Origin of the sequence: Lacticaseibacillus parahuelsenbergensis (genome assembly GCF_030770265.1) — a bacterium.
Classification (GTDB): domain Bacteria; phylum Bacillota; class Bacilli; order Lactobacillales; family Lactobacillaceae; genus Lacticaseibacillus; species Lacticaseibacillus casei.
In genome coordinates this window covers 2,824,847-3,055,532 of sequence record NZ_CP132482.1, presented here as the reverse complement: position 1 = coordinate 3,055,532, position 230,686 = coordinate 2,824,847, and the positions used below count along the sequence as shown (strand labels likewise).

216 protein-coding genes, 1 tRNA gene, 1 pseudogene, 1 riboswitch and 1 other annotated feature (1 of these 220 only partly in view) are annotated in these 230,686 nt (G+C 47.9%); of the genes and pseudogenes, 135 read left to right on the top strand and 83 right to left on the bottom strand.

The window, feature by feature from the left end; genetic code table 11:
- The first annotated feature begins 418 nt into the window (after positions 1 to 418).
- The 10 genes from rpmH to LACPH_RS14200 all read left to right on the top strand — a co-directional run bounded on the left by rpmH (position 419) and on the right by LACPH_RS14200 (position 8,965).
- On the top strand, positions 419 to 559 hold the full coding sequence (rpmH, locus tag LACPH_RS14245; protein WP_003568442.1) for a 50S ribosomal protein L34: 141 nt from the start codon (positions 419 to 421) through the stop codon (positions 557 to 559).
- Between the two features lie 463 nt (positions 560 to 1,022).
- On the top strand, positions 1,023 to 1,379 hold the full coding sequence (gene rnpA, locus LACPH_RS14240; RefSeq protein ID WP_010490327.1) for a ribonuclease P protein component: 357 nt from the start codon (positions 1,023 to 1,025) through the stop codon (positions 1,377 to 1,379).
- Between the two features lie 29 nt (positions 1,380 to 1,408).
- Complete coding sequence (gene yidC / locus LACPH_RS14235; protein ID WP_010490329.1) at positions 1,409 to 2,245, top strand: membrane protein insertase YidC; 837 nt, start codon at positions 1,409 to 1,411, stop codon at positions 2,243 to 2,245.
- 17 nt (positions 2,246 to 2,262) lie between these two features.
- Positions 2,263 to 3,030, top strand: a complete 768-nt coding sequence (jag, locus tag LACPH_RS14230) for an RNA-binding cell elongation regulator Jag/EloR (RefSeq protein ID WP_025013692.1) — start codon at positions 2,263 to 2,265, stop codon at positions 3,028 to 3,030.
- Between the two features lie 357 nt (positions 3,031 to 3,387).
- Positions 3,388 to 4,776 (top strand): tRNA uridine-5-carboxymethylaminomethyl(34) synthesis GTPase MnmE, encoded by a 1,389-nt coding sequence (mnmE, locus tag LACPH_RS14225; RefSeq protein ID WP_274784070.1) that lies wholly within the window; start codon positions 3,388 to 3,390, stop codon positions 4,774 to 4,776.
- Positions 4,777 to 4,816: 40 nt separating this feature from the next.
- Positions 4,817 to 6,718 carry a tRNA uridine-5-carboxymethylaminomethyl(34) synthesis enzyme MnmG gene (gene mnmG / locus LACPH_RS14220; RefSeq protein ID WP_274784069.1) on the top strand — a complete coding sequence of 634 codons (1,902 nt, stop codon included), beginning with the start codon at positions 4,817 to 4,819 and terminating at the stop codon, positions 6,716 to 6,718.
- A 227-nt stretch (positions 6,719 to 6,945) separates the two neighbouring features.
- Complete coding sequence (locus tag LACPH_RS14215) at positions 6,946 to 7,167, top strand: hypothetical protein (protein ID WP_274784068.1); 222 nt, start codon at positions 6,946 to 6,948, stop codon at positions 7,165 to 7,167.
- Between the two features lie 126 nt (positions 7,168 to 7,293).
- Positions 7,294 to 7,500 (top strand): hypothetical protein, encoded by a 207-nt coding sequence (locus tag LACPH_RS14210; protein WP_039639783.1) that lies wholly within the window; start codon positions 7,294 to 7,296, stop codon positions 7,498 to 7,500.
- A 210-nt stretch (positions 7,501 to 7,710) separates the two neighbouring features.
- Positions 7,711 to 8,475 carry a threonine/serine exporter family protein gene (locus LACPH_RS14205; protein ID WP_274784067.1) on the top strand — a complete coding sequence of 255 codons (765 nt, stop codon included), beginning with the start codon at positions 7,711 to 7,713 and terminating at the stop codon, positions 8,473 to 8,475.
- A 1-nt stretch (position 8,476) separates the two neighbouring features.
- A complete protein-coding gene (locus tag LACPH_RS14200) occupies positions 8,477 to 8,965 on the top strand; it encodes a threonine/serine exporter family protein (RefSeq protein ID WP_010490344.1) in 489 nt (162 codons plus the stop codon).
- A 71-nt stretch (positions 8,966 to 9,036) separates the two neighbouring features.
- Here LACPH_RS14200 and LACPH_RS14195 read toward each other — a convergent pair whose 3' ends face one another.
- Entirely contained in the window at positions 9,037 to 10,122 is a 1,086-nt protein-coding gene (locus tag LACPH_RS14195; protein WP_087913198.1) for an iron-containing alcohol dehydrogenase family protein, read from the bottom strand.
- Positions 10,123 to 10,684: 562 nt separating this feature from the next.
- Between LACPH_RS14195 and LACPH_RS14190 the strand changes: the two genes are divergently transcribed.
- From LACPH_RS14190 to LACPH_RS14180, 3 genes are read left to right on the top strand one after another with little or no spacing between them, the layout of a single operon-like run.
- On the top strand, positions 10,685 to 11,524 hold the full coding sequence (locus LACPH_RS14190; protein ID WP_049172691.1) for a MetQ/NlpA family ABC transporter substrate-binding protein: 840 nt from the start codon (positions 10,685 to 10,687) through the stop codon (positions 11,522 to 11,524).
- Between the two features lie 36 nt (positions 11,525 to 11,560).
- Entirely contained in the window at positions 11,561 to 12,343 is a 783-nt protein-coding gene (locus LACPH_RS14185) for a carbon-nitrogen family hydrolase (RefSeq protein ID WP_274784066.1), read from the top strand.
- 52 nt (positions 12,344 to 12,395) lie between these two features.
- Positions 12,396 to 13,565: a pyridoxal phosphate-dependent aminotransferase gene (locus LACPH_RS14180; protein ID WP_274784065.1), complete on the top strand. Its 1,170-nt coding sequence runs from the start codon at positions 12,396 to 12,398 to the stop codon at positions 13,563 to 13,565.
- 111 nt (positions 13,566 to 13,676) lie between these two features.
- Here LACPH_RS14180 and LACPH_RS14175 read toward each other — a convergent pair whose 3' ends face one another.
- The 7 genes from LACPH_RS14175 to nagB form a co-directional block, all read right to left on the bottom strand.
- Positions 13,677 to 14,870: an ABC transporter permease gene (locus tag LACPH_RS14175; protein ID WP_306387081.1), complete on the bottom strand. Its 1,194-nt coding sequence runs from the start codon at positions 14,868 to 14,870 to the stop codon at positions 13,677 to 13,679.
- Positions 14,857 to 15,546, bottom strand: a complete 690-nt coding sequence (locus LACPH_RS14170) for an ABC transporter ATP-binding protein (RefSeq protein WP_010490356.1) — start codon at positions 15,544 to 15,546, stop codon at positions 14,857 to 14,859. Before LACPH_RS14170 ends, LACPH_RS14175 begins: the two co-directional genes overlap by 14 nt.
- Entirely contained in the window at positions 15,539 to 16,564 is a 1,026-nt protein-coding gene (locus LACPH_RS14165) for an efflux RND transporter periplasmic adaptor subunit (protein WP_370531201.1), read from the bottom strand. Before LACPH_RS14165 ends, LACPH_RS14170 begins: the two co-directional genes overlap by 8 nt.
- 509 nt (positions 16,565 to 17,073) lie before the next feature.
- Positions 17,074 to 17,250, bottom strand: a complete 177-nt coding sequence (locus LACPH_RS14160) for a hypothetical protein (protein WP_047106760.1) — start codon at positions 17,248 to 17,250, stop codon at positions 17,074 to 17,076.
- A 10-nt stretch (positions 17,251 to 17,260) separates the two neighbouring features.
- Positions 17,261 to 17,521, bottom strand: coding sequence for a hypothetical protein (locus tag LACPH_RS14155; RefSeq protein ID WP_010490365.1), 261 nt, complete (start codon positions 17,519 to 17,521; stop codon positions 17,261 to 17,263).
- A gap of 325 nt (positions 17,522 to 17,846) precedes the next feature.
- Positions 17,847 to 18,632, bottom strand: a complete 786-nt coding sequence (locus tag LACPH_RS14150; RefSeq protein WP_274784063.1) for a Cof-type HAD-IIB family hydrolase — start codon at positions 18,630 to 18,632, stop codon at positions 17,847 to 17,849.
- 192 nt (positions 18,633 to 18,824) lie between these two features.
- Positions 18,825 to 19,535, bottom strand: coding sequence for a glucosamine-6-phosphate deaminase (gene nagB / locus LACPH_RS14145; RefSeq protein WP_010490369.1), 711 nt, complete (start codon positions 19,533 to 19,535; stop codon positions 18,825 to 18,827).
- Positions 19,536 to 19,918: 383 nt separating this feature from the next.
- On the opposite strand from nagB, the gene LACPH_RS14140 reads away from it, so the two are divergent.
- The 5 genes from LACPH_RS14140 to LACPH_RS14120 all read left to right on the top strand — a co-directional run bounded on the left by LACPH_RS14140 (position 19,919) and on the right by LACPH_RS14120 (position 26,512).
- The gene (locus LACPH_RS14140) at positions 19,919 to 21,739 is read left to right on the top strand and encodes a PTS mannitol transporter subunit IIBC (protein ID WP_306387080.1); all 1,821 of its coding nucleotides are present in this window, start codon (positions 19,919 to 19,921) and stop codon (positions 21,737 to 21,739) included.
- A gap of 35 nt (positions 21,740 to 21,774) precedes the next feature.
- On the top strand, positions 21,775 to 23,832 hold the full coding sequence (locus LACPH_RS14135) for a BglG family transcription antiterminator (RefSeq protein WP_274784061.1): 2,058 nt from the start codon (positions 21,775 to 21,777) through the stop codon (positions 23,830 to 23,832).
- A 4-nt stretch (positions 23,833 to 23,836) separates the two neighbouring features.
- Entirely contained in the window at positions 23,837 to 24,280 is a 444-nt protein-coding gene (locus LACPH_RS14130) for a PTS mannitol transporter subunit IIA (protein WP_047106766.1), read from the top strand.
- A 3-nt stretch (positions 24,281 to 24,283) separates the two neighbouring features.
- Positions 24,284 to 25,438 (top strand): mannitol-1-phosphate 5-dehydrogenase, encoded by a 1,155-nt coding sequence (locus LACPH_RS14125; protein ID WP_274784060.1) that lies wholly within the window; start codon positions 24,284 to 24,286, stop codon positions 25,436 to 25,438.
- 120 nt (positions 25,439 to 25,558) lie between these two features.
- A complete protein-coding gene (locus LACPH_RS14120; RefSeq protein ID WP_274784059.1) occupies positions 25,559 to 26,512 on the top strand; it encodes an alpha/beta hydrolase in 954 nt (317 codons plus the stop codon).
- 114 nt (positions 26,513 to 26,626) lie between these two features.
- Here the strand turns inward: LACPH_RS14120 and LACPH_RS14115 are convergent, their stop codons facing one another.
- Positions 26,627 to 27,556 carry an alpha/beta hydrolase gene (locus LACPH_RS14115; protein ID WP_306387079.1) on the bottom strand — a complete coding sequence of 310 codons (930 nt, stop codon included), beginning with the start codon at positions 27,554 to 27,556 and terminating at the stop codon, positions 26,627 to 26,629.
- Positions 27,557 to 27,756: 200 nt separating this feature from the next.
- On the opposite strand from LACPH_RS14115, the gene LACPH_RS14110 reads away from it, so the two are divergent.
- The 8 genes from LACPH_RS14110 to LACPH_RS14075 all read left to right on the top strand — a co-directional run bounded on the left by LACPH_RS14110 (position 27,757) and on the right by LACPH_RS14075 (position 35,739).
- Positions 27,757 to 28,677 carry a ribose-phosphate diphosphokinase gene (locus LACPH_RS14110; RefSeq protein WP_047106768.1) on the top strand — a complete coding sequence of 307 codons (921 nt, stop codon included), beginning with the start codon at positions 27,757 to 27,759 and terminating at the stop codon, positions 28,675 to 28,677.
- 280 nt (positions 28,678 to 28,957) lie between these two features.
- Positions 28,958 to 29,030: transfer RNA gene (locus tag LACPH_RS14105), tRNA-Lys, on the top strand.
- Positions 29,031 to 29,321: 291 nt separating this feature from the next.
- A complete protein-coding gene (locus LACPH_RS14100; protein ID WP_274784057.1) occupies positions 29,322 to 30,185 on the top strand; it encodes a KilA-N domain-containing protein in 864 nt (287 codons plus the stop codon).
- Between the two features lie 447 nt (positions 30,186 to 30,632).
- Positions 30,633 to 31,487 (top strand): PRD domain-containing protein, encoded by an 855-nt coding sequence (locus LACPH_RS14095; protein ID WP_274784056.1) that lies wholly within the window; start codon positions 30,633 to 30,635, stop codon positions 31,485 to 31,487.
- 111 nt (positions 31,488 to 31,598) lie between these two features.
- Positions 31,599 to 33,035, top strand: coding sequence for a PTS transporter subunit EIIC (locus tag LACPH_RS14090; protein WP_306387718.1), 1,437 nt, complete (start codon positions 31,599 to 31,601; stop codon positions 33,033 to 33,035).
- A gap of 60 nt (positions 33,036 to 33,095) precedes the next feature.
- Positions 33,096 to 34,025 carry a DUF7916 family protein gene (locus tag LACPH_RS14085; RefSeq protein ID WP_274784054.1) on the top strand — a complete coding sequence of 310 codons (930 nt, stop codon included), beginning with the start codon at positions 33,096 to 33,098 and terminating at the stop codon, positions 34,023 to 34,025.
- Positions 34,026 to 34,237: 212 nt separating this feature from the next.
- Positions 34,238 to 34,636: a hypothetical protein gene (locus LACPH_RS14080; protein ID WP_274784053.1), complete on the top strand. Its 399-nt coding sequence runs from the start codon at positions 34,238 to 34,240 to the stop codon at positions 34,634 to 34,636.
- A gap of 245 nt (positions 34,637 to 34,881) precedes the next feature.
- Complete coding sequence (locus tag LACPH_RS14075; RefSeq protein ID WP_274784052.1) at positions 34,882 to 35,739, top strand: NAD(P)-dependent oxidoreductase; 858 nt, start codon at positions 34,882 to 34,884, stop codon at positions 35,737 to 35,739.
- A gap of 129 nt (positions 35,740 to 35,868) precedes the next feature.
- Here the strand turns inward: LACPH_RS14075 and LACPH_RS14070 are convergent, their stop codons facing one another.
- Complete coding sequence (locus tag LACPH_RS14070; RefSeq protein ID WP_274784051.1) at positions 35,869 to 36,831, bottom strand: D-2-hydroxyacid dehydrogenase; 963 nt, start codon at positions 36,829 to 36,831, stop codon at positions 35,869 to 35,871.
- A 293-nt stretch (positions 36,832 to 37,124) separates the two neighbouring features.
- Between LACPH_RS14070 and LACPH_RS14065 the strand changes: the two genes are divergently transcribed.
- Positions 37,125 to 37,676 carry a hypothetical protein gene (locus LACPH_RS14065; RefSeq protein WP_274784050.1) on the top strand — a complete coding sequence of 184 codons (552 nt, stop codon included), beginning with the start codon at positions 37,125 to 37,127 and terminating at the stop codon, positions 37,674 to 37,676.
- A gap of 134 nt (positions 37,677 to 37,810) precedes the next feature.
- On the opposite strand, the gene LACPH_RS14060 is transcribed toward LACPH_RS14065, so the two are convergent.
- Positions 37,811 to 38,494 (bottom strand): response regulator, encoded by a 684-nt coding sequence (locus LACPH_RS14060; protein WP_274784049.1) that lies wholly within the window; start codon positions 38,492 to 38,494, stop codon positions 37,811 to 37,813.
- A gap of 5 nt (positions 38,495 to 38,499) precedes the next feature.
- On the bottom strand, positions 38,500 to 40,041 hold the full coding sequence (locus LACPH_RS14055; RefSeq protein ID WP_274784048.1) for a Spo0B domain-containing protein: 1,542 nt from the start codon (positions 40,039 to 40,041) through the stop codon (positions 38,500 to 38,502).
- Positions 40,042 to 40,249: 208 nt separating this feature from the next.
- On the opposite strand from LACPH_RS14055, the gene LACPH_RS14050 reads away from it, so the two are divergent.
- The 4 genes from LACPH_RS14050 to LACPH_RS14035 all read left to right on the top strand — a co-directional run bounded on the left by LACPH_RS14050 (position 40,250) and on the right by LACPH_RS14035 (position 44,581).
- Complete coding sequence (locus LACPH_RS14050) at positions 40,250 to 41,521, top strand: 2-hydroxycarboxylate transporter family protein (RefSeq protein WP_249934024.1); 1,272 nt, start codon at positions 40,250 to 40,252, stop codon at positions 41,519 to 41,521.
- 36 nt (positions 41,522 to 41,557) lie between these two features.
- Positions 41,558 to 42,736, top strand: coding sequence for an NAD(P)-dependent malic enzyme (locus LACPH_RS14045; RefSeq protein WP_306387078.1), 1,179 nt, complete (start codon positions 41,558 to 41,560; stop codon positions 42,734 to 42,736).
- Between the two features lie 231 nt (positions 42,737 to 42,967).
- Entirely contained in the window at positions 42,968 to 44,362 is a 1,395-nt protein-coding gene (locus tag LACPH_RS14040; RefSeq protein WP_274784046.1) for an aspartate ammonia-lyase, read from the top strand.
- 33 nt (positions 44,363 to 44,395) lie between these two features.
- Entirely contained in the window at positions 44,396 to 44,581 is a 186-nt protein-coding gene (locus LACPH_RS14035; RefSeq protein WP_306387077.1) for a hypothetical protein, read from the top strand.
- Here LACPH_RS14035 and LACPH_RS14030 read toward each other — a convergent pair.
- The 4 genes from LACPH_RS14030 to LACPH_RS14015 all read right to left on the bottom strand — a co-directional run bounded on the left by LACPH_RS14030 (position 44,578) and on the right by LACPH_RS14015 (position 50,303).
- A complete protein-coding gene (locus tag LACPH_RS14030; RefSeq protein WP_274784044.1) occupies positions 44,578 to 45,687 on the bottom strand; it encodes a glycosyltransferase family 4 protein in 1,110 nt (369 codons plus the stop codon). The genes LACPH_RS14035 and LACPH_RS14030 overlap by 4 nt on opposite strands.
- Positions 45,688 to 46,216: 529 nt before the next feature.
- Complete coding sequence (locus LACPH_RS14025) at positions 46,217 to 48,376, bottom strand: transglutaminase TgpA family protein (protein ID WP_274784043.1); 2,160 nt, start codon at positions 48,374 to 48,376, stop codon at positions 46,217 to 46,219.
- Positions 48,369 to 49,361, bottom strand: coding sequence for a DUF58 domain-containing protein (locus LACPH_RS14020; protein WP_274784042.1), 993 nt, complete (start codon positions 49,359 to 49,361; stop codon positions 48,369 to 48,371). Before LACPH_RS14020 ends, LACPH_RS14025 begins: the two co-directional genes overlap by 8 nt.
- 6 nt (positions 49,362 to 49,367) lie before the next feature.
- Complete coding sequence (locus tag LACPH_RS14015) at positions 49,368 to 50,303, bottom strand: AAA family ATPase (RefSeq protein WP_274784041.1); 936 nt, start codon at positions 50,301 to 50,303, stop codon at positions 49,368 to 49,370.
- Positions 50,304 to 50,542: 239 nt separating this feature from the next.
- On the opposite strand from LACPH_RS14015, the gene LACPH_RS14010 reads away from it, so the two are divergent.
- Entirely contained in the window at positions 50,543 to 51,166 is a 624-nt protein-coding gene (locus LACPH_RS14010) for a stage II sporulation protein M (protein ID WP_306387076.1), read from the top strand.
- Positions 51,167 to 51,525: 359 nt separating this feature from the next.
- Here LACPH_RS14010 and LACPH_RS14005 read toward each other — a convergent pair whose 3' ends face one another.
- The gene (locus LACPH_RS14005) at positions 51,526 to 52,074 is read right to left on the bottom strand and encodes a GNAT family N-acetyltransferase (RefSeq protein ID WP_274784039.1); all 549 of its coding nucleotides are present in this window, start codon (positions 52,072 to 52,074) and stop codon (positions 51,526 to 51,528) included.
- Between the two features lie 205 nt (positions 52,075 to 52,279).
- On the opposite strand from LACPH_RS14005, the gene LACPH_RS14000 reads away from it, so the two are divergent.
- The 3 genes from LACPH_RS14000 (at position 52,280) to LACPH_RS13990 (ending at position 56,210) form a co-directional block, all read left to right on the top strand.
- Positions 52,280 to 53,740 (top strand): amino acid ABC transporter substrate-binding protein/permease, encoded by a 1,461-nt coding sequence (locus tag LACPH_RS14000; protein WP_025013569.1) that lies wholly within the window; start codon positions 52,280 to 52,282, stop codon positions 53,738 to 53,740.
- 278 nt (positions 53,741 to 54,018) lie between these two features.
- Positions 54,019 to 55,473 carry an amino acid ABC transporter substrate-binding protein/permease gene (locus LACPH_RS13995; protein WP_087913165.1) on the top strand — a complete coding sequence of 485 codons (1,455 nt, stop codon included), beginning with the start codon at positions 54,019 to 54,021 and terminating at the stop codon, positions 55,471 to 55,473.
- Entirely contained in the window at positions 55,470 to 56,210 is a 741-nt protein-coding gene (locus LACPH_RS13990; RefSeq protein ID WP_274784038.1) for an amino acid ABC transporter ATP-binding protein, read from the top strand. Before LACPH_RS13995 ends, LACPH_RS13990 begins: the two co-directional genes overlap by 4 nt.
- 341 nt (positions 56,211 to 56,551) lie before the next feature.
- On the opposite strand, the gene LACPH_RS13985 is transcribed toward LACPH_RS13990, so the two are convergent.
- Positions 56,552 to 57,424 (bottom strand): helix-turn-helix domain-containing protein, encoded by an 873-nt coding sequence (locus LACPH_RS13985; RefSeq protein WP_087913164.1) that lies wholly within the window; start codon positions 57,422 to 57,424, stop codon positions 56,552 to 56,554.
- A gap of 382 nt (positions 57,425 to 57,806) precedes the next feature.
- On the bottom strand, positions 57,807 to 58,052 hold the full coding sequence (locus tag LACPH_RS14330; protein WP_225362728.1) for a transposase: 246 nt from the start codon (positions 58,050 to 58,052) through the stop codon (positions 57,807 to 57,809).
- A 214-nt stretch (positions 58,053 to 58,266) separates the two neighbouring features.
- On the opposite strand from LACPH_RS14330, the gene LACPH_RS13980 reads away from it, so the two are divergent.
- From LACPH_RS13980 to LACPH_RS13945, 8 genes are all read left to right on the top strand, one after another.
- Positions 58,267 to 59,172, top strand: coding sequence for a hypothetical protein (locus LACPH_RS13980; protein ID WP_151466784.1), 906 nt, complete (start codon positions 58,267 to 58,269; stop codon positions 59,170 to 59,172).
- Between the two features lie 12 nt (positions 59,173 to 59,184).
- Positions 59,185 to 59,955, top strand: coding sequence for a hypothetical protein (locus tag LACPH_RS13975; protein ID WP_087913161.1), 771 nt, complete (start codon positions 59,185 to 59,187; stop codon positions 59,953 to 59,955).
- Position 59,956: 1 nt separating this feature from the next.
- Positions 59,957 to 60,805, top strand: coding sequence for a SagB family peptide dehydrogenase (locus LACPH_RS13970; protein WP_225362703.1), 849 nt, complete (start codon positions 59,957 to 59,959; stop codon positions 60,803 to 60,805).
- A gap of 1 nt (position 60,806) precedes the next feature.
- Positions 60,807 to 61,412, top strand: a complete 606-nt coding sequence (locus LACPH_RS13965; RefSeq protein WP_161492257.1) for a CPBP family glutamic-type intramembrane protease — start codon at positions 60,807 to 60,809, stop codon at positions 61,410 to 61,412.
- Positions 61,409 to 62,269 (top strand): ATP-binding cassette domain-containing protein, encoded by an 861-nt coding sequence (locus LACPH_RS13960; RefSeq protein WP_274785323.1) that lies wholly within the window; start codon positions 61,409 to 61,411, stop codon positions 62,267 to 62,269. The genes LACPH_RS13965 and LACPH_RS13960 overlap by 4 nt, the downstream gene beginning before the upstream one ends.
- Positions 62,262 to 63,035 (top strand): ABC transporter permease, encoded by a 774-nt coding sequence (locus tag LACPH_RS13955; protein ID WP_274785322.1) that lies wholly within the window; start codon positions 62,262 to 62,264, stop codon positions 63,033 to 63,035. Before LACPH_RS13960 ends, LACPH_RS13955 begins: the two co-directional genes overlap by 8 nt.
- The gene (locus LACPH_RS13950) at positions 63,020 to 64,426 is read left to right on the top strand and encodes a YcaO-like family protein (RefSeq protein ID WP_274785321.1); all 1,407 of its coding nucleotides are present in this window, start codon (positions 63,020 to 63,022) and stop codon (positions 64,424 to 64,426) included. Before LACPH_RS13955 ends, LACPH_RS13950 begins: the two co-directional genes overlap by 16 nt.
- A 268-nt stretch (positions 64,427 to 64,694) precedes the next feature.
- A complete protein-coding gene (locus LACPH_RS13945) occupies positions 64,695 to 64,832 on the top strand; it encodes a hypothetical protein (RefSeq protein WP_274785320.1) in 138 nt (45 codons plus the stop codon).
- Positions 64,833 to 65,372: 540 nt separating this feature from the next.
- Here LACPH_RS13945 and LACPH_RS13940 read toward each other — a convergent pair.
- The 5 genes from LACPH_RS13940 to LACPH_RS13920 all read right to left on the bottom strand — a co-directional run bounded on the left by LACPH_RS13940 (position 65,373) and on the right by LACPH_RS13920 (position 69,875).
- A complete protein-coding gene (locus tag LACPH_RS13940; protein ID WP_274785319.1) occupies positions 65,373 to 66,260 on the bottom strand; it encodes a fructosamine kinase family protein in 888 nt (295 codons plus the stop codon).
- A gap of 131 nt (positions 66,261 to 66,391) precedes the next feature.
- The gene (locus tag LACPH_RS13935) at positions 66,392 to 67,168 is read right to left on the bottom strand and encodes an AAA family ATPase (RefSeq protein WP_087913155.1); all 777 of its coding nucleotides are present in this window, start codon (positions 67,166 to 67,168) and stop codon (positions 66,392 to 66,394) included.
- A gap of 28 nt (positions 67,169 to 67,196) precedes the next feature.
- Positions 67,197 to 68,726 (bottom strand): PH domain-containing protein, encoded by a 1,530-nt coding sequence (locus tag LACPH_RS13930; RefSeq protein WP_274785318.1) that lies wholly within the window; start codon positions 68,724 to 68,726, stop codon positions 67,197 to 67,199.
- Entirely contained in the window at positions 68,719 to 69,189 is a 471-nt protein-coding gene (locus LACPH_RS13925; RefSeq protein ID WP_087913153.1) for a PH domain-containing protein, read from the bottom strand. Before LACPH_RS13925 ends, LACPH_RS13930 begins: the two co-directional genes overlap by 8 nt.
- 362 nt (positions 69,190 to 69,551) lie before the next feature.
- Entirely contained in the window at positions 69,552 to 69,875 is a 324-nt protein-coding gene (locus LACPH_RS13920; RefSeq protein ID WP_010490443.1) for a hypothetical protein, read from the bottom strand.
- 151 nt (positions 69,876 to 70,026) lie between these two features.
- On the opposite strand from LACPH_RS13920, the gene LACPH_RS13915 reads away from it, so the two are divergent.
- From LACPH_RS13915 to LACPH_RS13900, 4 genes are all read left to right on the top strand, one after another.
- Positions 70,027 to 70,365 carry an iron-sulfur cluster biosynthesis family protein gene (locus tag LACPH_RS13915; RefSeq protein ID WP_025014022.1) on the top strand — a complete coding sequence of 113 codons (339 nt, stop codon included), beginning with the start codon at positions 70,027 to 70,029 and terminating at the stop codon, positions 70,363 to 70,365.
- Between the two features lie 71 nt (positions 70,366 to 70,436).
- Positions 70,437 to 71,159 carry a DUF975 family protein gene (locus tag LACPH_RS13910; RefSeq protein ID WP_049169385.1) on the top strand — a complete coding sequence of 241 codons (723 nt, stop codon included), beginning with the start codon at positions 70,437 to 70,439 and terminating at the stop codon, positions 71,157 to 71,159.
- Positions 71,160 to 71,350: 191 nt separating this feature from the next.
- A complete protein-coding gene (locus LACPH_RS13905; protein WP_306387075.1) occupies positions 71,351 to 72,622 on the top strand; it encodes an ABC transporter substrate-binding protein in 1,272 nt (423 codons plus the stop codon).
- A gap of 26 nt (positions 72,623 to 72,648) precedes the next feature.
- Positions 72,649 to 72,894: a hypothetical protein gene (locus tag LACPH_RS13900; protein ID WP_087913150.1), complete on the top strand. Its 246-nt coding sequence runs from the start codon at positions 72,649 to 72,651 to the stop codon at positions 72,892 to 72,894.
- Between the two features lie 327 nt (positions 72,895 to 73,221).
- Here the strand turns inward: LACPH_RS13900 and LACPH_RS13895 are convergent, their stop codons facing one another.
- Together LACPH_RS13895 and LACPH_RS13890 are read right to left on the bottom strand one after the other, a co-directional pair.
- On the bottom strand, positions 73,222 to 73,968 hold the full coding sequence (locus tag LACPH_RS13895) for an amino acid ABC transporter ATP-binding protein (protein ID WP_049169388.1): 747 nt from the start codon (positions 73,966 to 73,968) through the stop codon (positions 73,222 to 73,224).
- 3 nt (positions 73,969 to 73,971) lie between these two features.
- Positions 73,972 to 75,573: an ABC transporter permease subunit gene (locus LACPH_RS13890; RefSeq protein WP_010490457.1), complete on the bottom strand. Its 1,602-nt coding sequence runs from the start codon at positions 75,571 to 75,573 to the stop codon at positions 73,972 to 73,974.
- 106 nt (positions 75,574 to 75,679) lie between these two features.
- Positions 75,680 to 75,853, bottom strand: a riboswitch (Lysine riboswitch).
- Between the two features lie 160 nt (positions 75,854 to 76,013).
- Here LACPH_RS13890 and LACPH_RS13885 point away from each other — a divergent pair.
- Positions 76,014 to 76,889, top strand: a complete 876-nt coding sequence (locus tag LACPH_RS13885; protein WP_274785316.1) for a helix-turn-helix domain-containing protein — start codon at positions 76,014 to 76,016, stop codon at positions 76,887 to 76,889.
- Positions 76,886 to 77,734 carry a helix-turn-helix domain-containing protein gene (locus LACPH_RS13880; protein ID WP_274785315.1) on the top strand — a complete coding sequence of 283 codons (849 nt, stop codon included), beginning with the start codon at positions 76,886 to 76,888 and terminating at the stop codon, positions 77,732 to 77,734. Before LACPH_RS13885 ends, LACPH_RS13880 begins: the two co-directional genes overlap by 4 nt.
- A gap of 157 nt (positions 77,735 to 77,891) precedes the next feature.
- Here LACPH_RS13880 and LACPH_RS13875 read toward each other — a convergent pair whose 3' ends face one another.
- The gene (locus LACPH_RS13875) at positions 77,892 to 78,911 is read right to left on the bottom strand and encodes a helix-turn-helix domain-containing protein (RefSeq protein WP_274785314.1); all 1,020 of its coding nucleotides are present in this window, start codon (positions 78,909 to 78,911) and stop codon (positions 77,892 to 77,894) included.
- A gap of 100 nt (positions 78,912 to 79,011) precedes the next feature.
- On the opposite strand from LACPH_RS13875, the gene LACPH_RS13870 reads away from it, so the two are divergent.
- The 5 genes from LACPH_RS13870 (at position 79,012) to LACPH_RS13850 (ending at position 84,054) form a co-directional block, all read left to right on the top strand.
- On the top strand, positions 79,012 to 80,283 hold the full coding sequence (locus LACPH_RS13870) for an MFS transporter (RefSeq protein WP_274785313.1): 1,272 nt from the start codon (positions 79,012 to 79,014) through the stop codon (positions 80,281 to 80,283).
- 234 nt (positions 80,284 to 80,517) lie between these two features.
- A complete protein-coding gene (locus LACPH_RS13865) occupies positions 80,518 to 81,495 on the top strand; it encodes a mannose/fructose/sorbose PTS transporter subunit IIA (protein ID WP_010490470.1) in 978 nt (325 codons plus the stop codon).
- A 25-nt stretch (positions 81,496 to 81,520) separates the two neighbouring features.
- Positions 81,521 to 82,339 carry a PTS mannose/fructose/sorbose transporter subunit IIC gene (locus LACPH_RS13860; protein ID WP_025013158.1) on the top strand — a complete coding sequence of 273 codons (819 nt, stop codon included), beginning with the start codon at positions 81,521 to 81,523 and terminating at the stop codon, positions 82,337 to 82,339.
- 17 nt (positions 82,340 to 82,356) lie between these two features.
- Positions 82,357 to 83,268: a PTS system mannose/fructose/sorbose family transporter subunit IID gene (locus LACPH_RS13855; RefSeq protein WP_010490474.1), complete on the top strand. Its 912-nt coding sequence runs from the start codon at positions 82,357 to 82,359 to the stop codon at positions 83,266 to 83,268.
- A 420-nt stretch (positions 83,269 to 83,688) separates the two neighbouring features.
- Positions 83,689 to 84,054 carry a DUF956 family protein gene (locus tag LACPH_RS13850; protein WP_010490477.1) on the top strand — a complete coding sequence of 122 codons (366 nt, stop codon included), beginning with the start codon at positions 83,689 to 83,691 and terminating at the stop codon, positions 84,052 to 84,054.
- Positions 84,055 to 84,183: 129 nt separating this feature from the next.
- Here LACPH_RS13850 and LACPH_RS13845 read toward each other — a convergent pair whose 3' ends face one another.
- The 6 genes from LACPH_RS13845 to LACPH_RS13820 all read right to left on the bottom strand — a co-directional run bounded on the left by LACPH_RS13845 (position 84,184) and on the right by LACPH_RS13820 (position 90,127).
- Positions 84,184 to 85,113 (bottom strand): aldo/keto reductase, encoded by a 930-nt coding sequence (locus tag LACPH_RS13845; protein ID WP_274785312.1) that lies wholly within the window; start codon positions 85,111 to 85,113, stop codon positions 84,184 to 84,186.
- 196 nt (positions 85,114 to 85,309) lie between these two features.
- The gene (locus LACPH_RS13840; protein ID WP_274785311.1) at positions 85,310 to 86,500 is read right to left on the bottom strand and encodes an MFS transporter; all 1,191 of its coding nucleotides are present in this window, start codon (positions 86,498 to 86,500) and stop codon (positions 85,310 to 85,312) included.
- A 113-nt stretch (positions 86,501 to 86,613) separates the two neighbouring features.
- Positions 86,614 to 88,035 (bottom strand): MFS transporter, encoded by a 1,422-nt coding sequence (locus LACPH_RS13835; RefSeq protein ID WP_306387074.1) that lies wholly within the window; start codon positions 88,033 to 88,035, stop codon positions 86,614 to 86,616.
- A 242-nt stretch (positions 88,036 to 88,277) separates the two neighbouring features.
- Positions 88,278 to 88,901, bottom strand: a complete 624-nt coding sequence (locus LACPH_RS13830; RefSeq protein WP_049169572.1) for a hydrolase — start codon at positions 88,899 to 88,901, stop codon at positions 88,278 to 88,280.
- 273 nt (positions 88,902 to 89,174) lie between these two features.
- Entirely contained in the window at positions 89,175 to 89,663 is a 489-nt protein-coding gene (locus LACPH_RS13825; protein ID WP_274785309.1) for a kinase, read from the bottom strand.
- Positions 89,663 to 90,127, bottom strand: coding sequence for an NUDIX hydrolase (locus tag LACPH_RS13820; RefSeq protein ID WP_087913139.1), 465 nt, complete (start codon positions 90,125 to 90,127; stop codon positions 89,663 to 89,665). Before LACPH_RS13820 ends, LACPH_RS13825 begins: the two co-directional genes overlap by 1 nt.
- A gap of 260 nt (positions 90,128 to 90,387) precedes the next feature.
- Here LACPH_RS13820 and LACPH_RS13815 point away from each other — a divergent pair, with 260 nt between their 5' ends.
- Entirely contained in the window at positions 90,388 to 90,939 is a 552-nt protein-coding gene (locus LACPH_RS13815; protein ID WP_087913138.1) for a GNAT family N-acetyltransferase, read from the top strand.
- A gap of 178 nt (positions 90,940 to 91,117) precedes the next feature.
- On the opposite strand, the gene LACPH_RS13810 is transcribed toward LACPH_RS13815, so the two are convergent.
- Positions 91,118 to 91,450: a PTS lactose/cellobiose transporter subunit IIA gene (locus LACPH_RS13810; RefSeq protein WP_274785308.1), complete on the bottom strand. Its 333-nt coding sequence runs from the start codon at positions 91,448 to 91,450 to the stop codon at positions 91,118 to 91,120.
- A complete protein-coding gene (locus LACPH_RS13805; RefSeq protein WP_010490496.1) occupies positions 91,447 to 91,776 on the bottom strand; it encodes a PTS sugar transporter subunit IIB in 330 nt (109 codons plus the stop codon). Before LACPH_RS13805 ends, LACPH_RS13810 begins: the two co-directional genes overlap by 4 nt.
- A 114-nt stretch (positions 91,777 to 91,890) precedes the next feature.
- On the opposite strand from LACPH_RS13805, the gene LACPH_RS13800 reads away from it, so the two are divergent.
- The 4 genes from LACPH_RS13800 to LACPH_RS13785 are packed head-to-tail and all read left to right on the top strand — an operon-like array spanning position 91,891 to position 95,592.
- Entirely contained in the window at positions 91,891 to 92,601 is a 711-nt protein-coding gene (locus LACPH_RS13800; RefSeq protein WP_274785307.1) for a GntR family transcriptional regulator, read from the top strand.
- A 44-nt stretch (positions 92,602 to 92,645) separates the two neighbouring features.
- Positions 92,646 to 94,007, top strand: a complete 1,362-nt coding sequence (locus LACPH_RS13795) for a PTS sugar transporter subunit IIC (protein WP_274785306.1) — start codon at positions 92,646 to 92,648, stop codon at positions 94,005 to 94,007.
- 41 nt (positions 94,008 to 94,048) lie between these two features.
- Positions 94,049 to 94,468: a DUF3284 domain-containing protein gene (locus LACPH_RS13790; protein WP_274785305.1), complete on the top strand. Its 420-nt coding sequence runs from the start codon at positions 94,049 to 94,051 to the stop codon at positions 94,466 to 94,468.
- 17 nt (positions 94,469 to 94,485) lie between these two features.
- The gene (locus LACPH_RS13785; RefSeq protein WP_306387073.1) at positions 94,486 to 95,592 is read left to right on the top strand and encodes a DUF871 domain-containing protein; all 1,107 of its coding nucleotides are present in this window, start codon (positions 94,486 to 94,488) and stop codon (positions 95,590 to 95,592) included.
- Between the two features lie 407 nt (positions 95,593 to 95,999).
- Here the strand turns inward: LACPH_RS13785 and argH are convergent, their stop codons facing one another.
- From argH to LACPH_RS13765, 4 genes are all read right to left on the bottom strand, one after another.
- Positions 96,000 to 97,403, bottom strand: coding sequence for an argininosuccinate lyase (argH, locus tag LACPH_RS13780; RefSeq protein ID WP_306387072.1), 1,404 nt, complete (start codon positions 97,401 to 97,403; stop codon positions 96,000 to 96,002).
- Positions 97,396 to 98,616 carry an argininosuccinate synthase gene (locus LACPH_RS13775; protein ID WP_274785302.1) on the bottom strand — a complete coding sequence of 407 codons (1,221 nt, stop codon included), beginning with the start codon at positions 98,614 to 98,616 and terminating at the stop codon, positions 97,396 to 97,398. The genes argH and LACPH_RS13775 overlap by 8 nt, the downstream gene beginning before the upstream one ends.
- Positions 98,617 to 98,639: 23 nt before the next feature.
- Entirely contained in the window at positions 98,640 to 100,088 is a 1,449-nt protein-coding gene (locus LACPH_RS13770) for an ABC transporter substrate-binding protein/permease (RefSeq protein WP_274785301.1), read from the bottom strand.
- Between the two features lie 94 nt (positions 100,089 to 100,182).
- The gene (locus tag LACPH_RS13765; protein WP_274785300.1) at positions 100,183 to 100,857 is read right to left on the bottom strand and encodes an alpha/beta fold hydrolase; all 675 of its coding nucleotides are present in this window, start codon (positions 100,855 to 100,857) and stop codon (positions 100,183 to 100,185) included.
- Between the two features lie 212 nt (positions 100,858 to 101,069).
- Between LACPH_RS13765 and yycF the strand changes: the two genes are divergently transcribed.
- The 12 genes from yycF (at position 101,070) to LACPH_RS13705 (ending at position 117,767) form a co-directional block, all read left to right on the top strand.
- Positions 101,070 to 101,783 carry a response regulator YycF gene (gene yycF, locus LACPH_RS13760; RefSeq protein ID WP_049169559.1) on the top strand — a complete coding sequence of 238 codons (714 nt, stop codon included), beginning with the start codon at positions 101,070 to 101,072 and terminating at the stop codon, positions 101,781 to 101,783.
- Between the two features lie 15 nt (positions 101,784 to 101,798).
- Positions 101,799 to 103,709 (top strand): cell wall metabolism sensor histidine kinase WalK, encoded by a 1,911-nt coding sequence (walK, locus tag LACPH_RS13755; protein WP_010490516.1) that lies wholly within the window; start codon positions 101,799 to 101,801, stop codon positions 103,707 to 103,709.
- Entirely contained in the window at positions 103,699 to 105,108 is a 1,410-nt protein-coding gene (locus LACPH_RS13750; protein ID WP_274785299.1) for a YycH family regulatory protein, read from the top strand. Before walK ends, LACPH_RS13750 begins: the two co-directional genes overlap by 11 nt.
- A gap of 63 nt (positions 105,109 to 105,171) precedes the next feature.
- Positions 105,172 to 105,969, top strand: coding sequence for a two-component system regulatory protein YycI (locus tag LACPH_RS13745; RefSeq protein ID WP_217774464.1), 798 nt, complete (start codon positions 105,172 to 105,174; stop codon positions 105,967 to 105,969).
- Positions 105,970 to 106,037: 68 nt separating this feature from the next.
- Positions 106,038 to 106,856 (top strand): MBL fold metallo-hydrolase, encoded by an 819-nt coding sequence (locus LACPH_RS13740; protein WP_049169556.1) that lies wholly within the window; start codon positions 106,038 to 106,040, stop codon positions 106,854 to 106,856.
- A gap of 336 nt (positions 106,857 to 107,192) precedes the next feature.
- Complete coding sequence (locus LACPH_RS13735) at positions 107,193 to 108,530, top strand: S1C family serine protease (RefSeq protein ID WP_087913126.1); 1,338 nt, start codon at positions 107,193 to 107,195, stop codon at positions 108,528 to 108,530.
- 592 nt (positions 108,531 to 109,122) lie between these two features.
- Positions 109,123 to 109,527, top strand: coding sequence for an iron-sulfur cluster biosynthesis family protein (locus LACPH_RS13730; RefSeq protein WP_274785298.1), 405 nt, complete (start codon positions 109,123 to 109,125; stop codon positions 109,525 to 109,527).
- Between the two features lie 292 nt (positions 109,528 to 109,819).
- Positions 109,820 to 110,260: an Hsp20/alpha crystallin family protein gene (locus tag LACPH_RS13725; protein WP_039640062.1), complete on the top strand. Its 441-nt coding sequence runs from the start codon at positions 109,820 to 109,822 to the stop codon at positions 110,258 to 110,260.
- A gap of 587 nt (positions 110,261 to 110,847) precedes the next feature.
- Positions 110,848 to 112,674: a heavy metal translocating P-type ATPase gene (locus LACPH_RS13720; protein ID WP_306387071.1), complete on the top strand. Its 1,827-nt coding sequence runs from the start codon at positions 110,848 to 110,850 to the stop codon at positions 112,672 to 112,674.
- A 532-nt stretch (positions 112,675 to 113,206) separates the two neighbouring features.
- Positions 113,207 to 115,252 (top strand): glycosyl hydrolase 115 family protein, encoded by a 2,046-nt coding sequence (locus LACPH_RS13715; RefSeq protein WP_306387070.1) that lies wholly within the window; start codon positions 113,207 to 113,209, stop codon positions 115,250 to 115,252.
- 30 nt (positions 115,253 to 115,282) lie between these two features.
- Positions 115,283 to 116,896 (top strand): MFS transporter, encoded by a 1,614-nt coding sequence (locus LACPH_RS13710; RefSeq protein ID WP_274785296.1) that lies wholly within the window; start codon positions 115,283 to 115,285, stop codon positions 116,894 to 116,896.
- Positions 116,897 to 117,101: 205 nt separating this feature from the next.
- Entirely contained in the window at positions 117,102 to 117,767 is a 666-nt protein-coding gene (locus tag LACPH_RS13705) for an SGNH/GDSL hydrolase family protein (RefSeq protein WP_306387069.1), read from the top strand.
- Between the two features lie 85 nt (positions 117,768 to 117,852).
- Here the strand turns inward: LACPH_RS13705 and LACPH_RS13700 are convergent, their stop codons facing one another.
- The 7 genes from LACPH_RS13700 to LACPH_RS13670 form a co-directional block, all read right to left on the bottom strand.
- Positions 117,853 to 118,341 carry a hypothetical protein gene (locus LACPH_RS13700; RefSeq protein WP_274785294.1) on the bottom strand — a complete coding sequence of 163 codons (489 nt, stop codon included), beginning with the start codon at positions 118,339 to 118,341 and terminating at the stop codon, positions 117,853 to 117,855.
- Positions 118,334 to 118,933 (bottom strand): ATP-binding cassette domain-containing protein, encoded by a 600-nt coding sequence (locus tag LACPH_RS13695; RefSeq protein ID WP_274785293.1) that lies wholly within the window; start codon positions 118,931 to 118,933, stop codon positions 118,334 to 118,336. The genes LACPH_RS13700 and LACPH_RS13695 overlap by 8 nt, the downstream gene beginning before the upstream one ends.
- A 14-nt stretch (positions 118,934 to 118,947) precedes the next feature.
- Positions 118,948 to 119,535 carry a hypothetical protein gene (locus tag LACPH_RS13690; RefSeq protein ID WP_274785292.1) on the bottom strand — a complete coding sequence of 196 codons (588 nt, stop codon included), beginning with the start codon at positions 119,533 to 119,535 and terminating at the stop codon, positions 118,948 to 118,950.
- 1 nt (position 119,536) lies between these two features.
- The gene (locus LACPH_RS13685; protein WP_274785291.1) at positions 119,537 to 120,355 is read right to left on the bottom strand and encodes a hypothetical protein; all 819 of its coding nucleotides are present in this window, start codon (positions 120,353 to 120,355) and stop codon (positions 119,537 to 119,539) included.
- A gap of 61 nt (positions 120,356 to 120,416) precedes the next feature.
- Positions 120,417 to 120,839 carry a choline-binding protein gene (locus tag LACPH_RS13680; RefSeq protein ID WP_274785290.1) on the bottom strand — a complete coding sequence of 141 codons (423 nt, stop codon included), beginning with the start codon at positions 120,837 to 120,839 and terminating at the stop codon, positions 120,417 to 120,419.
- A 539-nt stretch (positions 120,840 to 121,378) separates the two neighbouring features.
- Entirely contained in the window at positions 121,379 to 123,451 is a 2,073-nt protein-coding gene (locus LACPH_RS13675) for a helix-turn-helix domain-containing protein (RefSeq protein ID WP_274785289.1), read from the bottom strand.
- A gap of 199 nt (positions 123,452 to 123,650) precedes the next feature.
- A complete protein-coding gene (locus LACPH_RS13670) occupies positions 123,651 to 124,811 on the bottom strand; it encodes a FliK family flagellar hook-length control protein (RefSeq protein ID WP_306387068.1) in 1,161 nt (386 codons plus the stop codon).
- A gap of 702 nt (positions 124,812 to 125,513) precedes the next feature.
- Here LACPH_RS13670 and LACPH_RS13665 point away from each other — a divergent pair.
- The 3 genes from LACPH_RS13665 to LACPH_RS13655 all read left to right on the top strand — a co-directional run bounded on the left by LACPH_RS13665 (position 125,514) and on the right by LACPH_RS13655 (position 129,330).
- Positions 125,514 to 127,124 carry a peptide ABC transporter substrate-binding protein gene (locus LACPH_RS13665; RefSeq protein WP_274785286.1) on the top strand — a complete coding sequence of 537 codons (1,611 nt, stop codon included), beginning with the start codon at positions 125,514 to 125,516 and terminating at the stop codon, positions 127,122 to 127,124.
- Positions 127,125 to 127,148: 24 nt separating this feature from the next.
- Positions 127,149 to 128,477 carry a M20 family metallopeptidase gene (locus tag LACPH_RS13660; RefSeq protein WP_306387067.1) on the top strand — a complete coding sequence of 443 codons (1,329 nt, stop codon included), beginning with the start codon at positions 127,149 to 127,151 and terminating at the stop codon, positions 128,475 to 128,477.
- A gap of 529 nt (positions 128,478 to 129,006) precedes the next feature.
- Positions 129,007 to 129,330 carry a helix-turn-helix domain-containing protein gene (locus tag LACPH_RS13655; RefSeq protein WP_274785284.1) on the top strand — a complete coding sequence of 108 codons (324 nt, stop codon included), beginning with the start codon at positions 129,007 to 129,009 and terminating at the stop codon, positions 129,328 to 129,330.
- Between the two features lie 90 nt (positions 129,331 to 129,420).
- Here the strand turns inward: LACPH_RS13655 and LACPH_RS13650 are convergent, their stop codons facing one another.
- The 9 genes from LACPH_RS13650 to LACPH_RS13610 form a co-directional block, all read right to left on the bottom strand.
- Positions 129,421 to 130,260, bottom strand: coding sequence for a hypothetical protein (locus LACPH_RS13650; protein ID WP_274785283.1), 840 nt, complete (start codon positions 130,258 to 130,260; stop codon positions 129,421 to 129,423).
- A gap of 441 nt (positions 130,261 to 130,701) precedes the next feature.
- Positions 130,702 to 131,244 (bottom strand): 6-phospho-3-hexuloisomerase, encoded by a 543-nt coding sequence (hxlB, locus tag LACPH_RS13645; RefSeq protein ID WP_274785282.1) that lies wholly within the window; start codon positions 131,242 to 131,244, stop codon positions 130,702 to 130,704.
- A complete protein-coding gene (locus LACPH_RS13640; protein WP_274785281.1) occupies positions 131,241 to 131,867 on the bottom strand; it encodes an orotidine 5'-phosphate decarboxylase / HUMPS family protein in 627 nt (208 codons plus the stop codon). Before LACPH_RS13640 ends, hxlB begins: the two co-directional genes overlap by 4 nt.
- Positions 131,867 to 132,841: a sugar kinase gene (locus LACPH_RS13635; protein WP_274785280.1), complete on the bottom strand. Its 975-nt coding sequence runs from the start codon at positions 132,839 to 132,841 to the stop codon at positions 131,867 to 131,869. Before LACPH_RS13635 ends, LACPH_RS13640 begins: the two co-directional genes overlap by 1 nt.
- A 33-nt stretch (positions 132,842 to 132,874) precedes the next feature.
- Positions 132,875 to 134,152, bottom strand: a complete 1,278-nt coding sequence (locus tag LACPH_RS13630) for a gluconate:proton symporter (RefSeq protein ID WP_274785279.1) — start codon at positions 134,150 to 134,152, stop codon at positions 132,875 to 132,877.
- A gap of 13 nt (positions 134,153 to 134,165) precedes the next feature.
- Entirely contained in the window at positions 134,166 to 134,417 is a 252-nt protein-coding gene (locus LACPH_RS13625) for a hypothetical protein (protein ID WP_010490551.1), read from the bottom strand.
- A complete protein-coding gene (locus LACPH_RS13620; RefSeq protein ID WP_274785278.1) occupies positions 134,414 to 135,175 on the bottom strand; it encodes a sugar phosphate isomerase/epimerase family protein in 762 nt (253 codons plus the stop codon). The genes LACPH_RS13625 and LACPH_RS13620 overlap by 4 nt, the downstream gene beginning before the upstream one ends.
- A gap of 277 nt (positions 135,176 to 135,452) precedes the next feature.
- Positions 135,453 to 136,436, bottom strand: coding sequence for a LacI family DNA-binding transcriptional regulator (locus LACPH_RS13615; RefSeq protein WP_274785277.1), 984 nt, complete (start codon positions 136,434 to 136,436; stop codon positions 135,453 to 135,455).
- Positions 136,437 to 136,472: 36 nt separating this feature from the next.
- Positions 136,473 to 137,573 (bottom strand): SLC13 family permease, encoded by a 1,101-nt coding sequence (locus tag LACPH_RS13610; RefSeq protein WP_274785276.1) that lies wholly within the window; start codon positions 137,571 to 137,573, stop codon positions 136,473 to 136,475.
- 147 nt (positions 137,574 to 137,720) lie between these two features.
- Between LACPH_RS13610 and rlmH the strand changes: the two genes are divergently transcribed.
- Both rlmH and LACPH_RS13600 read left to right on the top strand, forming a co-directional pair.
- The gene (gene rlmH, locus LACPH_RS13605; protein ID WP_274785275.1) at positions 137,721 to 138,200 is read left to right on the top strand and encodes a 23S rRNA (pseudouridine(1915)-N(3))-methyltransferase RlmH; all 480 of its coding nucleotides are present in this window, start codon (positions 137,721 to 137,723) and stop codon (positions 138,198 to 138,200) included.
- 181 nt (positions 138,201 to 138,381) lie between these two features.
- Positions 138,382 to 138,828: an ASCH domain-containing protein gene (locus LACPH_RS13600; RefSeq protein WP_274785274.1), complete on the top strand. Its 447-nt coding sequence runs from the start codon at positions 138,382 to 138,384 to the stop codon at positions 138,826 to 138,828.
- A gap of 82 nt (positions 138,829 to 138,910) precedes the next feature.
- On the opposite strand, the gene LACPH_RS13595 is transcribed toward LACPH_RS13600, so the two are convergent.
- From LACPH_RS13595 to relB, 3 genes are all read right to left on the bottom strand, one after another.
- Positions 138,911 to 139,720 (bottom strand): sialate O-acetylesterase, encoded by an 810-nt coding sequence (locus tag LACPH_RS13595; RefSeq protein ID WP_274785273.1) that lies wholly within the window; start codon positions 139,718 to 139,720, stop codon positions 138,911 to 138,913.
- A gap of 360 nt (positions 139,721 to 140,080) precedes the next feature.
- Positions 140,081 to 140,359 (bottom strand): type II toxin-antitoxin system RelE family toxin, encoded by a 279-nt coding sequence (locus tag LACPH_RS13590; RefSeq protein ID WP_070651164.1) that lies wholly within the window; start codon positions 140,357 to 140,359, stop codon positions 140,081 to 140,083.
- Complete coding sequence (relB, locus tag LACPH_RS13585) at positions 140,359 to 140,586, bottom strand: type II toxin-antitoxin system RelB family antitoxin (RefSeq protein WP_274785272.1); 228 nt, start codon at positions 140,584 to 140,586, stop codon at positions 140,359 to 140,361. The genes LACPH_RS13590 and relB overlap by 1 nt, the downstream gene beginning before the upstream one ends.
- A 293-nt stretch (positions 140,587 to 140,879) precedes the next feature.
- Between relB and LACPH_RS13580 the strand changes: the two genes are divergently transcribed.
- From LACPH_RS13580 to LACPH_RS13550, 7 genes are all read left to right on the top strand, one after another.
- Positions 140,880 to 141,551, top strand: coding sequence for a hypothetical protein (locus LACPH_RS13580; RefSeq protein ID WP_274785271.1), 672 nt, complete (start codon positions 140,880 to 140,882; stop codon positions 141,549 to 141,551).
- A gap of 86 nt (positions 141,552 to 141,637) precedes the next feature.
- A complete protein-coding gene (locus tag LACPH_RS13575) occupies positions 141,638 to 142,393 on the top strand; it encodes a tyrosine-protein phosphatase (protein WP_274785288.1) in 756 nt (251 codons plus the stop codon).
- Between the two features lie 75 nt (positions 142,394 to 142,468).
- Positions 142,469 to 142,999, top strand: coding sequence for an HAD-IIIA family hydrolase (locus tag LACPH_RS13570; protein ID WP_274785270.1), 531 nt, complete (start codon positions 142,469 to 142,471; stop codon positions 142,997 to 142,999).
- A 2-nt stretch (positions 143,000 to 143,001) separates the two neighbouring features.
- Positions 143,002 to 143,496: a GNAT family N-acetyltransferase gene (locus LACPH_RS13565; RefSeq protein WP_274785269.1), complete on the top strand. Its 495-nt coding sequence runs from the start codon at positions 143,002 to 143,004 to the stop codon at positions 143,494 to 143,496.
- Positions 143,497 to 143,765: 269 nt separating this feature from the next.
- Positions 143,766 to 144,614, top strand: a complete 849-nt coding sequence (locus LACPH_RS13560) for a hypothetical protein (protein WP_274785268.1) — start codon at positions 143,766 to 143,768, stop codon at positions 144,612 to 144,614.
- 104 nt (positions 144,615 to 144,718) lie between these two features.
- Positions 144,719 to 145,132 (top strand): hypothetical protein, encoded by a 414-nt coding sequence (locus LACPH_RS13555; protein WP_306387066.1) that lies wholly within the window; start codon positions 144,719 to 144,721, stop codon positions 145,130 to 145,132.
- Positions 145,133 to 145,405: 273 nt separating this feature from the next.
- Positions 145,406 to 145,726, top strand: a complete 321-nt coding sequence (locus LACPH_RS13550) for a DMT family transporter (RefSeq protein ID WP_010490584.1) — start codon at positions 145,406 to 145,408, stop codon at positions 145,724 to 145,726.
- A 110-nt stretch (positions 145,727 to 145,836) separates the two neighbouring features.
- Here the strand turns inward: LACPH_RS13550 and LACPH_RS13545 are convergent, their stop codons facing one another.
- Positions 145,837 to 146,169, bottom strand: a complete 333-nt coding sequence (locus LACPH_RS13545) for a hypothetical protein (RefSeq protein ID WP_274785266.1) — start codon at positions 146,167 to 146,169, stop codon at positions 145,837 to 145,839.
- A 52-nt stretch (positions 146,170 to 146,221) separates the two neighbouring features.
- The gene (locus tag LACPH_RS13540) at positions 146,222 to 146,503 is read right to left on the bottom strand and encodes a hypothetical protein (RefSeq protein WP_274785265.1); all 282 of its coding nucleotides are present in this window, start codon (positions 146,501 to 146,503) and stop codon (positions 146,222 to 146,224) included.
- A 263-nt stretch (positions 146,504 to 146,766) separates the two neighbouring features.
- On the opposite strand from LACPH_RS13540, the gene LACPH_RS13535 reads away from it, so the two are divergent.
- Together LACPH_RS13535 and LACPH_RS13530 are read left to right on the top strand one after the other, a co-directional pair.
- Positions 146,767 to 147,732 carry an ADP-ribosylglycohydrolase family protein gene (locus LACPH_RS13535; RefSeq protein WP_274785264.1) on the top strand — a complete coding sequence of 322 codons (966 nt, stop codon included), beginning with the start codon at positions 146,767 to 146,769 and terminating at the stop codon, positions 147,730 to 147,732.
- On the top strand, positions 147,732 to 148,487 hold the full coding sequence (locus LACPH_RS13530) for a class I SAM-dependent methyltransferase (RefSeq protein WP_274785263.1): 756 nt from the start codon (positions 147,732 to 147,734) through the stop codon (positions 148,485 to 148,487). The genes LACPH_RS13535 and LACPH_RS13530 overlap by 1 nt, the downstream gene beginning before the upstream one ends.
- A gap of 99 nt (positions 148,488 to 148,586) precedes the next feature.
- On the opposite strand, the gene LACPH_RS13525 is transcribed toward LACPH_RS13530, so the two are convergent.
- Complete coding sequence (locus LACPH_RS13525; RefSeq protein WP_274785262.1) at positions 148,587 to 148,739, bottom strand: hypothetical protein; 153 nt, start codon at positions 148,737 to 148,739, stop codon at positions 148,587 to 148,589.
- A complete protein-coding gene (locus tag LACPH_RS13520) occupies positions 148,736 to 149,668 on the bottom strand; it encodes a DHH family phosphoesterase (RefSeq protein ID WP_306387065.1) in 933 nt (310 codons plus the stop codon). Before LACPH_RS13520 ends, LACPH_RS13525 begins: the two co-directional genes overlap by 4 nt.
- Positions 149,669 to 149,815: 147 nt before the next feature.
- Here LACPH_RS13520 and LACPH_RS13515 point away from each other — a divergent pair, with 147 nt between their 5' ends.
- From LACPH_RS13515 to LACPH_RS13380, 28 genes are all read left to right on the top strand, one after another.
- The gene (locus LACPH_RS13515; RefSeq protein ID WP_274785260.1) at positions 149,816 to 150,883 is read left to right on the top strand and encodes an endonuclease/exonuclease/phosphatase family protein; all 1,068 of its coding nucleotides are present in this window, start codon (positions 149,816 to 149,818) and stop codon (positions 150,881 to 150,883) included.
- Positions 150,884 to 151,177: 294 nt separating this feature from the next.
- On the top strand, positions 151,178 to 152,014 hold the full coding sequence (locus LACPH_RS13510; RefSeq protein WP_274785259.1) for a PTS mannose/fructose/sorbose/N-acetylgalactosamine transporter subunit IIC: 837 nt from the start codon (positions 151,178 to 151,180) through the stop codon (positions 152,012 to 152,014).
- Positions 152,007 to 152,843 carry a PTS system mannose/fructose/sorbose family transporter subunit IID gene (locus LACPH_RS13505; RefSeq protein ID WP_047106871.1) on the top strand — a complete coding sequence of 279 codons (837 nt, stop codon included), beginning with the start codon at positions 152,007 to 152,009 and terminating at the stop codon, positions 152,841 to 152,843. Before LACPH_RS13510 ends, LACPH_RS13505 begins: the two co-directional genes overlap by 8 nt.
- A gap of 34 nt (positions 152,844 to 152,877) precedes the next feature.
- Entirely contained in the window at positions 152,878 to 153,363 is a 486-nt protein-coding gene (locus LACPH_RS13500) for a PTS sugar transporter subunit IIB (RefSeq protein WP_010490599.1), read from the top strand.
- On the top strand, positions 153,360 to 154,292 hold the full coding sequence (locus tag LACPH_RS13495; protein ID WP_274785258.1) for a MurR/RpiR family transcriptional regulator: 933 nt from the start codon (positions 153,360 to 153,362) through the stop codon (positions 154,290 to 154,292). The genes LACPH_RS13500 and LACPH_RS13495 overlap by 4 nt, the downstream gene beginning before the upstream one ends.
- On the top strand, positions 154,219 to 155,139 hold the full coding sequence (gene murQ / locus LACPH_RS13490; protein ID WP_274785257.1) for an N-acetylmuramic acid 6-phosphate etherase: 921 nt from the start codon (positions 154,219 to 154,221) through the stop codon (positions 155,137 to 155,139). The genes LACPH_RS13495 and murQ overlap by 74 nt, the downstream gene beginning before the upstream one ends.
- Entirely contained in the window at positions 155,123 to 156,142 is a 1,020-nt protein-coding gene (locus LACPH_RS13485) for a serine hydrolase domain-containing protein (RefSeq protein ID WP_274785256.1), read from the top strand. Before murQ ends, LACPH_RS13485 begins: the two co-directional genes overlap by 17 nt.
- 134 nt (positions 156,143 to 156,276) lie before the next feature.
- A complete protein-coding gene (locus LACPH_RS13480) occupies positions 156,277 to 157,062 on the top strand; it encodes a serine hydrolase (RefSeq protein ID WP_274785255.1) in 786 nt (261 codons plus the stop codon).
- 477 nt (positions 157,063 to 157,539) lie between these two features.
- Complete coding sequence (locus LACPH_RS13475; protein ID WP_274785254.1) at positions 157,540 to 158,829, top strand: MFS transporter; 1,290 nt, start codon at positions 157,540 to 157,542, stop codon at positions 158,827 to 158,829.
- A gap of 387 nt (positions 158,830 to 159,216) precedes the next feature.
- Positions 159,217 to 160,332: an ABC transporter ATP-binding protein gene (locus LACPH_RS13470; RefSeq protein WP_087913089.1), complete on the top strand. Its 1,116-nt coding sequence runs from the start codon at positions 159,217 to 159,219 to the stop codon at positions 160,330 to 160,332.
- Positions 160,322 to 161,254, top strand: a complete 933-nt coding sequence (locus LACPH_RS13465) for a carbohydrate ABC transporter permease (protein WP_049169522.1) — start codon at positions 160,322 to 160,324, stop codon at positions 161,252 to 161,254. The genes LACPH_RS13470 and LACPH_RS13465 overlap by 11 nt, the downstream gene beginning before the upstream one ends.
- On the top strand, positions 161,251 to 162,066 hold the full coding sequence (locus tag LACPH_RS13460; RefSeq protein ID WP_274785253.1) for a carbohydrate ABC transporter permease: 816 nt from the start codon (positions 161,251 to 161,253) through the stop codon (positions 162,064 to 162,066). Before LACPH_RS13465 ends, LACPH_RS13460 begins: the two co-directional genes overlap by 4 nt.
- Entirely contained in the window at positions 162,063 to 163,436 is a 1,374-nt protein-coding gene (locus tag LACPH_RS13455) for an ABC transporter substrate-binding protein (protein ID WP_274785252.1), read from the top strand. Before LACPH_RS13460 ends, LACPH_RS13455 begins: the two co-directional genes overlap by 4 nt.
- A gap of 88 nt (positions 163,437 to 163,524) precedes the next feature.
- Complete coding sequence (gene arsC / locus LACPH_RS13450) at positions 163,525 to 163,956, top strand: arsenate reductase (thioredoxin) (protein WP_274785251.1); 432 nt, start codon at positions 163,525 to 163,527, stop codon at positions 163,954 to 163,956.
- A gap of 33 nt (positions 163,957 to 163,989) precedes the next feature.
- On the top strand, positions 163,990 to 164,688 hold the full coding sequence (locus LACPH_RS13445) for a glycerophosphodiester phosphodiesterase family protein (protein WP_306387064.1): 699 nt from the start codon (positions 163,990 to 163,992) through the stop codon (positions 164,686 to 164,688).
- Positions 164,689 to 164,810: 122 nt separating this feature from the next.
- Entirely contained in the window at positions 164,811 to 165,065 is a 255-nt protein-coding gene (locus LACPH_RS13440) for an AbrB/MazE/SpoVT family DNA-binding domain-containing protein (protein ID WP_274785250.1), read from the top strand.
- Positions 165,066 to 165,195: 130 nt separating this feature from the next.
- The gene (locus LACPH_RS13435) at positions 165,196 to 166,302 is read left to right on the top strand and encodes an ImmA/IrrE family metallo-endopeptidase (protein ID WP_274785249.1); all 1,107 of its coding nucleotides are present in this window, start codon (positions 165,196 to 165,198) and stop codon (positions 166,300 to 166,302) included.
- Positions 166,299 to 166,793, top strand: coding sequence for a DUF4411 family protein (locus LACPH_RS13430; protein WP_049169518.1), 495 nt, complete (start codon positions 166,299 to 166,301; stop codon positions 166,791 to 166,793). The genes LACPH_RS13435 and LACPH_RS13430 overlap by 4 nt, the downstream gene beginning before the upstream one ends.
- 167 nt (positions 166,794 to 166,960) lie before the next feature.
- Positions 166,961 to 167,671, top strand: coding sequence for an NUDIX hydrolase (locus LACPH_RS13425; RefSeq protein WP_070651208.1), 711 nt, complete (start codon positions 166,961 to 166,963; stop codon positions 167,669 to 167,671).
- Between the two features lie 111 nt (positions 167,672 to 167,782).
- Positions 167,783 to 168,343, top strand: coding sequence for a cysteine hydrolase family protein (locus LACPH_RS13420; protein ID WP_087913082.1), 561 nt, complete (start codon positions 167,783 to 167,785; stop codon positions 168,341 to 168,343).
- Between the two features lie 35 nt (positions 168,344 to 168,378).
- Positions 168,379 to 169,824 (top strand): nicotinate phosphoribosyltransferase, encoded by a 1,446-nt coding sequence (locus tag LACPH_RS13415; protein ID WP_274785248.1) that lies wholly within the window; start codon positions 168,379 to 168,381, stop codon positions 169,822 to 169,824.
- Between the two features lie 465 nt (positions 169,825 to 170,289).
- On the top strand, positions 170,290 to 172,557 hold the full coding sequence (locus LACPH_RS13410; RefSeq protein ID WP_306387063.1) for a MucBP domain-containing protein: 2,268 nt from the start codon (positions 170,290 to 170,292) through the stop codon (positions 172,555 to 172,557).
- Positions 172,558 to 172,989: 432 nt separating this feature from the next.
- Complete coding sequence (locus LACPH_RS13405; RefSeq protein WP_306387062.1) at positions 172,990 to 178,353, top strand: TIM-barrel domain-containing protein; 5,364 nt, start codon at positions 172,990 to 172,992, stop codon at positions 178,351 to 178,353.
- Between the two features lie 130 nt (positions 178,354 to 178,483).
- On the top strand, positions 178,484 to 178,696 hold the full coding sequence (locus tag LACPH_RS13400; RefSeq protein ID WP_087913078.1) for a DUF3923 family protein: 213 nt from the start codon (positions 178,484 to 178,486) through the stop codon (positions 178,694 to 178,696).
- A 180-nt stretch (positions 178,697 to 178,876) separates the two neighbouring features.
- Positions 178,877 to 179,083, top strand: coding sequence for a hypothetical protein (locus LACPH_RS13395; protein WP_274785245.1), 207 nt, complete (start codon positions 178,877 to 178,879; stop codon positions 179,081 to 179,083).
- A gap of 288 nt (positions 179,084 to 179,371) precedes the next feature.
- Positions 179,372 to 180,001: an NUDIX hydrolase N-terminal domain-containing protein gene (locus LACPH_RS13390; RefSeq protein WP_274785244.1), complete on the top strand. Its 630-nt coding sequence runs from the start codon at positions 179,372 to 179,374 to the stop codon at positions 179,999 to 180,001.
- A 314-nt stretch (positions 180,002 to 180,315) separates the two neighbouring features.
- Positions 180,316 to 181,458 (top strand): DNA glycosylase AlkZ-like family protein, encoded by a 1,143-nt coding sequence (locus LACPH_RS13385; protein WP_306387061.1) that lies wholly within the window; start codon positions 180,316 to 180,318, stop codon positions 181,456 to 181,458.
- 276 nt (positions 181,459 to 181,734) lie between these two features.
- Positions 181,735 to 183,105: a TMEM175 family protein gene (locus LACPH_RS13380; protein WP_274785242.1), complete on the top strand. Its 1,371-nt coding sequence runs from the start codon at positions 181,735 to 181,737 to the stop codon at positions 183,103 to 183,105.
- Between the two features lie 30 nt (positions 183,106 to 183,135).
- Here the strand turns inward: LACPH_RS13380 and LACPH_RS13375 are convergent, their stop codons facing one another.
- Both LACPH_RS13375 and LACPH_RS13370 read right to left on the bottom strand, forming a co-directional pair.
- On the bottom strand, positions 183,136 to 183,948 hold the full coding sequence (locus LACPH_RS13375; RefSeq protein WP_274785241.1) for an ImmA/IrrE family metallo-endopeptidase: 813 nt from the start codon (positions 183,946 to 183,948) through the stop codon (positions 183,136 to 183,138).
- Positions 183,938 to 184,207: an XRE family transcriptional regulator gene (locus LACPH_RS13370; protein ID WP_274785240.1), complete on the bottom strand. Its 270-nt coding sequence runs from the start codon at positions 184,205 to 184,207 to the stop codon at positions 183,938 to 183,940. The genes LACPH_RS13375 and LACPH_RS13370 overlap by 11 nt, the downstream gene beginning before the upstream one ends.
- Positions 184,208 to 184,581: 374 nt before the next feature.
- On the opposite strand from LACPH_RS13370, the gene LACPH_RS13365 reads away from it, so the two are divergent.
- Complete coding sequence (locus tag LACPH_RS13365; protein WP_274785239.1) at positions 184,582 to 185,082, top strand: GNAT family N-acetyltransferase; 501 nt, start codon at positions 184,582 to 184,584, stop codon at positions 185,080 to 185,082.
- 195 nt (positions 185,083 to 185,277) lie between these two features.
- Here the strand turns inward: LACPH_RS13365 and LACPH_RS13360 are convergent, their stop codons facing one another.
- The 4 genes from LACPH_RS13360 to LACPH_RS13345 all read right to left on the bottom strand — a co-directional run bounded on the left by LACPH_RS13360 (position 185,278) and on the right by LACPH_RS13345 (position 189,632).
- On the bottom strand, positions 185,278 to 185,811 hold the full coding sequence (locus LACPH_RS13360; protein WP_274785238.1) for a hypothetical protein: 534 nt from the start codon (positions 185,809 to 185,811) through the stop codon (positions 185,278 to 185,280).
- On the bottom strand, positions 185,804 to 187,045 hold the full coding sequence (locus LACPH_RS13355; protein WP_306387060.1) for an AAA family ATPase: 1,242 nt from the start codon (positions 187,043 to 187,045) through the stop codon (positions 185,804 to 185,806). The genes LACPH_RS13360 and LACPH_RS13355 overlap by 8 nt, the downstream gene beginning before the upstream one ends.
- A gap of 297 nt (positions 187,046 to 187,342) precedes the next feature.
- On the bottom strand, positions 187,343 to 188,410 hold the full coding sequence (locus tag LACPH_RS13350; protein ID WP_274785236.1) for an alpha-L-fucosidase: 1,068 nt from the start codon (positions 188,408 to 188,410) through the stop codon (positions 187,343 to 187,345).
- Positions 188,411 to 188,426: 16 nt separating this feature from the next.
- Positions 188,427 to 189,632, bottom strand: coding sequence for an MFS transporter (locus tag LACPH_RS13345; protein WP_274785235.1), 1,206 nt, complete (start codon positions 189,630 to 189,632; stop codon positions 188,427 to 188,429).
- A 457-nt stretch (positions 189,633 to 190,089) separates the two neighbouring features.
- Between LACPH_RS13345 and LACPH_RS13340 the strand changes: the two genes are divergently transcribed.
- The 4 genes from LACPH_RS13340 to LACPH_RS13325 are packed head-to-tail and all read left to right on the top strand — an operon-like array spanning position 190,090 to position 194,056.
- A complete protein-coding gene (locus LACPH_RS13340; protein ID WP_087913065.1) occupies positions 190,090 to 190,809 on the top strand; it encodes a GntR family transcriptional regulator, LSA1692 subfamily in 720 nt (239 codons plus the stop codon).
- A 20-nt stretch (positions 190,810 to 190,829) separates the two neighbouring features.
- On the top strand, positions 190,830 to 192,149 hold the full coding sequence (locus LACPH_RS13335) for a Sapep family Mn(2+)-dependent dipeptidase (protein WP_274785234.1): 1,320 nt from the start codon (positions 190,830 to 190,832) through the stop codon (positions 192,147 to 192,149).
- Complete coding sequence (locus LACPH_RS13330) at positions 192,146 to 193,108, top strand: glycosylasparaginase (RefSeq protein ID WP_274785233.1); 963 nt, start codon at positions 192,146 to 192,148, stop codon at positions 193,106 to 193,108. Before LACPH_RS13335 ends, LACPH_RS13330 begins: the two co-directional genes overlap by 4 nt.
- Before the next feature lie 30 nt (positions 193,109 to 193,138).
- Positions 193,139 to 194,056 carry an ROK family protein gene (locus LACPH_RS13325; RefSeq protein WP_306387059.1) on the top strand — a complete coding sequence of 306 codons (918 nt, stop codon included), beginning with the start codon at positions 193,139 to 193,141 and terminating at the stop codon, positions 194,054 to 194,056.
- Positions 194,057 to 194,149: 93 nt separating this feature from the next.
- Here the strand turns inward: LACPH_RS13325 and LACPH_RS13320 are convergent, their stop codons facing one another.
- Positions 194,150 to 194,869 (bottom strand): winged helix-turn-helix domain-containing protein, encoded by a 720-nt coding sequence (locus LACPH_RS13320; protein ID WP_274785231.1) that lies wholly within the window; start codon positions 194,867 to 194,869, stop codon positions 194,150 to 194,152.
- Positions 194,870 to 194,940: 71 nt separating this feature from the next.
- Here LACPH_RS13320 and LACPH_RS13315 point away from each other — a divergent pair, with 71 nt between their 5' ends.
- A complete protein-coding gene (locus LACPH_RS13315) occupies positions 194,941 to 195,522 on the top strand; it encodes a flavin reductase (protein WP_274785287.1) in 582 nt (193 codons plus the stop codon).
- 192 nt (positions 195,523 to 195,714) lie between these two features.
- Here LACPH_RS13315 and LACPH_RS13310 read toward each other — a convergent pair whose 3' ends face one another.
- Complete coding sequence (locus LACPH_RS13310) at positions 195,715 to 196,296, bottom strand: sugar O-acetyltransferase (protein WP_274785230.1); 582 nt, start codon at positions 196,294 to 196,296, stop codon at positions 195,715 to 195,717.
- 165 nt (positions 196,297 to 196,461) lie between these two features.
- Complete coding sequence (locus LACPH_RS13305) at positions 196,462 to 196,785, bottom strand: PTS sugar transporter subunit IIB (protein ID WP_047106919.1); 324 nt, start codon at positions 196,783 to 196,785, stop codon at positions 196,462 to 196,464.
- Positions 196,786 to 196,965: 180 nt separating this feature from the next.
- Here LACPH_RS13305 and LACPH_RS13300 point away from each other — a divergent pair, with 180 nt between their 5' ends.
- A complete protein-coding gene (locus LACPH_RS13300; protein ID WP_049170800.1) occupies positions 196,966 to 197,721 on the top strand; it encodes a DeoR/GlpR family DNA-binding transcription regulator in 756 nt (251 codons plus the stop codon).
- Positions 197,722 to 197,841: 120 nt separating this feature from the next.
- Here the strand turns inward: LACPH_RS13300 and LACPH_RS13295 are convergent, their stop codons facing one another.
- Positions 197,842 to 200,229, bottom strand: a complete 2,388-nt coding sequence (locus LACPH_RS13295; protein WP_306387056.1) for a phosphoketolase family protein — start codon at positions 200,227 to 200,229, stop codon at positions 197,842 to 197,844.
- Between the two features lie 448 nt (positions 200,230 to 200,677).
- Between LACPH_RS13295 and LACPH_RS13290 the strand changes: the two genes are divergently transcribed.
- The 5 genes from LACPH_RS13290 to LACPH_RS13270 all read left to right on the top strand — a co-directional run bounded on the left by LACPH_RS13290 (position 200,678) and on the right by LACPH_RS13270 (position 204,912).
- Complete coding sequence (locus LACPH_RS13290; RefSeq protein WP_306387058.1) at positions 200,678 to 201,175, top strand: PTS sugar transporter subunit IIA; 498 nt, start codon at positions 200,678 to 200,680, stop codon at positions 201,173 to 201,175.
- Between the two features lie 13 nt (positions 201,176 to 201,188).
- Positions 201,189 to 201,500, top strand: coding sequence for a PTS sugar transporter subunit IIB (locus tag LACPH_RS13285; protein ID WP_274785324.1), 312 nt, complete (start codon positions 201,189 to 201,191; stop codon positions 201,498 to 201,500).
- A gap of 52 nt (positions 201,501 to 201,552) precedes the next feature.
- Entirely contained in the window at positions 201,553 to 202,995 is a 1,443-nt protein-coding gene (locus LACPH_RS13280) for a PTS galactitol transporter subunit IIC (protein WP_274785325.1), read from the top strand.
- Between the two features lie 67 nt (positions 202,996 to 203,062).
- Entirely contained in the window at positions 203,063 to 204,133 is a 1,071-nt protein-coding gene (locus tag LACPH_RS13275) for a galactitol-1-phosphate 5-dehydrogenase (RefSeq protein ID WP_306387057.1), read from the top strand.
- 50 nt (positions 204,134 to 204,183) lie between these two features.
- Entirely contained in the window at positions 204,184 to 204,912 is a 729-nt protein-coding gene (locus LACPH_RS13270; RefSeq protein WP_049172851.1) for an L-ribulose-5-phosphate 4-epimerase, read from the top strand.
- A 212-nt stretch (positions 204,913 to 205,124) separates the two neighbouring features.
- Here LACPH_RS13270 and LACPH_RS13265 read toward each other — a convergent pair whose 3' ends face one another.
- The 9 genes from LACPH_RS13265 to LACPH_RS13225 form a co-directional block, all read right to left on the bottom strand.
- Positions 205,125 to 206,189 carry a zinc-dependent alcohol dehydrogenase gene (locus tag LACPH_RS13265; RefSeq protein ID WP_274785327.1) on the bottom strand — a complete coding sequence of 355 codons (1,065 nt, stop codon included), beginning with the start codon at positions 206,187 to 206,189 and terminating at the stop codon, positions 205,125 to 205,127.
- 4 nt (positions 206,190 to 206,193) lie between these two features.
- Positions 206,194 to 207,012, bottom strand: coding sequence for a class I fructose-bisphosphate aldolase (locus LACPH_RS13260; protein ID WP_274785328.1), 819 nt, complete (start codon positions 207,010 to 207,012; stop codon positions 206,194 to 206,196).
- Between the two features lie 148 nt (positions 207,013 to 207,160).
- Positions 207,161 to 207,766: a glycerol-3-phosphate responsive antiterminator gene (locus LACPH_RS13255; protein ID WP_274785329.1), complete on the bottom strand. Its 606-nt coding sequence runs from the start codon at positions 207,764 to 207,766 to the stop codon at positions 207,161 to 207,163.
- Positions 207,767 to 207,815: 49 nt separating this feature from the next.
- Complete coding sequence (rpe, locus tag LACPH_RS13250; protein ID WP_274785330.1) at positions 207,816 to 208,475, bottom strand: ribulose-phosphate 3-epimerase; 660 nt, start codon at positions 208,473 to 208,475, stop codon at positions 207,816 to 207,818.
- A gap of 31 nt (positions 208,476 to 208,506) precedes the next feature.
- The gene (locus tag LACPH_RS13245; protein WP_049172842.1) at positions 208,507 to 209,385 is read right to left on the bottom strand and encodes a PTS system mannose/fructose/sorbose family transporter subunit IID; all 879 of its coding nucleotides are present in this window, start codon (positions 209,383 to 209,385) and stop codon (positions 208,507 to 208,509) included.
- Positions 209,382 to 210,143 (bottom strand): PTS sugar transporter subunit IIC, encoded by a 762-nt coding sequence (locus LACPH_RS13240; RefSeq protein ID WP_049172841.1) that lies wholly within the window; start codon positions 210,141 to 210,143, stop codon positions 209,382 to 209,384. Before LACPH_RS13240 ends, LACPH_RS13245 begins: the two co-directional genes overlap by 4 nt.
- 18 nt (positions 210,144 to 210,161) lie before the next feature.
- Positions 210,162 to 210,638, bottom strand: coding sequence for a PTS sugar transporter subunit IIB (locus LACPH_RS13235; RefSeq protein WP_274785331.1), 477 nt, complete (start codon positions 210,636 to 210,638; stop codon positions 210,162 to 210,164).
- Positions 210,639 to 210,651: 13 nt separating this feature from the next.
- Complete coding sequence (locus LACPH_RS13230) at positions 210,652 to 211,083, bottom strand: PTS sugar transporter subunit IIA (RefSeq protein ID WP_274785332.1); 432 nt, start codon at positions 211,081 to 211,083, stop codon at positions 210,652 to 210,654.
- Positions 211,084 to 211,139: 56 nt separating this feature from the next.
- Positions 211,140 to 212,231, bottom strand: a complete 1,092-nt coding sequence (locus LACPH_RS13225; RefSeq protein WP_274785333.1) for a zinc-binding dehydrogenase — start codon at positions 212,229 to 212,231, stop codon at positions 211,140 to 211,142.
- A gap of 221 nt (positions 212,232 to 212,452) precedes the next feature.
- Here LACPH_RS13225 and LACPH_RS13220 point away from each other — a divergent pair, with 221 nt between their 5' ends.
- The 7 genes and pseudogenes from LACPH_RS13220 to LACPH_RS13190 all read left to right on the top strand — a co-directional run bounded on the left by LACPH_RS13220 (position 212,453) and on the right by LACPH_RS13190 (position 222,844).
- Positions 212,453 to 213,214 carry a DeoR/GlpR family DNA-binding transcription regulator gene (locus LACPH_RS13220; protein WP_087913057.1) on the top strand — a complete coding sequence of 254 codons (762 nt, stop codon included), beginning with the start codon at positions 212,453 to 212,455 and terminating at the stop codon, positions 213,212 to 213,214.
- A 127-nt stretch (positions 213,215 to 213,341) separates the two neighbouring features.
- A complete protein-coding gene (locus LACPH_RS13215; RefSeq protein WP_306387056.1) occupies positions 213,342 to 215,729 on the top strand; it encodes a phosphoketolase family protein in 2,388 nt (795 codons plus the stop codon).
- Between the two features lie 343 nt (positions 215,730 to 216,072).
- Positions 216,073 to 216,912 (top strand): BglG family transcription antiterminator LicT, encoded by an 840-nt coding sequence (gene licT, locus LACPH_RS13210; protein WP_087913045.1) that lies wholly within the window; start codon positions 216,073 to 216,075, stop codon positions 216,910 to 216,912.
- 90 nt (positions 216,913 to 217,002) lie between these two features.
- The gene (locus tag LACPH_RS13205; protein WP_274785221.1) at positions 217,003 to 218,976 is read left to right on the top strand and encodes a beta-glucoside-specific PTS transporter subunit IIABC; all 1,974 of its coding nucleotides are present in this window, start codon (positions 217,003 to 217,005) and stop codon (positions 218,974 to 218,976) included.
- 6 nt (positions 218,977 to 218,982) lie between these two features.
- On the top strand, positions 218,983 to 220,428 hold the full coding sequence (locus LACPH_RS13200; protein WP_274785229.1) for a glycoside hydrolase family 1 protein: 1,446 nt from the start codon (positions 218,983 to 218,985) through the stop codon (positions 220,426 to 220,428).
- 68 nt (positions 220,429 to 220,496) lie between these two features.
- Positions 220,497 to 220,737, top strand: a binding site (T-box leader).
- An 84-nt stretch (positions 220,738 to 220,821) separates the two neighbouring features.
- Positions 220,822 to 221,649, top strand: coding sequence for a transporter substrate-binding domain-containing protein (locus LACPH_RS13195; RefSeq protein WP_274785220.1), 828 nt, complete (start codon positions 220,822 to 220,824; stop codon positions 221,647 to 221,649).
- 48 nt (positions 221,650 to 221,697) lie between these two features.
- Positions 221,698 to 222,844: pseudogene (locus LACPH_RS13190) on the top strand (trans-sulfuration enzyme family protein).
- A 521-nt stretch (positions 222,845 to 223,365) separates the two neighbouring features.
- On the opposite strand, the gene LACPH_RS13185 reads toward LACPH_RS13190, so the two are convergent.
- Together LACPH_RS13185 and LACPH_RS13180 are read right to left on the bottom strand one after the other, a co-directional pair.
- Positions 223,366 to 223,626, bottom strand: coding sequence for a hypothetical protein (locus tag LACPH_RS13185; protein WP_306387717.1), 261 nt, complete (start codon positions 223,624 to 223,626; stop codon positions 223,366 to 223,368).
- Positions 223,627 to 223,675: 49 nt separating this feature from the next.
- Positions 223,676 to 228,274 carry a S8 family serine peptidase gene (locus tag LACPH_RS13180; RefSeq protein ID WP_306387055.1) on the bottom strand — a complete coding sequence of 1,533 codons (4,599 nt, stop codon included), beginning with the start codon at positions 228,272 to 228,274 and terminating at the stop codon, positions 223,676 to 223,678.
- A 758-nt stretch (positions 228,275 to 229,032) separates the two neighbouring features.
- On the opposite strand from LACPH_RS13180, the gene ulaG reads away from it, so the two are divergent.
- The 3 genes in view from ulaG to ulaA are tightly spaced (at most 23 nt apart) and all read left to right on the top strand, a layout consistent with a single transcriptional unit that may run on beyond the window.
- The gene (gene ulaG / locus LACPH_RS13175; RefSeq protein WP_274785217.1) at positions 229,033 to 230,103 is read left to right on the top strand and encodes an L-ascorbate 6-phosphate lactonase; all 1,071 of its coding nucleotides are present in this window, start codon (positions 229,033 to 229,035) and stop codon (positions 230,101 to 230,103) included.
- A gap of 23 nt (positions 230,104 to 230,126) precedes the next feature.
- Positions 230,127 to 230,585, top strand: coding sequence for a PTS sugar transporter subunit IIA (locus LACPH_RS13170; RefSeq protein ID WP_049169331.1), 459 nt, complete (start codon positions 230,127 to 230,129; stop codon positions 230,583 to 230,585).
- A gap of 19 nt (positions 230,586 to 230,604) precedes the next feature.
- Positions 230,605 to 230,686 carry the start of a PTS ascorbate transporter subunit IIC gene (gene ulaA / locus LACPH_RS13165; RefSeq protein WP_274785216.1) on the top strand. It continues 1,436 nt past the right edge of the window, so the window shows 82 of its 1,518 coding nt (coding positions 1-82); it begins with the start codon at positions 230,605 to 230,607; the stop codon falls past the right edge of the window.

Here is a 230,686-nt window from a genome sequence, read left to right as displayed (position 1 = left end):
AACAAGGTGCGAACAAATTATCCCCAACCCTGAGGACACCTACACCACACTAACCAGAAAAATGCAGTTATGCACATGTTGTCTGTGGAACCGAAACCTTGTAGCCGTAAGCGTTTCACAAGATATGAACAGGCTGCCGACAGCTTGTGGATAACTATATCAACACCCATGTGATTCTGCGAATTAGCTGTGCGCCATTTGTGCATAACAATTAAAACCGATTTTTGCGATACACAAGTTATCCACAGGCCGACCAGCAACAGTGCGTAACTGTCAGAGCAGCAAAAAGCCCAAAAAAGATCCACCATGTCAGCGAAAAAACCTTGACGCAGCTTGCGTCCTCGTGTAAACTCGGATGATGTCTGATAATGCAAGTCATCTTAAAAAGATAAATCGGGTTTTATAGGAGGTGTCGTCAATGACAACCAAACGTACTTTCCAACCAAAGAAACGTCACCGCGAACGTGTTCATGGTTTCATGAAGCGAATGAGCACAAAGAACGGCCGCAAAGTTTTAGCACGCCGTCGCGCTAAAGGACGTAAAGTATTATCCGCCTAAGCCACTGACCGCGTCAGTGGTTTTTTTAAGAGCGCGAACCGGCGCGGTTAGAAGCCGGAGCATAAGTGGCCTCAGCCCTAAATGGTTGGTCTTTGGCCATTTAGGGCTGAGGTTCTTATGTGCAGGCTTCTGCGCCGGTGAGCGCGTTTCGGAGAGTTCTCGGCTAGCGAACCGTGATGGCGGTCTTTGCCATTGCGACCAAGGTCCTTACACGCAGGTTTCTGGGCCTGTGAGCGCGTTTCTACGAGAGCATTCGGCCAACCGCTCACCTGCACATCCTCCGAAACCAAACCCCACCAGCCATCCAATGAACGGCAATGACCCGATTGTTGGTCGTTGCCGTTCATTTTGTTCATCGCCTAAATTCCCATTTATCATATAAAATCGGCAGCAGCCTGCTGATACATATAGGAAAACATCAACTCGTCTTGTATACTTAGAACCAGATTGTGAGGGAGCATCATTGCGCAAGTCGTATCGGATCAAAAAAGAAGCTGAATTTCAAAATGTGTTTGACCACGGCGATTCGGTTGCCAACCGCAATTTTGTGATCTATCACATGAAACGTGATCAACCCCATTTTCGGGTGGGGATCTCTGTAGGCAAAAAAGTCGGCCACACCGCCGTGATGCGAAATCAGATTAAACGCTATATTCGCCAAAGCCTGCTCGAGTTAAAACCCGACATTGATCCGCAGACCGATTTTCTGGTCATTGCGCGTAAGTCCGCTAACCAGCTTGATATGGCTGAAACCAAGAAGAACCTGATTCATGTCATGCGCTTGGCGGGCATCCTGAACGAAGATATCGAGGTCATCTGACCATGCTTAGGTTAAGAGAGGGATTATTTGTGAAAAATCGTCAAATCAAACGCCTGCTTGTCATTGTGAGCATGCTGAGTCTGGTTTTCATTCTGACCGCCTGTGGCACGGCGCCAGTGTCAGAACATAGTACCGGGTTCTGGGATCGTTATGTTGTTTACACGGCCGGCCAATTTGTTATCTGGCTGGCAAATCTGTTTGGCGGCAACCCCGGTGTCGGGATTATCGCTTTCACCCTGATCATCCGGATTTTGATTTTCCCGTTGAGCTACCTGTCCATCAAGAGTATGGCCAAGCAACAGGAACTCGCTCCGCAGATGAAAGAGCTGCAGCAAAAATACAGCTCTAAGGACACGGAAACTCAGACCAAGCTGCGTGATGAAACCCAGAAACTTTATGCTTCTGCGGGCGTCAATCCAGTGATGGGCTGTTTGCCAATCGTGATTCAGATGCCATTTCTGATTGCGCTGTATCAAGCGATTCTGCGAACAACATCGCTGCAATCCGGAACGTTCCTATGGATGAACCTGTCCAAACCCGATCCATGGTGGGTCATGCAGATTCTGGCTACCTTATTTACGTTAGGCACCAGCATTTTATCCATGATGGCTCAGCCAACCCGCAACTCAAGCAGTTGGATTATGATGATCATTTCGCCGCTGATGATTTTTGTTTTCTCAGTAACCTTACCAAGTGCGCTGGCCATTTACTGGGTTGTTACCAACGCCTTTTCAATGGTTCAGCAGTTACTGATTCAAAACCCATTCAAGATTCGGCGCGAGCGTGAAGAAAAAGCGCGGGCGGAAAAGGAAAAAGAACGGGCACTCAAAAAGGCGTATAAGAAAGCGACCAAACGGCGTAAATAACAACGGGAGGAAGCAAGATGCCAACCTTTCAAGGCAGTACGATTCAAAAAGCCATCGAAACCGGGCTGAAGCAACTTGGCTTACCACGTGATGCGGTCAGCGTTCAAGTCGTTCAGGAAAACAAGAACGGCTTCCTGGGCTTCATGCGTAAACCGGCCATTGTCAATCTAAAACCATTGGAGCCACCAGCCGATCCAGCGCCTGATCCGAAAACCGACCATGATCCTGCAGGCAAATCGAGGCCGGGCAAGCTTGCAGTGGCATTAACCGACACTGCCGGCAAAAAAATTGCCAGTGCGTTTAACGATATCACCACTAAAAAGCGCGACAATCAAACAGCGCTGGCGATGGTGCAAAGCTATCTGGAAGATATCACCACCGGCATGGGAATCAAAACGCAAGTCACCAGCGAACGTCAGGGCAATACCGTCACCTTCCAACTCAAAACCGATGAGGAAGGGCTGTTAATCGGTAAACATGGCAAGATTATCAATGCCATTCAATACTTAGCCCAGACCGAATTCAACCATTATGCCAAAAGTAAATGGACGATCATGCTGGATGTTGGCGATTATCGCGAACGCCGCCAAGCCACCGTTACACGTTTAGCCGAACGCACCGCGCGTGAGGTTCTGGCAACCGGCAAGGCGATCTACTTAGATCCAATGCCATCATTCGAACGCAAGGCCATTCACACGACCCTAGCCGACAATCAATACGTCGACACCCATTCTGAAGGCGTCGACCCCCGCCGCTACGTCGTGGTCACACCAAAACGACCGTAACTAACTTTTGACAAGCAGCGTTGATTTAAGTATGATGGTCACAGTTTAATAACGATGAAGTAGTCAAAGTGCTTTATCCAGTCTCTCCCAAACAAGGGAAGAGACTGGATTCGGCACTTTTTTTGTGAAGTGAGCGCGAGCAGGAGCGCTTAGAAATCGGAGTGTAAGTGGCCTCAAGCCTAAATGGCTGGGCTTTGGCCATTTAGGCTTGAGGTCCTTACACGCAGATTTCTGCGACTGCGAGCGCGTTATGGAGAGCCGCGGAAAAAACGACTCACCCATAGCTTCAACCAATGCCTCCAAACCATCCCAAACCTGCCCAACTCACAAACCATCAAAAAAGGAGAGTCTTCCGTTATGTCTACATCTATCACTGCTTACGACACCATCGCAGCGATTTCGACACCGCCTGGCGAAGGTGCGATCAGCATTGTCCGGCTCAGCGGCGAAACCGCCGTCACAACTGCCAACAAAGTCTTCAAAGGCAAAGATCTCACGCAGGTCAAAAGTCATACGATTCACTATGGCCACATTGTCGATCCGGAAACCGGCGACTTGATTGATGAAGTGATGGTGAGTGTGATGTTGGCGCCAAAGACGTTCACCCGCGAAGACGTGGTTGAAATCAATTGTCACGGCGGCATTGTTGCGACCAATCGCATTTTGCAATTATTGCTTGGCGAAGGGGCCCGCATGGCCGAGCCAGGCGAATTTACCAAACGGGCCTTTTTAAATGGCCGGATTGATCTCACTGAAGCCGAGTCGGTCATGGATCTGATCCGGGCAAAAACGGATCGCGCCATGCAGGTCGCCGTTAATCAGCTCGATGGGAATCTGCACACATTAATTAAACGGCTGCGGCAGGAGATCCTCGAAGTGTTAGCCCAGGTCGAGGTCAATATCGATTATCCCGAATATGATACAGACGAAATGACGACCAAAATGCTGCTTGAAAAAGCGCAAACCGTCAAAAAAGCCATCGAACAGCTGCTGACAACAGCCAGCCAAGGGAAAGTGCTACGCGAAGGCTTGGCGACAGCGATTGTCGGTCGCCCGAATGTGGGTAAAAGTTCGTTGCTGAACCATATGTTGCATGAGGACAAGGCCATCGTGACCGATGTTGCCGGCACCACGCGGGATGTGCTAGAGGAATACGTTAATGTGCGCGGCGTTCCGTTGAAGTTGGTCGACACGGCCGGCATTCATGACACCACCGATAAAGTCGAAAAAATCGGCGTCGAACGTTCGCGGCAAGCCATCACGCAGGCGGATCTGATTTTGCTGGTATTAGACCAAAGTCAACCGCTGACGGCCGAAGATCGCGAATTGATTGCGGCGACCGCGGACAAAAAACGCATGATTGTCCTGAATAAACAAGACTTACCAAAGCAACTCGACACAGATGTGCTGTACCAATTAGTAAAGCCCAATGAGGTCATCAAAACCGCCATTCCTACCAGTGATGGGATGGACGAACTTGATGAACGGATCGCCAAACTCTTCTTTGGCGGCATTGAAAACAGTCAGGGTACCGTTATGGTCTCGAATGCTCGGCAAATCGGCTTACTGCGCCAGGCTAGCAAAAGTCTGGACGCGGTCATTGCCGGTATCGATGCCGGGATGCCGATCGATTTGGTGCAAATTGATATGACCGCAGCGTGGGACAAACTTGGGGAGATTACCGGTGAAAGTGCCCCGGATGAATTGATTACCCAGTTATTCAGTCAATTTTGCTTAGGTAAGTAACCTTTAATGTGATGAGAAACAGATTCGTGGAGGAAAACAGATGCCAGAAGTAAAGAAGTTTGAAGCCGGCAAGTATGATGTGGTGGTTGTCGGCGCCGGCCATGCCGGTTGTGAAGCTGCCTTAGCCGCGGCGCGCATGGGTCAAAAAACATTGTTGCTGACGATTAGCCTGGAAATGTTGGCGTTCATGCCATGTAATCCGAGTCTCGGCGGTCCGGCTAAGGGAATCGTGGTTCGCGAAATCGATGCACTGGGCGGTGAAATGGGCAAGAATATCGACCGCACCTATATTCAGATGCGGATGCTCAACACCGGTAAGGGTCCGGCTGTGCGGGCATTGCGGGCGCAGGCGGATAAAGCTGCCTATCATCGCAGCATGAAGCACGTCATCGAAGACACGCCTAACCTGGATTTACGCCAAGGTTTGGCAACTGAGGTATTGGTCGAAGCCGGCAAAGCAGTTGGCATCGTGGCCGCAACCGGCGCGATTTATCGGGCTAAAAGTGTTGTGCTCACGGCAGGCACTAGCTCCCGCGGTAAGATTATCATCGGCGAGCTGATGTACAGTTCCGGCCCTAACAACAGTTTGCCAAGCATCAAGTTGTCGGAGAATCTGGAACATCTTGGCTTTAAATTACGCCGCTTTAAAACCGGAACACCACCGCGGGTCAATGGCAACACGATCGATTTCAGCAAAACCGAAGAACAACCGGGCGACACCACGCCGAATCATTTTAGCTTTACCACGCCTGATTCGGTCTATCTCAAAGATCAGTTAAGTTGCTGGATGACGTACACCAACGCAACGACCCATCAAATCATCCGCGAAAATCTGGATCGCGCACCGATGTTTTCCGGCGTCATCAAAGGCGTTGGCCCACGTTATTGCCCATCTATTGAAGATAAAATCGTGCGCTTTGCGGATAAGCCGCGCCACCAGTTGTTCCTGGAACCTGAAGGCCGTGATACTTCCGAGTATTATGTCGGCGACTTTTCCACGTCCATGCCTGAAGAAATTCAGTTGAAAATGCTGCATAGTGTGGCGGGCTTGGAAAAGGCCGAGCTTATGCGGCCGGGGTATGCGATTGAGTATGATGTGATTGAGCCGTGGCAGTTGAAGGCGACGTTGGAGACCAAAATCGTTGAGAACCTGTACACTGCCGGCCAGATGAATGGTACCAGTGGTTATGAAGAAGCGGCCGGCCAGGGAATCGTGGCTGGCATCAACGCGGCCCGCCGTGCTCAAGGTAAAGGACCGTTCACCTTGAAGCGGTCCGATGCTTATATTGGCGTCATGATTGACGATCTGGTCACCAAAGGCACGAACGAACCTTATCGATTGCTGACCAGCCGCGCGGAGTATCGTCTGTTGTTGCGCCACGACAATGCTGACTTGCGACTCACGCCAATGGGTCACGAGCTTGGTTTAATTAGTGATAAGCGGTACGCAGACTTTTTGGCGAAACGGCAGGCCATCACGACGGAATTGAAGCGACTGGAGACAACGCGGTTGAAGCCCAAGGATGTTAACCCGTGGCTTGAAGCCCATCACTTTGCGCCATTGAAAGATGGCGTGCTCGCCAGCGATTTCCTGAAGCGTCCGGAAATTGATTACCAAACCATGGCGCAATTTTTACCTGATAATCCGGAACTGGATCATCGGGTGATTGAACAAGTTGAAATTCAAATCAAGTATGCCGGCTACATTGCCAAGGAAGAAGCCAGCGTTGCCAAGCTGAAGCGGCTTGAGGGGAAAAAGATTCCGACACGCATTGATTACGATGCGATCAATGGTTTAGCAACGGAAGCGCGGCAGAAACTGGTTAAAATCCAACCGGCAACCATCGCCCAAGCCAGCCGAATTAGCGGGGTTAATCCTGCCGATGTGGCCATTTTGTCGGTTTATATCGAACAGGGACGTATTAGTAAAGTAGCGCAATAAGCAGTGAAGCCAGAGGGCCTGAATAAAGGTTCGCTGGCTTTTTTGATATGAGCGTGAACCGAGGTGGCTAGGAATCGGCGAATGCGCGTGATGGTATTGAGTAAAGAAATTGATGGATTGAAACTGTTCAAATAAATTTATATTATGATAAGAACCATTAACCCGTAGCTGCTTCAAAACTGACCTTAGATAAAACCGTCCCTCCCTCAATAAAGGAGTTTTAACTTATGAAGCAAAATCTGATCCAGTCGTTGTGGTTTATTTTTCTGTTGTTTTTGGCATTTGTGGTACCGGTATTTGGTTTTTTGCCGGCCATCTATTTATGGACAACGATGAAAAAAGTACCTGACTTGGCAGCCATGCGGGGATGGACGATGGGAGCGCTTGTGGTGCAGGGTTGCTACTTGCTTGCGCTGGTCTTGATTTTTCTGTTTTTTGTCCCGGCATAAGTGGTATCCGCCAACATGCGATTGAAGCATAGACTTTGTGTTGAAGCAAAAATATTGATATTCTAAAAGCGGTCAGCGATGATCAACCGCGATCAATGGCTGATACATTAGCATGAGGTATACCGAATGGATATTCTTTGGCCGCAGCTGCTACTGATCTTTTTGCTATTGCTTATCTTTGGCATGTTGGCATTGACCCTGATTGCGATTCTATGGAAGAGCAAGTTTTCCGTGTTGCTCAAAAGTTTGCTGGCAACACTGATTGGCGGTGCCATGATTTTATTGGTTTATGGATCGTTATTTATTATTTTCTTTGGGGTTAATACACCTTAATGTGAATTTTGATGTATGCAATAAGCGTACGGCCGAAAAAGTGTCTGCTGCGGCGGGCACTTTTTTCATTGGTTAAGCACGATAACTGATGAAAATTTGTGTTAAACACGATATGCTGTTTTTAAATGACTATTTTATGGCGGGTTGCTTGCCACTGGCGGTAAAAAAGCCGACAATTAGTAAAACGCAACGCGATAAGGAGCAAGACGCATGAGCCAACCGGATACAGAAGAAATTTTAGAAGTTTGCGGCAAGGTCGGTGAGATTTTGCTTAATGCCGGTGCGGAGACCTCGCGCATCGAGACGACGGTTGAATATATCGGGCATGCTGCCGGTGCGCGGGTTGCCTGTTATGCAACTATCACCGCGGTGTTTGTCAGTCTGGAAAATGAGAGTCGGACGCTGTTGATCAAGTCCTCGTTAGGTGGGTTCAACTTGCAAAAGGTTGATGAGTTGAATCAGCTTTCGCGGGAGTTCGTTGCGCACAAAATTACGTTTGACGCTTTGAAACGTGATGTGGCGCGGATTGATCGGCAGGTCATCAATTTTCCCTGGTGGGCGCGCATTCTTGGTGCTGGCTGGGTCTCGGTGGCGCCGATGCTATTGTTTAAAGCAACGAACGGTGATCTGGCCTGGGCATTTTTTGTCGGGATCTTTGGTTATCTCGGGGCGGAATTTGTCGGACGCCGAACCACAACGCCTTATTTCAAAGAGGCAACCGGGGCGTTTGTGGTAGCGATTTTGGCGGAGTTACTCATGAATATTGGCTGGGGAGATAATGCCGGTAATATTATTATCAGTGCGCTGATGCCGTTGGTGCCGGGGGTGGCGATTACCAACGCGATTCGTGAAATCCTATCGCGGCAGATTATTAGCGGTATCGTCCGAACCGTGGATGCCATTTTTGTCGCTGGCGCAATCGGGTCCGGTGTCGTGATTGCGATTGTCTTGACCCAAGTGCTAGGAGGGCGTTAACGTGCGGTTACTCGTTGAATTTATTATCAGCATCTTATCGAGCATCGGTTTTGGCGTTATCACCAATATTCCCAAGCGCGCGTTGCTGCCGGCGGGGATAACCGGTGGCGTTTCGTGGTGTGCTTACTGGCTGATCAGTTTGCAGGATCACAGTCTGGTGCTGCCGAATTTTACCGCAACGGTGATCATCGGGTTGTTAGGGAATTATTTTGCCATTCGCCATCGGGTGCCGGTGAATACGATTTACATACCTAGCCTCGTGTCGCTGGTGCCAGGTGGGATCGCCTATCTGGGTGCCCGCAGTTTTACCATGGGAAAAGCCGCCAGTGCCGCGCAGCAGATCTATAATGTTATTTTGATTGCAATGGCACTGGCGGTGGGGTTCGTGGTGGCCGAGGTTATTTTCAAAGCCATCCGCCCGTTTTTGATTCGGTTGATCGCCAAACTGCCTGAAGCACAGACAAAATCACGCGGCGGAAAATCGGCATGAGTTCAACAAAATACGCCGCTACTCAACTCGATAAAGTTGGGTAGCGGCGTATTTTTTGCCTAACCAGTTCATTAAGCAGCAGCTTCGCTAGTGACTTGTTCCACTTTTTTCATGGCGGATACGATTTGCTGTGGCGTTAGATCTTTGTCGATTAAAACAAAAGTCTCCTCAGGTTGTGCGGCAAATTCAGCGACTTGCTGCATCTTTTGGGCTACGTTCTTGGTGACGTGGAGATCCTCGAGGTTTAACGGCAGACCGATTTTTTCATAAAAAGGCATCAAACTGCGAATTTCATCGTCATCCCCGGTTGTGGCGAGTTGCACCAAAATGCCGTAAGCCACTTTTGAGCCGTGGAGAATCGCGTGGGTTTCCGGCAGGTAGGATAGTCCGTTATGAACGGCGTGGGCACCTGCTGCTCGGCCATCGACGCCGCCGAACCCGCCAACTTCTCCGGCTAAGCCGATGATTGTGTCGGCCACGGCTTCAAAGGCAGGCGTGTCCCGCCCAGCATCCAAATCGGCTAAGGCTTGCTCGGCATTTTTGAAGAGAATTGCCTGAATGGTTTTGGCAGACGCACGGCTTAGCTGACCATAAGCATTCAGCTGGTCAACCTTGTTGCGGGTGATGCCGTCCATTTCGTACCACTTCGCCAGCGTATCACCAATCCCGGCAACGAAGAAATCATGCGGCGTGCTGAGTAGTAAGTTATAGTCAACCAACGTGATATAAGCCGACTTTTTAAAATACTCAACGTAACTAAACGTATGTCCCTGTGCGTGGTAGATCGCGGCTAACGGTGTGAACGGCGCACAGTTGGAGGCCAGCGTCGGAATGCTAATCAGTTCGGCACCCAACGTTTCGGCGGCGACCTTAGCCGTGTCGATCAAGCGGCCGGCTCCGATTCCCAAGACAGCATCCGCCTGACCGATGGCTTCGGCCAAAGCATGGCCATTTTCGTCACTGGCCGATCCGTCATAGTGATAAACCGGTAAGTCCAGTGTGCCCGGATAGGCTTTTTCAAACGCCGCAAAACTCTTTTCGCCGGTAATGACGACCGGTTTGGTGAAATCTTTCAAAATAGTATCCAAATAAGCGAGCGCGCCGGCCTCACTGACAAACCGATTGGCTCCAGGGCGTAAATCAAATTCCAGCTCCATCGACAAAACTCCTCTCATGTAAATCTCATCTTATGTGATAATTGTTAACATACGCGCTGTGATAAGCGAAGTCAACCAAAAAATAAAAAAGATTCAATTTTCAGAAAAAAGTTGGCATAAACGGCGGCGTGTTCCTGTAGACGAATCGTGAAACAAAACAGTTGACATTTAACCCAGATGCAGATAAACTGCTTTCAACTTTAAAAATAACTGATAAAATGATGAAACGTCATGAAGCGGAGAGTAGTCAGAAACGCAGCTTAAGCGAGTCGATGGGTGGTGGAAATCGATGCAGGCGTCTGGTGAAAATGGCCGCGGAATGGATCCGGCGACAAGTCGGGTACGCACTAGGCCTGCGTTAGACGGTCTCGATGTCAACAGGCATCGTTAAGGTTACACAGTAACGAACCAGGGTGGTACCCCGACATTGTCGGCCCTGCTGAATCAATTTTTGATTCGGCAGGGCCTTTTTTTGGACCGGCGAGCGTCTTACAACAGTCAGCTCCCTTCATGCAGATCATCATTTTATCAGCCAAACAACCCATAACAGGAGGATTCTTACATGAAAAAATGGTTGAAGTTAAGCTGGGCAGCAGTTCTCGCGTTGAGTCTTTTGGTCGTTCTAACCGCCTGTGGCAGCAGTAGCGCCAGCAGCAAGACATCGGCGAATCAGCTGTCGGATAAAACGATCACAGTCGGTGTTACTGCCGGACCGCACGAATTAATCATGAAACAAGTCGCAAAGTTAGCTAAAAAAGATGGCTTAACGATCAAATTAAAGCAATTCACCGACTACAACAGTCCAAACGTGGCCTTAAACGACGGCGATTTGGGCGCGAATAGTTACCAGACATTGCCGTTTTTGAAAGAACAGATTAAATCCAAGAATTTCAAGATTACGCAGGTTTTCAAAACCGTGGCGTTTCCAATGGGCGTTTATTCCAAAAAAATTAAGGACTTGAAGGCGCTCAAAAAGGGTGATTCGATCGCCGTGCCGAACGATCCGTCAAACGAATTGCGGGCGCTGCAGCTTTTTGAAGCCGCGGGCGTGATTAAGCTTAAAGCCGGCATTAGCCAAAAGGCGACGAAAGCAGATGTTGTCGAGAATCCGCTGGGCCTAAAAATTGAAGAACTGGAAGCTTCGCAATTGCCAACGCACTTACAAGACGTGACGGCAGCCGCCATCAACACGAATTTTGCTTTTGATTCCGGACTCACGATCAATCAAGACGCGATTTATCATGAGAAAACCAAGAACAATCCTTATCCAAACTACTTTGTTGTACAAACCAAGCATCAAAATGATAAAGTCATCAAGCAAATCAAGAAATACTATCAGAGCAAAACCATTAAGGATTATATTGCCAAGGAATTCAAAGGATCCATCGTGCCCGCCTTCTAAGTCAAAAGTGGACGCGATTAAAAAAGAGGGATTGAGATGACTCAGTTAACACTTGCTTTAGCGCAAATCGACATTGCTTTTGGGCAACCCGAGCAAAATTATCAAACGGTGGCGGATTCGGTGGCCGAGGCAGCCCGAAAAAAGGCGGATGTCGTCGTGTTACCAGAAATGTGGAATACCGGCTACGACCTGGAACATTTAGAGACGCTTGCCGATCCGGATGGCTTGCGGACGCAGACTTTTTTAAGCGATCTTGCCCGCCACTATCACCTGACGATTGTGGGTGGCTCGGTTGCCACGGCAGAAAATGAGCATTTTTTTAATCGCAGTTTGACGCTGGACGCTCAGGGCCACTTGCTGGCGTCGTATGCGAAGGCGCATCTTTTTCGCCTGATGAATGAAGAAAAGTTCATTACTGCCGGATCCGAGGCTGATCACTTTACGCTTGCGGTGCCAGCCAGTGTGGCGATTTGCTATGACTTGCGGTTTCCGGAGTGGTTCCGGCGCATGGCCAGTGATGGTACGCAGCTGTTCTTCCTGCCGGCTGAATGGCCGACGCCGCGCTTGCCACAGTTTGCGGCGTTACTGACCGCCCGCGCAATCGAAAATCAGGCGTTTGTGGTGGCGGTGAATCGGGTTGGTCAAGATCCTGGCAATGATTTTGGCGGGCAAAGCCAAGTGATTGATCCGTTCGGCAAGCGCCTGTTGCAACTGGACGATCAGCCGCAAGTCGGCATCGTCACCATCGACTTGGCTCAGATTGCGGCCGCGCGTCAACAAATTCCAGTCTTCACAGATCGGCGGCCGGAACTGTATTAAGCACGCCAGGCACACTAACCATGCAAACTCATTAAAAAGGGGAATCAGACCAGTGATATTTTCAGAATCAGCGGTGCTTCAAGCGCTGCCTAAGCAGTTTTTTGCCAGCCTCGTCAAACATGTCAATGCACGGATTGCGGCGGGTCATGACGTGATCAATTTAGGCCAGGGGAATCCGGACCAGCCGACACCGGCCAACATCGTGCAGGTAGCCCAACAGGCGGTGGCTAAGCCAGGGAATCATAAGTATTCACTTTTCCGCGGCTTACCAAGCTTCAAGCAGGCTGCGGCCGAATTTTACGAACGCGAATATGGCGTTCAATTGGATCCGGAAAAGGAAATTGCGGTTTTGGGCGGCTCAAAAATCGGCTTGGTGGAACTGCCGCTTGCCTTGATGAACCCCGGTGAGACAATTTTGCTGCCGGATCCGGGATACCCGGACTATCTGTCAGGCGTCACATTGGCGCGCGTGAAACTAGCCCTGATGACGCTGACCGCGGACCATGACTGGCTTCCTGATTATGCAGCCATCGACCCAGCGGTGGCCGATGCTGCCAAGCTGCTTTATTTGAACTATCCGAATAATCCTACGACTGCGGTGGCAACTCCGGCGTTTTATGATCAAACCGTCGCTTTTGCCAAGGCGCATCACATCGGCATTGTCAGTGATTTTGCTTATGGCGCGCTCGGCTTTGATGGTCAGCGGCCGGTAAGTTTCTTGCAAAGTTCCGGTGCGAAAGAGGTGGGCATTGAGCTTTACACGCTTTCGAAGACTTATAACATGGCTGGCTGGCGCTTGGCTTTTGCAGCGGGCAATGCCGATATGATTGAGGCCATTAATCTGATTCAGGATCATCTGTTTGTCTCGGTTTTCCCCGCGATTCAGGAAGCAGGCATCGAAGCATTGCTTGGCGATCAGACATCAGTGCCCAAACTGATTGACTTGTACCAACAACGCCGCGATGAGTGGTTTTCGGCGACAGAGGCCATTGGGTGGCATGGGAAAAAGTCTCCCGGCACGTTTTACGCCTGGATGCCCGTGCCTGCCGGATACACCAGCGAATCCTTCACAGAACTACTTTTGGAGCGGGCAGACGTGGCCGTAGCCGCTGGAAACGGTTTTGGCGACCATGGAGAAGGCTATGTGCGAATCGGCTTACTTACCAGTCCGCAACGGTTGGAGGAGGCAGCCCAGCGTATCGGGAAGCTGGGGTTATTTTAAAAGGCGAAGCCGCAGTATTTGGTCAAAATGACTGGATGCTGCGGCTTTTTTTTGAGGCAGCAAAAAAGCGCTAGTCATTTGACCACTAGCGCTTGTAGGTGGAACGAAACATTATGACTTCAAAATATCAATCAAATTCTTATTAGCCGCACTCTTCGCCGGCAATAAGCCAAACACAATGCCGACAATACTTGAAATGGCAAAGGTGCCGATAACGGAGCCTAACGTGACGACCGGCTTGAATGGTAGGAACATCGCGATGATCCAGGCGGTTAACGCACCCACAATCAATCCGACCACACCGCCTGTTAGTGTCAGCATGACCGATTCTAAAAGAAACTGTTTCATGATTTCGGCGGGAGTGGCGCCGACTGCCATTCGGATGCCGATTTCCTGCGACCGTTCCGAAGCGGAAATGTACATCATGTTCATGACCCCAACACCTGCAATCAGAAGGGAGATGCCGGCAATAGCACTCACAAATAACGTTAAAGCACTGATGACATTGCCAATGCCTTTCAGTAATTCGCCGTAATCAAAGTATGAATACTCGCCGCTGCGCCGTTCGCTGCCGGATTTTTTCAGCTGGCGAACAACATTGTTGGTCAGCTTGCTGACGTCACTACCGGTTTTATACGTGATTGCCAATTTTCGGCCTTCCTGAGAAAGCTGCCCGGCACGATAGGCTTTTTCCGGTACTAAGACATCAACGTCCAGCGCGGAATACGGGGTTTTGGGCGGGCTGAAAACGCCGATAATGTTGTAGTTTTTGGTTCCAAGTTCCAAGGAGGAGTTTAATGCTGCGGTATTGCCGTGGAAAACCTTTTTGGCGAGCTTTTTGGAAATTAACGTATCCTCGCCGTCTGTCTGTAACGATTCTTGGCTAAAACCATGACCAGCGTTTAACTGAATGTTGGGTTTTGCCTTATTGACCAAGGTGACAGACATCATCGTATCGGCATTTGCCAGCTGACCGTTGACTTGCAGCCGTTCTTTATCGTGTTTAATCACGACTTTCTTGATTTTATCCGGCGCCGTTTGCTTTGCCAGCGTGATGTCGCTTTCTTTAAAGCCGGCATCGGTTTCGCTGCTGCTAGTGGGGTTGAAGGTGATCTCGGCGGTTTGCTGGCCCTGGGTATCGGCTTGCAGGTTCTTCACGGTTGCCGCTTTGATGCCGTTACCTAACGAAAGAATCGTGACGACAGACGCAATCCCAATGACAATCCCGATCATCGTCAAGAAACTGCGGCGTTTGTTAGCCGCCAGTGCGCGGAAGGAGATTCTGATGAGTTCACTTAGTCGCATGGGCCACCTCCGTATCACTGATGATCTGGCCGTCCAGGATTTTAATCATCCGATCGCTTTGCTCGGCAACGTGCTCATCATGCGTGACCATGATAATCGTGCCGCCTTTTCGGTGTAATTCCTTGAAAAGTTGCATAATGTCTGCGGATGTGTGACTGTCCAAGGCGCCAGTGGGTTCGTCAGCAATCAGAAATTGCGGCGAATTTGCCAAGGCGCGGGCAATCGCCACCCGTTGTTGCTGCCCACCAGATAGGTTTCGCGGCAATTTGTTTTCCATACCGGTGAGACCGACTGACTCAAGTAACTCGGAGATTTTGCCACGCACCTCTGATCGCCGGTGTCCGCCATAGCTTAACGGAATCAGGACATTTTCAAAAATATTCAGGTTGTGAATGAGGCTGAAGTTTTGAAAGACAAATCCAACGTGCCGATTCCGCATACGTGAAGCTTTAGTCGCGTTGAAGTCGGCCACATTTTCGTCTTGAAAAAAATACTTGCCTTCAAATGCCGTGTCGAGAAAGCCGATAATATTGATCAAGGTTGATTTTCCCGAACCCGAAGGCCCCATGATCGCAACAAATTCACCTTCGTCAATGTGCAGATTGATGTCTTTGAGGACGTGAAAAGCGGTCGCACCTTGACCGTAACTTTTGTTAACATGCTGAAGATCAATCATCAACGGTCACCTTCGCTCCGTCTTTGGTTGACTTGGTGGGATTTTCCAAAATACGGTCGCCGCTGCTGAGGCCATCCGTGACTTCATACATGTCGTCTTTTTTGGTGTAAGTGATCTTGGTCCGCACTGCGCGGCCGTTGACCACCTTGTAGACAGCGCCTTGGCGTACCGCGGTTTTAGGAATCTGCAGGCCGCTTAGAGGGATGATCATGCTGACCGACTGACCGTTTAAAAAACCGTGATCTAACTTAGCGGTGACATCGTACTTCGCCAGATTCGGCTTGCTGGATTTCGCCGGATCGCTGCTGATAAAGTTAATGGAAGTTGTCTGTTTCGTTTTGGTCGACAGTGCCTGCACTGTTACCGACTGATCAACTTTAACATCGGCATAATCAAATTCAGAAACCTGACCAACCGCTTCCATTTCTGATGAGGTTTCGGTGATCGATTGCTGGCCGTTTGCTTGATAGTCAATATACAAACGACCGGCAAATGGTGCCTTAACAACAGTGTTGAGATTTTGCTGCAGTTTAGCGACATCTTGGTTGGCCTCGTCAACAGCCGCGGCCGAATCCTGGCGACTGCTTTGGGCTTCATCCAGTTGGCTCTGTAAATCAGATCTTTGCGGATCGTCAGCTGCCAACTGATTGAGTGACGACTTGAGTTGGTTGATTTTGTCATCCAATTGTTTGAGGCTGCGTTGTTGTTTTTGGAGTGACTGGTTGGCTGTCGTGATTTTTTCCTGAACGTCAGGGTGGTAGACCGTTAGCAGCTGTTGGCCGGCCGTCACCGTATCACCGTTTTTGACCGATTGATTCTGTACCGTGCCTTCAGGAACCTCGATTTTTTGCGTGCGTGTTGCCTGGGCTTGGCCGGACAACCGCAATTCGTGGCGCTTAACCTGAAAAGTCGCCACCGCGTTCGAAGTCGTTGACTGCTGGGGCTGCTTATGTTGGGTCATGAAGAAAACAATGGTTACAACAATGATGGCTAAAATTCCGATGCCAATGATCACCATTCGTTGGGAAATACCTTTGTGCTTCGCCTGTCGCTTTTTCAAACTTCCGCCTCCGTGTAAACGTATTTTTACCGTGCCGTTGGTGCAAGTATACGGATTGATTAGGTTAACGTCCAATCATAGATTTCGCTGAATTTTGTTGGTTTTCCGATTAAGAAACGAACTTTGCAAAATAAATGACAACTTAAGGTTGAGCGGACGATTTGATACAGATATTGGCATGCGTAAGACGAAGCAGGCTGAGGAATTAGGTGAATTGTTAACTTGAGATAACAGGCGGCTTATTTTTCGGGTCTTTGAATTTTGTTAAAAAGTTTCACGTGAAACAGATTGCGCTTAGTGAGCATTTTTCTCCATAAGAAAAAGCCGGCTATTAACCGACTTTCTTGGGTGAACTCTTTTTATTCAAAGAGCGGTTACCTTACAGTCACGAGCGTTATGACTGAATATAGGTAACGAGTCTTTGAAAATGCCGCCTTTTTAAAACGGCAACCACATCAAATGGAGGACTAGCGAACCGTCAACAAGCTAATGCCAATGGCTAATAGCAGAATAGCGACGACGGATTGGACACTGATTTGCCATGTCTTGAATGTTTTGGTACGCCATTCGGCTACGATCACCGCCAACGTGATGATGAAGGCGACAACGACCATGATTAGTAATTGAACGACCAGACTATCCATGTGAACACCTCTAAACTTCTAAATCGAAATATGGATTGATCTTCTTTTGAATATTGTGAATTTGAATGAGATCAATCTGCGGAAAGAGTCGATAGATGAACCCGGCGAAATTATCACGATGATATTTGTAGTTCATCCGCGCCATCCGATGCTGCCGATTTTCGGCGGTAATCTCCCAGACTTCTAAATTATAGTCCGCATTTTTAACGATACTGATATAAGTATGTTTGTTGATCCAAACTACAGGATGCATTGTCGATTGTTCTAACATAACGAGACCCCTCCATCAGCAGATTTTGCGATGCCGCAGCGTTACTGATCAGTGACACGATCACGCCCAAATAACGTGCAGCATGCCTTGAGTATAGCAGAAAATTCGCGCTACTGCGGTCTTGACTTTGCGCGGCGAACACGTTATAGGGGTCGCTGAAAATGCTGATGTAACAACGTTTTAGGCGCAAAAATTAAATAATTTTCGGCCATGAATTTTGGAAGAAAATGATGAGAACACGTGTTTGCAAAGGGGTATCGATGTTGCTATCAAATTTTTAATAATCGCAATGCTTTTTGAGTCCCGAGTTTGGTGTGTGGATCAATTAAATCAGGTTGAAGTGAGCAAGCGCGTTGGGAATGCCATTTTTGCGGTAGTCATCGGTTTGGTAATCGGCAATTGCGGCAACTTTGGGATAGGCATTTCCCATGGCGATGCCGGTATCGGCGGCTTGCAGAAGCGGAATGTCGTTGTAGCCGTCACCAAACGCATAGGTAGGCACACCGCGCAAGGTTGGCTGATTCAACAGAACCGACATGCCACTGCCTTTTGAAATGCCATGATTGACGACATCAAAGGAAAAGTGGGAATTGCGATAGAAGGTCAATTCGGGGAAGTCCTGAATGAACTGCTTACCTAACTGATCGCCGGTCTGATTCCAAGGCAAAAAGATGAGCAATAGCGACAGTGAGGCCTCCTGATAATACTTAGGATTGATCGGCGGCGGGGTTTGGTGCACTTGTGCGTAATTATCGGTGGTGAGTTGATCATAGCCGGTTAAAGCAGAGGCCTCACTGGAGTACATGGCCACCTGAATATCCTGAGCTGCGGTTGCATTGAGAAACCGCACCAGCTGAGGTTCGCCGATGACACTTTGAAAAATATGCTCGCCATTAAGGAAAACATCCCCGCCGTTTGCCGTAATCGCGCTCCGAATGCCAGTAGCGGCCATAATATCGGCTAGTTCATAGTAGCTGCGGCCAGTAGCAATGACCGGCAGCACATCATTGGCCTCCAACGCTTTAAGCGCCTTTACGTTTTCAGGCGGCACTTGCTTTTCATCGTTGAGCAGGGTTTGATCTAAATCGAAAAATACAACGGCTTTATACATAATTTCCTCCGATATCCGAGTTTGTGATGGCTTCATTTTACCATGAATCCAGAGTAAAAATAGAAGCGCTTGCAGAGTGTGAACGGGCTTATGCCATAACGCGTTTGCCTGCTTCTAAGCGCGCTGACTCACGCTCACATTAAAAAAAGCAGGCCAATTAGCCCGCTTTTAGTAGTTCGTTTTAATAACGTTCTATTTCTTGCTCAACTTACTTGCAGCCGCCTTGTCCAAGATGACAACAACATCCGGATGCTTCTGCAAAATAGATGCAGGCACGTCGTTGGTAACCGGGCCTTCGATCATCTTTTGAACGGCGTCGGCTTTGTTTTCACCAAAGGCCAGAAGCAAGATCTTCTTGCTCTTCATGATGGAACCGATACCCATGGAATAAGCGTAACGCGGTACATCGTCCTTATTTTCAAAGAAGCGAGCGTTGGCGTCAATGGTGTTTTGGGTTAACGGAACCTTCCGTGTTTCTGCGTCAAATGGTGAGCCTGGTTCGTTGAAGCCAATGTGACCATTGCGACCAATCCCCAGAACCTGAATGTCGATTGGGTGATCGGCAATGACTTTGTTATAACGCTTGGTTTCTTCTTCAGGATCCTTGGCAAGGCCGTTTGGCACGAAGGTTTCCTTAAACGGCTTCTTGTCAAAAAGGTGGCTCTGCATGAAGTAGCGATAACTCTGATCGTTATCCGGTGACATGCCAACATATTCATCCAAGTTGATCGATGTCATGTTGCTGAAATCAACATCACTGTTCACCATTGCCTGATACATGGTGACAGGGGTGCTGCCGGTAGCCAAACCAAGCACCTTGGCGCCGTTGTCCATCCCTTGCTTAATCAGTTCAAATGCGTATTTACCTGCTTCTGTGTCGTTATCAAAAACTTTAACATCCATAATTGATATCCCCCTTATCTGGTCTAGTCCAATATAACATCAAAAAGTAACCTTGTCAACAATGGTCTATACCTAAATTTGGATTTTCTAAGAAAGCTTCTGTGCATTCGTCAAAATTTGTATTAAGGAAGAAAAGCGGGTTTTGAAGCTGACATCGTCATTAAATGTTGCTGTCTCCGAGCAATCTGCGCCTTTTAAGATAACCCGTGAAACAGTTAGCGAATACTGTTATCGTCTATTTTGCGCTGTTTTGCCAGATAAATGTTGGAAAAGACTTGGGGTGAATGTTTGGCACAGCCAACTGTGCCAAAGTAGCTTTTGTCAGCGATTACATGAAGCGGTTACAATAATCTCCGTAAACAAGGGAAAGGAGTGTGTTTGCTTTGGAAGCTAAATCAGCAAACACGCCGGTAACGGAGAAGAAGAAATTCAATCTGAAGGCCGGTATGCAATCATTCGGGACCAAGCTTTCCGGCATGGTGTTGCCAAACATCGGTGCCTTTATTGCTTGGGGCCTCATTACAACCATCTTTGTTAAAGGTGGTTGGTGGGCTAATCCACAGCTTGCAAAAATGATCACCCCAATGGTCACCTATTTGTTACCACTGTTAATTGCTTATTCTGGTGGTTCCATGGTGCATGGCCATCGTGGGGGCGTCGTTGGCATGATCGCAACAATGGGGGTTATTGTCGGAACCAATGTGCCAATGTTCATTGGTGCGATGGTGATGGGCCCACTGGCAGGTTGGTGCATTAAAAAATGGGACGATAGGGTTCAAGACAAAATCAGACAAGGCTTTGAAATGCTGGTTAACAATTTCAGTGCTGGTATTATCGGCATGTTGCTAGCTATTGTTGGCTTTCTTCTGATTGGCCCCATTATTTCTGGTCTAACTAATGTTATGGCTGCCGGTGTTGACTGGATCATCAGCCATGGATTGATTTGGTTAGCGAATATCTTCATTGAGCCAGCGAAGATCTTGTTCCTAAATAATGCGATTAATCAGGGCATTTTAACGCCGCTTGGCATTCAAGCGGCCGCTGCCCATGGTAAGTCGATCCTGTTCTTACTTGAACCTGATCCTGGCCCAGGGCTTGGGGTTTTGCTAGCCTTTGCGTTATTTGGTAAAGGGACTGCTAAAGGATCTGCTCCATCGGCGATCATTATTCATTTCTTCGGCGGTATTCATGAAATTTACTTCCCATATGTCTTGATGAAACCAGCGTTGTTCTTGTCAGTCATGGCTGGTGGTGTTACCGGAACCACATTGTTCTCCATCTTTAATGTTGGTTTGAAGAGTTCCCCTTCACCTGGTTCAATCATATCCTTATTCGCTATGTCGCCTGTAAACATTTGGAACTACCTCGGCTTGCTCATCGGCGTTGCCGGAGCCACGACCGTTTCCTTCCTTATCTCAGCAGTCATCCTACGTCGTGATAAGAGCACGACCGGCGATGAATTAGCTGAAAGCGAAGCCAAGATGAAGTCCATGAAGGCGGAAGCCAAGGGACAAAATGTCGAGGCCGCCAAAGACGTGATGAATCAGGCTAAGGGCATCAAACAAATCATCTTTGCTTGCGATGCCGGCATGGGTTCAAGCGCAATGGGTGCTTCGATTCTGCGTGACAAGGTCAAGAAGGCTGGGTTGGATCTTTCAGTTACCAACACGGCGATCAGTAATTTGCAAGACAAGCCGGGACTGTTGGTTGTTACCCAAGATGAACTGGCGGATCGTGCCAAGAAACAGACGCCGGGTGCCGCTCACGTTGCGGTTGAAAACTTCCTGAATAGTCCGAAGTACGACGAAATCATTGCCAGTCTGAAAGCTGAAGCGGTTGGCGGTACGGATGAAACGGCTACCGCAGAAGCGCCGAAAGCGCAACAGGAAACACCGGAAGACGAATTGAACGAGATTGATTTTGACAAGATTACGGAAGTTGACTTCCTGCATCATGATCAAAACATCGGCTCTGCGACGATGGCACAGGCAACTTTCCGTTCCGAATTGCGGAAACTCAACAAGGATGTCAAGGTACGCAATGTCGCGATCGGCGAGATTGAGGACAAAGACAACGTGTTGATTATCGCATCAAAGGAAACGGCACGCCGCGTTAAATTGCAATTTGCCAATGTTCAAGTCTACACCGTCGACGGTCTTTTGAACGCAACGAACTATGATAAACTTATTGATAAAATGAAATAGGCGAGGTCGAGTTGCGGCCGTCTGGGGCGAAAAACATGTTACTAACGAATCGTGAACAGGAAATGATCAAACTGATGATGAGTCAGCCCGCCGGTGTGAGCCGGGACGAGCTGCAACGACAGCTGGGTGTCAGCCGCCGGACCATTTACCGTGAACTTTCGCAACTGGAACATGATATTACTGCCTTGAACTTACAGCTCGACAAAGGTGATGGCAGTTCCTACCGGTTAAAAGGCGCAACAACGGATCTGGCAAAATTGTCGGAGACGTTGGCCCAGCAACAACAAAACCTGACGTTCGATCCCAGTCAGCGGCAGAGTGCCTTGATCCTAATGATGCTGAATGCGGGCGCACCCAAAACCATGACGGCCTTAGCAACCGATGTGGATGTCAGCGTGACCACCATTAAACAAGACCTTGATATTTTGGAACCGGCACTCAATGAATATCATCTCAAGTTGAATCGCCAAAAAGCTGCCGGTATCTGGATTGAAGGGCAGGAAGGCGATATTCGGCGAGTACTTGTCGGCGTCTTGAATGCTGAAATTAATCCGTATGTGTTCTTTCGTTTCTTAAATGATCCGCGGCAAACCTTTGATCCGGTGACGGATTACTTCATCAAACGGTTACCGCAAGAAGAACTGCTGGCAGCCAATACGGCACTATCCCGCATCAAAGCACTAGCCGACCTGAGTGACAATCAACGCAAAGCAGTGTTACTCACCGTTGCCGTTAACACGCATCGGTTGCGTGAAGATCATCATGTGAAGGCCCAACCCCATTTTGACCAGGAACGGCTGTTTCAGGATCAACAACTGGCACTCCAGTTTCTAGCCGAAATGGATCCCACCATCCGGGAAAAAGTTCGCGTTGGCGACTATCAGTTTTTAGCAGTTGAACTCAGTAACATTCGTGGCGGCTTAGCCGGTGAACAGGTTGATCCGTTTGATTTGACCATTAACCTGGAAGTCCAAGAATTAATTCGCGAAGTGGCGCGAAAATTTCCCGGGAAATTTTCCGGAAATACGCAACTTTATTCCTCGCTGCTTGCCCATGTTCAGCGGACAACTGGTGGCGATTGGCTGCCAGGGGTCACGATGACGAATCCGGTGCTTGCCCATTTGCGTGATGACTATCCGGAACTTTATCAGGCTGTCCAACAAGCGGCCGATGACGTTTTCGGACGCGGCGCCTTTACCGGCAATGCGTTAGGCTATCTGGTTTTGTACTTCGCCTCGGTTTTAGACCATACGCGAACTGATGCACCGGTTGCGGTGTTGCTGATCACGAGTGATGGTCCCGGGACCGGCAGTTTGATCGCCGGAAAATTGCGGGTCCAGGTGCCTGAGATTCGCAAGATCAAAATCATTCAGGTCAGCGACTTACCCAAGCAGCAACTTGAACATTATGATTTGGTTTTGGCGACCATGCCGTTACCGGGCTTCAAACACCAATATCTGGTGATCACGCCGATCTTGGGGCGCGAAGAAATGGCCGAAATTCGCCGATTGGTTCAAAAGGCCACCCCTAAACAGGTGCGACCGGCGAACCAACCGTCGCTGGATCAGACGGTCACGGCGTTTGAAAGTCTGAAAACGATGGTGATGGCGGCAGATGGTTTATTGCAACACTTTGCCGTAACTGACATGACGGCGCCAGTCACAACGATTGTGGCTACGATTGACGCGATACTCAGCCGGTTACCGACTGTTGTTGCCGAAGCACCGGTGGTTAAAGAAGCTTTGTTAAAGCGGCTGGAGTTGGCCCCTGTCGGTATTCCGGACACTGGGCTGGCGATGATTCACACCAGCAGCCAAGGGGTGACCACCCCGTATATCGGCGTCTTTGATCTCACCAGCTCGTTGCCACTACCGGCGATGGACATGGGGACAATCCAGTTGCAGCGCGTTTTGTTACTGCTAACTCCGAATCCTGTTTCACAGGAAACATTAACCCTTTTGAGTGCGGTTAGCGCCAAGCTAGTCGCCTCACCAGCTGACTTACGGCTTTTTGAAAAAGGCAACTATAGCCAGTTATATCAAGTAATGACTGAAGTCTTTATGCACGAAATCCAAAAAATTGATCGAAGGTGACATGATGAAAGGACTCGACGTAAACACGATCAAGCTTGGTCAGGAAGCAAAGACCAGGGACGAAGCCATTCGTCAGGCCGGCCAACTCCTGGTCGACAATGGCAATGTTGAACCGGCTTATATTGATTCAATGATTGATCGTAATCGTGACGTTTCGGTATACATGGGCAACTTTATTGCGATTCCCCATGGTACGGAAGCAGGCATGAAATATATTAAAAAAACCGGGATCTCGGTTGTTCAATATCCGTGGGGTGTTGATTGGTCAGAAGATCCGGCTGATGAGAATTTGGTTACCGTGGTGTTCGGCATTGCCGGCTTGAACGGTGAACATCTCAAGCTCTTGTCGCAGATTGCGCTGTATTGCAGTGATGTGGAGAATGTCCAGAAATTAGCCGACGCGCAAACGCCGGAAGAAATCGTCAATTTACTGAAGGAAGTTGAATAAATTATGATGGAAGCAGTACATTTTGGTGCAGGTAATATTGGTCGCGGGTTTATCGGTGAAACACTTGCCGCGAATGGCTTCAAGATCAATTTTGTCGATGTTAACGAGACGATTATCAATGCGTTGAATCGGCGTGGTGAATATACGATCACGCTGGCGGCCCCAGGCGAGAAAAAGATTCACGTGGACAATGTTGATGGCTTGAACAATGCCAAGGATCCTGAGGCAGTTGTGAAAGCGATCGCTCAGGCAGATTTGGTTACCACTGCCATTGGCCCGAAGATTCTGCCAATCATTGCGCCGCTCATTGCGCAAGGGCTGCAGGCGCGTGCCGCGGCCAACAACCACCAACCGCTAGATGTGATTGCATGTGAAAACATGATCGGCGGTTCTCAGGCCCTTAAAAAGAGCGTATATGAACATCTCGATGACGCCGGCAAAACCTTTACCGATACGTATATTGGCTTCCCGAATGCGGCTGTTGACCGTATTGTGCCACAGCAAAAGCATGACGATCCGCTGGCGGTCAGTGTCGAAGACTTCAAAGAATGGGTTGTTGACGAAAGCCAGATGAAGAACAAGGATCTGAAGCTGAAGACCGTTGATTATGTTCCGGATCTGGAACCTTACATCGAACGGAAACTCTTCTCGGTCAACACCGGTCACGCCACAACAGCTTACACCGGCAAGTATCTGGGCTACACCACCATTGGCGAAGCGATCAAGGATCCAAAAGTCTTCAATCAGGCAAAAGGCGCACTGGCCGAAACCCGGTCATTGTTGCTCGCTGAGTTCAAGAACTTTAACGAAAAAGATCTCGAGACTTATCAAAATCGGGTGCTGCAACGGTTCCAGAATCCCTACATTTCTGATGATATTTCCCGGGTTGCCCGCACGCCGATCCGCAAGTTGGGTTACAACGAACGCTTCATCCGGCCGATTCGTGAATTAAAAGAACGCGGCTTGGATTACAGTGTTTTGATGGACACTGTTGGCATGATGTTCCATTACGTTGAACCAAATGATGCTGAAGCAGTTAAACTTCAGGCAATGCTAAAAGATCAGCCGCTGGTTGACGTGATTAAAGCGGTCACCGGCTTGAAAGATGCTGCTTTGATTGATGAAGTCGAAGCCAGTGTTAAGTCGAAGGACCGTTAAAAATTACAATGAAAATAAACGATTAGGTTGTCAGGTGCGTCACTGACAGCCTTTTTGCGTTAATATGGGAATAACCTTTTTAATGCGATGGTGACGAAAAGAAATAGGAGGCAATCTTGTATGGCTGATGAAGATGCAATGTTGGCGAAGATTCAAGCAGTCTGGGCACAAACCGGTGCGCGGGACAAGGCGCGGTATGCCGAAGAGCGGGTTCCCGAAAATGTTCACTGGGAGACGGAATATCGCTATGAGAATTCGGCTGATCCCCAGCAGACGCTGAATCTGTATTATCCGGCGAAACGGCGGAATGCGACATTGCCAACTGTGATTGATGTGCATGGTGGCGGCTGGTTTTATGGCGATCGGAACCTCAACCAAAACTATTGTCGTTACTTGGCGAGTCAGGGTTACGCCGTGATGGGAATGGGTTATCGGCTGCTGCCGGATGTTGATGTTCGCGGTCAGATTCAAGACATCTTTTCAAGTCTGCGCTGGCTGTCGCATTATGGCCCTCAGCGCGGGTTTGACCTTGACCATGTCCTCTTGACTGGCGACTCGGCAGGCGGCCATCTAGCGTCCTTAGTTGCCTGCATTCAGCAAAGTGAGGAGCTGCAAGAACTCTTCGGGGTTAGCCGGGTTAATTTTAACTTCACCATGGTGGCTTTGGTCTGCCCCGTAGCTGAACCAAGCAAGCTGCCAGAAGCGGCCGGTGATATGAGTGAGATGGCGTCGTTTTATCTGGACAAGCTGAGCGGCGGTGATCAGGCATTAGCGGCACATTTGAATTTCTCGCAAGTAGTTAAGGGCTTGGACTTGCCGCCATTCATGCTCATCGGCGGCCAAAATGATAGCTTTTACTTACAAAGTCAGGCCTTGTTGCAAGTCTTCGACGCCAATAAAGTCACCTACACGACCAAGCTATGGCCTGCCAGTGCCGGGCCGCACCTCAAGCACGTCTTCAATGTCCAGCACTGGGAATGGCCGGAAAGCATTGAAACAAATCTGGCAATGCTACGGACATTTGACGACCTCAGCAAGCAGCATGACGAAGCCGATGAAGACGAATTTGATTGAGTGCCGGGCCGCGAAACATGTTGAGCTAGACGATATTTGATCAATCACCATGAAAAAACGCTTGGATGCGTTGTGACATCCAAGCGTTTTTTGCTGATCCGATTAGTAACCGGTTTAAAAGAAAATATCCAAGAACCGCTTGACGTGCGCCTGATACGCCGCCGGATTGACCCAGTAGCTTTCCGCATGCGCAGCGCCGGGAACGATCCACAACGCCTTGGGGCCAGCTGAGGCAGCATAATTCTGACGGCCCATTTCGGTTGGCACGTAAACATCATCAGCGCCATGAATGACGAATAATGGCAGCCGATTGTGCGTCAGCGCCTGGCGAACATTCACAACGCGCAGGGGATAGCCCAATCGCCGGTAGTTGATAAAGCTTGCCAACGGAACCAACGGCATCGGTGGTAAGTGGAACTGCTTTTTGAGTAAGTAGGCTAACTCGGTTTCGACATCCGTGTAGCCGCAATCTTCAATCACAGCCTTGACTTGCTTAGGCAGACTAGGTTCGCTGGCGACCAACGATACCGTTGCGCCGCCCATGCTGGTGCCAAACAGCAGTAACTTCGCGTCATTGCCCAGACGGTCGAGAATGCGCTGCAGCCAGCCCAGGTAGTCAAGGCGATCCAACCAGCCAAAACTGATGTATTCGCCATCTGACTCGCCATGGCCGCGATCATCCGGCAACAAGACGTTGAAGCCTAAATCATAAAACATGTGGGCAAAATTACTCATGGTGATACCGGTGCCCTTGTACCCGTGGCCGATAATGACGGCCTTTTTACTGCCGGGATGTGGTAACCAGAGCGCTTCGAGGCGCTGGTTGTCCGGGGCGGTCATGTGCCAGGCTTCGATATGGCGCTGACTTTCAACCCAATGGACGTGACTGTAATATAACGGAGCGTATTTTTGCATGGAGCTGCGTGCGTCCGGAATATAATTAATTCGGCGAAATGCATATTGATAAAAACGCTCAGCAGTTGCTAAGGTGCCCGCTGACAATAACAACGGGGTTGCAAGGCCGATCAAATGGCTTTGTTTCATGATAAAGAGCCCTCCATTTCCAAGTCTTGCAGTTGGATCAAAGCATGGCAAATGCTAAAGCTAACGTTGGCTGAAGCCTTGCTTATGAATCTGCAAATGTTCTGCTATCACTTTAACTCATTAGATAACCAGTCGCAATTTCTTGTTTTTTCTCGTATAATGACGGTGCAGACCGTTAAATATGAACAAGGGAGAAATCGATGCACGAATTAAAGTTGTTCAGTCTCAATGGTAATCGTCCATTAGCTGAAAAGATTGCGGAAGAAGTCGGATTACCGCTGTCGCCCGCGAGCGTTAATCACTTTGCCGATGGTGAGATTCAGATCGAATTGCCGGAAAGTGTTCGTGGTGCTGATGTTTATGTGATCCAGTCAGTCTCTGATCCGGTTAATGAGAACTTCATGGAGCTCATGATCATGGTTGACGCTTTGCGCCGCGCCAGTGCACACCATATTAACGTGGTCATTTCATATTATGGGTACGCGCGTGCTGATCGAAAAGCGCGATCACGGGAACCGATCACTGCCAAATTAGTCGCTAACATGTTGGAAATGGATGGCGTCGATCGCATTGTGGCAGTCGAATTGCATGCTGACCAGATTCAAGGGTTCTTTGATATTCCGGTTGACCATCTCAAGGCTCACCGGTTGATCGGGGACTACTTTAAGAAGCTGAATCTCGGCGACAATGTCGTGGTCATTGCTCCAGATCACAGTGGCACCAAACAAGCGCGGGCATTGGCGGAAGAGTTACATACGCCCATCGCCATCGTGGACAAGCGCGATCAGGATCACATCGGCGTCATCGGTAACGTTGAAGGCATGCACGCCATCATCATTGATGACCTGATCGACACCGGTGACCGGATCGTTGACTCCTACAAGGCTTTAAGCGAAGCCGGCGCCCTCGACATCTACGCCGCCGCAACCCACGGCGTCTTCTCACGTGGCGCAGTCGACCGAATCAAACACCTCGGCTTGAAAAAGGTCGTCATCACCGACACGATTCAACTCGACCCCAAGCACCAATTCGAAGGACTCGCCCAAGTTTCCGTCGGGCCAATGCTGGGCAAGGCGATTAAGTTGATTAATAGTAATCAGTCGATTCATGTTTTGTTTTAAAAAGGCTTAAGCTATCGGTTTCAGGAGATGCGTCTTGTCTTGCTGAGACCGATTTTTTGTGCAAGCGTTAGTTTTTAAAGATTTAGGGCTAATCAGTAACAAGGAATGCGCAAAATTGATGACGCATAAGGTGGCCTGCAGCCACAGAATGGAGACTATTGCGGCCAGAGAAACAGACCCCAAAGCAATTTTCCTTCAAAAAAGTTTGTAAAACACTTGCGCCAGTAAGGGGTACATGATATTATATTTAAGTCGTGAAGCGCGACAGACATAAGTCAATGGGTGGTTAGCTCAGCTGGCAGAGCAACGGACTCTTAATCCGTGGGTCCAGGGTTCGATCCCCTGACCACCCATTTTAGGATTTTAACCGCGATTCACAAGCATAGATAAACGCTTGTGGGTCGCGGTTTTTCTTTACATTCGAGATTGGAAAGGCTTTCGTAGGCCTTGAACAAATGCTTGGATACTTGCTAAATGTTAGATCATTTACCGGCACGAATATTCAAGCAAGCCCAATTTTTTTGGGGGGTGGAAAGAAGTTTATAAAGTAAGAAAATCTGCATGAGTCTCAAGCTGATCAAAAATCAATGTTCGGGTTCTAAACTGGTCGATTTCGACCAGTTTAAAAATGGAGGAGTGAATAGATGCCACGAAAGAGAGCTGTAATTCAGCCTAAAGGTGTTGAAGTTAGTTTGTTTAATGCTGGCAATGAAAATGACGCGCTTATTAGCTTGACAGATATTGCTAAGTACAAAAATCCCGAAGCACCAGCTGATATAATTAAAAATTGGATGAGAAGCAGAAGTACCATTGAATATCTGGGGCTCTGGGAACAGATGTACAACACTAAGTTTAATAATTCGGCTTATACAGAACTATTAACCGTTTCTGGTTCTAATTCGTTCGTTCTTTCCCCCAAGAAGTGGATTGAAGAAACTAATGCTATTGGGATAGTGTCGAAGTCTGGACGGTACGGTGGAACATATGCTAGAACGGACATTGCATTTGAGTTTGCAATGTGGGTATCTGCTGAATTTCGGCTGTATCTGGTTAAGGACTATCAGCAACTTAAGGAAAAAGAAAGCGATGCTCAGAAATTAGAATGGGATGTTCGCCGTGAATTAGCAAAGGTAAACTATAAGATTCATACAGATGCTGTTAAAGAGAATTTGATCCCGGAACAGCTTACAAAGTCACAAGTGGCATTCAAATATGCTACAGAGGCAGATCGGCTAAACATGGCTTTGTTTGGAATGACTGCACGTCAATGGAAGCTGGCAAATCCTCAAACCACTGGGAATATTCGTGATAATGCGACGGTTATACAGCTTACTGTATTGACTAATTTGGAGAGTATGAATGCCGAACTTCTGAAGGCTGGCGTGGGCGAAGAAGAACGCACTCAAAAACTTAACAAGATGGCGCGGGAACAAATGAAGGTGTTGCTCACAAATCGCGAGAAACAAAAGGATATAGAAAAGGGAAAAGGTCGCAAGGAACTGGAATAGTTACGCTGACGATGCGTTATATATAAGTTGTTATCGAAAGCTTGGTTGACCCGCAAAAAAACCTGATCCATCGGTAGTGTTGGACTTGTTAGGTCAATAAAATTCTAAAAGAAGGGCGCGCCACTTATGGTGAAAATTTTAGCATAAGTTGCAAAAAAGCTGGCGAGGATTAAATGCACACTGTACTGAACTAGCGCTTATTTTTATAAATTGTGGCGATGAGCTTAAAATTAATATTTTTCGAACGATGGTAATTGTTTTAACAAAGAATATAAAGCGCACATGATTGCTTCTATCGTTAAAGTGTAACCCATTATTAACGCTGGTTTAAGCTCGTCGCTATCTGTTATCTTACTATCAATATATTGACAAATAAGAATTGCTCATTTAAAGTGGGAAAATAAGTAAGCGCTTACTTACAATTGTGCCAGTTGTTAGGTGTCTAATTTGAAAATCTTGCAGGTTTTAAACAACAACGTTTTGCTTGTAGCGGATGGTCATGACAAGCAGCAGATTGTTTGGGGGAAAGGAATAGGGTTTCGGCTTAAGCGAGGCGAGTCATATTTTCCGACTGAAGACGATCATATTTTTCGTCCTGTCCCACGCCAAGACGGCCAATGGGTAGATACGTTTAAAGAGTTAGCCAACGAGATACCGCAGTCGTACTTTGAACTAACGGATAGCATTATCGCACTTGCACAGAGTCGACTGAATGTTGCGTTTGACGGTCATTTGCTGGTTCCATTAACAGACCATATCTATTTTGCAGTTCAGCGGGCCAAAAGTGGCATGGTGGTGAGTAATCCAATGCTATTCGATGTCCAGCGACTTTTTCAAAAAGAGTTTCAGGTTGGGCAGGAAGCTGTGGATATGATCCATTCGCATAGTCAGGTTGCTTTTTCAGATGACGAAGCAGGTTTTATTGCGATGCATCTGATTGAACATGAGTTGGTAGAAACGAAGGGTCCGGTCCAAACGGTTGCGGAAGCGATGGCGATTCTTTCTGGCGTCAACGAAATTCTCGGGGAAGACTATGGAGCAAAATTTTCCGAGAGCAGTTTAGCGGTATCAAGAATGGCGACGCACCTTTATTATCTCTTATTGCGAACCCAGGAAGGTAAGTATAACGACTCTAGTGAGAGTTCTGACACGATACTTTTGCGTCAATTGAAAAAGCAGTACCCTCATGCCGGTAAAAGTTTGCGCAAAATTGTTGCGTTTATTGCGGACAAAGTTGGTTATCGGTTTAATGATTCGAACCAGCTATTTCTTTTAATTCACATTATTCATATCATCGAATAGTGGCTTGTGACATTAAGTTGGCAACACCCTGAAGATGTATTGGAATTGGTTTTACCCGATTCCTTTACCTTTCCTGGGTGTTTTTTTATACCAGTCTTTAGGAGGATAAGAATGGAAAAACATGAACGGATTGGCAATGAAATTATTGCAAATATTGGCAGACTCACCAATGTTGGGAGTGTTGCGCGTTGTTACACGCGGTTGCGGATCAGAATCAAAGATGATGCCAAAGTCGAGTTAGATAAGCTCAATGAAATCGAGGGGGTGGTGAAGGCTTTCGCCTCTGAGGGCAAGGTGCAGATTGTCATGCCGGGATACTTAGATAAAGTGTTTGAGTATATTAATGCTGAGTTCATTGGTGGAAGTCGTGTCTCTGAAGCTGGATCGGCTGTTCGTTCGGACGAGGTTGCTGATAAGAACCGCAAGCCTTTCACTCTAAGGCGTTTATTGAATGGCGTTCTTGATGCCATTTCGAATTCACTAACTCCCGTGATTGGTGGGCTCGCCATGGCAGGGTTATTTTTGGCGCTGCTTAATTTATTAACGGTCAGTCATATCGTAGCTCAAGGTAGCGAGACGTATCGGCTTCTCTATTTGATGGGGAATTCGCTGTTTTATTTCCTGCCTTTCCTAGTTGCCTACGGTGCTTCCCGCTACTTTAAAACAAATACGATTCTAAGCCTCATGCTGGCCGGGATTATGATGCAGCCCGATTTTGTGAAAATGGTCAGCGCGGGCAGTGCCATTCATTTGTTTGGTATTCCGGTTGCGGCGGTAGACTATTCAACCAGTTTAATTCCAATCCTAGTCACAGTGTGGGTTCAATCATTGTTGGAAAAAGTGGTTGATCGTCCTTGGATGAACAAACTCGGATTGTTGAAGATGTTTCCGGTATTTTTGATCATGGCACCGTTAACGTTGTTGGTGACTGGACCAATTGGACAAGGCGTTGCCAGTGTCATCGCCAATGGCTCACTTTGGATTTATGATCAAGCGCCGGTTGTCGGCATTACCTTGTTGAGCCTGTTAATTGGTTTTTTCATTATTACAGGCAGTCATTGGGTATTTTTCCCGGTTGCCATTGCTAACCTCAAGCAACTGGGCTACGATCCGTTCCTTTGGGTAGCCTTTGCGGTTTGGAATTTTGCTGAACTCGGCATGGCGTTGGCGATTTTGGTAAAAGGCAAAAAACGTAGCGTAAAAACTTTCTCCGCAACGGCGGCATTTTCAATTGCCGCGTCGGGTATCACGGAACCCGCAGTATATGGGTTGATGTTAAAAATGAAAAAACCCATTATCCCTTCCATCATTGCCTCAGGTGTGGGCGGGTTATTCTTCGGCCTGTGCCAAGTTAAAGTCTTCTCACTCGTGACAGTCTCAATTCTCAGCCTACCGCAATTCATTAATCCTGCAGGCGGCAATAATTTTGTGCTGGCTGTCGTGGGGTTGTTACTGACAACTGTTGTTTCGTTTGCCCTGAATTGGTTCTGGGGGATTGACGAATCGATGTTTGATGAAGACGAAATCGAAGCTGCAGCCGAAGTATAATGCTTAGTAAGAAGAACATGCATGTCAATTTGGAATGATTAAACAGGAGGTCATGGAAAAATGGTTAAACGACTTTTGAGTGCCAGTACCAGTGAAGTGATGCAATTTAACGGACAGGAGCTTAAGGAAAGTATTAAAGCGAGTGAAGGGCGTATTATTGTTAGCGAAAATATTGTGACGCAGGAGAATTTGGATAGTATTACCACTGCCGAGATCGCTGCGGCGTTTGGGGCGGATATGATTCTTTGCAATCGGCTCGATGTGTACAATCCGAAAATCTTCGGACTTTATCCCGGTGAACGCGATTTATATAGCGCGCCTAAGCATGATGGTAAGGCGAGCATTGCGCGGCTGCAGAAGCTGGTTGGGCGGCCAATTGGCATCAACGTTGAGCCGATTGGTGACCATCCAAATATGATGGAGAATCAAATTTCCATTTTGCCCGGTTGTACGGCCAGTGAGGCGGTTATCAAGAAGGCCGAGGAGATGGGCTTCCAGTTTATGGTCTTGACGGGCAATCCGGGCACCGGCGTCACGAATGCGGAGATCGCCCACAGTATTGCCCTGGCCAAAACGTACTTCAGCGGCTTAATCATTGCCGGAAAAATGCATGCCTCGGGCGTCGATGAACCGCTGATGAGCGAGGAAACCGCGAAAAGATTTATCGATGCAGGTGCTGATGTTATTTTGGCGCCGGCCGTTGGATCGATTCCGGGATTTGATGAGTCTGCTTTGAAGGCGGTGGTGCAGGTGGTTCATCGCGCGGGCGGTTTGGTCATGAGTGCGATCGGGACGAGTCAGGAAGGCAGCGGTAGCCGTGTGCTTCAGGAGATGGCTATTCGCAATAAAATCTGCGGCGTGGACATGCAACATGTTGGTGATTCCGCGTGGGGGTTTGAGTCGCCAGTTGACAACCTGTATGCCATCAGCAAGGCCATTCGCGGGGAACGGCATACGATCCAACGCATGGCAAGGTCGATTAATCGTTAGGATTGACGAACCTTTTTATCGTGAAAAGACGCAACATCTGCCTCTTGTGCCCGGAAGTTCAAAGTGGATTAAGACAACATTTTTGACAGTATCCGGCTGGCCGAGCTGTTTGATTCTTCTTTTTGTCATTAAATTGTACACTATAGGTAACGCAAAACAGCCACTCTAATGCGAAGGCTGGGGTGACGCGATGACAGAAAGGCCGTGAGAAAATGCACGAAGATCTGGGTAGTTATGCATATGTTCAGCGTGTTTACAATGCCAATATGCGTCTGGCTGATTATCGGTTGCCGGCAACGGCTAAAGACGGCACCGTTAAGTTTTTTGATGATGGCTTGATTAAGCTGACGATGCAGATCACCAATGGACGTGTGACCAAGATTACGATTGTGACCACCAATCCGCGTTCCTCGGCGTACATGCAGGTTTTTGAAGGCTTTGAGTTTGGCTTTGATGCTGTCAGCACGTGGATTCAAAATTACGAGGAGACCACGCGAACTCATGGCCCTTCTAAAGGGATTGTGAAGGGTATTCTGGCTGATTACAACACGACTGCCGATAATGTCTTGACGGTCAGCTTGACGCGCGTTGCAGGCACGGTACCGGAATGACTTTTGAGTGCGTCGATAACAGTTGCGTTTGGGAAAAGATAACCAAGCGTCATGAAGCCGCGAGCTTTGTTATTGAAATCATTTTGTGATCATGCTAGGTTAAGACGTACGCGCGGATTGATGTTGATTTTAATCGCAAGCAGTTGATAAAAATTTTTTGGTGTCTGAATTAGTCAGAAACGACCGTGTTTTTTATATGCCGTTTTCAGTACGGCATGCTTTTGTAACGGGAAGGAAGAAAAAACATGAAGATAACATTTATTGGTGTTGGCGATATGGGGAGTCACATGGTACCGCATCTGGCAAAAGCCGGTTATGACGTGGTGATCTGGGATAAAGTGCCGGCTAAGATGGCAGCTTTGACGGGAGAGCACGTGACGGCGGCAAAATCGTTGGAAGACGCGGTAGCCGCGTCGAAAGTCGTGATCACGTCGGTCATGTCCGATGACGTGCCAGCGTTGCATATCGGCACCCCGGAACAACCCGGAATTGTTCACTATCTGCAACCCGGCAGCACACTTATCGTGACGTCCACGTTGGATCCGCGTAAGATTACGGCCATTCAGGCGGTCATGCCGGCAAACACCAAACTCCTTGACGTGCCAATGATTGGCGGCGTGAAATATGCCCGTGAAGCTGGTCTGGTACTGATCGCGGCTGGAGACAAGCATGCGGTCGACGCGGTACTTCCGGTACTGAAAACATTTGGCACCGTTAAATATGTTGGCGAACAAGGCAATGGTGCCAAGCTTAAACTGATCACGAATGTCGCGATCATGGCGGCAGAAGCAGGGATTCGCGAAACGCTGGATCTTGCCGATGCGTATGGCATTGACTACGCCACGACCCTGGACTTATTACAAATGGGTCCACTTAAGCCAGTCGTCATTCGCGCTTTAGACGAAAGTAACCCGCGGCCGCTTAAAGATTCCGTAGCTGATGAAGTCGAGTTGGACAATGCGACCAAGGACTTTGTTGACTTACCAATCGCCAGCGCAGCAATGCGGCGACTGCAAAAAGCCGTTGATTCCGTCGCCGGTGAAGCACAGTTTATTGATATCACGAACAAGAAGACGGCTTTGCCGGACACTTCGAAAAAATGAGGTTGCACAACTAAAAAATGGATCGATTCACGGCGATGATGGCTGTGATCGATCCATTTTTTAGTTGCCGAAAAGATTGACTCAGGTGATTTATAAGGGAAGTTTGGGTAATTACATGATTCTCATATGCTACTTTGCATTGACAACATTCTGGGGATGGTGCTCAAGAAATGCCTTTAGATTCGCAACGGTGATATCAAGCAGCCGTTCTCTGGTTTCAAACGGCGCCCAGGCAATGTGCGGTGTGATATAGCAATTTTTAGCGGTTAACAATGGGCTGTCCGGACTGATCGGTTCCTGCTGCGCGACATCAAGACCGGCTGCAGCTATTTTTCCGTTATTTAACGCCTCGGCCAAATCCTGCTCATTGATGAGTTTGCCACGAGCCGTATTAATAATAATCGTTCCCGGGCGCATCTTTTCGATCGTCTCGCGGCGAATCATATTCAAGGTTTCTGGCGCTTGGCGAACGTGCAGACTAATGATATCGGCCTGCTTCAGCAACTCATCTAGGCTAACCTGTTGGCTAATGTTCGGGTCATGCGGCTTGGGCCGATGATTATAAAATATAACCTTCATCGAAAAGGCATGCGCAATGGTCGCGACTTTCTGGGCAATTCGGCCGTAACCGATGAGTCCCAGTGTCTTTCCTTTAAATTCCACCAGCTTCTTTGCCCAAAAAGTGAAATCGGGACTGGTCGACCACTTGCTTTCATGAACAAGGCGGTTGTGGAGGCAGACATGACTGGTTATTTCTAGGAGCAAGGCAAAGGTGAATTGAGCAACCGCGTCCGTCGCGTAAATCGGTACATTTGTCACCGGAATATGCCGTTCACTAGCTGCCTGCGTATCAATAACATCATAGCCATCGCCCATCACGCCAACGTATCGAATGCGCGGAGCAGTGCGAATCGTTTCGGCTGTCAAAGGCGTCTTGTGGGTTAAAATGATATCTGCATCGCCAATTCTTGCCAAAATTTTTGCATCGTCATTCGGCGCGCGATCATAAAAATGGCATTCGCCCAGATTGCGTAAGCCACTCCAGTCTAAATCTTGGTTTAAGGCGTAGCCATCAAGTAAAACAATTTTCATCGTGCAGACACCTCGCTGAGTTTGATCATTAGTCCAATGTTGGTGTGACGCTTGGCTTCAGTATACGACTTTTATAGAAGAAGCTGATTTAAACTGAGAGAAAATTGAACGACTTTAGACCGTTTCACGTGAAACAAACGTCGATACTTATGATCAGTCAGAAATTCCACTAAAAACATGAAATTACCTTAACTTTTTGGTCCAGACTAACTGAATGCGCATGCAAGAATTATGCTAAGAATAGTGGGATTTTTCGCAAACAATGCAGTTTATAGAAAAGTTGGGTGGTCATTTTGAAAAGGAAACACCTTGTATCACTGGTTCTGATCGTCAGTGTGTTGGCGCTTGTGCTTGTAACTTTTGTCAGTCTTCGTCACCAAGGCCCTAAAAACAAACGCGATCCCGGCGCTGATGCTGAGGGCTTTTTGATTAAGCTGCCTGGGAATTTGGAAATCGTTAAGTCGGGTGTTGACCCTTTTTTGATTGAGCGAATTCCTAAAAAGTTACAGACAACGACTGATGCCAACACGCTTCTTTACCATGTTCAAGCCGCTGGGTGGCATGGTCAGGCGATGATTGTGAAGGCGAAGGAAGATGACAACTACGACTTTCTGAAGTCTGGTGTAAGCGATGAGGGTTATGCGTTGATTAACTTACATACAGGAAAAAGAGTGTGGGCGCATCAGTTGGCCTCGTTACATCGTCGATATCCGGAAGCCCGTCGAATTCGGGTGAAATCGTTGGATCACTACCACTGGCGGAACCCTTCCAAGCAGCTTCCTAAAAGCGAGGATAATCGGGTGATTACGTCACGGGTTTTTACTAATATGGTGACTAGTCATTAAGTTCGGGAAAGTTTGTGCCTAAATGTAACGTTGTGCTTGTCTTTTGGTGTTGCAATCGCGAATCAAACAAAGAAAATCCGTTAGCATCGGCGAATTAGGCTGGTGCTAGCGGATTTTTGCTAATCTCGATCTTTTTAAATCGGCAAAGTCGTTAGTAACTGGTAAGTTTTAAACGGCCGCCCGGTTTTGCGATAGATGGTGTCGCTTTTTAGAAAACGATGGGTTTCCAGAAAGTTTAAATATTTGCGGACGGAAACGTGGGAAAGCTCGGTTTTGGCGGTTAATTGAGGCACCGTGAATGGTTGCGGGAGTTGGGCGATAGCCTCTTGGATGATTTTTAGGGTAGCCATGCTTAGTCCTTTATCTAGTTCGAGCGGGGCTGATGCATGTGATTGTGGTTCAAGGTAGGCGTCGAGCTGGTTTTGATTGAGTTGATCGCTGTCAAACATGCGGTTTTTGGCGTAAAAACGGTGAATGCTCTTTTCGAAACGTTTCAGCGTGAATGGTTTGATGAGGTAGTCGATGACGCCTAAGTGTAGTGCATCGTTGACGATTTCAACTTCATTGGCTGCGGTGATTAAAATGACGTCAACGGTTTGCTTGGTACGTCGTAGTTCGGTTAGAAGGTCAATGCCGTTACCGTCCTTGAGCCGAATATCCAAAAGAATCAGTTGAATAGGTCGAGTTGCTATCAAATTCCGGGCTTCGGCAATGGTTTCTGAAGAGTAAATATTCGAAAATGTACCGATCTTTTCCAAATAGTTACGGTGAATGAATTGCACCATCGGATCGTCTTCAACAATCAGAATGTTTGTCATGTGTTTTACCTCTTTTGATTAGGAATAGGGTTGCCGCCGTGATAGTCCACAACTAACTTCAATACTAGCGGGCCATCTTGGTTGAATGTTATGGTGCCGTGTAAATCAGAAAGCAATTGCTGGAAGTAAGCTTGATGAACGAATGATAAAAGTGCATCACGATTTGTTATGGTGCCTAAATGATAGGAGATGGTTAGTCGATTGTCTGCATAGTCCAGTTGAATGAGCATGCTGTCAGGCAGATCGTGCTGAAGAAGGGCAAAATGCAAGTAGCGGCTGAGCGTTAGCAGCGTTTTCGTTTCTGTTACATTGCGATTGGCGGGTAGTTCCGGGAAAATTTCGTAGTCCAGGGTGGTCTTTCGTTCCGAGAATTTTTCCCGTTCACCAATCATAAAGCCGGCGACAAGTGGATTTTTCACGAGTAAGGCGAGACGGTTAGCAAATTCCTGTTCCGGTTTCAGTAGATCTTGCAGATAGATCGCCAGTTCGTCGTATTGTTCGATAGCGACCAAGCCGTAAATCACATGCAGTTTGTTCATGAATTCATGGGACTGACTTTGTAAGGCGTTGGCGTAGCTTGTGGTGTTGGCCAGCTGGTCGGCAACGAAAATTGCTTCAGTCGCATTTCGCAAAAAGATCACGTAACCAATTTTTTGCTTTTTAACCATAATCGGGGCGGCCGAGAAAAGGTAGTCCTGACCGTCTTGTTGGTAGAACTGTTCGGTTTTGACCGTCAGCTTAACGCGTTCGGGATGTGTAATCAGTGCGGTTAGTGGTTGGCCGATAAATGCGCTTTGCGGGATAAGGTGGTTTTGCAGCTTGCTGGCAGCTTTGTTGACCAACATAATCTTTTGGTTGAGATCAATCACGATGACCGGATCTTTTGTTTCTTCGAGCATGGCATTTCGTTCCTCAAGCAAACGAGCGATTTCCCGCGGCTCTAAGTCGTGAAGTTGCCTCTTAATATAATAGGCGACCAAGAAAGCAATCAGGATGCCCATTATCAGGCCGACAAGCAATGCCAAACGAAAGCCGATCTGGGAGTGGTGGATAAGAGTTTGCAGCGCGGTCACTTTGATGCCTAACGCGACAACCCCGATCTCTTTACCATCTCGATAAACCGGAACGAAGCCGCGGAGTGATCGGCCTAACGTTCCCCGGCGGACCGAAACATGTTCATGCCCGCGTAAAGCCGTTACTTCGTCGCCGCCTTGAAAATGACGATTGATCTGGCTGGGATCAGGATGGGTGAGACGGATGCCTTGCATATTCATCACGACCACGAAGTCCAGATTGAAGTTTTTCGCCAGCGTATTAGCGTAGGAGCGGGTTGCCTGATCCGCATGATCGGCTTCAAGTGCCGCTATGACCCGTGGTTCCCGGGCTAATTGGCGACCAATCGCAAGTAACAGTTGGCCTTCGCGGGTTTCAAACTGCTGTCGGTTTTCCAGCATGGTTAAGCCATAGACCGTGAAAACCGTCACTAACAGGGTTGAGGTAAAAATGAGCGAAAGCCAGCCCCACAGACGCCATCCTTTTATCTTCACGTTTTTCATACTCCTAAGTGGTGAAATAGTTTGTGAACGAGTTGCTGAAGGCTTAAAGAAATGATTTTATGCTTTAAAAAGTTAAATAATCTTCCCCAAATAAAGCGCTTACATTAAGCTGTCAATAAATAAGCAGTTGAAGGGGGAGAAAACAATGGCAAACAAATCCACGACAGCTAAGACGGGTTCAGGGACACAAGGAAAGTGGATGGGTTTTAAAGTCGGTTCGGTGCCGCTGCCGGTTTATCTTGTGATGGCAGCCGTCATTGTCCTTGCTGGCGTCATGCAACAGTTGCCTGTGAACATGCTCGGTGGTTTTGCAGTCATTTTAACGTTGGGGTGGTTACTGGGAACGATTGGCGCTAATATCCCGGTCGTCAAAAATTTTGGCGGACCAGCGATTTTATCATTACTTGTGCCATCGATTTTAGTCTTTTATAACGCGATGAATCCCAATGTGCTAAAAGCGACCGATATGCTGATGAAACAAGCGAATTTTCTTTATTTCTATATCGCGTGTCTGGTCTGCGGTAGCATTTTGGGGATGAACCGTAAAATCCTGATCCAAGGCTTAATGCGGATGATCGTGCCGATGATGCTAGGTATGATCCTTGCGATGGGTGTCGGCACTTTGGTCGGCGTGTTGTTGGGGTTGGAGTGGAAGCATACACTTTTCTTCATCGTGACGCCGGTTTTGGCCGGTGGAATTGGTGAAGGAATTCTACCGCTGTCTTTAGGATACAGTACGATCACTGGTACGACCAGCGGCGCGCTTGTGGCTCAGCTGATCCCGGCTACGATTATCGGTAACTTTTTTGCGATCATGTGTTCAGGTTTGTTGAATCGGCTAGGAGAAAAGCGGCCAGAGTTGTCTGGACAGGGGCAGTTGGTGCGACTCAATGGCGCAGAAGACGATCTCGCCGATGCCTTAAAAGATGATACCGGCCCACTTGATCTCAAAATGATGGGTGCTGGCGTACTCACGGCTTGTACGTTGTTCATTTTAGGGATGCTGCTGCAGTCGGTCACAGGCTTTCCCGGCCCGGTTTTGATGATTGTGGCCGCGGCGATTCTGAAGTATCTCAATGTCATTCCTGGAGAGACGCAGCGTGGCGCCAAGCAACTCTACAAGTTTATTTCCAGTAATTTTACTTTTCCGTTGATGGCCGGACTAGGACTCTTATACATTCCGCTAAAAGACGTCGTGGGCATGCTGAGCTGGCAATATTTTATTGTGGTAATCAGTGTTGTGTTTACGGTAGTTGCGACCGGATTTTTCGTAGCGCGGTTCTTGAATATGAATCCGGTTGAAACGGCCATCGTAACGGCATGCCAAAGCGGGATGGGCGGCACTGGCGACGTGGCAATTCTGAGTACGGCTAATCGCATGAATTTGATGCCGTTTGCGCAGGTTGCAACGCGATTAGGCGGTGCGATCACGGTGATTACGATGACCGCTATTTTGCGGATGGTGTTTTAGACAGACGATTTTTCAGAATTGAGGAGGAGAACGAACATGGCTAAGAAGGATTTCAATCAACTAGCACTGACTCAGGCCAAACAATATGGTGGCAAACTGAGTGTAACACCCAAGGTACCGATTGAGACGCGGGATGACTTGAGCATTGCCTATACCCCCGGTGTCGGCGCAGTGTCTTCTGCCATTGCCAAGGATTTGTCGCTGGTCTATGATTTGACGACCAAGAAGAACACTGTTGCCGTCGTCAGTGATGGCTCAGCGGTTTTAGGCTTAGGCAATATCGGGGCTGAGGCAGCGATGCCGGTGATGGAAGGCAAGGCGGCGTTATTTAAGCGTTTTGCTAAAGTGGATGCGGTGCCGATTGTGTTGGATACGCAGGATACCGAAGAAATTATTGCGGCCGTCAAAGCTATGGCGCCAACTTTTGGCGGGATCAATCTAGAGGATATCAGTGCGCCCCGATGTTTTGAGATTGAAGCACGCTTGATTGATGAACTCAATATTCCGGTCTTTCATGATGATCAGCATGGGACTGCCATTGTGGTGCTTGCCGCGCTATACAATGCGCTGAAAGTTGCTGGTAAAAGCATTGGCGATATCAGAGTCGTTGTTAACGGTGGCGGCTCTGCCGGATTATCCGTTGCGCGTCGCTTCCTGGCCGCTGGCGTTAAGCACATTATGGTCGTTGATAAGGTCGGTATTTTGGCGGAAAAGAATGCCGATCAATTGCCGCCACATCATGCAGCTATTGCTAAAATCACGAATCGGGAAAATCGTACCGGTACCTTGGAAGATGCCTTGAAAGGTGCTGACGTTTTCGTTGGTGTATCGTCACCGCATGTTTTGAAACCAGAGTGGATCAAAACGATGGCTGACAAACCGATTATCTTTGCAATGGCTAATCCAGAGCCGGAAATTTTCCCAGATCAGGCCTTGGCCGGTGGTGCTTATATTGTAGGGACAGGGCGCAGTGATTTTGCGAATCAAATCAACAACGTGCTGGCATTTCCGGGCATTTTCCGCGGCGCCTTGGATGCTAGGGCGCGCAAAATTACGATTGAGATGCAGATTGCGGCAGCTAAAGGGATTGCGAGTTTAATCTCGGACGCTGAACTGTCGACGACGAATATTATCCCAAATGCGTTTGACGGGGATGTTGCCGAAGTCGTGGCTGAAAGTGTGCGGCATGCGGCTAAGGCAACGGTTGAGGGATAGAGGTTTTGTTGTGAACCTTCTGACAGAGTTGGTGTTGTAGGCTGTCAGGAGTTTTTGAAATGGTGTCTGATAATTATTATCTAATGTTTTAGCATAATGTTTATGCTAGACCCTAAAGTATTGGTATACTTTTTACCGCCTTTGTCAGACTACCTGACACTAAACGTTGACGCGCGTTGTAACACGCATATACTGATAACGTAAATATTGGTATATGAAAGGGAGTTCACAATGCGTATCGAGGAAGATTGTATTGGCAAGTTGGCAGTAGACGAGGATGTCTTGTACGGGATCCACACCACCCGCGCACTGGCGAATTTTCCGATTAGTCATGAACGGACCGATCCGTTACTTTTCAAGAGCTTGATTATCATTAAAAAGGCTGCGGCTCAAGTTAATGCGGCGGCCGGAACGTTGGCGGCGCCGAAAGCTAAGGCAATTATTGCGGCGTGCAATAGTCTGCTGATGGGTGAACATAACGATGCATTGGTTGCCCCGGCTATTCAGGGAAGTGCAGGGACATCGGTGAATATGAATGTGAACGAGGTCATTGCCAATCTGGCGAGTCGCGATACGACCGAACGGGTACATCCTAATGATGACGTCAATCAGTGCCAGTCGACGAATGACACTTATCCGACAGCCGGGAAAATGGCGGCTTTGCAAGCATTGCCGCCGTTGCAACAGGCGTTGACATTTTTAGTGAAATCACTGCTGGCTAAAGCTGATGAATTTGCTGATGTTGTCAAAGTTGGGCGTACCCAGTTGCAAGACGCGGTTCCGACAACATTTGGCCATACCTTCCAGGCATATGCGCATTTGTTTCAGCGCGATCAGGTGCGATTGACGCGAGCGGCTGATGATTTGCGGCGGGTTAACTTAGGTGGAACTGCGATTGGTACCGGGTTAAATGCTTCGCCGTATTACCGGGAACACATTGTTCGGCAGGTCAATCGCTTGATTGATTTAAACCTTGAGCAAGCGGAAGACTTGGTTGATGCAACGCAGAATTGCGATGTTTTGGTCGCCTTTTCCGGTGCGATGAAAGGCTTGGCGACTGATTTGTCGAAGTTTGCCAACGATTTGCGCTTATTGAGCAGTGGTCCCCAGGCTGGGTTGAACGAGCTCCATCTGCCAGCTAAGCAGGCGGGATCCTCGATTATGCCAGGGAAGGTTAATCCGGTGATTCCTGAAGTGGTCAATCAAATCGCTTTTCAGGTCATTGGACAGGACTTAACGATCAGCATGGCTGCCGAGGCAGGACAACTGGAATTGAATGCCTTTGAACCGATTATTTTCCGCGATTTGTTGCAGGGAGAGCGGTACTTGGCGCGCGGCATCGATACGCTAACCACCAACTGTGTGACTGGCTTAACAGTCAACCAACAGCAGTGCGCTGAAAATGTTGAGCATTCCGCGATTAGTGCCACGATTTTAAGTCCATATATAGGCTATGAAGCAACGATGAAACTCGTCAAAACCAGTCTTGAAAAGCATGTGGCGATTCCGGAACTGCTTAGGCGCCACCATCAGTTACCCGATACGTTGATTGCCCATCTCTTTTCACCGGCTGTGATGACCAATGAAGAACCGGTTCAGAAGGAGGCAGCTGGGGAGAAGCGCTAAGGTGGACGGTTCTGGGGGAACTGGTTGTTCCACATGAAACAGTCGAATCATTATGTTGAGTTTCATGTGGAACCTTATGTGCGTGAGTTGGCGTTTCACGTGGAACATGGTACACAAGTGGTCGCGGTTAGTTACCGGACAAATCAAAAAGACGCTTACGGCATTTTTATCGCAAGCGTCTTTTTCATGTCGTCATCGACAATTTCTGGCAAATACTAGCCGGCAACCTTGGTTCTGGTTGGCTGGTGTTCAATAATTGGCATCCATTGCGACACAATGTTTTCCGGACTAAAGTGACTGGCACGTTCCAGGCTTTGATGAGCGTAGTGTTTCCGTAATTCGGGTTGTGCCATCATTTTTTTGAGATTGGCAACAAAGTCAGGGACATCCTGGGCTTTGGTTAATAGACCATATTGGTTGTTGCCAAGGTATTCACGTGAGCCGGTGTTTTCCATGGCAACGACCGGAAGTCCAGAGGCCATGGCTTCACCGATAACAAGCGGCATGCCTTCCCAGCGTGAGGTTGAAACGAAAATGGAGGCGGCGCGATAGTGATCTCGAAGCGCTTGGTCCTTTAACGGTCCCTGATAAATGAGTTTATCGCTCACATGGAAGTAATCGATCAAATCATAAAAGTTTTTCATGTCTTCATCGGTACCGCCACCGGCAATGGCGATTTTCCAATCGTCAGGTAAAGATGCGGCGGCCTCCAACAGGAAGTCGATACCTTTGTGGGCGATGGCGATGCGGCCGGTGAACGCAATCCGGTGGGCATTGAGGTCCGCCTCACCAGTTGGCACTAAGGTGAGGGGATTGTAGATTTTAACGGTTCGCGGATTGAAGCGTTTGTATGAGTTCAAATCGCTTTCGGTCAAGGTCACCAGTGTGTCGACAGCTTGAAGACCACCTTCAAACTCGGCTTGCATCTGGACGTAGTAATCTTCCATGTAAGTAGCATAGTTGTTGTGCATCCAGCCAATCAGATTCACATCCGGCAAAGCCCGTTTAATCAGCGGTGCAAAACTAGTGGTCAAACCTGCAGGCAAGATGACAGTTTGGAAATGCTGGTCGCGAATCGTAGCGATGAGATCCTCGATTTGATCCTGGTAATGAGTATAAGGATCACTGCCAAAAAAGTTCAGCAACTTGGGATCGGTTGGGCGCCGGGCAATAATCAAAGGCGCGTCCAAGTCAAAATAGGCAGGTGCATCCGCCAAGGTGTAGAAACTGACGTCATACTGTTTAACGAGATCATTACCTAAAACCGTTGAAGCGCGTTTAACGCCATCCATCACGATGTTTTCAAGAACGATCATAACTTTCATAAGTGTTCGCCGCTAACGATCAGCGGCTCCCCCCTTTCTTCTGAGTACGTTACGAACTGACTGCAGCGTCCAGTCGAAGTGGCACGACTACTAAAAATAGTAGCGGGGTCAGAACAGCTTTTTAAAGGATATTCAAAACTGTTTATATTATCATACGCGCTTTTTATTAGTAAGTGCAAGTTTTTTCGCTGCAAGGTTGATACATCAGGGGTTAGCGCAAGGTGTGCTCGTCGAAAAAGGGGGACCATGAGAGTTGCATTAATCGTTCGTGTTTTGTTTCACGTGAAAATCGACGTAACGTTAAGGAAGCGCTTAAGCAATGTATAATTTATTTCACAAATTGGGAAACTTTGGTGCTTAAATTCGGGTAGAAACATGTAAAATAAGCTATCTGGAAACAGCTTAGAAACAAAACCAAGGAATCAGTAGCTAGCGGCGAAACAGAAGACGTGATTGTTTTGCGCAAAATTTTACGGGGGTGACATGTTTTGATCAGTTTCACGTGGAACACATAAAATGATTCATGAAGTTAATAACGTTTCACGTGAAACTTTTTCTGCGTGTAAGCGATGAGTTGCCGACGGAGCGCCTCTATAAGTGAGGCTAAATTCTCCGGATTTACTGTCATTTTGCCGAAGATCATTTGTTCGTAAGCTTGGGTTAGGGCGGACATATTGGTCTGTTTGCCTAGGCGTGTATCAATGAGTTTGGCATATGCTGTTAAAGTTTGGCTGACAGGACGATGCTGAATTCGCCGCAAGCTCCAAAGTAATAGCCGATAGCGGCGCGGGAAGTTGGTTGCCGTAAGTCCAATGCCAATGAGCCAGGCGACAAGCGCCGGGAGTTGCCAGAATGCAAGTGCAGTCAGCAACAAAATGACGATAAGGAGCAAGATGCCGAGCCAGGTGACGTTGCTGAGAGACGATCGAGAATGCGTTTTCGTTGCGGATGGCGAACCAGTTGATGGTGTACGCGATATAGAGGCGGACGAGCTCATGCTTGATGATGATGGCATACTATTAGAGACGCTGTTATTAGCGGATGAGGAGGGTATATTTTCTTCTGGCGTTGCGGGATCATTAAAGCCGGGGGTCGGTTCGAATGGCAGCCAACCTAAATTGTTGAAGTAAACTTCGGGCCACGAGTGAGCGTTGCTGTTACGGATCACATACTGTTTGTGTTGGCCTGATCCGCCAATAAAAGTTCCGGTATTAAATCCCTTGGCCCATCGAGCAGGCAAGCCGATGCTGCGACATAGCACGACCATTGCCGAGGAGAAATTATCACAGTAGCCGATTGGGGAATCAAAAAGAAAGTAATCGACATAATCGTGACCGGGTGGTGTCCGCTGCGCATCGGTTTTGGAGTAAGTGAAGCGAGGGTCGGATTTGAGATAGTTTTGAATCGCGAGCACTTTTTCATAAGGTGTCGAGGCCTTGGCCGTGATTTTTTCGGCCAGTTGCTTCACACGTTTCGGCAGAGTTGATGGTAATTGTAGGTAGCGGCTGCCAACTTGCTGGCGACTGCTGGTTGCAGCGGTTAGTTGTGCGGCCGTGATTTGTTTTGCCTGCACCTGAATGTCTAAGCGTTGAAAAGGAGCTTGATTTGTCGTGCTGACGCGGCGGGTGGCAGCATTGAGCAGGAAGTCAGTCGTGGGATCGGGTTGACCGCCTGTGAACGTCAGTTGCCCATAAGGAAGCGGTAAAAATGATTTGCTGCCGTTGAAGGTCAAGGTTGTACTTTGGGCAGGACCATAGTCAACCGAAGCATTTGGATCGCGCATGATGGCGCCATCCAGCGGCACGGTCTGACTTTGATCGACGCCAGGTTGCCAACCGGTGCCGGTGTATGCAGCATCAACCGCCACGCGATAGTAACTGGCTTCGGCGCTGGTAGCCGTAAAAACGGGCGTGGGATCGTCATAAACCGGACCGCCTAACACGCGACTGTTTTCCGTATAGCCGGTTCGGCCGGGGCCGTTGACGTAAGTTTGAATGCCTGCGTAGAATCCCCGCTGATTTAAACGGTCACGAAATGGAACGGACATGTTGGCTAATTGTTCATTCAAGGGGGTTGCTGAAGACAGCCATGCCAAGCCGAGCGTGACCCCGCTGATAAGTGTGCAGCCAATTAAAAGCGGCCACCAATGATTGCCATACAGATGCAGCATCGCCATCAAGCCAGTGAGTACCGCGAGTTGAATGAATTGTGCCGTGAGATCATTGCCGTTAAAAATATGAACGGCTAGTAAATAGCTGAGCACAATCGCAATGGCACCGGGATAAAACCGGACGACAACTGTCAAAAGCAGGAGAAATGCTACTAAAGTAATAATCAGCGTCATGCTGAGTACAGTTGGCACATCGACACCGCCGACACGTAAAAACTTTGAGGTCGCTGCGGAAAAAGTCTGTAGATAGGCGGTGAACCAAGAGAGGCTAAATGGTTGTTTTAGCGGCACAATGGCCCAAAGCCCGCCAATCATGGCAGCGACTGTCATGACACCCCACAAAGGCCACCATCGCGGCCAGAACGTGGCGACATAAAGGATGAGGCTAATGCCGATGACATAAACCACCAGTGCGCGCGGGTGGCCGATCGGATTGATGTCGGCAAATGGCTGCAAAAAAAGGAATAGGAGCCACCATGTCAATAAAACCATGATGAGTCGCTGCAACCACTTAGACATGCTCGCCACCTCCTGACAAGGAAAGCAAAGTAACGGCAGCTGGAGAGAGCGCCTGCAAAAAAGGCTTTGCTGTAGCTGAATCTGTTGCTAGCACTAGATAAGCTCGATGATGTTGTGGTGATGCCAAGTCGGGTAAAGCCGCGGGATTAGCGACGCCTTCAGGATGAAAACCCGCTAGTAGCGCATCTTGTTGGCCGCGGGGAATACGGGTTAGCTGCTGATCCAGCAGATAGCCATCACCACTGAAAATGCCGGTATCCAGCAAACTCGCAAAAAGGCTCAAGGCCGATTCAAGTGGCAGCGAAGGCGTTACAACCAGCAGCAGCGTCCAAGCGGTTTGGCCTTCATACTCATCATCATGAACAATCAATGAATCTGCGTGAGCGCTAATTTTCCATGCGATTTGTTGGATATTATCACCCGGGAAATATTCGCGGAAATTTTTAATGCGGTCACTGGGTAAACCAGCGTCAGATGCCGCCATTTTTTGTGAAAAATCTGTGGCAATTTTGGCAGCAGTCTCGGGCTGGCGAACCGGACCAACTGTTATCGGGGTTGTGAGTTGCATGGGGAGGGTTTTGCGGAACCACCCGAAAAAGTCGGTGACAGTCACGGTGAACGGCAGCTGATCATAAACGCCCCGTGGTAACTGCAAGGTAACTTTGGCGGTGCGTTGACCAACCGGCAGATGCCAGGTGCTGGTTTTGGCAGCATCTAGTAAAAATAAGTTGGGCAGCCATCTGCCTTTTGTTAGCGTCAAGTGGCGCATGGTCGGGCGCTCGGCGATCATTGTTGTCTGATTAGGCGTGAAGCGCAGATGTCCACGCATCGGCCAAAGCAGTGGCAGTGCGAGCAGCAGGAGGAGCATCAAGGCAAATTCACTCACAAACCAGCTGGTCGGTGAGTTAAACGTCATTCCGAAACCGACGAGCAGGCTGAGCAAGACGACAAGTGCACTATTCATATAAAAATTGCGCCAATGCATGTGGTATCACCCCCGGACTGGTGCGGCGATGCGTTGCAGAATGTCAGTTAGAATCTCAGTTGACGAAGAAGTTGGATCTTTCATGATCAAGCGATGCCCAAAGACAGGGATTGTTAATGTCTGAATATCTTCAGGGGTCACGTAACTGCGGCCGTTGAGCATAGCGAAGGCTTTCGCGGCACTTACCAGCGCAATGCCGCCACGCGGGCTAATGCCTAAACGAATCCGTTGGTCTGTCCGGGTCGCTTCGACAAGCGCAAGAACATAATTGGCAATCGCATCGGTCACGGTGATGGTTGTGACAAGCTTTTTGCTCGCTGCTAAAGCGACGGAATCGAGTAATGGTTTCAAGGCGGCAATCATGGTTTGCCGATCCGGGCTTAGAAGTAAACTTTTTTCAGCAGCGGCATCGGGATAGTCAAGCGACAGTCGCAACATAAACCGATCCAGCTGCGCTTCAGGCAAGGGATAGGTTCCCGCATAGTCAGTCGGGTTTTCCGTGGCCATGACAAAGAAATCAGGCGACAATGGGTAAGTGTGCCCGTCGGTGGTGACGCGGCGTTCACCCATCGCTTCCAATAAAGCCGCCTGAGTGCGTGGGGTAGCGCGATTGATTTCGTCAGCCAGCAAGATGCTGGTAAAAATCGGACCGCGCTGAAATTCAAATGCATTCGTAGCGCGGTTGAAAATGGACGTCCCGAGAACATCGCTAGGCAACATATCCGGCGTGAATTGAATCCGGGAAAAAGGCATTGCCAGCGTTTTGGCGATCGCCTGCACTAAGGTGGTCTTGCCGACGCCGGGAATATCTTCAAATAAGACGTGGCCGTTGGCTAATAAAGCCGTAAAGGCCAATTTGATCGGCATCGGCTTGCCAACCACAATGGTCGCGACTTGTTGCTGCGCTGCCGAAAAGATTGATTGCGCTTCATTGATTTCCATCGTGATCCCCTCCATGCCGCCATTATTCAGGAAAAAGCACCAAACAGCAAGTTTCCTACCGTGTCGTAAAAAAATATGAATATATCGGCTGCAGACCGGGCGACGATTGGTACGTAGTTGACGAGCAGATGTACTGCGGGCGCCATTTTGTCGCTAGAATCTTCTCAATAGCGACACATTTTTGCTTGCGGTATACTGTGACCATAGCCGGTAACCATCCAATGAGTGGGGGCAAGCAAATGAAAGAACGACTGAAGTATCACCTGAATGTGATTGGACATTATCTATTAATCGGTTGGCTGATTTTCATCGTGATGACGATCTTGGTGGGCCTGTTAAGCTATATCGTCATGAAGTCAAATCCGCATTTTGTCCGCGGCCTCATGAGCGGGTTGTACGCTAAGTTTCCTGGAGCAACTGATAATTGGCACGCTTTCTGGGCGATTCTGCTGAACAATGAGCGGGTTACCTTCACGATGATGTTAGTGGGCATGATCCCAATTCCATTCTTATATTGGATTTCGTATGTGGTCACGTGTGCTTCGGTCGGTCTGGTTCTTGGTATCTATGCGGCCAAACTCGGTATCAGCGGTGCTTTTGGTGCGTTTGTGCTGGGCATTTTGCCGCATGGGATCTTTGAAATGAGCGCGATGATCGTCGCCGTGGCGCTGGCGGCGCAGGTCAACAAGGCGTTGCGCCAATCGATCAAACGATTCTTTGCCAATCCCCACTATGAAAAGTCGCCGCTGGATGCCAAAGCCATTGCGGTACAGTATTTCGGCATCGTGGTGCCAGCGATTGCTTTTGCGGCAATTATCGAAGGCTTCATCACGCCGCTACTTTTACGGTTGATCGTCCATTGACTTAATTGCGGTTGACACGTGTTAAAGAGTGGTTGAGTCATAATTCATAGCGACGATATAAAAGCGAACGCGCTAATGGTTGTGTGCGTTTGCTTTTTGCTTTCCTAGGAGTAATTCGTTAGGAACATGAGATGCCAGTGCCAAAGCGGAGCAATCGTAGGCCGGATGGTGCTCAGCCGTCACAGCGTTCCAGCACCATCTGGCCGGAGATTGCGGAGTTTGGCACGACTCGGAACTTATTGCCTAAACCTTTTCTGTATTTTTCGGAGTTCATTAGATTATTAACGTTCTGACGGAATTGTGGCTCAACCTTTTTTAAAGAAAACCAACCTGACTACAAAAATGTTTCTCGTGAAACATTATGACCATTCTGAGCGTAGCAACGAGTATGTATTCACATCGAAGAATCCGCCGCGAGGGTTGGGATCTTCTTGGCGCAAAATGCCATCCAGATGGAAGCCGGCTTTTTCGGCGACGTGGTTGCTGGCGTCATTGGTGACGGCGGCGTTGATAATCAGTTTGTTCAGGTGATAGTCGTGGAAGGCAATGTCTGCAATGGCCTTGACAGATTTGTGCATCACGCCTTTGCCGCGTGCCGGTGTGGTTAACCAGTACCCGATATCGGCTTTGTGGTGGACGAGTTGGTCAATGGTGTTTAGGGTGATCAGACCAACAGGGGCGTCGGCTTGATGAATGACCAAGGTTAATGACTTTTGCTCGCCGAAGGACTTTAGCTCGGTTGTTAAAAAGTTGATCTCGTCGTCAGCGGTTAGCGTTGCATCCACCCAAGTCAGATACGCTGCTAAACTCTCACGGCTGGTTTCGATTTGCTCGAATAAAAGCGGACCGTCAATTTCCGGGCGCGGGAGTGCGAGTTTAAGATCGTAATCAATTAAGTAGCTAAACATCATTTCATCCCATTTTCTTTTTAGTTTCTCTAAGTATAAAACAATCTTGCGTTCTGCGCGCGTAGACAAGCTCTTATAAAATCGGTAGACTTGTTACCTGTGAATGTTGCCGATGCGAACTGTATTGCCCACAGCTTGTGATGGCTGCTTCACGTTGAATGGTTTAGCGTTGCATTAGGAATTGAATGAGAAAGATGGTGTTTTTATGAGACGGGTTTGGAAGTGGTGCGTCGCCGGGGTAGCAGCGTTGATATTGGCGATTGGCTTGACCATGCCGGTATCAACGCAGGCGGCGAAAAAAACATATGTGATCGGCACGGATGTCACCTATGCACCGTTTGAGTTTGCAGACAAGAACAACCGCTACGTCGGGATCGATATTGATCTCATGCAAGCAGTGGCCAAGGCAGAAGGCTTCAAAGTGGACATTAAGCCGCTGGGATTTAATGCCGCGGTGCAGGCACTTGAAGCTCACCAGATTGACGGGGTCATCGCCGGCATGCAGATTACGCCGGAGCGCAAGCAGAAGTTTGCCATGAGCGATCCTTATTACAAAACCGCGGTGGCGATGGCCGTTGCCAAAAATAGCGGCGTCAAAAGTCTTAAGGATCTGCGGGGCAAGCGGGTGGCTTTAAAGACCGGGACAGCGGCGGCAGATTTTGCGATGAGCCTAAAAGACAAGTATGGTTTTCATACCGTGACGTTCGATGATTCCAATAATATGTACCAGGACGTGATTACGGGGAACTCGGTAGCTTGTTTTGATGACAAGCCGGTGCTGCAATATGCCATTGCGACCGGTCTGAAGCTGAAGCTTGCCGGTCCCGAAAGCAAGGCGAGTTATTACGGTTTTGCCACGCAAAAAGGGCGCAGCGACCAACTGGATCAGCGGTTCAATGCCGGACTGAAAAAAGTGAAGGCTGACGGCACCTATGCCAAAATTGTCGCGAAATACTTAGGCAACGGAACACAAGCGGCCCAGAAGAAAACCAGCGCCAAAACCCAAGATACGGATCGCAGTTTTCTTGGCCTGTTACGGGAAAACTGGGGAACCTTAATGAATGGGCTGCGGGAAACGATGGTCGTGACCCTAGTGGCCATCATCTTTGCAACGATTGTCGGGATTCTGGTCGGACTTCTGGGCGTTTTACCGAATCGCTTCGCCCGGGGAGTTGCCACGACGTTTATTTATATTTTCCGTGGCTTGCCACTGCTGGTGTTGGCGTTGTTCATTTACACTGGCGTACCAAGCTTGATTGGTTCTAAGATTCCGGCATTTGTCGCCGGGATTATTACGCTGACGCTGAATGAGGGTGCGTACACGGCGGCCTTCGTGAAGGGCGGCATCCAGGCAGTCGATGCTGGCCAAATGGAAGCGGCGCGTAGTTTAGGACTTCCGTTTGGCAAAGCCATGCGGAAAGTGATTCTGCCGCAAGGAATTAGAATTATGGTACCGAGTTTCATTAATCAGTTCATTATCACGTTAAAAGACACCTCGATTCTGTCGATTATCGGTATCTTGGAACTGACCCAAACCGGGAAAATCATCATTGCGCGTAACATGGAAGGGTTCAAAATCTGGACCATGGTCGCGCTCATTTACTTGATTATTATCACACTCCTGACCTGGCTCAGTAACTGGGTCCAACGGCGCATGAAGGTCTAGTCCACTTGCGTAAAATAATGTGACAAATGTCAGAAAAGCTAACATCAACGCTGGACAGTCGCTATTCCATTCCGCTAGCATAAACAGTAGATTTAAAATCGACCAAAATGCGAGGAGATGAGCTGCGCTTAGCCGCGTACTTGAACGAAGACGTGGTTGAATCAGACCCGTGTCGATCAGACAAGACGCGGGCTTAGCGCACAACCAGTTGATCATCAACTGGCGCATGCAATAACGGCCTAATGGGCTTGTAATCATTAGAAAGCGTGGTGTTTAGGTTGAAGCGAAAGTGGCTGCTAAGTTTGCTGATCGCCTTGCCTTTAATGCTTGGGGCATTACTCCCCGGCAAGACGGTGGCGGCAGCACAGAAGACGTATACGATAGGGACGGATGTGACCTTTGCACCGTTTGAGTTTGCGAACCAGGATAATAAGTATGTGGGGATTGACCTTGATCTCATCAAGGCAATTGCCAAGGAAGAAGGTTTCAAGGTCGAGGTCAAGCCGTTGGGATTCAACGCAGCGGTTCAGGCACTTGAAGCCAAGCAAATTGATGGCGTGATTGCCGGTATGTCAATCACACCAGAACGAAAACAGAAGTTTCTGATGAGCGATCCGTATTATAAGTCTGGCGTTGTGATGGCCGTGGCGAAGAAAAGTACGATCAAGTCATTGAAGGATTTACGCGGCAAGCGGGTTGCTATCAAAACCGGTACGGACTCGGCGGATTATGCTAACAGCGTCAAGCAAAAGTACGGCTTTTCAACAGTTACTTTTGATGACTCCAATAACATGTATCAAGATGTGACGACCGGTAACTCGGCGGCCTGTTTTGAAGATCAGCCGGTCATGCAATATGGCATTAATAATGGCATGGCGCTAAAGATTGTCGGTAAACCGGCGCGTGAAGGTGCTTATGGTTTTGCGACTTCTAAGAACAATCAGGCATTGATGAATAAGTTCAATGCCGGTCTTAAGAAACTGCGGGCCAATGGTCAATACGATAAGATCATCGAACGTTACTTGGGCAACGGCAGTGCAAAGTCACAAAAGACTGCTGCCGGTAACAGTCAGACGACTGACCGCTCGTTCATCGGGTTGTTGAAGGCCAACTGGTCAACTTTGATGGGTGGTTTGCGCGAGACCATGGTGCTGACGATTGTCGCGATCTTCTTTGCAACATTGGTCGGGATTCTGGTCGGACTTCTAGGGGTTATCCCGAATAAGTTATGCCAAGGCACAGCAACAACGTTTATTTACATTTTCCGTGGCTTACCACTCATGGTCCTGGCCTTGTTCATCTATACCGGGGTACCGAGTCTGATCGGGTCAAAAGTCCCGGCATTCATCGCCGGCATCGTGACGTTGACGCTTAATGAAGGAGCCTATACAGCGGCCTTTGTTAAAGGTGGCATCCAAGCGGTTGATCCCGGGCAAATGGAAGCCGCGCGCAGCTTAGGGCTACCATTTGGGAAAGCCATGCGCAAGGTTATCTTGCCACAGGGCATTAAGATCATGATCCCAAGTTTCATCAACCAGTTTATTATTACCTTGAAGGATACCTCTATCCTGTCGATCATCGGTCTGTTAGAGCTGACCCAAACCGGGAAGATCATCATTGCCCGGAATATGGAAGGCTTTAAGATCTGGACCATGGTAGCACTGATTTACTTAATTATTATTACGCTATTAACCTGGCTAAGTAACTGGGTTCAGAAGAAGGTGAAAGCATGAGTCAGTATCGAGTAGAAATGAAAAATGTCCACAAGAGCTTCGGCGACAACGATGTGGTTAAAGGCGTCAACCTGAATGTCGCCAACAATGAAGTCGTCGTCATGATCGGCGCTTCCGGTGCCGGTAAAAGTACCGTCTTGCGCATGATTAACGGGTTGGAAACCGTCACAAGCGGCGAGATTCTTATCGACGGCGAAGATATTGCCCATAAAGGCACTGATATCAACAAGGTGCGTGAAAAGATCGGCATGGTGTTCCAGCACTTTAATCTTTTCCCGAATATGTCCGTGATGGGGAACATTACCTTAGCACCCACTGAGCTGGGCATTGCCAGCAAAGACGAAGCCGTCAAGCAGGCCAAGGAAATGCTTGAAGTGGTTGGTCTTACAGACAAGGCCGATGCGATGCCGGCGCAGCTTTCCGGCGGGCAGCAACAGCGTGTCGCCATCGCGCGGGCGTTGGCCATGCATCCGGATATCATGTTGTTTGACGAACCGACCAGTGCGTTGGATCCGGAAATGGTCGGTGACGTTCTGGGCGTTATGCGGCGGCTGGCAAAGCAAGGGATGACCATGGTGATCGTGACTCACGAAATGGGCTTCGCTAAAGAAGTTGCCGATCGGGTGGTCTTCTTTGATAACGGCACCATCCTTGAACAAGGCAAGCCTGAAGATATCTTTGAGCATCCAAAAGAAGAGCGAACCAAGAACTTCTTGAATAAGGTCTTGAATGCTTAGAATCTAGTGTTATGGTAACGCTTTGCCGGTGACACGACAAAAACGGTTCAGTGAGACAAGCTTGTCTCTTCTGAACCGTTTTTTGTTTGGCAATTTTTGAGGATTTCCCGGGAAATAATGTGCTCGCTAGACTAGCTTACAGAATCGCAGCGTAACGCTTCTCTAAGAAGGTTTCACCGCGCCAACAAAATATAAAACACTGATGGAATGTGACACAGATGTGCCACTCTCAACGTACAAATTCAAGAATGATATCAGCAAATGCCTAATCTCAGTACTCATATCGGAACCGACCACGATGAGTACTCAGATTAGGCTTTTTGCGTCCTCTCGTCTATACATCAATTAGATTGTTTAAAGCTAGTTTCTAGGAACATGTTTATGTTCTGCAACAAGCCCGCATAAGATTTAATCTGATAGTCTGCCAGATCGTGTTGGATTTTGTTAAGCTCATTCATACCAACGCCATTCGTGACAAACGTTTTCAGATGAAGAACATACTTCGCAAGAATGTGCTCCAGTACCTGTTGATCTGATAACTGAAACGTTTGAATTTCGGATATGTCTTGGAGCAGTTGATTCTTATTGTTTTGCTCAATATCCATAATGATGAGATTGAACCACAGACGAAATTGTTCACTGATATTAGATTTAAAATCCGAAAACTTATTCTCGTCTCGTTTCATTCGCTTAATTAAAAACCGAACATCGTCAATCTTAAACACAAACATTACGTTTATAAATAAGCAAAGATCATAATGCGACCACAAATTTAGGGAAAAAATGTAGTCTTTAATCACAGCAAGGCTTTGCGACGGCACTGGCATGTTTTGGAGCCTTGAAATTAAAATGTCTGAAAGGGCATTAATGTGTTTATACTTATCAATCTGTGTTTCATTATATTTCTGATCCGAATATAAAGATATTTCTTGCAGTTTGTCCAGATTCTGATCATAAAATGCTCGCTGAAGCTTGCGAAAAGACTCTCTATAGGGATCCTCCTTGTAGCCACGTGCAATATACAAGAACTCGTCGATAGTAACGTTTAACTCATTTATTAAGCTTAAGAAGCTTTCAACACGTAAGGAAGATTCGCCCTTCACAAATCTAAAATACTGCGATTTTGAAACTCCGCATCGCGTAATGTTACTGACTGGTATCTGTTTTCCTTTTTGTATTTCAATAATGGCCTTGCCCAAAGCGTTTTTTTTCATAATAATTCCTCCAAATAGAAAACTCCCACATATGCGACTGTCAAACCCGATGGTACCTCTTTGATACTAACCTCGAATCAAAAGAGGTGAGCATTATGTGGGCATGGTTAATCTTTGTTATTTAAATACATCTTAGTATACTGACTTTCCTTTTGAAAGACTTTGGAGGTGAAAGCTTGAAAAAAACTAGAGGTTGTTCTACCTAACAATAGACGCACTTAAACAAGGGTATGCCACTCGGAAAAAATTGAGCGTGTACCCCAAACTTCAGTTCTTGTGCAAATGTAACAGCTTCTCGCACGGTCATTGATCGAGTAGGGCGATTGATAAACTTGCTTGGGGCGATAGCCCTCGTGGTTAGAAAGCATATGGTAGATTGCTGTCAATAGTTGTCGAGCAATCGCAATTGCTGACTTCTTATGGCCACGCCGGTTTTTGAGAATCTGATAGCTTGTTTGATCTCTGGGTGCACAAGTCCATTCGCAACTTGCACCAACAGGGGCTTGAGATAAGCCCCTGCTTTGGAAATCCGCGCCAACTCGCCCGGGCTCTCATTATTTGTGAGTGTCAACCCCGCCCAAGAACAGAGATACTTGGCGCTAAGAAACAGTGACATGTCTGTCCCGATTTCGGCAAGAATTTAGACACACTTATTTGTGCATGAAAAGCAAACCTGCACATATAATTATGCAACATCATGCCCGAAGGCGTGACTACTCACCTACCCGTGGTTTGTAGTGTGAGGTGAAGACTACACAAGTTTAAAATACGAAAGGAGAACGTTGGCTGCAAGATTTTCATCCCGTTTTGGGTGAAGGCGAAGCACTCACGTGATTATAATTATGGAAAAGGTTTTAGCAGTAAATCCCAAAATGCAAATCATTAAGATTAAGGACGGTGAATATCTCGTCAAGGAAGGCACGATGTCAAATTATTCATTTGAACTAAAGGATGAGAAGAACGATCATCTGCTCGATACCATCATCGAAGATTCAGGCCTTTTCCCCCAGGACGAGAGTTCACTTGTAGATAAGCTGAGTAATATCAACGCCGTATGGTCAAAGGAGCGTATCAGTGAAACCATTAAAAAGCTCACTGATTTTAACTTTTTAAATTATAAGAACGCTGACACACAGAAAGTAAAAGTAGTAGTGATTACTAACCAAATAGACCTAGCCAAGAAGAAGTTTGGCAAGATCGAAAGTGTGCAAATCCTGGAGTATCTTGACGACGATGCCTCAAAAACCGAGGACAAGGCATTTGTGGAACATATCAACGCAAATGCCGAGTTGATATTAGTGTTTTCTACGTGGTATAACCCAACACTATTTTACAAGATCAACCAGTATTGTATTCAGAATCAGAAGTCACTAGTCATTTCCTATCTAGATGGCAATGAAGGTGTTTTGGTTCCGTTAATCAACTTCTCTCAGACAGGTTGTTATAATGACTTTGAGTTGCTTCGTGAGGCTTCGTTTCACAATTTGCTCGACTATCAGGTTGCTAAGGAACAAATAATTCGGACTGACACAGCGCCCGGCAAAAAGTATTTTGACGAATTATACGAAGACGCTTTATTAATTCGTACAAGCTTGCTCATTAGAAAAATCATCTCGGATTCGTTCATTAATTACTATGCGTATGAGTTCGATTTTGAACGATTAGTTGATTCAAAGATTCGATTAATTAAGTTTCCTAAATGTCCCAGTTGCCAGGGTGACAAAAACTTAACCCATCCATTTATTTAGAGGTGAAATGTTATGGCAGAAGATCTTGTAACGGAAGAATTTACCGGTGAGCAACTAACTATTTTTAAGAGATTCCTTGAAGAAAACGATGTTGCAACCGATAATATTTTTCGGACGTTCGAAGAGAATTTAAGCTATTATTCAAAACGCCTAACAAGTGCTGATTATTTCTCGCCAGGAGAGTTATTCCTAACAAACTCAAAATTCTTTCCCAGTAATGAAATGATCAATAATTGCGCGCTATTCCAGGCCTCAATTAGATGGCGCACACAGACGGTACATCCAAGTAACTCTGAAAGTGCTTTGAATGAAGAGAAGTATAAGTTCACAGAGTCGTTATCTAGCACGCTTAAAGACGTTGTTAAATTCTTGGATACTCATTTAACGACAGAATTAATGGCCTGCGTTGATATGTATCTTATCCACAAAGGAGCTACCTTTCAGTATTTACCCGAAAAAAATTTTGTGTTTAAACCACAGGCTGACTCGAAACAACTCGGGAAGTCTATTGAATCTCTTTTGAACATTACGGGTGAAGATACTGATCATACCGTGGTCCTTGTACCGGTATTCATTCCAATTAGAATTACAACCTTCTTGGGAGAGTATGGGTTCAGAAAGTCGTTAGTTGATTATGGTCGTCTCCTAAACGTAATTGAGTCAGGATTCACAGATGGCACCACGACATTCTCTCAAATCAATTTCGATTATGTAAACTCCCTATTTCATGTAGATGGAGTTGAGAAAAATATAAGCGATATTGTGAAAGTGAGCGTGAGTTAGGATGGATGAAAACAAAATTGCTGGAGTAAGAAGGAATCAATACTCCGATAAAATTCGTGAGGTTTCAGATGTTTTAAAAAATTGTACTGATGCAGAAATCGTCTCAATTCTCCACGAAGTAATTGACGATACGCCCTTTAAGACGAGAAATTATACTGAGTACAGTCATGATGAATATTACATTGTTCATAATAAACGAGAAGTTATACAAAATAGTATTAAAGAATACCCACTATCTACATCTTCGATCAAAAGTGCCCGACCCCTAATTGATTCGATAACAGGTAGAAAATCGCTCAGAGACTATGCATACGACAGCGTGAGCTTTGATCAGTTTTCTGAGATCATTCACTATTCCTTCGGGGTTAAAAGTGTGGGGCGAGGTGCGTATGATCAAAGAGAATTTCCATTTAAGTTCTGCAATAGTCAAGGTGGCCTAAACTATTTAGATCTGTACATTGTTGTTTCAAATGTTGAGGGGCTTCCTCAAGGTTTATATTATTTTGACTTTATAAATGATCAAGTTTGCCTGGTACAAGCTGGCAATATGCGAACTGTACTAAAAGATATTCACTTTGCAAATGAGTTTGTGGCGTATGGTGCATTCACTTGCTTCGTTGTAGCGGATTTGTCACGTGTAATGCCAAAATATTATAAACGCGCCTATCGGATGGCTCATGTTGATGCAGGGATATTAGTTGCATACCTAGAGTTGATCGCTGAGTCCATAGACATTCACTCCTGTACCGTTGCAGGGTATCTGGAACATAAACTAGATGATCTATTAAATTTGACAGTTAATGATTATCCAGTTGTTTCAATTACGTTCGGCAAGCAATATGCAGAATAGTATGGTATTGATTGTCTTCATCATCTTAAATGCAGTCGAGTTAATCGTTAATGCTTTATTTTCACAAATGGCATTCTGGATGAAAATATGCATCCACCTTTCTTGGATGCTCGGTTTCATCTATTACATTTTTTCAATTATATCAGTTGATGGTGGCATACCGGTTTTTAAAGTCTCTTTTTTGGAAATTATCGGCGCAGTTTTCTTGGGTGGCGCCATCTATGTGCTCAATGTAATGTACAATACCATCATGATCAACAGAATGATAGTGTTCGATTGGCGTCTCTATTTTAGGATTCCCTCTGATATCACAGTCACATTTATGGCCGTATTGTTCGCAGTGCTAGAAGAATTCACATACCGCTACTGGGTAGTTGCACAAATGAATAATGTGCTTGGGATACTTATTCTGACGTCCTTAGCTTACGGTGTGAATCATTCCATTTTCAATGATGACGAAGCCTTTGTAAAATCACTCTTTGGGATGCTACTGGGAGCATCTTTAGTGATCACGCACTCCGTGTGGGTGCCGGTTATGATGCACGTAACCTTTAACTGTTTGTCTAGCAATATTAATAAAAAATCATCAAGGAGTGATGGTGAATGACCATGCTACGGATAGATCACGCAAAAAAAGTTTACAAGAAAAGGACGGCTATTTCCGATGCCAACATGTCGTTTAACGGAAAAGGACTGTATCTGATTGCAGGGCCAAACGGAAGCGGTAAGACGACTCTTTTGGAATCAATCGTTGGACTGAGACGGCTAAGTTCGGGAAGTATCGTTGTTGAGCCGAATAGTGCAAAAATTGCCTTCTTGTTTCAGGAAAACAATTTGAGGAAGCTAAACACAGTTCGTGAAGAATTTCAACTAGTTTTGAAGCTCTATCAAAGAAACATTTCCGAGCGGCAGGTGGCTGATCAATACCAACTAACCGAATTTCTAGATACACGTACCGCCAATTTATCAGGCGGTACTAAACGCAGAGTTTTAATTGCCATGACTCTGATGACAGAGGCCCCCATAGTCATTCTGGATGAACCCGCATCTGGACTAGATACGTTTAATCGGAAGGAAATTTGGAACTTGATTAAACAATATGGTAAAAACCACCTTGTAATAGTCTCGGATCACTATCTAAATCAAGCGGCCGATTATTGTGACTTTGTATATATGCTACACGCTGGAAAAATAGTTGAGTCTGGTTTAATTCCAGAACTTGAAAGCCAGCTGAGGAAGTTTGTTTACACACCAATTGACATCAATCAATTGCGGCCGATCGAGAGGGATCTGAAAGAACAAGGAATTGATTATATCTCGAGGTCAACAGGTAAAAACTTTTATTTGTATACAGATAGCTCTGTGAGAACCACAAATATCTTGAATAACCACCGTGTGAGCATATACAGTCTTACATTCGAGGATGGTTATCTCATGTATACCGGAGATGACGTAAATGAGTAGCATTGATAAATACACACCGTTTCTAAAAGTTGAATTAAAAGCACTCTTCCGAGAGCATACGTCAATGTTCTTTATGATTATTGTTCCTATTGCATTAACTGTCATCTTTGGCGGTACCTTTGGCGATAGCCCGACTATCTTTGGCAAGAATGTTCTAGGAATTGACACGGTAGTTCCGATAAACGTTGTTTTCCTCTTAGCCAACACAGGTTTGATGGGAATTTCAATTACTATTTTAGACATTAAAGGCCAGGGTGTATTTAAGAGGTACATGACGTACCCTGCTACTTACTGGCAATATTTTCAATCATTATTTGCCGCATTTCTGGTCGTTAGTATGATTTCAACTGCGATTTTTGGAGGGATGAGCTTTGTAATATATCATGCGATATGGCGCATGAATGTAGGGCAAACGCTACTGTTTATAATTTTTTACCTGCTGACTGCATTGATTTTCTTCTCAATGGGATATTTGATTTCACTATTTATCACATCACCCAGGACTGCTAGCCTAGTTACCTCAGGAATTTTCATGATTTTTATTTTTACATCTGGCATTGCAATACCCACAGATTCATTACCCGAATTTGTCCAGAAATTTGCACATGTCTTTCCAATGTATCACTGCATCCAAATTATGCAGTACCTTTGGGTAGGCGATTTCGAATTATCTAAAATTGGCAATAACATTGTCTATGTGTTGATATTGAGCGCCTTAATGGTGATCGTTTTGAAGAAGGTGAGAATACAATGGGACTCAAAATAACTGTTATCAATCACAGAAAGATTTCAGAACCACAGCTAACCGATGATGCAGATTTTTTGAACTATCAAGAAATGCTTGATTACACTGGCTACTTCAATTTAATTAAAAAGGTCGACCTAGTTCTCGCACCATCCTCTGAATTGCCTTTATTCATTGGTAATTGCGAGTTTTGCAATATCGATTACGTATTCAACTACTTGCTTAGGCAAACAAGCATGACAACACAGCTAAGCGAGTCGATCTTTGCTGGTGGCAAAGGATTATCTCTATATAAAGCGATTGCATCCTCATTGGGAGAGGCCTTTGAGCGATTAATTGCCTGCTTGGATTACTTTAGCCAAGTCGATCATCTTGTATATACTTCGTATTCAGAGCTATCTAAGAAGGGTATCACAGCAATGCCTCCAAGCTCGTTTCAAATGTTTTCGAAGAAACAGTTACAAGATCCAAATTTCATCTTTGATGAATTCACATCTGAAACCAAGACAACATGGTTAAAGATGCATTATTTAAAAGATGATACTGAGGTTATGGTACCTGCAAGCATTGTACTCATGTACTATCAGTCGCAAGTCAAGAATGAGGAAAGAATTGGATACGCAACATCGGGTGGCTTAACATCCCACTACTTACCTGCAAAAGGCCGCACTCACGGCTTAACTGAAATTATAGAGCGGCATGAAATTAATCTATCCTGGTATGACAAAATTCCTCCGAAATTAATAGTGCTAGATAAAATTAGCAATCCGGTTTTAAAGTCACTATTGGGATATATCAACGAGAAAGAGATTTCGTTCTATCTGCACAATGTAGATCAGCACAATTTTCACACAGTCACAGCCATGTCCTTTGACAGGGACATGTCAAAGTATTCATTTAATACAGGTGGTGGCATTAGTGAAGATATTGAGGATGCAATTCTTGAAGCTCTTGTTGAATATGCGCAATCTGTAAACAATACTCGCAAGATAATATATGCGCCGGACTGGATCACTTCAAAGTTTTCAAACAGTGTACTTGATGTAAATCCGGATGATGATCCTCGTCATTTTAAGACTTTTTATCAGGCTGTCTCATATTACGGGCTTAAAGAAAACAAACACAAGTTAGATTGGTATGTTAGGAATAATACGAAGGTAACTGTCTCTGGCTTAAAACAAAACTCAGAAGGTCTGTCTATTGAGTCATATATTCAAAAGAATAACCTTTCTCCCGTCTATATGGATTTAGACATGGCAAACGCTTTTAAAAATATCTTTATTTCGAAGGTTTATATGTCAGAATTCTCTCCAGCATTTATTGGCGGAATTCCAGCTCTAGGACACCCGGCGTTTAAGAAGTATTTGAAACCGGGAGTGCAAGTCAGTGAAAGCATTCTTCCATTCCCATAATTTTACTAGCATATCATCTGTACCTGATGAACCATTCCCAATTTCTTTAATAATAAGGTGACTTTTAAGGTGACTTTGTAGGAGCGATTTAAAATTTGAAGCTCAGAAACAGTCACAACGTCAAAGATCTGAACCAGATCTTCAAATTACTCACTATGTGGGTTCGCGCATACTACAAAGTAAATCTGCTAGTTAAGAAATTAGCAGACTAAGATCCATATTAGAGGTTCGGTTGCGATGTCGGTCAAAAGGAAAGGAGGCGATGAACATGAAGAACGGGAAAAAAGTTCTTGGGATTAAGATCGTTAAGAAGATTGAAGACCAGGATGATTTTAACGCGAGCGCAGTTTCTCCGGGCGGCTGGTGCTGCTCTTGCTGCTGCTGGTGCTGGGCGAAGATTTCGTAATTGCTAAAGTCATTGACTTGATCTCGTGCAAACACTTACTTTCAGATGAATTTGTAAACCACTTGCAACTACCAGATATCGAAAGAAGACACATTTTTGGGAGATTTATTTGGCTCGTTATTTGGTGGAGGTTCAACAGGCGGTGGTGGTTTTGATGGAGGCTGGTAGAACAAGCTATAGATTACTTGCTAGCATAGGGGGCGTTTGCCAAAACGCCCTTTTTATGTGTTTTTAAAATGTAGCACCTAACCAAATGACGGATTGACAAAAAATAAAGCGTGGTTACGGCAGTGTCTGGATACTGGCATCACCTTGTCCTATTTTTGCTTTTAAGCTTTTGCTGCCTTATTTTCTGTTTGCCGTCAATGCCATGACAAATAGTCTTCCGAGTCCTGAGATTTTCGGAACTCCGGAAACTGTACCACCGTAAAATTGGTGGTGCTAGGAACGTTGATACCATGAGACGGCCGCGGAATGTGCCATTGTTTCCGGGAAATAATGGGTGCTTAGTCGAAATGTTTTCCCATTCATGTTGGCATGCTAATCGTTTCGTTCCTGATTCTCCGGCACGCCATGGTCGAGAATGCGATCCATGACTGCTTCCACGCTGCCGGCATAGGCCATGCCGAATTTGTCGAGATGCACCATCAAGTAATACAACCGGTAGAAGTCGAGCCGAAATGGGTAGCCGGGTTCAAGTGGGTAGGTTTCTTGGTAGCCGGCGTAGAACTCTTGGTTGAATCCGCCAAAGACGGTGGTCACGCCGATGTCCAGTTCGCGGTCGCCGTAAACTGCGGCGGGGTCAATGAGTGCCGGTTGACCATCTGCCGTGAACATGTAGTTGCCACCCCATAAGTCACCATGGAGTAAGGATGCTTCACTGTGATGCTGGCTGAGGGTCTTGCTGATAATGGTGCGAACTTGGTCAAACGTTGCTTGATCGTCGGCCTGCCACAGGCCCTTTTTCAGTATGTGAGCGGCCAGTTTGTCGAGACGTTGGTGAATGAACAAGTCCGCCCACGAATCGGTCCAATTATTGGAAAATGATACGCTCGTGCCGGCGTAAGGGTAGTCGAAGCCGAAGCGGCCGGCGGGTTCGTGATGCTGATGCAGGTGGGCGACAAGCCGCCCGAGTTCACGTTGCGAGCCATGGCCACTGGTCAGGAAGCTTAGTAATAGGTAACCATCGCCGTCAATGCTGCCGTTAGCGATCACGCGCGGTGCTAATACCTGGGCAGCTTCAAAGGCTTTTAAGCCGGCGATTTCCCCGGCATAGAAGCTGGCGGGGTAGCCAGGTTGAACGAGCAGAAAGTAAGGCTTCTCGGAGGTATCAACCCGATAAGCTTTGTTGACATCACCTCCGCCAACCGGGGTGATCGAGGTGATATGATCTAATGGTAATTGCTTGGTCCAAGCTGATGTAAGCATGCAAGTATCTCTCCTCTCACGGGCATCTCCGACGGTCATCGGTGGAAAAAGATCGATAAACATTGGGTCTTTCAACGCCAGACGATGCTCTAATGTCACCTTAAAACATTTTTGCCGCTAATGACAATGATTCAATCATGTAACAGGTGATAAACGAATCGTTGCGGGTCATCTAAGAAGCTGCGGAGGAAAGTGATGTGCTCGATCTGGTCGTATTGAATGGGTGCAAGCGTGTCACCCAAGGCCAATAGCTGCGCATCAGGGTAGGCCATTAGAATAGGCGAGTGGGTGCTGATGATGAATTGAGCTCCACCGGTTACCGCTTCATGAATCAAAGCTAGCAAACTCAGTTGATTTTCCGGGGTCAATGGCGATTCGGGTTCGTCTAGTAAATATAGGGCGTTCGCATGTAAGCGGGCGCGGAATAAGGCGAGAAAGGCCTGACCGTGTGATAGAGTGTCCAAATCGACTTTATATAGGTGATGGACTTCTGCGAGTGTATTCAGATACGGCAGACGTTCCAGACTTTTGGGCGCTAAGTGTTCAAGCTGAGCCTGGGCATATTTGATGCGGCCGCGGGTGGCGCGAATGAATGAAATAAAATCGTCGGCGCGGAATAAAAAGCCGGACTTGGTGCGATAAGTCCACGTTAACTTGAGCTGGTGCGCCAATGCCCGGCTATTGTCGTATTCAGGATCATCTTCGAGGGACGCGCCGCTCATCAAGATAGCGTTGTAGTTGGCGGCGATCGCGTTTAGCAACGTTGATTTGCCGCTGCCGTTATCACCGGTCAAAATGGTCACCGGCTGCGTCAGCTTTAGTTCACGGAAATGCGCTTGCCAAGGGAGGTTGAATGGATAGGATGTTGCCTGAAGTGGCGGCGTATATTGAATTTTATTCAGTAGCATGGCAAGCTCCTAACTTCATTTACCTAGACTATGGCAGCGGCTGATACCAACTTAAAATTTGCTTAGCTAAGTCAGCTTTCATGTAGCGGGACGTAATCGTTTGATCGCTATTGCCTTTTCGCACATGAATGTTTAAGTGCGCAACGCCGCGCGGTTTCATCCAGATGGATTGCGCTAAGCTCATCGCCTGGATGTCTTTTTTCCGGACATAGTAGCGCTGCCGGGTCCAGACTTCGCCGACTTGGATGACGAGTTGATCTGGCGGCGCAATGGCGATAGCAGCGTTTGTTGCGGCGTATTGGCCTTGGAGTGCCATGATGAGCAGCCATAGCCCGCCAATCGGTAGCAACCAGACCCACCAGCTGACGCGCAGCCACAAAACGCTGGCTAAAATAATCGGTGCGACAATAAAAGCGAGATTCCCTAGTACCATATTCCGCACATAGTACCAGCGATTTCGTACCGGAATCGGTTGCAATTCCGGTATTGCTGTCGGCAACCAGCTAATGAACTTGCGCATGTCGGTCATGGCCGAGCGCTGCCGGATCACTGGCATTAGAACCAGATCATTATTTTGCTCGTCATCAGCTGCACCTGAAGCCAGTAATGCCTGAACGGTGGTGAGATGAAACCATTGGCGGAGAATGCTTTGTTTAAACCGGACCGCCTGCACGCGTGAGAGACGGGCGCTGACTGTGTTGGTTTGGAAAAAGCCGCGACTGGTGCGCAGTTCGTTACCGGTGCGATCGAGCGTGAAGCGATAATATTTTTGTAGGATGTTCAAATAAGAAACAGCAAATCCTAGCACTAAAACGATGATGCTTAAGCCGATCAAAAGGTAAATGGCTAAACCCGTGATGGCGTGTTCAGCTTGCTGGTACCAGCTATCAGGTAGGTATTCCTGAGCCTTGTCCAACACCCAAAGGATCCCGGTGATAATGGGGATGAAACCAAGCGATGTGAGCGCATATTGATTAAGGTCGTGGGAATTAATTTTATAGGCAGCGTCCGGAACCGGTTCCGTGCTGACGACGCGGGTCCGGGTGGCGGCATCGGCATCCGCATCAGTCGTCTCTGTAGTAGTGGATGTTGCCGATTCCGGCCCAATTCCTTGGCGATAACGATTGATCGTATCGGCAACGGCGGTCGGCACAGCTGCCAGTTGGCCTTCCGCTTTTCTGGTTTCTTTTCCGGCTGTTTCGATGGAGACCTGTTCCAGCCCAAGTGGCTTCAGGAAAAACCATTGCTGGCGCTGGACGGTTTGAATCCGGTCGTACGGAATATGGTTGGTCTTGCGGATGAACACACCGCTTTGAATGGTCAAACCATCCGGCGCCACTAAATAAGTGAAGCGCAGATAACGCAAAATCGACCAGAAGAGCGTTAAGACGACAACGCCAAGAATGAGGCTAAGTGCTAATAGAAGATCGCCAACCCTTGTACTGGATCTGAACATCGAAAAAAAGCCGCCGACAAATAACGGCCAAAAAGCCATGACATTTTTGACCCATAATATCACTAATGAAATGGGCGCAAGGCGGTGCGGTTGTTCATTCATCGCGCGCCTCCTGTGCCAGTGTCAAAATCCGGGTGCGCAATTGATCGGCAACGGATGCCGTCACGCCATCAATGACATGGGCCGTGCTGGCGGTTTCAATGTTGACCTGTTGCAGTTGTTGCCACCGGAGAAGCGGTCCCTGTTCCAACGTCACATTTTGAATGCGGGCAATCGGGATCGCTTCATTTTTACGGAAGAAGAACCCTTTTTGAAGAAAAACTGCGGTCGGCGTGATGTTGTAGCGCAAAAATCGATAGCGATAAGGCACGAGGGCCCGTCGGATAATATATTGCAGCACCGTTAACCCAATGACGCCAAAACCTAGCCATGAAGGCCAATGCCAAAAGTGACTGGCGATGAGCAAAAGTAAGCCGACAACAAAAAAGTTGAAAGACCAGATGAAAATATCGGCGCGCCAGACAAATTTGATGTTAGCTGGCAAAGCATGTCCCGTTTCGTTCATTTTTTCGCCTCCATTTTTTGTCAGGATAGCAGAAAATGGCGACAAACGAAACTGTTGTTGTCATAAAAATGAACTTATCACGGTGCTTTTACCACACGAGTTCGATTGAAGCGAGTGCGTGCGTTTTGAAATGGCTGTCGCTCGCCCAAACGCGTTCGCCAGCGCAGAAGCCTGCGTGTAAGGACCTTGTTCGCAATGGCCTAAGCCCGGGCCATCACGCCCAAGGCCGCTTACACTCCGGTTTCTGACCGCGCTGGCTCACGCTCACACTAAAAAAGCCCACCTATCTGCGACAGCAAAGATTGCTGGCAGAGAGGCGAGCTTGTTAAAATGAAACAGCAGAAGCAGTTGGCGCCGTTGATTCAAACGGTCGGCGCATAAATAAATTCGATTAACTGCTTTTTCATCGCAACGTTGATGCCGTTGATGGGCTGCTCGAGAATCTTTTGGTATTCTTCGAGAACATCATATGGCAGCGGCGTGAGTAAGTTGAGATCGTCAATGACATCACTGACGCGGTCGGTGGTACTGAGATCAACGAAAATATCGATCTTGTTGAGGCAGTCGATTAATAAATCGGTCATGCCAGCATCAGGCTTGCCGCTTTGGTCGGTGACGACAACCTGCAGGTGATTGACCTGCGCATGATCGATCTGGATAAACTTTAAAGCCGAATAGATATTCATTGGCACACCTCGTCTTAACTGACAGAATAGCATCGTGGTTCATTAAACCAATTTTAGGCATTTCGTTAAACTTTTACAAGCTGGTTGTATCCTAAGGCAATCCGTTCCATAATGTGGGCGACAAGGATTATTGTACTTGTGGGGGTGAAATATGGAGCTTAATATATCTGCACAGGCAGCAGCCCGACTGGCGCCGCTTTTACACGCAGATCGGGTGTTGGTTTTGGATTTGAATGATGGCATCGGGCCTTACTCGCGGCAGTATCATGATGCATCCCAAGCTAAATTCAGTCTCCTGATATTGCCACGCCGTAATGTGCCGGATGTATTTGACGCGCACCTTGATTCCCCGGTCGGACCGGTTTTAATCAAAAGCTATGCGGCCGGGTTTTTCGATTCGAAAACCGAGTTAACCGTAAGTGGCGATGAGTTTACACTTTTGCGCGGGAAGCCACGACTCAATCCGAAGGTCCCGCTCAAGTTTGTGTAACAAAACAGGCTTTTCTGTTATGATATTCCCAGCAACTGTATGAGGCAATCACAGTTAAGGGGGAGTTGTCTGTGGACCGGACATCACTAAAGAATCAAGCCAAAGCGGAATTGAATCCCAACTTTAGCTATTATCTGCGCATTAGTTTACCGGCATTACTATTGATGGCATTCGCGACACTTGTGCCGTTTCCTGCTGTTCATGAAGCACATCGCGGGACGTGGCATACATGGCGGATGATGGCGCAGAGCGGATCGTTCACAGTCACAGGCGGCCACGTGAACGAATACTGGCAGATGTGGCAGTCAATTGTTATCTTTTTGAGCCTGTTGGGCGTGTTACTGATGATTGGCGTCATGTTTGCGATGATCGATGGTCTTCGCGGCCGGTCGGATCATCAGTTTAGTTGGATGCAGATGTTCAAGATTTTTGAACGGGGCGAATATTTTCTGGGCAGCTTGTTGATTGGTCTGTTGCAATGGGTCTGGATTTTCCTGTGGATGTTCTTGCTGATTGTCCCGGGGATTGTTAAGGCGATGGCGTATTCACAGGCGCAATGGATTTATCGGGATGCGATCGATAGCGGCCAACCGATTGGCTATACCGAAGCTGTGACTCGCAGCCGAGAGTTGATGTTTGGCCATAAGTGGGATTACTTTGTGTTATTGCTGAGCTTTCTTGGCTGGTGGCTGTTAGAGTTGATTACCATGGGGCTGGCTTCTATCTGGGTCATCCCGTACCGCAGTATGACATTGGCGAATTTCTATCTTAAATTAACGGAAGAACAAGCTTAATACCGCAGTAAAATGCAAAAAGAAAGCAAAATTGGCTTTCTTTTTTTTGGCAAAAGATACCGCTTGCGGTAAGTATTGGTATACTGTATATAGTTTTAAGGAAATGTACTGACAGCCGGATGGGATCGGCGGTTTGCGGGTCTTGTCCATAACGACACGATGCGTTTACGACAATAATGGGGGTACATGTGATGAAGAGACGTTGGTTACTTGGTGTTGCAACTGCATTGATGGTCTTGTTGCTGACTGCATGCAGCAGTGGCAGTTCTGCGCAGAAGACTTCCAAAGGACCGGTGACAATTACCTTTTGGCATCGAATGACCGGTAATTACAACAAGGCGTTGGAAGGGTACATCAAGACGTTTAACAGTAGTCAAAAGCAATACAAGGTCGTTGCAACATCGCAGGGTTCGTATGACAATCTGCAGAAGAAGTATCTGGCATCAGCGAAGTCCAAAACCTTACCGACGATTGGGCAGGTAACGGATACGATTATTCCGGAATACGTCCATGACGGGATGCTGGTCAACATTGATAAGCAGATAAAATCCCAGTTTTCCGCCGCTGAGCTGAAGTCGATTTATCCCGGCATTGCCACGAATTTGAAGTATCAGGGGAATTATTATCAGATTCCGTTTGCCACCGGGACGCGGTTGATGTTTTATAACAAGGATATTCTGGAAAAATATCACCTCACTGTGCCGAAAACTTGGGAAGAACTGACCAAAATCGGGCAACAGCTTAAGGGTGATGGCATCACAGGTGTTGCGTTTAATAAGAGTTATGATTTTGAATTTGAGACATTAGCGTATGATGCCGGCAATCGGCTGATTACGCCACAGTACAAAGCGAAAATCGATACGCCAGCTAGCATCAAAGCCATGACGGCGATCACCAGCATGCTGCAGGATAAGACAGCTGTCACAGCAGGATTAGATAATTACTTCAATGTACCATTTGTTCAAGGCAAAATTTTTGCTGGCTTCGGCTCTAGCGCCACAATTCAGCAGATCGCGTCAACGGCACCTAAGAGCATGCATTGGGGAACCGCGGTGATGCCGAGTTTTGATGGCAAATCCAGTTCGGTTCTGGGTAACAATGGTATTTCAGTTTTCAAAGGTGCCTCGGCGGATCAAATCAAAGGCGCGGTTAAATTCATGAAGTTTCTGATGAGCACCAAGATTCAGACTCAGTGGGCCAAAGCCAGCGGGTACGTGCCGGTTGTGTCGACTGCCACGAAGTCAAGTGATTATCAAGCCTATCTAAAAGCCAACCCGAACTACCAGGCCGCAGTCGATGCGTATGATGATGCGTTCTCATCAACACCATTCATCGGCTATAACACTTACCGTAACAACTTGCTGGATGCCGTTGACCAGACAGTTTCCAAAAAGGCTGAGCCTAAGACTGTGCTAACCAAGCTGCAAAAGCAGGCCGAAACCATTTTGAAAGATAACCGTTAATTAACCAAAAGAAAGCAGGCGCGTCCATGACGACATTCAAACGGATTTTAAAACGAACCCTTATTTACACCGTGCTGGTACTGGGCTTAGCGGTGCTAATGACGTTTGGCTATGTCGGCTATCAAGACGTCACCGCTGGAAAAGGCTACCTTGCCTTGCGCTACCTTTTACTAACGGCAGAGTCCGTGGTCGGCGGTTTTTTCCTGTTCTTCATCGTGGTGAGTCTGGACACATGGCGCGAACATCGGGAAAAGAAGCGGAAGACAAAATGATAGATTGTCGTGCCAAACTCCGCAATCTCCGGCCAGCTGGGGATGGAACGCTGTGGGCACGACTTAGAGCCTCTGCAAAACCGGCAGAGTCTCTAAGCTCGGCCTTGTTGTAGGCGGGGCAAAGAGCGCCCCACCAACAACAATTCCACGGCTGATCCCCATCTGGCCTACGATTGCTACGCTTTGGCACTGACCAAGCCAATTCTCCTAGGAAAACTAAAAGCGGATATACTCCAGCTGTCGTTGAGTATGTCCGCTTTTGTATTGTGGCCGTGAGTTATGATACGACTTCATTTTTTGTTTGTTTATGATATAAGGCTAATTCAGTTAAACCCGGTTCAAGTAACGCTTCAAAAATTCCTTGGTCGCTGTTTGTTGCGGATTGCCGAAGATTTGATCCGGCGTACCGGACTCGGCAATGATGCCGTTGTTCATGAAGACGACGCGATCGGAAACATCGCGAGCGAAGGCCATTTCGTGGGTGACGATGATCATGGTCAGGCCGGTGTGGGCTAGGGCTGTCATCGTGTTTAGGACATCATCAACCATTTCCGGATCCAGCGCACTGGTCGGTTCATCAAACAGGAGTACTTCCGGATCCATTGCTTCGGCTCGGGCAATGGCGACCCGCTGTTCCTGCCCGCCGGAGAGCTGATCCGGTTTGGCGGCAATGAAGGGATCCATGCCGACTTGTTTCAACAGTTCCAACGCGTGGGTTTTGGCGGCTGCAGCGTCGCGTTTTAAGACGGTTTGCTGCGGGACCATCACATTTTGCAAGACGGTCATGTTGTTGAACAAATTGAAGCTCTGGAACACCATGCCGACTTTGGCGCGATAGGTGCTCAACTTTACGTCTTCACCTAGAATGCTTTTGCCGTGAAAAAGAATATCGCCGCCAGTTGGGGTTTCCAACAGGTTGATGTTGCGCAACAGGGTCGACTTGCCGGAGCCGCTGCGGCCGATGATTGAAACAACTTCGCCGGCCTGGACGTTGAAATTAATGTCGGTCAGGACTTCGTGGTTCCCAAAACTCTTTTTGAGATTTTTAACTTGGATTAATGGTTCGTTTGCCATGATCTAGTCCCCCTCTTTTGCGGTGCCGATTTTCGGCGTTTCAACCTGCATTTGATTGTTCATCACGTTGTAGTCTTTGGGTCCGTCGAGATGTTTTTCGATGAGCCGGAAGAGGCGGCTGATGGTGAAGGTCATGATGAGATAGATGCCGCTGACGATCAGATAGGTGTGGAAGAACTGGAAGCTTTGGCCGGCAATGGTTTCGCCGCTGAAGAACAGTTCGGAAACCGAGATAACCGACAGCACCGAAGTATCCTTAATATTCACAATGAACTCATTCGTGACCGCTGGCAGGGAGTTACGAACCGCTTGCGGCAGGATAACTTTCATCATGGTTTGCAGATGCGTCATGCCCAGCGCACTGGCTGCTTCGAACTGTCCTTCATCAACGGAAATAATCCCGCCACGGATAATTTCGGAAATGTAGGCGCCAGTGTTAATCGAAACAATCAAAAGCGCTGCGGTGGTGCGATCCATGTTCAGGTGCCAGGCTTGGGCGGCGCCATAATACAAGACCGCTGCCTGAACAATCATTGGTGTACCACGGAAGACCTCGATATACAAGGAAAGCAACCAATTGATAACTGCCCGCAAACCGCGCTGTCCCAACTTCTTGGGTTTTGGCGTGGTGCGAATAATCCCGACTAACAGGCCGATGATGAAACCAACAAGGGTGCCGACCAAGGCCAGTAACAACGTCATACCGGTACCACGCAAGAGCATCGGCCCATACTGTTTCATAATGGCCATGAACCAGTTGCCGCTCTTTTCGGTCGAAGGCTGATTATCGACCGCCTCATTCATCAGGCGTGCCCGCTCTTTTTGGGAAATCGTAGCGAGCAATTCATTGATTTTAGCTTTATTGGGATCGTTTTTCCGCAACCCGATTGCCAGGTTGGTGTCGCTGGCATCGGTTTTAAACCCCTGACCCTTGGCAAAATGGATATACATCAGGTTCGGGTTGGCGCGTTCTGCCGTGATCCCTTCAGGAACTTCGGAAACATAGCCGTCAATGGTGCCAGACTCCAAGGCCACCCGCATCGCTGGGAAGTCGTTCATGGCCGGTTCCTTGACGACTCCTTTGATTTGGTTAATGGCCTGATAGTGATACGTACTGAGCTGCGCTGTCACTTTAGCACCTTTAAAATCAGCAATGCTCTTGGCTTTTGCATATTTGCTGTCTTTACGGACGACCATCGTCAAATTGGAAATGTAGTACGGATTGGTAAAATCAATCGTTTTGCGCCGATCCGGTGTTGGTGACATCCCGGCGATAATGGCATCGATTTTGCCGGAAGTTAAAGCAGGCGGCAGGCCATCCCAAGAGGTTTTGACCACGACGACTTTCTTGTGCAGTGCCTTAGCGACTTTCCGCGCAATCTGAACATCGTAACCATTAGCGTATTCATGACTGCCTTGAATCTTGACCGCGTTATTGGCATCTGTGTTCTGTGTCCAATTGAACGGTGCATAGCCGGCTTCCATACCGACTTTGAATGTGTTGTCGTCGCTCGCAGCATTGACTGGCTTAGCAGCAAAACCGCCCAGCAACAGGCTCAATACGAGCCCCAGCACACCCAAACGTGCAACCCAGTGTTTTTTCATAAAATGACATTCTCCCTTCTTGTAGTGGGAAATAGAGCTGGAACCAAAAAATCGACCTTTATTGAACAAGCAATAAAGGTCGATTCCATCGATTTTAGTCATAAACCAGAATCATAGCGCCCCGAAGCAGCCTGCTTCGACAGTCCATGAGTTATGCGCTCATGGCCCAATGCGGATCGTCCGAACACGGCCCGACATTTCGGCGGCGGCACTTACGACTGGTTCAACATGATCCGGCACTCCCCAGTTTTCGTTGCCCACCGCAACCTCTATTTCTTGGTGGTGTATTTAAATGTCAAGATCGAGTGTAGCGGAATGGGGAATGAAAGTCAATTAAGTCTGTGCTGGCAAATGTATGAAAAATAGAAAGATATTTTGAAAAAATGACAAAACGTGTTAAATTTGTCTAATAAACTTCTCATAAAAAGGGGCGGGTGCTGATGGCGGAGGAGCCTGTCAAAGTCGGGGCCTATTTAAAGGCGTTGCGTCTCGAGGAAAATGACTCATTGGAAGAAATTGCGGCGGGGATTACGACGGCCGCTACTTTGTCACGCTTTGAACGGGGGGAGACCCAGCTCAGTGCAGCCGTTGTTTTAAAACTGTTAACGCGCTTTGATCAAGATGTTGAATTGATGCAACAAGGCTATCGGGCATTGAATCCGGAGAATTTTTTCCAACAGGTTAATCGGGCCACGGTTGCCGGTAAGTCAGCGTTGCAGGTGTTAGCGCAAAAGCAGTATCGCTTGTGGCGACAAACCGGGCTGATTTTTTACCGACTGAATCAGATTAATATTCTGGCCCACAATGGGTATACGGACCCGAGTTTTCAGACAACACCACAGATGAAAGCCGACGTTATCAAGTATTTGAAACGGATTCGGTACTGGGGATTGTATGAGCTTGATCTCTTTGCCGCCACCTTGGTGATCTATGATCATGAGCAACTGATGAGTTTGGTCATGGAGCTGGTTTTGGACTGGCCGGATGTGAAGGGCCATCCAACCCGGAACCAGTATCTGTGGGCGATTTTGACGAATAGCATCGCCTTGCTGATTCATCGTCGGGAGTTTACGGATGCTGTGCGGCTGCTTAACGTCGCCAAGAACTTACCCATTCCGGCCGATGATCTCTATGCGCGGATCATGTTGCGCTATCAAGAGCACCTGCTGACCTATCATCGCGGCCAGCATCGGGCGGCCAAAATGGCGGTTAAAAACTTACTGGCAACGCTGGCGTTATTGGACTCGCCGTTTTTTGCTCAATTGTTGACGAAAAGTTGGCGACGATTCCTGAAGGAGGAGGCGCAGGCAAAATGACGATCGGTGAACAATTCAAACGATTGCGTAAAGAACGGCGGCTGACGTTAAAAGAAGCCGCTGGCGACATTGTTTCGGTATCAAGCCTTTCAAAATTTGAAAATGGCACCTCACAGTTGGCCGCCGATCGCTTTTTCCTATTGCTGGATCGTTTGAATCTGGACTGGGATGCGTTCACGCCTTCACGCTCGGATGCACCATTATCATTTTTGCATCGTTATCTGGTGGCGGCGCAGCAGGCAGATGTTCAGGCGCTGGCGGGTATCTTACGCCAGTTGCCGCTGGCGAATACCAATCAACGGTTGCTGTTGCATTTGACGCTGCATAACCATGCACCGGAACGCTTTTCCGTGTTGGCCCGTGAACGTAAACAGGCGTGGTCGTTGTTGACGCATACAACGGCGTGGTCGCTGTTGTTGCGGCTGATCGCGCTTCAATTAACCGGCATCATCGCGATGAAGGATTTGGAAGGACTGATCAAGGCCATTGCGAACCAAGTGCAAACACCCAACACACCACAGGATCATTTGAATCTGGCCAATCGCGCGTTCTTGACCGCTTCTCTTCGGTATATTGCGGCAGGGCAACTGGACAACGCGCAGGAAACGCTTGCGTTAATTCGGCAGGCCACAGTGGGTGACATGGGGGTTGAGTTTCAGATTGCCTGCACCAAACGTTTGGTGATGATTTATTCACCGGATAAAAGCAAGGCAACGCGCGGTTGGCAAGAGCTTGCCCAACTGAAGGCGTTGTTGAATGAGGTTGCGGCACCGGACTGGACGGCAAGTTGGCTGCCGGCTTTGGAGGCGTTGGCTGAGGCAAAGCGTTGCGGTAAAGAAGCCTGACTTTGCCTTTTTTGAAAATTCGGATAGTAGCAGTTTGTAACGGACTCGCGATCAGCGAAAATAAGTTGATTGTGGGTCCGTTTTTTGGTGTGTTCCACGTGAAACGTCATGAGTTAAGAAGGAAGACTGTTTTTTTGACACGATAATAGGTTCGCAGTCAAAGAAAGTACGCGCCACCTTGTGGATCCTTGATATTGATTCGGACGACCTTCAATAAGTAACGCAGCCACCGTTCTTGCGTCGGTTGGTCCAAAATATGCTCCAAACTGATGGCTTGTTGGCATAACTCGTATCCGGCTGTGGTTTGGCCGATGACGGCTTGGTACCAGCCGCGTAAAAATAAGAGGAGGGCGGAGTTTGAGAGGTCGTTTGTGTCATGCAGAATTTTTTCAGCAGTGGTGAGGACTTTTTTGGCATCGGTTAAGTGGCGTGTGTTGATGAACACGGTGAAGGCGGAGAAGAGCGTCTGAATCCGTAGATTGCCAATTTGATTGAAGGCGCGATATTTTTCCGAACGCTTCATCGCTATTGGCAACAAGTTTTGAATGGTTTCAGCAGGTAAGGCGACCATGAGATGGCGGAACCAATAAAGCTCAAAGTAATTCCAGGTTTCAACCGAGTAGAGATAGCTGACCAGCGGCTTGGCGCGTTCCTGCAATTGGGCCATGGCGTCGGTCACATTTTTGAATGGTGATGGCTGGTCAGGGGGCTTGACGCGATCAATCATGGTTAGGCGGAAAATCTGGATGCTGATGAGTTCAAATTGGGTTTGGCGGTTGTGGTCGTGCTCGTACCGTTTCTGCCAAGTCTTTTCCTGTTTTAACAAATATTGGTAGTCGGCCAGCGTGGGATTTTCAGAGCCAAAGCGATCCTGATAGGCGATAACCTCTTCAAAGTCACGGTGAACCAAGGTGTTGTAAACAAACCGTGTGTGAGTCGTTGGCGGTACGGCGCCTGCCTGGAGATCGCGGATGAAGACGAATTCTTCCAACGAAATATTGATGCGGAAGAGCAGATGACTTAGGCGGGCAAAGCTGATATTGGAGCGACCTTGTTCGAACTTACTAATGAAAGCAATGGAATTATGCGCATCGGCTACCTGTGCCAAGGTCAGATGGTGGTTGCGCCGAAGTTGGCGGAAGACGGCGCCGTCAGTGGGATTGATTTTTTCTACCATAGTGGAATTTCACCTCGCCTTGAGTGTAGCCTGCTTACACTCAAAGTACAAACCAAGTAGGAATCGAAAATGACATGCTTGGCTGCAGGGAGGTAGCAACATGCATGAATATTTCAATAATCGGGGTTATCGCGCCATTTTAAATGCCAGTTTGTTGAGCGGTATTGGCGACAGTCTGTATAACATCGTTTTTATCATTTACGCGGCTACGATGCCGTTTAAAAGTCTGGCGGTCACGTTGGCGGCGATGGCCACCAGTTTGCCGACAATGCTGTCGCTGGTGACTGGCAGTCTGGCTGATCGAACCCAGGCCAAAACCAGTCATATGGTGGCTACGCGTATTGGCCAAACGTTACTTTTCCTAGGGTTGGCAGGGATGATCCTGCTGCCTGCCAGCTTGCCATTGTTTTTGCTGCTCCTTGGCATCAATATACTTTCTGATACTCTGGGACAATATGGGAATGGTTTGGTACTGCCATTGTTGCATCGGTTAATTCCCGCTAAAGAATTGAACACGGCCATCAGTTTTCAAAGCGCGACCGGGACGACGGTTCAAATGGTTTTTCAGGCGGTCGGTGCGAGCCTGATTGTGTTACTTAACCACAATTATGCGCTGTTTGGCGGGCTTAATGCTGTGACGTTTTTACTCGCAGCTTGGGTTATAACCCGGGAAAAGAGTCGCCTAAAACAAGCTGAACCACCAGTCGTTGCGCATGCGCATCAGCCGATTCTCAAAAATATTGGCAATGTGCTCAAATTTCTGGCAACCAACCGTTTTCTTTTGGCAGTCATTGTTTTCGCAATGTTTGTCAATACACTGGGCTCATCGGTGGATGGCTTAATGTCGGTATCCCTGGTCCAGCAACCTGGCATGTGGCTGCGTGATTTTGGTACGACAGTTGCGTTGTTGAACATTGTCTTCTCGGTAGGGCTGATTTTAGGCGCACTGTTTGCGCAGGATGGCCTGCAGCGGCTCAGTACGTTCAAACTCCTGAGTCTTTTGACAGCGGCGATGATCGGGCTCAGTTTTAGTTTCTTCCTTTTCCGTTCGCTTGCTGCCGTTATGGGATTCAGCTTTGTGACGTCTTATCTCATGGGAAAAATCAACCCGCGGGTGTCGACGGTCATGATGCGGCTCGTTCCTGAGCAGCAGATGGGGACAACGGCAGGAGTCGTTAACCTAGTGGCCCTTTTAGGTATGCCGGTCGGTCAAGTGGTGTTCTTCACATTGGCAAATGTCGTGAGCGCTGCGGCAAGTTGGATGCTCATGGCGGCGCTTTCAGCTGTGTTATTATTAGTGCTTTTATTGGTAGGCACGCGCATCGCCGATCCAGTCTTTACCGATTCCGAAGGCCAGTCAGAAAAGGCCTAGTCAGGCTTTGAATTAATTGGTATCGACCAATATACCAATTTTGATAGATACCAATTAGAAGTGCGTACTGAATGTATGCGCTTCTTTTTTTAAATTTCATTTTAAGTGAAAATGCTTGCATAGCGGCGCGGAGGAAGTCATACTAACTTATTGGGAAGCCTTGTATTTTTGATTATTTTTGTTTTTTGCAGATATTATTTTCGAGGCAACCACAAATTTTTAGGAGGCGTAATAATGGTCGGAATCATTCTTGCTAGTCATGGCCAATTCGCTGCTGGCATCAAGCAATCCGGTCAAATGATCTTCGGTGAGCAAGAAAAAGTCGAAGCTGTGACCTTCATGCCCGATGAAGGCCCGGATGACTTGCACAAGCACCTCGAAGATGCGATCGCTAAGTTCGACCCAGACGATGAAGTTTTGTTTTTGATCGATTTGTGGGGCGGATCACCATTTAACCAAGCGAACACGATTTATGAGGAACACAAGGATAAATGGGCGATTGTGACCGGACTGAATTTGCCGATGTTGATTGAGGCTTATGGCTCGCGGCTGTCAATGGATTCTGCACAAGACATTGCCGCACATTTACTTGAAGCCGGACGTGACGGTATCAAGATCAAGCCAGAATCACTGGACAAGGTGAAGAAGCCAGCTGCTCAGGCTGCCGCACCAAGTACAGCCAATGCTGGCCAACCGGGATCATTCCAGTATGTTCTGGCCCGGGTTGATTCACGTTTGTTACATGGTCAGGTTGCAACCACTTGGACTAAGACCACGAACCCGACGCGGATTATTGTTGTCTCTGACACAGTGGCAAAAGATGAGCTGCGGAAGAACCTGATTAAGGAAGCGGCACCATCTGGCGTCAAGGCACATGTTGTTCCGATTGATCAGATGATTAAGTTGGCCAAAGATGATAAGCATTTTGGCGGTCAACGCGCATTGCTATTATTTGAAACCCCTGAAGACGCCTTACGTGCCATTCAGGGCGGTGTTCCGATTAAGGAGCTTAATATCGGGTCAATGTCGCATTCAGTCGGCAAGGTTCAGCCTAATAAAGTGCTGGCCTTTGACCAGAAGGATATCGACACCTTCCACGAACTGGCCAAAGATGGCGTCAAATTCGACGTTCGTAAAGTGCCATCCGATCATCCGGATGATATGAACGCGATTTTGAAGAAAGCTCAAGACGAACTGAATGCGCAGAAGTAATTTTTGAAATGGAGGAAGAAGACTTATGACTTTGAATTTTATTCAAATCATCCTGGTCCTCATCGTGTCATTCCTTGCTGGTATGGAAGGTATTTTGGATGAATTCCACTTCCATCAGCCAGTTATTGCGTGCACGTTGATCGGACTTGTGACCGGCGACTTGACCCCTTGCTTGATGCTTGGCGGGCAGTTGCAGATGATCGCCTTAGGCTGGGCCAACATTGGCGCGGCCGTCGCACCCGATGCTGCATTGGCATCAGTTGCATCAGCTATTATTCTTGTTCTTGGCGGTCAGGGTACTAAAGGCATTAGCTCAGCGATTGCGATTGCGGTTCCGCTGGCCGTTGCCGGTTTGTTGCTGACCACTTTGGTTCGTACCTTGGCAACCGCGATTGTTCATATCATGGACCGCGCTGCTGAAGAAGGTAGTTTCCGTAAAATTGATTTCTGGCAATGGGTTGCGATCTGCATGCAGGGCTTGCGGATTGCCATTCCAGCCGGCTTGATCCTTGCCGTTGGTGCTGGCCCAGTGCGGGCATTGCTTGAACAAATGCCTGATTGGCTCACTAAAGGTCTTGGTATTGGCGGGGGCATGGTTGTTGCCGTTGGGTATGCCATGGTTATTAACATGATGGCGACCCGCGAAGTATGGCCATTCTTTGCTATTGGTTTTGTTCTGGCGACTGTCAAAGAAATTACCTTAATCGGCCTTGGTGCTATTGGTATTTCCTTAGCACTGATTTACTTGGCACTGTCCAAGCAAGGCGGCGGTTCAGGTAACGGCGGCAGCTCAAATAATAGTGGTGCCGGTGATCCTGTCGGCGACATTATTGACAATTATTGAGAAGGAGGTTGACAAACATGGCTGAAGAAGTTCATATCACAAAAAGCGACCGAATTAAGGTTTGGTGGCGGTCAACCTTCCTTCAAGGTTCTTGGAACTACGAACGTATGCAGAACGGTGGCTGGGCTTACACCTTAATTCCTGCGCTGAAACGTTTGTATCACACCAAAGAAGACCGCGCAGCTGCTTTAAAACGGCATCTGGAGTTCTTTAACACTCACCCATATCTGGCATCACCGATTCTGGGTGTTACGATGGCACTGGAAGAAGAACGTGCCAATGGCGCTCCGATTGATGACAAAGCCATTCAGGGTGTCAAAGTCGGGATGATGGGTCCGCTGGCTGGTGTCGGCGATCCAGTGTTCTGGTTCACGGTTAAGCCAATTATTGGTGCGTTAGCCGCATCGCTGGCGATGGCCGGCAACTTAATGGGACCAATCCTTTACTTCGTACTTTGGAATGCGATCCGTATGGCGTTCCTATGGTACACTCAGGAATTTGGTTACAAAGCCGGGAGCAAGATTACCGAAGACCTTTCCGGTGGTTTGCTACAGGAAGTTACAAAGGGTGCCACAATCCTAGGTATGTTCATTCTGGGATCACTGGTCAATCGATGGGTTTCCGTCAAGTTCACGCCAGTTGTTTCGGATGTTCCGAACCAAAAGGGTGCCTACATTGACTGGAGTTCATTGCCAAGCGGTAAAGCCGGCATCCAAAAGGCTTTGGAATTGCAATCTCAAGGACTGTCACTAACAAAGAATAAAGTGACAACGTTACAAGATAACTTGGATCAGTTGATTCCAGGCTTAATGGGCTTACTGCTCACCTTGTTCTGCATGTGGTTACTGAAGAAGAAGGTATCTCCAATCGTCATTATCCTTGGCCTGTTCGTTGTCGGGGTTGTCTTCCACGTCATCGGTTTGATGTAAGACAAATTACCAAAATCGAACAAAACGCCCAAAAGCTCAGACACAAAGTCTGGGCTTTTGATTTATAATGGAAGAGCGTGAGCGTGGCCGGTTTGAAACCGGAGCATAAGTGGCCTTGGGCGTGATGGCTGGTCTTTGGCCATTACGACCAAGGTCCTTATGTGCAGGTTTCTGGCCACGCGAACGCGTTTATGGAAGAGCGTGAGCTGGCGCGGTTAGAAGCCGGAGTGTAAGTGGCCTCAGGCGTGATGGCCCGAATTTGGCCATTGCGCCTGAGGTCCTTACCACGCAGACTTCTGCGCCAGCGAACGCGTTTGTGGCGTTTCGGGCACCGCGTAAGCTTTAAGCTTTAGCCTCTTACACAGAGCTCTTAACCACACTTCCACAGCACACAAGATCAGTCTAAAAGGATGGCAAAAAATGGTTCAATCAATCAACACCAAATCAGAATTAGTGATGGAAGGCACTGCCTTTATGGGAATGCCGGTCTATGGCAAGATCATGATCGGCGATAAAGGCTTCGAATTTTTCAACGAAAAAAATGTGCATGACTTTTATCAAATTCCTTGGGATGAAGTTAACTGGGTCATTGCATCTGTCATCTTCAGGGGCAAATGGATTCCTCGTTTTGCCATTAAAACCAAGAAGAACGGGACGTATACGTTTGCGGCGAAAGATGCCAAGAAGGTCTTGCGCGCCATTCGTGAGCACATTCCTGCCGATCGGATCGTCAAGTCACTGACTTTCTGGCAAGTCGTGAAACGGGCGTTTACTCGGAAAAAATAAATTGCGTCTTCTATCAGAGGGCGTCAAGAAAAGGCAGCTCGCCATTTCCGGAAATCGGAGTGGCAAGCTGCCTTTTTGCATTCTTGATATTTTGTAGCATGGCATCGACATCCGTCATGACCGCTAACGTTACTTAGGCCGAAATTCTTTAAATAGTTCATCAATAGAACCATATTCCGGATCGCGCAGCTGAACTTTCAAAGCGTCGGCGTTGCTGGCCGCCTGTTCTGGTAGGCGCGCGCCAGGGATGACCACGGCAATATCTGGATTCTTCATATACCAGGCAAGCATGACTTGGGCAATGGTTGCTTGATGTGCGTCCGCGATGCCGTCAACTTCGCGTAAGGCGGCCAAAATCGTTTTGAACTGGGAAGCGGAAAAGCGGCCGCTGAACTTTTCGGCGTCATCCGGACCATACTTGCCAGTTAATAAGCCAGAGGCAAGCGGGAAGTACGGAACGAAACTGATGTGCTGTTCCCGGAGGTAAGGGAACAGCTTCGTTTCAGCGTCACGATGCACGAGGCTATAGTTGTCTTCTACAACATCGACTTGCTGATCCTGATTCGCTTCTTTGATTTGATCAAGTGAAAAATTGGAAACGCCAATAGCGCGAACTTTCCCGGCTTTGCGGGCATTGGCGACGGCATTGACCGCTTCGGCTTTGTCGGTTTTTTCATCAGGGAAGTGAATATAGAAAATATCGAGGTAGTCGGTTTTCAGCCGTAGCAACGCGTCATCAATCGCTTGGGTCAAAAACTTGGGGTCGTTGTTGGGCTTGAGATCCTGGTGGGGGTCTTGTGCCGCTTTGGTCGCCAGAACAATTTTTGCACGGTCATAGCCTTGAATCGCCTGACCAATTAAGGTTTCAGATTGGCCAAGACCATACATATAAGCAGTATCAAGCATGTCGATGCCGTGATCCAGCGCTGTTTTCACAACGGCTAGTCCGTCTTCGTCATGCAGGTTGGGGAAAAGATTATGGCCGCCAACCTTATTGGTGCCCAAACCTAGCTTGCCGGTAACAACATTGCTTTTTCCGATCGTTGTTGTAAGTGACATTTGGTAATCTCCTTGTCTTGAGTGAGCGTGAGCCACCGCGGGTAGAAGTCGGAGTGTAAGTGGCCTTGGGCGTGATGGTCGGTCTTTGACCATTGCGACCAAGGTCCTTACACTTAGACTTCTGCGGTGGCGAACGCGTTATGGTGTGAGCCTAACATAATGCCAGTTTAGAAAAAGTAAGCCTAATGTGCAAACGCTATTTTCGATCTGATGCATTGAAAATGCTGGGAGTTGCGTTGATGACCAGCCCAACCGCAAACATGAGTAGCGTCAGGACCACGGTGACCCACAAAAGTAGATTCCATGATCCGGTGAGTGTCTGGATAAAGCCATAAAACATCGGACCCACTGCCGCGAATAAGTATCCCAAGCTTTGGGCGAAGCCGGATAGACTGGCAGTTTCGTATGCATCGGCCGTTTTCTTTTGGAAGAAGACGATGCAGATGGCAAATGCGGCCCCGGACGCAACGCCCATCAGCAGGGAGAAAATCACGTTTAAGCCGAAGTTAGCGCCGGGAATAAGAATGCCCAAGGCGCCTAGTGCAAAGCCCAGCATGATGCCCCAGACGCTGTATGCAAGGCCGTGGCGCCGTTCGGCAATAAATGGAATGGACAATGTCGCCGGCATGCCACTTAACTGGAAAATCGTAGCCAAGTTGCCCGCAGTTAGTTGCGAGAAGCCGGCAGCCTGCCACAGACTTGGCAACCAGGTCAGGAGGGAGTAATAGAGAAAGCTCTGTAGGCCGAAAAATAACGCAATCCACCAAGCCAGTAGTGAATGAGAGACGGCCACGTTTTTGCGGGCACTGCCTTGCCAGGTTTTGACGGGTGGCAAGGTGCGCAACGCCAATGCCCAAATCACCAGGCCGGCCACGCCGACTAGTGAAAAAGCCGCCATAGTCAGTTTCATATGGAATTGCTGGTTCAAGAGGCCAGCTAAGCCGGTCCCCAGCGAAGCGACCAGTCCCATGGTCACGGTATACAAGCTGGTTTTAGCGCCGATTGACTGCGGAAACTGATCTTTGATAATTGCCGGTAATAAGACATTCCCACCAGAGATCCCAAAGCCGATCAGCAACGTGCCAACGATTAAGGCGATTAAACTAGGAATAATCCGCAACAAACTGCCGAGTAATAAGATCACGAGCGCAATCAGCAAACTCCACTCGTTACCGCGACGATTTCCCATTTTGGCGATAACAGGCGATGCCAAGGCAAACATCAGCAGCGGAATCGTCGTTAATAAACCAGCCATAGAAGCCGGCAACCCAAGCGTATGCTCAATCGTCGGCAACAGCGGTGGAATCATGGTAATCGGCAAGCGCAAATTAGCTCCCACCAAAAGAATGCCCCATGTAAGCAAGGTGGTCGAATGATGCTTCTCCATGTGTCATGTCCTCCTCGAAAAGTGACTAGCAGTCTAATGCTAGCACTTTTCCGAAAGAGCGTGAACTGGCGCGGTTAGAAATTGGAGACAAACGCGTTGTAAAAACTCAACAATCAATTCTTCTCATGCACTTGCCACGGCTTGATCGTCAATCCAATAGCAATGGCACCCAACAATGCCAGTCCCGCAGCAACTAGCATGGCGATCTGAAGACCGGCGATAAAGTATTCCGGATGGCTCGTTGGATAAGTGGTGACTCGACTACCGGCCAACTGGCTCATCGTTCCAAACAAAACTGTTGTTGCCACCGCGGTACCGCTGACCATCCCGAGATTGCGGGCCAGCGCGTTGAAACTGCCGGCGATGCCCAGCTGATCTTTTGGCACCACCGACATGACCACGTCGCCGATGGGGGACTGGAACAGCCCACTGCCGATACCGATCAAAAGGGTGCTGATGATATAAACCATGAGCGGTGCATCCAATTTTAAAAATGCGCCGACAATGCTGCCAGCCGCAATAAGCAGGCTGCCCAGCAATGCAACGGCCGGCACCTGCCACTTATCGGCCAACCAGCCGCCGAATGGTGCAAAGAAGACCATCATCAGTGGATAGAGTGATAGTAAGGTACCTGCAGCGCCTGGCGTGAGGCCACGTGCATCTTCAAGGTAGAAGGGCATTAAAACGGTGCTGAAAAACTGAACCATGAAAATGAAGAAGACAGTCAGGACCCCTAAGGTGAAAATGCGGACTCGAAAAATACTCATTGGCAACAACGGCGTCTTCTGATGATTTTCAAAGATCAGGAATGCCGCCAGACTGATGATGGCCAAAGCGAAGGTAGCAAGCACAACCGGATCGCCAAAGCCGCTTTGCTGGGCCAAATTCAGTCCCCAGAAACCGCTGGCGATGGCTGTGGCCTGCAGCAGCATCCCCCACTTGTCATACGTGCCGGGTTGCGGTTCCCCGTTATCCATTGACCACAACGAGATACCCAATGCGACAACGCCGATCGGTACATTGATCAGAAAAATCATCGGCCAGCTAAAATGCGCCAAAATGAGACCGCCAAGACTAGGGCCGGCCACGCCGCCAAGCGCCACAAACGTGCTGACAACGCCCATAGCACGGCCGCGTTCAGCTAGTGCAAACGTCGATGTCACAATCCCGTAAGTGTTTGCCAAGGTCATCGCACCACCGATGGCTTGCACCATGCGACCCACCATCAGAAAATTGAAACCAAGATTAATGCCAGCCATCAATGACCCAACCACGAAGGTACCGGTGCCCCACTTGAAAATTCGGCGTTTGCCAATGTGGTCGCCAAGTTTACCAAATGGCAGCAGTAAGGCACTTAAAACGATCAGGTACAGTGAGACCGTCCACTCCATGCGGCTCGCCGAAACGTCAAGATTCTTCGCCATAATCGGAATCGCAATATTGACGATCGAGCCATCAAGATTCGTCATAAAAGCGAAAAAGCCTAATGCTATCAATAACCACCAACGCTTGGATCCAGTTGCGAAACGCTGCATATAAATTCCCCCAAACGCGCTTACCGGCGCAGAAGTCTGCGTATAAGGACCTTAGGCGCAATGGCCAAAACCGGGCCATCACGCCTAAGGCCACTTATACTCCGACTTCTAAACGCGCCAGTTCACGCTCTTGAAAATCTTAGGGGCAATGGCGCGCTTGGCCATTGCCCCTAAGGACATTGATATTCAATTTTAAAAAGACATCAACTGCTGTCGGCGTTAACCGCATCGTCGAAAAAGGATTAAGCGCCTAAGTTGATGAAGTCACCGTTTTCGAGCAAAATTTTAACGAAATCCGGCACAGTATCGGTCCGGTTCCAGTCACGCTGCCACTCGCAAGCTAACTGCGCATTGGTAATCAGCTGCGCGCCTGCCTGTTCAACCCGTCGCAGGGCCGTTTCGTGGGCAATCTTTGAGGTACCGCCAACGGCATCGACGACTGGATAAACCTGGAAGCCTTCCGCTAACGCATCAAGCGTTGGGAAGGTGAGACAGGCTTCGGTCCATAGTGCGGCCATGATGAGCTTTTTCCGTCCGGTAGCTTTGACTGCTTCAACAAAATCCTGATCCTGCCAGGCATTAATTGAAGTTCGGTCAATGCTGGGTTGGTCGCCGAGGACTTTTTTTAAATCAGGAATTGTGTCCTTGTTTCGGCCACTTTTGACATTAACCGTTGAAAGCACGATCGGGACTTGATAAATTTTAGCCAATTTAGCGGTCATCACCACGTTCTGAATAAGCGCATGATGATTCATGGAGCCGATAGATTCGACCTGCGTCGGCTGATAGTCAATCAAAATCAATGCTGAATTTTCTGGTGTCAATAGCTGATCTGTCACAGGATCACGCCGTGGATAACTTGTCATTTAAACTCACTCCTAATCTTAGTGAATGACGAATCTGAAAGTATCTCTACCAGCTCATTCTAGTCCCATCTTGATGAAATCTGTAATATTTTGCCCAGAGCGTGAACTGGCGCGGTTAGAAGTCGGAGTGTAAGTGGTCTCAGGCGTGATGGCCTGGGCTTGGCCATTGCGCCTGAGGTCCTTACACGCAGACTTCTGCGCCAGTGAACGCGTTTTTGGAAGAGCGTGAGCGTGGCCGGTTAGAAATTGGAGTGTAAATAGCCTCAAACACTTTTAACTATTAAGATCAGCCAAAATATGCCCAACCACGTCATCCTGTGACCAACTCGCAGGAATCGTCTGCTCACCCGGAACACCCAATAAATCATGGGGCTGGAACCAGCGGCGCATGCTGTCGGCACCAAACTCGTTAGCTTTAGCGCGGCCGGCATGACGATGAAGGGTTTCTTCAAATGACAGATCATAATAGTAGATGAAACTGCGATCAGCTTCAGCTACTAATCCCTGCAGCATCTGGCCATAACGCGCCGCATTCAGGATGCCTTCAAGGATGACCACTTTTTCATGCTGCAGGCCGAAGCGGGCGATGAGTTCAATTAAGGCAATATTCGGACTGTCAGGTTTATCTTTTTCCGCTAACATGTCGCGGCGGATGACATCCTGGGAGATTAAAAGTGTGTCAGTGAGGTGTTCGCGCAAGACTTTAGCCGTGGTTGTTTTGCCACTGCCTGAATTGCCACGTAGAATGACGAGTTGATGCATCAGTCAAAATACCCTCTTTCCCCAGCGATGAAATGGGCGAGGGCCTCACGATGTTGCTGGTTAAACAAACGCGGAGCGGCTGCGGGATCGAAGAATTTTAGTGCCTCGGTCTCATCGTTATTGCCATTTAGTTCGCCGCCTAATTGTTTCACGAGAAACACTGGGCACAACCACTGGGCGACATCGCCGTTTGGATAGGTGAGGGTCAGATTGCCATTGACGCCGAGCAAGGAGACAACCGTGACCGATAAGTTAGTTTCTTCTTTGAACTCGCGAACCATTGTCTGCGCCGGCGTTTCCCCATATTCAATCGTGCCACTGATGAGCCCCCATTCACCGGTAAAATCGCTGCGTTGCTGAAGTAAAACGCGGCCAGCGTCATCCGTTAAAATGCCAATCGTCCCCGCCATAATCAGCGGCATATGTCCGACTTTTGCGCGAACCTGCTTAATATAGTCTGCCAAAAAAATCCCTCCTGAAAATTGAGTCTACTCCAACAAACCAGTGCGGAGTCATGCTATGATTTAGGTTAACATAGTTGCGACTTGGATTATTTCCTGGGTAATAATTGTGGTATGTTTTAGACAAACATAAAATGCAGACAGGAGCGTTTAGAAATTGGTGAATCAGTGGCCAGTAACCGCGTTCAGGAAACGCAGTAAGGCCCTTTACTTAAAGCTCCTCAAATTCCGTAACCAAATCAAGAAAGAGAGCGTGCGCGAACATGACAGTAACGTTAAAACATTTTCAAACGGAAGATCTTGAGACATTGTGGAAGGTTGCCTTTTCTGACCCCAATGCGGAATGGCACAAGTGGAATGGCCCGTACTTTAATGACGAAATTCCCACACTGAAGGAAATGCAGGATGATCAGGCCAATCAGACCGGCTATCAATGGGTCGCTAATCCTTTTGTTAACGGCATTTGGGATGATGGTATCTTAATCGGCGACGTCTCCGCACATTATGAAGACGGGGATTTGCAACGGTGGCTGGACTTGGGCATCGTGATTTACGATGAGAGCTACTGGGGTAAAGGCATTGGTAAACAGGCGCTGGATCAGTGGATTGATCGGATCTTCGGCCTAATTGACTTGCCGCATCTGGGCATCACGACTTGGTCCGGGAACGAGCGGATGATCGGTTTGGCCAAAGCAGTGGGGATGAAGCAAGAAGCCCGTGTGCGTCAAGTTCGGTATTACCAGGATCGCTACTGGGATTCCATTAAATACGGCATCTTACGTGAGGAATGGCAAGCGCTGCGACAACAGCAATAAATTAAAGACCAGCAAAAGAGGCGGCTTAGTCAAGTCGCTTTTTTGCTGGTCTTTTTAGATTTTAAATGTGTCTGTAGTGTAGCGGGAGGTTAAACAAAGAAAGCGTTATTGAAGCATAAGGAACCCATTTCTACCACAAATAGGCCTTTGCCGGTTCACATGACTGGCAGGGGTTTATTTAGTTGGCTTCCTTGTCACTTAATCGCTTATAAAGTGCCACCATTTCGCCGGCTAGATCGCGAAAGGTGATGGCATTCATCAAGTGGTCCTGACTATGCACCATCAATAACGTGACTTTGGCGTGATCGCCTTGCGCTTCCGCCGTCAGCATGCCACTTTGGACATTGTGTGCTTGGGTTAAGAACTGATCGGCTTCTTTAAGTTTCTCATCAGCCAGTTTGAAATCGCCATCCTTAGCTGCGTGAATGGCTTCAAAGGCCGAACTTTTTGCATTCCCGCCATTGATAATCAAGCCCATGACGGTTTCGAGGCTCTGATCTTCTTCGTTCATGAGGCCGCTCCTTTGCCGTCATCAATCGCCTTTAACGAGGCTTTTAACACTTTTTCGCCGTTCATTAAGCCGTAGTCCTGCATATTAATGACACTGACGGGGATGTCTAAATCTTTCTTGAACTGGCCTTCAAGGTAGCGAACTTGTGGGCCGAGCATTAAAACGTCTGGCTTCTCTGCCGCAAGCTTGTTGTCGGCATCGGAAGCCGAAGTGGCAAAAATATTAACGGTGATGCCGTCTTTTTCGGCAGCTTTTTGCATGCGTGCAACCAGCATACTTGTTGACATACCGGCGGCGCAGACCAACATAATCTTTTTCTCTGTCATTTTTCTGACTCCTTTTTTAAAAAGTGTAACCGTTTTCTGTTTCTTGTGCTATTATAATTCGTAGGTACAAATTTTACAAGCGTTTTCAGGATTTGAAATTGGGGGAGGTTGTCGATGTATCACGATATTGCAGAGCAACTGATTCAAGATATTCTGGCAGGACAGTATCCGGTCAAGCTGCCAACCGAACAAGTGCTGATGGATCGTTATCAAGCCAGTCGCAACACGATCCGTAAAGCATTGGACGTGGTGTTTGCCCACGGACTGGTGCGCCGGGTTCAGGGCAGTGGCTATTACGTCATTGATCATTCGGCGCAGTCGGATGCGGTGCTGAATATGTCGATCGGTTTTGATCAAACGGCCATGGTAAAAGGTGGCCCGCTGACATCTAAAGTCGTTAAGTTTGCGCTGATCCCCGCAACAGCTGCGTTGGCGCAGCGTGGTAATGTCACCCGGGGCGATCCGGTTTACCAAGTCGTGCGACTACGGTACTTAAAGAAGCAGCTGTACGACTTGGAAGAATCGTATTTCCCGCAAGCGATTGTGCCGCATCTTTCGGCCAAAATTGCGCAAGGATCGATCTTCGCATACTTGCGCAACACGTATCACATGGTCGGCAGTACGACCGAGAACTACATTCAAACATTGCCACTGCCCGCTGACTATGCTGACTTGATGGGGTTGCCGGTAGAAACCAATCATCTTTGTCTCGATGGGATTAACTATTTGGCAAGCGGCAAAGTTTTCAACTTTTCACGAACTTATTTTGTTTATCAGGGTCTGACGCTGTATTACCACACGACAAATATCGATTTGGAGCGGTAGGGCCGGGACTGGCTCACGCTCAAAAAATTTGAGGGGTGTAAATAATGAATAAGCTTATCAATTGGCTCAATAAACATGTTGTCCCAATCGCGGCGCGGATCGGGTCGATTCGCTGGCTGGTCGCGTTGCGTGATGCTTTTATTGCCATCATGCCGGCGATGATGGCCGGAGCGATTTCGACTGTGTTGAATGCATTGATTCGGGATATTCCAACGCAATTCGGCTGGACCGGATTCGTTGATTCGATGCAGTGGCTGATCGGGATTAACGCGGTTGTTTGGACAGGAACGTTGGCAATTCTCGGGTTGATTTTCTCGTTTACGTTTGGTTACCAACTGGCGGTTCAATATAAGGTCGAACCGGTGACGGCAGGGATCGTGACGTTGGGCACGTTCATTATGAGCTTGCCGCAAAACTTTACCCTGACGTTGAAGGCTGGATTGGCAAAAGGGGCCGTCAAAACTCTGACCGATGCCGGCGCCGTTGTTTCCGGTAAAGACGTCAGTATGTGGGGCTTCTTTAACTTTGGTAAATTCTTTGGCGCGTACGGTTTCTTCACCGTCATGCTGATGGGCGCCATTGCGGCAACGATTTATATCTGGTTGATGAAAAAACACATCACGATTAAAATGCCGGATTCAGTTCCCCCGGCTGTTGCTAATGCTTTCACCGGTATTGTACCTGCCGCAGTCGCACTTTACGGCGTTGGTATTATCAATTATCTTTTCATCCAGTTTGGTACCACGGTGATCGAATTTATTGCCAAAGTCTTGCAGGAACCGCTGTTGGGGTTGAGCCAAGGCTATGGCGCCGTGTTGCTGATGACCATTTTGGTGCAGGTTTTCTGGTTCTTCGGGATTCACGGTACCAATGTGTTGGGGCCGGTGCTTGACAGTATCTGGTTGACGGCGCAAATTGCCAACATCAACGCATTCTCAAAAGGGCAAGATCTACCATATTTATGGACCCGTAACTCCTTTGATCTGTATGCTTGGATTGGTGGCGCCGGTTCAACATTGCTGCTGTTAATCGCCATCCTGATGTTCTCAAAACGTGACGATCAGCGGGCAGTGGCTAAGTTGTCCATTGCGCCGGGCTTCTTTAACGTTAACGAGCCGGTCATGTTCGGGATGCCAATCGTGCTTGATCCGATTTACTTCATTCCGTTCATTTTGGCGCCGGTCGTGATGGTCTCAATCGCTTATGGTGCTGTTGTCAATGGGCTCGTCTCACCAATTAAAGCGCAAATTGTTTGGTCCTTGCCGCCATTTCTAAATGCTTTAGTGGCAACCATGGACTGGCGATCAGTAGTCTTGCAGCTGGTTAACATGGTGGTCGGCTTCTTAATCTACGTGCCATTTGTCAAGGCCGCCAACCGCATCAAACCCGCGCAGATTGATGATTGATTTAACAGACACGTCACGGTGCTCAGAGAGGTGATTTTTAATTGGAAATTCAAATGATGTTCAAAGTGCCGGCGTCGTTCATGTACGGCCAGCTGATTCGGTCCGTGCAGGCGGATATCAAGACGCATACCGGCCGGGAAGTGTTGCCGGGCAGTCTGGATGGCCTCACATATCAGAAAAAGTGGGCCAATGGCATGACCGGAAAGCTGACGATCACACATGCCATCGCCAATCAGCGTTACGCGTATGAGCTTGACACCGATCGCGATCATTATCAGGTGGATTATCAATTACGCGATCTCGGTGATCACAAGACAATGCTGCATTATACTGAAACAATTGAGGGTAAAACCGCTAAAGGCAAAGCTAATAATCGCACAGCCGGGTTTTTATTAAACTGGCAACGTAAGCATCGCTTTAAAAAGATGTCGCGCCAAATGGCTGCACAATATTTTAGCTAAGAAGGGATTTTTGTGAAATGAAACGATTAGGCATCTCGCTTTATCCGGATCAAAGCAGTTTCGAGGCGAATAAAGCCTATCTCGATCTGGCCCATCATTACGGTTATAGCCGTATATTCACCTCGCTCTTGCAGCTTTTGGGCGAAGACGGGGAGGATTTGTTGGCGAAGTTTAGCCAAACGATTGATTATGCTAACCAGCTTGGGTTTAAGACGATCGTGGATATCAATCCGGCATTGTTCAAGGAACTGAAGATCAGTTATGATGATCTAAGTTTTTTCGATAACCTCCATGTTTGGGGACTGCGGCTGGATGAAGGCTTCACTGGGGCAGAAGAAGCACGGATGACGCACAATCCTTATGGCTTAAAAATCGAACTGAATATGAGCCGGGGGACCAATTATCTGGCGAGTATCATGTCCTATGATCCCGATCGCGATAACCTAATCGGCTGCCATAACTTTTATCCGCAAGCCTTTACCGGGTTGAGTGATGCCATTTTTACCGAATACTCGCAGCAATACCGCCATTATGGGTTACACACAGCGGCGTTTGTGTCGTCGGCTAACGGAAAAATCGGTCCCTGGCCGATTCATGACGGCCTGCCGACGATGGAAAGTGATCGGCATCGGGATATTGTCAGTCAAACCAGCCATTTGGTGCTGACGGGTCAGATTGACGATGTGATCATCGGTAACGCCTTTGCCAGTGAGGCGGAACTTAAGGCAGTCGCCGCAACTTTTTTGGCGCCGTATCCGGTGCTGCATGCCGATATGCTAGCTAGCATGACGCCGACTGAAGAAAAAATTGCCTTTGCCGCGCCGCATCTTTATCGCGGGGACGCCTCGACTTATCTGCTGCGGGATACCCAGCCACGCATTACGTACAGCACGGCAGATATTCCTGCTCATGACAATGGCCAAACATTCAACCGCGGGGATATCCTGGTGGTGAATTCGGCTTATGGCCGGTACAAAGGCGAGCTGCAAATCGTTTTGGCTCCATTTAAGGATGACGGCCAGCGGAATCGGATCGGCCGCATCTGTGCGGACGACCTTGGCTTTTTGGATTTGGTTAAACCTTGGTCGACGTTTGTGTTGGAGAAGCATGAACTGAGTGATTGAAGCAAAGGCTTTTAGTCATAACTTGCGGCAACAGTATAAAAATGAGGATGTGGCCTAATCCACAACCATAAGAAAATGGCGAACATCAATTCCAATGGAGGAATTTTTTGCTCGCCATTTGTTTCGTCATGGACAATTCGTCAGAAGTCTTAAGATTTTAGTGCCAAAGCGGAGCAATCGTAGGCGGGGACGGGCTCAGTGGTGAGATTGTACTAGCCGGGCGGTCTTCCCGGCGTAGTACAAGGCCGAGCTTTGAGACTCTGCCGGTTTTGCAGAGGCTCAAAGTCGTGCCCACCACGTTCCAGCCCAGTCCCCGCCGGAGATTGCGGAGTTTGGCGCGGCAGAGAGTTAATTGCCTGAGCCCGCTGTGTATCGTACTTATTAAAAAATAAAAGTCATGTAACAACTTATTGCGCCGCTTGCTCCTTCTCATGCGCCGCGATAATTTTTTCATCCTTAGCCACTTCTTTCAAGACATTGCTGACCGCGGTGCCGCCTAGTGACGTGCGGCGATTGACGGCGGCTTTGGAGGTGAGTTCGGCGTAGACGTCGTTTTCGATTTGCGGCGCGGCCTGCTGGAGTTCGCTTAGTGGCATTTCCTGCAGGGCGGTGCCGGATTTGATGCCTTTTAGCACGAGTTCACCGACGATGGCGTGTGCCTGACGGAAAGGAACGCCTTTTGTGGCCAGATAGTCGGCGAGTTCGGTTGCATTGCTGAAGTCATGCGTGGTGGCTTCGGCCATGCGCTTTTCGTGCACCGTGAGATCGCTGAGCATGCCGGTGAAAATATGCAGCGAACCGAGAATGGTGTTGTAGGTGTCAAAAATCGGCTCCTTGTCTTCCTGCATGTCCTTGTTATAGGCCAGCGGGATCGCCTTCATGGTGGTGAGTAGTCCCATTAGAGCACCATACACCCGCCCGGTTTTGCCGCGAATGAGTTCGGCGAAGTCCGGGTTTTTCTTTTGCGGCATAATCGAACTGCCAGTGGAAAAATCATCGCCGAGTTCGATGTAGTTGAACTCAAATGTGGACCACAAGATCAGTTCTTCGGCCATCCGACTTAGATGTTGCATCAAAATGGCACTGTTGCTGAGGAATTCAAGCGCAAAGTCCCGGTCGGATACGGCGTCCAGACTGTTATGGTACAGCTGATCAAAACCAAGTTCCTTGGCGACAAACGTGCGATCAATCGGGAAGGTGGTGCCAGCCAGCGCGGCCGCACCTAATGGCAAAATGTCGGTGTGCTTTTGGGTAAAGTCAAAACGTTCCCAGTCACGCTGGAACATTTCGAAATACGCCAACAAATAATGGCCATAGGTGATCGGCTGAGCGTGCTGCATGTGGGTGTAGCCGGGCATGATCGTGGCGGCGTGGGCTTTGGCTTGACCGACCAAAACCGTTTGTAAGTTGGTCAAGGCTTCTTTGATTTCCGGCAGACGATGCTTGAGCCAGAGATGCAAATCGGTGGCAACCTGGTCATTGCGTGAACGGGCTGTGTGCAGCTTGCCGGCAACCGGACCGATTTCGGCAGTGAGCAAAGCCTCCATGTTGAGGTGAATGTCTTCATTCTCCACGGTAAAATGCAATTTCCCGGCGGCCAGTTCTTTTTGCAGATGGTGCAGGCCGGCAGTAATTTTGTCTGCATCACTTTGTGGGATGATGCCGGTTTTCCCTAACATTTTGACGTGGGCTAAGGAACCTTCCAGATCCTCTTTAGCCATTTGTTGGTCAAAACCGATGGAGGCGCCGAAAGCATCGACCCAGTGCGCGGCTTTTTCGGTGAAGCGCCCGCCCCATAGTTTATCAGTCATGTTGCTTTTCCTCGGAGTGAACGTGGTTGACCTGCTCGAAAACGGTGGTCGGCAGGGTCCAGAGTTTGATGAAGCCGGCTGCTGCTTCCTGATCGAAGGAATCGGCGCTGGTGTAGGTAGCAAGATCTTCATCATAGAGTGAGTTATGCGCGGACTTGCGGGCAACGGCGACAGCATTGCCTTTGTAGAGTTTCATTTTGACCGTTCCGTTGACAACCGCTTGCGTCTGATCGATGAAGGCCATTAACGCGTCGAACAAAGGTGAAATCCACTGGGCTTCGTAAATCATGTTCGTAAGTTTGTTTTCGATCGTCGGCTTGAAGTGTTGCACGTCGCGTTCGAGCGTCAGATTTTCTAAGTCGTGGTGGGCGGCCATGATGACCGCAGCGGCCGGGGCTTCGTAAACTTCGCGGGACTTGATGCCCACAAGCCGGTTTTCGATTTTGTCAATCCGGCCGATGCCGTTTGCGCCGGCAATTTGATTAAGTTTTTTGATCATAGCGGCCAGCGGCATGTGTTCGTCATTTAAGGCGACCGGCACACCCTGTTCGAAGGTCAGATCAAGAAAAGTCGGTTCGTCAGGTGCTTCTTCTGGAGCGACGGTCATGCCCCAAGCATCATCAGGCGCCTGATTCCAAGGATTCTCGAGAATACCGGCTTCATTGGCGCGGCCCCAAAGATTGGCATCAATGGAATACGGGGATGCTTTGCCGATCGGTACCGGAACGTTGTGCTCTTTTGCGTAGTCGATTTCTTCTTCGCGTGACCAGTGAAAATCGCGAATCGGTGCTTCGATTTTCATATCGGGATCCAAGGCGTGAATCGCTGCTTCAAAACGGACCTGATCATTGCCTTTGCCGGTTGAACCGTGGGCAATCGCGGTGGCGTTTTGCTGGTGGGCGATTTTGACTAGATGTTCAATGATCAAAGGACGGGATAACGCTGAGACAAGGGGATAGTCACCTTCATATAATGCATTAGCCTTGATGACCGGCGCGACATAGTGATCGGCAAATTCGTCTTGCGCATCAACGACGATTGAATCAATCGCGCCGACTTTAAGCGCCTTTTGCTGAATCGCGTCAAAATCGGCATCCGACTGGCCGACGTTTAAAACCACGGCGATGACCTCGTATCCTTTATCCATTAACCAAGGAATCGCAACGGATGTGTCAAGACCGCCTGAGTAAGCTAATACAATTTTTTCTGTCATGTGTGAATATCTCCTTTTTTATTTTAGTTAAACCGTTTTTCGATTAAACGTAACAAACGCGACAAGGTGAAGGTCATGATGAAGTAGAAGATGGCGACGACCACCAGCGGTAGGAACGGCTTGAACGAAGCGCCTTGAACGACCGTGCCTTCAAACATCAATTCAGTCGCGCCGATCACGGACAGCACTGAACTTTCCTTGATATCGGTGACGAATTCGTTCCCGAGGGCTGGCCAGATGTTCTTCATGGCTTGCGGCAAAATCACGTAGCGCATCGCCTGGCGTTGGTGCAGACCCAGCGAACGCGCCGCTTCGGTTTGGCCAACCGGGACAGAGTTGATCCCACCCCGGATGATTTCAGCAACATAGGCACCGGAGTTGATGGCCATCGCGATCGCACCAGCGATGAAGGCGCTGAGATCCAACCCGAGAATCTGCGTGCCGAAGAAAACAATGAACGCTTGGACCAGTAATGGCGTGCCCCGAATGAATTCGATGTAGACATTGGCAACGGCCTTGGCCAGCCAATTGCGGCTGAGCTTCATCAACGCCAGCAAGGTACCGATGATGGTGCCGAAGAAGACGGTTAACGCCGCGAAAATCAAGGTATAAATCGCGCCGCGGATGAAGTAGTTCCCGTATTTAGCCCAGAAGCCCTGATTCTGATCCTGCAGCTTGTAAGCCGCTTGCAAATACTGCTTATACTTGGCGCCTTTGACCTTGCTGATGGTTTTGTTGACTTGTGCAAGGAGTGCCGGCGACTGCTTGTTAACCGCAATGGCAGTCGGTGCTTTGTCGGTGGCAAAATGCGGATCCAACACCATCAGGCTCGGCGTACGGGCCACATATGAATCAGCAATGGTGCTTGCCATGACGCCGGCGTCCAGTTTGTTGTAAGAAATCTGGGCGATGACGTCATTGGCCTTGTCAAGACTCGTGACCTTTGCACCAGGTAGTTGGGTTTTGGCTAATTGCTCCTGCGTGGTCTGTTTCTGCGCGCCAACCCGTTTGCCGGAAAAGTCGGCGATTGATTTGTACTTGGCTTTGTCGGCTTTGCGAATTACCATAACCTGAGTTTCGTATAGGTATGGTTGCGAGAAATTAACTTCTTTTTCCCGTTCCGGCGTTTTGGACATACCGGAGACAATCAAATCGATTTTGCCGGTTTTCAGCGCACCAATCAGGGCGGTGAAATTCATTTCTTTGATTTGCAGTTTCACGCCCATATCCTTGGCGATCTGTTTGGACATGGAAATATCTGCGCCGACGATGGTATCGGCCCCATTCAATGTCGCATGGAATTCCAAGGGGGCATAATCGGCAGACAGGCCAACGATCAGATAGCCGCGCTTTTGGATCGCTGCCAGATCATCGCCGGCAGCTGCGGTTGGTGTCGGTTGCTGAACGGTGAAGCCAATGAACATGGCTAAAAGTGCAATGATAGCAACTGCCCAATGTTTGATTCCCCGCATATAGCTCACTCCTCGCTAATGATTATGGACTGAATATATACTCATTTCAATGAATATGCAAGGAAAATGTTAAATATGCAAAATTAATTCATTTTTAGTCAGTTGCCCGAAGCCCAGCCAAGAACGGGGAAATGAGGTGCCAAAGCTTGGTATTATCGCGAATGTAGGAGTTGTGAGTTTCGCCGGGGAGGATGTGCAGTTCGGCATTTTGAATATGCGTGGCAATCGTGAAGGTCTCTTTTCGGGCAATCAGGTCGCGGCTTCCGGCTAGCACCAGCGTCGGCACGGAAATGGTGTGCAACATAGCTGGCGTGATTTGCGGTTCGTGAAGCATCATGGCAAGCTTAGGCGAAGGTCGATGCCCGGCAGCAATCCGAAAAAGAATCCGGGAATACCACCGCAACCCTTGAGGCGTCAGGTTGGCACCGGCTACAATCAAGGCGCCCACTAACTTCGGGTGCCGAATCGCCAACAGCAAAGCGACAATGCCACCATCCGAAAACCCAAGAATGATCGGCCGTTGCAGTGCCAACTCGCTGATCAACGCGGCGACATCTTCCGTCATGGCATCATAACTAAGCTGATCCGTGCGGGTGCTCTGGCCGTGGTCACGACTATCAAGCGCAATCACGGTATAATGCGGCGCTAGGTAAGTGATCAAGTCGCTAAAAATCGTATGATCCTCGCCATTGCCATGCAGCAAAATAATCGCCGGCCCGTGCCCGCTTTTGTGATAGTAGAGTTTTAGATCGTTGTGATAGAAGAACATAGGGAACCTCCTAAAGAAAGTGAGCGTGAGCCGGCGCGTACTGCCCAAAACAAGGGCTAGACGTCAACTTTTGCGAAATTTAAAAATAAGGCGAAACAAACGACAGAAGCGGCTTTGACGCGGGTCGCCGCTGCCTCACAGCCGGCGGGTCGCACTCGTCTTACAAAACCGTTATACTATAGAAGAGTATCTTAAACCAAGGAGGGCCTAAGATGGCGAAAAAAATCTTGGTCGTTGACGATGAGAAGCCGATCTCTGATATCGTCAAGTTTAATTTGGATAAAGAAGGTTACGATGTCGTAACCGCTTATGATGGCGAAGAAGCCTTAAAGAAAGTTGAATCAGAATCACCTGATTTGATTTTACTTGACCTGATGTTACCGAAAATCGATGGGCTTGAAGTCGCTCGACAAATTCGTAAAGAACATGACACACCGATTATTATGCTGACCGCAAAAGATTCCGAAATTGATAAGGTCTTGGGACTGGAACTTGGTGCGGATGATTATGTCACCAAACCATTTTCCAATCGTGAACTGGTTGCGCGCGTGAAAGCCAATTTGCGGCGAACCTCCGCATCAAGCGCCGCCAATAACGAAGAGGATGAGGCCAATCGCGAACTGCAAGTCGGCGATCTGACGATTCATCCGGATGCCTATACGGTTTCAAAACGTGGCGAAAATATCGAACTGACACATCGCGAGTTTGAATTGCTGCACTATTTAGCACGCCATTTGGGTCAGGTTATGACCCGGGAACATTTACTGCAAACCGTCTGGGGTTACGATTATTTTGGCGATGTCCGGACAGTTGACGTGACCGTTCGGCGGTTGCGCGAAAAAATCGAGGATAATCCGTCCCATCCGGAATGGCTGGTGACCCGGCGCGGCGTCGGCTATTATTTGCGGAATCCTGATGCTGAATAATTAGGAGCACCACTTTTGAATAAAAAGATTCGCTTCTTTCAGTCGATTCATTTTAAAATCGCGATCGTCTTTATTCTTTTGCTGGTCGTGACGCTGGAAATGATCGGGGCCTATTTTGTGAAGACCCTGGAGCAACAAAACATCGAGCAGTTTAAAACCAGTGTGAACGTGGACAGCTATATTCAAGATAAGCTGGCCGCGGATTTGTTGCGCACTGATACGGATAATGCCAATGATGATATCAAAAGCACGCTGAGCCAAGCAGATATTGCCAACTCAGCTGACTTACAAGTGGTGGATTCAAAAGGAACGATTCGCGGTGACAGTGACATTAATGCCCAGACCAATGTGGGCCAGAAGTCAGCTAATTCCAACATTAAAAATACGCTGTACTCAGGCCAGCAGTATGAAGGCTACGAGTATCGCGATCGAACCGGTTCGACTTATTACAAAGTGATTCCGATTAAGAATCCGAATGCCACCGGCGACAACAACTCGGTTATCGGCGCGATTGCGATTTCGGCATCCATGGAACAGGCCTATGACAGCATCAATAAGATTGTCGGCATTTTCCTGATTTCCAGTTTGGTTGCCGGTTTACTGGGTACACTGCTTTCGATTGTCATTAGCCGGGCAATTACCCGGCCAATTGACGAAATGAAGAAGCAGGCGATTCGCATGGCCCGCGGTGACTATTCCGGGCAAGTACGGATTTATGGTCAGGATGAACTCGGCCAATTGGCGGTTGCGGTCAATAATCTGAGTGTCCGGGTTGAAGAAGCCCAGGAAGCATCTGAGGCGGAGCGCCGGCGCTTGGACAGTGTGCTGGCGCATATGACCGATGGCGTGATTGCGACGGATCGCCGTGGTAACGTCATTATCATCAACCAGACAGCCTTGAACTTCCTCAACACCAAAAATGAGGATGTCATCGGCGTCTCGATTTTGAAACTGCTCAACATTGCCAAGGATTACACCTTACGTGATTTGCTGGAACACCAAACCGAGTTGTTACTCGATTTTTCGGAAAAAATGGATCATGACCTGATTCTGCGGGTCGACTTTAGCCTGATTCAACGCGAAACCGGTTTTATTTCCGGCTTGGTTGCGGTTTTGCATGATGTTACCGAGCAGCAAAAGATTGATCGTGATCGTAAGGAATTTGTCTCGAATGTCTCGCACGAGTTGCGGACGCCACTGACATCGGTACGCAGTTATATCGAAGCTTTGAGTGATGGTGCCTGGAAAGATCCGAAGTTGGCACCGCGTTTTCTAAACGTGACCCAAGAGGAAACGGATCGCATGATTCGAATGATTAATGACCTGCTGAGCCTGTCCCGACTGGACTCCGGCACCAGTAAGTTTAATCTGGAAACCGTTAATCTCAACGAATTCTTCAATTATGTACTGGATCGCTTTGACATGATGCTTAAGACCGATAACGAACACACTGGCGAAGCACGAACCGCCCAGCCGTTGCCGCAACCTGATGGCCATAAGAAACGCTATTCGATTAAGCGGGAAATTACCAATGAAGATCTTTGGGTTGAAATTGATACCGATAAGTTCATGCAAGTGATCGATAACATTATGAATAACGCGATTAAATACAGTCCGGATGGCGGTGTGATCACGGCTCGGCTGTTCCAGACGCATGATCACGTGATTTTGTCCATCAGCGACCAGGGTCTGGGCATTCCGCGCCAGGATCTGGGTAAAATTTTCGACCGCTTCTATCGGGTCGACAAGGCGCGCTCACGCAAACAAGGCGGTACCGGCTTAGGCTTGGCTATTTCCAAGGAAGTTGTCGAAGCCTTGCATGGCCGCATCTGGGTTGATTCCCAAGAGGGTCGCGGCAGTACCTTCTACATTTCATTGCCTTACGAACCGATCACAGACGGAGGGGATGACTGGGATGAAGCTTAGTAATTGGATTTTGCGGGTTAGCCTGATTGCCATGGTCATCTTGAGCTTCGTCTTCACGTCGCTAATTTGGCGGAACCCTTCACGGCAGGAGCGGCGGAACACATCGAATGTGCAGGTGACTACCGAGAACGATCCGAACGTTAAAAAACTGGAAGGCACTGTTTATCTGCCGAATCAGGTTTACTACACGCATGGCGGGCAAAAGCAGTTGCTGATGGAAGCCAATGCCAATATGAGTCGCCAGGTACGCCAAACTATGGCTGATTGGCACATGACGAAAATCAAAACGATTGGCAAGGTTTCTTCGACTAACTATGACAATTATTTGCAGCAGGACGACAGTTTACAGCTGATTTACCAAGATGTGATGAGCTTTAAGCAGTTTGAACAGTGGTATTTCAACAAACAGCCAAACCTCAAGTCATCAGACTTTCATTTTAATCGCATCCTGTTGAATCTGGAGACTGGCGCCAATCGTCTGACGTTCATTAATGATGCAACGCGCACGGTTTATGAAGCGAGGCTAACGAATGTGACGACCGGGCAGTTAGAAAATCTTGTTAAAAAGCGTTCCACCAAAGCCTTTCCAATTGAAGAAAAACGGTTGAGCGGTAATGAGGTTGCCTTTTTCACCCAGCCGATTAAGTTGCAGCCGTATGCGTATTTGATGGATCAACAAAGTGCCAATTATTATGTTTCCTTGTTGATGCCGTCTAAGACAGCCAGCAATGTGGATGCCCGTGAAATCGGTGATAGTACGCTGTATACGGCCGGATCAACCCGCCGGATGACCGCTGATTCGACGACCGGGGCCATTGAGTTTGAAAATTATGCGGCAGCCTTTCCCAATAATGGCCTAGCTAATTTCTTTCATGCAACATTCAAAGGGCTTAGTGCCTTGCAGATGACGAATCTGTCCAGCATGCGGTATTTCCAGTATGATGCGAGTCGCGGTTCTGTCATTTATAAAACGTATGCGCAAGGGTTCCCGATTTTTAATGCCGATCAAAAAGGCGATGTGACGGTTCGGTATACACAGACATCTGAGGAGATTAACTTTTCCAATACCAATTTGACGGTGCCGATTCCGACGAACCAGCCTGCGCAAACCTTGCCGGCAACTGCTACTGTCGTGAATCAACTGGTGGCGGCAGGTTACCGGGCGAGTCAGATTACGGATATTCTGATTGGCTATCAGTGGACCGGCAGCAGTAATGATCAGCAGGTGGTTGATCTGCAGCCGACTTATTATGTCGAGATGAAGGGCGAGTATCGCGACTATCAAAGTTGGCTGAATCATAGCAGTGCTTCTTCTGCCAGTGCTGCTAGCAGCCAAACGGCAACCCCAAGTAATAATGCGGCAGCTGGCAGTTCGAGTGATTCGGGGGCGTCGCAGTGACTGAAGGCCTACACTCCGGTTTCTAACCGGGCTGGTTCACGCTCAGCTTAGGAGGCGAGTACTGTGGATTTTCGACGAATTGAATGGATCTTTCTGGTTGTCTTCGTTGGCTTGAATATTTTTCTGGGCATCAGCTATTTTCAGGCGCAGCAAGTCGATCTGGCGACGATTAAGAGCGGGGATGCGGCGACGATTACCGATATTACCCGCGATCAGATTAAGTTGCCGCATTTAAGCAAAAAGACACCTCAAGGCGATTACCTTGCCAGCCAAGCTAACACCGCCTTGTCAGCGGCGCGGAGTCTGCTTGTGAAGCAGCAGGTGACGATCAGCGAAGGTGACTATCAAGAGCTGCAGGCAAGCTTGGATGAACCGATTACCTTGAAGAAAAACCAGGAACAACAGCAGCTGGCAACATTTGTTAAAAACAACGTCTATCACGGCAAAGAGTACGAATATGCGCCGGCACTTTCTAACGATGAGCGAATCGTCTTTGCTCAGCATCCTAAAGCCGGGTTAATTTATGATCGGCGTGCAGCGGTCACTTTACATGTTAACGATAATCGCCTGGTAAGCTACACACAGACCTACCTGTCCAAGTTGAGCGTGTTACGGGATCGCTTGAATTTAATGAGTGAGCAGGACGCCGTAATCGCCCTGTATCGGGACAACGACATTCCAAACAATTCAGCGATTGTTTCGACTAAATTAGCCTATAGTTACCTACTTGACGCAAAAGGCAGCACGGTTTATGTGCCCGCCTGGTACATTGGCGTTAAAAATCGGGCAACCGGAAATGTGACGGTTAAACGTGTCAATGCGATTACGCGAACGGTTATGAAGAATCGCAGTGACAATTAGTGTTAGAATGTAAAGCGATAACGGCTGGGTGCCAAATTAGGTAGTCAGCCGAATGGTAAAGTTGGGAGATGTTGATCGTGGGCGAAGATTTTGGGATGCGTGTCAGTGTCCTTGCCAGCAGCAGTTCCGGTAACGCAACCTACATTGAAACGCCTGGTCACAAGGTGCTGGTTGATGCCGGCTTGTCCGGTAAGAAAATTGAAAAGCTCATGCAAAGCATCGGGCGGGATCTGACCGATGTGGACAGTGTTTTCATCACGCATGAACACAGCGATCATGTGCGCGGGGTCGGCGTTTTGGCGCGACGTTATCCGCAAATTAGTGTGTACGCCAATGCCAAGACGTTTGCGGCGCTACCGAAAAGTGTCGGTAAGATTCCAGAAGATCAGTTGCGGCTTTTTGATATGGGGGCAACGCTGACTTTAGGCGATCTGGATGTTGAAAGCTTTGGCGTTTCGCATGATGCTGCGGCGCCACAGTTTTATCAGTTTCATCATGATGGCAAAACCTTCACGATCCTGACTGATACCGGTTATGTGTCGGATCGGGTGGCCGGGACGATTCGCGATGCTGATGCTTATGTGATGGAATGTAATCATGACCTTGAGATGTTGCGGACCGGTCCGTATCCATGGCCGTTGAAGCAGCGGATTCTGAGCGATCAAGGGCATTTGTCCAATGAGGATGGTGCCGATGCGCTGATGGATGTGATTGGCTTGCGCACCAAGCGAATTTATCTCGGACATCTATCGCCACATAATAATAATAAACCGCTGGCTCATTTAACCGTTGCCTCGTTATTGGCACAACAAGGGCTCGCGGTCGATCACGATTTTCATCTTTATGATACTGATCCGGCCATTGCCGATCCATTGTTTGTTGTGTGAGATGATTGGTGCAGTGTTTCGGATAGCAGTTGGTAGGAAAAAGCAGACGACTTGTGCATAAAAAGATTGCGGGTTGGCCGCTTTTTTTCTTTTTGACGTGTGTTATGTGTGCCATAACGCGTTCGCCGGCGCAGAAACCTGCGTGTAAGGACCTCGGTCGCAATGGCCTAAGTTCGGGCCATCACGCCCGAGGTCACTTACACTCCGGTTTCTAAGCGCGCCGGCTCACGCTCATTAAAAAAAGCCCTATGTTGTTCATAATTTCGTCAAAATCGCCACTTACAATAATGATTGTAAACAGGGTGAGTTAGAATTGCCCACAAGGAGGATCAAGTTATGGATAATGGAAGTCATAACTTTCAAGAGACACCACAAGATCAGCAACCGCAACGGGGGTCGAAGAAGCCGAAGAATAGCGGCTGGAAACTGATTGCGATTGTGGCGGTGGTTGCTGCTTTGATCGGTGGCGGTGTTGGTGGCGGAACCGCCTACTGGGCGATGAACCACAATGCCAGTCTTGGCGTGACCGATACTTCCGGCAAGGCAGGGACGACGAAAATCTCTAATGTCTCGGTTAACCAAAGCAGCGCATCGGAGCAGGCTTTTGCTAAAGTCAAAGGTGCTGTTGTTTCCGTTGTGAATATGCAAAAAGCCGAAAGTAACAGCGATGGCCTTGACACTTTTGGCGGCCTTGAAGGTATTTTTGGTCAAGGTAACCAACAAAGTAGCAGCAGTTCGAGTAACAGCTCTTCAAGCCTTGAAGAAGCCAGCGAAGGTTCTGGTGTGATTTACCAAAAGAAAGACGGCAAAGCCTATATTGTCACGAATAATCACGTGGTTAGCGGTTCGGATAAACTTGAAGTCATTTTAAGCGATGGCACCAAGTTGACGGCTAGCTTAGTCGGAACCGATTCAACGTCTGACTTAGCGGTTCTGACCATTGATGGCAGCAAGGTCACCACCGTCGCAAGTTTTGGCGATTCAAGTAAGATTGCAGCCGGGCAGACTGTCTTAGCGATTGGCTCGCCGCTGGGTTCACAATACGCGACCAGCGTGACCCAGGGGATTGTCAGTGCCAAGAGCCGAACGATTGATGTCACGGACAGTAACGGCAATACAACTGGCCAGGCAACGGTTATTCAGACTGATGCCGCGATTAACTCAGGAAATTCCGGTGGCCCGCTGATTAACTTAGCCGGGCAGGTCGTCGGGATTAACTCGATGAAGCTATCCGGTAGTTCCAGCAGCAGTTCTGACAGTGCCACAATCGAAGGCATGGGCTTCGCAATTCCAAGTGACGAAGTGGTTTCGATCATCAACCAGCTTGTACAAAACGGCAAAGTCGTTCGGCCAGCGCTTGGCGTTGAGGTTCGCGACTTATCCACCGTTTCTGCCACACAGCAAAAGTCAGTCCTGAAATTGCCATCTAGCATCACCGGTGGCGTCGTGGTTGCCGGCTTTACCAGTGGCAGCAGCGCCAAGACGGCAGGGATGAAGAAGTATGATGTCATTACCGCACTGGATGGTGTCAATGTTACCAACACAGCTGAGTTACACACACAACTGTATAAGCACAAGGTTGGCGATACGATTAAGCTCACCGTGTATCGCGAAGGTCAGCAACAAACCGTTTCATTTAAACTGACTCAGACGACCAGCGATTTAAAGAATTAAATTAGAAGATCCCCGATTGAGAATGTTCGGTTCTTGATCGGGGATTTTTTCGACTCATTCGCGTAGTTAGTCGGAAGCGGTTTCCCCAAATTTTAACGAAAGTTTAGCGAATAACCTGTGGAAAAGTTCAAGAAAAAGTTTTGTCAAGAGTGGGTAACTTTTTGGTAAAAGTGCTCATTGACCTGTGGATAACTCTGTGGATACTGTTCATAACTAAGATTTTCGGGTGTGATTAAGTTGTCCACCGATCTGGGGATAACTTGTGGATAAACTTTTTTGACTTGTGACAAAACGTTTGTTCCCAGCCGTGGGAGCGGGATTGGTGCGCTGAAGTTTGTGAAATCGAACGATTGAAAACTGTGGATGACTGCGTTCGAAAAATTTTTTACTTGAATTTTTCGAATCGTCTATTTGGTGTCAATTTCAGTTCTTCATACTATATTTTGGGTGTCAAGTTACGCACATGTGGATAACCCGTGTGGACAACCTGTTGTTGATTGCGAAAAACTCGGAATTTGACTTCTGTGGACAAACTGGATACCATAAAGATGGTAAATAAGTTGTGCACAATGTATTGAAAGGATGGTCCAACATGAAGATCACGATCAAACCAGCTGCGGTGACTTATTTGAACAACCATGTTGCCAAGGATCAACATTTGTTCCTGGCATTGGATGATGGTTCGAGTAAGTATTCCAAATTAGGCGGTTCCTGTGCCATTGGCAATAAGTACCAAATTGTCGTGACGGATACGGACGATCAGGATTATGCACTGCCGCTAGAAAACGACGCCGGTTTCAAATTGACGACCGGTGATCCGGAGACGGATTATTTCGGCAGCGGGCTAACGCTTGATTTCAAGAATGCTTCGTTAGCTTTGCGCGATGATAGCGGCATTTTGGACGGCGCGGTGACACTGAACCACGTGACGGCAAAACCGCAATCCGATGACAAGCGGCGTGAAGAAATGAAATCCTTGGGCGGCAAGATTTGCTAAATAGCGGATCGTTGTTGCGAGTTTCGGGGACAGAAACTGTGAGTTAGCAAAGATTAGAAGAACAAAATTAGCACTCGTGCATGACGAGTGCTAATTTTTGTGTTATACTTTAGGTGTTCTGAGGGAACAGTAATGACGTCAATGTCCATAACGCGTTCGCCAGCGCAGAAGCCTGCGTATAAGGACCTTGGACGCAATGGCCAAGATCGGGCCATCACGCCCAAGGCCGCTTATACTTCGGCTTCTAACCGCGCTGGCTCACGCTCACTATATTGAAAGGAAGTTTTCAATGATGGCTAATGATCTTATGCGGCGCAATGATTGGTTGGATGATCCATTCTTCAATGATTTAGGGCGGCATATTTTTGACAGCTTCACGCCTAGTCGTGGTGGTGATAGCAGTCGCCTGCTGAAAACGGATATTCAGGAAAATGACAAGTCATATGTTGTGAAGGTGGATGTTCCCGGTATCGAGAAGCCAAACATTAATCTGAGTTACGATCATGGCATTCTGAGTGTTGCGGTTAAGCATGAAGAGCAAGCTGATCATTCAGACAACGAAGGCAATATGCTGATGTCTGAACGCAGCTATGGTCGGATGAGCCGCAGCTATCGGTTGCCAAATGTTGATGAGGGTAAGATCAGCGCTAAAGTCACTGATGGTGTCTTGACGATTGATCTGCCTAAGTTGACAGGCGATCAAGAAGGAAACCATCAGATCACGATTGACTAATTCGGATCTGTTTGCCTAGCAACACAAGTCATGACAAAGATTCTCATCGGGAAACCGGTGGGAATCTTTTTTTCGTGTGAGCGTGAGCCGGCGCGCTTAGGGGTCGGAGTGTAAGTGGCCTCAGGCGTGATGGCCCGAACTTAGGCCATTGCGACTGAGGTCCTTACACGCAGACCCCTGCGCCGGGGAGCGCGTTATCGAAAGCTGGGCTGGCGAGCGCGTTAAAGCAGAAGTGTCACGTATAAGATTCAGAGATCATCTTGGCAGCGGATTCTTTCGAACCATTCCCAATCTCATGTGAAATTGACGCACAAATAAGCTTCAATCCGCGAATCTTTTACCTGCAAAGGCGTATAATGGAAGGTAAATATTAGGGGTGCCAAAAAATAAAGCAGGTACATCATTGCCTTTAAAGCGGCAAAGGGGCGCGCTGTTAAAGGGGATCTGTCCCAGTAAGTTAGTCCAAACTGAATTGAGCGTTGCGTGAAAAACATTTTCCAAGCCAGATTATATTCGTTCTAAAAAGGATTGCTTTTTCAGATTGTAATGGTTATAATTAAGGTACTTAGGAAAAGGGAGTGGCAACAATGAAGAAGAACTGGCAGTTAATGATGGTGCTCGCTGTAAGTGCCGTTGCGCTGGTCTTTGCGTTCGTATTAAAACAGCCATTGATTGCTCAGGGGCTAATCACGGTGATGGGGTCGATTATCGCCTTGATTATGTTCGGGGGCATGGTGAAAACAATTCGGTCCGGTAACTTTGGGGTTGACTTATTAGCCATTACGGCGGTTGTCGCAACGCTGGCAGTCGGTCAATATTGGGCATCGATGATTGTGTTGCTCATGTTAACCGGCGGCGATGCGTTGGAAGATTTTGCTGCGACAAAAGCCAGCAGCGAATTGAAACAGTTGTTGGAAAATGCACCGACAACGGCTCATCGCATGGTTGATGGTCACGTTGAAGATGTTGATGTTGATGCGGTCCAAGTCGGTGAAACGATTTTGGTTAAGCCGCGGGAAGTTGTTCCAGTCGATGGTACGGTTTTGGCAGGCGAGAGTTTGGTCGATGAAGCCAGTTTAACCGGTGAGTCTAAACCAGTTGCCAAAAACGCAGGTACTGATATCATGTCCGGGACAATTAACGGTGATGCTGCGTTAACCGTTAAAGTTACCCAACGTGCCGAAGATAGTCAGTATCAAGGGATTATCAAATTAGTTAAGGAATCAGAAGCACGGCCAGCGCATTTTGTCCGGATGGCCGATCGCTATGCGGTACCGTTCACTTTGATCGCTTATGTGATTGCCGGTCTAGGCTGGTACTTGTCAGGCGATCCGGTTCGGTTTGCCCAAGTGCTCGTTGTTGCTTCGCCATGTCCACTGATTTTGGCGGCACCGATTGCGATGGTTTCCGGCATGAGCCGCAACAGTCGTAACGGGATTATCGTCAAGTCAGGTACCACACTTGAAAAGCTAAGCGATGCCCGGACGTTTGCTTTTGATAAAACCGGTACGGTGACACGCGGTATTTTAAAAGTGGCAGCGATCTTGCCACAAGCAGGTTTCTCACAAGATGAATTGTTGAACTTGGCGGCTAGTGCAGAAGGCCAGTCAACCCACATTTTGGCCCGGTCCCTGACCGATGCTGTGCCGGTTGCTGATCGTCTGCCAGCGACCGATGTTTCCGAAGCTACGAGTTTCGGGGTGAATGCGACGGTTGATGGTCATAAGGTTAAAGTCGGTAAAGCAGAGTTTGCCGGGACAACGGATACTATCAATACGACGGCGGTTTATGTCAACGTTGACGGTAAATACGCCGGTGCCATTACCTTCTCCGATCAGATTCGGCCAGAAGCAAAAGAAACGATGTCCAAGTTGCACGAACTGAATGATGCTAACTTGATCATGATTTCCGGTGACCAGCAGTCGATTGCTGATAAAGTTGCTGAAGAAGTCGGTATTGACCAGGTTTATGCTGAGCAGTTGCCACAACAGAAAATCGAAGTATTGGATAAACTGCCTAAAAATGGCCGGCCGGTTGTCATGGTTGGCGATGGCGTTAACGATGCCCCATCATTGGCGATTGCCGATGTCGGAATTGCCATGGGCGCACACGGCGCAACGGCGGCCAGTGAATCAGCCGATGCCGTTGTGCTGCGTGACGATTTGGCTAAGGTCGCTGCGGCAACCTTGATTGCCAAGGAAACTATGGTGATCGCCAAACAGTCCGTGCTGATCGGGATTGCAATTTGTACCGGTTTGATGGTCATCGCCAGTTTCGGAGTTATCCCAACGATTATTGGCGCGATGTTGCAGGAAGTCGTTGATACGGTGACCATTTTGTATGCGCTGCGTGCTCGGAATGGCTTGCATCGTCAGGCTTTGGTCGATCCGGTTCGGGCAGAAGCTCGGGATTGATGGTTGTTTGGTAGAAAATTATAGATTTTAGCAGTATGTATACGTTGGAAGGCCAATCGGTTTCGCGATTATTCGCGGAGGCGGTTGGCTTTTTTGTTTTGGGTTGGTTTTTTTGCGTTGGGTGGGCGAGAGGTTTTGCGGTGGGGGAAGTATGGAGGCAGCTTTTTCTATTGTTGGCAATTGGGGTGTTGTTGGACTGTCGTGTTCTATAACGCGTTCGCCGGCGCAGAAGTCTGCGTGTAAGGACCTTGGTCGCAATGGCCTAAGCCCGGGCCATCACGCCCAAGGCCACTTACACTCCGACTTCTAAGCGCGCCGGCTCACGCTCAGCGCTTGTTCACGCTCACACAACAGTAACCAGTTCAATGGTTGCAGAAAGCAGTTTATTGGAAGCGGTTACTGCAAGCGCTACAATCATCTTGTAATTAAGGTTCTAATATATCAGATCACAGAAGTTGGCGAGTACCTTATGACAACGGGTGCTTGCAGTGTTAAGTTTTTTAGCTGGTTTCATCGAGAGAAGGAGTTGTGTATGGCAAATCAAACATTTGTAATTTCCAGAAATACAAGTGTCTCGACTGACAATATGGCGGATCCGGTTTTGAAGAATGCCGTCAATATTTTACAGCGGGATATTCAAAAGGTAACGACTTCACAAGCCGATACCAATCAGATTGACTTGGTGTTGCAACCAAAGGCCGATCAGAAAGTACCTGATGCATTTGCAATGCATTATGTTGATCCACAGAAAGTTGAAATTACCGCGGCTACTACTCGCGGGTTGATGTATGGCGCGCTGGCAGTTTCCCGTGAAGTTCTAGGCATTGATGATTTCTGGTATTTCATGGATACGCCGATTAAGAAACAGGCAAGTGTCATCTGGTCTGATTTCAGTCAGCAGTTACCTGATTTTCAGACTAAATACCGCGGCTGGTTTGTTAATGATGAACTCCTGATCGCAGACTGGCAGGATCATGATTCAAAAGAGTATGTGTGGGATCGGATTTACGAAACGTTGCTGCGGATTGGCGGCAACCTGATCGTACCCGGTACCGACAAAGAGAGTCGGTTCCATCGTGCCGGCGCGCGGGATATGGGCTTGATTATTGCGCATCATCATGCTGAACCACTTGGCGCGGAGATGTTTGCCCGGGTTTATCCGAATCTTGAAGCTTCGTATCTTAAGTATCCGGAACTCTTTAAGAAGCTCTGGCACGACAGTATTTTGGAACAACGCGGCCATGAAGTCGTTTACGGCTTAGGGTTCCGCGGCCAAGGCGACCGGCCATTCTGGGCAGACGATACGACGCACAAGTGGACGGATGAGGAAAAGGCTAAGGTCATTAATGACACCATCAAGCTTCAATACGACATGGTGCAGGAACTTGATCCAGGTGCGCAGTGTTCTGTCAGCATCTACGGCGAATTAACCGGTTTGTTCAATCAAGGTTTGCTGAAACTGCCGCAAGATGTCATTGAGATTTGGGCCGACAACGGCTATGGCAAGATGGTATCACGCCGGCAATGGGATGATGATCCGCGGTCACCGGTTCTGACGATTCCTAACAAGGCGCATCGTGCCCGCGGCATTTATTATCATGTGACGTTCCATGATTTGCAGGCATCCAGCTTTTTGACATTATTGCCGAATAGCCCACATTTTGTCGCGGCAGAGCTTGAAAAAGTCAGGAAAGCCGACATGGACACTTTGGAATTAATCAACGTCGGCAATGTCAAGCCGCACATTTTATTCATTCGCGAAGTTGCCCGCTCGTGGCGCCGCGATTTCCAGGTTCGCAGCGAAGACGAGATTATCAAAGACTATGTCAACCATTATTATTCTGAGGCGCAAAAAAAGATTACTGACATTTATGAAGATTATTTCAAGTCGCCTATCCAATATGGTCCGCATGATGATCAAAAAGCCGGCGATGAATTTGCCCCGTATCTCATTCGGAAAGTCGTTAAAGCATGGATGGGTCATTATCCGCAGCTTGAGCAGATGAACTGGTTAACCGGCGATGTGTCACTTGATGAGCAACTTACCAAAATCACGCAATTAATTGATACCAAATACGCCGCATGGGATCATTTGTATCGACGTGCTTCCCAAGTTTACGCCGATATCATGGGCCAGCAACCACAACGGCTTTTCTACAACGATATGTTGATGGGCATTGCTGTTCACGCCTGCTCGTTACATGCTTTGCGTGCCAGCATTGAAGCTTATCGCCACTACCAAAATGCCGAGATCGTGCATGCTTTTCTGGGTGCCGATGAAGCGGTTCGAGCCAACGATGCGATCATGCGGTTGCGGCGCGACAATCCGTCCCCTAAGTGGGTTGATTTCTTCCACAACGATGCATACTCAAACATTGAGCTGAATGCGATTAAGTTACGGCGCCTGCGCTCGTATCTACGGGTTTTGGGTGACGGTCCGGATGAAGATCAATGGGAACGCGAGTACTTGATGGAACCAGCAGATGCACGGGTTATGCTGTTGTCAAATACCCATCTGGCGCTTTCGGATGATCAAATTGCTAAGAAATTACGCGAACAATTGATTGATGAAAAATAATAAATTGAAAGTGTGAAAGAGGAAAAAACAATGGAAAATAAAAAAGCCGTTGTCCACGATGGTTGGGACGAATTCGCCTCGAAGAAAATTTACCATTCGCGTGGCAAAAAGATCGGGATTGGCCGGTCACTAGGATTCGGTGTTTTTTCGATGTTCAGTATTTCCATGCAGGGGTTAGTTGGTGCATGGCTACTGTTCTTCTATACCACGTTTTGCGGTTTGTCAGCAGGTCAAGGTGCGACCATTTTCCTAATTGGTCGTGTCGCTGATGCGATTGCCTCGCTGGTTATGGGTAATATTTCCGATAACATTTACAAGTACAAGATTGGCCGCCGGTTTGGTCGGCGTCATATCTTTATTCTAGCCGCAGCGCCATCCGTATTATTCGCGATTACGCTCTGGGTTGCTGGAATGAGTTACTGGTACTATCTGATTACTTATGTGATCACTACGATTTTGATGTCAGTGCTCCAGATTCCTTGGGAAACACTGCCAAACGAAATGACCAAGGATTATAACGAGCGGACAACGATGTCAACCACCCGGATGGTCATTGCCGGTTTGGGCAACATGTTAGCACAATTCGTTCCTGCCCAGTTGTTCCGGTTCTATCCAAAAACATCACCGATGCCATATCTGATTATGCAGATCATGTTCTCAGTTGTTACTTTCTTCCTGATCCTGATCACTTATAAGACCACTTGGGAACACTTCGTTACTAAAAACGAAGCCAAAAAATTACAGGCTCAGGCGCTTGAAGATAACGGTGGTAAGAAGAGTTCATTTAAGTCTGAAATCCGTAACTACTTCTCCACGTTTAGAATTAAGAGTTTCCGGACACACATGGGCATTTACCTGAGTTCTTACTTTGCCTCCATTCTGTGGTCCACAACGTTTGTTTACTACATTGTCTTTGTGGTTGGGAAAACCACGAGTGTTTCCGGGATGCTGCAATCATTGAGTATCGTCTCGGTTCCGGTCACAATTTTAGCCGGTTATATCGTCACGAAAATTTCACCGCGATCGCTGTATCTATTTGGTTATTCGCTGATTTTAATCAGTGCTGTGGACTGGGCGTTCGTTGGCTTAACCAAACCAGCAGGGATCATGATTTGGTTGATTGTCGGTACCCTGCTCTATGAAATTGGCTTGTACATTCTCTACTTTGTGCCGTGGAATGTCTTCCCATTCATTCCTGATGTGGATACCTTGGTCACTGGTAAAAATCGTGCCGGATTATTCGCTTCGGTCATGGTCTTCATTAACCAAATCAGCCAAGGCTTAGCCTCAGTCGTAGCCGGCTATCTGCTTGATGTCGCAGGGTTCCGCCAGTCAACAAGCGGTGCGGTTTCACAACCTGCAAGTGCAACAAATATGATTTTGTTCATCGTTTCTGGCGGTGTCGGCATCATGATCTTAATCGCGATGTTCTTTGCCAGCCGGTTCCACCTTAGTAAGAAGACATTTAATGTGTTGGCTGCTGAATTAACCCGTCTGCAAAAAGGCGGCAGCATGAAAGACGTTAAGCCAGATACCAAACGGGTTTGCGAACAGTTGACCGGTGTGCCATATGATTCAATTGAATTCTGGCGTCGCAACGATCAACAGCCAGTACCATCTAACGATCCGTCCAATAAAGCTTAATAAGTTCTGAAGTTACATCCTTTAAGGGGGTGATGTTGTCTAGCAGAAGCCATTTTTCAAGCTCACTGAATTCGCTTAGATCGTTATAGATGCCTAACAACTTCTACTCCCAGAGTTGTTAGGCATTTTTTATTAACACTAATATTACGGGTACAACAACCAAACAGAAAGGAAACCCAACATGCAAGATCCCCTCAACAAAAAAATGTTATACGCTTTCGGAACCAGTATCGTTGAAGGCCATGCTGCCCATGAAAGTTTTGTCGACGACATCGCCAGAGCTCACCACATGATCTATCACAAGTACGCCATTAATGGTGCTACGATGCGCGTGGTGCCCAATGAAGATCCAGTCATCAACATCGTTCATCAAGTCACGCAGGCACCCAAAATAGTACCGGACTTGATCGTGTTTGACGGTATCGCCAATGACGCCTATGCCAGTGTGACTGATGATCCGAAAATTCTTGGCAGTATCAGTACGGGATTTGCCGATGAACTGGACACGGCTACTTATTGCGGCGCGTTCGAGACAGTCTGTCGTACGTTATTAACCAAATACCAAGGTGCTCATCCGCTTTACATCACCACCCACAAAACGCCAGCGCGTACTTTAGCGACCCAAGAAAAGCTGCATGACGTTTCGCTTGCGATTTGTCGCAAATGGAGCATCCCTGTGGTGGACCTCTACACACAAAGCGGGTTTAACGCCTTCATCCCTGCTTATCAACATGATTACTCCTATGACAAGCTTGATGCTGACGGGCATAACCTCAATGCCGTCGGTGGAACGGGAACGCATCCTAATGCGGACGGGTATCGATTGTTTTACGAGCCGCGGATTACTGCGGCGCTTGCAGCGATGTGTTAAGTCAGCGGTTAAAAACGATTGAAACACAGAGACGCCTTTTAAATGCCGGCCAGCATTTAAAAGGCGTCTTTACTATAGATTGATTTTAAAACAAACCGTGAAGAAGAAAGCGTGTCAGTAAAAAACTCATGAAGATAACTGCGCTGGGGATGGCCTGACGTCGCGTTAAACTGACAACCGACCATGCAAGCCATTCTACTATCCAGACCACGACGCTGATCCAAACGACGCGATTGGCATATAAGATAAGGACATAGCCTTTGAGCGCGAGGAAAGGCAAAAAATAGCGCCAGGCCAACCGCCAGTAACCCGCGACAATTGGTTTAAACCGCGGTGTGCGTATGTGGACTAAAGTTTGAATTTCCCGGTATTCGGTTTGCGGCATGACCCAGGATAGATAGTCAAAAAAGAAACTTCCTGCGCTGACAAACATCAGTAGCAGTGGCTTTTGATGATAAGCTACCAGCAAACTAGCCAGTTGTTGTGGTGAAAGCTGCGGAAATGAAGCAGGCACAGCCATGAAAACGAGTAAAATGACCAGGAAGTAAGCGGTGAAAATTAAGCCCTTACGCATTGGCAAGCTGTCCGTTTTTTAGAACTAAGGATTGATCATAATCGAGACCGTCAATGTGGTCATGACTTGCCACGATCACGGTTTTTTGCTCTTGCTTTAGGGTTGTCATCAAATTGATGAACTGGTGAATACTGTCTGGATCAAGGCCGCGAGTGGGTTCATCAAGCAAGATGACCGTCTGATTTTCCATGATCGCTTGAATGATCCCGACCTTTTGGCGCATACCGACTGAATATTTGCTGACTGGCTGGCGGCTGGCAGGATCTAAGTGGAACTGGGTTAATAATGCCTTAATACGATCGGCGTCAAAGCGATGATTCAATTCGGCTAGGAAGCGCAAATTTGTCATCACATTTTCGAATTCCAAAAATCCTGGGTTTTCAATTAAGGCACCGATAACGTCATCTGGCGCATGCTTAACGGTACCGTGATCTGCCGTTAAAAGACCAGTAATAATTTTAAATAAAGTTGACTTTCCCGAACCGTTCTCACCGGCAATATGAATGAGTTCGCCAGGCTCAGCCTGAAGCGAAACATCGGTCAAAACGGGGGTGTGCTTAAACGCTTTGGCAAGATGGTTGATTTTCAACATGTGGCGATTCCTCCTTAACCTTCGTAAAGATGGTGAATAGCGCGATAAACCGGATCGTAAATCGGACTGTACATGATCAAAAGGATCTTCATTTCAAGCAAGTAGTGGTAGCCAAAGTTTCCCAATAACGCGAGGGTCAAAATAATGCCAGCATGCCGATGTTGATAGGCGGCGGTGATCACAATGGCGAGGATGGCAATGAGCATGAAGCGTAGCAGCAAAAGCAAGCTGCCAATCAAGGGCGACCCGTTAATAAAGGGTTTAATGCCACTGAACATAAAGCTGGCATCATAAATCACAAAATACAGGAGTGACTCGGATACAATGATAAGGATCAGGTACTGTTGAATTCTTTCAGATTGTTGCCTGATGCCGACAAGCGGTGCAATCGGGCGACAACGCAAAATTTGCCACATAAAGAAGATCAGTAATAACGATTGTGAAATTAAAACTGGAAAATTGAATCGAATTAAGGTGCCGATCATGTCTTTGTGTGAATAATTGCTTAATAAGCAAGCAACACCACTAATCAAGGCCAATATAGTCACGACCAAAATATGCCATCTCGGAATAAGCCTTACTTGTTTGTCGGTATCCTGCATATTAATCAGCAACCTTCCTTCTTTTAAGCCATAGCTTCATGATTAGCCAACTCATGCCGGCATACGCTAAAGCTGCCCAAAAGAAGCTAATGTAAACATTTGGTTGGTGGAGTTGAAAAATACCCATTCTCAGTTGCCCTGGAGAAATTAAAGTGGTTAGTAAGATCACATAGAGAATATGCGCTGTAAAAAGGCTGAAATTAGCGCCTAGTGCGATTCCAGTGATGAGACTAAGGCCGAATACAACGCCAAGGACTATAAAGATGCTATTTTTACGAACGAATAATCCAACTGCAAATATGAAGATTGCGTAGACACCCCAACCAATACTGGAAAGAAGTACAAAGATGGCGAAGCTCAAAAGGGTGTTATCGTAGAATGGACCATTGCCGAATCGTATATTTTTTGGCAGGATGATGTTTGAAGGTAATTTTTTTGTTGTGAGAATGATGATAATTAGTTCATATAGTTTGGTTATGATCGAAAGTCCAAAGGCACCTAAAAAAGATGCAATCATAGCGCGTTTAAGAAAAACAGTATAACCAATACGTTGCTGAACCATATAAAATGAGCGATTGTTTTTAATATAAATAAATAAAAAAGCGCCAAGGATTGTCAACAATGTCATCATCAAACTATCAATAATAATGGAGTCTTCGGCGCCACCAAGCTGGATATACCAAAAATCAGTAAGCGGAGTTTCGCCATGAATGCCTACACTCCAATTACGGTCAACGACCTGTACCGTGATCCAGGATATGATTGTGAAGTAGAAGATCAATATAAAGGTCGTTATTTTCTTGCCATTGGTCAAATGCATGTCCTCACCTCTCTATGAAAAAAGGGCAGAGATAGTCTGCCCCCTAAACTGTATACTTGGTTTATAAATTATCGGCACTAAAATGTAATTTTACAGTTGATTGATTTGGTTCTAATAGACTGGAACGAACATCAGCATAGTAACTGTAACCAGCTAGTCCACTGTTATTATCAGCATGCGAGGTTGAATTGACATACAGCCCCACCTGGTCTGATCGGAACTCACCAGCATTATTAATAAGACGCACATTATAGCCAAGACTATTAGGCAGTGCATCTCCATTAAATGAGGCAACATTCGAATTGGTCTGTTTAACATTAGCCGACCCAAACTCGCTCCAGTCGCCATACGCAGACACACGTTCTTGGGATATTGTCCAATACCCCCCAGCAGCAGAAACCGTGGTCGCGCCTGTCAAAGCAAATAAAGCCAGACCAGTTACGAATGCTTTTGTCCAGACGCTTTTAAAAAGATACTTCTTCATGTGGAAATCCTCCTTTAAAAGTGGCAAAAGTGATATATCAGCATGGCCAAAGAATACTGGAAAGCGATTGTATCGTCAAGAGAAAATAAACAAAAAGATTAAAAACAACAAATAAAAGTTTCGAATCAACGACACATCCGTTTTTTAACTATCAAGTGAGTCGCGGTATTTAGATATAAGACCTCCACCGAGTGAGATTGGCTTGTAGGTGATGTATTAGGATTTGTAAACAAGCAAATTATTACGCAAATCAATTCTTCAATTTTGGAATGCAAAATTAATTCAGTTATTAAAAATAACTGAATTTATAAAGGCCATCTGCTTAAACTTGTCACAATTAATATAGACCAATTTGACGTGTAGTGCCATAATCGAGCTTGAAGGTTACTGAAACTCAATCTGAAGACCCGCATAAGCAATCAATAGTACGTATTTTCCAGCTCGATTATTCGGTACTGCAGCTGTCTTTCCTCTTGCATTATCTCAACGAAAAAAGCCCTGACACACTTCAGGACTTTCGATAAATATCTAACGTTGAATTAAGACCGCAACTGATGCGCAATCGTCCGAAACTCACCCGGCGTCAAATGTTCCTGCCGTTTAAACGCCCGAATCATGTAGGTTTCGGAATGAAACCCTGATTGGCGGGCAATTTGGGAAAGCGGTAGATCAGGCTGTTCAATGAGTAGCTGTTTTGCCTGAATGACCCGATAGATCGTCAAAAGCCGGCGGGGCGTGGTTTGGTATAAATCATGAAACGTTTGCAGCATGTATTGCACACTGTAGTTGGTCATTTCGGCTAGATGCTCGTTTGTCAGATCTTCTTGAAAATGTTGCTGCAACAGGTTCAGCGTTTGTTCAGCCAGCGCTTGCTTGTTCGCATCTGCTTCTAAGCGCGCGGTGTAAGGTTTTAATTTGGTTAAAAAGTCTTGGACAATCGCCGCATCCTGATCGTCTTCATAGCGATGCGCCTGTTGATAACGTGTATGTTCATGAATGAAGCCTAGTACTTCTGTTCCCAGCACTGGAAAGAAAAGCGAGCTTGCGGTTTTCAGTCCAGGGATGAGATCATCGAGAATCGTACCATTGAAACTGAGATAGCTCGTCTGCCAAAGCGATGTTACTGGATGATAAGCGTAACTTGTATTCAGGTTAATCAAAATACCCTGCCCCGGGCGTAAATTAATTTGTTGATCGCCGATAGTCAGTTCGCCTTCACCAATATCACTCTGTAACCATTGATAATCGCCGCTGCCTTCAGGTCGGGCTATCGCTGACTGAGCCCAGTTAAATCCGATTTTATTAAGCGTAAATGGTTGCTTGCTAGCATGATATGTAATGACGGCTTTTGGGTGCTTGTTTGTGGGATGATCAATATGATAGCCGGTGATCGTCACACGATTACCATTGCTACCATAACGGCGGCGCGATTTATCATACCAATCACCGTGCATACCGAGCGCTTCGATCGTTAATTCATAATGGCCAAGCGGTTCAGTCGGTGAACGATAGCACGGCGCGTCCTCGTGCAGAAGACTGTAAAAGTCCGTGTACACCTGGGATTTAATGTGACCGGCTTCATCACGCAGCGTCATTTTGGCAAAACCGCCATGTGTGCCGGATTGTCCGGTTATCGTAATACCCGTGCCATGAAACTTGAGCGTCAGCCGGGCATCAGTGGTCTGTCCGGTCCAAGCCAAAGGGGTAAACGTCATGGGCTGCTCGCGCTGTTGGTACCAGTCCCACTTCGGCCAATAATGAGGAATAGTCAAGGTGGTTTCATGAACGTTTAAAGGCAGCCAGACGTGAGTACTATTTTCTAGATGTGGGTAAGTGTGCCGATCGCCTAAGTATAAAGGAACGATACCTTTGGCCGTGGAAACCAGCGCGACATCGGCGGTTTGAGAATTATATGTCAGCATTCCCGGTGGACAAAATGGGCCATGCGGTGTCCATGGACCAGTCAATCGGTCAGCGGAAAAATAAACGTTATCGTTGTGCCCCCAGCTGGTCTTTTGGGATGCCAGCAAGAAATAATGATCATGAAAGCGAAACATCGCCGGTGCTTCGGTACCGGGTGCGATGTTGCTGATGATTTTGGCCTCAGCGGTTGTACCGTCAGCCGATAACCGATAGATATCGCCTTCATGTGTTAGCAAATAACTCGTACCATCATCGTCGGTGAAACTGCCAATATGCCACATACGAATGGATTGGTTGTTGAAAAGCAGTGGGCCCTTAAAAGTGAATGTGTCGGTTAGCTGATCAGCCGTGGCGTAAGCGACAACCGGATCAAAAGTGCGTTCATCGTCGGTGTGCATAAGCATGATATACTGGCCGGTTTGGGCGCGGAGAACCTTGACCCGATCGCCGACTCGATGCGGCCCTAATAGACCAGACGGCTGAACCGGTAAAGCAAGTCCCGCGAAGGTCCAGTTTTCTAAATCGGTTGATACATAGCGCGAGAATCCGGCGAATTCCGTCGATTCTGCTTGCCGATATTCACCGAATAAATAAAACTTGCCACTTTCCTGGATCAAGCAACCGCCAACAGCATTAACGACTTGCTGGTGTTGATCGTACCAGGGAACCCCATTGAAAATGGCTGGCATGGACGCAACCTCCTTGTCTTGACGAATCCCTACTGCACCAATCATAACAGACGTCATGAATGATATGCTACGTCGCTTGTGGGAAAACTCGCGGAAGAACATGACGGTTTGTCAGCCAAGATGTTGGCAGTGGATGATGCGCACAAAAAAACTGAAGTCCGCGTTTTTGGACTCCAGTTCGCTCAAAAAGATATTAAGGTTAATTGTCTTGGCTAGATGATTGGGCATTATCAGAACTTGTGGTCGGTGCAGAGCTGCTGGTGCTTGAGGAAGCGCTCGTTTTGCTGCTGCTGCCGCTGTCACCAGTTGGGCCCCATGTCCACTGATAAGAACCATCACTCATCGTCACGGATTTCACGGTCATATCATCAACAGACTTGCCTTGAACTTTGATGGCTGCGACAGCGTCATCATAAGTCTTGTACAGGCCGCCGCTGAGAACCGTCGTCATCGGCTCTAAACTACTTGAAGCAGTCGGGTCGGATGAGGAGGGTTGCGTCTGATTATCTGACTTGCTTGAGGAACTACTACTTGTCGCAGCAGATGAGGACTGGTCAGTCTGGTCTGACTGACTGGCGTTGCTGGTCGGTGCCTGACTAGATGAGTTATCCTTTTTGCCAACGCCACTAGCCGGTTCTGAACTGTTGGCAGTCGCGTCTTGCTTTTGCGTGCTTTGACCGCTTGATGTCGTGTTACCCAGCGCAACGTTTGAGTCGCTGCTTTCCTGTGACTTACGGGCAACTTGGACCAATGGCAAAACATTTTTAGCAAAGTCCTGGTTCTCGACATTTTCAACAGCGTTAACGGCTAAGTCGACACTGCTGCTGCTGAGATCGGACTTGGGGTGCTGCAGGTTTTGATCTTTATAGAGTTTCTGAATCTGGGAAATTGCCAGCGATTTTCTGTAAAGCTGACTGACTGATTGTTGGTAATCAGCGGCAAATTCAGGCTTAGTCGACGCAATGGCCTTGTAAGCCTTATTGGCCTGTGAACCATCTTCGGCAAGTTGAGCCAGATTGCTGCTCTGAGCCTTCGTGGTTTCTTCAATCGTTAACATGTAACTGGCTGCATCAGCGTCTTGTTTATCTTTCAGAATCGTTTTCTTTTGCTTGCGATCATCAACATTGTTGGCCAGTTGCTTCAACTTTTCCTGAGTTGAAGTTACCGAGGCTCTAGACAAATGTTTAGCTGGGAAAGTTCGCTTTGCGGATGTGTATAGTTGATTGGTTTGTTGCGTTGCCGCTTGAACCGCGTGTTGCGCAAATGAGGTATCGATCGTGCTCCGCATCCCGTAGAAAACGGTCAGGTACCCAGCGATCAAGGTGCCGACCAGGATTTGGAAAATATGTTTCTGTTTCATTGATGCCACCTCCAATAACCTAATGGTACGGGCTGGACTTAACAGGACCATTGCAAACAGGTCACGAATTGAATCTTTTTTGTTACACATTAATATATTCGTAATATAAGGGGTTTACTAAATGAATGCAACCCCTGCCAAATTGAAAAGGAGCCGTGGTGACTATAACGGCAAGAATGAGCGCTTATTAAGAATATTTTTGGGCTGTTTGGTTATTTAATGGCAAGATGCTTGACAATTAACCAGGCAGTCGGTTAACGTTGGTGTCAATCAAATAAACCGTTCATGCAAACCTTTGAAGTGGAGATCAAGCTGATGGTGCACGCACAGAGAGCCGGCGTTGCTGAGAGTCCGGCCGAACGCAAGTCAGTAAATGGACCACTGAGGGTTCCCCCGAAAGATCATCGAGTACGGGGAAACGTGTTGGCATACGTCAGTTGTCGCCGGGGTGTTGGCCCCGGGCTAAGCGTGATCATTAACTGCCAAGGGCAAAAACCCTAGGCGCAGTCTCATGATCAAACTAAGGTGGCACCGCGGGAAACCGTCCTTAACAAGTGAGTTTGTTATGGACGGTTTCTTTTTTTGTTGAGTGTGAACTGGCTCCTGCGCCAGTGAACGCGTTATGGCGCGCAACAGCATCGGAGAACTCCCCCTCCAACGCCAAGCACGCCGACCAAAAATACTTCCACGAGGTGGCACAAAATGAAAAAGTATAACTCCCTGGGACTAACCTGCATCACCCTAACCCTACTTCTAGCCGCATGCGGCCAATCAACCAAAGCAGCAACCAACCAACGTACTCTAAACGTTGCCGTCAGCACCGAAGCCAGATCCCTTGATCCAGCCCACGCAGTTGATGCAACCAGCGGCGCCATTCTGCAGCAAATCATGACGCCGTTGTATGACCACGACAAATCCGGCAAAATCATTCCGGCCATGGCCACCAAGGTCGTGAAACCAACCGACAATGGCAAAACCTACACCCTCACGTTACGCAAAGATGTCAAATGGAGCGACGGCACTCCGGTGACGGCCAAGGATTTTGTCTATTCACTCAAGCGGATTGTGGATCCGAAAACCAAAACCGAATTCGCGTACCAATATGATGCCATTGCCAATTATCAGGATATCGTCGACGGCAAAAAGTCACCCGATACCCTTGGTGTTTCCGCTCCAAGCAAATATGTGCTCAAAATCCAACTCAGTCAGCCGACACCCTATTTTTCCAGTCAGATGACCGGTTATTATCCGACCAATGAAGCGGCGGTGAAACGTTATGGTAAGAAATTTGGTTCAAGCGCCGACAAGATTGTGACGAACGGCGCGTATAAAATTAAAAATTTCAGCACCACTAGTGATAGTTGGGACTATGTGAAAGATCCGAACTTCTATGCGGCTAAAACCGTCAAGATCAATCACGTTCACGTCAACGTTTTGAAAGATTCCAGCACAGTCGATAACCTTTTTGCGACTGGCAAGTTAGACGATGCGCCGCTATCTGGGAACTTGATTCAAAAAGAAGCGCAAAACCCGGCCTTGACGAAGACACCGGCCGCCAATATGAACTATCTGCAACTCAATACCAAGAATCCGCAGCTTAATAACGTCAACTTGCGCCGTGCCATTTCAGCCGCACTTGATCGGCAGTCGCTCACAAGCAAAGTTCTACAGGATGGCTCTCAACCGGCCAAATCATTTGTACCTAAGGGCCTTAAAACCAATCCGACGACCGGAAAAGACTTTACTGAAGATGCCAAAACGCCCCTGACATATTCGCCAACCAAAGCCAAAGCGTATCTCAAGGCGGCATTGAAAGAGCTCAACACCGATAGCATCAGTTTCTCGATTCTCACGTCTGATGTCGATACTGACAAACAAGTCGGTGAATACATTCAGAGTCAGCTAACTAAGGTATTGCCACAGCTGAAAGTCACAGTCAGCAGCCTGCCAAAAATGACGCGCATTCAGCGATCGCTTGACGGCAAGTTTGACGCGGTCTTGATGAGTTGGAACTCAACGATTCAGGATCCGTCAGATTATCTAAACACGGCAACGGCGGATAACATTTCGAACTTTTCGAAGTTTAGCGATGAGCAGTTCACCGCGTTGATGAAAAAAGTCAACACCACCACCGGTCAAAGCGCCACCGCCCGCTATCAGCAAGAACTTGCCGCTAATGCTCGCGTAATTGATGTGGCTGGCTACATTCCGGTCTTTCAAAGTGCCAATAGTCGCCTGATCAACACCAAAGTCGGCGGCCTGCACTACAGCATGTTGCAACCGGCCGAATATCGCTATGCGTATTTCAAATAAGGTTATAAGAAAGCAGGCTTGAAAATGACTCTTCCGATGCAAGCATTTTTAACTCAGTATTTGCAGTTACGTTCGGTTTCGTTAGCGACCGACAATGAGATTGATGAAACAGCTGCCTTTTTAAGGGAACAATTTACCGAATTTGGCGCGACCACTAGCCGGATTTTAACCACCGAAGCGGCGAATCCAGCAGTTTACGCGGTTTTCCCGGGTCAATCCGCGGATGCGCCGACATTACTTTTCTATAATCACTATGATGTCCAACCGGCGGAACCCTTAGATTTATGGAAAAGTGATCCATTCCAATTAAAAATGACGGACACCCACCTGTATGCTCGCGGGATTAATGACGACAAAGGCGAATTAGCCGCGCGGTTGGCTGCCATCCAACGGTTACAAGCGCAAGGTGGCTTGCCTTGTACGATTAAGTTTCTTGTTGAAGGTGGGGAAGAACAAGGCAGTCCGCACTTGGAAGACTTGTTGAAGCAATATGCTGATTTGCTGGCGGCGGACTTTTGCTTGTGGGAATCCGGCGGCCGCAATGAGCAAGGCAAGTTTCAGATTTCGCTCGGCGTCAAAGGTGGCGTGGCGTTTCAGCTCAGCGTCAAGACGGCTGATTTTGATCTTCATTCCAGCTTAGGCGCGATCACCGAGAATCCGGCATGGCGCTTGGTGCAGGCACTGGCGACCTTGAAGAATGCCAAAGACGAGATCACGATTCCGCATTTTCTCGATGCCGTGAAGCCCTTGACCACCACCCAAAAGCAACTCATCGACAGTGCGGTCTTTGATTATGCGGCTTTTGCTAAGAACTATGGCATCACGCGTCCGGCGACCGTGCCGGCTGATGATATTAAAGAAGCGTTGTATAATCGGCCGAGCATGACGATCAACGGTTTTTCGAGCGGGTATGAAGGCCCGGGAATCGGTAAAACGATTTTGCCGCATACGGCGCTGGCCAAAATCGTTTTACGACTGGTTCCAGACCAAACGTCAGCCGAGACCGTGCGCTTAATCAAAGCGGCACTGACAGCCGGCGGTTATGATGACGTCATTGTGTCTGACTTTCTCGGCGAACCGCCTTTCCGAACCGATCCGGACGACCCGCGTGTGCAAGAAGCAGTGGCGCTGGCCAAGACGACTTATGGGGATGACGAGGTTCAAATCGAATTAAATTCACCAGGCAGCGGCCCGATGAAGTATTTTTACGACATCAATCACGCCCCGATTATTTCCTGCGGCATCGGCAATGCCAACTCGGCAGCGCACGGGCCCAATGAAAATGTGGCGATTGCGGATTATTTGCGGTTTATCGATTATTTGACGCAACTGGTGGGTAAGTTGGCGGTATAAAGCAGAGAAACTAACGAGTCCCCCTACTTGGCCTAAAAAGGCGGCTCAAGCTCCGGGACAATCTTGCTTAAAAAATAGAAGTTATAAAAAGTCTTACTCTAAAGTGAAAAACATAGCTGGATACCTAGAGCGATTATGAAATATTAAAGCTCAAAACTCTGATATATTAGTTTGTAACGGCAATACAGCATGTACACCTGAACACAAACGCTTAAAATCTTTTCCAAATGTTGGAAAAGATTTTTTTGATGGTCACTGTTATTCTATAACGAACGTTTCGAAAAAGGGTTGACTGGAAAACTTTTGGTCCTGTACACTGTTACCACATCTGGTATACATACAATATCACAAGAAGAATATGTTCTTTAGATGAAGGAGAGACATGATGGCCAAAGTTATCTACCTGGGATTAATCGCTTTTTTTTCGACAAAAATTCCATCATTCCAGGCTTCTTACCTTACGATAAGCTCTTAACACCGTATGACGAAGACAATGTAAAATAATCTCGGCAAAAGAGGTGGAAATGATATGTCTTTTGGGAACTCAATTAAACAAAAGCGTGAAGCAATGGCCTTAAGCAGATATCAGTTAGCGAAATCAGTTCATACGACGGTGACTCAAGTTGCAATCTGGGAATCTGGCCGCAAATATCCCAACATAAAACAGCTCATCATGATTAGTGATGAATTGGGACTAACCTTAGATGAATTGATAAAAGGAGATCCATCCTTTCAAAAGAAGATTATGATAGACAAAAACAATCATGATGCTGATATGATTGTTAGGTTTTCCATAATTCTCGAAATCGTTTTGTTTGTTGTGGGTATTCTTCTTATTTTTCATTATGCTTAATAGTTTAAGAGATTCAGCAATTCCAAACGCAAAGCAAAAACAAAGAGGCCGCACGCTATTTTACGCGTAGCCTCTTTCTTTTTGGGCAGATTAACCTTGCGAACTCGAAGAACTAGCAGAACTTGCTGATGATGAACTGCTGGATTCTTGCTGGCTTTGGTTAGACTCATTGCCGGTACTTGAAGCAGAAGATGTCGACTGACTGTTTGTGGCAGATGACTCGGAGCCGCTTGCTGAGGAACTTGGCACCGTCGAGGACGATACACTTGCTTCAGCGCTGGAAGTATCATCCGAAGCTGCTTGTTGGGCAGTGGCGATCGCCGGCAGCATTTGGTCGGTCAGTTGCTGGTTGTCAATATGTTTGAGTGCTGCCAAGGCAGCCTGAATCTCGCTGGTACTTAAGCCGGACTTGGGTTCTTTAAAATCGGCGTCAGTAAACAAGCTGGCTACTTTAGCCACGGCCGCTTCTTGATTGGACAGCTGGGCAACCTGTTTTTGATAAGTCTGAACGAATGTTGGCTTTTGTTTGGCCAGTTTGGCTAGCGCTTGCTGCGATTCGCTTGTCAATGTCTTCAACTCAGTCAATTTGGTTGGCTTTTGCGCCACTGCGTTTTTGACAGTTAACATTTGCTTGGCGGCGTCGACGTCCGCCTGGGCGCTGGCGAGCTGGTTAGCCTGCTCCGGTTCCGTGAGTTTGCGGCGTGCTGCTTGTAAACTAGCTTCCGCAGCGTCAATTTTTTCCTGACTAAGTTGCGCGGCAGGCAGTTGATGCGATGAGTCTTTGAATAAAGTATCGACTTGATTGGTAGCCGCTTGAACGGCGTGTGCTGATTGGGTGTCGGTCCAGGTGCTGTGCACGCCATAAAAAAGCGTGAAACAACCTGCGACTAGCGTGACGACGATGATCGAAAACAACGTCCTGCGCTTCATAAACGATTTCCTCCTGATGAGCGTGAGCAGGAGCGCTTAGAAATCGAATTGTAAGTGGCCTTGGGCGTGGGCCCGGACTTAGGCCATTGCGACCAAGGTCCTTACACGGAGATTTCTACGACTGCGAACGCCTTAATGTGCGAGATAATAAAAAAAGTTCAACTGAAAGCCGCTGCGTTCTAGACACATGATCATGAAACCCAAGTATCATCGAACAACAGCTGTCCAGTTACAAAAGTTTTTTTAAAAATACGTAATCTCTCTAGCAAAGCTTAATTCTAGCACGTTCCAGAAGAAAAGCAATGAAAACGGATACAAAACTGCCATAGCAGGGCTCACAAGCTCAAAAAGGCCCTTAAATTGCCATGTAAACCGCGCAATTTAAGGGCACTTTTTAGAAAGCTAGGAAAAACAAAGCTTGAAATCTATAACAATCATGATTTATTCAACATTAACGTGTTCGTGCAAGGCGTCGGCATTACTGGTGTCATCACGTTTAGCTAACTTTAGCGTGAGGGCATCCAAGGTGATGTGGACGGTTTGGTCGAACAAAGTCGAGAGCAGCTGGATTGATTTAACGCCGGCACCGGTTTTGGTTGCGCCAGGAACAATCACGACCGCATCAGCGAGTTTGGCCAGCGGCGAGTCAACGGCACTGGTAAAGGCCACAATGTTGAGGCCAAGTTTCTTGGCTGCTTCAGTATCGGCAACGATGCTTTTTGTGGTGCCCGAGCCGGAAACTGCGACCCAGGTATCGCCTTTTTGAATGGACGGCGTAATGGTTTCGCCCATCACATAGTCGGTATAGCCAATGTGCATGAGGCGCATGGCGAAGCCTTTTGCCTGAAAACCGCTGCGACCAGCGCCGATGACGAAGATGCGTTTGTCCTTGGTCAAGTATGGCATGGCCGCGTCTAATTGATCTTCATCGACGAGTGCCATGACTTGGTTGATTTCTGTCATAATATCCGGAATGACTTTCATGCGTTGATTGCCTCCATAAATTGTTGTGCCGTTGCGACTGGATCGGCTGCCTTGGTGATGGCGCTGCCGACAATCGCGATTTCGGTTAATCCTTGTGCGGCCAGCGCCGTCGCCCCTGCTAAATCAATCCCGCCGGCAATCGCCAGTCGCTTGAGTTGCGGAAAGGCGGCGTGAAAATCGGCCACCGTTGCGGTTGGATCAAGGTGATCTTGACGGTCAGTGCTGTGGTGCAACGCATAAATCGCATTTGGGAAAATACTGATGGCTTGCTGTTTGGTCGCATTAACCTCCATCAAGTCGATCATCATTTCTTTCTTCGCCGCATCCGTCGCCGCTGCCGTTGTTTTCAGAGTTGCCAGTGACGCCGCACCCATCACGGTTAAAATGTCGGCACCAGCTGCAAACCCTTGTTTGAATTCGTAGCCACCCTCGTCAATCGTTTTTAGATCAATGAGCAACTGTGATGAACGAATCGCCGCCCGCATTGCGCGAAAACCGGCGAGCCCCTCGTCCTTCACTAAGCTAGTGCCCATTTCGATAATCGCTACTTTGCCATCTAATTGTTGCGCTAATGCAACCGCATCGGCTAATGGTACCCGATCAATGGCCACCTGTAATTTCATTAAAAATCGTCTCCCATCACAGCCAGATTTTTGTCCAAAAATGCTTGCAGTTGCTCAGGCGTCGGATAACCATCATTATCGCCAGGCGCCTGAACTGCAAAAGCGCCAATTGCGTTTGCGCGGACGACTGCATCACGTTGGGACTTGCCTTCCATCAAGGCGGTAATCAGCCCCAAGGCAAAACCGTCACCGGCACCAACCGTATCAACGACCTGCGCCACCTTAAAGCCTTTCACCCAATAACCGGCTTCACCCTTATTCTTAACATACGCGCCTTTAGGACCGACTTTGACGACCACCGTTTGCGTGCGGTCGCTTTGATTGAGGTAAAAATCGGCAATCGTTTCCGGATCACGCGAGCCTACCAAAAGTTCCCCTTCGTTGTCGCCGGGCAAAATAATCTCGGCTTCTTTTGCCAGCTCGTTGAGTGTCGCGGCCATTTTTTGCGGACTGGACCACAACTGCGGGCGCAAGTTCGGGTCGAAGGTGGTCCGGATGTTGTGCTCATGCAGCAGGTCAATCAAGTGGCGAAAAGCAGCCAGTGCCTGTTCCGAAATTGCTGGGAAAATACCGGAAAGATGGGCGAATTTCACCTCCGAAAAATCAATGCGGTCGAGCGTTTTGGCATCGAAGTGGGCGGCCGCAGAACCCCGCCGGAAATAGAAAATATCCGGATCGCCGGTTGAAACCTTATTTTTAAGCTGGAACGCGGTCCAATAATCAGGCGTACTATCAATATAATCGGTTTGGATATGATTTTCACGCAACTGGTCCTTGATGAAATCGCCAAACGGATCTTCGCCTAGCCGCGTGATATATTGCGCCGAGTGACCTAAACGCGAAACCCCGACAGCCACATTAACCTCGGCTCCGGCCAGATACTTACGGAAGTTCAAGGCATCCTTGAGTGATTGATCTGTATCCTGTGAAGCAAAAAGCGCAATTGGTTCTCCGATGGTAAGAAATTCTGACATGGTATGTTCCCCCTCTTTAAATGAACGCAGATATTACAACAACACATAAGCCGCCAATAAATTCAAAATGGTGGCAATCCAAGCCCAAGGCAGTCCGGTTAGCAGAAACGTCTTGGTATCAAGCTTGGCATATTCAACCGACCAGAGATTCCAGGATTGGGTGATGTCGGCCGATACCGCCATCATGGTCGGGACAACGAGCAACCCGTATAAGAAGTAAGGCGGGAATAAACCGGTGGCGGTAAAAATTGCCGCCGTTGCCGCGCCTGCTCCATAAAGCATCAACGGGCCGCGGAAGTAGGACAGTGGTGCGATGACGATCATGATGAACACCATCAATAAGCGGCTATCAGGGATGATGTGTTTGAAAACCGCGGTGAATTGGCCCATGGTGTGGACTGCCGCGCTTTGAAACATGGTCAAGACCAACAACATGATCAGCAAACCAGCGATATCGCCAATGGCCGTTTTGGTCGTCGTGTTCATCATCTGGACAAAATGCACGTAAGATTTCATATTGCCGGTCATCGCAAACGCCAGGAGCGTCGCCAGCAACAATGCCGGAATCGCATCCCACTTGAAGAAAATGCTCATGGCCACGGGCAACACCGGCAGCAGATACGTGATCGGATTCACATCAGGCGGGACGCTTGTTTCCGGTGTCTCTGACTCGACAACGAAGGGCTTGCCGTTCCTGATTTTCCGAGCATAGAAAAGGATCATGGCGATGACAACCAGCATCTGAACAGCCATGGCGACAAAGCCGAACCGCAGATAATGATCACCCCAGGCAACGCCTTTGAAGAAAACGGTGAATTGGTTAAACAAAACCGGATTAATATACATGGCGGCGCCGATCGACAACGTGAAAATCGACACGGCAATATTTTTTGGGACACCCATTGAAAACATAATCGGGAAAAGAATGACCCCGACCGCGATCGCCGAGCCCACGCCATAGGCACTTGAGAAAATCAAGGCGGTGATAATGGCAATTAAAATGGTGGCAATCACCGGTGCCTTGCTGCCGACGCTTTGGGTGCGCCGGCTGATCGACCCGGCAATGCCGGTATCCACCAGCACACGGCCAAACCAGGAACCGAGAATGATATACAAAGCGGTTTTGCCGTAATTCAGCACGGGATCGGTGAAAATTTCTTTAATCGCGACGTTGAGTGGTATCAGTCCGATGATGGTCCACACAATCGCCATGACGAAGAACCCGACCGTCAAGTTGCCACCCCGCATCGCAAACGTAATGAATAAAACGAAAGTCAAAACAAGTAAAATACCGGTTATTAGACTCCCCATCTGAAGCGCCCCCTTAATACTTGTTCAACTCGCTTAAAATGCGTTGGTAACTAGAACGGATGCCGCTTTGATCAGGATCCTCAAAGAACTTGTTCTCAGTCGAGTTAAACCGCTCAGCGAGATAAAATGCCGACAAATACGCAGCTAAAGCTTCTTTACTGGCTGCCTCAATATCCACTTTTTCCGGTGACACCTGAATATTCAAAGACTTGATAAAATTCAGGGCGAATTGTTCCGGATCAATTTGCAAACGTTGGTTATTCATGTGCGTGACCCCCTAGCTTGCTCATCTTGCAGCAGTTTTTTGCCTGCCAAGATAATGCCGTGATGTGCGGTCGGATATTCCAAGGCGATGGGTACTGTTTCTGGCAAGATTGCCAAAATATCACGCCACGGCAGATCGCCTTGATCTAACGGAACGGTGACTGGCTTTTCGCCACCGGTCAGGTCGTCTTTCACGTGGATGTACCGCGTATACTGACGCAGCGCAGTCGCTGCCTTCAGCGGATCTTCGCCAACGAACGGCCAATTACCTAAATCGTAAACATAGCCGATCGGAATATTCGCCGCCGTAACGGCCTGAAGAAATGTCAAAACCGGCTGTAAGCGACCGCTCGTAGTGGTTTGATCATTTTCAATATTGATTTCGATCCCTTGTTGGGTCAGCGAAAGCAAGGCGCTGGCCAGATCACCGGAAAACTCGGCAAAAGCGCCGATGTTCCACTTGATCTTGGTCACGCCCATGGCTTTTGCTTCATCCAAGTAACCTTGAAGCTTTGGATTAACCTGGCCTTCAGCAACGAAAATTTCGTCAGGAACACTGTAGAAAAGCGTCAGCGAGTGATCCTTGGCAAGTTCAGCCACTTGTGGCAGTTCCTGGGCAATATCGCCAAAATATTCCCGCCTGACTTCAATGGTCGAAAAGCCCAAGTTGACCAACTCTGACACCAGGTCAGCCTGTGATTGGCCGGCCTGCCATTCAGAAGCGAACAATAAAAGATTGGCAACGATTGGTGCTGGCATGATTACAACCTCCTAAAAGTGAGCGCGAGCCGCCCCTCTGCGCTAAGGGGAAGCGTGTTACGTCGAACAAAAAGTTAACTTGATTCAAATTGGAAACCGGTTTCCTTAAAGAGCACATCGTTACTATACAAGCGCTTACAATCACGGTCAAGTAAAACGCCCGTTTTGTTTTGATTAAAATGTGCGGCCGAGGTAGCACGGCTTAAGAACGCAAAAATCGCTCCTAGAGATTTTATTCATCTCTAGAAGCGATTTACTTTGGTGTCAATTTTCAGAATCAAAATGATGAGCGAATGCGTACATCGGCGGGAATTTCCAGGCGCTGGACCGCAACCGGTTCGCCGGCGATTTGTTGCGCCAGTAATTGAGCTGCCGTTGTGCCGATGACGTCGGGATGTTGTGATACTGCGGAGATGCCTGGTGTGACCAACTCCGCCCAATCCCAGTCATCATAGCCGCTGATGGCAATATCTTGAGGGATGTGTAGGCCTTTTGCATGCAGCCAGCGCAGCGTTGCCATTAACAACCGGCCGTTCGCGGCAAAAACCAGTGGATGTGTTTGGGGATGTGCTTCGAGCCAGCTGGCCAGAGGTGCGACACTATCGCTTTCGGTTTCCAATAATGTCACCGTGGTCGTCGTATTTTTAAATGTGTCCAAAAAGGCTTGGTAACGGGATTGGCGCGTGGAAATCTGGGCGATCGGATTGATGAGGATCAGGATATCCCGGTAATGACTGTTGCGGATGACTTGTGCCAGTTTAGTGGTCGAGCGGTAGTCGTCGGCAGTGACAGTTGGCCAAGCGAGCGGGCGGGTCAAGCGGTCAACCAGAACCATAGGCGTCTGACTGTCACGAATCAGGTCGTAGTGATGGGCCACGGCACTTAACGGCTGCATGATAATCCCGTCAACATTCATACTCAGTAACATTTTCAACGCTTTTTCTTCGCGCTTCAGATCATTGGCCGCGTCATTGATCAGGATCTGATCCATCGACTGCTGCGTGACTTTGTTGATACCGCTGATTAATAAAGTCGAATAAATGTTGGAGATATCGGCAACCACAACGCCGATCAAGTGACTGCGGTGGGTTTTCAGCGAGCTGGCTTGGCGGCTGGGGGTATAGTTGAGCTCCGCAATCACCGCAGCAATGTGTGCCTTGGTGGCGTCCGACATATGTTCAAAACGCCCATTCAAATAGCGGGAAATCGTCGCTTTAGATACGCCGGCTTTCTGCGCCACATCTGTAATGGTGAGTTTCAATCGCGCCACCTCCGTTTGCTTTTTATTGTACGACGATTAGCGGACGGTTAACCAGTAACCGGCGCACCCCAAAATGATCAGCGCCACTAAGTTGAACACGGTGAACCCGACAAAAAAGCGTGCGTGTGGGCGACTGCCGTAAACCAAATACTGCTTGAAAACCAATAAGTTAGCCATCGATCCGACCAGCGTACCCACACCGCCGATATTGGAACCATAAAACAGCGCTTCAACATAGCCGGTAAATCGGGCCAACAGAACGGTGGATGGAACGTTGGAAATAACCTGACTGGTCAGGACCCCGCTTAAGTAAACCGAATCTTCTGAATTTTCAAGGCTGGCAATAAAGTGGGTCACCCATGGAATCTGTCCGACCACGCTGACAATCACAAAAAAACCGGCGAAAGTCAAAACAACCGCATAATCCACATCTTTCATGTCTTTTGGATCAAGGGCGACTGAAAGAAGAATCGCTAATACCGCGCCGACCCAGGCCGGTACGAGGCCGATCACTCCGGCAAAAACGACACACGCAACGATGACGGCAAAAATCGTCGGCCGGATTTGAATATGAATATGTTCCGTGGGCACGTTGGGTACCGGGACGTTGCGCAAAAACAGGCTTAGTAACACCAACACCAAGAAACTGCAGGCCAGCAAAGGGATTGACCAGCTGAAAAACTCTTTTAGATTAATCTGGAATTGATGCATCAGGAAAATATTGTGGGTGTTACCGAACGGAGTGAAGGCGCTACCAAAGTTGGCAGCCATTCCGATCAAGGTTACTGGGAGAATTTCCGGCAGTTGATATTTCTTGGCCACGCGCAGATATAACGGTATCAGCGTTAAAACCGTGACATCGTTGGAAAGAAACATGCTGGCAAAAATGGCAAGGAAAATAAACCACCACGTTAACTGGCGCGTGTTGTTCGCCCGGGACGTTAACCGATATGCCCAGTAATCAAGAATATGTAGGTGTTCGAAGATTTGAATCACCGTCATCATGGCAAGAATGGACCATAATGTGGCAAAACTTATGTCGCTTATTTTAGGCCGGCCTATGAATAGGCTTATGACGACCAACAAGCCGGTGATCTGCAGGACCCGATCTCTGATCAGACGCCGAATAACAATCATCAATTTACCTCATTTGAAAAAAACTCAACCTGTACATTTTGCGCTAAAAACCGAACAATGACAATAGCTAAACCCGACAGAACGTCTGGTATACTTGAATTAAGACAAGATTGTGGCATGAGCATGATGACGGGGGCAGCAAATAGCGTGAATATTAAAATCATTGGTGTCGGTAAGTTGAAAGAAAAGTACTTTCGCGAAGGCATTGCGGAGTACTTAAAACGAATGGACAAGTTCGCCAAAGTCAAGATTGTCGAGGTGGCGGATGAAAAAGCACCGGAGAATCTGTCCGAAGCCGAAATGGCGGAAGTCAAGGACAAGGAAGGTAAGCGCATTTTGACCAAAATCAAGGACAAGGAATGGGTCATTGCCCTAGCGATTGAAGGCAAGCAGCGCCCCTCCGAAGTCTTTGCGAAGGAGATTGCCGATCTTGGTACATATGGCCACTCGGATATTACCTTTGTGATCGGCGGCTCGCTTGGTCTGTCGCCGGCCGTCATGAAGCGCGCCAACGACACCTTGAGCTTCGGTAAATTGACCATGCCGCACCAGCTGATGCGCTTGGTGTTGATGGAGCAGATCTACCGCGCTTTTATGATTAATATTGGTAGTCCGTATCATAAGTGAGCGTGGACTTTGGAAGTGAAAAAATCACACTGTTTACCTTGCCAAAAAATATTTCTCTCAATTTTGGCCATTTCTAAGAGATATATTTTTAAAAGCGGCTGTTTCTTCAAATCTTCGAGATATATTGGCCAAAATCAGCAGGTATTTGTTCGATTGAGCCATCTAAGCAAGGAGGAAGATAATGACACCGGAAACTTATTTTACCCAAGCAAAGCAGGTGTTGGGTTTGCCGGGATCCACACCGTTACAAAGCGCGTATCAGTTTGGCGCTGAAGCAGATAAATTGGCAGCACTCGTGCTTGTTGGCAAAAAAACGGCAACAGCAAGTGCACGAGATCTATATGCTGTCGATGAACCATTGCCACAAGCAGGCGCGTATGATGTGATTTTAAATGCATCCAACGAACCTGTTTGTGTGACTTACACGGATGCTGTCGAAGTCCAGCCATTTTTAGCGGTGACGGCCGACCATACGTTTCGTGAAGGTGAGGGAGATCGCAGTTTAGCCTATTGGCGACAGGTTCACGAAGCATTTTTTAAAGCCGAGTATGCGGAAGAGGGTAAACAGTTTGATCCAGCGAAAGCGCGGATCGTTCTCGAATCGTTTCATGTTGTGTATCCGGTTTGATGATCGGCGCTCGACAACCTTTTGACATCATCAAAAAAGTCTCCGGTATGGGAGGCTTTTTCTGTAAGTAAATGTTCGTAAGTCAATAAATCTTAACTGCGGGCAGATCTAACTTTTTGCCCTCGATGATCTTCTGGTCAATCAAGCAGTTGAAGACTTGGTTACCAAAGAACTCGGCACTTTTGGCATCAAAATGATAAGCGTCCAGTAAGGTGCCGTTTTGCATGTCGATCATGTGGATGTTGGGGTCTTCCGAAGCTAGTTGAATCATGCTCTTTTCGACTTGCGGGTCGTATTGTTCGGAGTGATGGCTGACGGTGCCGCAGATGATCGGTAAGGTAGCGTTGCCGACTAACTGGCGGCAGTAGGTGAAGACAGCCTTGAGATTGTCGTAGTAATGATCGGCAGCGGCTTGCGAATAGGATTCGCGGTCGGCTTCGCCTTGATGCCACAGCATGGCCTTGATGTCGAGGTGTTGCTGACTCGCCGCAAGACACTGCTTGATGAGGTGGGTGAAGGCCAGCAGCAAGGAGTCATCAGGCGAAGCGAGTTCGTCAAAATGCGTGGTCCAGTGGCGATCACCGTCACCGGTTGGGTCGATCGATGTCCCGCCCTCGGAACATTTGATGACGTACAGACCTTGATAAGGCGTCCGTTGCAAAATGTTGTGATAGGTCACCAAGTCGAAGCCCCAGCGATCCTGAGATAAATCGCTGGTTTTTAAACTGGGTTGAAAGACGCCTTTATCGTGATCAGGGGTGTCGTTGCTGCAATAGTGGCAATCCGCCAGCGGCAGCTGAATGTCGGCAGGCAGTTCCGCCACGGGCACCCGTCCATCCATGTTGGACTGGCCGGCAGAGATAAGGGTGATCGGCGCTAGATCTTTTTCCAAAATAATCGCTCCATTCCTAAAAATTGAATGTGGTCGAGTCGTTGCTTCGAGCAGTTTTTACTGTCACCGCGTTTGTTTTGGCCCGAGACAACAAAGAGCACTTCTATGGATTCGGTTTTAGAGCGAACGAAACCCATAAAAGTACTCCCGCGATTAAAGTACAACAAAAGAAACTGTATGGCAAATCGTTGAGCATCTACAAGCGTGTGGTATGTCACAACTAAGGCGATGTGGCTGAAGTCAAGCCCAAAGAAGGCCATTATATTGGGCGAGATCAAAGACAAGATGCTTCACTGCCTTAGCAATTGATCGCGAGCAACACTTATTGAACGGAAAGATACCGGCTATCTTGGTTGGATCTCATCGCTCATAGATTTGGCCACGTTTGCCAGTCTTGACGACTAAGACGAGGAATTTTCCATCTCGGATATCTGCAATCACCCGGTAGTGGCCAACGCGATAGCGCCATAATGTGCCGAGTTTGCCCTCTAAAGCCTTTCCCCATGCACGTGGGTTATTATAGCCTTCGATATGGTCGTCCAGCCAACGAACGATCCGGCGCTGAACGGAGCGATCCAGTTTGCTAAATTCCTTGGCAGCTTTCTTATCGAATGCCCAATGATAAGACGGGGATACCATCAACTTAACCCAAGACGCTTGCGGATCTCAGCGCTAGAGACAGTTTCACCGTGACTTGCCTTTAGGTTGGCCATTGCGTCATTGTAGTCTTCTTCATCTTCCATTCGTTCAAGAACGGCTTCACGCATATACTTCGTGACAGAGACGCCATGAAAGTCAGCCAATTCTTTAACTTTTTTGTACTGGTCATCTTTGAATCGCAATGAAGTTACAGTTGTAGCAGTCATTTTGATCATCCTTCCTTATTTCTAAAAACATTATACCACAAAAAGGCTTCATTTGAAGTCTAATGCCTGCAAGCATAACTGACCAAACCAATTTTTGGACGCGCTGTAACAAAATTGCTGTTGAGGAAAATAAAAGAGCGGAATCACCTAGATGCAGTCAAAACTTATTCTGGATGTCATTATCCAATCTTATCTTCTTGTAAGATATCAAGTGAATTTGGGGTATGGGAGGCCCCTCATTGTGTTAAATTAGTAGCAAACCCTGATGTTGAAGGCGGATCGAGGTGAATCGGATGAATGAAAAACGCGAATTGCAAGTCAAAGCGGCCATTGCTGGCGCTTTGGACGCCGAAGACTGTATCATCAGCTTCTATTGTGCGCGGAAAAGTCAGTCAATCTATGTGATTCTTGGTCGTCCTATGAGCCAATATTTGGCCATCCGAATCAGTAACCACCGTGCTTTCAGCGGGTTTCAAAAAGTGCCGACATTTTTCTTGCGTTCACAAGCACAGCTGACTGAAGAGCTGACAGAATTTTTAAAAACGGCGACTTGGCTAACGTTTGATTATCAGGATTTCTTTGTGCTGTCACTGATTAAATACGGGCACCATCATGGGACAACGTTTCAAATTGATGATAGTTACGCGACCTTTTCCGAAGAATCGCAGGCTATGATTTTTTACCAGCTTATCCATTTAGGCAGGCGGCAGCAGGTGATGATGAACGCCTTGCCGGAGGATCTGAATCATGCGCTTGCCAAGCTTTATGCGTCGGATTTGATTGGCAGTTTTTCTAATCAGCAATCATTGCTGGTTTATCTTTCTGAAGGCGGTCGGCGGCTTTTGGACTTACATGCCGGTCAGTATATAGCACAATTTATGGAAGATTATGAGCAAGTGAATTGGCGCAACTTGAACTTGCCAGCGGTTGGATCATCGACTGAACAGCAACAGGATCAGGCGTGATGCCGGTCATCTTATTTTTAAAAAGGCGAGCGGAATGCAGCCAAAAAGCCTGATTCAAGGCAGCGACGTTTTTGGTACAAAGGGGTGTGGACTTGGAAAAAATCACAAATTTTCGCGAACTTGGCGGTTATCGCAACAAGAACAAGCAAATGGTCAAAAAAGGGTTGTTGTATCGCTCTGGGCAGCTTTTTGAACTGGATGATGCTCAAAAACGTTATCTGACCGAGACGGTGGGCATCCAGCACATCATTGACATGCGTAGTGCAGACGAACGCGCGCAGTTTCCCGACACGACCCTGCCAGGTGCGGCGTACACGGTGTTGGATATTTTGAAAGATGCCACCACCAACGACGCAAGCTTGGGTCATATGATAACCGAACAAGGCGATGTGCGCGAAAACATGTTGGCGACCTATGAACAGCTGGCGATGAGCGACTCGGCGCAGGCGGGCTACCACGCGTTTATCCACGACTTGCTGGCGGCACCGGAGCCCACTGTTTTTCACTGCTTTGCGGGAAAAGATCGCACCGGCGTCGGCGCCGCGATCATCTTGAAGTTGTTAGCAGTACCCGACGAAACGATCATGGCCGATTACTTGTTAACCAATCAAGAGCGCAAGACGGCAAATCAGGTGATTCTGGCTGATTTGAAAAAGCAGGGCGTTCCGGCTTCACAATTGCAGACCATTGCGGTGGCGCTGAAGGTGGATGCTGCGTATTTGGAGCACTATTTTCAGGTCATTGATACGAAGTTTGGCAGTTTTGACCAGTATTTGCGGCAGGGGTTGCAACTGACTGGTGAAGATGTTGATAGGTTTCGGGGATTGTATTTGCAGGATTAGCAGGTTAATCTGTCGCTGCTTGTTCGGTGTTTCTTTATTGGCGAACGGTAATTATTTATGAAGGGGCGTTACTTAATGCCGATAAAAATTGTTTTCGTTGATCGTGACGGGACGATTGGCGGGGATGGGCACTTTACGCCTATAGCCGAATTTGTGCCCTATGCCGGAAGTGTGGAAGGCATTCATGCTTTACGTGCAGCCGAGCTTCAGGTTTTTGCCTTGACCAATCAAACGCGGATCGCGGCTGGTGAGCTGGACGAGGCTGGATTGCGGCGCTCGCTCCTTGAACTGGGATGTTCAGACGCTTTTATCTGCCCGCACGCTGAAAATGCTAACTGTGATTGCCGCAAACCGAAAACCGGACTCTTGACTCAGGCACACTTAAAGTATCATTTTTCTAATCAGGAAGCTGTGATTATCGGTGACAGTTATCAGGCTGATATGCAATGTGCCAATCGCGCCGGCATTTTAGGTATCCACGTTGCCACCGGTCGCGGAGTAGCGGGCAGAGCTGATGTTTGTGGTAGATGGGTTGAATGTGCGGATTTAGCCGCTGCGGCAGAGTGGATCTTACGACATAATCAGCTGGAAAAAGAAGGTGACTAGGCATGACGAGCATTCATATTGTTAAAGCAACGCCCAAGACCGATTTTGCTGCCGTCAGCCGGGTTTATTACGACACTTGGCAGTCGGCCTATCGTCATCTGATTCCAGCAGGTTTTTTAAGACAGCTCACGCCAGCATCGTGGCATCCCGAAAAACGGTGGCAGAACACTTTTTTGGCAATCACTGGATCCGAAGAGATTGTCGGCGTTTGCAGCTTTGGTCATGCGCGCATGGCAGATTATGCAGGTTGGGGTGAATTATATTCGTTGTATGTTTTACCGCAATTCCAGCGGCAGCACGTCGGCAGTCAGCTGATTGAGCATGCGTTGAAACGACTTAGCCAAACCTATGCAAACAATTATGTGCGGGTGCTGAACAACAATCTTGCGGCTCAAAAGTTTTACCTGAAGTTTGGTTTTAAGAAGACGGACACAGTACTAGAAGATGTGACCAGATTTGGCACTATTCGCGAATTGATGATGATTCGGGAAGGGTAGACTAATCAACGAGCCTTTAAAAATATTGGTAATACTTGAATTTATGAGCTGAAAGAACGCACTTTTTGCTGTTATGCTACAGTCAAACCAAGCAATGTCATTGAAAGGTGTAGTGTATCATGTCTGATCAACCGATTTCACCTCAAGTTATGGCGAAATTCAAACAGTACTGGCCAAGATTCGAAAAGAGCAAGAACTACCGGGAGTTGTATGTGTATCCCGCCGTTAAAGAAAATGCACCCAATCTTATCTAGGCATTTCTCGCCGGTATGGAAGATATCATCGGTTTAAACCCAAGCGAGTGGACATCCGCGGACATTCAACAATACGTGGATAGTTTTGCTGACGAGAAACCCGATGAGGTTGAGGCAATGATTCTCTTATCGGACAGTCTGGACTTAATTGAGACTTTCTTGGTGTGGTTGTCGGCAAGGCATGTGGTTCATATCAAGCAGATGGCTATTACACAAATAATGATGACACCCCGAATGGATTTGTCAGACCGTATTGACGCCACGTTCACAAGCGGTGAAACGGACGATCTGGGCGATGGCGAGGATATGTCTGATGCGTTCACAGATGAAGACCCATGGGACCAAGACAATTTGTATCAGCCGGACGAATTCTATCAAAGCGAGCCACACGTCGACAAAATTGGTGATCAGCAATGGCAATTGGCCACTGCAACAAGTGTTCACGATCAATTGCTTAAGTACATAAAATTGGCATGGGCAGCCGAAGACAGTCAGGATCTGCGTGATGCTTATCCTCAATCAGTGGTCATTGATGTGGTTGTTCAGATGGGTGATGCGCTTTATGCCCAACATTTAGAAACCTTACAGACATGGGAACCGGAACACTTTCTTGACTACATCACCAACACTATTCATACACAGTCATTAGAAAAATCTCAGGCACTCATTGCCAGTTGGATGCATCTACTTTTGTATTTAATTTTCAATGACAAGATCGAAAGAGAGCATGGTGATGAACTGCTTGCGATGTTTGCGCGTGGAGCACAATTATTGCCCAAGCCAAAACCAAAAGGCAGAGCTATCTCGCTATCTGACTATAAACGGGGCAAGCGGAAGAATAAGAAACGTCGTAAAAAACGTTAGTCAACAGCTACACAAGTGCACGTTGTGCGGCGGGACTAACTTATCTGAGGGCTCACCTATACTCTAAAATTCTAACAATGAGGTCATCGAAAGGGACAATTGCTATGTCTTCTCCACAAGTTTCACCGCACGTCCTGACTATCTTTAATCAATATTGGCCAGAATTTAGTAAAAGTAAAGAATATCAGGGATTAAATCTACCTCATGAGGTTAGCAGTATCGCGCCAACAATCATTCAACAATATCTTAATAGCATGAATGATCGGACTGGGCTAACCCTGTCAGAATGGACAGTTTCGGATATGAAGCGAAGTGCAAAGGCTTTGATCGCTGATGCTCCTAAAAATCATCTGGGTGTGACTGTTGCAGCGGCAAGCTTGTTGATGATTCAACAGTTTCTAAAGTGGCTTGCCACAACGGGTGCGCTTCGTGTGCCACAAAGTACGATTAAGGTATTGCTGCTACCCATGATGCTAAAGCTTATTACCTTTCATAAGCTACATCACAGAAACCATTGAATGCCAAACTGGACACGTTTGCTTGTGTGTAACTAATAGGATCGGTAAGAATCGTTAAGCAGGAATCGGGGAAACTTTTTTCGCGATATCCAATTTGACACCGCCGCAAAAGTGTGAAATGATACCTAACAGCAGCAATTTAAATAACCAGTCACTACCGGGTGACAGTATCGCAACCGCATTAGGTCAATGTAGCGGTTGCGGGTACTGTCACCCTTTTTTGTTTGGCTGTGATGGTTGATGACTGGCATTTAATCACAGGAGGAAACAAACATGCAGTGGTTTTATTTAGTTTTAGCAGGCGGTTTTGAAGTCGTTTGGGCAACGTTTATGAAGTTGTCGCACGGTTTTTCCCGATTAGGTTTTACCTTAGCTACGTTGGCAGGGATGATTTTAAGCTTTGGCTTTCTTGCGCTGGCGGTCAAGCATCTGCCGTTAAGTCTGGCATATCCGGTTTGGACTGGGATCGGTGCGGTGGGTTCGATCATTGTTGGTGTCGTTTTGTTTAAAGATCAACTGCAGCCGGCAACTTGGCTTTTCATCGCGTTGTTGGTCATCGGAATCGTCGGCATTAAAGTGACCAGTGGCGATTAATCGAAAAACAACCGTTGTGAAAGAAGCGCTAAAAAGGCGCATTCCAGCTGCAGATGGAATGCGCCTTTTGTTTACTTGGTACTGATGCATTAGTTTTCGTCAAGCGATGACTACAGGATCCCACGAGGTTGGCTAATTGAACTTAGCTCTTCATGAATGTCGTTCTCCATAAAATCCTTTAATTTATGCCACCACATCAAGGCTTCAGGATCAAGCTTAAAACCTTGTAAGCCAATTAAGCGCACGAATCTCCCATATAAATGTGCTAACGCATAGTCAAGAGCTCTAGGAGAATGCTTTTTTGATGAATTGAAGATGCTCAATGCTTCATCAAGAACTTCCTGAGCTGACTGAACATCAGGATCTCTGCGAGGCATCTTCTGGAAGCTAAGATTCAAACCGGTCAGAAGATAAAAGGCCATATTTCGATTGACGGTATTCATGACTTTCCTGCTTTCCATAATGGAACCTACCGACGAGGTATTTAGAAAATGATTATGGCAGATGTTGTCCCAAAGCCCCACCAATTGCAGAATTAATTGTATTGTTTATGACATTGCCAACAACAGTATCCCAATTAACTCGGCACTTACCATTTCGCATATTCGCCATGGTATATGGATATCCATTACGACATTCGATGTTATCGCTAATGCTGCTGAACGGCGAGTAATAGCCAGGTGTAACGGACGCTTCTGCGGTATGGGGTGGAGAAAAAAGTGTACCCCCTGTAACCAGCCCCAACGAAACAGACAACAAAAGTAGAACTTTTTTCATGACAATACTCCTCTTTTTTCGTGAAAGAAGTGGCGAGAAAAACGCAATATGTAACCGATTACATTTAAGATTATACTGCGTTTGTTGACAGAGTCAATCAGAACGCTGTTTATTTATTTTCACAATTTTTTATTTGTTCGAAGTGGCTTTTCATCGCGTTGTTGGTCATCGGAATTGTCGGTATTAAAGTGACGAGTGGCGATTAGTCACCAAATGAACCTTATGAAATGATAAACTTAAATCATGAATGGGGAGGTGTGCGAATGTTACCGGATCGCATTGTGCGAGTGCTTGAGGCAGCTATTGTTGGCGATGCTTTTGGCGTGCCATATGAATTTAAGGAGCGTAAGTCTTATACCGTAGAAGCTGAGATGATCGGCGGTGGGTTCTGGGAGCAAGCGGCTGGGACGTGGTCGGATGATACGGCTTTTACGCTTGCACTCATTGACAATCTGACTCACGACGGCAGTTACGCGGATCTTATGGATAAGTTTGTGGCGTATATGGAGCGCGGCGCTTATACGCCGACTGGGCAGCTGTTTGATATTGGTAATACCTGTGCCAAAGCCATTCGCACTTATGTCATTGAGCAGGCTGAACCGACAATGTGCGGCGATCCCTCTGAATTTGCAAACGGCAATGGTGCCTTGATGCGCTTGGCTCCCTTGGCAATTGCGTTATATGATGAGCCGACGTTCAATCAGCGGGCTAAAAAGTATCGCGCATACACCCAACTGACGCATCGCCATCCACGAGCCGTGCTTGGCAGTATCATTTATCTGGAAACGTTGTGGCAGTTGCTGCATGGCAAAACATTATCGCAAGCGTTGGCAGCAGTGAACTTATCGTTTGAAGCGTTACCGACAGCAGAAGAAGCAGAAATACCGGTTTATCACCGGTTGTTCGCGGCCAACTTTAAAAAGCTGCCTGTGTCAGCGATTAAATCAAGCGGTTATGTCGTTGATACACTGGAGGCAGCAGTTTGGGTGGCCATCAATGCTCGTGATTTGAAAAGTGGGATCATGAGCGCTGCTGCTTTAGGCCAGGATACGGATACAATTGCGACCATTGCGGCTTCATTAATGGCTGCCAGCGGAAGCGATGCAATACCGCCGGAATGGTGGCAAGCCATTGTTAATCGTGAATTAGCGGATTCATATATAATGCCCTTTGCGGAAAAGTTTGGTACTACAATCGAATCGGCTGAAAGCGATGGTGTAAAAAGGTAATGAATCAAAATGAAGAGTCCTGGCTTGAAGAAAGTCGCCAAGCGATGCATGGATGGGATTTTAGCCACTTAAAGAACCGCTGTGAGACTGGCGCTTTGCCGTGGAACTATCGTGATTTGGTGAGGCAGCATTTAAAACCGGCTGATGAATGGCTGGACATGGATACCGGCGGCGGGGAACTGATGAGTTCGTTTAAGCATCCCGTTGAAAAGACTTCGGTCACAGAAGGCTGGCAGCCGAATATTGATTTGTTGAAGCGGACACAGGTACCACAAGGGATAACACTGTATGCCGATCCGGAAGGTCAAATGGCGCAGGTGCCTAGTGGTCATTTCGAAGTGGTGACGAATAGTCATGGTGGATTGCCAATTGCTGCAATTGCGCGTGTCTTGCGTCCTGGCGGTATTTTCATTTCACAACAAGTGGGGGCAACTAATAATTACTCGTTATCGCGATTCTTGAATGAGAAGTACGCTCCTGCATTCCCTGACAACAATCTGTTGCAAGTTATAACGCAATTACAGAACAACGGTTTCCGGATTTTAAAAGCAGATTCCTCTTTTGTTAAAATGCGCTTTACGGATGTTGGTGCCATTGTATACTATGCGACTGTCATTCCCTGGGAGTTTCCTAACTTTGACGTTAACCGAGCCATGCCGAAACTTCATCAATTACAGGACATTATTGCAAGCGTTGGTGATATTACTACTTTTGAAGATCGCTTTATCATTGTGGCTAAGAAGGATGAAGACTGAGGTAGAAACGGCGACTTGCGATTAGCACCAGTCGCAGTATGCAAGTAATAAGTGAAGAAGGCTTAAAATCCGATCTAGTTTCGGATTTTAAGCCTTCTTTTACTTATTAAGCTGGTTAGCCTCAAACACGAGCTGGAATGTTTTAAAGACATTTGCTTCAACAACCGGTTGCTTCATCAACTCGATGAGAAATGCCTTATTCTTTTTGTTAACGAGTACTTTTAGAGTTTTCTCGTCTCCCATGAAAGTCATTGTTGCGCTAACTCTTGTGTAATCGCCTGTACTTCAGCAAGGTCATCTGCCACAGCGCCGCTTGCTAAGGGATGGCCCCCACCGCCATGGCGCACGGCTAAGGTATTGATTTCCTTGGTTTTACCGCGTAGCTCGACGCGATATTTGCCGTCTTGACGTTCCGTGAACACTACCCAGCAGTCGATGCTGGCGAGTTTGCCGATATTGCCGACTGCACGCTGCTCTTCGCCGTAAGCCAAGCCGAATTGCTGCAACACTTTTTGCGTGATGAGCAGTGATCCGGCACCGTTTGCCGTAATTTTAACATGCTCCAACGCCCAGCCGATGAGTCGACCGACCTTTTCGGGGAACTGGTCTTCACGGCGGCCGATTGCGGGTGCGTCAATGCCGGTCGCAAGCAGGTCGGCAGCTGCCAGATGCGTACGGGCCGTGGTTAAGTCGTAGAGGAAGCGGCCGGTGTCACCAATCACCCCCGCGTAAAGCGCCGCCGCGGCCGGTTGATTGAGAGTCAGGCGCTTGCTGTGTTGCACCAACTCCCAAACCATTTCCGAAGCACTTGACGCGTTGGTGTCGACCCAACTGATGGCGCCGAGTTGATCTTCATTCAGATGGTGATCGATTTTAATCAGCATGGCGCCTTGGTCAAAATGCGTCCCGGCGATGCGCGAGCGATTGGCGGTATCAATCACCACCACCAGTGCGTCCTTATAAGCAGCTGCTGGAACATCTTGCTGCGGCCCGATCCAAGCTAAGTCGGGCGCGGCCGGGCCGGCAGTGTAAATGACTTTTTGCGGATAAGCTGCCCGTAACAGCAGTGCCAGCCCGGTTTGTGAACCGATGGCGTCTGGATCAGGGTTGATGTGGCGGTGAATGATGATGGTATCGAATTGATCAAAAGCGGCTAAAATGCGCTCGATTTCGGCTGACATAACAGGTTCCTTTCAATGCTAGGTTATGTAAAGTTGTGCATCCTGCTTGCGAAAATGGCAGGCGTGTACACATACTTAATCGTACCGGTCTCAGGTGAAAAGACAACTGTTATAATGATTGAAACCAAACTTAATGGGGGAATATTGGTGAAACGCTTATTGAAATGGATTGCCATTGTCGTTGGCGCCGTCGTGCTGGTCGCAGGCGGTTACCTGATTTATCTTTTCACGACTTATTACCGGCTACCGGATAATCAGGCGTTGAAAGTCAAAAATCAGCAAGATGCCCAATTCAAGCCAGGCCAGACGTATACGGCCATGACCTATAACATCGGGTACGGCTCTTATCCGCCGAGTTATAGTTTTTTCATGGACGGCGGCAAATATTCGCGGGCTTATAGTCAACAAGCGGTGCGAAAAAGTATCAATGGTGTCATTAAAACCACGCAGGCGCAAAATCCGGACATTGCCTTTTATCAGGAAATCGATCCGGATGGCGATCGTTCCCGCCACGTGAATGAAGTGAACATGGTAACGCAGGCGCAAAAACAATACGCCAATGTGTACGGGCAAAATTACGATTCCGCCTATTTGTTCTATCCGTTTACCCAGCCGATTGGGAAGGCGAAATCGGGGATTTTAACCCTGAGCAAGGCTAAAATCGACAGTTCCCGCCGTTACAGTTTGCCGGTTGATACCGACTTCAACAAGATTATTGACTTGGATCGCGCCTTTACGGCCACGAAAACGACGGTCGCGAACGGCAAACAGTTCATCATGGTCAACATCCATATGTCCGCCTTTACCCCGAATGTGAAGGTGCAACAGGCGCAATTTGCCAAATTATTTAAGTACATTGATCGTGCCTACAAGCAAGGCAATTACGTCATGGTCGCTGGCGATTATAACCACCGGCTATTAAAAAATACCGCCGAAATTTTCCACACCAAAAATCTGGAAGAAACCTGGACGCACCTGTTTCCTAAGTCGAAATTGCCAGCCGGGTTTCACATCCCGACCATGGGCTTGGCTGAAGCCAAAGTACCTTCCGTCCGCGCCCTTGATCAGCCGTATCAGCCCGGAAAAAGTTTTGTGACGTTAATTGACGGCTATATTCTGTCCCCCAATATCAAAGCGGAAAGCGTGCATGTGGTGTCGACCGGTTTTCAGTATTCCGATCACAATCCGGTCGTGCTGAAGTTCCGGTTGCAGTAGTAAGAACATCCTTAGTGGCCTGAAAATGGGGCCACTTTTTTATGCCTTCATTCGTTGCAGTGTCAGCGTGAAGCACACCATTTTCTTGTACACGCTCATGCAGATACAGATGCAGCAATCTGTTTTGCTGGCAAACTAACTCGCAATTCCTTAATTGGTACACGTGACACTTTTCTGTTCCACAAGAAACTGCATTTCAGTGTTAACTTTTATAACGCAAATACTTGAAATACAGTTTCATATGGGACCATAATCAAGTTGATCGATGAAATCTTATTAGGGAGGGGAAACATCATGTCGATATCTGCTTTTGCACTTATTTTTCTGACGATCTATGTGGGCTTGGCACAACTCGATGCACTCTCACTGAAGATCGGCTTATTTTCACCGGTGTTTGGTGGTGCGGCAACTGGTCTAGTTATGGGAGATCTCAAAACCGGTTTGATTGTCGGTGCGACTTTGCAGTTGGCAACGTTGGGGGTCGCGACGTATGGCGGCGCAACGGTGCCGGACTTTCTTTCCGGTTCGATTATGGGTAGTGCGTTTGCGATTATGTCCGGGCGTGGGGCTGCTTATGGGATCGGGTTGGCGATTCCGATTGGCTTGCTACTGACGCAAATGGATATTCTGGCACGGATGACGAACACGATTTTTCAGCATCATGCTGATCGCTTGGCACTCAAAGGTGATTATAAAGGCGTCGAACGGAACAACCTTTACGGGATCATTCCGTGGACGGTTTCACGTATGTTGCCGGTTTTTGTAGGCTTGTTCTTCGGCTCGGCGGTTGTTAAGGCCATCAATGCCTGGATTCCGGCGTGGTTGATGGTTGGCTTGAAGACGGCCGGGATTATTTTGCCCGCGATGGGGATTGCGATCCTGATGCGGTACCTGCCAATCAAGCGGTACTACCCTTATTTCATTCTCGGATTCGTCCTCATGGCTTACTTCACGAAGTCCTTCTCCCTGCTGGGCACGGCGCTGGTTGGCTTCGTCTTTGCGGCCATTCACGTGATGGAGGCCAACGAGCGCAAGCACAATGGCGGCAACGACAATGGCCCAAGCAAGCCTGACAATGGTGGTAACGACAACGGCAGTAGCGACGACGAGGAGGTCGAGATCGATGTCTGACTTGAAATTAAACAAAATAACCAAAAAAGATCTTAAGCACATCTTCATTCAAAACGTCTTGGGATTGCAGTTGGGTTGGAACTACGAAAAGATGCAAGGTTTGGGCTACGCGTATTCAGTGATGCCTGCGTTGAAACGGCTGTATAAAGATGATCCTGCCAAAATGAAACAGGCGCTGAACATGGAGATGGGCTTCTTCAATACTACCCCGCAAATGTCACATTTGATTGTCGGCGCGGATGTTGCCTTGCAGGATCAACTGGGGATGAACGATGAAAATGAAAAAGCCATTGCCGGATTGAAAACCGGGTTAATGGGGCCTTTTGCCGGCGTCGGCGATACCATTTTCGTTGCGATTTACAATGCGATTATTTACTCCATCACGGCGTACATGGCACTGTCGAATCAACCGATCGGCCTATTGATTCCAGTAGTTGGTTGCTTGGCCATTTTATGGGTGCGTTGGAAGTTGTTCCAAGTCGGGCTGGCACAAGGCACGCGGCTGGCAACGACCTTCGCCGACAGCATGGCGATTTTCACGGAAGGCGCTTCGATCCTTGGCTTAACAGTTGTCGGCGCGATGATTCCCGCCGTCATTAATTACAAGCTTGATTTGACCTATAAAGTCGGCAAGGTCACGATGAATGTCCAAACCATGCTCGATAAGATTATGCCAGCCTTGATTCCGTTGGCGATTGCCTTGTTCTCATACTGGATTCTTGGACGCAAGCATATGAATTCCACGCGGCTGATTTTCGTCTTGATTTTGATCGGCATGGTGCTAGGCAATCTCGGTGCGATTTTTGGTTGGATTGGTAGTTTGGTATAAAGACGACATTTATGACGAAGGGAAGTAGCGTTCAATGACAATTGTGGCAGCACGGGTTGACGAACGGATGATTCACGGCCAAGTGGCGATGGTGTGGACGAATACGGTTGGCGCTAATCGGCTGATGGTCGTCAACGATGAAGTCGTCCACGATGACATGGCGATTCAGGGGCTGAAAATTGCCCGGCCGGCTGGGAAAAAATTGGCCATCAGCTCAGTGGCCAAAGCTATCGAAAATCTGCAAAATGGCAAATTTGCCGCGGATCAAGTGTTTGTGATCACCCGCAATGTTCCGGACATGGCGAAGTTGATTGACGGCGGCGTGCCGATTAAGTCGTTTAATGTTGGCAACCTGTCAGAAAAACCCGGTACCAAGAAAATTAAACCATCTGTGGCTTTGTCGCCTGACGATATTGCGATTATTCGGCGTTTGCTCAAACAAGGGGTGACCATTACTGCGCAGATGGTGCCTAATGAAAGTAAAACGTCAATCGCCACATTTATTGACAAGGCCGAATGACGCCACTTTTAACGAGGGTGGAGGCGCGGCTTGCGCAGTTGAGCCCGGTTAACCGCGCCTTGGCCCACCACGTATTGGCCGATCCGGAGGCGTTTGTCGCCGAGACAACGGCCCAGATTGCCCAAGCCAGCGGCGTCTCGGCAGCGTCCGTGATTCGGTTTGTGCGCCTGTTTGATTTTGATGACTTACAATCGTTTAAGCTGGCTTTGGTGCGCGAAACCAAAACGACCGACGATCCGCAACCGCTTGATCCGCTGGTGCAAGACGATGATGATTTGCCGACCATGATGCGCAAACTCAGTCAGACAGCGATTGCGGCGGTGCGGGATTTGCCGGAAGCATTGGACCAAGATGCGGTTCAATCGGCGATTACCACGCTGCGGCACGCCCGGCATATTTATCTGGTTGGCATCAGCGCGTCGGCACTCGTGGCGCAGGACCTATATTTAAAATTGATCCGGGCTGGTTATCTGGCGATTTTTGATCATGATGCGCACACGGCTTTGGAGCGGATGTATTATACGACTTCGGCCGATGCGGTAGTTGCCTTTTCCTACAGTGGCATCACCAAAGAGGTTGTTTTGGCAGCGCAACAGGCGCGGCACAATCACACACCGGTGATCGCCGTGACCCGCCATGAGCCGAGTCCGTTGCGGGATGTGGCGAGTTGCGTGATTGCCTTGCCGCCGACGGAACCACTCTTGCGCATCGGTGCCGTAACATCTATGTTCACGGAAACTTATGTCGCCAATATTCTGTTTTTAGGGGTGGTTCATGGCGAGATTAAGCGCACCGAGCAGAATTATCGGGCGACATCACAACTAACCGGGGAATTGAAAATTCGAGGTGAGGAAAATGGCAATCGCAGACCTAACAACCGAACAAAGAAATCCGGCCAGCATGCACATCGACACGATGACGACGCCTGAGATTGTGGCCTTGATCAACCGTGAAGATGCCAAAATTGCACCGGCGATCGCCAAGGAAGAGGCGCATATTGCCGCAGCCATTGATGAAGCTAGTCAGCGTTACAATCGCGGTGGGCGGCTGATTTACGCCGGGGCAGGCACATCCGGGCGCCTGGGTGTTTTGGATGCAGCCGAGCTGGTGCCGACTTATGGCATTCCGCCAGAGCGGGCAGTGGGCTTGATCGCGGGCGGCATGTCAGCCATGTTCAAATCTGTGGAAGGGGCCGAGGACTCGGCTGAATTGGCCGAACACGACCTGAAGCAGTTGAATCTGAATGCCAATGACACGGTGATCGGGATTGCTGCGTCCGGCCGCACGCCTTATGCGATTGGCGCGTTGACGTACGCCCAACAGACACACGCACTGGCCGTGTCCGTAACCTGCGTGGCCGATAGTGAGTTGGCTACCCATGCCGACATTGCGATTGCGCCAGTGGTTGGCCCGGAAGTGATTACTGGCTCCACCCGTATGAAGGCTGGTACCGCTCAAAAAATGGTGCTGAACATGTTGTCGACGGGTGTGATGATCCGCGCCGGAAAAGTGTTTGGCAACTTGATGATCGATGTACTGCCGACTAATGCTAAGCTGGTCGATCGCGCCGAGCGGATTATCGTTGAAACCACTGGCGTTACCAAGGCCCACGCTGCTTCCTTATTGAAGGCAGCGGCGCATAAGGTGCCGGTAGCAATTGTCATGGCCAAAACCGGCATGGATGCCGCGACCGCAACCCAAGTGTTGGCTGCCCATGATGGCGTCGTGAGTGCGGTTTTAACGGCATGGGAGGCTGAACATGGCCGACACTCCTGATTTAGTGGCACCGATCACGCAGGCCATTCACGAGGGTGCCGTCTTTGGTGCTTCGTTTAGTTTGGTTGCGCCGGATGAAAATGCGTTATATTTTCTGGGTTATCAAGGTGCCGGCGACGATCATCTACCGGTAATGCCACAGGATCGTTATGATCTGGCCTCGCTGACTAAAGTCGTGGGGACGACGACGCGGTTATTGCAGCTGCTGGTGGCGGGGACAATCCAGCTGGATCAGCCGATCGGGTCACTTGTAGATGGCTTGCGGTATCCGCAACTGACGATTGAGCAGCTCATGTTACACCGCAGCGGGTTGCCGGCAGATGTAGCAAACGCACATGCTCTTGATCGTGGCGGCTTGATTCAAGCGGTGAAAACAATGGCGCAAGTTGCGCCGCCGGACACGACCACGATTTATTCGGATCTAAATTATATCCTGTTGGGCTGGGCGGTGGCTCAAATTGATGGCTCATTAGCGACCAGTCTGCAGCAGCATATTTTTACGCCATTGGGGATGCAGGCTACGGGTTATCAACCTCATGGCGTCGCGTCACGCGATTTTGTCCCGACCGAAAAGGTGCCAGAGCGCGGCGGCGTGTTGCGAGGGACGGTTCACGACCACAAGGCCTTTTTACTGGATGGCGTTAGCGGTCACGCCGGGTTGTTTGCGACCTTGGGTGATTTGACAACGTTCACGCGGTTGTTGGCGGGGTTGCCTGTGCCAAACGGTGAAACGGTGTTGCCACCTGCTGCTTTTTCCTTGCTGGAGCGTTTTTGTGTTGGCGGACGCACGTTAGGATGGCGTTGTTGGTCAGCCAATCGCCGCCAGTATTGGCACACCGGCTTTACCGGCACCTCGATTGCTTTTGACCGCGACACCCAGCGGGGATTTGTTTGCCTGACGAATCGGATCTATCCCAGTCGGACTAATCGTGCGTGGGTGAGGATTCGGATGCACTTGCTCACCCGATTTTTCGGAGTTGCAACCTCATGGCTTGATGAATGAGAAGCGTTGGTCGTGTTATGTTTTCTCAACGAGGGTCATTGACACGGCGAATGGGTGTATGATCGAAAGTAACTTGAGCTGAGTGCTAGCTACTGGCTGTCTGGCGCTTGGTTTGCGATCGGAGATAGATTTAGATGAAGCATGCCCATTTAGTTGAACAACTTAACCAGTTGCACCGCCACTTTGCCGAGCCGCATGCGCTCTTGCTGGCTGATAATCACCGCTTGCTTTTCGGCGCAAAGACCGACACGTTGTTTCCCGCGGCGAGCTTGATTAAACTCGGCATTGCTGCTTACGTGAAAAAACGTGCTGAGGCGGATCCTTTTCAGTGGAATCGAATGGTTGAATTACCAGCGACTGTCGGTGGTGCCGGGATATTGCGCTTCATGACGGCGCCGTCATGGTGTGTGCGGGATTTGGTAACGCTGATGCTAATGGTGTCTGATAATTTGGCGACAAATGCGCTATTGAAATTATACGGATTGCCGACAATTTCACGCTGGTTGGCCGAACATTTTCCCGGCACCCGATTGAACCGAGCGTTAATGCAGTCGCATGCGGACACAGATAACTGGATTACGGCGGAGGCAGCTTGGCGGCTGTTGCATGACTTGTTAACGCCGACCCACCAGTCAGCCGACGGGGATTGGTGCGCGCAGGCGTTACGGCACCAGCAAAATCGTACGAAACTGTTGCTGGCACCAACGATGCGGGCTTTTGTGGGTTGGACAGCCGGTAAAAGCGGCGAGTTGTCAAATTGTGAACACGATGCGGCATGTTTTGCAGCGGAAGGTGAGCAGCTTTACGCCGTAGTGCTCACCACTTACAATCACCGGCGAGAGGATGCCATGCGCTTTAATCAGCAGGTAGGTCAGTTAATCGTAGACGACTTTCAGCAGCGGCGGGATCGGCTGATGTGAGCATTCATGATAGTCAGTTTTGCATTTTTTTAATGGATGTATCTCCAACTCTAAATTTTTTGGAAATCCAATTACCCAGTGGTGCAGGAATCAAGCCTATAACCAGTATGATTTTGAATCCTACATTGTGCTCAAACTTACTCGCGAGAATTAATGCTAACGGCCATAATATGAGAACTAATATAGCGGTCGTTACCCAGCTATTTGAAAGTGCTTTTCGAAAATGCTTCATGTCTTGTCTCCCAGATTATTGACTGCTGATTTTTCAACTAGCATATCACACGATATTAGAATTTAATTCTAAAAAATTATAATGAAGACCGTGATGGCGGTCTTTTTCTTTGTGTATTTTGACGCTTGTTTCGAGCACCTCTTACTGCACATGATAAATTGACCATTTCAAAAAAACTGCAAATATTATAAAATGGTTAATATTGTTAGAAAAAGATGAGCCGAGAAAAGAGACGATGATCGTTCATGCAAGCAGCACACGCTACTCACCCTGTCATGATTACGGACCGGGAATCGAATCGCCAAATTACCAAGGACTTTACCAGCAACCTGATCGGCTCGTTGAGCGGCGGGATGTTTTCGTTCGGCATGGGGCTGATGTTGCTGAATCAAACCCATTTGGCCATTAGCTTTGGCCTTTCGACGATTGTCGGGCCGCTTGTCAGTCTGCTGCTTTTTGTACCGATGGGAAGCATTGTCGATCGCTACCCGCATCGGTCAATTCTAATCGTCAGCAATCTTGTCAGGTTGGTCGGACTGGCGGTGTTTGCGTGGGCCTTGCCTAACTTTTCCGGGGTGCAAAAACTCATCCCCGTGGTGCTTTTTGCGATTATCGATTATATGTGCAGCGACTTTAGCTCAACCGCTTACTCATCTTCTGTACACGAGTTGGTGAACGAACAGAAAATTCAAAAACTGAGCTCACTGACGTCAACGGCTAGTTCGATTTCTTCGATTTTTTCACCGATGCTGGGGTTAGCTTTATACTCGTTGGTCGGATTTGAAACTTTTATTTTCGTTGAAATTGTTGCGTCATCGCTTTCTTTTTTCATCATGCTGACGATGAAATTCCACGTGGCGCCGCACCGTGTAAGCACCGAAACTGATGAGAGCGGCCGTTCGCTGGCGATGTTTAAGGCGGGGATTGGGTATATCAAGACCCGGCCGCTGGTAAAAGGCGCCATCATGGTGGGCGTTGTGTTGAATTTTAGCTTCACCAGCGTGACGGTGGGGATGCCGTTCATCATTACTAACACGCTGCATTTCGGCAGTGCGCCGATCGGTTATCTGGAAACAGGCTCGGCGGTCGGTATTTTAATCGGCAGCCTATTTATGAGCACCTTGGCCACTCAGCGCCATATTCGCTTTAAAATGCTCGGCCCAGTCATTGCCGATTGTGGGTTGCTGGTGGTGCTGGGTGGTATCTTCAATATGGCCAAAACAGCAAGTGACGTGTCCATCAGCGGCACCATCCTCATGACCGTGCTAGGCTTTTTAATCGTGATTCCTAACATCGTCCTGCAAGTGGCCATCCAAAAAACCGTCCCAACCAGCTTCCTAGGCCGCGTCAACACAACTTTGATGACCATCAACAACTCCGTCACACCCCTCGCCACGTTCTTTTACACGTTCCTCTTCCAAAACATCGCCCAAAACTACCTCGTCTTTGTCGTCAGCGGCATCGTGGCACTGCTGTACATGCTGACCATTTTGCCGCGAATTTTGCAGTTCTTTAGGGAGGAAGGAATTCAGTAGATGGCCATCAAACTGGAACAAAGTTTTTCTTAGGCATGTAGTGCCAAGGCGGAGCAATCGGAGGCCAGAGGGGCTCAGTGGTGACATTGTACTAGCCGGGCGATCTTCCCGGCGTAGTACAAGGCCGAGCTTAGAGACTCTGCCGGTTTTGCAGAGGCTCTAAGTCGTGCCCACCACTCTAGCTTCGCGGTCGCCAGCCCAGACTCGCCGGAGATTGCGTAGTTTGGCACGGCAAGAGAACATCATTCTTGAGTTGCATAGCACCGCAAAATGCTATGTTTCATTTCGAAACACCTGTTTTTACATAATACTTACATAATTAATACACCGGGTTGACATCGATCTTTACAAAGGCTTGTTAGGCTTTGTGTAAGGAGTTGATGAGGAATGAGTATTCGATTAGCGAATGTGTCAAAGGCTTTTGGCAACACCAAAGTACTTTCCAATATTTCCGTCGAGATCGAACCCGGTGAGTTTTTTGTGATGGTCGGGCCGTCTGGTTCTGGTAAAAGTACGCTCTTGCGGATGATTGCCGGCTTAACCAGCGTGACAGATGGGCGCATCTTTTTTAACGAGCGCGACGTCACCGACTTGCCGCCCAAGGATCGCAAACTGGCGATGGTCTTTCAAAACTATGCGCTGCTGCCATTCATGAGCGTGGCGCAAAACGTTCGGTTCGGCCTGGAAAACCAAGACCTGTCCGATGATGAAAAGACCAAGCGGGTGGACTGGGCACTGGATTTGGTTCACATGACGGATTTACGCGATCGGAAGCCTAAAGAACTCTCCGGTGGCCAACAGCAGCGAGTCAGCCTGGCACGCGCCTTGGCAACCAAAGCCCCGGTGGTTTTGATGGATGAGCCGCTATCGAATCTCGATGCGCAATTACGAACCGAAATGCGTGAAGAAATTGCCCGATTGCACCGTGAAATCGGCATGACGCTGATTTATGTCACCCATGACCAAGTCGAAGCCATGACGATGGGCGATCGAATTTTGGTGTTGGATGATGAAAAAATCCAGCAGCTCGGTACGCCACTTGATTTATACAATCATCCAGCCAACGAGTTTGTGGCCAAATTTATCGGCAGTCCGGAAATGAACCTGCTGCCTATCACGGTTAACGATGAAGGCGACCGCTTCAGTATCGGCGATGCCTTTTGGACTGATAATGCCTTTGTCCTACCATTCGATCTGCCAGCCGGGTCTTATCATCTCGGCATTCGGCCAGAGAAATTGGTGCCGGTTTCCATTGCCAATCCGGATACCATCACCGCGAAAGTCAAAAGTTTGCAACAACTTGGCAACGATACCTTGATTTTTTGCGACTATGACGGCCAGCCACTCGTAAGCCGGGTACCGGAGCAGTTCACGGTCGCAGTTGGTGCCGAACTCAATTTGCTGCTTCCGGCCAGTGCCGATGAATGGCACCTCTTCAACGTTGACGACGGCGAGCGGATTGTTGCGGCGCCGGTAAAGGAGGCGGCAGGTTATGGAGCTTAATAAAGAACTCAATAAAACCACAACCGAATCAAAAGGCAAAGTGGTTGCGACGCTTCGCGAAAACAACAAGCCGGCCTTTTGGTTCTTAATGCCATCGCTGTTGATTCTGACCTTATTTACGTTTTATCCGATGATCATGACGGTTTACAACAGTTTCTTTGCGACCAACATTCGCGGTGAATCGGCTAAGTTTGTCGGACTAGGCAACTATCTCGATATTTTCAAAGATCCGTTATTCCTGAAAAGCCTGGCCGGCACCTTAGTGTATGTCGTTGCGTTTGCGTTGGTGACCATCATTCTCGGGGTGACCTTGGCGCGGTTGGCGACGATGAAATTGCGGCGGATTAGCTGGTTTCAGACCGCCTTTGCCGGCACGATGGGTACCAGTGCCGCTGCGGCTTCGATTCTCTGGCTATTCCTGTTCAACCCGTCTGTTGGCCTCGCCAGCTTTGCCTTGAAGGCGATGGGCGTCACGAATGCCAACTTGTTGGTTGATCCGACCGGCGCCATGATCGTCATTGTGCTGGCCAGTGTCTGGATGGCCTTGGGCTTTGCCTTTCTGATTCTGCTCAGTGCCTTTCAGAGTGTACCGCCTGAATACTATGAAGTGGCCGATATTGCCGGCTGGTCCCAGTTTAAGCAGACATTGAAAATTACGGTGCCGATGATTTCGCCAACCTTATTCTTCCTATTTGTTGTCGAAATTATCGATGGGTTCAAAATGTTTGCCCAGATTGACCTGATTACCGGCGGCGGGCCTAACAACGCGACGAACTTTTTGGCCTATAAGATTTATCAGGATGCATTTGCCTTCCATAACTTCGGAACCGCAAGTGCAGAGTCGATTGTCTTAACCGTGATTATCGCGTTGGCAACTTGGGTTCAATTCCACTTCACAGAACGGAAGGTGTATTACGCATGACACATGTCAAACATGGGGCACGTTATCTGCTGTTGACCGTTGTGGCGGTAGTACTCCTGTTCCCGATCTTGCTGGGAATTTGGGCTTCACTGCTGCCGACCAAAGATATCGCGGCAGGTAACTTCTTATCCACCAATATTTCGTTAAACAACTACTGGCAGGCATTCGTGACCACGCCGATTATCCGCTACATGATCAACTCGTTTGTCACCGCCGGATTGATCACGATCGGTCAGCTGGTCTTATGTACGCTTGCGGCCTACGCGTTTGCGTTCATGAATTTTCGGTATAAGAAACAGTTGTTCTTTGCCTTTTTGATCACGATGATGCTGCCGTTTGAAGCGCAGATCATTCCTAATTTCCAGACGGTGAAGGCATTTGGCTGGTTGAACAATTACGCCGGCTTGACGATCCCATTCTTCACGTCTGCCTTCGGGGTCTTCATGTTGCGGCAGGCCTTCTTACAGATTCCCACGGACCTCGTGGACTTTGGGAAGTATCTCGGCCTCGGTCGCCTGCAGTTTCTCTGGAAAATCGCGATTCCATACAGTCGCAGCATGTTGATTACCTTTTCGCTGTACACGTTCCTGACGCACTGGAACCAATACCTGTGGCCGTTGATTACCACATTCTCGGACGACTTCCGGCCAGTACAGGTTGGGTTGAAACAGTTACAGGCTGAAGATACCTTTGCCAACTGGGGCATGGTCATGGCCACAGCGATTATCGTGCTGTTGCCAACCTTGGCGCTGCTGCTGATTGGGCAGAAGTTCTTCAAGCGTAATCTGAATGCAGGGGGGACGAAGGGGTGAAAACCACATACAAGAAAATCATTGCGTTAATCGCGGCGCTTGCGGTTATATTAGGTCTTGCCTTTTTCCTGACCGGGCAACATAAAACCGAAGCGGCGTCGGACAATGGCCGGACCACCATCACGTTTTGGCATTCGATGAACGGACCGAATGAAAAGGTGCTGGAAAAGCTGGTCGATCAATTTAACAAAAGCCAGACGAAGTACACGGTCAAGCCGATTTACGCTGGCAGTTATGAATTGTCGATTATGAAGTACGCCAATACGGTCGGCAGTAATGTTTCACCTGATTTGATCCAGAGTGACCAGGCCAACCAGTCGATGATGATCGGCCTCAACTCGACCGTGCCGGTGCAAAAGTTCATTGACCGCGATCATTATGATCTGAGTCAGCTGTATCCCGGCGTGACGGCAGCCTATAAGATCAATGGCAAGCTAGCTTCCATGCCGTTTAACTCGTCCAGTTCGGTCATGTACTATAACAAGGCACTGTTCAAGAAATATGGCATTGCGGATTTGCCGCTGTCGCCAACCTATAGCGACATCACTAAGGCAGCTGTTGCCTTGACCAAGAAAAGTAAAGGCGCCGTTAAAGGAATGACCATGCAGATCTATGGTTGGCTGCCGGAAGAATTGGTCGCCAACCAGAATTCGCTGGTGGTCAATCATGATAACGGACGTCAGGCGATGGCCACCCAAGCAACATTGAATTCGCCAGAAATGGTCAAAAGTATGAACTGGCTGCAGGATGTCATCAAGCAAGGCGCTTTCCAAAACTTCGGTACCGGATCAGCTGCTGCCAACAACCAAAGCGCGGCATTCCTGGCGCAAAAGGTCGGTATTTTCATGCAAAGCTCGGCAATGCTGGGGCAGCTGCAGAAAAACGCCAAATTTGACTACGGCGTTACGTTCACACCGCATCCGGATGATACCAAGGCCAATGGGGTCGCAATTGGCGGGGCCAGTCTCTGGATTACCAAGAACAAGCCAACAACCGTTCAAGAAGGGGCTTGGCAGTTCATGAAGTACCTCATGACGCCAAAGGCCCAAGCGGCTTGGCAACTCGGCACCGGCTACTTTGCGGTCAACCAGAAAGCCAACAAGGTTAAGACGCTGGCCAATGCGATCAAGAAGAATCCCGCCTTGGCAGTGCCAATTGAGCAGCTCAATCAAGGTAAAATCAATGCCGCCACAGCCGGTGCCTTCTTCAGCAATATCCAGGAAGAACGGCAAAACGTCGAGTTGGCCATGCAACAGATATACGGCGGTGAAGATGTCAAGAAAGCCTTAGATGAGGCCGAATCAAGCACCAATACCGCAATTTCCAAGACCAACTCTGTCAGCGGTAATTTGTTGGATTACAAACGCTGATCGTAAGTTTTAACAACATTGCCGAATGCATGGCGGACGCGTATGATCAAGACAATATTAATCGTCCTATTTTGAGGAGGTTGCGATCATGCCAAGAGTCTATTTTCTTTGTACCGGCAATGCCTGTCGCAGTCAGATGGCAGAAGGGTTTGCGAAAAGGCTGCTGAGTCAGCAGTGGCAGGTAAGAAGCGCCGGACTTGAAGCGCATGGACTCAATCCGCTTGCTACGAAGGTGATGGCAGAAAAAGGGATCGATATCTCCAGACAGCAGTCAAAAGTTATTGATAACGCCGCGTTGCAACAGGCAGATCTAATTGTGACATTGTGCGGAGATGCGCGTGATCGTTGTCCGTGGACACCGCCGTCGGTTCGCCGTTTGCATTGGCCGTTGAAAGATCCTGCTGCTGCAACTGGTTCACCGACAGAAGTGTTGCAGGAATTTCGCAATGTGCGTGATGCAATTGAGATCCGTGTGCGTGCGTTGGCAGCTTCTGCCGATAACAAACAGGATCAGAATTGAATGTCATTAGGGATCAATGAACGGAGGGTAAGCATGACAGTAGCAATTTATGGACATCGCGGGTACCCTGCCCGTTTTCCGGAAAATAGCCTGCAAGGATTCGAATATGCCTGTGAGCATGGTATTGACGGCATCGAAACCGACGTGCAGATGAGTGCTGACGGCCATCTGGTCATCATGCATGATGAACGGGTCGATCGCACCACAGATGGTACCGGCTGGATCGCCGATTTGACGCGAACCCAGTTGAAAGGGATGCGGTTGGCCAATGGCGAACACATTCCATCGCTGCGGGAAGCACTCACGGTTTTGAGTCATTATGATGTGATGGTCAATATTGAATTTAAGACCGGCAAAATCCGGTACCCGGGAATCGAGGCACTGACGCAGGATTATGTCGAGCAGTTCGACATGCAGGATCGCGTGATTTACTCCTCGTTTAATCACGACAGCATCAATGTGGTTCACACACTGGCCCCAAAGATGAAAACCGCTTGGCTAACCAGCCGGGTACTCATGGGTGCTACCTTACCATCTTACTTAGAAGCCGTTCATTTCGAACACTATAATGCCCACCTCGACAAAGCCCAACGCGTCTGGACGGTTGACGACCCGCTGCAAATGAAACAACTGATGCGCGAAAAGTATGTTGTCGGGCTCATCACCAACCGTTTTGAGGAAGCCATGGACATGCGCGAGTTGGTGGCGAAAGAGAGTAAATCGCCGGTGTGAGTGGCTAGAAAAAAGAGACGTTTCGAGAATTTACTCGAAACGCCTCTTTTATATTAGCTTTTGTTTTTGCCGCTATGTTATGTTAAACAAACAGAAAACAGCATATACGAGGAGGCCTCACGATGCCAACTGGCGAGAACAAATATTTAGAAGGGAACGTTACCAGTAAAGGACGAGTAACCATTCCGGCTGAATTCAGACGCCGAATGGGCATCACTAAAGGTGCTAGAATCCGCTTTGACTTGGACAAGGATGGCGTTCTTGAATTGCGTGTGGTCAAAGATGATCAGACACATGACAAAGAGGCGTTGGACAATGCCGTTGAAGTACTGTTGGATAAGTATCACGTTGCAATGGATTATTTAAAGGATAGATGATGAATCCGAAAACAGATGTTACAAAGGTTACACTCATGTTGTGATCCAGAAAACGAATTCATTATAACAACCGTGATTAATGCGTAGCGTTAGACACATGCGTATAATGGCGATTAAGGAGGCGAGGAAAGTGGCAGACACCCGAGTTCAAGTGAATAAGCGGCTAATTGACTGGGCATTGGCAACCACTGACCTGCCCAGTGACGTTTTAGCGAACATCCAGCAGCGCAATAAGTGGTTACAAGTCGACTTCAAACATTATTTACAGCCAACCGTTAAGCAACTGGGTTTATTTGCGCGGCGTCTTCATGTGCCATTTGGCAATCTGCTGATGGATGAACCGCCCAAAGAGGAAGACATTCGTTTGGCTTTCCGAACCCGGGAAAATGTGCCAGCGCAAGTCAGTCTCACGTTACGTGACATTATATATGAAATGCAACGTAAACAAGACTGGTTCAAACACGAGAGCGGCGTAGCTAATCAGCAGCTAACCTTTGTGGGCGCTGCTCGTGGTGCATCGGCATCAGAGACACAACGGATGATGGCTCGTTTCATTGCATTGCATCATGCTGAATCGCCAAGACATCTTTACAAGGACCTGCGTGCTCAGCTATCCCAACTGGGTGTTTTAAACATGCAAAAGGGTGGTGCTGGTTTTGGCACTAATAGGCCGTTAAACGTTTCTGAAGCCCGTGCCTTTGTCCTTCTCGATGACTATGCTCCCTTGATATTCATTAACCAAAAAGACAGTTACACCGCTCGTATTTTTTCGCTTATTCATGAGTTTGGGCATATTTTACACGGCACCGACGAGCTGCTAAAGAATCTTGACAGTGAAAAACAAGAAGAACAACTCATTAACAAGGCAACTGCTGCGTTTTTGATGCCTGAACAAGACTTCATTCGTCGCGTTAAAGAATATGATATTCGTAAGGCCGCTCGGTTCTTCAATGTGAGTCCTTTAGCAGCAGCAATTCGTGCGCAAGGTTTAGGTCTTATTGATCATGTTGTACCAGATGATTTTACTGAACAAGTTCCATCCAGTACAGATTCGACTGGGGGAAACCCATATAATAACGCTCTGAGCTTAAACGACAGTCGGTATATGAATACCTTAATCGCAGCTCAAGAACGTGGTGTAGTGCAACCAACTGAGGCCGCTAGTTTGATGGGTATCAGTTATAAGATGATGGATCGTACTATTGAAAAATTTATTGAGCGTGAGGTTCTGACATGAATGGCTATTTGCTGGATTCAGACATCTGGATTATTTCCAATAGGCATTATCGCCAGCGATTCTTTCCAATCGTCTGGCATTTCTTCTTAAACACGGAGCACCTGTACATGCTTGATCGAGTGTATGAAGAGATAACAACTAAGGATGATGAATTGAGTGTTTGGGTCAAAGAGCACTTTAAGGGTAAAACCATCGTGTCAGATTTATTTGTTACCGAATACCAAGTTGTTACACAGTACCTAATGACATCGCAAAAATGGACTGCTGCTGGATACGAACAGTGGACTGGTGATTATCAAAAGGCTGATCCGTGGTTAATCGCGTGTGCATTGAACAAAAAGATGACCATTATTACAAATGAAAATATGACTGGTCCTAATGGTCTGGCCAGTAAGGCAGAGCCCAAGATTCCATACGTTGCTAATCAATTAGGCGTTGCCACAATGAACTTTTGGGACTTTCTTGCTAATGAAAAGTTCATTGCCGAATAAACCTTCTTACCCAAAACTTCCCCTAAGAATTGGTAATGCCAAATTCAATGGGGTATTTTTGTATTTGAAGCCGCGTTTTTTCAATGAGTGAAACGGAAGTCAAATATACTGGCATCATTTAACCGTTGCTTTCGGAACTGCCACTTTCAAAACAAGGAGTTGACGCTATGGCCGATGAATTTGTTGCGCACCCACTAATTACCATAACCAATGTGATTTGGAGCTTTTCCCGCACCACGCATCAGCTGCAGATTTTGCTGATTCACCGCGCTGATGAGCCGTTTGCCGGATACTGGGCGCTGCCGGAGACCACGTTGCGAGTGAAAGAAAGTGCCGATGCGGCTGCGATTCGCCTGATTCGCGATAAAATCGGCATCCATGTCAATCGCGGCTCAACCGAGCAACTCGCCACGTTCACCGATCCGGCCCGCACGCCAGGGGAACGAGCGCTGGCGCTCACTTACATGACGTATCTGCCGACAATGCCAAAATTACGGCCCGGCTATGGCGCCACCGATGCGCGTTGGTTTGCCTTCAATGCCGTGGCAGGGGATGAGCAGCTGCAAAACGGTCGGCTCACGTTTCACATGAAACCTGAAGCAGCTGACTTAGCTTTTGATCATGCGCGTATTCTCAGCGTCGCCATTGGCCGGATCCGCAACAAACTCGATTATCAGCCGACTATTTTGCAAGTCCTCGGGCCGACGTTTACCTTAAAAGAAGCGCGCGAAGTTTATGCGCCGTTTCTCCATACCACTGCCGCCGCGATCGATAACTCGAACTTCAAAAAAACCCACCAGCGGCTGTTTATCGAAGTCGGGGTTGCCCATGACCGTAGTCGCAGCGGTCGGCCGCCTAAACTTTTTAAGTTGGCATAGTTGAAAAAATTAACCAGACCGCGTATCGTTGTCACCAAATAAAAGTCTTCTGTACTTTTATGCAACCTTAGTTTAAGTAAAAAGTACTTTAATTAGAAAGGAATGCTACTGATGGCACATTCAAATGAAGCACTGCTGATCATTGACTACACGAATGATTTTGTGGCAGATAAAGGCGCCTTGACTTGCGGAAAAGCCGGACAAGTGCTGGCGCCCACGATTGTTGCACTCGCGGATGAATTTTTGCAACAGGACGGCTGGGTTTATTTACCGACTGACGTGCACACGCCGCATGATCCTTATCATCCCGAAAGCAAACTGTTTCCGCCGCATAATGTTCGCGGTACTTGGGGCCGGGAATTTTACGGGCCACTGGCGCCTTGGTATGCCGCGCATCGCGATGAGGAACGCGTCAATATGTTTGACAAAACCCGCTATTCCGCGTTTGCCGGCACCCCGCTGGATCTACGCTTGCGCGAACGTAAAATCGACACGGTTCATTTAGTTGGCGTTTGCACCGATATCTGCGTGCTGCACACGGCAGTTGATGCTTACAACCTCAATTACCAAATGGTGGTTCACAAAAATGGCGTGGCGGCGTTAACCCCGGCTGGGCAAGAATGGGCATTGGATCATTTTGCTCATGTGCTTGGTGCTACTGTTACTGAATAAAATCGCTCACGAATCAAAAGAAGGCTTATTAAATTATGAATATGAATCCGGCAATGTTGACAGATCTTTACGAATTTTCGATGGCGAATGGGTATTGTGCTGCCTTGCCGCACGAGGATCAAGCGGTTTTTGATCTTTTCTTCCGTACCGTTCCGGATCACGGCAGCTTCGTTATCGCGGCCGGTCTGCAGCAAGTCGTTGATGCATTGCGCAACTTTCACTTCGAGGATGCAGATATCAGCTACTTGCGGTCGTTGAAACTTTATTCCGAAACCTTTTTAGACTACTTGAAAAATATGCGCCTGGATTGCAAGGTTCTGGCTTTACCTGAAGGCACACCGGTCTTTCCGCGTGAGCCGTTATTAACCGTTCAGGGACCGCTGATGCAAGTGCAACTACTGGAAACATTGCTGCTGAACATTGTCAATCACCAGTCGTTGATCGCCACCAAAGCGCGGCGGATCACGGCTGCCGCAGAAGGCCGCCCCGTCATGGAATTCGGGGCGCGGCGGGCACAAGGCCCTGATGCGTCGGTCTACGGTGCGCGCGCGGCTGTCATCGGCGGGTGCAGCAGTACCTCCAATGTGTTGTCTGCCCAGCAATTCAACATTCCGGCTGCCGGAACGATGGCCCACAGCTGGGTCGAAGCCTTTCCAGATGAACTAAGCGCATTTAAGGCATGGGCAAAAGTCTATCCAGACAACAGCGCTTTGCTGGTCGATACGTATGATGTTCTAAAGTCCGGTGTGCCCAACGCCATTATGGTCTTCAAGGAGCTAAAAGCGGCCGGTCATCATCCGGTCGGCATTCGCATTGACTCCGGCGATATCACCCAGCTCGCCAAGCAAGCGCGCCAGATGTTAGACGCTGCCGGCTTCCCGGATGCCAAAATCACAGCCTCTAATGCCCTAGACGAAACGGTGGTGCAGTCCTTGCTAAAGGAAGGCGCGCCTATCGACAACTTCGGAATTGGTGAGAACCTCATCACGAGTGCTTCGTCACCGGTTCTGAGCGGCGTTTATAAAATGGCTGCTTTGCAAGCAAATGGCCAATGGTTGCCGAAGATCAAAGTCAGCGCCAGTCGCGAAAAAACGACCTTACCGAGCCACAAGCAGGTTTACCGGTTGTATCATCACAACAGCAAGCAAGCCTTTGCCGATGTCATTGCCTTAGCCGATGAAACCCTGCCGCAAACAATCGCAGCAGTCAGCGCGAACCCACTGGCAACGCATCCGCAAGTTACTCTGCGCGACTTCTCCGCCCGTCCACTTCTGAAACCAGCTTTTAATCCTGGAAAAGAATTGTCAGTGACAACCGATGTCTTTGCGATTCAAAAATACGCTCGTCAAGAATTAGCCCAGCTGCCTGAAGCCACACAGCGGCTCGTCAATCCTGATCTTTACCCAGTCTACCTGACACCTAAGCTGGCAACTTTGCAACAACAACTCATTGATGAGCATCATCAAAATAGTCAAAAATAATTAGTATAAACTGATTCTTTGAACGTCATCCGCTCTAAGTTGGATGACGTTTTTTTTCGTCGGTTTAAGATAACGTTGTTGGCGTTAATGAATTGTAAAACCATGAAGTCTTAGATTGACTATGTGTTATTTTATTAGCGCTTTATGGAGGTCTGGACAATTATGCTAGCACGACGATTCAGTGAACATGGTGAACCAAATCGGACGACCGAAAGTGGCCAAAAAGTTGTCACTTGTCGTTCTCTTAACAATTTGTAAGTAGATGCGCCAAAAATAAAAAGCCTGTTTTTATGCCATATTTTAGAGACCAACGTCCTTTTTATGTAAAATAAATTAAATGATATTGTAATATAATTATTTAGATGTATACTAAATGTGGATTCAAGATTTATGCGCTTCCTGCCAAATGGGTTGTGTTGATAAGTGGCCAACCAGTTTTGTCAGGAAACGATCAGTTGTTACCATATGGAGGGGATACAAATGTGGAAACAGGCCAAGCTATATGTTTATAGCGCAGCTGTTTTATGCATGACAACCATTGCGTTGTTATGTGTGCCTGGAACCAGCGTGTCGAATGCGGCAAGCAATAGCAGTACTGGTTCCGGCTCCGATCATGTTACCGCTCAATTGAAGACAACGCAGGACAACAGTGTTACCAATCTAATACCGAATCCTACCAATGATAATTCTTCGAATGAGCGAAATGGTGTGGCGTTTAGCACTCAGTTCCAGACAACTTATAAGAATGGTACGAGTGTGATCACACCTGTATCCACTAACTCAAACTCAATCACAAACTTTACGGATTTGAGCAAAGTGGATGAAATCAGCACGTTGAAGAACAGCAATTCAACAGCTGAGAATATCAATGTTATTTTCGAAACACCTGATTTTAAGGGTGTCGACCCAAACAATATTGAAGCCAACGTTGCAGACGCACCGACCTTTAGTCAGGATATGGCTAAAGCGGGCTTGAAGGTTCTCTATAGTGGCAAGCCTGGCGTGTATGATTCACAAAGCGATTTTCTGAGTCAGTATAAGTGGAGCCAATTGATCGCCGTTCAAGTCATGGGTGATTTGCCAGCTAATAGCAAAATTACCATGACCATGCCGCTTACGTTGAGCAATACCACAGATAAAACGATTGGCGCAGGCGACTACGATCGTTCGACTTTGTTCGTTCAGACCTTGGCGTTTGGCGACAAGGGCTGGGGTTCAACAACAACGACTCGCTTCTCTGAACCTTACGATATGAACTTTACCGGATACTTTGCAGCCAAGAGAGATTCGGCTACACAATATACCGCTTTACCTGACTCAATTCAGAAATTGATGCCAACGACAACCCCTAATGCAGATTTCACCGCGTATAACTTTTCGAATCTGCTTGATCAACCGGATGAAACCGGCACTGTTTACAAGGGTGGCCTTATCAAACTTGATTTGACGCGGATCATGAACGCGATCAAGGATCAGGGACTTTCCGTTGACGTTGGTGCGGGTGGTCAGTTCGTGAAGAGCTATCTGTATGATACCGTGTCTGACACCAAGGTTCAGATTGTTGATGAAAATGGTAAGCCGATCAGTATTCCTAAGACTGATTGCTACGTTGAAATCCATCAAGTGATTGATACCAAAGATACAACGATTAAAGAAGGCAGCACCTGGAATCCTAAAGATAATCTTGTATCGGCAGTTTCACCGAAGGACAGCAGCGACATCTCATCACAGATTAAGACGGATGGCACAGTTGATACCAGCAAGCCAGGTACTTATGCCGTTAAATACAGCTACACACTCGGCGGCGTGACGATTTCCAAGACCGCGCATGTCACGGTTGCTGCGCCAGCTCCTGTTAAAGGCGGTAACGTCACGGTTTCTTACGAGACAACCGATGGCACCAAGTTGGCACCGGACGTTACCTTGAGTGGTAATGTCGGTGACACGTATACGGCAACGCAGAAGCAGTTTGAAGGTTACGAGTTTAAGTCAGTAACCGGCCAGCCTACGGGTAAGTTCACCAGCGATCCACAAACGGTCGTCTTCGTTTATGAAAAGCATGGTGTTCTTCCAAGCACTGGCGGCAGTGGCAGTAGCTCCAGCAGCAGCTCAACCGTTCCAAGCTCAGGTTCTAGCTCCAGCAGTTCGAGCGTCGTTCCGAGCTCCAGCGAAAGCAGCGGTTCGAACGTACCAAGTTCCAGCTCAACGCCTAGCGAAAGTAGCGGTTCAAATGTTCCAAGTTCCAGCTCAGCTTCCAGTGAAAGCAGTAGCTCCAACGTACCAAGTTCCAGCTCAGCTTCCAGCGAGAGTAGCAGCTCGAACGTACCAAGTTCCAGCTCAGCTTCCAGTGAAAGCAGCAGCTCCAACGTTCCAAGCTCCAGTTCAAGTGCCAGTGAGAGCAGCAACTCGAATGTACCAAGCTCAAGTGAAAGCAGCAGTTCCAGCAGTTCAACTGCCCCAAGTTCCAGCAATGGCAGCAGTTCAAGCAGCTCCAGCTCTAGTGCAAGCGGCGCCGTTACACCGGGCATCAATGACAACGGTGGCAATGGTGGTAACGGCGGCAACGGTCCACAATTACCTAATGTGACAGGCAATGACAATGGTACCAACAACCATCGTTTGCCACAAACCAGCGATACGGTCAACGCATTGGTTGGCATTGTCGGCGCTATGATCGTACTGACAGGCATTGTTGGCCTCGCAGCACGGCACTTGGCACACCAAGCAAAATAATGCGGTAGTTAAGATACGGCAACAAAAGTAGCTTTTGTAACCGTGTTGATATGAGCATCAAAGAAGAACGCGTAGACATTTAATCTGCGCGTTCTTTTTGTGCGCTCAGATGCCAAAGCTTAACTTCCGTGAATGAAATGAGTCTGGCTCTCATGAATATAAAAATTATAATCAAAAAAGTTCAGGGGCATTTTCTTAGGCGCCGCCCCTAGCTGAAGCCGCTTGATATATAACGAGTGTTGCGACAAACTCCCGATAAATACATTTATATTTTCAGAAAAATATTTTAGGAAACCGATTTTTCCTTCTCATCGAAAGAACTTTCCAGTTGAAAGTAACTCATGAATGCGGTTACAATTCGCTCAGGTGGTACCAACCACCTAAATGATATGTTGTGCGAGGGTTATGCAAACGTTGAGGGGGAGTTTCTCGATGCACCAAGGGTTAAAGAAGCGGCAATATCGGGTTCCACGTTCACTACTTTACAGCAGCGCGGTTTTATCGCTCACGGCCACGGCCGTTTACTACACCAGCACGATTCCGGTGTCGGCGGTTAAGGCGGATCCGGGCACTAGTAAGGCGACGGCCAAGGCAGCAACAAGCAACCTGCAAATCGTCAGTGTCACGAAACAAGCACACTATTTTGAAATTACTTACTCGAATAATCTTAAGGCACGGTTATTCATTTTGGCTGACAATCAATTTCGCTTTTATGCTGATCCGTCTGGCAAGTTTGATGCACCAGCGCAATCCGGCGATGGGCTGAATGCGAAAATTTTCACCAAAACTGTCGATACCTCGGCCACCAAGCCGTTTGACGCTGCTCAGTTAGCGAATGCAGCGAAGGGCTGGCAGATTCAAACCAAGGCGATCACGATTGCCTTTGATAAGGCCACCGCGACGTTACAGGTTTTGCAAGGCAATAAAGTGGTGCTGGCCGAACAGCAGCCACTGGAAATGACGGCCGATCACACGACGCAGGTCTTGAAGCGTAGCGGCCAGGATCATTTCTTTGGCGGCGGAACGCAAAACGGCAACTTCACCTTGACCGGCAAAAAGATCAAAATCCAAAACACCAACAACTGGGTGGACGGCGGGGTGGCGTCGCCTAATCCGTTTTACTGGTCCACAGCTGGTTATGGGGTGGTGCGCAACACCTTTACGCCGGGGACTTATGATTTTGATGCGGCTGGGGATGGCCAGGTTAAGACCACGCATCAAGAAGAGCGCTTCGATGCCGTGTACTTCTTTGATGCCAAGCCGGCTGATTTGTTGAAAGACTATTATGACCTCACGGGTGCGCCTGCCATGATGCCGCGGTATGGCTTTTATGAGGCGCATCTGAATGCCTACAATCGTGACACCTGGGTGCCGGTCAGTGCCGATACGCCGGGTGCGATTAAGTTTGAAGATGGCAAGTATTACAAAGAGTATCAGCCAGGGAAAGTGCCGGCTGGTCAAAGTGGTATCAAGGAATCACTGAATGGCGAGTTGAACAATTACCAATTCAGCGCCCGGGCCGTGATTGACCGATATGCCAAGAATGACATGCCATTGGGCTGGCTTTTGCCGAATGATGGCTACGGGGCCGGCTATGGGCAAACCGATTCATTGGCGGGTAATCTGGCCAACCTCAAGGAATTTGCCGATTATGCCGACAAACATGGCGTCGCAACCGGCTTATGGACACAACAAAATCTGTCACCGGTCGATCCGGCGCATCCAAAACCGGATGACCGTGATTTTGCCAAAGAAGTGGCGAATGGCGTCAAAGCGTTGAAAACGGATGTTGCCTGGGTCGGCTCCGGCTATTCGTTTGGGTTGGATGGCTTGGAAAAGGCTAACCAGATGCTGACCAAAGTCAAAGGCGACGATTTGCGACCGTTTGCCATTACCTTGGACGGTTGGGCCGGCACCCAGCGCTACGCCGGCATTTGGACCGGTGATCAAACCGGGGGCCAGTGGGAATATATTCGCTTCCACATCCCGACGTACATCGGCACCAGTTTATCCGGCCAGCCGTATGTCGGTTCGGATATGGACGGCATTTTCGGCGGCGGCAATCCGATTGTCAATGCCCGCGATTTTCAGTGGAAGGCGTTCACCCCGATTCAGCTGAACATGGACGGCTGGGGCAGCAATCCCAAGACACCATTTTCGTTTGATGACCAGACGACCGCTATCAATCGCGCCTATAACAAGCAGAAAACGATGTTGATGCCGTACAATTACACGGCTTCGGCGCAAAGCGTTTTCGATGGCAAGCCAATGGTGCGTGGCTTATTCCTGGATTATCCGGAGATTCCTGAAGCTTACACGGACTTGGTGAAGTATGAATACTTGTGGGGCGATAACTTCCTGGTGGCGCCGATTTACCAAAACACGGCCGCCGACGATAAAGGTAATGACGTCCGCAATGGCATTTATCTGCCGGATAAAAACCAGGTTTGGGTCGATTATTACACCGGCAAGGAATACCGCGGCGGGCAAGTGTTAAACAATTTTGACGCCCCGATCTGGAAGCTACCGGGCTTTGTCAAAAAAGGCGCCGTGATCCCGACAACACCGGCGCACAATACGCCAAAAGCGTTTGATCAAACCAAGCGGCAATTTCAGATTTTCCCGGCAGCTGGCAAGAACGATTTTACCGTTTACGAAGACGACGGGATTTCGCAAAAATATTTGAAGGGTGCCCACGCCCAAACCAAAATCACGAGCGAACTGCAAAAGGATCAACTGGAAGTGACCGTTGATCCGCTCACTGGTGATTACAGCGGGCTGGATCCGGAACGCACCAGCGAGTTTGCCATTCGCACCAGCGGCCAGCCGAAAAAAGTAACCGCAACGGTTGGCGGCAAAGCGGTCACGCTAAAGGCAGTTGATAATCTTCAAGATTACGAAGCCGGCAGCAATGTGTATTTTGTCAACAAGCAGTATCACACGAATACTTACTTGGAGAAGTTGGCCGACAAGCAGATTGATCAAAACTTCCTGCAGGTGAAGCTGGACAAAACCAATGTGAAAACCAATGCGATTAAATTAACTGTGTCAGGCATTGACGCCACTGACGATCCGACGACTGGCGACTTGCCGGAAAGCGATCAGGTTCCGGTACCGACCGACGTGAAGCAAGACGACAAAACCACCACGGACACGGCTGTCGGGATTAACTGGAGTCCAGTGAAAGACGCGGCAAGTTACGATGTGAAAGCGGATGGGGTCACTTATCGCAATCTGAACAAGCCGGCGTTTGTGCTGGATCAGGTCAAAGACAACTCGAAGCACACGTTCCAGGTACGGACCGTCACGACCAAGGCCGTTTCAAAATGGAGCACCGAGCAGACGTTCAGTTCCAAAGAAAACCCGATGCGCCTAGCCTTGAAGATGCGCAATCCGAAAGTGACCTCGCCGATCAAGGACGCCCCGGTTTGGCAGGGTGACGATACCGTTGATAATCTTTTTGACCAGGATCTAGACACCATGGCGCACAGCAATTGGTTCTCGGATACGCCAAAACAGTCGCCGACACCGATGACGATCACCACCGAATTGGATGGCGTGTATGATTTGGATCACGTGACCTATGTCCCCCGCGAAAACGGCGGTAACGGCAATCTGTCAGCGTTAACCGTTGAAACCAGTCTGGACAGCATTCATTGGCATCAGGCCGGTGAAGGCAAGGGCTGGAAATGGGATAGTACCGACAAAACCATTAATTTTAGCGAGAAAGAAAAAGCCAAGTATGTCCGTTTTGTTATTCCGGAAAAGTCAACAGTCGGCGATTTTGTCTCCGGTCGCGAACTCCTGCTTTTCAAACGCGACGGCACCAACAAGGCCACACTCGGCGATATTACCAATGACGGTCAGGTGAATGATGACGATAAAACGTCATTGATGAACTACGCCGGATTAACTGCCAATATCGACAGCGATTTTAACGGCTATGTTCAAAATGGCGACCTGAATCGCAATGGGGTGATCGATGCGTTCGATATCAACTATGTTATGACCAAGCTGGGTAAGCAGCCGGTGACCAAACCGGACGAAACGACGCCCGCGGGCACATTGGCCTTGCAGACTGACAAGCCGACTTATGTACCAGGCGATACCATCACGTTATCCTTAGTCGGCAATCATCTAGACAAGGTGAACAGCCTATTTGCCCGCCTGCCGTTGACCAATCCGAATGTGGACTTGGTCAAAGTCGAACCGACTAAAGCGACTGCCAACATGGTCAACTTCAGCAAAATCCGGACCCACGGCGATAACAGCCGGGATGTTTATCTTATTTTTGCCAATGAAGGCCAACAAACGCGCTTGTCCGGCGATCAGAAACTGGCAACGATTACGCTGAAAACCAAAACCCAGATGACCAAAGCCGACTTGCAGTTTGCGTTACGCGACCTGATGCTGACCAATCAGTGGGGGCCGGAAGCCTTGCCGCAAGACCCTTCACCTGTGACCGTGCAGCAGTCTGCAAGCGAACAGGCGCAGGCAAAGACTAAGTTAACGGCACTGCTGGATGCGGTTCATGCCTTGGATCCTAAGCTGTTCACCGCTACCAGCTGGCAGGCAGTCGCAACCGCCAGTGACACAGCCGCGCAGTTAGTGAAAGATGACACTGCTTCCACCGATGCCCTCACGAAGGCGTATACCGATCTGCAAAAGGCTTTGCAACAACTGGAAGCTGATCGCGGTGTGACCCAAGCACAGTTGAAGGGTCTCATCAACGCAGCAGAAGCATTGAAATCGGATGCCTACACGGCGGACAGTTTCGCTAAATTGCAGGCTGCGGTTGCTGCGGCTAAGCCAGTCAATGCTGACGAACACGCCACCCAAGTGCAAATTCAGTCGGCCATTCAGGCGATCACTGCCGCTTGGGTTGCACTAGAACTCAAACCGCAACCAACACCGGTTACCGATTTGGCGCAGTGGCTTCAGGTTGCGGCAGCGCTTAAAGCAGACGACTATACACCTGCCAGTTATGCCAAACTAACCGATGCCATCACCGCTGGCAAAAAGGTAGCGGCAGATCCAAACGCATCCACCGCTGCACAACAGGCAGCCGTGGATCAGTTAAAGGCCGCGATTGACGCGCTTGTGCCACGCGCCAACAAACAGTTGCTGGAGGCGGTCATTGCAACGGCCGACAAGTTAAGCGCGAGTGCGTACACCGCCAGTTCCTACGCGAAACTGCAAGCTGCAGTGAAAGCGGCCCGTCCGCTTTTAACTGACCTGAACGCCACGCAGGCAGCAGTCGCGGAACAAACCAATGCTGTTTTGACGGCACTTCAACAGCTCGTCAAACTGCCAGATAAAACCGAACTGGTCAAGCTGATCACGCAGGCGGCTGGACTCAAAAAAGACGCCTACACAGAGGCAAGCTTTAACGACGTACAAACGGCTTTAGCGCAAGCCCGCACCGTCCAAAAAGACCCTGAATCAACGGAAGCGCAAGTTGCTAAGGCAGCTGCCGACCTTAAAACCGCGATCGATCACCTTGTGAAAGCCGCGCCAGAGCCAGACAAGAAAGATCCGGCCACGCCACCAGTGCCTGCACCGAATCCAGGCAAAAAGGATCCGGCAACGCCTACACCGAAACCAGCACCAGGCGGCGGTTTCCAAGGCGGACAGCCAACGCAATCCGGCAAAACACCGGAATCTCGGAAAGAAACGAACGATACAAACACGATTCCTAAAACGGGCGAGCAAACGCAGTCAGTTTTGGCTGTTTTGGGAGCTGCGTTAATTGGGTTGTTAGGGTACGTTAAGTTGCGTAAGCATAAGCATGAATAATAGGTTGTCGTATTAGTTACGTGACGCCAATAGGCCGACATCTCCTGCGAGGTGGCGGCCTATTGTTTCAATTAAGAAGGGCACCATTTAGGCACCTTCTCGTAGCGAAATTCAAACGGAGGTAGGCAAATTGAAACATAAAATACTTTGGCTAGTAAACGGTATTTTGGCAGTTGCGATAGTTGGTCTAACCATCACAGTCCTGGTGCGACAAGTTGATGGGACTGGTCATGTGGAGACGTTGCAGTCACGTTTAGCGTCACTGGCAGTTTTGGGGGTCGTGATATTAGTGATTGCTCTTGTGGAAGGAATTTATTTGTTGGTTTCCAACCGTCATTCATGAACAACGCTTACTTTAATAACGAGATTTATTTATTAAGTGTCTGTCTTTAGAAAAATCGCATTCTATGGAAATTAAAAAACCCACGATATGATTGGTCGCGGGCGTAGCATCTGATAAGCTATGACTAAGCAGAAAGTTAAATAAGCGGTGGCGCTTCGCAATCGAAAGAAGGTGATGCCGATGGTTTTAGGACTATCGAACCACATTCCAACGAAAGGAGGTGCCAGTTTGTCGTCTGTGATTGACGCCTTTGCGGCAATCACGACTGGCCTCGGCTCGGCCATTGTCATGGTCAACGTGTTCACACGTTTGATCAAGGCTTTGGAGAAACTGTGTCATGCAGTTTACGAGCTGAAGCAAGCGCTCGGAAAATTCCGAGAAAAGTAGGCAGACTAAAAGCCGCGTTAACTTTGACGAGTCGCGGCTTTTAGTTGCGTTATAGTCACCGTACTTTTAACGGTTCTGCTTTACCACAAGGCGCGTCTTGTTAGAGCAAGGCGCTCTTTGCTTACACATTTATTATAACAGGTTCAAATTCATAGTGGAACCCGTTTTTAACGATTCGGATACCGTGCTTGTCATCGAAAAGCAACGCCTTCAACTTTGCTTAAATTCATCACTAAATACGTTAGTCATGAAATATCATCAATTACAATGGTAAGTGAGGTGATAGGGATGGCAACGAAGGATCTGAATCTGTTAATCGCGCAGCTGCAAGCGATTGCGCAGTCCGGGCGCTATTATACAAAAGATGTTTTTGATCGCGAACGCTACGATCAGTTGGCAGCGATCACCAAGCAGCTGGTGATGTTGTTGGGGGATGCAACTCCCGAACAAGCACGATTGTTTGTGGATCAGGATATTGGCTACGTAACGCCTAAAGTCGATGTGCGGGCCGTCACGTTTATCGATGATCGCCTTTTAATGGTTCAGGAGCGGGCCGGAGAAACGTGGTCCATTCCCGGTGGCTGGGCTGATTTGGGCTATAGTGCCAGTGAAATCGCGGTTAAAGAAACACGCGAAGAGGCAGGCTTGACGGTTAAACCTACGCGGCTACTGGCGGTCTATTCAGTCCGCAAGCGCGACTATGCGCCGCAGAGCACCCGTGACGTGTACAAGTTTTTCATTGCTTGCGAACCAGTGTCACACACGTTAAACACCGGTGTTGAGACCGAAAACGTTAAAACTTTCAGTCGTGAAGAAGCGCTGGCACTGCCGTTATCGTTGCAACGTAACCTTCCCGCTGACGTTGCTATGGCGTTTGCGGCGCATGGGGTTGATCATTGGGAGACGCGGTTTGATTGATTGTTTGCCAATCAGATCGGTCCTGATATTGAACGTATCAGAAGACCTAATATCGCGTTGCGTATAGGATTAGTGCTTCGGCAACATTTACCATAAACTTGGCCGGATCACACGAGGAACGCTACACCTCTTTGGAAAAGACTGCTGTAATGCGCTTTCTGCTTAGTAAAAGCTATATCAGTTAAGCACCACTCGCAGATCAAGAGCACAACTGACCCGACACCACATACCACTGGAGTAAAAGTGAGTGTGAAGCTCGGGCTTTTTTAGTACACTTAACCTCAACTGAGACAGATGAGGCAATACCAAGCTATTTGCGGCAATCGTCACGCAAACGTTTTAGGGGGGCTTGTATGTATACAAATGGACATGTTAAACAATTTCAGCTCGTCAAGCAGCAGTTAGCGGTTACTGAAGCGAAAGCTTTTTCACAGCCAGCACTTTTTACTTTGCTAAGGAAAATTGGCTATATTCAACTTGATAGCATCAACGTCACCAACGCCAGAAGCCAGGACATCTTTTTGTGGTCTCGGTTTAAGGATTATCAAAACACAGGCTATGTCGACGCCTATACTGAAGGCGATGCGGTCGAGGTCTATTTAAATGCCCTTTCACTGATGCTAAAAGACTCACAACTAGTGCAAAACTTGCGCCGAATGAATTTAGCTACGCTTCAGAACGATGTCAATTACCCCGATTACATAAAGATATATCGCCAGCTAATTCAAGTCGGCAGGGTTTATAAAAAGGACTTTGTCACCAATCACAATTTGCCGCAGTGGGAAATGTCTAAAGAAGACAACGCAATCGACAAACTTTGGCGCGCGGGACTCATTGATATCCAGCGGGACCGCTCGTTTCGGAAAATATTGATCGCCGCTAAGGATGACTTCGACGATTCGCCCGCTGATGTTAACGAACTGGAAAAACAGGTATATGCGGACTTAATTCTGTTAACATTCAATAATCTTGGGATAGCCACTAAAAAAGACGTATTTAACGGAGCGCATTTTCGAAAGCGTTTATTCGATAGTGTTTTTGACGAGTTGCTCAAAGAAAAACAGATAACGAACATCACGGTTGAAGGACAAGATCATTACATCTTGGCGTCTGATCTAGATGCCTTTCATCACAACGATATCTTGCCGAATATGGGCACTTTGTTGACGCCTTTCGACAATCTCATTCGTGACAGAGCTAGAACGTTGCGATTATTTGGCATCAACTATAAGTTAGAAAGTTATACGCCGACTGCTGATCGGAAGCTCGGCTATTTTGCACTACCTATCTTGATTCATAGTGATATTGTCGGCACAGTTGATCTTCGATTTGACAGAGCCCGCAAACAACTTGGCGTGAACCGACTTGTTTGGAAAAATGAAATGATGAATCATCACGAGAATAAAGCAATCTTGGACGATATTTTGCAGCGATTCACTGAGTTTATCAGGCGTTAAGATTGTCTCCTCATTGTGCCAAAAAGACTCGGTCGCAAATATTATCTCTGATGCCAAATATTGACCTTGCAAACATACTCAGCAGCATAAAAGCCACATTCAGAACAAAATTTGCAGTCTGCTCCTGATAAGCATATAAATAACGGTGAAATGCTTAATAAACAAATCAATAGCAAGTCGAGAAGCCAACTGGCCAAGAATGATGAAGTTAATGTTGTGTCTGTGTACAGCAGCAAATGCCAACGTCCCGGCAGAAACTAAGGAGCACGGTTCGAAATGAAAAAGTTGAAGGTCCGTCTTGATGCATTCAGCGATGCAGTGATTGCCATTATTCTGACCATTATGGTGCTGGATCTGACGCCGGTGATGAAGGATAACTGGGCGAACTATTTGGTGTTGTGCAAGGAGCTTGGGGTGTATTTGATCAGCTATGCTTTTGTCGCGAATATGTGGTATCAGCACAGCACACTGTTTAACGAAATCGACGACATGAGTTACCGCATCATGCTGTATGATTTTCTTTTCCTGATTCTGTTATCACTCACACCGCTGGCAACCAACATGATGGCGAGCAACACGACGCAGGTAACAGTGATGGGATATGGCGTCTTGCTGGCAGTTGTGTCGTTCTCTTTTCGGCTTTTGGCGCGCGCCATCATTCATTTTCAATACACCGCGGCCTCGGATATGCGGCAAGTTTATGGCAAAATCTTTGGCGAACATAATCGTATTTATACACTGTTTAATTTTATCTTGATCGGGTTGGCTTATTTCTTCCCGCATTTTGTGATGTGGTTTTACTTGCCATATCCGCTCGTTTATCTGCTACTTAGCAGCCGTGATCGCCAACAAATGTACGATGTTGCCCAGTTGACCCCGTCACAGCGGGCAGACTATTTGAAACTGCCGCGTGACAAGATGGCCGCTTTTCGGAAAATGATTGCCGATCAAGCTGCGCCGGAAACGGGTAGCGCCACCACGCGCCCAGCCAATAATGGATCCCGCCCGGTTCTGCCTTGGCTCGATCGGGTAGTAGGAAACGGTATCGAAACTGCAGCACCGCGCACGCCTGGTGGGCGCATTGATGTCGAGCAATTACGGGCATTACGCAGGGAACAGTGGGCAACATTTTTGATGCAGCAAAAAGCGCAACACGCCAAGGGAAAAGACAACCACCATGCCGAGCATCACGAACAAGAAGATGCTGACAAAGCGGCAGCGCAACAGCTTGAGTTGAAAAAGAAGGCACAGAAGCAAGCAGACAAAGAGCAGGAGCGGCAACAAGAACGCCAGGCCGATGCGGCCAAACAAGCGGCAAAAGAGCGTGAACGGCAACAAGAAATTGATGAAGATACCCAAGAAGCAGCCAGACACGATTTGGCAAGACGACAAAAGTTAGCCCAAGAAGCTAAAGAACATGAACAAAAAATGGCTGCCAAAACTGCAGAGCAGGCCTTGGACTTGCAAAAACAGCAGCTGCGGATGGATCGGCGAGCGCAAAAGGCACGACTTAAGGCCCAGCGAGAAGAAGTTAAGGCACAAGTGCGGCGGGCAAAGATAGCCAGAAAAGCTGGCATTCCGGTTGAAAAATCTGGACAAGAGACGTCGACTTCGAAAGAAGAGGAGAAATCTGAGCATGATCAGTGAGGGATGTGGAACACCACATTGCGATCACGCTTATTCACCCGCCTCAAGATGGTTGACCAGTTCCTGCCGTTTATTCAAATAGTGAGTTGCGGTGTCGGGATCCGCATAGGTGGTTAGTTGGGCAGCCTCTAGCAAGGATAATTGTTTTTGCTGTACGAGCTGATTAACGACATGGGTGAGGCGGGGAAACTTTTTAAAAGGCTCGATTTTGTCTAATGGGCTAGGTGGAAAACTGGAATTATCAACCAGTTTCTGCCAGTCAGCATCGGTTAGCTTGGCGATTTTTTTGTTTGCCAATAAATCAAGCTCTGATAACCGTCGCGTGACAGCTGCGTAAGGCATCGCGGACACATTCGCGATTCGGATGATGGCGTCTGTTACCATATCAGCATTTGGCGAAATTTGATTTTGAATATATCTGTTCCAAGTTCTAATCATAACGTCCCGCGGCATCATGACCGCAGCGGCAAAATGATCAGCTGCACGTTCGGTATTAAATTCGGGTAAGCTAATCAGCTTCTGGTACTTGGTGTGGTCAATGCTAAATAAGTCAGTGCCCACAACTAAATGCCAGAGTTCGTGGGCAGCGCTGTAATAGCGGTTACGCAATGTCTGGTGGGTGTTTAAAGCAATAAAATGAACGCCTTTATACGAAATGGCAGCCCCGGAATAGTTAGAATCGTCGACATCTTGATAGACGATATTCACTTGTTCAGCGAGAACACGTTCGATGTCCGCGCTAATAAAAAGATCGGAGCCAAAGTAATTAATCAAGAAAGTTTCGGCTAGGTCTTCAGCTACTGACTCTGACAAGAAGGTGGAGGTCAATGAATTACTTTGCATGAATTGTTTCTCCCAAGTCGACACAATGCTGTATATCCAAAAGCAGTTGATCAATTTGTTTTTTGGCATAATCATTCGACAACCTGCCCCTTAAAGCAATCTGGGGTTGGTGATTGTCATTTTCTTTGGTGCCAAGTAGTTGTTCTAAAGGGATCTCGGTGATCTCGGAAATAGCGATGATATATTTTGTCTGCAGCTTCCTGTTGCCATTCATAACTTGGCTTAGAAGAGCAGCAGACATATTAAGCTGCCCAGCCAAACCAAGCCTGGGTCTTTTTGTTGTCGGTCAGCCATTTTTGAATGAGCTTTAATGTTTCTGTGGCGTTCATCATGTAACTTCCTTTCTGGGTCAAGACGCATAGGACAAGCTTTAATTGTAGTTCATTATATCAGCAAATGTAAATATTTATAAAATATAAGACGTTATTGTAAACGCATAGAAGATAACCAAAAAGGCTGATGAAAGCCAAAAAATAGGTGACTTTAACGGATAGAAGGACAAACCTAAATGGACAGTGACAGCGTATCGCAGCAGCTAACAAATGTTTCCCGTGAAACATTCCACACCACCCTTGCAATTAGCTGAAAAAATACTATGATTTTGGTTAAACTCTTTTGAAAGCAGGGATGCGCATGTCAACACCAACCCATGAAGAAGTTATTCGGCCTATGACTGCAGCAGATGATGCACCGGTTGCAGCACTGATTCGTGAATGTTTGAAAGCCGCTGATTTGGATCGACCGGGAACAGTTTATTTTGACGCGGGACTGGATCACTTGAGCCAATTCTATGGTGCAGCGCCAAATCGGAATTATTTTGTCGCGACCCAAGATGGGCGAGTTCTGGGTGGTGTCGGTATCGCCGAATATGATCCGACCCACGGCGTTGCCGAATTGCAAAAGTTCTATGTGCATGGCGATTTGCAGGGACATGGCATCGGCAAACGGCTATTGCGCCACGCCTTGGATTACGCGCAGCAGGTCGGCTACCAGTCGGTTTACCTTGAGACCTATCACACACTTAAAACTGCGGTGCATGTTTACCAGGAGTTCGGGTTCACCTCGCTGCCCGGTCCGTTGGTGACGGCGCAGCATCAATTGATGGATCAGTTTTTGCTGAAGAAGCTTGCCTGAAGTGCATTTTTAAGGGACATCATTCAAGACTGACAATTTCCTGTAAAGCAAGGTTTGAAAAAACATATCAAGTTAAATAAATTGGCTCTAGAGATACGTTAACGTGCGTTTCTCTAGAGCCAATTTGTTTACCCTTTTAAAGCCAAGCTGATGTTTTGGATGTGGAAAGCTGGACGAGAAATCTTGTTTTCGGCTTCAATTCCGTAGTATTGCAGCCAAGGTTTGTTCGAAAGGATCAGAAGTCAGTCGGGCATAGTCGTTAATTGTCTTGACAAGATTTTCGAGCTGAGGTTCCCAATATGCTGTTACATAATCCTTTGATTTGACGTTGCCTTTCGGTAGATGGGATAGCTCCTGCTTGACGTATTCATGCGGTTTTGCGTTTGCCTTTTTGAACGTTGCAAACTTGCCTTCGTTAATGATGTATAGGATTTCAATTTCAGGCCGCGTATACAATGCTTCAATTTTTGAAACGCGCTTTTGATAGGCGGGAGACAATTTGAAACGCTCGTGACGTGAATCGAGAATACGGTAAATATGCACTTTACGATCCATGGCGCGATCAAGGTGCCGCTTTTGAAACTGTGTCGCGGATCGCGTGCGAATGATATCTTGTTCTAATAAATCTTCCCGTTCAAATTTTAAAAGATGGTGATCAATCAGTAATGTCAAAACAGCATGTTCGGCAGCGCCTTCTGCAATGATCGCAATCCACTCAGCATTAACCATGATCAGACCTCGAGATTGTCAAGTCTTCGTCATTAGCTTGCTGATTCAAATCAATCGTCTGACTGCGTAACTTGAGATAAGTCGCGTAGTCCGGGGCAGTCCCGCCGAGATAGTCTGACATGAAGACTTCAGCGCGGTTGATGTCCTGACGATCTGCAATCTTTGAATAGCGGCCAAGGGTCATCTTGCCTTGTCGACGTCTGGTAATGAAGATTTGGTCGCCGCGAGACAAGTCGTTCAGCAAATCAGCATTGTGGGTGCTGAAGACGAGCGTGGTGTGATGCTGATTAATCTTGGGGTTGGCAAAATATTCCATAAATGTATGGACAATCGCCAAATTAAAATGATTTTCGAGTTCATCAACAAAGATGAGTCCCCCGCTTTGCAGTGCCTGAACGACATAGCGGTAAAGCGTAATGCCTTTGACAGTACCTGAAGAAAGATAGTATTCAATCGTGGCGAAATTGTTGTCGGTAATTTCTTGATCGTCTTGCTTGAACTTTAAGCGGTAAAAAGCTTTGCCATGTTTGTTGGTTTCGATGAAGAGATAGTCGATGGTCGGATCAAGGTAAGCCAGGATCGCGTCAGGGACTTGGCCATTGCTGCTAGGGAAGAATGGCAGATTGGCGTTTGTGAACATGAAAGTATCGAAAACCTTTTGAGTCTGATAATGATGTTGGGCAATTAACGACCGCATGAAAGAATCATCAGCTGCCAGCAGGCTTTGCTGAAAAGTGTCTAATTGCAGTCGATCCATTAATAACTCTGCTTTTGAAAAGTCGAAAATTGATTTTCGCGTCATTGATTTTTGTACCTTCTTGGCCCAGATTTTTTCGTCTTTAACTTGCCATTGCTTCGCTTGGTCTGGAACAGGCGCAATTGTGAGGTCATCCCGATAAAGGAAATGGTCACTACCGTAAAAATAGACGCTAAAAGAAATCGGTTGGCTACCCATTAACGTTTCATTTAGGTGGGTTTGGCTGATCGATCTTTGATGTAGCAAAAGATCCAGGATTCCCATGACAAGTTTCATGGTCAAGGTTTTCCCTGAGGCATTGCGACCGATCAATGTTGTCAGATTGTTAATCCAGATTGATCCAAATAAATGTGTCATATCGTCGTGGGCATCATTCGGAACGCGTTGGCTGGCGGTTAAGGAAAAAGACGTCTTCTGTGCAAACAGTGGGTGGTCCAAAATGTCGATTCTCAGGAAGCTTAGGTGCGGATTTGTCATCGATTTTCACCTCTTAAGGTGATTTTACCATAGTTTCAAACGCATTTCGCGTTTGAATCTTAAAAGTGTGAGTGAGCAGTAAGACAACTGGAAGGCAAGCGTTGGCTATGAGAATCTAGCTGTTCCAACTTGCTTAACCACAGATTACGCAACAGCTAAACCGATGCCCTCTGTACCACCTGCCTCTAGCCCTACAACCCCGCAAACCAAAACCCCCATCCGCCAATAACCATGCCGGATGGGGGTTTTAACTTTACATTTCAAAAGCCGACTTTACTTAGATTTAATTTTGCAACATCAAACCACCGATGCCACCCGACGCTTGGCCTCCTGAGCGTCAGCCACATCTTCCAATGCCTTAGCTGCCAGCAAATTCTCCTCGGCCATCATCGGTACCCGGCCCAGCGGATCGAGGCCAATATTGAGCAGGTAGTTGATGCCGAAGTCGTTGAGATGTTGCTTATAGCGGAAGAGCGTGCGCGGTGTTTTCCAATTTTGATCGTGATATGAAAAGCCCCACGAATCATTGATGGTGCCGGCGGTTTCGTACAGGCCCAATGGTGATGGCTTAAACCCGGAAAGGTCATTGAAGTCCACGTCGGTCTTGTTCATGTCCTCTTTGTGTTTAGGAATTTCATTGTCACCGAGCGAGACATAGTCGTATTTGCCGTTGCCTAGGCGCGAGTTGATGAGGCAGTTTGGCTGCAGGTCGCGAACCGTGTCGTAAATCATTTGGCTTTGCGCATCCGACAGCGTCATCGGCACATCGAACCAGGCAGTGGCAATGTCGCCGTAGTGGGTCATGATTTCTTTGATTTGCGGCAGAATTTTGCGGTCAAAACAGCGATCGAAGTTTTTTTGCTTTTCATCCGGGAAGTCCCAGCTGTTGTCCCAAGTCGTCCCAGCCGTTTCAACATGGTTGGATTTGTAGCCGCCGCCGTCTGGTTCGTGCCAGTCGAGGTCCTGCGAGTAGTAGAGGCCGAATTTCAGCCCAGCGTTGCGGCAGGCTTCTGCTAGCTCGCCGATGACGTCGCGGTGGAACGGGGTGGCGTCATAGACGTTGTACGCATCGACTTGTGAGTGATACATGGCAAAACCATCGTGATGTTTGGTGGTGACCACCAGGTATTGCATGCCGCACTTTTTTGCTAACGAAACAATCTTATCCGCATCGAAGTAGATGGGATTGAACGCCGTGGCCAGTTGCTCGTATTCGGCGTTAGGAATTTGGAACTTGGATTGAATCCATTCGGCGTAGACACTCGATGATTCGCCGCGGTATTCCCCGGCCAGCAACGAGTACAGCCCCCAGTGGATCATCATGCCATACTCGGCTTCTTTGAACCATTTCACTTGATCGTTCACGAAAACATCCTCCTTTTTAAATGGTTAACTCATCCTTTTTAACAACAATCAGGTCGTAAGCGGCGAGGAGGACGAAGAAAAAGCCGCTCCACAAAATCATATTGCCTGGGCCGGCATTGCCGACCATGCCGCCGAAGAATTGGAAGAAGTACGGGGCTACCAGCCCGCCGATGTTGATGCCGATGATGATAATCGAGGTCGTGAAGTTCATCGAATCTTTTGGCGAATAGTGCACCATTCTGGCGGTTAGCGCCGGGTGGACGATGCCGTTGCAGAAGCCTGACACCAGGACCAGCACCAGTAAAAGCGGAATCGATTCGGTGAAGGCCATGACGATCATGGTGGTGGCGACAATCAGTTCGGCGATGGCCACGGTATACTTGCCGAACCACTTGGCAATTTTCTCAAACGCCACGCCGGAGACAATCGAGCACAAAACCAAAAATCCGAAGATGCGGGTTGCGTCCGCCGCCGTACCGACGTGGTTATTGACCATATAGCTGGCCAACTTCAGTCCGATCGCCGAGTAGAAAAGGCAAACGAACAGGAAAATAATCGCTAGCTGAATGACGCCGCCGTTGGTTGTTGGCTTGGCTTTGGCCACTTCTTCAACGACTTCGCCACCTTCTTCAACCACGATATTGTCATATTGCTTAGGCACCAGCATCATGACCAAAATAATCGGCACCAGCAAGAAGAGGAAGACTAAGTAAGTCGTGTGCCAGCTGATGTTGATCAAGAACCCGGCAATGAAAAGCATGATCGCATCGCCAATCGAGCCCACCGAATTACGCCAACCCAACAAGCGATTCCGGGTTTCTTCAGGGAATAAGTCGGTAATGTAAGACACACTCAGCGGGGTGAAAACGCCCATGCCGACGCCAAACATCGCACGGGAAATCAAGATCGCCGGGTAGCTGAAGAAGAACGCTGGAATGATGCCGAAAATCAGCGAAATAGTCAAGCCAGCGATCACCGTATACTTTTTACCCAGCAAGTTGGAGACCAAGCCGCTGATAACGGTTCCCAGCAGGACGCCAGCGGTTGGAATCACCACCAGCAATTCCACGTTGGCGCGGGAGACATCGGAAAAATATTTTTCCATTAACGGGATCGTGCCAGACACGGCATTGCTGACCGATATCAGAAACGAAATCGATAAAATGCCAAGCGCTAAAAACGGTGAGCGCTTGTCTTCGGGGACGTTGGTAGATGTTAACATGATGCCACTTCCTTCGTTAAGTTTTGTCGCGTTTCGTTACCCAACCAGTAAAAATGCGCCGGCAATGTGCGGTATGACACGGTTTGCGGCGACTAATAAACCGAGGCGCCTGTGAAAATATGAATATTTTAGTATATACTAGTTAGTACATACTGATTATAACCGGTCACTTGTTGAAAGACAAGCAAAAATGAAAGGGCATACATTAGCGTTCTGAAGCCGTTTTCTGGTGGTACCAGGTTCACGCTGCCGGTTCAGGATGTTCTTTTGTGCCGGCAGAAACCTTAAACACAAGAGCCGCTCGTAGGTGCCATTTTTAAATTCGCGCAAACGGTTGCAGTTTAAAAGTAGATCAAATAGTATATACTAAAAAGTATAGATGCGCAGCGGGCCGCATGAACTTGAACACCATGAATCCTAGCGACAGTCCGCCCACCAAGAAACCGGAGGCTACAAAATGGCAAAATTTGAAGAAGTCGCAGATGAATTGAGTCGCCGTGTCCGTGATGGCATTTACACCACAAGTCAGCGCCTGCCATCCGAATATGATTTAGCCAAAGAGTTCGCGGTCAGTCGGTTGACGGTTCGCAAAGCCATCGACTTGTTGATTCGCAAGCAACTGTTGGTCAAATCGCCAGGCAAGGGCACGTATGTCATGTCGTATTCGGATAAAGTCGAAAGTGGGCGGATGGGGCTGCAAGGGTTCACCGAAGCCGCCAAAGCATACGGCAAAAAAAGCCGCACCGAAGTCATCAGCTTTGGGCCGCTGGAGCCGATCCCGGAAGAAATCGGCCGCGTGTTGGGCTGTGACCAACAAGTTCATAAAACCGTCGACTTATTGGTACGGCGCCGGTTCTGGGACGAAGAGCCGATGACGGTCGAGCATATCGCCATCTGCCACGAATACATCGAAGGCCTGCAGGCGCAGGACTTTGAAGGCTCGCTTTTTGCGCTACTCGAAAAGCGGGTGGCGATTGCCTACTCACATCAGGAAGTCGAAGCGGTGCTAATGGATCCGGATTTGGCTGCGTTGCTGGATGGGAAAAAAGGCGATCCGATTCTACTGGTCCATTCTGTGACTTACACGGCAGATGCCAAACCGATTCTGTACGATATTTCCTATTACCGCGCCGACAAGTATTCCTTTAAGTCAACGCTAACCCGCGATCACGTCTGAAGCCAAAGGAGCAGAACCCGGTGAAAAAAGAAACGTTGGCCGCCTTATACGATGCACATCGAACGGAATTCATGGATGCACTGCGCTCAATCATGCAAATCAAAAGCGTGCGCGGCCCAAGTCGTCCCGACGCGCCATTCGGTTCCGGCCCGCGCGCAGCCCTGGACGCAGCGGCCGAACTTGGCACAGCGTATGGCTTTCAAACCAAAGTGATCAATGGCGCCATGACGGCCATCCAGTGGGGTGACGACGATCATCACTACATCGGGATTGTCGGCCACTTAGATGTCGTCCCGGCCGGTGAAGTTGCGTGGCATTTTCCACCGTACGACCTCACCGAGCAAAACGGCCGCTTGTATGGACGCGGCATTCTCGACAATAAGGGGCCGAGCATGGCATGCTTGTTTGGGATGAAGCTGTTGAAAGAGGCTGGTTATCGACCGAAAAGAACGATTCGTCTCATCTTAGGTTCAGACGAAGAAAGCGGTTCGGCTGATGTGCCGCGCTACCTTGCCAGTCAAGCACCGCCTGACTTTGGCTTCACGCCGGATTGCAAATTTTCAGTCGTATATGGCGAACGTGGCATCGTGAATTATCAATTAACCACGCCGATCACGGATGGGTCCCTCGCCAACATCGGCGAAATCCGCGGCGATCAGGCCAGCGACCACGTTCCCGATCAGTTGGAAGTGCCGGTTAATGACCAGCTGATTCGAGCCACCGGCAAGCGGGCACCCAGCAATGCGCCCGAACTCGGCGATAATGCGATCACTCGCCTAGCCGACACATTGCTCAACCAACCTGCAGTCCACGGGCAATTCGCCGACTATTGCCGGTGGCTAGTCACCAAACTAGCCGACCAGCACAATGGCGCGGGATTAGGCATGGCGTTTGCCGATGCGGCCAGTGGCAATCTCATCGTTACCCCGTACCAATGGCAAAAGGCGGGCCAAACGCTGACTTTGCGCCTAGCGATGCGTTATCCGGTCACTTACCACGAGGCAGATGTTACGCAGGCACTGGCCACATCGGTTTTACCGCGAACAGCCATTGAAGTCATTCGCAGCCTGCCTGGCGTTTTGCACGATCGCCATGATCCGCGCCTGCAGGACTTAAGCCAAGCCTATGAACAAATCACCGGCCGACCGGGGCAACTCGTCACCACCACCGGCGCGACCTACGCCCGAACCATGCCGAATATCGTGGCATTTGGCCCGTCTTTTCCCGGGCAAAAAGGCATTGCCCATAATGCAGATGAATGGATGGACGAACAGGATCTTAAACTGAATATGCTGATTGATATGACTGCGATGATGAAACTAGGAGGAATGACCGATTGAATAAAACTACGTGGGGCGCAATTGCCACTTGGCGGATGGCGCATGATGGCGTTAAGCAGGCCAGCCAGATGCTGCAAGCCAATGGCAGCGCCGGGGATGCCGTCGAGGCGCTGATCAAAACTGTTGAAGCCTACCCCTATTACAAATCGGTTGGCTACGGCGGTTTGCCTAATGAAAATGGGGTCGTGGAAATGGACGCCGCATTTATGGATGGCGATACCCTGGCTCAAGGTGCCGTTGCCGGTATTCACAATGTTTTCCACGCTGTATCGGTGGCGCGGGCACTCAGCCATGAGCACTACAACAGTTTTCTGGTCGGCGAAGGCGCCACACAATACGCGCAGCTAAACGGCTTTGAAATGCGCAATATGTTGACTGATCGCGCCAAGCAACGCTGGGAAAAGCGGCGTCAGGAAATCGCCGACACCAAGGTCAAACCCTATGACGGCCATGACACGGTCGGCGCGATCACGCTGGCACCGAGCGGATCGATGGCCGCGGCCACCTCAACATCCGGGCTGTTCATGAAGCGTCCCGGTCGCGTAGGCGATTCACCGCTCTCCGGCTCCGGCTTCTACGTGGACAGTGACGTTGGCGGCGCTGCAGCAACCGGCCTAGGCGAAGACATCATGAAAGGGTGTCTCTCCTATGATATCGTTCGCCGCATGGGCGAAGGCCGAACCCCGCAACAAGCCTGCGATGAAGCCGTCTACCCGTTCATCGAAAAGCTGAAGCGCCGCTACGGCAAAGCCGGCGAATTCTCCTTGATTGCATTGGATCGTCAAGGCAATTGGGGCGTGGCGACTAACGTGGAATTCACCTTCAGTGTGGGCACCGCCAGCCAAGAACCGGCTATTCTGATCGCGCATCCGGGCCCGAACCAAACGACGAACATCGAACCGATCACCCAGGCGTGGCTCGATGCTTATGAAAAGCGCATCAAGGCACCGATTGAATGAGATTATCTTGGAAAAAGAGGAAACAGCCACATGAAGCAGTACTTAGCCATTGACGTTGGCGGAACCACGACCAAATATGCGTTAGTCTCTGACCAAGGCGATTTGTCCAAACAAGGCAAACAAGCAACCGTCCATAGCAACTTAGCTGATTTCATGGTTGCCATGATCCAGCTTACTCAACGCTATCAAACCCAGATTGCCGGCATCGGCCTAGCGTTACCCGGCGTTGTCGATCCGCGACGAGGCATCGTCAAAGCCTGCGCTGCCTTACCTTTTTTGGAGAATGTCGCACTAACCACACGCCTCGCTGATGCTGCCAAAATAACGGTGCCCGTCGTCCCCGAAAATGACGGCAACGCAGCGGCACTAGCCGAATTCTGGCGCGGGCAACTTGCCGGCACTACCAACAGCGCCATGGTCGTCTTAGGCACCGGCGTTGGCGCATCACTATTCATCAATGGCCAACTCTACACCGGAAGTCATCAAGTCGGCGGCGAACCAAGCTTCATGGTCACCAACGGCTTGCGCCCGATCACGCGCGACCAGACTGCAGCCGGACTCTCTGCCGTCAAAACTGTCAACGCCATGGCCGCTGCCCTCAACATCCACCGAACACCACTGGGTCAGCGCGTCTTCCAAGCGCTCAAACCCAACACGCCTGCCGCAGCCATCCTCGAAATCTTCACCCGCGGCGTGGCAGCCATGATCTACAACATGCAAACCGTATTGGATCTGGAAAAAGTCGTCATCGGCGGCGGTATCAGCGCCCAACCACGCGTTATCGCCGCCATTCAGTCAGGTGTAGCGGCATATCGCAACGTAACGCCGCTTGCTGCCCGCACCATCCAGATGCCGGTGATTGAAGCAGCTAAATACCGCAACGAGGCCAACTTGATTGGTGCGGTGGTGCCACTGTTGCAACGCACGGGCATCCACTCTAAGTCTTAGCATCGCCAAAGAATCAAATAAAAAACCAACAGCAGCGCAACTTCCAAATGACAAGAAGTTGCGCTGCTGTTTTGGTTTTTGTCCTTCAAGGAATCACCCATGCAGCTGAAGTGCCAGCTTACTGGCAAACCACTGGCGGCCGTCTGCTGTTACGGTGACAATGCGCGAATTTGGCGTTTGTTGCACATAGTCGTTGGCTAATAGCCCTTTGAAAAGTGCATGTCCCCATGCACCGCCCAGATGAAAATCGCGCTCGCTCCAGTCAAGGCAGGCAACGGTATTTTGGCGTCTGGCACGATCGATAGGATCGGGATCAATGGCCAGTTCCGCTTTCAGAAAACCCTTACCCGCCGACAATACTTCAAGACGATGGTCCGAATGCGCCATCACAAAATGCCGCTCTTCCAACGCATGCAGTAAGCTGACCGCGACTTTGCCGGCTAAATGGTCATAACAGGAACGACAATAAGTCATTGCGGTTGCACTTTGCCGCTGGCTCAAGCGATGTTCGATTTGTTTGGGAGCCACTGAGCTTAAGGATTCAAAAGTGGCCGCTAACTCATTGGAAGCCAAGCGATAGTAATGATGCCGACCACTTTTAATCTGATTGACAACGCCAAGCGCCCACATTCTATGTAAATGATAGCTCACGGTTTGCGGCGTCACCGGCAGCCGCTGAGTGATCTCAGATAAGGTATAGGCTTTGCCGTCCATTAAGACATCAATGATAGCCGAACGGGTATTATCAGCAAGCATCGCCGCCAAATCCGTCACGTTTGGAGCCGCGACAATTCGATCTTCAGAACATGCCATATTTCGATCCACCTCGATTATTACTTTTGTTATGGTTATACCACTAACTGGTCAAGGAAGGAATGTTGGCAATGCTGGTACCCTACACGACTAAGAAACTCTACTACGCTTATCCAATCTTCATCATTGGTTATCAAGATGACCGTTGCCGCTACAATGTAACCACCTGCAGTTCATCGTATTCCTTAGGCGACATGTTCACCTTCAGCGTGGCCAACGACGAAAATGTTGCCAAGCAGCTGCAAAGAACCCGCCACTGCACGATCAATTACATGACAAGCGCTCACTTAGATCAAATCGAATATGCCGGCTACCTACATCGCCGCGAAAAGTTAAACAGTGGGCAGCTACCACACCAGATTGACCCCCAAACTGATCTGCCGATTCTAACGGATGCCTTAAGCACACTCTTCATTGATATCGAAAAAAGCGTTCCTTATCACGGCTACATCAACTTCATCGGCCACATTACCCGCCGATTGGTACAAGAAGACGCGCTTCAAAATGGGCGCCTCAATGTTGCCACCATCACACCAGCGCTTTATGCAGGCGATCAACATCAGCGGGTTTATCGTGAAGTCAATCAGCAAGTCAACACAACCGGACAATTCTTCCGTCAGCGGACCCGATTAAGCAAGCACCACGAGGAATAGACGTTAAAAAGTTGGCTTAGATCATGGTCATGCAGGTAAGCCTCTGCATGTACTATTCAAGAAGAATCGGAATGGCTAATGCCCACGACACGGAAGCTCATGTATGAAGGCAGTTGGGAAAAGGCGGTCAAAAAAAGTGCCAGCAAAGTTGCTAGCACCCAATAGTTAACCCGCTGTCAAACAATGAATGAATCACGAGGCGGATGATGAGCCATCCTTCCGCGGAATCCGCTTAATGACCCGTGCAGGATTACCGGCCACCACCAAATTCGCACCAAAACTGTGCGTGACCGTGGCATTAGCACCAATCACCGTATTATCGCCAATCGAAACACCAGGCAACACCACAGCGCCACCGCCAATCCAGACATTGTTACCAATCGTAATCGGGGCACCTTCACCGATGCGTTCCCGCCGCCTCTCCGGATCAAGGGGATGCGACGCCGAATAAAGCTGCACCAACGGCCCAAACATACAATCATCGCCAATCGTAATCGGCGCAATATCCAGCATCACATTGTTGTAATTGCAAATAAAGTTATCACCTACATGAATGTTGTACCCAAAATCGCAATGAAAATCAGGCTGAACATAAACATTCTTACCAACACTGCCAAACAACTGCCGAATCAAGCCAATCTTATGCGCATCATCCGTCGTACAACGATTAATCTCCCGACACAACGCCCGCGCCCGCTCCTCATCCGCCGCCAACTCCTCATCAAAAATCCGATAAGGCTGCCCAGCAAGGAACTTCTGCTTTTCCGTCGTCAATGAAATCACTTCCTTGGTTAAATTAAAGCGGTTTCCTTTGGGCGGGGGCAAGGGCAGGAGGTTGGGTGGTTGGGACAGAAGGTTTGATTTAGAAGTTTGGCCAATGAAAAAGTACTGACCTCATTTATTACGGTGAGGACAGTACTTTTTTGAATTTAAAAGAAATCAGACTTTGTTTGTTTTATCCGTTTCAAGTTTGGCAAGTGTTGATTTGAGTTCGTCCCAGAATTCATCTTCGCCAATACCAGTTAGTAATCCAGTTCCGTTAATCACAGGAATCCCATAGTCCGCTTTTGGCAATGGGCTAGTAAAAACGATCAAGTCATAATGACCACTATCGACTAATTGCTTTGCCTCTGTCGGTCTTGCTTCGGTGGCGTTGACATGATAGCCATCACTTTTTAAGTTATCCGTGATCTCACCGGCTATCATCGATGATGTCACCGTACCAGAACCGCAGACAGATAACAGATTAATTCGCTTGCTCATAGTGCTTACCCCTTTTATCATAGTGTAGAAAGCCCTTACATCGAAACAATTATGGCATTCATTTTTTGAAATTGCAAGGATTTAGCTTTTCTATCATTGGCAAATTGTTTGCAAAAAAGATATAATTGGTTTGCAAACTGGTCGTTAATTATTTTAAAGAGGGACTTCGGAGGTAATCGTATGAAAATCGATGAACGTAGGCGTTATATCCTAGACGCCGTTAATCAAAATAAAAATGTGAGAATTTCAGCGTTGAGCAAGAAGATGGCGGTCTCACGGGAAACCATTCGCAAAGATATTTATAACTTGGCGGAGAAGGGGCTCGTTAGCGCGATCAGAGGCGGAGCAGAGGCAGTCGATGATGATCCGACATCACGATTTGATCAGCGGAAAGCGGTCAATCAAGATGCAAAACGTGAAATGGCACAACGAGCTCTGTCGTATATAAAAGATGGCGCCACGATTTTCTTGGACTCCGGAACCAGTTCATATGAATTAGCTGAAGCCCTTAAGCAGGAACCTCGCCATGATTTATCAATCATTACTAGTTCCACCTTTGTAGCGCAGACCTTGCTTGTTATGAAAGGTATCCAAATTGTTTTGCTTGGCGGTGTCGTCCGTGGAGATGAAGGATCGGTATCAGGGCCAATTGCCTTGCAAGCAATTGAGTCGATTTATGCTGACGTTGGCTTCTTTGGCTGTGGAGGGATCGATGAGGTCTCAGGTATTACGAACCGCTACTTGGAAGAATCCCAAACGGCCAAAGCAATGAAACAGCATTGCCGAACAAGCATTGTTTTGGCGGATCATAGTAAATTTGGCGCTAGCTCATTAGTCAGCATGTTTAAGTTAGATGACGTTGATTTCATCATCTCCGACTCTGGTATCAATAAGGATCTAGTTCAGCATATAGGCGTGAAAAACCTTGTAGTTTGAACATTGAGCTTTGAAAATTTGCTTCGACTAAAAAGCTCCTCTGTAGCAGCATTCCGATTTTGAACATTGGAAGATGCTTGCAGAGGAGCTTTTTAAACTATTTCCCAAGGAGGATGAAACTTACTTCAACGGTTCCCATTTCCATTCTTCGACTTCCGGCAGATCGGTCCCGGCTTCACGAATGAAGTCGTGGTGCTTCTGCAGGAGATCATCCATTTCCTGCATCAGATGAGCGCCTTTTTCGTTGAAATCTGGCACATCTAGGACGGCTTCCTTAACCAAGTGGAAGCGATCAAGGTCGTTACGTACCCGCATATCAAATGGGGTGGTGATGTCGCCTTCTTCACGATAACCGTGAACATGCAAGTTATGGTTATGACGATCGAAGAAGATGTCCTTGATCAGGTCGTCATAGCCGTGATAGGCGAAGATGACTGGTTTGTCTTTGGTGAAGTACATATCGAATTCGTCGTCGGACAAGCCACGTGGATCGTCTTTCTTCAGCTTAAGCAGATCGATGACATTGATGAAGCGAATCTTGAGGTCTGGCAAGGCCTTGTGCAGGATGGAGATGGCGGCCAAGCTTTCCAGCGTTGGTTCCGAACCGGCAGCCGCAATAACCAGATCCGGCTCAGCGCCTTGGTCGGTGCTGGCCCAATCGATGATGCCGAGGCCTTTTTCAACCAGATCCTTGGCTTCGGTGTCCGTAAACCACTGCGGACGCGGATGCTTGCTGGAAACGATCAGGTTAATCAGTTGTTTGGAATCAACGGCCTTGTCGAAGACCCGCACCAACGTGTTGGCATCGGCTGGCAGATAAGCGCGGATGTACTTGGTCTTCTTTTCTGCCAAGTGGCTGATGACGCCAGGATCCTGATGGGAATAACCGTTGTGATCCTGCTGGAACGCGGTGGAAGAAGCGATGACGTTCAAAGATGGTACATCAGCACGCCAGTCGGCTTCTTCATGGGCATTGCGTAACCACTTGAAGTGCTGGGTGAGCATGGAATCAACCACGCGCAGGAAGGATTCGTAGCTGGCAAAGAAGCCATAACGGCCGGTTAGGGTGTAAGCCTCTAACATGCCTTCATCCATGTGCTCGGAAAGCATCGAATCAATGATCCGGCCATGTGACGCTAACAGGGCATCATATGGCGGGTCAGTTGGTTCCATCCACTGCCGCTTCGTTGCTTCAAAGACCTTATTTAATCGATTAGACAGGGTTTCATCTGGTCCAAAACCGCGGAAGTTCTTGTTCTTATCATTGAGTTTGATCAGGTCACGAATGTAAGCGCCGAGCACCATCATGTCCTGCCCTTCAATAGCGCCATGATCCTTGTTGTCCAAAGCGTAATCAGATGGATTTGGCTTCTCCAGATGCTTGGCCAATTGACCACCGTTCGTCACCGGATTCATGGCCATGCGCTTGTCACCCTTAGGAATGATCGCCTTAATGTCAGCTTTCAGGGTGCCATCGTCATTAAACAATTCTTCCGGATGGTAGGACTTCAACCAATCAACGAGTTGATCGGCATGTTGCATATCGCCTTGGTCCACCGGAATTGGAATCTGATGGGCACGGAAGGAACCTTCGATCGGTTCGCCGTCCCATTCTTTCGGACCGGTCCAGCCTTTAGGAGCGCGGAAGACCAGCATCGGCCATGCCGGACGGCTTTCATCATCGTTATCCTTAGCGTTCTTCCGAATCGCCTGGATCTCTTCGATGATCTTGTCCATTTCGGCTGCCATGAGCACATGCATCTTAGCTGGATCCTTGCCTTCGACAAAATGCGGATCCCAACCCAAGCCTTTGAAGTAATCTTCCAGCTCTTCATGGGATTCCCGTGACAAAACGGTTGGGTTGGCAATCTTGAAGCCGTTCAGGTTCAAGATCGGCAAAACTGTCCCATCGGTCACTGGATTGAGAAACTTATTAACTTGCCAGGAAGTTGCCAACGGACCAGTTTCCGACTCGCCATCACCTACGCCAACCGCCGCAATCAAGCCTGGATTGTCCAGCACCGCGCCGGCACCATGAAGGATAGAGTAACCCAGCTCGCCGCCTTCGTGAATGGAACCCGGTGTCTTCGGATCGGCATGTGACGCCACCCCACCAGGGAACGAGAACTGTTTGAACAGCCGTTGTAAGCCCTGCGCGTTCTGTTCAATCTTTGGATACAGTTCCGAATAACTGCCATCCAAATAGGAGTTAGAGACCATCACCTGGCCGCCATGACCCGGACCTTCAATGTAAAACATGTTCAAGTTGTACTTGTTAATGACCCGATTCAAATGGGCGTAAATAAAGTTCTGACCCGAAATCGTTCCCCAGTGACCAATCGGATGCACTTTAACATCTGATGCCTTCAATGGCCGCTTCAACAGCGGGTTGTCTTTCAAGTAAAGCTGACCGACCGACAGGTAGTTAGCCGCCCGCCAATACTTATCGACTTCAGCCAAATATTCTTTCGACGAATAGTCGGTGGTTTTTTCAATTGTTTGGTCCATAATTGGCAATCTCCTTTGCAAAATGTTCGCATATTGTTGTCTACAAACCGTATAGTATATCTAAATGTAACCGATTGCAATTGTTAATTTGCTAAAAGGGCAAGATAAGCACAAAAAATCCGTAAAAAAATCGAAGCAGACTTTTTGCCAAGATAAATAATGAGCGAAGTTTAGGATTAAGAACTTGAAGTGCATTTATGCTTAAGAAGGAATGCCTATAAATAAAGGGGAGTTAACGATGCATTAGTTTTTATGAACCTTGTTAAGAAATTTGCAATCTCAATAAACACTATATGCCTTAAAATTCTTTGCTTAAAAAATTAATGCAATGTTGTTGCAAACAAAAAGCAAAGGTGATACATTGATGACGTTGAAAGCGTTTCCTTCTTGTTTCTGACGGGGACAGATTTCAGGTAACAAACAAAGCTATAAGCGATTTTCAGGGTGTGTGAAAGGAGAAAGCCAGATGGCCTTAAAATTTGAAGAGGCGTTTATCTACCCAAAGCTAGACGCCAAAAGTTATGAAGATGCGGTTCGTAAAATGTCACAAAATCTCTTAAAGGAAGGTTATGTCACTTCTGAGTATCCCGATCAAGTGCTTGCTCGGGAAAAGAATTTTCCGACAGGATTGGTATTGGCAAACATGAATATTGGTATTCCGCACACGGAAGCTGAATATGTCAAGAAAACAGCTGTAGCGGTTGCCACTTTAAGAGAACCAGTTAAAGTTCACAGCATGATTGATCCGGAACAAGAATTACCGGTCAGCATGATGTTTATGATCGCCGTTAGCGACCCTAAAGGACAAGTCACAATCTTGCGCGAATTGATGCGCCTTTTCCAAGATCAAGATTTGATGGAAAAAATTATGTCAGAAGATACAGCATCAGGGATTTATAAGTTATTGAAGTCAAATACCGTTAAGGAGCAAAGCAGCAAATCTTAGGAGGATGGAATTTATGAGCAAACGTATTAATTTATTGGCAGTTTGCGGTTCGGGAACTGTAACGTCATCTATGGTCGCTGGTGAAATCCAAGATGAACTAAGCGATGACGGTTACACAGTCAAGGCAACAGAAGCTCGGCCAACAGAAGCAAAACAGTTAATTGATAGTGGCAAATTTGATTTAGTGGTGTATACAAGTCCACTTCCTAAAGCCGACTATGGGGTCCCAGTTATAAATGGGACAGGCTTGTTGACTGGCATTGGTGAGGACGAATTTTGGGAAGAACTTAAAAAGACCGTTGCTGGAATTAGTGGGAAAGCTTAGAGCTCTTTGTTAGTTCTTATACAAAATCATCAATATACGAGGAGATGCCGAAATGCTAACGACAGTAAAGCTCGTCTTTGACACTTTTGGAGCAAACGTCTTTGTTCCGATTATCTTATTCTTCATCGCCTTAATACTAAAAGTTAAGACCCAAAAAGCTTTTCTCTCGGCTTTATATGCCGGTGTTGGGTTGACTGGATTCACTCTATTATTGAATTCATATACACCGATCATTAGTAAAGTCATTAAAAAGATGGTTAGTGACACAGGCGTTAACCTGCCTGTTTTCGATATTGGTTGGCAAGGGGCCTCACTTGTAGCTTACTCCACTCAGGCAGGTATGATTTTTCTGGTTGTTGCATTTATTCTGCAAACAGTTTTGTTCTTAGTTCGTTGGACAGATGTCTTTCAGCCTTCGGATTTATGGAATAACTACTCCTACATGGTTTGGGGTTCGATGTGTTATTACGTCACAAAAAACATGTGGCTTTCGCTACTCTTGATGTGCCTCTTAAATATGTACAGTCTTCTTCTTTCAGACTCCATCGCTCAACGATGGTCAACGTACTATGGCTATCCTAGAACGACCATCATTGCCTTGCATAATTTGGAACCGGCAATTTTTGGCATTTTAATGGATCCTATCTGGAACAAATTGCACATCAACAAAATCAAATTAAGTCCTGAGTACCTTCAAGAAAAGTTGGGATTCTTAGGAGAACCGATTTCGTTGGGATTTTTCTTAGGATTTCTGCTAGGTATCCTGGGGAACTTTAAACATCTCGGCGAATTAGCATCTTGGGGACAAATTACGCAAGTGGCGATTGCTACAAGTGCAATTATGGCTATCTTCCCTAAAATTGCCGGTATTTTTGCTCAAGCTTTTGCACCTCTTTCCCAAGCTGCCAGTCGCTCGATTCGTAAAAGCAATAAAGGCAAAGCGGCAAATCAACCTGAAGGTAAAAAGCCTCGTCTATGGTTCTTGGGTGTCAATGATGCGGTTGGTTTTGGTGAAACAGCCACTCTGATTACAGGAATTTTACTGATTCCTATCATGGTTGTTCTGGCTATCTTGTTACCAGGTAATAAAGTCTTACCGGTTATTGATTTGCTTGCGATCCCATATTGGATTGAAGGTCTGATCGCGTTGTCGAACGGTAACATGGTCAAAACAATGATCAATGCCGTCATCTGGTTCAGCTTAGGGCTTTATATGTGTACCGCAACTGCTCCTTTATTCACACACATTGCAAGTTCAGGAATTGGCGTTGCTATTCCAACAGCTGCATTGATGGTCACAAGCTTTAACATTCTTGGCAAGCCGTTCTTTGGCTTAATCTTCTATGCCTTTTTAAGCCAAAACATTTTTTGGATAGGGTTGACTATCATTCTTTACTTCGTTTTATGGGCAGCGTTCCAAAAGAACAAAGAGAAATTCCGTGCTTATTTGGAACGGGCTGCTGCTAAGAATGCCACTGCGGCAACCGATGGTTGATGTTTGGAAAGATTAGAACAAGTTGTTAACGCGGACGAAAGATTTAAAAAAGGTGGGCAATATTCTCATGGTTAATACAATGAAAGCTGCTGTGTTGATTAGTGCTGGTAACGTCGAGTACAAAGATGTCCCGGTTCCGGAAATTTCTGATGACGATTTTCTGATTAAAGTTGCTTATTCAGGCGTTTGCGGTTCAGATCTACCCAGAAGCCAAAAAGAAAATGGAGCTAGACTGTATCCGTTGATTATGGGGCATGAATTTAGCGGTACAGTGGAAAAAATGGGCGCCAACATCGAAGGTTTTAAGGAAGGCGATCATGTTGCCATTGCGCCGTTGCTGCCTAATTCGGATTCGATTTACACCAAAATGGGATTGTATGGGTTCAGCGAACACTACAACTTGATAGGGACAGGTAGCAATGGCGGATTCGCAGAATACGTTAAAGTGCCCAAAGGTCATGTTTTGCATCTGCCTGACTCAGTTGATTTAAAGACAGCAGCTGGCATTGAACCGGCTACGGTTAGTGGATATGGATTAGCTCGCGGGCACATTCAAGCTGGAGATACTGTGGCAATTCTTGGTGCCGGATCAATCGGCCAGTTTGCGATTCAGAATGCAAAACTTTATGGCGCAAGCAACGTCATTGCTGTTGATGTATTTGACGACAAACTTGAATTGGCGAAAAAGCTTGGTGCGGATTATACGATCAACGGAAAGACGCAGGACGTCATTTCAGAAGTTAAAAAGATTACCAAACATGGGGTAGACGTTGCCGTTGACTGTGCAGGTAGCCGATTCACTGAAATTGAAGCCTTGGAAATTACGCGGCGAGACGGCAACGTTGTCTATATCGGTATCTCAGGAGATGATTTGCCGATTCCTAAAGATGTCTTTGAACAATATGTTTTGCGCGGCGGCTTGAATATTCACGGATCATGGATGTCATACACCATGCCATATCCTGGTCGGGCATGGGATATCGTCATTGATGCCATGAGCAAAGGCCGGCTGAACTTTAAATCAATGATTTCACATGAGATTAGTCTAGATCAGCTCGGAGATACCTTGAAGAAAATGTACAACAAAGAAATTGAATTTAACAAGGTAGTCGTAAAGATCAATCAAGATATCGATTAACAAAATCGCTGATGCTGGAAGCGCCACTATAGGAAGGAAGAGATTTTAAAATGTTAGAATCTTTAAAGAAACAGGTTTACGATGCCAATATGCAGCTACCTAAATTAGGTTTGGTTACTTTTACCTGGGGAAATGTATCTGGAATTGACCGAGAAAAAGGCCTATTCGTTATTAAACCATCGGGTGTTGCCTACGAAGATCTTACGCCAGACGATATGGTGGTGGTTAACCTTCAAGGGGAAGTAGTGGAAGGTGATTTAAACCCTTCTAGTGATACGCCAACCCACACGGTATTGTATAACGAATTTCCAGACATTGGCGGCATTGTTCATACCCATTCACCTTGGGCAGTTGCATTTGCCTCAGCTCATATGGATGTGCCGAATCTAAATACGACGGCTGCCGACACTTTCTATGGTGATGTTCCAGTCTCTGAAGCATTAACTAAACAAGAAATTGAGGAAGCTTACGAGGAAAATACAGGCAAGGTAATTGTTAAGACTTTCAAGGACAGGGGAATTGATCATAACGCAGTTCCTGCAGTCATTGTTAGTCAGCATGGTCCGTTTAGTTGGGGCGCAACACCAGAAAAGGCAGTTTACAACGCAAAAGTTCTCGAGGTAGTTGCCGATATCGATTATCATGCCCTGACGTTAACACATGCGGATGTTCATGTTCCTCAGTATCTGCTGGATAAGCACTATTATCGTAAGCACGGGAAAAATGCATATTACGGGCAGAATAATGCTAAGTCAAAGAGCCATGCCGTAAAGCTTTAAGCTCTGCGTTCAATGCACGCTTTAAAAACTTGAAGAAAGGATTTAGGAGTTAGATACTCATTCAACGATTCGAAGCATCTCGGGTATACGATTGAATCGGCGAAAACCGCATATTAAAGCTGAGAAACACCCCGCGATCGCAGTTGAGCAGTGACTACGATTGCGGGGTGTTTTATATTATCATGGTTTTTGGTTGTCTCTTCGAAATGTATCTATTTGTCATCATGTCGGTTTAACTCAACAATGACACGATAAGTTTCTGGCTTAAGCGCCCATTGCATACCTTTATCGATTTCGGACAAAGGCACGGTACCCGCGATCAATGGCTTTACATCAACACTTCCGTTATTTAGCAACCTCATAGCTTTAAGAAAATCGCCAGAATCCGAATTTGCGCTGCCCATTAATTTTGTCATTCGCCGATGAAGGGTGTGAGGACTAATAGAAATTGGTGTGTCTGGATGAAAAGAACTGTATAGAATAACTCGTCCATCAATAGCGGCCATTGATACAGCCTGTTCGGCAACTGGCGAAATAGGCAGGGTGTCGAATACAACGTCTGCACCTTTTCCGTTTGTTAATGTATTAATTGCGTTAACTGGGTCCAGATGTTTAGGATTGATTATTTCGTGAAACCCAAGCTGTTTCAAAAATTTTTGCCGATTTCCATCAGGTTCGCTGACAATAACACGCGCACCGCGCTCTCGTGCAAGCATCGCATGGAATATGCCCATAATGCCTGCACCAATAACCACTACATCATTACCCAATTCAACCTTTGCCGTATCTACGCTATGAACGACACAAGACAACGGCTCGGTAAGTGCCGCTTCTTCGTAGGTTAATTGATCACCAATTTTAAAGAGTTTAGTCACCGGAACGGCTAAGTACTCTGCGAGCCCGCCCATACCGCGAATGTTTAAACCGCCAACATGATTTTCGTAAGAGAACTGGGTGCAACTTCCTTCGTGGCCTGTCCGGCAATTATCGCAGTAGCCGCAAGAAGTCAGCAGGCCAACAACAACCCGGTTTCCGATTTGCCATAAATCGGTGTCAATTTTTTTCCCAACATCAATGATAATTCCTGCTTCTTCATGACCGCCAATAAATGGAAAGTGAACTTTGTTAACACCTGTATAAACTCGTTGTTCCCACGTACAAAGGGCACACGCCTTAATCTCTACGAGGACCTCGTCTTCTTTGATATTAGGTTTATTGATTCTTTCAACATCTAACTGTTCAATATCGTTGAAAATTGCTGCATTCATAGTTGCCATAATTTTAGCCTTCCTTTTTGTTCTTTTTTTCGTAGTTTTTAAATATCTCGAAAGCCGTGTTTGCATCAGCATTGTTATGAACTATTGCATTCAAGCCAGCTACTATTCCAACTGGGCTCTGACTCTGAGTGATATTTCGACCGACAGCTACACCTCGGGCACCGATCTCAATACAATGTTGGACAAACTTGAAGTAAGTTAGTGTGTCAGTCTTTGGACCGCCTAAAGCTAGAACAGGCTGACTGGTACTTCCTGTGATCAGGGCATCTTCTTCAGTACCTGTAAATCGTGTCTTAATAATGTCAGCACCAAGTTCTGCGCTCAGTCGAACGGCAGTTGCAATATAATGTGGATCATTTGACTTTGGGGAAGTAACTGGATAGCCAAACGGCAAAGCTTCTGCAATGACTGGCACTTTCCACTTTGCTGACTGATGCGCCAGTTTGGTCAGCATGTGATGAGAATCAGCTTCTCTTTTTGAGGCACCAGGAAATGTCATACAGACGACTCCTGATGCGCCGAGTTTAAGCGCATCTTTAATATCGAAAAAGAGTTGTGTGTTAGGCACTGATGAATCGTAAATTTCAGTATTTGCATCCACACGAAGTACAGTTGTTACCTTAGACAGTTCATGTTCATAAGTCTTAGCTTGACCGTACGTGACTAAGGCAGTATCTAAACCGGCATCAACTAATTGGTCAATTTGTAAACTCGTGTCGTCAATACCTGATGTGGTCATTGAAAAAGCAAAGCCATCTAACGCAGCAACAACTGCTCTGCCATCTGCTGCGAATATTTGATTCATTCTCCTAAATTTGCTCATAATCGTTTTCCTTGTCCTTTCATTACAAAAACGCCCAAAAACTCCTGAAACAGGAATTCTTGAGCGTCTCCTTACGTTGCTCTATGCAGATCTTTAGTTTTAACTATCGATGGTACATGGTTTCATCAATCGCATCAACAGGTCTTTGTTAGTCAGCTTTTTCTGCCGCTGATGATGCTCGTGGGTACCACAAATCTTTCTGGCTAGTTGCAATAAGTTGATAGCCTGACGAAAACGCTAATTTAACTTGGTTACGAGTTTCTAACAAGCCACTTGCGATTAACGGCTTGTGTGTAACCATTTGTTTAATGCGTTTAACTTCAGCAATCGCACCAACGGCTGGCAAAACTTGAACAGCATCATAACTGTCAGAATTTTTTAAAAAATCGTGTGCCTTTGCCAAAGAAAGTGAATCAATTAAAGGAAGCCGATAGATTGTTGTCATTCCCCAATGTTTTCCTTGACTAAGTGCTCGAACATTAGCACTTAAAATACCATCTAATTTATACAAGTTTTTCAGCAAATGCATGCCGATATCATCCGATTTAAAGCCGCCTAAGATATCGATATGCGCCACTGCCTGTTTTTGATGTTCATGGATAGCATGGACAAATTCTCTCAAATTTCCAATCGAAACCCCAGATAGCAAAATAACCTTTGAGGGCACGCGCAATGCATAGTTGAGATCACGACCATTTATCAACGATGGAATGACCATTGATGTGTCAAAAATAACAAAATCACCTCCATGCACGTCATACGGCAAAGTCCCTTGATAAGTTTTTGTTATCCCAAGCCACTGTTTACTGACCGACGGCTGCTAACAATTTATTGACTTGTGATATTGGATCACTAGTGTCAAAGACGTAGGAACCAGCAACGAAAATATTAGCACCGGCTGCCGCACAATCCTTAATGGTTATATCGTTAATACCCCCATCTACTTCAATGTTGAATTTCAAACCTAAATTATCTCGTAACTCAGCCAATTCTTGAACCTTATTGACCATTTGAGGAATAAACTTTTGCCCGCCGAATCCGGGGTTAACAGTCATAATTAGTACTTGGTCTACAAGTGGCAACACTTCCCTTGCAGCGTCAACCGGTGTTCCTGGATTCAAAACCAGTCCGGCTTTTGCTTCAAAATTCTTAATTTCCTGAAGAACACGGTATATATGCACTGATGCTTCTAAATGCACCATGATGACGTCGCCACCAGCCTTTGCAAATTCTGGTGCAAACTTATCGGGATTGTCAATCATCAAATGGCAATCAAGCTTTAATGATGTTGATTTGTGGAGATCTGCAATCATCTTTGAACCGAAAGTAATGTTGGGAACAAAGTGACCGTCCATTACGTCAACATGAAGCATATGAATGCCAGAATCTTTAACTTTATCGATATCCTGCATTAAATTTGAAAAGTTAGCACTTAATATTGAAGGCGCAATTTCAATTGACATTTTCTTTTCCCCCGAATAATTCTGGTTAATCCTAAATAATCCAGAATAAACCGCCAACGACACCGATTCCGACAAGTATTAATAATACCGTAGTGGGTTTGAACTTTTTTCGCAAAAGATAGTAGGTGAGTAGGGTGACAGCCATAGGGAGTAAACCGAGAACCAGTTTATCAAGTATCCCGGTTTGAACCTTCATAACGGTTTTACCCAAGTGCAATTTCGCCGGAGTGGAGATCTTAACGAAGGTTGCTGACAGTGCGCCAATGACAATGGGTCCTAATGTTTGCGCATAAGTCATCACTGTCGGTAATAATGATCCCTGTAAGATCTTCGCTATTCCTTCTTTACCTAAGTTATAGCCCTGCATCCAAGCAAGATACCCGATGGACCAGATAATCGCTAAGTGCAAAACGGCAAAAAGAACGGGTCCCATTAAAATATTTCCTTTTGCCGCAAAACTAATAGTAAATGACAGCAAAATTGGAATTAAAGTACCTTGCCAAAGTGTGTCACCAATCCCCGCCAAGGGTCCCATCAAACCAGTTTTCAGGCCGTTGATGGTTTCATCAGTAATCGGTGCACCATTTGCTTTTTGCTCTTCCATCGCAATGGTAACGCCAAGAATGGAGCCGCCAAAGTGTGGTTCGGTGTTGAAGAATTGCATGTGTCGTAATAAAGCGGCTTTCATTTCTGCTTCATCATCGCCGTATAATTTCTTAAAGATAGGTGAAAGGGCATGAATCACCCCAGTAGCTTGTAAACGTTCGTAGTTGTAATTGGCGTGTGAGAAGAATGTCCACCGCCAAAAAGCCTTAACCACGTCACGCTTGCTTAATCTTTTTGCATTAGGCTTTTTTTCCGAGGGGAGTTCTTTTTCTTCGAGTTGTTCTTTTTTGTCTTCTTCACTCATGCTTGTTCACCTCGTTTCAGGAATAACTGGGTGTAAATATAGGCTATGATTGCTGCAAAGATAGCGATTGGCAAAATTGCGAGTTTTGAGTAAACGGCAACCATGAATCCCAGAAGAAAGAACACAATAGTTCCTTTGCTGCTCATTGCATGCAAGTTCATCGCGATCCCTAGAGCAGGTAAAATACCACCGATAACTGTTAATACATGCAATGGTGTACCAGCTAATCCACCAATAACCTGTTTGACCGGTCCTGCACCGAAATATGCTGCCAGCATAGCGGGAATGACGGAAAAAAGAAACATAGTTATCTGAGGCGGCCATACATGCAAGAAATCAATTCGTTTCAAATTTCCTTCTTCTGCTGCCTTGTCTGCCATGTGAACAAAAGTAATATCCACCGTCATATGAAGAACCCATATCATGGTCCCAACAAGGCTGATGGGTACGGCTAGTGTAATTGCGACTGATGGGGAAACGTTGGATGCCATGCCAAGGGCGGTACCCAACGTACCAGCTAATGCCGTATCCATAGGGACAGCACCACCGGCACCAATCCAAGCTAGAAAAGGCAGCTGAATAGCGGCACCGTAGATTGTTCCTTTAACCGGATCGCCCAGAATCAAGCCAACTAAAGCTCCGTTTACCAAGGGACGCATGATAGTGTGAGTGCCTGCTAGGGAAACCCAAGGCGTCCCCATCTGACCAAGGTAGTAAACAACCCCAATCAGGAATGCTTGCCAGAGATGAATTGTCATATCTCTATTCCTCCATTTTTACTTCAACAAGTTTTTAACATCAGTTGCTCCATCGCTGGGTACAATTTGAATTTTGACGTCAACGCCTGCATCAATTAGCTTTTGCATAATAGCTTTTTCGTCGTCTGAAGCGGAAATATTTTTATAAAACTTTTTTCTTTGAGGATTTGCACCCATACCGCCAATAACAACTTTGTCAATTTTGACGCCTGCATTTACCAAATCGAGGAAAGCTTTGGGAGTTTTTGCTAGTAAAAGTAGCTTATCGTTACCGTGTTCCCCCTTTAGGAAATCTGGTCCTTCGGCAACGCTTAAGACATCTAACTTGATTCCTTGAGGTACTGACATGGACATAATGCTTTTTAGAAAATCATCCTTTGCTGTGGCATCATCGATAATGACAATGTGATTACCCTCCGTATACTGCAACCAAGCAGTCATGACCTGGCCGTGAATTAAGCGATCATCAACACGTGCTAATACGATCTGTGACATGATAATTCCCCCCTTAATGTTTTGTTTGCGAAGTGTGTGCATTTAGTTCATCCCAAAAGTTTTTGATACCAACTTTAGCGGTTTCAAATGCAGCATTCGTGATCTGTTCAATATTTTGCCCCATCATTCGTGCATTGATTGCTTCAATAATCATCGGCAAATTGACCCCTGTGATCAGCTGGATTTTGACATCCTTGATTCTACTTGCGCAAAGTGCTGCTTGATTATACGGACTAGCGGCAAAAAGATCAGTGAACACAATGACACCGTCACCTTCATCTTCTTGTCGGATCAATTTTTCCAGCTTCAATCCAAATTCGGAAACATCATTGCCTTCGAACAAACCAATTTCGCCAATGTTCTCTTGTTCCCCAATAATTAACTTCACTGCGTCCAGAAACCCTGACGCTAATTTTCCGTGAGTTGCAATGACAAAACCTACCATATTTTCAACTTCCTTCTTTCATAGAATCATCACCGTTCATAGTTGAGATATAGCAGTTACCATTCAAATTTCAGAACGGCTTTGTACCAAGCCTTACTTGCAACAATTGCCTCAAATGCTTTATTTAAATCGGACGCGCTTCTGATAATCGTTTCTTTTTGAGGCAAGAGTTTACGAAGCGTGTCTTGATATGCTTGACTTTGACTCATGGCTTTAACGACTTCTTCAAAGTCAGGTGTTGTCGAACGGCTAGTTCCATAGAACGTCAAACCCTTTTCCAAAATATCTCGGGTATCAATTGGAACCAGATCTTCGCTAACGCCCATTAAGACAAATTTACCTGTTCGTTTGATGACTTTAATGCCTTCGTTAATGGCACTTGAGCTAAAGTTTCCGCCCGTTGCTTCGAAGATCACATCAAATTGTTCACCAGCATGGTCGAAATCATACTCTGTAACCAATTCTTTGTTAGCAAAGTCAAATTCATTTAGTCGGTCAGGAACTGCACCGAACACAGTCAGGTGTTCTTTATCAATGCCGCGAATGTAATGCAAAACGGCCGCTGCCATGTAGCCAACAGGTCCATCACCAAATAACGCGACACGGCAGTCTGGCTTTGCTAATGCATCCGCAACATGACTAGTTGCGTGATACCCCACGGTGCTGACCTCAGTTAAAATTGCAATTTCATCTGGAATGTTGTCTGGGAGAGGGACAACCGCACGATCCGGCTGCACTAAGTCACTTTGCGCAATTCCGTCATAACCACTACTTAAAAAGACTGAGTCGACACTGTAATTGTCAGGGATTGTATCTTTCTTTTTTTCCCCTCGTAACATATAACCAGGAACATTTGGGACAATTACAACTCGCTGCCCTTTTTGGAATTTGTCGCTCATTGTTTCTTTAATTGTCCCAATGCCCTCGTGCAACAAAGCCATAGGTAGCTTTTTAGCCAATGCCTCTGGGCGTCTTTTACCAGCAAAGTAGCGATCATCCGCATGGCAAACGCTTGCCATTAGTGGCTGAATATTGACAAATCCAGGCTTTAGTTCGTGCTTTAACATAACCTCTTCAATATCTCCAGGATTCAATAACCTGTAGGACTTCGACGTAATTTCCTTGCTTCTAACTGCATTGTTTAACATGATATAAGCCTCCATCTTTTTGCAACCGTTTTCAAGAAGGACTATAGCACGAGGTTTTGCACTTTGCAATGTTTTTCTACTTGAATGTTTGCCATAATTTGCAAATTAATGGCGCGATGCCTTGATTTATCAAGTATCGAACGAGGTTTAGGAATGTTAATATTGCCTTATACTTTGGGGCGTGCTTAGACAAGTTAAATCAACATTTGGAGGCGATCTTGGTGAATTATATTGAACGGCAGCAAAGTATTTTAAAACAATTGAACAGTAACGGAAGCGTGCGTATCTCTGAGTTAGCGAAAGACTTATCTGTTTCGCGCGAAACGCTTAGGAAAGACATCGCCGAGCTAGGGAACCAAGGGAAACTACAAGTGATCCGTGGTGGGGCTGTTCTGAATAAACCCGTAAATGAAACGATTTATGACCAGAGGCGCAAAGAGAACTTCCAAGAAAAGCTCTCAATCGCCCGGAATGCTGTCAAACTCATTTCTGAGGGTGATTCTGTATTCTTAGGCAATGGCACAACTGCTGCACTGGTGGCTCAGGAAATCAAGGAACATGAGTTTAAGAATGTCGTTGTTATCACGACATCAATTAATGTTCTGCTGGAACTACGATATGCAGAGTCGGTTCAGCTGGTCTTGCTCGGCGGAGGGCTTCGTCGTATTGAAGGTTCACTGTCTGGCCCCTTGACGCTTGCCAATATCGACAGTGTCTTCTGCGACATTGGCTTTTTTGGTTCTGGTGGTGTAAGCATCAGTCGTGGCGTGACAAATCATTATTTTTCTGAAATTGAGGTGGACAAAAAGATGATGCAGCATTGCCATAAAAAGGTGTTGCTGGCAGATCATTCGAAGTTCACTAAGATGAATCCCTTTAGAACAGCTTCGATAAGTGATTACGACGTCATTTTGTCTGACAAAGGTCTCAACACTGAGACTATCTCGGCAATGGAAAAACACGGTGTAAAGGTCATTGTTTAAGAATGTTAATGGCGGTGTCCTTATCGTCATTCTTAAAAATAATTTTGAAAGGGGTTTCAAAATTTTGCTTGTGTGGTATTATTGCTATGCAAATAAACGCAAAGTTTAGCAAAGGAGATTGCCAATTATGGACCAAACAATTGAAAAAACCACCGACTATTCGTCGAAAGAATATTTGGCTGAAGTCGATAAGTATTGGCGGGCGGCTAACTACCTGTCGGTCGGTCAGCTTTACTTGAAAGACAACCCGCTGTTGAAGCGGCCATTGAAGGCATCAGATGTTAAAGTGCATCCGATTGGTCACTGGGGAACGATTTCGGGTCAGAACTTTATTTACGCCCATTTGAATCGGGTCATTAACAAGTACAACTTGAACATGTTTTACATTGAAGGTCCGGGTCATGGCGGCCAGGTGATGGTCTCTAACTCCTATTTGGATGGCAGTTATTCGGAACTGTATCCAAAGATTGAACAGAACGCGCAGGGCTTACAACGGCTGTTCAAACAGTTCTCGTTCCCTGGTGGGGTGGCGTCACATGCCGATCCGAAGACACCGGGTTCCATTCACGAAGGCGGCGAGCTGGGTTACTCTATCCTTCATGGTGCCGGCGCGGTGCTGGACAATCCAGGCTTGATTGCGGCGGTTGGCGTAGGTGATGGCGAGTCGGAAACTGGTCCGTTGGCAACTTCCTGGCAAGTTAATAAGTTTCTCAATCCAGTGACCGATGGGACAGTTTTGCCGATCTTGAACCTGAACGGCTTCAAGATTGCCAACCCAACCGTTTTGTCACGGGAATCCCATGAAGAGCTGGAAGATTACTTCAAAGGCTTGGGTTGGGATCCGCATTTTGTCGAAGGCAAGGATCCAGCTAAGATGCATGTGCTCATGGCAGCCGAAATGGACAAGATCATCGAAGAGATCCAGGCGATTCGGAAGAACGCTAAGGATAACGATGATGAAAGCCGTCCGGCATGGCCGATGCTGGTCTTCCGCGCTCCTAAAGGCTGGACCGGTCCGAAAGAATGGGACGGCGAACCGATCGAAGGTTCCTTCCGTGCCCATCAGATTCCAATTCCGGTGGACCAAGGCGATATGCAACATGCCGATCAACTCGTTGATTGGTTGAAGTCCTACCATCCGGAAGAATTGTTTAATGACGATGGCACCCTGAAAGCTGACATTAAGGCGATCATTCCTAAGGGTGACAAGCGCATGGCCATGAATCCGGTGACGAACGGTGGTCAATTGGCCAAGCATCTGGAGAAGCCAAATCCATCTGATTACGCTTTGGACAACAAGGATCATGGCGCTATTGAAGGGCAGGACATGATGGTGCTCGGCGCTTACATTCGTGACCTGATCAAACTCAATGATAAGAACAAGAACTTCCGCGGTTTTGGACCAGATGAAACCCTGTCTAATCGATTAAATAAGGTCTTTGAAGCAACGAAGCGGCAGTGGATGGAACCAACTGACCCGCCATATGATGCCCTGTTAGCGTCACATGGCCGGATCATTGATTCGATGCTTTCCGAGCACATGGATGAAGGCATGTTAGAGGCTTACACCCTAACCGGCCGTTATGGCTTCTTTGCCAGCTACGAATCCTTCCTGCGCGTGGTTGATTCCATGCTCACCCAGCACTTCAAGTGGTTACGCAATGCCCATGAAGAAGCCGACTGGCGTGCTGATGTACCATCTTTGAACGTCATCGCTTCTTCCACCGCGTTCCAGCAGGATCACAACGGTTATTCCCATCAGGATCCTGGCGTCATCAGCCACTTGGCAGAAAAGAAGACCAAGTACATCCGCGCTTATCTGCCAGCCGATGCCAACACGTTGGTGCGGGTCTTCGACAAGGCCGTTGATTCCAAACAACTGATTAACCTGATCGTTTCCAGCAAGCATCCGCGTCCGCAGTGGTTTACGGACACCGAAGCCAAGGATCTGGTTGAAAAAGGCCTCGGCATCATCGATTGGGCCAGCACCGACCAAGGCGCTGAGCCGGATCTGGTTATTGCGGCTGCCGGTTCGGAACCAACGCTGGAAAGCTTGGCCGCCATCTCCATCCTGCACAAGGCCTTGCCAGACCTCAAGATTCGCTTCATCAATGTCATCGATCTGCTTAAGCTGAAGAAAGACGATCCACGTGGCTTGTCCGACGACGAATTCGATATGTACTTCACCAAAGACAAACCAGTCATCTTCGCCTATCACGGCTATGACGACCTGATCAAGGACATCTTCTTCGATCGTCATAACCATAACTTGCATGTTCACGGTTATCGTGAAGAAGGCGACATCACCACCCCATTTGATATGCGGGTACGTAACGACCTTGATCGCTTCCACTTGGTTAAGGAAGCCGTCCTAGATGTGCCAGATTTCAACGAAAAAGGCGCTCATCTGATGCAGGAAATGGATGATCTCCTGCAGAAGCACCACGACTTCATTCGTGAAGCCGGGACCGATCTGCCGGAAGTCGAAGAATGGAAATGGGAACCGTTGAAGTAAGTTTCATCCTCCTTGGGAAATAGGGAAATATTCTAAACCACGTCCTCTTGTGTGAGGGGGCGTGTATTCGAGAAAGAACTTTTGCGCGAACTTTTAAATATTTACCACATACTACCTGAAAAGCTTAGTTGACAAACCGCCAACAAAATGTAAAATATACTGTGTTGTTGCAATGTAATCGCTTTATGCGAGCATGTGTAACCCGTTTCAGATTTAACTTATAAGTTAATCGATTATTGATAAGGTGCGATCGTTAAGAGCATGACTTATCCTAATTAAAGGGTCTATTTGACCTTCGTTAGGGTAAGTCTTTTTATTAACATTAGCAGGGAGGAAGTCAGTCGTGATCATCGAACGTGTTTTGAATAACAATGCATGCTTATCTGAGAATCACGACGGTCTCCCAGTCTTGTTAATGGGTAAGGGTTTGTGTTTTGGTAAGCGAAAGGGCTCGCCAGTTGATATGGAATTGGTGGATAAAACTTTTATTCTTAAAGACCACAACACAATGAACCGGTTCACTGACTTGGCAATTGACGTTCCGATGGATGAGATCATGATTGCGGAGAAGGTCATCAATTACGCGAAAATCCGCACCGGTAAAAAGTATAGTGAATCGATTTACGTTAACTTGACGGATCATCTGCATAACACGATTAAGCAGGCCAAAGAAGGCATTCAGCTAAGCAATCCGCTAAAGTGGGATATTAAGCGGTTTTATCCGGACGAATATGCCGTCGGTCAAAAAGCAATTCAAATCGTCAATGATGAGATGGGAGTATCCTTGAAAGACGATGAGGCGGCGTTTATAGCCTTGCATTTTGTCAACGCGGACGTCTCCAATGGGGCTGAACAAAATCGCGCCTATGACGTGACCCAGATCATGAAGGAAGTTGAAGGCATTGTTAAGGACTTCTTCAATACCGAATTTGACGAGAATTCACTAGCTTATTACCGGTTTATTACCCATTTGAAGTTTTTCGCGCAACGTCTGTTGGAAGGACAACATTATGAAGATGATGATTTAGATCTCCTCGAAACCATCAAGCGTCGTTATCCTCGTCCTTACGCCTGCTGCAAGCAGATTCAAGCCTATATTCAGAAAAAGTATCAATTTAAGGTGACGGATACTGAAATGATGTACATGACAGTCCACATTAGTCGCCTAGTTAAAAATCTTTAGGGTGTTATCTTAGCAAAGAGCATGACCTAAATGAGTGAGAGGATCTTTCTCGCTTGTTTGGGTCTTTTTATATGGAAAGGAAGAACAAACATGGACTATTCTGAAACAGCTCGCTCGATTGTTAAAGCAGTCGGTGGCAAGCAAAACATTAAGTCGTTGACCCATTGTGTCACACGGCTACGATTCTATTTAAAGGACGAACAGAAGGCTTCAGATGCGACTGTTAAAGATATTGCCGGGGTCTTAGGTGTGAATCATCAGTCCGGTCAGTATCAAGTTATTATGGGCAACGGAGTCGGAACTTATTATGACAAGATTATGGCTTTAGGTGGTATTCAAGCAGCTGACGCTGATAACGTGGCTGATTCAGCCGAAGATGAAGCTAAGGGTCACACGAACCTGTTTGATACTTTCGCCAACTTTATTTCTTCGTGCATGTCGCCTTTGATTCCTGCTTTGATTGGTGGGGGCATGATGAAGGTCATTGTCATTCTCCTTCCGCTGCTTCATATGTTAAGTACCAGTAGTCAAACATATAAGATCCTCACTATTTTTGGTGACGCCCCGTTTTACTTCTTACCCGTTATGCTTGCCTATACGGCTGCGAATTACTTCAAGGTCTCCCAGATCTTGGCAGTGGTAATTGCAGGCATCATGATCCATCCGAATTTCTTAGCGATGGTCAACGCGGCTAAACCGGTGCATTTCATCGGCATCCCGGTGACACTATTCAATTATTCATCTTCTGTCATCCCGATCTTGATGATTGTGTGGGCTATGAAATATATCGAAGGTGGACTCAAACGGGTCATTCCAAATTCGATCAAGAGCATCGCGTTACCGTTGCTTGAGATTTTTGTGATGGGCTTCTTAGCATTGATTGTCATTGGACCAATCGGATCATTTGCAGGTCAAGGTTTGTCTGCCGCAATTCTCTTCATTCAATCCAAAGTCGGTTGGTTAGCGATGGCTCTAATGGCGGCCTTTATGCCGTTGATCGTCATGACCGGTATGCACTGGGCTTTTGCACCAATCTTCTTGGCCGCCTCAGTTGCTACACCTGACTCGTTGATTTTGCCAGCGATGTTGGCTGCTAATATTGGTCAAGGCGCAGCAAGTCTCGCCGTCGCCATTCGAACAAAGAACAAAAAGACCCGTCAGGTTGCTTCTGCCGCCAGTATCTCTGCTTTATTGGCTGGTGTAACTGAACCTTCACTTTACGGGGTCACATTAAAGTATCGTCGTCCTCTCTATGCTTCTATGATTGCGGGCGGCATTACTGGATTATTCATGGGATTTGTCCACCTGAAGGCGTTTGCCTTTGCTGTCCCATCTTTTGTGGCTTTACCACAATTCATGAGTGACGGTCAAAACCAGAACTTCATGTTTGCTCTGATTGCCTTAGTGATGTCGTTTGTTTTGTCCTTTGTTTTAACGTTAGTGCTTGGCTGGAATGATGGATCAGCAACAACATCGGTAAAAGGACAAAAAATGAATCATGCGGCTAATGAACCGGCTTTAGCTCTTGCAGGTGTTGCTGATGTTGCAGGTGTTGATGACACTACCGCCCAGACTGCGACGGATTCCGAAACGGTCAGTTCAGGCGTGCGGGCAACCAAGCGAATTTACAGCCCTGTTCAGGGAGAATTGATCACGATGACAAGTATTCCTGATGATACTTTCGCAAAGGGGATGTTAGGAAAAGGCTGCGGAATCATTCCCGAAGATGATCACTTCTATGCGCCTTTTGATGGAACAGTTGAATCGGTTTTTCCAACCAAACATGCCATTGGCTTAAAGAGTGACACTGGGATCGAGTTACTAATTCATATTGGCTTGGATACGGTTGATTTGAAAGGCAAACCATTTACTGCTCATGTCAGTCAAGGTGACCGTGTCAAACAAGGACAATTGTTAATGGATGCTGATCTGAAAGCCATCAAAGCGGCAGGATATGACATCACTACGCCGCTGGTTGTAACGAACTCCAAAGACTTTGTCGAAGTCACTGCAAGCGATAAGACTCAAGTTTCAACCCAAGACCCAGTTCTCTACGTCATTTAAGGAGGAATATCAATGACTCAATTTCCAAAAGGTTTTTTATGGGGCGGTGCCACCGCCGCCAATCAACTTGAAGGGGCATATAACGTTGATGGTAAAGGCTTATCTGTTGCTGATGTATTGCCTGGAGGTGAGGAACGTTTTGCAATCGTGAACGACCCGCACTTTGATTGGCGTATCCATGCTGATCAATATCGTTACCCTAACCACGAGGGCATTGATTATTACCACCATTACAAGGAAGACATTGCATTGTTCGCGGAGATGGGCTTTAAATGCTACCGTTTCTCGATTGCATGGAGTCGCATCTTCCCGAATGGAGATGAGGCAACGCCAAATGAAAAAGGGCTGGCATTTTATGATGACGTTATCGCGACCTGCCTGAGCTATGGTATTCAACCGGTCATTACCTTGTCTCACTATGAAATGCCGCTCCATCTAATTACCCAGTATGGTGGATGGAAGAATCGAAAACTGATTGATTTCTTTAAACATTACGCGGACACTGTCCTGACTCGTTATAGTGACCGGGTTCATTATTGGATGACTTTTAATGAGATCAATAGTGCCATGACAATGCCGATCATGGGTCAAGGTCTGGCACCAAGTAATGGCAGTCATGACAAGCAAAATATTTTCCAAGCTTGGCACAATCAATTTGTTGCCGGTGCTTATGCGGTTTCTAAAGCCCACGAATTGAACTCGGCAAATCAGATTGGTTGCATGTTGCTGTATGCCACCAGCTATGCTTTTGACAGTAATCCGAAGAACCAACTGGCGACTTTGAAACATAATCAGTCCTTCAATCAATTCTGTGGCGATGTGCAGGTGCGCGGTGAATATCCTGGATATTCGAGCCAATTAATGAAATCGTTTGGGTTCAACTGGTCAGATCTAGATATCACTGATGCAGACTTAGCATTGCTCAAGGCTAATCCGGTTGATTACATCGGCTTCAGCTACTATATGTCAACGGTCATTGATGTTGTTGACACGAATAAGCCTCAAGCTAATGGGAATCTCATTGGTGGCGTGGCTAATCCATTTTTAAAATCCAGTGATTGGGGATGGCAAATTGATCCCACTGGTCTACGGATTGCGTTAAACGAGCTCTACTACCGCTATCAAAAGCCTGTCTTTGTGGTTGAAAATGGCTTAGGGGCTGTTGATAAACCAGACGAGCATTATTTTGTTCAGGATGATTACCGGATCGATTATTTACGTCAGCATATCCAAGCCATGGCCGGTGCGATTGATGATGGCGTTGACTTAATGGGATACACACCATGGGGATGCATTGATCTAGTCAGTGCAACAACTGGGCAAATGTCCAAACGGTATGGATTCATTTACGTTGATCTCGATGATGATGGTCAAGGGAGCTTGAAGCGGTACAAGAAGGCATCTTTCGACTGGTATAAACAGGTCATTGCGACTAATGGTGAGAAGATGTAGTTAATATGACTCAGTCTACGGCATTCTACTTGACAAACCCAAATTTCCGCGTAAGCTGACAATTAAATTAATATTTCATGACAAGATGAGTAATCGTCTAACCGAAATACAGAGAATTGTCAGTTGGTGGAAGGCAATGTGAAGTTGGCGATGAATATGGTCTTGGTATTGTAAGTGTGATTGCGGTCGAACGTTGGTAAGACGGCAACGGAAACTTTCGTTAACAAGTAAGGATATTGATTTTGATGTATCCGGAGTGAGACATTTTGTCTAATCAAGGTGGTAACGCGGCTTATGGTCGTCCTTGTCGAGTGATCGGCAAGGATAACATAGGCCGCGTTTTTGTTTGGTTGATGATGGCGTTGTCGCAAAAGGCTATAGGAGGAGATTTTCATGAAACGAACGCAGCGAGTGGTTCATCTTTTCATTGTTTTGGCGGGATTGTTTTTGGTTCTGGTTGGCTGCCAGAAGACCAGTAGTCAGCAAGCTTCCAGTAGCACGAGTAACGTTAAACAGGAACTTTTGGATCATAAGACGTTAACGGTGGGGCTTGAAGGGACTTATGCGCCGTTTTCGTATCGAAAGAATGGCGAGCTGGCGGGTTTTGAAGTCGATCTTAGCCGTGATATTGCCAAGAAACTTGGGGTTAAAGTGAAGTTTGTGCCGACTAAATGGGATTCGCTGATTGCCGGTTTGGGCGCGAACAAGTTCGATGTCGTTTTGAACAATATTACCAAGACGCCGGAACGGGAGAAGGTTTATGATTTTTCAACGCCGTATATTTATTCGCGTTATGCGTTGATTACGCCCACGGCAAAGGCCAATACGATTACAAAGTTGGCGGATATTAAAGGAAAGACGGTTGTGGAAGGAACCGGCACGAGTAATGAGGTTTTGGCCAAGAAGTTGGGTGCTGCTAAGATCCTTCCGTCAGGTGACTTTGCGACAACACTGGGACTTTTGCGCCAGAATCGGGCGGACGCGACGATCAACTCCACTGCCGCATGGTATTCGTTTGCTAAGAGCAATAGCACTAAAGGGTTGAAGTTTAGAGCAGTCCCCGATTCTCAACAGAAGCCAGATGAAGTGTCGGCTTTGTTGACGAAGAAAACGCCTAAGCTTCGTAAAGCGATTAATCAGGCGATTCACGATTTACGCGCGGATGGCACGCTTAAGAAACTTTCCGAGAAGTATTTTGGCGGGGATGTTACGACCAAGTAGTCGCCGTTCTTGAATTTGATACCGTCTTTTATAGTCAGGAGGATTTCAATGACAGATTTTAATACCAAGCTTGTCCATGGCATACCCGTTGGCGATAACCAAACCGGAGCAGTTGTGCCGCCGATTTATCAAAGTACCACCTTTGCTTACCCGCAGGCAGACGCTAAGGTGCGCTGGGATTATACCCGAAGCGGCAATCCGACCCGTGAATATCTGGAAAAGGAAATTGCGTATTTGGAAGATGGCGATGCGGGGTTTGCGTTTTCGAGCGGGTTAGCGGCGATCTCAACCGTCTTTTCAATTTTTGACCGCGACGATCATATTATCATTGGTGATTCGGTTTACGGCGGGACTTATCGTCTGTTGAACGATTATTTTACCAAGCATGGCTTGTCGTTTACAACGGTGGATACCGCGTGATCTGGATGCGATCAAAGCGGCCATTCAGCCGAATACCCGCGCGATTTATTTTGAAACGCTGTCGAATCCGCTGCTAAAGGTGACGAGCGTTAAAAAGGTCAGCGCGTTGGCTAAGGAGCACGGCCTTTTGACGATTGTGGATAATACCTTTTTGACGCCGTATCTTCAGCAGCCGCTGAATTTGGGTGCGGATATCGTGATTCACAGTGCTACTAAATATTTAGGTGGGCATAGCGACGTTTTGGCAGGCTTGGTGGTGACCAGAACACCGGCGTTGAGCCAACAAGTCGGCTATTTGCAGAACGCATTGGGACCAACATTGGCGCCTGAAGCGGCTAACTTGGTTCGGCGCGGGATCGAAACCCTGAGTTTGCGCATGGATCGGGAACAGCAAAATGCGCTGGCAATCGCCGAACACTTAGAGGCATCGCCGCTGGTTTCAAGCGTTCATTATCCTGGGTTGAAACAGGATCCGAATTATCAGATAGCGCAGGAGGAACTCAACGGAGCGGGAGGCGTCTTGTCGTTTGAATTGGCCGATAACGTTGATGCGGATCGCTTTGTGAATCATCTGAAATTATTTACATTGGCGGTTTCGCTAGGATCGGTTGCCAGTTTGGCAGAGTTGCCTTGGACGATGACCCACGCCGAGTTGCCGGTTGCCGCGCGCAAGGCAAGTGGGCTTTCGCCGCAACTTATTCGGTTGGCGATCGGTGTGGAGAGTGTGCGGGATCTTATTGAGGATCTTGATCAGGCGTTGGCGCAGGTGGAGTGAGGCGTGTTGGCTGATGGCAAGTGTAGCGTTGTGGTAAGATCCAGATTCAGGATAATTGCAAAAATAAACATCTTCGTGTAAAAATGAGGTAGTCAGAGTTCGACGTATCATCACCAGACCGTGATTGACTGCAAGCATCACGGTCTCCTTAATACATTTGATCTTCGCTTGAAAAAAGCTTGTGCAAAGAGTATCTGCTCTGATATCATAAGATTGATCAAAAAAATCGCCATGATGGCACAATAGCCGCTTCCCCGGCCAGGGAAGCGGCTATTTTTTCGCACGGTCACTGAGACCCAACTACCCCGGCATGTAGGTGACGACAACTGCGCGATTACCGCCAACCAGCGCAGTGGGGCGGAGCGAGAAATAAAAATGCTGAACTGAAGCATCGAAAAAACAGGTATCGTACCAGCAGTGAAATGCCGGTAACAATACCTGTTTCTTTATATACATAGTCGTTATACCCAGGATTGCCAGACTAAGAATCTGCCATCAACCAGGTTCATGCCTAGTCATACCTAGTGCTTCTCATGCAAAACCTCAAGCTGATACCCATGCTGCTTGAGAGCCTCCGCATAGTTGTCAGGCAATTGCTGATCAAACCGAAAGCGGATGAGCGGCTTGAATTCACCTTTGTCTGTGCGGGTGCCGAAGATGTGATCGGCGCCTGGTTCGCTAGGCAAACGTTCAACCACGGTTTGTTGCAGTTCGCCGCGTTGACGCGCCTGAATCAAGGCGGTTAAGAGCCGATCGAGATTCGTAATGGTCACTGGCTGCACGTGCTCATCTCCCTTGATCATCAACCTATTGTTCCAAGTTGATTTTAGTCTAGACGCGTTTCTTCCGGGATGCAAAGCCCATGAAACTAAAGATGCTGACGATGGCGAGACCGATGACAGCTAACGGGTTCTGGGCTTCACCGGCTTGTGGCATGGTTTTGCCGGTTGCAGCTTGTTTGGTGGCGTTGGCTGTCGTGCCATTCTTGGCAGCAGGCGTCTTGGTTTGGTCCTTAAGCTTGTTGTCAAGCGTCACCAATTTTGAACCTTGCTGGCCGTTGTTACCGTTGTTACCGTTACTGCCGGTACCGGTTGTTGGCGTGGTTGGTGTGCCGTTGCCGGTAGCCGGGTTTTGGCCGCTGCCGTTACCGCCTTGAGTACCACCGTTGTTGCCTTGATTGCCGGTATTGCCGCCTTGGTTACCGGCGTTGCCACCAGTTTCTTGCTGATTCGAGTTGCCATTGCCTGAGTTGCCGGTACCCGAGGTGTTGTCATTATCACCAGGCGTTGGTGTTGGCGTTTTAACCTTAACGACATGGAAGACCTTGGTGACTTTATTGCCAACCATATCGACGGCTGTCACTGTGAAGTAGTTATCACCGTCTTTGAGCGTGTAAGTCTGGTTGAAATTTGCGGCACCATACGGGTTAGAGGTTGTCGATAGCGGATCAAGATGGTTGTTGAAGCCAGCCAGATTCTTTTGATGGACAACGTTATCGCCGTTGGTGTAGAGCCGGTAGCCGTTGATGTTGTCATTGACAGTGCCGGAGACCGTGAATGTGTCACTGGTTGTCGTGATATCGTAGTTGCCTTGGTCATCGACTTTCAATGTGTCGGCTTGTGGCAGGTCGAGCGTTGGGAAGATGGTGTCGAGGTAGATTTGCAGCTCGCCATAAGCGGTTTTCGTTGATTTCGAGCCATCGGTTGCTGGTTCGGTCAGCCGGTAGCCGACCGATTGCTGTTCGGCGGCTTTGAATGGCACAGTGAAGCTGAACTTGCCATCTGCGCCGATTGTAACAGTTTTGGCCGGTTCGGTGGCATCCGTGACGGTCAACGTTTTACCAGCAGGGTTATCGACGTGGCCGGTAATGGTTAACTGGCCGGTTTGCGCGTTGTAGATATCGGCGACTTGGTCAGCGCCAACCAGTGTGAAGGAGTTGTCGTTGAATTTATCAAACTTCAGACCGGCAGTTGGCTGGGCATGCGTCGTGATTTGGGAAAAGGCGCGGCCGCCTAGTACTGGTGCGCCACTGGTCTTGGTCGCGTTGGCCGCAGCCTTGGCATTGTCTTGCAACGGAACGACAACGTGCACGTTCTTCTGGCTGAAGTGGCCGTAGCCAGCAGTACCATTAGCATCCAAAAAGACAATCATTTCATCACCGTCTGCACGGCCAGCTTCTTCATAAGTTCCGAAGTCTGCGGTCGGTGAAAGGACGGTGCCGATAAAGTCTCCATATGGCACGGATTCGGTCAAGTTGAAGGTGACAGTCCCGGTTTTGGGATCGACCGTGCCTGGGAAGACTTTGCCGGTTTGTGCATCAGTGGCATAGACGATCCAATCCACGCCAGCCGGTACTTGAGCATAGGCTGTAAAGCTGGTTTGGTCGGAAACCGCTTGAACGAAGCCTTCAGAACGCCAGAAGTTGTGCGGGCCGTCGCCGACTTTCCAGGTGAACTGCGGTGCCACGTCACTTGTTGGCGTGGTGGTATCGGTTTGATGTGTGCCGGCGGTTGCTTGCAGGGTGGCGCTGGTTTTATTGCCGGCGACATCGGTTAAGGTCAGGGTCAGGCTGCCGTCACTATTTTCCAGGGCGGTTTTTTGGGCGGCGGTTAGTTCAAAGCTTAAGGTGCCGTCGTTATTTTGGCCGTTGTTGTTTAAGTTGATGCCGTATGCTTTGTTGCCGATTTTCAGTGCCAAATCGCTGAACTTGGTGAAACCGGCGCCTTGATCATCGTAATGAACGGTGACGCGGCCGTCTTGATAGCTTAGGCCGGTTAATGTTGGCGCAACGGTGTCGACAGTGACCGGTAAGTCATAATCCTGATTCTGTTGGGCGCCTGTGTTGTATTGCTCGGTCACCAGCCGGTACGTGTACTTGCCATCGGGTGCGGTGACATATTTGCCGGTGGCCTGATCGTAAACCTTGCCGTCCCAAGTGAAGGCGGTTGGATCAAGGCGCATGTCGGTACTTAAACCTAGATCGGAATTAAAACTGTTGCCGTTTTGCAAGTAGGACTTGGAGGTGTTGTTTTCCTTGTCCAGGACTCGAACAACGTGGCCTTGAGCATCGAGGATCTGGATAGTGACCGACTTCAGGTTTTGCTTAGAGAAGACGTATGGGAAAACCGTGTCGCTAGCGCCGTCGCCATTTGGTGAGAATGAGACTTTCTTGTTGTCGACGTACGTGGGTACCAGCGTCCATGTATACTTGCCAGTCGTGTCGGTATTAACCAAATTGCTCAGCGATGCGGCGTCGGTGACACCAAGCGGATTGTTGTTGTTATCCACCAGATAGCCGCCATTGAAAATGGATTCGCCGCTGTTTGCCGGTGCGTCGATGACCTGCTCATCGGTGAGATCACCATAGTAGCCGAGATACGGGACGCTGATCGTTTGCGCGGCGTCGGTTGCTTTGAAGGTGAGATAGCCTTCGACCAGTTGGTTTGCCGCAACGGAATCATCGAGGGAGAGTTTGAAGGTGACTTGCTTGGTTTCGCCAGCCGCTAAAGTGAAGTTGGCGGTATCGGTGTTGACCGTTGCCCCGACAAGGGTTTCGTCATGGACGGTGTTGCCGTTACTTGCATCGCGAACCTGGGTGAGCGGGCCGCCATTGGTATCAACGGTATAATTTTGCGCGGTTTTGCCGTGGTTCGTCAGGGTCACGGTGAAGGTCGTGGTTTTGCCGATTTTACCGAGTGAAACCGAACCGGCGTCGTTGCTGCCTTCAGCGCTGACGGTCAAATCGCCGGCTTTGGCGACATCAATTTGGCCAGCGCCTTGACGCCGCGGGGAAATGTAGGTGTCCGGATAATTGATATCTTTCATCGGTTCCGCCGCGTTCATGAGCGCTAACTTAACGGCCTTGACGAGATCAGCCCCGGTTAAGTCAGGCTGGGTTGCTTTGATTTTTTGCATGACAAGTAAAGCCGCACCAGCGTTGAACGGGCCGGCCATGGACGTGCCGGACTCGACGGCATATGTTTGCGTGTTGGTAGTGGGGTCGATCGCGGTAGACGTGACGTTATCGCCAGGCGCAGAAATGTCTGGTTTTAAGGTGTAATCAGCCATCGGTCCCCAAGATGAAAAGCCGTCCATCTGGGAGTCCGCGCCAGTTGCGCTGGTTTCTGCGGCAACTGTCATGGCTGATGCAGCGGCACCGGGATCGCCAATCGTCGAATCGTTTTTAGGCGCATAGGCGGTGGAGATATCATTCGGCGTTTTAGAACCGATGATACTGCCGGCGATGGCGTTGTTACCCGCTGAAATCGAGACGAAAACGCCGTGCTCCGTGGCGTATTGCACCGCTGCTTGCTCTTCATCGGTTAAATCCTGTTCGGTAACACCGATGCCCAGGGACATTTGAATGGCATTGGCGCCGAGTGCCACCGCATCGCGAATCGCCCGGGAGATGTCGTTGGCATTTTCATCCGGGAATTCATCGATGACCTGCATGGCGAGAATCTGGGCTTCAGGCGCGACGCCTTTGACGTAAGTGGATGCTTTTTCTTTGCCGGTTGCGCCGTCTGCGGTGGTACCGTTAGCGGCAATGATCCCGGCAACGTGTTCGCCGTGGGTCGATCCGGCAACCGTTGTGCCAGTATTCACACTGTCGTTATTGACATAATCATAGGCAAATGGAATTTTACTGTTGACGTAGGTGCCATAGCCTAGTTTGGCGATGGCAGCTTCGGCTTTTTCTTTGGTCAGTGTAGCGGTGCTATCGTCACTGAGGCGCAAATCGGCATGCGGTTGCACCCCGGAGTCAATGACGGCTACGACCATGCCTTGGCCTTGGTAGCCTTCGTCCCATAGCCCTTTGACGTTGCCTTTGGTCAGGGTATCTTGGTTAGCTGGCCCGGGATCGGTTGTGGCAGCAGAACTGGCTTGGCTTTGATTGTCAGCCGTAGCCGTGCTGGTTGCAGTCGCCGCGGCGCTTGCTTGGCTAGTAGCCGTTGTTGCCGTACTTGTTGCCGTTTGGCTGGCCGCGCTGCTGGCTTTTGTTTGCGTGGTTGCGCCTGATGCCGGTGCGGTTGTTTTTGCTGTTGCAGATGAGGCTTGCTGGTTCGTAGCTTGCGGTTGACTAGCACTGCTCTGTGTGTTTTGGGCAGGTGTTGCCTGTGTCTGAGCTGCGCTACTTTTGGCACTGTTTGCCGTTGTAGTTTGAGTCGCGTTGCTAGTAGCATCGTTGGCTGTTGCCTGGCTGGTCGTCGTTTGTGCGGCAGGTTGGGCCTGCGTACTAGTTGACTGAGCCGTTTGACTCGTCTTTTCTGTCGGCGTTGTCGTTGTATCGGCGGCAACGGACTGGGTGGTGGTGCCGCCCAAGACAATCAAACTCGTACCAAAAGTAATGATCGCAGCAGTCATCCACTTGGAGCCTGCTTTATACATCTTGTAATGTCGCTTCATTTCGGTCGTCGAATTTTTATTCATGTACGCCCGTCCCCCTTAGATTTTGTATTAAGAAAAATGAGACTTAAAAGAAATGTCCAAAATACCCAAATTTTTCACATTTTAAAAACAATTTATTCTCATTTATTCTTAATAGCAAAAAGCTTATTACCTGAGGTGGCTTCTGTCAAGACATGGACAGGGTTTCAGCGGTGAAATATGGCCAGATAATTTTGGTTTCATTTTATAGTAGATTATTTATCTTATATTGATAACGATTACTGGGGAAATTGTCTTGTTTATACAGAGTCGAAAAGTTCGAGCTTGCCGTGTCGCAAATGCATTTCTCGGGCTTTTTGGCGTGCCAAGAAGGGTGCTACAGAAATTTGTTAAGCATTCCTAAATCATGAATAAGAAACAAGACAGGTATTGCATTCTGTTGGTTAACGTGCAATTTTAAATGTAATTATAGATTTTTGCCTTAATCGGTTTTATATTCCCTCAACGCGTTTTTGTCTGCTTGTGATAAATAATACAGACAGACTGATGTGACTTCCCGGCCAAGAAACCAGCAGGCCATTGATATCAATTTGGTTATGCCGCAATAACCTTTATGTACTGAGTTGCCGAAAATTATGATTCCATTCATAAAGTTTCACTGCTTAAATTCGAAAACGTGCATATAAAGTTCATAAAGCGTCATATAATCCTAGAAACGTTCATATAGCGGTATTGTAAGCGCAACCACGAGACTTTACCATGAGAAACAGGGTCAGGGAAAGAAGCTAAGGAGGAACATCATGGTAAAGAAGACAATCAATAACGTCACCCGCGAGAAATGGATTCTGAGCACGTTTCCGGAATGGGGGACTTGGTTAAATGAGGAAATTGCGGCGAAACATGTGAAATCAGGCACATTTTCGATGTGGTGGCTGGGTTGCACGGGGATTTGGTTGAAAACTGCTGAAGACACGAATATTTTGGTTGACTTGTGGTGCGGCACAGGTAAGCAGACGCATGGCAGCGGCATGATGCGCAAAGGCCATCAGATGATGCGAATGAGTGGCGTGCAGCAGATGCAGCCAAACCTGCGTAATCAGCCGTTTGTGATTGATCCTTTTGCGATGAAGGATGTGGATGCCTTGTTTGTGAGCCATATTCATAGTGACCATTTGGACATCAATACTGCCGCGGCGGTGAATGCCAATTGTCCGAATGCTAAGTTTTACGGTCCGGAGAAAGTCTGCGAAATCTGGCAGGGATGGGGCGTTCCAGCCGAAAAAACCGTCGTTGTCCGACCTGGCGATGTCGTGACAATTGGCAAGACGAAGGTCAAAGTGTTGGAGGGTTTTGACCGGACAGCATTAATCACTGAGGATGATCCGAATATGAAGTTGGCAGGAAAACTGCCGCAAGATATGAATCAAATTGCCGTTAACTATTTGTTTGAAACAACCGGCGGCAATCTCTATCATGCGGCAGACTCGCATTACTCAAACCTATTTGCCAAACATGGCAATGAAAATCACGTTGATGTTGCCTTGGGTGCTTATGGGGAGAACCCGCGCGGCATTACCGATAAAGTGACCTCGATTGATATTTTGCGGATGGCAGAATCGTTGAAGACTAAGGTCGTCATTCCGGTTCACTATGACATCTGGACGAATTTCATGGCCGATCCAAAGGAAATTGAGGCCCTGTGGCAGATGCGGAAGGACCGTCTGCAGTATCAATTCAAGCCATTTATCTGGCAGGTTGGCGGCGAATTTACGTTCCCGGACGACAAGGATCGGATGGAATTCATGTATGACCGGGGCTTCCATGATACGTTCTCGGTGCCAAACGATACGCCGTTTCCAGCATTCTTATAAATCGTGTGAGGTGGGGTTTTAGCATGTTACTGAAAGACTTTTGGGAAAAGGATTTAGTTGATATTCGCCCGGAACCGGCAACCGATTGGCGAGACGCATTGCGTCAGGCAGCAAACAAGTTGATTGAACATCAGTATATTTTGCCGGGATATGTGAATGAGATCATCGGAAATGTTGAGAAGAATGGACCTTACATTGTGATTGTGCCCGGTGTGGCGATGCCGCATGCCATGGCAGAAAGTACCAATGTTTTGGGGACGGCGATTGGGTTTGCCAAGTTCCCGGAACCCGTCATCTTTGACCCGGACGATCCGGAGAAGCAAGCACAGCTGTTCTTTACGTTAGCGGCAAAGGAACCGAACCAACATTTACAAAATATCGGTGATCTTTCTGACATGTTGATGACAGAAGGACTGATTGATCGACTATTGGCCGTCGAAAGCGTTGATGACTTCAAGGTGATCGTTGACGCAGAAAGTTGAAGGGGAAAGGTATCAATTCATGCAGCCATTTTTAGATTTTCTAGTCAGTGTATGGGACTACTTTGCGGCAAATATTCTAACGCAGCCGGCCTACATGATTG

Excerpts from the sequence above, each read along its gene's own strand:
- rpmH (WP_003568442.1), top strand. The coding sequence starts at position 419 with ATGACAACCAAACGTACTTTCCAACCAAAGAAACGTCACCGCGAACGT.
- jag (WP_025013692.1), top strand. The coding sequence starts at position 2,263 with ATGCCAACCTTTCAAGGCAGTACGATTCAAAAAGCCATCGAAACCGGG.
- mnmE (WP_274784070.1), top strand. The coding sequence starts at position 3,388 with ATGTCTACATCTATCACTGCTTACGACACCATCGCAGCGATTTCGACA.
- mnmG (WP_274784069.1), top strand. The coding sequence starts at position 4,817 with ATGCCAGAAGTAAAGAAGTTTGAAGCCGGCAAGTATGATGTGGTGGTT.
- LACPH_RS14215 (WP_274784068.1), top strand. The coding sequence starts at position 6,946 with ATGAAGCAAAATCTGATCCAGTCGTTGTGGTTTATTTTTCTGTTGTTT.
- LACPH_RS14210 (WP_039639783.1), top strand. The coding sequence starts at position 7,294 with ATGGATATTCTTTGGCCGCAGCTGCTACTGATCTTTTTGCTATTGCTT.
- LACPH_RS14205 (WP_274784067.1), top strand. The coding sequence starts at position 7,711 with ATGAGCCAACCGGATACAGAAGAAATTTTAGAAGTTTGCGGCAAGGTC.
- LACPH_RS14195 (WP_087913198.1), bottom strand. The coding sequence starts at position 10,122 with ATGGAGCTGGAATTTGATTTACGCCCTGGAGCCAATCGGTTTGTCAGT.
- LACPH_RS14190 (WP_049172691.1), top strand. The coding sequence starts at position 10,685 with ATGAAAAAATGGTTGAAGTTAAGCTGGGCAGCAGTTCTCGCGTTGAGT.
- LACPH_RS14185 (WP_274784066.1), top strand. The coding sequence starts at position 11,561 with ATGACTCAGTTAACACTTGCTTTAGCGCAAATCGACATTGCTTTTGGG.
- LACPH_RS14175 (WP_306387081.1), bottom strand. The coding sequence starts at position 14,870 with ATGCGACTAAGTGAACTCATCAGAATCTCCTTCCGCGCACTGGCGGCT.
- LACPH_RS14170 (WP_010490356.1), bottom strand. The coding sequence starts at position 15,546 with ATGATTGATCTTCAGCATGTTAACAAAAGTTACGGTCAAGGTGCGACC.
- LACPH_RS14165 (WP_370531201.1), bottom strand. The coding sequence starts at position 16,564 with ATGGTGATCATTGGCATCGGAATTTTAGCCATCATTGTTGTAACCATT.
- LACPH_RS14160 (WP_047106760.1), bottom strand. The coding sequence starts at position 17,250 with ATGGATAGTCTGGTCGTTCAATTACTAATCATGGTCGTTGTCGCCTTC.
- LACPH_RS14155 (WP_010490365.1), bottom strand. The coding sequence starts at position 17,521 with ATGTTAGAACAATCGACAATGCATCCTGTAGTTTGGATCAACAAACAT.
- LACPH_RS14150 (WP_274784063.1), bottom strand. The coding sequence starts at position 18,632 with ATGTATAAAGCCGTTGTATTTTTCGATTTAGATCAAACCCTGCTCAAC.
- nagB (WP_010490369.1), bottom strand. The coding sequence starts at position 19,535 with ATGGATGTTAAAGTTTTTGATAACGACACAGAAGCAGGTAAATACGCA.
- LACPH_RS14135 (WP_274784061.1), top strand. The coding sequence starts at position 21,775 with ATGTTACTAACGAATCGTGAACAGGAAATGATCAAACTGATGATGAGT.
- LACPH_RS14130 (WP_047106766.1), top strand. The coding sequence starts at position 23,837 with ATGAAAGGACTCGACGTAAACACGATCAAGCTTGGTCAGGAAGCAAAG.
- LACPH_RS14125 (WP_274784060.1), top strand. The coding sequence starts at position 24,284 with ATGATGGAAGCAGTACATTTTGGTGCAGGTAATATTGGTCGCGGGTTT.
- LACPH_RS14120 (WP_274784059.1), top strand. The coding sequence starts at position 25,559 with ATGGCTGATGAAGATGCAATGTTGGCGAAGATTCAAGCAGTCTGGGCA.
- LACPH_RS14115 (WP_306387079.1), bottom strand. The coding sequence starts at position 27,556 with ATGAAACAAAGCCATTTGATCGGCCTTGCAACCCCGTTGTTATTGTCA.
- LACPH_RS14110 (WP_047106768.1), top strand. The coding sequence starts at position 27,757 with ATGCACGAATTAAAGTTGTTCAGTCTCAATGGTAATCGTCCATTAGCT.
- LACPH_RS14100 (WP_274784057.1), top strand. The coding sequence starts at position 29,322 with ATGCCACGAAAGAGAGCTGTAATTCAGCCTAAAGGTGTTGAAGTTAGT.
- LACPH_RS14090 (WP_306387718.1), top strand. The coding sequence starts at position 31,599 with ATGGAAAAACATGAACGGATTGGCAATGAAATTATTGCAAATATTGGC.
- LACPH_RS14085 (WP_274784054.1), top strand. The coding sequence starts at position 33,096 with ATGGTTAAACGACTTTTGAGTGCCAGTACCAGTGAAGTGATGCAATTT.
- LACPH_RS14080 (WP_274784053.1), top strand. The coding sequence starts at position 34,238 with ATGCACGAAGATCTGGGTAGTTATGCATATGTTCAGCGTGTTTACAAT.
- LACPH_RS14075 (WP_274784052.1), top strand. The coding sequence starts at position 34,882 with ATGAAGATAACATTTATTGGTGTTGGCGATATGGGGAGTCACATGGTA.
- LACPH_RS14070 (WP_274784051.1), bottom strand. The coding sequence starts at position 36,831 with ATGAAAATTGTTTTACTTGATGGCTACGCCTTAAACCAAGATTTAGAC.
- LACPH_RS14060 (WP_274784049.1), bottom strand. The coding sequence starts at position 38,494 with ATGACAAACATTCTGATTGTTGAAGACGATCCGATGGTGCAATTCATT.
- LACPH_RS14050 (WP_249934024.1), top strand. The coding sequence starts at position 40,250 with ATGGGTTTTAAAGTCGGTTCGGTGCCGCTGCCGGTTTATCTTGTGATG.
- LACPH_RS14045 (WP_306387078.1), top strand. The coding sequence starts at position 41,558 with ATGGCTAAGAAGGATTTCAATCAACTAGCACTGACTCAGGCCAAACAA.
- LACPH_RS14040 (WP_274784046.1), top strand. The coding sequence starts at position 42,968 with ATGCGTATCGAGGAAGATTGTATTGGCAAGTTGGCAGTAGACGAGGAT.
- LACPH_RS14035 (WP_306387077.1), top strand. The coding sequence starts at position 44,396 with ATGAAACAGTCGAATCATTATGTTGAGTTTCATGTGGAACCTTATGTG.
- LACPH_RS14030 (WP_274784044.1), bottom strand. The coding sequence starts at position 45,687 with ATGAAAGTTATGATCGTTCTTGAAAACATCGTGATGGATGGCGTTAAA.
- LACPH_RS14025 (WP_274784043.1), bottom strand. The coding sequence starts at position 48,376 with ATGTCTAAGTGGTTGCAGCGACTCATCATGGTTTTATTGACATGGTGG.
- LACPH_RS14020 (WP_274784042.1), bottom strand. The coding sequence starts at position 49,361 with ATGCATTGGCGCAATTTTTATATGAATAGTGCACTTGTCGTCTTGCTC.
- LACPH_RS14015 (WP_274784041.1), bottom strand. The coding sequence starts at position 50,303 with ATGGAAATCAATGAAGCGCAATCAATCTTTTCGGCAGCGCAGCAACAA.
- LACPH_RS14010 (WP_306387076.1), top strand. The coding sequence starts at position 50,543 with ATGAAAGAACGACTGAAGTATCACCTGAATGTGATTGGACATTATCTA.
- LACPH_RS14005 (WP_274784039.1), bottom strand. The coding sequence starts at position 52,074 with ATGTTTAGCTACTTAATTGATTACGATCTTAAACTCGCACTCCCGCGC.
- LACPH_RS14000 (WP_025013569.1), top strand. The coding sequence starts at position 52,280 with ATGAGACGGGTTTGGAAGTGGTGCGTCGCCGGGGTAGCAGCGTTGATA.
- LACPH_RS13990 (WP_274784038.1), top strand. The coding sequence starts at position 55,470 with ATGAGTCAGTATCGAGTAGAAATGAAAAATGTCCACAAGAGCTTCGGC.
- LACPH_RS13985 (WP_087913164.1), bottom strand. The coding sequence starts at position 57,424 with ATGAAAAAAAACGCTTTGGGCAAGGCCATTATTGAAATACAAAAAGGA.
- LACPH_RS13980 (WP_151466784.1), top strand. The coding sequence starts at position 58,267 with ATGGAAAAGGTTTTAGCAGTAAATCCCAAAATGCAAATCATTAAGATT.
- LACPH_RS13975 (WP_087913161.1), top strand. The coding sequence starts at position 59,185 with ATGGCAGAAGATCTTGTAACGGAAGAATTTACCGGTGAGCAACTAACT.
- LACPH_RS13970 (WP_225362703.1), top strand. The coding sequence starts at position 59,957 with ATGGATGAAAACAAAATTGCTGGAGTAAGAAGGAATCAATACTCCGAT.
- LACPH_RS13965 (WP_161492257.1), top strand. The coding sequence starts at position 60,807 with ATGGTATTGATTGTCTTCATCATCTTAAATGCAGTCGAGTTAATCGTT.
- LACPH_RS13960 (WP_274785323.1), top strand. The coding sequence starts at position 61,409 with ATGACCATGCTACGGATAGATCACGCAAAAAAAGTTTACAAGAAAAGG.
- LACPH_RS13955 (WP_274785322.1), top strand. The coding sequence starts at position 62,262 with ATGAGTAGCATTGATAAATACACACCGTTTCTAAAAGTTGAATTAAAA.
- LACPH_RS13950 (WP_274785321.1), top strand. The coding sequence starts at position 63,020 with ATGGGACTCAAAATAACTGTTATCAATCACAGAAAGATTTCAGAACCA.
- LACPH_RS13945 (WP_274785320.1), top strand. The coding sequence starts at position 64,695 with ATGAAGAACGGGAAAAAAGTTCTTGGGATTAAGATCGTTAAGAAGATT.
- LACPH_RS13940 (WP_274785319.1), bottom strand. The coding sequence starts at position 66,260 with ATGCTTACATCAGCTTGGACCAAGCAATTACCATTAGATCATATCACC.
- LACPH_RS13935 (WP_087913155.1), bottom strand. The coding sequence starts at position 67,168 with ATGCTACTGAATAAAATTCAATATACGCCGCCACTTCAGGCAACATCC.
- LACPH_RS13930 (WP_274785318.1), bottom strand. The coding sequence starts at position 68,726 with ATGAATGAACAACCGCACCGCCTTGCGCCCATTTCATTAGTGATATTA.
- LACPH_RS13925 (WP_087913153.1), bottom strand. The coding sequence starts at position 69,189 with ATGAACGAAACGGGACATGCTTTGCCAGCTAACATCAAATTTGTCTGG.
- LACPH_RS13920 (WP_010490443.1), bottom strand. The coding sequence starts at position 69,875 with ATGAATATCTATTCGGCTTTAAAGTTTATCCAGATCGATCATGCGCAG.
- LACPH_RS13915 (WP_025014022.1), top strand. The coding sequence starts at position 70,027 with ATGGAGCTTAATATATCTGCACAGGCAGCAGCCCGACTGGCGCCGCTT.
- LACPH_RS13905 (WP_306387075.1), top strand. The coding sequence starts at position 71,351 with ATGAAGAGACGTTGGTTACTTGGTGTTGCAACTGCATTGATGGTCTTG.
- LACPH_RS13900 (WP_087913150.1), top strand. The coding sequence starts at position 72,649 with ATGACGACATTCAAACGGATTTTAAAACGAACCCTTATTTACACCGTG.
- LACPH_RS13895 (WP_049169388.1), bottom strand. The coding sequence starts at position 73,968 with ATGGCAAACGAACCATTAATCCAAGTTAAAAATCTCAAAAAGAGTTTT.
- LACPH_RS13890 (WP_010490457.1), bottom strand. The coding sequence starts at position 75,573 with ATGAAAAAACACTGGGTTGCACGTTTGGGTGTGCTGGGGCTCGTATTG.
- LACPH_RS13885 (WP_274785316.1), top strand. The coding sequence starts at position 76,014 with ATGGCGGAGGAGCCTGTCAAAGTCGGGGCCTATTTAAAGGCGTTGCGT.
- LACPH_RS13880 (WP_274785315.1), top strand. The coding sequence starts at position 76,886 with ATGACGATCGGTGAACAATTCAAACGATTGCGTAAAGAACGGCGGCTG.
- LACPH_RS13875 (WP_274785314.1), bottom strand. The coding sequence starts at position 78,911 with ATGGTAGAAAAAATCAATCCCACTGACGGCGCCGTCTTCCGCCAACTT.
- LACPH_RS13870 (WP_274785313.1), top strand. The coding sequence starts at position 79,012 with ATGCATGAATATTTCAATAATCGGGGTTATCGCGCCATTTTAAATGCC.
- LACPH_RS13865 (WP_010490470.1), top strand. The coding sequence starts at position 80,518 with ATGGTCGGAATCATTCTTGCTAGTCATGGCCAATTCGCTGCTGGCATC.
- LACPH_RS13860 (WP_025013158.1), top strand. The coding sequence starts at position 81,521 with ATGACTTTGAATTTTATTCAAATCATCCTGGTCCTCATCGTGTCATTC.
- LACPH_RS13855 (WP_010490474.1), top strand. The coding sequence starts at position 82,357 with ATGGCTGAAGAAGTTCATATCACAAAAAGCGACCGAATTAAGGTTTGG.
- LACPH_RS13850 (WP_010490477.1), top strand. The coding sequence starts at position 83,689 with ATGGTTCAATCAATCAACACCAAATCAGAATTAGTGATGGAAGGCACT.
- LACPH_RS13845 (WP_274785312.1), bottom strand. The coding sequence starts at position 85,113 with ATGTCACTTACAACAACGATCGGAAAAAGCAATGTTGTTACCGGCAAG.
- LACPH_RS13840 (WP_274785311.1), bottom strand. The coding sequence starts at position 86,500 with ATGGAGAAGCATCATTCGACCACCTTGCTTACATGGGGCATTCTTTTG.
- LACPH_RS13835 (WP_306387074.1), bottom strand. The coding sequence starts at position 88,035 with ATGCAGCGTTTCGCAACTGGATCCAAGCGTTGGTGGTTATTGATAGCA.
- LACPH_RS13830 (WP_049169572.1), bottom strand. The coding sequence starts at position 88,901 with ATGACAAGTTATCCACGGCGTGATCCTGTGACAGATCAGCTATTGACA.
- LACPH_RS13825 (WP_274785309.1), bottom strand. The coding sequence starts at position 89,663 with ATGCATCAACTCGTCATTCTACGTGGCAATTCAGGCAGTGGCAAAACA.
- LACPH_RS13815 (WP_087913138.1), top strand. The coding sequence starts at position 90,388 with ATGACAGTAACGTTAAAACATTTTCAAACGGAAGATCTTGAGACATTG.
- LACPH_RS13810 (WP_274785308.1), bottom strand. The coding sequence starts at position 91,450 with ATGAACGAAGAAGATCAGAGCCTCGAAACCGTCATGGGCTTGATTATC.
- LACPH_RS13805 (WP_010490496.1), bottom strand. The coding sequence starts at position 91,776 with ATGACAGAGAAAAAGATTATGTTGGTCTGCGCCGCCGGTATGTCAACA.
- LACPH_RS13800 (WP_274785307.1), top strand. The coding sequence starts at position 91,891 with ATGTATCACGATATTGCAGAGCAACTGATTCAAGATATTCTGGCAGGA.
- LACPH_RS13795 (WP_274785306.1), top strand. The coding sequence starts at position 92,646 with ATGAATAAGCTTATCAATTGGCTCAATAAACATGTTGTCCCAATCGCG.
- LACPH_RS13785 (WP_306387073.1), top strand. The coding sequence starts at position 94,486 with ATGAAACGATTAGGCATCTCGCTTTATCCGGATCAAAGCAGTTTCGAG.
- argH (WP_306387072.1), bottom strand. The coding sequence starts at position 97,403 with ATGACTGATAAACTATGGGGCGGGCGCTTCACCGAAAAAGCCGCGCAC.
- LACPH_RS13775 (WP_274785302.1), bottom strand. The coding sequence starts at position 98,616 with ATGACAGAAAAAATTGTATTAGCTTACTCAGGCGGTCTTGACACATCC.
- LACPH_RS13770 (WP_274785301.1), bottom strand. The coding sequence starts at position 100,088 with ATGCGGGGAATCAAACATTGGGCAGTTGCTATCATTGCACTTTTAGCC.
- LACPH_RS13765 (WP_274785300.1), bottom strand. The coding sequence starts at position 100,857 with ATGTTCTTCTATCACAACGATCTAAAACTCTACTATCACAAAAGCGGG.
- yycF (WP_049169559.1), top strand. The coding sequence starts at position 101,070 with ATGGCGAAAAAAATCTTGGTCGTTGACGATGAGAAGCCGATCTCTGAT.
- LACPH_RS13750 (WP_274785299.1), top strand. The coding sequence starts at position 103,699 with ATGAAGCTTAGTAATTGGATTTTGCGGGTTAGCCTGATTGCCATGGTC.
- LACPH_RS13740 (WP_049169556.1), top strand. The coding sequence starts at position 106,038 with ATGTTGATCGTGGGCGAAGATTTTGGGATGCGTGTCAGTGTCCTTGCC.
- LACPH_RS13735 (WP_087913126.1), top strand. The coding sequence starts at position 107,193 with ATGGATAATGGAAGTCATAACTTTCAAGAGACACCACAAGATCAGCAA.
- LACPH_RS13730 (WP_274785298.1), top strand. The coding sequence starts at position 109,123 with ATGAAGATCACGATCAAACCAGCTGCGGTGACTTATTTGAACAACCAT.
- LACPH_RS13725 (WP_039640062.1), top strand. The coding sequence starts at position 109,820 with ATGGCTAATGATCTTATGCGGCGCAATGATTGGTTGGATGATCCATTC.
- LACPH_RS13720 (WP_306387071.1), top strand. The coding sequence starts at position 110,848 with ATGAAGAAGAACTGGCAGTTAATGATGGTGCTCGCTGTAAGTGCCGTT.
- LACPH_RS13715 (WP_306387070.1), top strand. The coding sequence starts at position 113,207 with ATGGCAAATCAAACATTTGTAATTTCCAGAAATACAAGTGTCTCGACT.
- LACPH_RS13710 (WP_274785296.1), top strand. The coding sequence starts at position 115,283 with ATGGAAAATAAAAAAGCCGTTGTCCACGATGGTTGGGACGAATTCGCC.
- LACPH_RS13705 (WP_306387069.1), top strand. The coding sequence starts at position 117,102 with ATGTTATACGCTTTCGGAACCAGTATCGTTGAAGGCCATGCTGCCCAT.
- LACPH_RS13700 (WP_274785294.1), bottom strand. The coding sequence starts at position 118,341 with ATGCGTAAGGGCTTAATTTTCACCGCTTACTTCCTGGTCATTTTACTC.
- LACPH_RS13695 (WP_274785293.1), bottom strand. The coding sequence starts at position 118,933 with ATGTTGAAAATCAACCATCTTGCCAAAGCGTTTAAGCACACCCCCGTT.
- LACPH_RS13690 (WP_274785292.1), bottom strand. The coding sequence starts at position 119,535 with ATGCAGGATACCGACAAACAAGTAAGGCTTATTCCGAGATGGCATATT.
- LACPH_RS13685 (WP_274785291.1), bottom strand. The coding sequence starts at position 120,355 with ATGCATTTGACCAATGGCAAGAAAATAACGACCTTTATATTGATCTTC.
- LACPH_RS13680 (WP_274785290.1), bottom strand. The coding sequence starts at position 120,839 with ATGAAGAAGTATCTTTTTAAAAGCGTCTGGACAAAAGCATTCGTAACT.
- LACPH_RS13675 (WP_274785289.1), bottom strand. The coding sequence starts at position 123,451 with ATGCCAGCCATTTTCAATGGGGTTCCCTGGTACGATCAACACCAGCAA.
- LACPH_RS13670 (WP_306387068.1), bottom strand. The coding sequence starts at position 124,811 with ATGAAACAGAAACATATTTTCCAAATCCTGGTCGGCACCTTGATCGCT.
- LACPH_RS13665 (WP_274785286.1), top strand. The coding sequence starts at position 125,514 with ATGAAAAAGTATAACTCCCTGGGACTAACCTGCATCACCCTAACCCTA.
- LACPH_RS13660 (WP_306387067.1), top strand. The coding sequence starts at position 127,149 with ATGACTCTTCCGATGCAAGCATTTTTAACTCAGTATTTGCAGTTACGT.
- LACPH_RS13655 (WP_274785284.1), top strand. The coding sequence starts at position 129,007 with ATGTCTTTTGGGAACTCAATTAAACAAAAGCGTGAAGCAATGGCCTTA.
- LACPH_RS13650 (WP_274785283.1), bottom strand. The coding sequence starts at position 130,260 with ATGAAGCGCAGGACGTTGTTTTCGATCATCGTCGTCACGCTAGTCGCA.
- hxlB (WP_274785282.1), bottom strand. The coding sequence starts at position 131,244 with ATGAAAGTCATTCCGGATATTATGACAGAAATCAACCAAGTCATGGCA.
- LACPH_RS13640 (WP_274785281.1), bottom strand. The coding sequence starts at position 131,867 with ATGAAATTACAGGTGGCCATTGATCGGGTACCATTAGCCGATGCGGTT.
- LACPH_RS13635 (WP_274785280.1), bottom strand. The coding sequence starts at position 132,841 with ATGTCAGAATTTCTTACCATCGGAGAACCAATTGCGCTTTTTGCTTCA.
- LACPH_RS13630 (WP_274785279.1), bottom strand. The coding sequence starts at position 134,152 with ATGGGGAGTCTAATAACCGGTATTTTACTTGTTTTGACTTTCGTTTTA.
- LACPH_RS13625 (WP_010490551.1), bottom strand. The coding sequence starts at position 134,417 with ATGAATAACCAACGTTTGCAAATTGATCCGGAACAATTCGCCCTGAAT.
- LACPH_RS13620 (WP_274785278.1), bottom strand. The coding sequence starts at position 135,175 with ATGCCAGCACCAATCGTTGCCAATCTTTTATTGTTCGCTTCTGAATGG.
- LACPH_RS13610 (WP_274785276.1), bottom strand. The coding sequence starts at position 137,573 with ATGATTGTTATTCGGCGTCTGATCAGAGATCGGGTCCTGCAGATCACC.
- LACPH_RS13600 (WP_274785274.1), top strand. The coding sequence starts at position 138,382 with ATGACACCGGAAACTTATTTTACCCAAGCAAAGCAGGTGTTGGGTTTG.
- LACPH_RS13590 (WP_070651164.1), bottom strand. The coding sequence starts at position 140,359 with ATGGTATCCCCGTCTTATCATTGGGCATTCGATAAGAAAGCTGCCAAG.
- relB (WP_274785272.1), bottom strand. The coding sequence starts at position 140,586 with ATGACTGCTACAACTGTAACTTCATTGCGATTCAAAGATGACCAGTAC.
- LACPH_RS13580 (WP_274785271.1), top strand. The coding sequence starts at position 140,880 with ATGAATGAAAAACGCGAATTGCAAGTCAAAGCGGCCATTGCTGGCGCT.
- LACPH_RS13570 (WP_274785270.1), top strand. The coding sequence starts at position 142,469 with ATGCCGATAAAAATTGTTTTCGTTGATCGTGACGGGACGATTGGCGGG.
- LACPH_RS13565 (WP_274785269.1), top strand. The coding sequence starts at position 143,002 with ATGACGAGCATTCATATTGTTAAAGCAACGCCCAAGACCGATTTTGCT.
- LACPH_RS13560 (WP_274785268.1), top strand. The coding sequence starts at position 143,766 with ATGGAAGATATCATCGGTTTAAACCCAAGCGAGTGGACATCCGCGGAC.
- LACPH_RS13555 (WP_306387066.1), top strand. The coding sequence starts at position 144,719 with ATGTCTTCTCCACAAGTTTCACCGCACGTCCTGACTATCTTTAATCAA.
- LACPH_RS13550 (WP_010490584.1), top strand. The coding sequence starts at position 145,406 with ATGCAGTGGTTTTATTTAGTTTTAGCAGGCGGTTTTGAAGTCGTTTGG.
- LACPH_RS13545 (WP_274785266.1), bottom strand. The coding sequence starts at position 146,169 with ATGAATACCGTCAATCGAAATATGGCCTTTTATCTTCTGACCGGTTTG.
- LACPH_RS13540 (WP_274785265.1), bottom strand. The coding sequence starts at position 146,503 with ATGAAAAAAGTTCTACTTTTGTTGTCTGTTTCGTTGGGGCTGGTTACA.
- LACPH_RS13535 (WP_274785264.1), top strand. The coding sequence starts at position 146,767 with ATGTTACCGGATCGCATTGTGCGAGTGCTTGAGGCAGCTATTGTTGGC.
- LACPH_RS13530 (WP_274785263.1), top strand. The coding sequence starts at position 147,732 with ATGAATCAAAATGAAGAGTCCTGGCTTGAAGAAAGTCGCCAAGCGATG.
- LACPH_RS13525 (WP_274785262.1), bottom strand. The coding sequence starts at position 148,739 with ATGACTTTCATGGGAGACGAGAAAACTCTAAAAGTACTCGTTAACAAA.
- LACPH_RS13520 (WP_306387065.1), bottom strand. The coding sequence starts at position 149,668 with ATGTCAGCCGAAATCGAGCGCATTTTAGCCGCTTTTGATCAATTCGAT.
- LACPH_RS13510 (WP_274785259.1), top strand. The coding sequence starts at position 151,178 with ATGTCGATATCTGCTTTTGCACTTATTTTTCTGACGATCTATGTGGGC.
- LACPH_RS13505 (WP_047106871.1), top strand. The coding sequence starts at position 152,007 with ATGTCTGACTTGAAATTAAACAAAATAACCAAAAAAGATCTTAAGCAC.
- LACPH_RS13500 (WP_010490599.1), top strand. The coding sequence starts at position 152,878 with ATGACAATTGTGGCAGCACGGGTTGACGAACGGATGATTCACGGCCAA.
- LACPH_RS13495 (WP_274785258.1), top strand. The coding sequence starts at position 153,360 with ATGACGCCACTTTTAACGAGGGTGGAGGCGCGGCTTGCGCAGTTGAGC.
- murQ (WP_274785257.1), top strand. The coding sequence starts at position 154,219 with ATGGCAATCGCAGACCTAACAACCGAACAAAGAAATCCGGCCAGCATG.
- LACPH_RS13485 (WP_274785256.1), top strand. The coding sequence starts at position 155,123 with ATGGCCGACACTCCTGATTTAGTGGCACCGATCACGCAGGCCATTCAC.
- LACPH_RS13480 (WP_274785255.1), top strand. The coding sequence starts at position 156,277 with ATGAAGCATGCCCATTTAGTTGAACAACTTAACCAGTTGCACCGCCAC.
- LACPH_RS13475 (WP_274785254.1), top strand. The coding sequence starts at position 157,540 with ATGCAAGCAGCACACGCTACTCACCCTGTCATGATTACGGACCGGGAA.
- LACPH_RS13470 (WP_087913089.1), top strand. The coding sequence starts at position 159,217 with ATGAGTATTCGATTAGCGAATGTGTCAAAGGCTTTTGGCAACACCAAA.
- LACPH_RS13465 (WP_049169522.1), top strand. The coding sequence starts at position 160,322 with ATGGAGCTTAATAAAGAACTCAATAAAACCACAACCGAATCAAAAGGC.
- LACPH_RS13460 (WP_274785253.1), top strand. The coding sequence starts at position 161,251 with ATGACACATGTCAAACATGGGGCACGTTATCTGCTGTTGACCGTTGTG.
- arsC (WP_274785251.1), top strand. The coding sequence starts at position 163,525 with ATGCCAAGAGTCTATTTTCTTTGTACCGGCAATGCCTGTCGCAGTCAG.
- LACPH_RS13445 (WP_306387064.1), top strand. The coding sequence starts at position 163,990 with ATGACAGTAGCAATTTATGGACATCGCGGGTACCCTGCCCGTTTTCCG.
- LACPH_RS13440 (WP_274785250.1), top strand. The coding sequence starts at position 164,811 with ATGCCAACTGGCGAGAACAAATATTTAGAAGGGAACGTTACCAGTAAA.
- LACPH_RS13430 (WP_049169518.1), top strand. The coding sequence starts at position 166,299 with ATGAATGGCTATTTGCTGGATTCAGACATCTGGATTATTTCCAATAGG.
- LACPH_RS13425 (WP_070651208.1), top strand. The coding sequence starts at position 166,961 with ATGGCCGATGAATTTGTTGCGCACCCACTAATTACCATAACCAATGTG.
- LACPH_RS13420 (WP_087913082.1), top strand. The coding sequence starts at position 167,783 with ATGGCACATTCAAATGAAGCACTGCTGATCATTGACTACACGAATGAT.
- LACPH_RS13415 (WP_274785248.1), top strand. The coding sequence starts at position 168,379 with ATGAATATGAATCCGGCAATGTTGACAGATCTTTACGAATTTTCGATG.
- LACPH_RS13410 (WP_306387063.1), top strand. The coding sequence starts at position 170,290 with ATGGAGGGGATACAAATGTGGAAACAGGCCAAGCTATATGTTTATAGC.
- LACPH_RS13405 (WP_306387062.1), top strand. The coding sequence starts at position 172,990 with ATGCACCAAGGGTTAAAGAAGCGGCAATATCGGGTTCCACGTTCACTA.
- LACPH_RS13395 (WP_274785245.1), top strand. The coding sequence starts at position 178,877 with ATGGTTTTAGGACTATCGAACCACATTCCAACGAAAGGAGGTGCCAGT.
- LACPH_RS13390 (WP_274785244.1), top strand. The coding sequence starts at position 179,372 with ATGGCAACGAAGGATCTGAATCTGTTAATCGCGCAGCTGCAAGCGATT.
- LACPH_RS13380 (WP_274785242.1), top strand. The coding sequence starts at position 181,735 with ATGAAAAAGTTGAAGGTCCGTCTTGATGCATTCAGCGATGCAGTGATT.
- LACPH_RS13375 (WP_274785241.1), bottom strand. The coding sequence starts at position 183,948 with ATGCAAAGTAATTCATTGACCTCCACCTTCTTGTCAGAGTCAGTAGCT.
- LACPH_RS13365 (WP_274785239.1), top strand. The coding sequence starts at position 184,582 with ATGTCAACACCAACCCATGAAGAAGTTATTCGGCCTATGACTGCAGCA.
- LACPH_RS13360 (WP_274785238.1), bottom strand. The coding sequence starts at position 185,811 with ATGGTTAATGCTGAGTGGATTGCGATCATTGCAGAAGGCGCTGCCGAA.
- LACPH_RS13355 (WP_306387060.1), bottom strand. The coding sequence starts at position 187,045 with ATGACAAATCCGCACCTAAGCTTCCTGAGAATCGACATTTTGGACCAC.
- LACPH_RS13345 (WP_274785235.1), bottom strand. The coding sequence starts at position 189,632 with ATGTTAACATCTACCAACGTCCCCGAAGACAAGCGCTCACCGTTTTTA.
- LACPH_RS13340 (WP_087913065.1), top strand. The coding sequence starts at position 190,090 with ATGGCAAAATTTGAAGAAGTCGCAGATGAATTGAGTCGCCGTGTCCGT.
- LACPH_RS13325 (WP_306387059.1), top strand. The coding sequence starts at position 193,139 with ATGAAGCAGTACTTAGCCATTGACGTTGGCGGAACCACGACCAAATAT.
- LACPH_RS13320 (WP_274785231.1), bottom strand. The coding sequence starts at position 194,869 with ATGGCATGTTCTGAAGATCGAATTGTCGCGGCTCCAAACGTGACGGAT.
- LACPH_RS13315 (WP_274785287.1), top strand. The coding sequence starts at position 194,941 with ATGCTGGTACCCTACACGACTAAGAAACTCTACTACGCTTATCCAATC.
- LACPH_RS13305 (WP_047106919.1), bottom strand. The coding sequence starts at position 196,785 with ATGAGCAAGCGAATTAATCTGTTATCTGTCTGCGGTTCTGGTACGGTG.
- LACPH_RS13300 (WP_049170800.1), top strand. The coding sequence starts at position 196,966 with ATGAAAATCGATGAACGTAGGCGTTATATCCTAGACGCCGTTAATCAA.
- LACPH_RS13295 (WP_306387056.1), bottom strand. The coding sequence starts at position 200,229 with ATGGACCAAACAATTGAAAAAACCACCGACTATTCGTCGAAAGAATAT.
- LACPH_RS13285 (WP_274785324.1), top strand. The coding sequence starts at position 201,189 with ATGAGCAAACGTATTAATTTATTGGCAGTTTGCGGTTCGGGAACTGTA.
- LACPH_RS13280 (WP_274785325.1), top strand. The coding sequence starts at position 201,553 with ATGCTAACGACAGTAAAGCTCGTCTTTGACACTTTTGGAGCAAACGTC.
- LACPH_RS13275 (WP_306387057.1), top strand. The coding sequence starts at position 203,063 with ATGGTTAATACAATGAAAGCTGCTGTGTTGATTAGTGCTGGTAACGTC.
- LACPH_RS13270 (WP_049172851.1), top strand. The coding sequence starts at position 204,184 with ATGTTAGAATCTTTAAAGAAACAGGTTTACGATGCCAATATGCAGCTA.
- LACPH_RS13265 (WP_274785327.1), bottom strand. The coding sequence starts at position 206,189 with ATGGCAACTATGAATGCAGCAATTTTCAACGATATTGAACAGTTAGAT.
- LACPH_RS13260 (WP_274785328.1), bottom strand. The coding sequence starts at position 207,012 with ATGAGCAAATTTAGGAGAATGAATCAAATATTCGCAGCAGATGGCAGA.
- rpe (WP_274785330.1), bottom strand. The coding sequence starts at position 208,475 with ATGTCAATTGAAATTGCGCCTTCAATATTAAGTGCTAACTTTTCAAAT.
- LACPH_RS13245 (WP_049172842.1), bottom strand. The coding sequence starts at position 209,385 with ATGAGTGAAGAAGACAAAAAAGAACAACTCGAAGAAAAAGAACTCCCC.
- LACPH_RS13240 (WP_049172841.1), bottom strand. The coding sequence starts at position 210,143 with ATGACAATTCATCTCTGGCAAGCATTCCTGATTGGGGTTGTTTACTAC.
- LACPH_RS13235 (WP_274785331.1), bottom strand. The coding sequence starts at position 210,638 with ATGTCACAGATCGTATTAGCACGTGTTGATGATCGCTTAATTCACGGC.
- LACPH_RS13230 (WP_274785332.1), bottom strand. The coding sequence starts at position 211,083 with ATGGTAGGTTTTGTCATTGCAACTCACGGAAAATTAGCGTCAGGGTTT.
- LACPH_RS13225 (WP_274785333.1), bottom strand. The coding sequence starts at position 212,231 with ATGTTAAACAATGCAGTTAGAAGCAAGGAAATTACGTCGAAGTCCTAC.
- LACPH_RS13215 (WP_306387056.1), top strand. The coding sequence starts at position 213,342 with ATGGACCAAACAATTGAAAAAACCACCGACTATTCGTCGAAAGAATAT.
- LACPH_RS13205 (WP_274785221.1), top strand. The coding sequence starts at position 217,003 with ATGGACTATTCTGAAACAGCTCGCTCGATTGTTAAAGCAGTCGGTGGC.
- LACPH_RS13195 (WP_274785220.1), top strand. The coding sequence starts at position 220,822 with ATGAAACGAACGCAGCGAGTGGTTCATCTTTTCATTGTTTTGGCGGGA.
- LACPH_RS13180 (WP_306387055.1), bottom strand. The coding sequence starts at position 228,274 with ATGAATAAAAATTCGACGACCGAAATGAAGCGACATTACAAGATGTAT.
- ulaG (WP_274785217.1), top strand. The coding sequence starts at position 229,033 with ATGGTAAAGAAGACAATCAATAACGTCACCCGCGAGAAATGGATTCTG.
- LACPH_RS13170 (WP_049169331.1), top strand. The coding sequence starts at position 230,127 with ATGTTACTGAAAGACTTTTGGGAAAAGGATTTAGTTGATATTCGCCCG.